Genomic DNA, 230,686 nt, shown 5'->3' with positions numbered 1-230,686 from the left:
TCCACCGTGGGCATCAGCCACTGAAAGCAGCTGTGACACTCGATGGCCATATGCAACCGCCCCTGCTCGGTGCCTGCCAGGCGCGCCAGATCACGCTCCGCCTTGCGTACTTCAGGCAGTATCTGGTCGGCCAGGGCGAGTAGTCGAAGCCCCGCGCGGGTGAACTCCACCGGACGGGTTTTGCGCACAAACAGCGCACTGTCTACTCGGCTCTCAAGATCTTTGAGCTGGTGTGAAAGCGCCGATTGAGTCAAATGCACGCGTTCGGCGGCATCGACCAGGGAGCCGGTTTCGCGCAGCGCCAGTAGGGTGCGGAGGTGTCGTAGCTCAATCATGTCATTGCTCAATAATTATGAATATTTTTCATATTTGGTATTAAAAACTTTAGTTTGATTCATTGGTGCGTGATGCCCAGACTGTGTGGAATTATTCACGTTGTTAGGGTTCATCATGACAGTTTCTCATATTCTAGGCTATCCCCGCATTGGCGCTCAGCGCGAGCTAAAAAAAGCCACTGAAGCGTACTGGAGAGGCGAGTGCACGCGTAGCGAGCTTGAAAGCACCGGCCGCGAGCTGCGTTTACGTCACTGGCAGGCGCAGCAGGACGCGGGGCTGGATTTCGTTAGCGTGGGCGATTTCGCATTTTACGATCAAGTGCTTAACGTTTCAGTGGCACTGGGGGCGGTGCCTTCACGCTTTAACGCGCAAAATGAAATGGTAGGTGGCGACGTGGATCTCGACACCATCTTTCGTATGGCCCGGGGGAGAGCGCCCAGCGGTGAACAAGCCGCGGCCTGTGAAATGACGAAGTATTTCGATACTAACTACCACTACCTGGTGCCCGAACTGCATGATGGGCAAACCTTTACCCTGGCCTCCAACCGCCTGTTTGATGAAGTGGATGAAGCGTTACGTGCGGGGTTTACCCCAAAAGTAACGCTGACGGGGCCGTTGACTTGGCTGTGGCTCGGCAAAACCAAAGGTGGTGCTTTTGACCGCCTGACGCTACTCGATAGCGTGCTCGACGTATATGGCGAAATATTAGCGCGGCTCGCCACTCAAGGTATTGAGTGGGTGCAGCTGGATGAGCCTGCCTTGGTGCAGGACTTGCCGCTGGCGTGGCAGCAGGCCTATGAGCGTGCTTACCACCGCCTTCAGTCTGCCCCGCTAAAGCTATTGCTAGCCACTTACTTCGGCGGCTTGGGCGATAACCTATCGTTAGCGACCCGGCTGCCTGTGGCGGGTTTGCACATTGATGCCGTGCGCGCTCCCCAGCAGGTGGAAAGTGTGATTGATCGCCTTGGCCCCCATCAGGTGTTATCGGTGGGGTTTGTTGATGGCCGCAACATTTGGCGGGCCGATTTGGCTGCCTTGCGTGAACGCCTGCTGCCGTTAAAAGTGCGCCTGGGCCAGCGGCTCTGGTTGGCGCCAAGCTGCTCGCTGCTGCATGTGCCGGTGGACTTGGCGCAGGAAACAGAGCTCGGTGATGAGCTAATCGGTTGGCTGGCCTTCGCACGGCAGAAGCTAGACGAGGTGATGACCCTGGCCCGCTTGATCGATAACCGCGCCACGCCTGTTGATGAGCAGCGCCTGGATCAGGCCACTCGCGCCTTGGATGCTCGGCGTGAGTCAACCCGCATTCACCAAGCGGTGGTCAGTGAGCGTTTGGCGGCGCTTCGCCCCGCCGATAGCCAGCGTCAGGCACCTTACCCCGTTCGCGCTGAAGCTCAGCGGCGGGCGCTTAAGCTGCCGCTATTTCCCTCCACGACGATTGGCTCTTTCCCGCAAACCGACGAGATTCGGGCCGCCCGGCGCGCCTTTAAAGCCGGTGAGCTGGCACCAGCCGACTACGAAGCCCGCATGCAGGCCGAGATTGCCTACGCCGTTGAGCGCCAGCAAGCCTTGGATATCGACGTGCCGGTGCACGGTGAAGCCGAACGTAACGACATGGTGGAGTACTTTGGCGAGCAGCTCGAAGGGTTTGCCTTTACCCGCTTTGGCTGGGTGCAGAGCTACGGTTCTCGCTGCGTGAAGCCGCCGGTGATTTTTGGTGATGTTTCCCGCCCGGCACCGATGACGGTGCGCTGGAGCGAGTACGCCCAAACCCTGACCGACAAACCCATGAAGGGCATGCTGACCGGGCCGGTGACGATTCTACAGTGGTCGTTTGTGCGTGATGACCAGCCACGGGAAACCACCTGCCGCCAGATTGCCCTGGCACTGCGCGATGAGGTGCTGGATCTGGAAAAAGCCGGGATCAAGATTATTCAAATCGACGAACCTGCGCTGCGTGAAGGACTGCCGCTTCGCCAGCATGAGTGGCAGGCATACCTTGAGTGGGCAGTGGAGAGCTTCCAGCTAAGCGCCGCAGGGGTGGCCAACGCCACCCAGATTCATACCCATATGTGTTACTCGGAGTTCAACGATATCATGGGCGCGATTGCCGCACTGGATGCCGATGTGATCACCATCGAAACGTCGCGTTCTGATATGCACCTGCTGGATGCTTTTCAGGACTTCGCTTATCCCAACGAAATTGGCCCAGGGGTTTACGATATCCACACCCCGAATATTCCCGAGGTGAGCTGGATGGTCGATTTGATGGAGAAAGCGCTGGAGAAGATCCCCGCCGAACGGCTATGGATCAACCCGGACTGCGGTCTAAAAACGCGCAACTGGGCGGAAGTAGAGCCCGCGCTGGCCAATATGGTGGAAGCCGCCAAGGCACTCCGCCAGCGCTATGCATAACGGTTAGAGGTGCAGTTCAAAGCGCGGGGTTTTTTATGTTTAGGTGTATGTTCGATGCCTAGCTTTTAGACGCATAGGCGTAGAGCAGGGTTTCCTGGGCACTGATCGCGTCAGCATCACCTGGGTCTTGTAGTTGATAGCTGCCGTCGGTCTGGAGTAGCCAGCTTTGGCAGTTATCCACCAGGTACGTCTCCAGGTCTTTACGCACCCGGGTAGCGAGCTTCTTATCCAGCAGCGGAAAGCAGGTCTCCACACGGTGGAACATATTGCGCGACATAAAGTCCGCGCTAGAGCACCAGGTCTCTGACTTGCCGTCATTGTGGAAGTGGAACACCCGGGTATGCTCCAGCAGGCGGCCAATAATCGAGCGTACGCGAATATTGTCGGACACCCCCGGTACGCCTGGCTTCAAACAGCACATGCCGCGAATAATCAAGTCGCACTCGACTCCCGCCTGGGAGGCCCGGTAGAGCGCTTTGATTAGCTTGGGTTCGGTTAATGAGTTGCACTTAATGATGATATGCCCACGCTTACCCTTGCGCGCTATCTGCGCTTCCCGGTCGATCATTTCCACCAGTCGCTCATGTAGCGTGAAGGGGGCGTGCAACAGCGTGTCGATTTTGCGTGCCCGGCCCATCCCCGAAAGCTGCTGAAAGACTTTATGCACATCCGCACATAGCGCTTTGTTGGCAGTCAGCAGGCTGTAATCGGTATATAGCTTGGCTGTCTTGGCGTGGTAGTTGCCGGTGCCCAGGTGAGCGTAGTAGCACAGTTCGCCCTTTTCTCGGCGCACAATGTGGAGCATTTTGGCGTGGGTTTTGTAGGCCATAATGCCGTAAACAACGATGGCGCCCGCTTCCTGCAGGCGTGAAGCGAGCTGTAGATTGTCGGCCTCATCGAAGCGCGCACGCAGCTCAATGACCACCGTGACTTCTTTTCCCTGACTGGCTGCTTCTACCAGAGCATTCACAATGGCCGAGTCTGAGCCGGTGCGGTAAAGGGTCTGTTTTACTGCCAGTACATGGGGGTCGCGGGCGGCTTCGCGCAGCAAGTCTTCGATTGGCGTAAACGACTGGAAGGGGTGATGGAGCAGAATGTCGTTCTTGGCGATAGCGTCAAACAGGCTACCCGCTTTGAGCGCTTTGGGAATGCTGGGGGTAAACGGCCGATAGAGCAGCTCGGGGCGATCCACGTCGCCCAGCACCGACATCATGCGCGTCAGGTTGACCGGCCCTTTGACGCGATACAGGTCGTCGCTCTCGAGCTCAAACTGGCGTAGCAGGAAGTTGGTTAAGTCATCCGGGCAACTGTCGGCGACCTCCAGGCGTACACCGCTGCCGTAGCGGCGTGCCAGCAGTTCACCGCGCAGCGCTGAGGCAAGATCCGAGACCTCCTCCGGGTCAACGCTCATATCCGCGTTGCGGGTCAGTCGGAACTGGTAGCAGCCGCGTACGCTCATGCCGGGGAATAGCTCCTCGGCATGGGCATGAATCATTGATGACAGAAAAACATACTCGGAAAAAACCTCTTCGCAAATCTCTTTGGGCAGCGCCATCAGACGCGGCAGTGAACGCGGTGCGGGTAGAATCGCCATTCCGCCGGCGCGGCCAAAGGCATCCTTGCCTTCCAGCTCAACGATAAAGTTGAGGCTTTTATTCACTAAGCGAGGGAAGGGGTGCGAGGGATCGAGCCCAATTGGGCTGATGACGGGCATAATTTCGTTATCGAAGAACTCCTTGACCCAGGCTTTCTGCGCATCAGTCCACTGATCGCGGCGCCGAAAACGCAGCCCGTGGGTTTCCAGCGCGGGTAACAAGGTGTCGTTGAGTATCTGATACTGGCGATCAATTTGGGCATGGGCCAGTTGCGAGATCTCGGCCAGCACCGCTTTGGGCAGGCGGCCATCGGCGGCGGTGGTGTCGTCGCCCAGGGCAATTTGGTGCTTCAAGCCGGCCACACGGATTTCGAAAAACTCATCCATGTTGGAAGAGAAAATCAGCAGGAACATTAACCGGTTGAGCAGCGGGTGGGCGTCGTCTAACGCCTGTTCCAACACGCGGATATTGAACTGTAGGTGCGACAGCTCGCGATTAAAGTAGAGCTGGGTATCGTCAAGATCCGTTTCAGGCAGCACTTCACGCGCTTGAACTCCGGTCGGGGTTCGATTGATCCGTAGTGGCATATCGCCGTCGCTGCTGGTGTGATCAGTAGACGATAGTGGTAGTGAATCTGATGCTTGCTCGTCCATGGTGGATCTCCCCGCGTTGATAGCTCGAAGGTATCATAGCCTGATACTGGTATATCAGTGCAGTATGCGGGGAGAAGATGACAAATAGGTGTCACCTGGTTGTCATCTTAGCGTTGCTGAAGTAAACGCGCGGCGTCGAGGGCAAAGTAAGTCAGAATGCCATCCGCGCCTGCCCGCTTGAAACACATCAACGACTCCAGGATAACCGGTGCCGCTTCCAACCAGCCGTTGTCAAAGGCAGCGCGGTGCATGGCGTACTCGCCGCTGACTTGATAAGCGAAGGTGGGTACCTGTAACTCACTTTTCACCCGGCGAACGATATCCAAGTAGGGCATGCCGGGCTTGACCATCACCATGTCAGCGCCCTCGGAAATATCCATGGCCACTTCGTGCAGCGCTTCATCGCTATTAGCGGGATCCATTTGATAGGTGCGCTTGTCCGCTTTGCCCAAGTTAGCCGCAGAACCGACCGCATCGCGGAAAGGGCCATAATAGTGCGAGGCGTATTTGGCGCTGTAGGCCATAATACGCACGTTATGCAGGTGTTCTTGCTCCAACACCCGACGAATAGCGCCAATTCGCCCATCCATCATGTCGGAAGGGGCGACCACGTCGGCACCGGCTTCTGCATGGGAGAGGGCCTGCTTGAGCAGCGTATCCACGGTGCGGTCATTCTGCACGTAGCCGTGCTCGTCAAGAATGCCGTCCTGGCCGTGGCTGGTATAAGGATCCAGCGCCACGTCGGTGATAATGCCTAGTTCGGGCAGCGCTTCCTTGAGGGCGCGCACACTGCGCTGAACCAGACCGCTGGCGCTATAAGCCTCTTCGGCAAGTTCACTCTTGTGCTCGGGGCCAACCACTGGAAACAGGGCCAGCGCTGGGATGCCCAGCGAATATGCCTCGCGAGCTTGCTCGATCAACAGGTCGATAGAGAGCCGCTCGACGCCGGGCATGGAGGCGACGGCTTCACGTTGATTGTCGCCTTCCAGTACGAACACCGGCAGGATGAGGTCTGACGGCGTCAGGCTGTTCTCCTGCATCAACCGGCGTGAGAAATCATCGCGTCGCATGCGGCGCATGCGGGTGGCGGGAAAATGACGGGCAGTGGGTGTACTCAAGGAGGCTCTCCATTAGACGTCGTAAAAATCAGGTAACGTGAACATTAAGGATAGTAAATAAATATGCCCGAAGGCTTGGAGGGAGTATATCAGCCATGCCTTGCGGCGAAAGCCGCCTTGTGACAATACGACAGACTGACTAAAGTGAGCGATTGCTTTGCTGTATTGCGTTCGGCAGACCCTGGGATAAGGAGATAAGAATGACCAAACAGGTGGCAGTGATTTTAGCCGGCTGCGGCGTTTACGATGGTTCGGAAATATATGAGACCACGCTTACGCTGCTGCGCTTGGATCAGTTGGGGATCGGTTACCGCTGTTTTGCCCCCGATATAGAGCAGCACCATGTGGTTAATCACCTCACTCAAGAGGTGGTAGAGGGTGAACAGCGTAACGTGCTGCTGGAGTCTGCCCGACTGGCGCGGGGAGAGATCAGCCCGCTGGAGGAGTTAGATGCCGACAAGTTTGACGCCGTGATTGTGCCCGGCGGTTTTGGCGTCGCCAAGAACCTGTCGGACTTCGCCAGTGCCGGTGACAGTATGCAGGTGCTGGATGCATTGAAAGCCGCCTTGGTAGGGTTTCGCGAGGAGGCCAAACCGATTGGTTTGATGTGTATTTCCCCCGTCCTGGTGCCCCGCCTATTGGATGAGGGCATTGCGGTGACGGTGGGCAATGACCCGGCGGTTTCCGGGGCTATTAGTGCCATGGGCGGCCTTCACCGTAGCTGCGGCGTAGAAGATATCGTGGTGGATCTTGAGCACCGCGTGGTCACCACACCCGCGTATATGCTGGCAACGCGTATCAGCGAAGCCGCGACCGGTATTTTCAAACTGGTAGACCGCGTTGCAGAAATGATGGATTAAGCTCGCTGCGGTGCTGCAGTGAAAAAGCCGTCGTCATTGTGAATGACGGCGGCTTTAAAGTATCGACGTGGCGAGTTCTGGGTTTAGAGGTCTGCCTCCTGCTCTTCAGCCGCCTCCTTCTCCTCTTTACGCTTGCGCACCAAGCGGCCAAACAGCAGCCCGACTTCGTAAAGCAGGTACATCGGAATCGCCAGCAGGCTCTGAGAAATCACATCCGGAGGCGTTAGCAGCATACCGACCACGAAGCAGCCCAAGATAATGTAGGGACGCTTTTTAGACAGGCTTTCCACCGTGGTGGCGCCCGACTGTATTAATAAAAAAGTCGCAATAGGGATTTCGAACGCTACGCCAAAGGCAAAAAACAGTTTAAGAACGAAGTTCAAATACTGGTTTATGTCGGTCATGACAGCGACGTTCTCCGGCCCGGTTTGGGTGAAGAACTCAAATAGCAGCGGGAAAACCACGTAGTAGGCAAACGCCGCGCCGCCGTAGAACAGCGCAATGCTCGACACCAGGATCGGTATCGCCAGTGCTTTTTCATTGTCGTAAAGCCCAGGCGCGATAAACGCCCAGGCCTGATGCAGCACGAAGGGGATAGCGATAAATACCGCCACCACCAGGGTGAGCTTAAACGGCGCTAAGAAGGGCGAAGCGACCTCAGTGGCGATCATTTGCGAGCCTTCGGGCAGCAGCGCCATTAAGGGCTCGGCAACAAATGTATAGATATCATTGGCAAAGGCGTAGAGGCCCAAAAAGACCACCAAAATCACGATCACGGCGCGCATTAGCCGTGAGCGTAGCTCTATCAGGTGCTCAATAAGGGGGGCTTGGCTCTGTTCTTCCCGCGGCTCCTTTGAATCGCCAGACATACTCATTGGTGATTACGATCCTTTTCAGATTCAGCCTTATTAAGTGCCGTCGACTCTGGGGCATCCGCTTCCGGTTCGGCCTGGCGGGAGGACGCTGCTGATGCGGCGGGCGCGGAAGATGACGGAGGCGTTTCTTCACGCACCGTTTGCAGGGCATCATCCAATCGGGTGCTGGCCTTGGCAACGCGCTGCTCCGTGTCGCTTTGTGCCGCCTCGGTGGGCGGCGTATTGGGCGGCACCGCATCAGAGCGGGCAGGGGTATCGGCAATGCTCTCTACGTCCAGCTTGGCTTTCTTTAAACTGTCATCGAGCTTCTTCTGCTGTTCATTGAGCTTTTGGCGCAGCTCTTCTGCTTCCAGCTGGGCGCTGATTTCACGCTGCATACCGGATACCGTGCGCTTAATTTTGCCAATCCACATGCCTGTCGTACGGGCGGCGCGGGGCAGCCGTTCCGGGCCAAGCACCAGCAGCCCGACGATGCCAATCAGCATCAGTTCAAGAAAGCCGATATCCAGCATGGTTTATTTGCGCTCTTCGTTGCGGTCGCTCGCGGCCTGTTTCTCTTCGGCTTGAACGTCATAAGTGTTGCCAGGCTCTTCATGGCTCACTTTGGCATGGGGTTGGTCGGCGTCTTCTTTATCAGCCTCTTTGCTTTTCTCTTCGTCGTGCATGGCTTTCTTGAAGCCCTTAACCGCCCCACCCAGGTCGGTACCCACGTTACGCAGTTTTTTTGTGCCGAAAACCAGAATGATGATGCCCAGTACAATCAGCAACTGCCAAATACTAATGCCACCTAACATATGCGTTTCCTCATGGGAGCAGATTAACTATCTATTGAGTGCTATCTATTTCAGCGTTATCTCTTTAACCACTGACCCGGTAAATACCAGCTCAATGGCTAGGAGCAGGCTACAGCACATGCGTTACCACTATGCGATAGCCCTATTTAGCCACTATGGCTGGCGGGCGGCTTTTTCCTCGTGTCCGGAAATACCGAAGCGCCGTGCCAGTTCGTCTAAAACGGCCTGATGATCCATTCCCAGGTGTGAGAGCATCACCAGACTATGAAACCACAGGTCGGCGGTTTCAGAAATCAACGCTTGTCGTTCGGCCTCGCTTCCATGCTCGGCATCTTTTGCCGCAAGCACTGTTTCTGTTGCTTCCTCGCCCACCTTTTCGAGTATCTTGTTCAAACCCTTATGATGCAAGGAGGCAACATAAGATTCTTCTGCCGCTGCATGGCGCCGCTGCTTTAACACCTCATTGAGCGTATCCAGCACATTGGTATGGCTAGTCGAATTGTTAGCCGAGAATGCGTTGCTGTCCATGGGAATCCTTGTAAACGTTTAGTGCGTCGCTTTATTGCCATACCAGCAGCAGTAGGCCAATGGCAGCAGCCACTAGTATCGGCCACTCCTGGAGCGCAATCCAGCCGCTTAATGGCTGCCACGCCAATGCCAGCGCTAATAGGATCAAGCCAAGCCGGAGGCGGTAGAGTCGCTTACCCTGGCGGGCCATCTGCACACGCATGGCGCTGATGGCGTCTACCTGCTGATGACGCTGGCGATGCTCATGCTCCATACGGCTTAGCGCCTGGTGAGCCAGTACGGGCAGTTCGGGCAACTGGCGTGAAAGCTCTGGCGCCTGGCGCTTTAGCGACTCCCATAACCCGCTGACCCCGGCACGCTCTTTCATCCACTGCTCTAAGTAGGGCTTGGCGGTGCTCCAGAGATCCAGATCGGGATAGAGCTGGCGCCCTAATCCTTCGATATTGAGCAGCGTTTTCTGCAACAGTACCAGCTGCGGCTGCACTTCCATATTAAAGCGTCGTGCGGTTTGGAATAGCCCTAATAGCACCTGCCCAAAGGAGATATCTTTCAACGGTTTCTCTAAAATGGGCTCGCAGACGGTGCGAATCGCCGCCGCAAACTCATTGGCGCGGGTGTTTTCACCCACCCAGCCGGACTCAATGTGCAGCGCAGCGACTTCATAATAGTCCTGGTGGAAAAACGCCAGTAGGTTGCGCGCCAGGTAGTCCTGGTCTTCCCGGGTCAGGCTGCCGACAATGCCGCAGTCGATGGCAATGTACTGGGGGTCTTCGGGGTTGTCACAGTTGACGAAGATATTGCCTGGGTGCATATCCGCGTGAAAGAAGTTGTCGCGGAAAACCTGGGTGAAAAATAGCTCAACGCCCCGTTCGGCGAGCTTTTTCAGGTTGGTGCCCCGGGCAATCAGGGTATCTAAGTCGGCGACCGGAATACCGCGAATGCGCTCTTGCACCATCACGTGGCGGCGGGTGAAGGGCCAGTAGATGGTGGGTACAAACAGCAGTGGTGAGTCTTTGAAGTTGCGCTTGAGCTGGGAGGTGTTGGCGGCCTCTTTGTAGAGATCCAGCTCGTCAAACAGCGTGGCTTCGTAGTCGCGAATCACTTCTACCGGGCGCAAGCGACGCGCCTCGGGGATTTTGGAAAATAGCTTGGCGACCTGGTACATCAGCGCCATATCCTGACGCATGACACGGTCAATGCCGGGGCGAATGATTTTCACCACCACGTCTTCACCGCCGTGCAGCCGGGCTGCGTGCACCTGGGCAATTGATGCCGAGGCCAGTGGCACCCGGTCAAACTCAGCGAAAGCCTCTTCCAGCGACATCTCCAGCGCTTTCTCGACCCGTGCGGCGGCTTGCTCGCCAGGAAAGGGCGGCACCTGATCCTGTAGGCGTTTCAGCTCATCGGCGATATCTGCTGGTAGCAGATCGCGGCGGGTGGAGAGCATTTGGCCGAATTTAATAAAAATCGGCCCCAGCGCTTCCAGCGACAGGCGCAGACGTTCGCCCCGTGAGCGTTTGCCAACGGGTACCAAGCGGAGCGGAGAGAACCATAGCAGCGCCCTTAGCCACCAGGGCAGTCGCTCTAAGGGTAGCAGCGTGTCCAGTCGGTGGCGGCTGATCACCCAGCTTATCCGCAGCAGGCGCAGGCTCATGGACGCGTCTCCTGTGGCGTGAGCTGGCGCTGTTCCAGGCGCCGCTGTAAGCGGTTTAGGCGTGCTTCCAGACGATCGGTTGCCACCTCTAATTCGGTCAGATGCTCGCGGAGCAGGCTACGCTGCTGCCGGCCTGGCAGCAGGCGGGCCTCTTCAAAGACATATTCAGACACATCCTGCATCAGCTCGTCTTTGGCGCGTAGCCCCCAGCGGGCAGCACGACGCAGCCCTTCGGCCAGCGAGTGGGCGGGCATATCGCCCAGCCAGCGAGCCAGCTCGCTTTCCCAGTCGATATCCAGGTCGAAGAGCAGATCGCGAGTGGCTTCAAGCAGATGGATACGGCCACGCACAGCGAGCTTGCCGTCAAACATAAGGCGCTCAATCGAAGCGCCGCTGATCCACTCGGAAAAGGTTTCCGGAGTGAGTTCCACGACTGCGTCGACGTCGGTTTCATCAACGTCATCACCACGCATCAGGTCGAGCCCGGCGTGATGGTAGTGAATGACCAACGCTAAGTGAGGCTGCTCAAGGCGCACCAGTAGGCGGCTCCCCGCCAGTGCCGCTAGCCGTGCAGGAGCCGCAGGGTCACGGGCGAGTAGAGCGTTAAGCGTGCGTTCACAACCGGCCAGCAGCAGGGTTGGAGTTACCAGCATGCTGACCTCTTGGCTGGCAACGTCAGGGCACAAAACGTCATAGCTTAATGCCGCGGTGCAGGGCCACGATACCACCGGTCAGGTTGGTGTACTCGACCCGCTCAAGCCCGGCCTCTTCCATCATGGCTTTGAGCGTTTCCTGATCCGGGTGCATGCGAATCGACTCCGCCAGGTAGCGGTAGCTGTCGCCGTCGCCCGCCACTAGCTCGCCCATCTTGGGCAGCAGGCGGAAAGAGTACTCATCGTAGGCCTTGGAGAGCAGCGGGTTGTTGGGCTTGGAGAACTCCAGCACCAGCAGGCGCCCACCGGGCTTGAGCACCCGGGCCATGGAGCGCAGCGCGGCGTCCTTGTCGGTGACGTTACGCAGGCCAAAGGCGATGGTAATGCAGTCGAAGCTATTATCGGGAAACGGCAGGCTTTCGGCGTTGGCTTGCACATACTCGACGTTGCCGCCGACACCGTTATCCATCAGTTTGTCGCGGCCCACTTTGAGCATTGAGGCATTGATATCGGCGAGTACCACTTTGCCCCGGGGGCCAACCATGCGGGAAAACTTGAGGGTTAAATCTCCGGTGCCGCCAGCGATATCCAGCACGTGGTGGCCGGGGCGCACGCCTGCGCGCTCGATGGTCATGCGTTTCCATATCCGGTGGATGCCCATGGACATCAGGTCGTTCATCACATCGTAGCGGGCCGCCACAGAGTGGAAAACATCGGCCACGCGGGAGGCTTTTTCTTCAACAGGGACTTCCTGAAAACCAAAGTCAGTGGTGCGTTTTTCTGTGGGGCTCATTGGGCAAGTAGCTCCCGAATTCGAGGCGGAGGCAAATCGACCCTACGTTTTTTGACCTAGGAGCGACGCGATTAAAAGTTAACCCCATTGTAGCCTTCTCCACCCAGGCTTGTCTGCCTGGCTTCTTGTAAGTGGCCTGAGTCAGGTAGTCACAGTTGCTTGAATTGAATGCTGGCGGGTTCCCTTGAGGCTCCGACCTCTTTTAAGCGCTGTAAGTAGTTGTTCCAGTAAGCCTCTTGATGGGTAGCGAGGTCATAGAGGTAGTTCCAGCTAAACAGGCCGCTGTCGTGACCATCATCGAAGTGCAGCTTCAGTGCATAGTTACCCGCCTGGGTAATATTCTGCAGGCCGACATCTTTTTTGCCCACTTGCAGTACCGCGGAGTCACCGCCGTGGCCACGCACTTCGGCAGAAGGTGAGTAGACGCGTAACAACTCCACCGGGAGGCGAAAACTCTCCCCATTAGCGTAGCCAAGCTCCAGCTCGCGGGCCTGTTTATGGTAGTGAACCCGGTTGGGGGTAGGGGCGTTCATGATGAGACCTCATGGCTAAATATCATGACAGCAAGCCCGCAAAGAGCGGGCTTGCTGCTACTGACTATACCAATGCTGATAATAACAGCCGACGCAGCTTACAAAATATACCGCGACAGATCTTCGTCGACGGCCAATTCGCCAAGCTGCGCATTGACGTAGTCGCCGTCAATCACCAGCGGGCTGTCCATATCGCCGCCCCTGAAAGAGGCCTCCTCTAATAGCCGCTCCATCACCGTGTGGAGGCGGCGGGCGCCAATATTCTCGGTGCCTTCGTTGACCTGCCAGGAGATCTGAGCGATACGCTCAATGCCATCAGCAGTAAACTCAACGTCCAGCCCTTCGGTGGCCAGCAGCGCTTGGTACTGCTTGGTCAGCGAAGCAGAGGGCTCGGTGAGAATACGCTTGAAGTCGTTGGGCGTTAGCGCGTCAAGCTCAACGCGGATCGGCAGACGGCCCTGCAGCTCTGGAATAAGATCCGATGGGCGCGACAGATGGAAGGCACCGGAGGCGATAAACAGGATGTGATCGGTCTTTACCATGCCGTACTTGGTCGAGACGGTAGAACCTTCAATCAGTGGCAGCAGATCACGCTGGACGCCCTCGCGGGAAACTTCGCCGCCACTGGACTGACCGCTGCCCTTGGCGACTTTATCGATTTCGTCCAGGAATACGATGCCGTGTTGCTCCACCGAGTAGACCGCACGGGATTTGATTTCCTCTTCGTTAACCAGTTTGCCCGCTTCTTCATCGCGTAGCAGTACCAGCGCCTCTTTCACCGTGACGCGGCGGTGTTCACGCTTCTGCTGGCCCATGTTGGAGAACATACTCTGCAGCTGGCTGGTCATCTCTTCCATGCCCGGTGGGGTCATAATGTCGATGCCTGGGCCCTGGGAGGCGATTTCGATATCGATTTCTTTATCGTCCAGCTGCCCTTCGCGAAGCTTCTTGCGGAAGGTTTGGCGGGTGCCGCTGTCTTCGCGGGGCTTATCTTCCTGACCCCGCGGCGGTGGTAGAAGGGCGTCCAGCACGCGATCTTCGGCAGCATCTTCGGCGCGGTGGCTAACCTCTTCCTTGGCCTGCTCGCGCACCATCTTGATCGCCGCTTCCATGAGATCGCGAATAATCGACTCGACATCACGGCCCACATAGCCGACTTCGGTAAATTTGGTGGCTTCGACTTTAATAAACGGCGCTTTAGCCAGCTTGGCCAAACGGCGAGCAATCTCGGTTTTACCCACCCCCGTGGGGCCAATCATCAAAATATTTTTAGGGGTGACTTCCGGGCGCAGGTCATCATCGAGCTGCATACGGCGCCAGCGGTTACGCAGGGCGATAGCGACGGCGCGCTTGGCATCCTGCTGGCCAATAATGTACTGGTCTAGAGCGTGAACAATTTCGCGGGGTGTCATCTGAGTCATATAAGTAACCTTTGTGGGCAGTGAGCGGCGTTTGGGGATCGCGGGGATAGATCAGCGATCATCAATCGACAGCTCTTCGAGGGTCACGTGGTGGTTGGTGAATACACAGATATCACCAGCGATCGAAAGCGACTTCTCGGTAATTTCACGCGCCGACAGCTCGGTGTTCTCCAGTAGCGCTCTGGCGCTAGCCTGGGCGAAGTTGCCGCCTGAACCAATGGCAATAATGCCGCGCTCGGGTTCGACCACATCGCCGTTACCGGTAATAATCAGCGAGGCGCTGTGATCCGCGACGGCAAGCAGCGCTTCCAGGCGGCGCAGCGCCCGATCGGTGCGCCAATCTTTGGCAAGCTCAACCGCTGCCTTGGTCAAATGGCCCTGGTACTTTTCCAACTGCGCTTCAAAGCGTTCAAACAGTGTAAAGGCGTCCGCGGTACCACCCGCAAATCCGGCCAGTACCTTGCCGCGGTAGAGGCGGCGAACTTTGCTGGCGTTACCCTTCATTACGGTATTGCCCAGCGATACTTGGCCGTCGCCAGCGAGGGCGACCTGATTTCCACGGCGAACGGAGACAATAGTGGTCATGGAGATAACTCCTTGGGGGGAGACGCGCTCCCGATGACTGGCTGATCACTTACTGTTTAGCAAACTGTTCCTGAAAGCGACCGTTGTGTAAGCATTCACAACAAAATGCGGGCGGCTGATAAAAAATCAACCGCCCGCCTTAGATCCAGAGGGAATTCTCAGTTTTGCAGTTGGATAAGCAGTGGCTCGATACCTTGGGTATTCATTAAATCCTGAGCCCGGTTCAGTTCGCGGGTGTCCTCGTAAGGCCCTACTTGTACCCGGTGCCAGGTATTGCCATCCGCCTTTACTTCGCTGATTTCCGCCAGCAGGCTCAAATTACGCAGTCGGCCGCGCAGCTGTTCGGCGTCGCTTGCCTCACGAAATGAGGCCGCCTGAAGCATATAACGCCCTGGGGTATTGGTGGCCGCTTCATTCTGCTGGGCTGCCGAGACCTGATCTTCAGGCCGGGTATTGGCGGCGATGACCTGAGCGATAGGGTCGTCACCTGCGGCACCCAAGGCTGCACTGGTATCGACTGCTTGTTCGGGAGCCTCAGGGCGCACCACGCTTGAGGGCAGCGACACACCCGGGGCAATGACCTCGGTTTCCGGCAGTAGGGTATAAAACTCAAACGTTGGCATGGACGGCTCGGCGGCCTCCTCGGTTTCCCGAGCGGCAGCGCGCTCTTCGCTGCCAGAGGGCTTGGGCATCACCGTGGCCTGGGGAGTGTCGCTCGGCTGCTCTTGCCAGGGAGCCGTACCGTGTTGGTGCTGCGCCAAGAAGAAACCTGCCGCCATACCGGCAAGGCCCCACAGCCAGCCGGGCAAGCGAAAGCCCCCGCCTGAGCTGCGCTTGGGCTTGCGTTGGGAGGTGGCGCCGCGGCGGGGGGCGGCCTTTTTGCGCGGGCTAGCCATTGCTCACATCTCCTCTGGGGCGCTAACCCCCATTAAATCAAGCCCGTTGCGCAGCACTTGACGGGTGGCGAGGCCCAACGCCAGGCGCGTGTTGCGCAGGGTGTCGTCCTCAACCATGACTTTGACGGCGTTGTAGCAGGTGTGGAAATCGCCGGCAAGATCGAGCAGATACTGAGCAACCTGCTGGGGTTCGCGGTTTCTGGCAGCGGTTTCCACGACTTCAGGGAAGCGCGCTAGCCGGTTAAGTACCGCTTTCTCCTGGTCGCTGTCCAGCAGCGCCAGGTTGGCAAGTGCCAGGGCGTGATCAAAGGGCTGGCCGGCATCCTGGGCTTTGCGCAGCATGCTGCAGACCCGGGCGTGGGCGTACTGGATGTAGTAGACCGGATTGTCGTTGGACTGCGAGCGGGCCAGATCAATATCAAAGGTGAGCTGTGAGTCTGCGCGGCGGGCGGCGAGGAAGAAGCGCGTGGCATCGCGGCCGACTTCGTCGATCAAGTCGCGGACGGTGACATAGCTACCGGCACGCTTGGAGAGTTTTACCTCAACGCCAGAGCGAGTGACCATGACCATCTGATGGAGCACATAGTCGGGCCAGCCTTTGGGGATGCCCACCTCCAGTGCCTGTAAACCGGCGCGTACGCGGGTGACGGTGGAGTGGTGGTCGGCGCCCTGTTCATTGATCACGGTTTTGAAGCCGCGCTGCCATTTGTCCAGATGGTACGCCACATCGGGCAGGAAGTAGGTGTAGCCGCCGTCGCGTTTGCGCATCACGCGGTCTTTGTCATCGCCGAAGTCGGTGGTGCGTAGCCACATGGCGCCGTCATCTTCATAGGTATGGCCCGCGTTCACCAGTTTCTCAACGGTCGCCTCTACCTTACCATCCTCATAGAGGGATGATTCCAGAAAATAGACGTCAAACTCGACGCCAAAGGCTTTAAGATCCAGATCCTGTTCGCGACGCAGCCACGCCACGGCGAACGCTTGAATGGCGTCCAGATCGTCAGGGTCGGCTTTGGCGGTGACTTCGCGGTCATCGGCACTGACTGTTTTGCCGGCCAGGTAGTCGTTGGCCACATCGACGATATATTCACCGCGATAGCCATCTTCAGGCCAGCTCTCATCGTCAGGGCCCAAGCCTTTGACCCGCGCTTGTACCGAACGAGCCAGGTTGGTGATCTGGGCGCCTGCATCGTTGTAGTAGAACTCGCGGGTGACATCAAAGCCGGTGGCTTCGAGCAGGCGACAGAGGCAGTCGCCAATCGCTGCGCCGCGGCCATGACCTACGTGGAGCGGGCCGGTGGGGTTGGCGGAAACGAACTCGACCTGCACCTTCTCACCTTTGCCCACCATGCTGCGGCCAAAGGTATCGCCACAGTCGAGTACCTGGGCAACGATTTGCGCCGCGGCATCAGCGGCGGCAAAAAAGTTGATAAAGCCGGGGCCCGCAATCTCGGTTTTTTGGATGGCGTCGCTTTCTGGTAGCGCTTCCACCAGTGCGTTGGCTAGTTCACGCGGATTTTTGCCTGCCGGTTTGGCCAGCATCAGCGCCAAGTTGGTGGCGTAATCGCCGTGGGCCTTGTCTTTGGTTGGATCCACTTTGATGGTGGGCTGAAGGTCGTTGGGCAGCACGCCTTGGTGCTTGAGCGCGGTGAGTGCGCCTTCGAGCAGTGAAACTATCGTCTCTTTCATGTAGGTATCCGGTTACGTCTATGGCGGCGTGTGCTAACGCGCAGCAGTAAAGGTGCGTCGGCAAAGCGGCTATTATCGGCAATTGAGCCGCAGTTTCAAAGCCATGTTGCTAAACAAGTGCTAAGCAAGGGTTTGTGGGTCGATATCAATCGACCAGCGTACCTTGCGTGCCTCGCGGTTGGCTTCAAGCCACTGCACCAGCCAGCTAACGGCAGGGTGTAGTTGGCTGCGTTTATGGGCTGTCAGCATAACGTGTAAATGGTAGCGGTTTTGGCGTCTTTCCATTGGGGCGGGCACCGGCCCCAGGCAACGGGTGGCGACACCGCTCTCTTTTAACCACTGGCGCAGGGCCTGGGCGGCCTGCTGCGCCATAGCCAAAGCGGCCTCCTCTTTGGGGCTTTCGATGCGTAGCAGCGCCATAAAACAGAACGGGGGCAGTTGGGAAATGCGCCTCTCTTCCAGCATATTGCGCGCCAGCGCCCCGTAGCCATGCTCAGCCAGTTGGCCCAAATGAGGGTCGTCGGGGTGTAGCGTTTGCACCAGCACGCGGCCTGGGTGGGCGGCGCGACCAGCTCGGCCCGCTACCTGTTCGAGCAGTTGGGCGCTGTGTTCCAGGGCGCGAAAATCAGCGGCGTAGAGGCCACCGTCGGCATTGACCACCACCACCAGCGTAACATGGGGTAGATGGTGGCCCTTGGCGAGCATTTGGGTGCCAACCAATACGCAGGGTTCACTCCGGTGTATCTCTTTTAGCACTTGTTCAAAGCTATCTTTCCGCCGCGTGCTGTCGCGGTCGATGCGGTAAATGGTGGTTTTGGGGAACAGCGTCTGCAGTGTCTCTTCGGTACGTTCTGTACCGCTACCCAGGGCGCGCAGGTCGCCGCTGCCGCACTCGGGGCAGGCATCCGGCAGGGCGCGGCGGCTATCGCAGTGGTGGCAAGCCAGTAAGGGAGGTTGGCGGTGTAGCGTCATGCGTGCGTCGCACTGATTGCAATCGGCGATCCAACCGCAGGCGTGGCAGGCAAGGGTTGGGGCAAAACCGCGCCGGTTGATAAAAATCAGTACCTGTTTACCAGCGCTCAAGGTGCTTTTAATAGCCTTGATGGCGCCAGGAAGCAGCCCCCCCTGGCGGCGCTGGTGGCGTAGGTCGATCAACTCCAGCTTGGCCGGTGGGTGCTGGCTGGGGCGTTGGGTTAAACGAAGATGGCGATAGGCGCCGCTAAGCGCCTGATGCAGGCTCTCCAGCGAAGGCGTGGCGCTGCCCATCAGCAGTGGGATTTTATGGTAGTGAGCTCTGGCCACCGCTAAATCCCGGGCGTGGTAGCGCAAGCCGTCGTGCTGTTTGTAGGAGCCGTCGTGCTCCTCATCGACAATAATCGCCCCGGGGTTGGCCAGCGGGGTGAAAATTGCCGAGCGGGTGCCAATAATAATCAGCGCCCGACCGCTGGCGGCGGCCTCCCACACGTCTAGCCGCTCTGGGTCGGTGAGGCCTGAATGCAGTGCCACCACGGGCACCCGAAAACGGTTTCTAAAGCGGGCGAGCGTCTGGGGGGTTAAGCCAATTTCCGGCACCAATACCAGCGACTGTTTGCCTTTGGCGGCAATAGCTTCAATTAGTTGAAGATAGACTTCGGTTTTACCGCTACCAGTGACGCCTTCGAGCAAGCAGGGGTGATAGCTATCGAGCTTTTCGTGCAGTGCTGCCAGCGCCGTGGCCTGTTCGCGATTAAGGGGGAGTGCCGGTGTTGCCAACAAGTTGCCGCTGGGGGGCGCTGGAGCAGTGAGAATGTGCTCCTGACTCGTGGCCAGGCCTTTTTTCTCCAGCGCCAGTAGCTGATCGCGGGCAAAACCGTGGGCGCTAACCGCACGGCTGGGTAGGCCGTGCGGGTGTTGGCGCAGCAGCGAATATAGCTCGGCTTGTTTGGGGGCTCGGCTGAGTATCTCTTCTGCGCCTTCGCCCTGGGCGAGCCATAGGGTTTGGGTGCGCCCCGCCATGGGATGTCCCTGGCGTAGCCGTGCTGGCATGGCGTGGTGCAGGGTGTCGCCCAGGCTGTGCTGGTAGTAACGGGCGGCAAAGCGGCATAGCCATAGCCAATCTTCCGGCAGAGGGGCATCATCAAGCGTTTCACTAATCGCCCGGAGTTGGCTGCGCGGCAGGTCGCTGCTGTCAGCCAGTTCGACCACCACGCCAACCACTTCGCGCCGTCCAAACGGCACCCGCACGCGCAGGCCCGGCTGCCAGCCGCAGGAGGGTACTTTCCTGGATGGCAGGTAGTCGAACAGGCGGCGCAGCGGCGAGGGTAGGGCTACTTTAAGCACCTGGCCGGGTGCTTGAGCAGATCCTTGAAAAGATGCCTGTGAAGAAAAGGAGTCAGCCAATTGGCCTCCGGCGTTAGTTTTGCTAGAATATGCGACCGCTCTGAATCTTAACGATCTTTATCGATCTATTGTAAAGGTCTATTGCTAAGATCTGTTGCAAAGAACCATCGTAACGACAGAGCGGCTAACCGGTTAGTCGTTTTTTCCAAACCCGTATGCGGTACTTGGCAAGAGATCAGGTGGCGGCATACAGCTTAGTGAGGCTCGAAATGAGACAAGGTATTCACCCGAATTACAACACGGTCACCGCCAACTGTTCTTGCGGCGCTACTTTCCAGGTAGGTACGACCTCTGGTCAGGACTTCTCTTTGGATGTGTGCTCCAACTGCCACCCGTTCTACACAGGTAAGCAGAAGCAAGCGACCACTGGTGGCCGCGTAGAGCGCTTCAACAAGCGTTTCGGCGCTGCTGTTAAGCGCGGCTAATCCCAGCCGGATAGCCATATCGCCAGCCTGCCTGTGCATTTCAGGCTAGGTTCGCGCAAAACCCACGCCTAGGCGTGGGTTTTTGTGCGCTGGATATATACTTGCTGCATGGGCTTTATGTGGAAAAAATTTCCATAAATGCTGCCATGCAGCAATAAGTAAAGCGTTATGAATAAAGCCGGTTTGCATAAGTTTCTGCAAATAGTGGCTAAAAGTGACGAATATGAAGGTAAAATTCAGTTAAACGAGCGTTTTGTTGTAAGTTGACGGCGCGCTTGAGGCGCTATGGTTTTTTCTATATTCTGAAACGACTTATCTACTTTATGTTAACTGGACTCTGACCATGACGGATGCAAATAAGCAGGCTGCTTTGGATTATCACGCGAAACCGATTCCCGGTAAGCTTTCGGTGGAGTTGACCAAACCCACCGCGACGGCGAGGGATTTGGCACTGGCGTATAGTCCGGGCGTGGCTGAGCCAGTGATTGAAATCGCCCGGGATGCGGAAAATGCCTACCGCTATACCGGCAAGGGCAATCTGGTCGCCGTGATTACCGATGGCAGCGCTATTCTGGGGTTGGGTAATCTGGGCCCGTTGGCGAGCAAGCCGGTGATGGAAGGCAAAGGCGTGCTATTCAAGTGCTTTGCTGGCATCAACTCAGTGGATATCGAAGTGGATGCGGAGAGCCCCCAGGCGTTTATCGATACCGTGGCGCGGATTGCCGATACCTGGGGCGGCATCAATCTTGAAGATATCAAGGCGCCGGAGTGTTTTGAAATCGAGAAAGCGCTGATCGAGCGCTGCAGTATCCCGGTATTTCACGATGATCAGCACGGCACCGCGATTGTCACGGCGGCTGGGATGCTGAACGCGTTGGATATTGCTGGCAAAAAAATCGAAGACGTTAAGATTGTTTGCATGGGCGCTGGTGCGGCGGCGATTGCCTGTATGCGCCTGCTGGTCTCCTGTGGTGCAAGTAAAGAAAACCTTGTAATGCTGGATCGGCGTGGCGTTATTCATACTGATCGCGAAGGTATCAATGAGTATAAAGCTGAATTCGCCCGCGATACCGAGATGCGTACCTTAGATGATGCTATCGATAACGCTGACGTCTTTATCGGCCTGTCAGGTCCGGGGCTGCTCTCTGCTGAGCAGGTTAAGAAAATGGCGCCAGATCCGGTGATTTTTGCCTGCACTAACCCAGATCCGGAAATTCACCCTGACGTGGCCCGCGAAGCGCGCCCTGATGTCATTATGGCGACCGGCCGTTCGGACTTCCCGAACCAGGTCAACAACGTGCTGGGTTTCCCGTTTATCTTCCGCGGCGCTTTGGATGTTCGAGCCACGCGCATTAACGAAGAGATGAAGCTGGCAGCAGTACATGCCCTGAAAGATCTGGCCCGTGAGCCGGTACCCCAGGAAGTGTTGGACGCCTACGAGCGCACCGAGATGAGCTTTGGTCGCGAGTACATCATCCCCACGCCTGTCGATATTCGCCTGCTGGCGCGGGTTACCTCGGCGGTTGCCCAAGCCGCGGTTGATTCTGGCGTAGCGCGTAAGCCATTTCCAGCGCACTACCCGCTGCAGTCAATTAATGACGTTTACGGCGGCTGAATCGCTGCGCCCAGGCTTATCCTTACGCGCTTCTTAGCGGGCGTAAGTGTTTTGAGGAGGTATGTCCGTTAGTCTTTTGCATAGCGCGTTAGTCCCTCCTGAGCGGTAGAGGCCACTAGGCGGCCGTCGCGGCTGTAAATATGCCCCCGTGCCAACCCTCGGGCTCCGCCTGCCCAGGGTGAGTCGATAACGTATAGCAGCCAGTCGTCCAAACGGGTGTCCTGGTGGAGCCACAGGGCATGGTCAAGGCTGGCGATGCGTAGCTTGGGGTCGCGGTACTCAATGCCATGGGGAAGCAGGCTGGTGGTTAGCAGATTGAAGTCTGAGGCGTAAGAGAGCAGGTGGCGGTGCAGCGCCGGGTCGTCCGGCAGCGTGCCGGAAAGACGAAACCATAGGCATTGGCCTGCTGGCGTGCCGCTGTCGGGGTTGCCAGGGAGATGCACAAACTCAATTGGGTGGCCTGGGAAGCGCTCGTGCTTGGCCTCGCCGTTTTTAATTAGCGCTTCGGGTGCTGGCACATTGGGCATGGCGCGCTGATGGCTAAAGCTCGCCTCTTCGCTTTGAAAGGAGGCGCTGCAGAAGAAAATGGGTCGGCCTTTTTGAATGGCAGTGACGCGGCGGGTGGTGAAGCTGCCACCATCGCGAATAGTATCCACTTGATAGACAACGGGACGGTGGGGATCGCCGGGACGCAGAAAATAGCCGTGTTGAGAGTGGGGGCGGCGCTCATTGGGCACGGTGCGTGCGGCGGCTGCCAGCGCCTGACCGAGCACCTGACCACCATAGAGTTGAGGAAAGCCTAGATCCTGACTCTGGCCACGATATAGCGTCTCTTCCAGTGTCTCTAGCTCTAGTAACGCTACCAGTTTATTCAGCGCGTCTGTCATTCTCGGTATCCTTGCGGCTGTCTCTATAAGAGGCTGTCGGTGGAAGTGAGTTGCCACGTCAAGGGCAGCCCTTTCATACGATCGTTTAGCTACCTTAGCGGAGTTTACGTTTATGCGCAGCGATGAATTTTACATGCACCGGGCGCTTGACCAAGCCCATCTGGCTGCTGCGGCGGGCGAGGTGCCCGTGGGGGCGGTGGTCGTCGATGCGCAGGGGGAGATCATTGGCGTCGGCTGCAATGCGCCGGTGGCCAGCTGCGACCCTAGCGGTCACGCGGAAGTTCGTGCCCTGCGCGCAGCGGGCCAGCACCAGGGTAATTATCGCCTTGAAGGGTGCACCCTGTTTGTCACCTTAGAGCCGTGCATGATGTGCGCAGGGGCGATGATCCATGCACGCCTGGCGCGGCTGGTGTATGGCGCCGCCGAACCCCGAACTGGCATGGTCGAATCCAAAGCTAACCTGTTGGCGCAGCCGTGGTTCAATCATCAGGTAGCGGTGACGGGCGGTGTATTAGCGGCACCCTCGCAAAAATTGCTGAAGCGTTTTTTCACCGCGCGACGTGATCAACTGAACCAGAAATAATTAATTAAGCGGCGGCACAAGCTCGAACAATAGCAGTGGATCATCGTTGACAGGTGTTTGTTCTAATTGGAAAAACTGCTGACGGCTACGCTCAACATACTCAATCATTTCGTAGTAGCGCCGGATGTTGCGTACGTATATTACCGGCTCCCCGCCCCGGGCGTAGCCGTGACGCGTTTGGCTATGCCATGCACGCTGTTGCAAGAGCGGGAGCGCGGCGCGTACATCCACCCAACTGTCGGGGTTGCCAGCGCGCATTTCGGCGATCTTGCGAGCGTCGTATAAATGCCCCAGGCCTACATTGTAAGCAGCCATGGCCATAAACAGCCGGTCATCGCCGGTGATGCTTTCCGGTAAGCGATCCTTGATGCTGCGTAAATAGCGGGCACCGCCATCAATGCTCTGGGCCGGATCGGTACGGTCGCTGATGCCCATTTCACCGGCAGTGTCATTGGTCAGCATCATTAAACCGCGTACACCGGTCGGCGAGACGGCGTCAGGATCCCAGTGAGACTCCTGGTAGCCCACGGCCGCGAGTAACTTCCAATCAAACCCCGTTTCCCGAGCAGACTGCTGAAAGAGGTCTCTGTAACGGGGCAAGCGCGCGTCCAGGTGATCAAGAAAGGTGCGGGTGCCGACATACTCTAAGTAGTCGTCATGGCCAAAATAGCGACTTACCAGCCGATCCAGCGTGCCGCTCTCCTGCAGGTCTTGGAGGAAGCGATTAGCGGCCTCAAGTAACCCTAAGCCGCGACCACTGGGCACCGCCCACGCCATGGAGAGCGGGTCGCCGAGGATAAAGCCGCGTTCAACGTTAGGAAAAAACAGCCGGTTTAAACGGAATTGATGCTCAAAAATAACCGCTGCGTCCAAGGTGCCATTCTCAACCCGGGCCAGTAGTTCGGCGACTTCCAGTTCGTGAGACTCTTTCCAGCTCAGGGTGGGGTAGCGGTTCTGGAGGTCGCGCAGCGCTTCGCTGGTACCCGCTTCGCTAAGCGTACCAAGCTCCAGGCCGACCAGGTCGCCCGGCTCACTGATGCCATTAAGGCCGCGCCGGTAGACGACCAGTGGCTGCATTTGAATAATCGGTCGGGTGTAGTAAATGCCGGAAGGGTTAGGTAGCAGCGGTAGTGCTGCCGCGCCCAGGTCGCCGCTCTCACGTACCGCCGGCAGCACACTTTCAGGGTGGTGGCGGGCGTTAAGGTTAAGACTCACCCCAAGGTAATCGGCAAAACGGTGCATCAGCTCATACTCAAAGCCGGTAGGGCCTTGGCGACCCTCGTAATAAGTAGTGGGTGTGTTACGGGTGTGGACGGTAATAAAATCTTTTGCAGTGATCTGCGTCAGGTGCTCGCCGGGAGGAATCAGGGAGAGCGTCGGCACCAGCGTCAAAAGCGTAATAGCTATCAGCGCATAATAAGCGCTGGCTCGGGCTACAAAGTGTCGGCAAATCAACGTCAGCATGGCGTCTTGTCGGCATGAAACAAGCTGCCACGATACCCAGCCAGGGGCAGGCTGTCACCTTGTTGATTTCGTGTGGCGGGTGGTTTCCAGTATCATAGGCAATTTTCGGCACCATAAAAGCATGGCCGCATAGCGGCCCGGTGATTTCCCTGCTCGAATTTCCCTGCTCTAGAGGCTTCAGGATATGCTCGAACTGCGAGGCGCGCCCGCCCTTTCTGCCTTCCGTCATGCTCGGCTGTTAACGGTGCTGCGTGAACGTGTTCCCGAGGTGGAGGCGCTGTCTGCCCACTATGTTCATTTTATTGATGTTCACGCCCATGACCACCGCGAGGAGCTGGATGACGCTGCCCGCGAACGTTTGGCGCAACTATTGGACTACGTGCCGAGCCATAGCTCCCAATCGAACGACGAGGTTCCTGCGCGTGCCCAGCGTTTTTTGGTGGTGCCGCGCCTAGGCACCCAATCGCCCTGGTCGTCAAAAGCCACTGATATTGCCCACAACTGTGGCTTGCGCCAAGTTAGCCGCATTGAGCGCGGCATCGATTATCGGGTCGGCTTTACCACCATGCCGAATGAAGAGGGGTTGAACGCGCTGGCGGCTCTGCTGCACGACCGTATGACCGAAACTGTGCTGGCCGATGCTTCGGACGCCGCCAAGCTGTTTGCCCAACACGACCCGGCGCCACTGGGCAGTGTGGATATTCTTGAGGGTGGCCGGGATGCGCTGGCAGCCGCCAATCAGGCGCTGGGGTTGGCGCTGGCCGAAGATGAAATCGACTACCTTGTCGATGCTTTCAATGAGCTGGGGCGTAACCCCAGCGACGTTGAGCTGATGATGTTTGCCCAGGCCAACTCTGAGCACTGCCGTCACAAAATCTTCAACGCCGATTGGGTGATCGATGGCGAGCCGCAGAGCCACTCGCTGTTTAAGATGATCAAAAACACCTTTGCATCCTCGCCTGACAATGTCCTCTCGGCTTACAGCGACAATGCCGCCGTGATCAAGGGCAGTCAGGCCGGGCGTTTCTTTGCTACGCCGCTGACGGGCGCTGACAACGAGCGCGCGCTCTACGCCGCTCATCAGGAGCCCATCCATATCCTGATGAAGGTAGAGACTCATAACCACCCCACCGCGATCGCCCCTTTTCCAGGTGCGGCGACCGGCTCCGGTGGTGAAATCCGTGACGAAGGTGCCACCGGCATTGGCGGCAAGCCTAAAGCGGGCCTTTCAGGCTATACCGTTTCCAATCTACGAATCCCTGAATTCGTGCAGCCCTGGGAGGCGTTTGATTACGGCAAGCCCGAGCGCATGCAGTCGGCACTCAATATTATGCTCGATGGCCCCATCGGTGGCGCTGCGTTCAATAATGAGTTTGGTCGCCCCAATTTAACCGGCTACTTCCGCACCTACGAGCAGGAGTCGCTTAACGAGGGCGGCATTGAGCGTCGCGGCTTCCATAAGCCGATTATGCTTGCCGGCGGTTACGGCAATATTCGCGCCCACCATGTTCAGAAGGGCGATATCCCTGTCGGCGGCAAGCTGATTGTGATGGGCGGCCCGGCGATGTTGATTGGCCTGGGCGGCGGGGCAGCCTCCAGCATGTCATCCGGCACCTCCAGCGCCGATTTGGATTTTGCCTCGGTACAGCGTGAGAACCCGGAAATTGAGCGCCGTGCTCAAGAGGTGATCGACCGCTGCTGGGCGCTGGGCGACCACAACCCGATCCGCTTTATCCACGATGTGGGCGCCGGTGGGCTCTCCAACGCGCTGCCGGAGCTGGTTAAAGATGGCAACCGCGGCGGCCTATTTGATCTGCGCGCGGTGCCGAATGCCGAGCCGGGCATGAGCCCACTGGAAATCTGGTGTAACGAGGCGCAAGAGCGCTACGTGCTCGCTGTTGCGCCTGAAGATTTAGACACCTTTGATGCCCTCTGCAAGCGCGAGCGTTGCCCCTATGCGGTGGTCGGTGAAGCGCTGGAAGCACACCACCTTGAAGTACGCGACGGCCACTTTGATAGTAAGCCGGTTGACCTACCGATGAGTGTGCTGTTTGGCAAAGCGCCCAAAATGCAGCGCGAATTCGAGCGTCACGACCCGGAGCTTTCCGGGGTAATGCTCGATAACCTCGACTTGCGCGAAGCGCTGGATCGGGTGCTGCGCTTGCCGACCGTGGCCTCAAAAAGTTTCCTCATCACCATTGGTGACCGCTCGATTACCGGCCAGGTGGCTCGCGATCAAATGGTGGGCCCCTGGCAGGTGCCGGTGGCCGATGTGGCGGTGACCACGGCCAGCTTTGATACCCACACGGGTGAAGCCATGGCCATGGGGGAGCGCCCCCCGGTGGCGCTAATCAATCCTGCTGCCAGCGCCCGCTTGGCGGTTGCCGAAGCGATTACCAATCTAGCGGCAGCGCCGATTGCCAAGCTTAGCGATATCAAGCTCTCTGCTAACTGGATGAGCGCGGCTGACCACCCTGGGGAAAACCAGGCGTTGTATGACGCTGTGTATGCGGTGGGTATGGAGATGTGCCCGGCGCTAGGCATTGCCATCCCAGTGGGCAAAGACTCCATGTCGATGCGCACCTCCTGGGTCGATGAGAAAGAGGAGGGCGAACATGAAGACAAAAGCGTCACCTCACCGCTCTCGCTGGTAGTCACCGGCTTTGCCCCGGTGACGGATGCATTGGCGACGCTAACGCCACAGATCAATCTGGATCAGGATGAGTCGGATCTGATTTTGATCGACCTGGGCAATGGTCAGAATCGCTTGGGCGGCTCCGCCTTGGCACAGGTGTACGGTCAAGTGGGCAACGACTGCCCCGATGTGGATGACCCGGAAGATATCAAAGCGTTCTTCGAAGTCATTCAGGGTCTGAACCGTGACGGCAAGCTGCTGGCCTATCACGATCGTAGCGATGGCGGCCTGCTGGTCACGCTGCTGGAAATGGCCTTTGCCGCCCACGCCGGGCTTGAGATCAAGCTCGACTGGATGATCGACGAGCCAGTGGAGGCGTTGAACGCGCTATTCTCTGAAGAGCTGGGTGCGGTGATTCAGGTCAATCGGGAACACACTGAAGAAGTGTTGGCGCAGTTTGCCGTGGCGGGTATCGAAACCTGCGGCGTTATCGCTCGCCCGCGTTACGATGACCAGGTGCGCGTTACACTGTTTGAAGAGCCTTTGTTGGAAACCACTCGCCAGCTTACCCAGCGTACCTGGACAGAAACCAGTTACCGGATGCAGGCGCTGCGCGACAACCCCGAATGCGCCAAGAACGAATACGACAATCTGCTCGATAGCCGCGACCCAGGGCTCTCCGCAACGCCCACCTTTGATATTAATGACGATATCAGTGCGCCGTTTATTAATACCACCAGGCCCGCCATGGCCGTGCTTCGTGAGCAGGGCGTCAATGGCCAGGTGGAAATGGCCTGGGCCTTTGATAAAGCTGGGTTTGACGCCGTGGATGTGCATATGAGCGACATCCTGGAGGGGCGCGTTTCGCTGGAAGCGTTTAAAGGCCTGGTGGCCTGTGGCGGCTTCTCCTATGGCGACGTGCTGGGTGCTGGCGGTGGCTGGGCCAAGTCGGTGCTGTTTAACGAGCGTGCACGGGCGCAATTTGCGGCCTTCTTCGCCCGTGAGGACAGCTTCTCGCTGGGAGTATGTAACGGCTGCCAGATGCTGTCGCAGTTGAAATCGCTGATTCCCGGCGCTGAAAACTGGCCGACCTTTGTGCGCAATGAATCCGAGCAGTTTGAGGCGCGGGTTTCGATGGTGCGGGTTGAAAAGAGTCCCTCGATTCTGCTCGCCGGTATGGAAGGCTCTCAGTTGCCCATCGCCGTGGCTCATGGCGAAGGGCAGGCGGCGTTCCGCGATAGCGCTCATCTGCGCAGCATGCAGTCGAGCAACCAAATTGCTCTGCGCTATATCGATAACTACGGCCAGGCGACCACGCGCTACCCGGCAAACCCGAACGGCTCACCGGCAGGCATAACCGGTCTGACCACGCCGGATGGCCGGGTGACCATTATGATGCCCCACCCCGAGCGCGTTGCTCGGGCGGTCACCAATTCCTGGCGCCCGGCAGAGTGGACTGAAGATGGCGCCTGGCTGCGGCTATTCCGCAACGCTCGGGTTTGGCTCAGCTAACTCCAGCCATGCTCCAAAGAATGCGCTAGGCATCGCGTCCATGTTAACGGCGGATTTTTTCCGCCGTTAACAGTTACGCGATTCGTGACAACCGTTATTAAGAGTGCCGCTGGGGAGCGCTAGCCGGTATTTTATCAGCTCCTTCGGGCGGCAATCCTAGTTTGGCCTCCAGCGTTTCAAGTTCTAACCGGTAGCGCTCGACGAGGTATTCGAAGCGCCCAAAATCATGCCCGCAATCCATGCAGAACACATGGGCTTTACCACGCCGCGTGGCGGGCAAGCGTTTTAAGCGGCTACCGCACTCTGGGCATTCAGGGCTGAAATGGTTGGTTGTCATGGCTCACCTCACTAGTATCTTCTCGCTGATAGACTGTGCGAGTTCAGGGATTATTTAACCATCACTACTACGACGCGACGAAAGTCGTAATGGTTCAATAGCGTGCTATTTAATTTGTCGACACCTAGCTCCTCACTAGTCACCTTACCAACGCCCCAGCTTCGCCCTTATCAGCAGGAAGCGGTCAAGCGTGTGGTGGTGCACTTCCGTGCCTCCAGCGATCCTGCTTTGGTAGTGCTGCCTACCGGTAGCGGGAAATCGCTGGTCATTGCTGAGCTAGCGCGTTTGGCGAGGGGGCGGGTACTGGTGCTGGCTCATGTGCGCGAGCTTGTGGAGCAGAACCACGCCAAATACCAAGCCTATGGGCTTGAAGCGGATATTTTTAGCGCCGGTTTAAAGCGTAAGGAGGCCAGTCGCCAAGTAGTGTTTGGCTCGGTGCAGTCGGTGGTGCGTAACCTGGCGAGTTTTAATGATGCCAATTTTACCCTACTGGTGATCGACGAAAGCCATCGCATATCGCTTAATGAAGACGCCAGCTACCGCCAAGTGATCGAGCATTTGCGACAGCACAATCCGCAATTGAAGATACTTGGCTTAACCGCGACCCCTTATCGCTTGGGGCAAGGGTTTATCTACTATCGCCACCATCACGGCATGGTGCGAGGCAGTGAAGAGAGCTTTTTCCGCGACTGTGTGTTTGAACAGCCACTCCGCCTGATGGTTAAGCAGGGCTATCTCGCTGAACCCAAGCGTTTGGATATGGCCATTGAAGGCTACGATTTCTCTGCACTGAGACCATCATCCAGCGGTCTGTTTCAGGAGCAGGAGCTGAATCGCGTGGTGGCGGGCAGCCGGGCGACGCCGGGGATTATCGGGCAAATCGTCGAGCGTGCGCTTGAGCGCCAGGGCGTGATGATTTTTGCCGCTACTGTGGCCCACGCCGAGGAGATCATGGCTTATCTACCAAGGGAAGAGGCGGCGTTAATTACCGGGGCAACGCCTTCCCAGGAGCGTACTGCGCTGATCGATGCCTTTAAGGCGCGGCAACTGAAATATCTGGTCAACGTGGCGGTGCTGACCACCGGTTTCGATGCGCCCCACGTGGATTTGATCGCTATTTTGAGGCCCACCGAATCGGTGAGCCTCTATCAACAGATGGTGGGCAGAGGGCTGCGCCTATCACCGGGGAAAAGCGACTGTCTGATTCTGGACTATGCCGGTAACCCTTGGGATATTTTTGCCCCAGAAGTTGGCGAGCCCAAGCCGGATAGCGACAGCGAACCGGTTCAGGTAGAGTGTCCGGCTTGCGGTCATGCCAATCTTTACTGGGGTAAGCGCGACGGTGATTTAGTGATTGAGCACTTTGGCCGTCGCTGCCAGGGGCTAATTGAAGATGATGAAGGAAAGCGGCGCCAATGCGACTTCAGGTTCCGTTTCAAAGTCTGCGATGAGTGCGGTGCCGAGAATGATATTGCTGCCCGCCGCTGCCACGGTTGTGAAAAACTACTGGTGGACGCGGATGATAAGCTCAAGGACGCCTTAAAGCTGAAAGACGCCAAGGTACTGCGGGTCAGCGGTATGCAGTTGGAAGCAACGACTAATGGTCGCGGCCTGCCGCGCTTGAAAGTCACCTACTACGACGAAGACGGCACTCACCTGGCCGAGTGGTTTGCGCTGGAAACTCCCGCTCAGCGGCGCGCCTTCTATGCCGCCTTTCTGCGCTACCATCTGCGCGCACCGGGAGGTAAATGGCAGCCGCTAAGCGCCGAGGAGGTCGTCGCCGAACAGCGCCGCCTACGCCACCCGGATTTTGTCGTGGGTCGCAAAGTAGGGCGCCATTTCCAAATCCGTGACAAGCTGTTTGACTATGCAGGCCGCTACCGCAAAGCTGTGGAGGCGGGGTAGCATGTGCCTTGTGGCGATAAGTCATCTATTATTCAACATCGCAACACATTAGAAGGTGCCTGGCATGACTACTTCTCCTAAGCGAGTTACGTTTGATGAGGATAATTTCTGGGTTGAGTTAAGCGATGGTCGCACGGTAGGCGTACCGCTAGCTTGGTACCCGCGTCTTCTTAAAGCGTCACCCCAACAATTGGCGTGCTATGAATTGAGTGCCCGTGGAATTCATTGGGATGCATTGGATGAAGATGTGTCTATTGATGGGTTTCTGGCCGGGCAGGGCGATTTGACACGGCATCGTCAGGCTGTCGCCTGATCACAAACACCTCAAGAGAGCCGACCCGCGTGAGCGAGACGCCAAGCGATACTGTCGATTTAGAAACCCCGGATTCTGCAACCACTGAGCCAGTGGCGGCTTCGTTTGGGCGTCTGTTTAATGAGCCGATTACGCAAATGCCGGAGGATCTGTATATTCCTCCGGAAGCGCTGCGGGTCTTCCTGGAAACCTTTGAAGGGCCGCTGGATCTGCTGCTCTATCTGATTCGCCGCCAGAATCTGGACATTCTGACCATTAACGTGGCCACCATCACCCACCAGTACATCGAGTATGTGGAGCTGATGAAAGCCATGGAGATCGAACTGGCAGGGGAGTACCTGCTAATGGCCGCCATGCTGGCGGAAATCAAGTCGCGCACACTGCTGCCTCGCCCGCCTAAAGCAGAGGGCGAGGAGGAAGAGGATCCCCGCGCCGAGCTTATCCGTCGCCTTCAAGAGTATGAGCGCCTCAAAGAAGCGGCAGAAACGCTGGATACACTGCCGCGTATGGGGCGCGACTGGTTCAGTGTGCAGGCGGGTTTGCCACCATTGGAATCCCGGGTGATTCACCCTGAGGTGGCGTTGGATGAGCTGCTCAGCGCGCTCTCTGATGTGCTCAGGCGCGCCGAACTGGTGCAGGCTCACCAGATCAGTCGAGAGGTGCTCTCTACCCGCGAGCGCATGCTCAAAATTATGGAGCAGCTAAGTCTCGACGACGCCCAGCAGCGCTATACCCCCTTTGAGGCGCTGTTTACGCTGGAAGAGGGGCGTGCAGGCGTGGTGGTTACCTTTATGGCCATTTTAGAGCTAGCTAAAGAGTCCATGATTGAAATTGTCCAAAATGCCCCGCTGTCACCGATTCACGTGCGCGCAGGCGTGCTGCCCTGACAGATGGTGAGGAGAGTGCTTTTGAAGAGGGCGAAATAGAGGGTGATGCCTATGGTGAGTCCGCTTTTGAACCTGACGGGGAGACGTCATGAGTGAGGCCGTCACCGCAGTAGACGACATTATTGAGGCGGCCCTGCTGGCCGCTGGCGAACCACTGCCCCTTGAGCGTCTGGAAACGCTTTTTCTGGAGGACGAATGCCCTACACGCAAGGAGTTTCGTGACATCCTTGAGCGCTTGCAGCAACGCCATTCGGGGGGCGCGCTTGAGCTGTTAGAGACCGTTTCGGGCTATCAGCTGCGTATTCGCCCGCGGCTTTCCCAGTGGGTGTCTCGGCTATGGGACGAGCGCCCTCAGCGCTACTCCCGGGCGCTGCTGGAAACGCTGGCGTTAATCGCCTACCGGCAGCCGGTGACGCGGGGTGATATCGAAGAGGTGCGTGGGGTCAGCGTGAGTAGCTCGATCATGCGCACCCTTGCAGAGCGTGGCTGGATTCGTGTGGTTGGTCACCGTGATGTGCCCGGTCGGCCGGCGGTCTATGCCACCACGCGCAGCTTTTTGGATGATTTTGGCTTAAAGACCCTCGATGCGCTGCCGCCCATGCACACGCTGGCGAGCTGGGACGAGAACGAACTACCTGAAGAGCCGGGAATGACGCAGCATACGGATATTCAGGAACAAAATGACCCCGGTTTAGAGCATGAAGCACTGGACGAAACGAACGAAACCGTGCAGGATGCGCCTCCCCAGAATGATGAGTTAAGCTCGGCTGAACTCGCCGAGACCCACGCCGAGACGGCGTTAACCCAGCCGTTGAGTTTTGCCGACCTACAGGCACGGCTCGCGGCACGTGCCAAGCGCCAACAAGATGAGCGCGAAAGCACGCAGACTACCGATGTGAGGTCAGACGACCATGAGTCAGAGTAATAACACCACCCCCCCCCCAGCGAAAAGCTGCAAAAAGTTTTGGCCCGTGCAGGCCTTGGCTCGCGGCGTGAGATGGAAACGGCGATTTCCGCCGGCCGGGTTAAAGTGAATAGCCAGGTGGCCAAGCTGGGCGACCGCGTGGAAGCGCGGGACAAAGTCAGTTTTGATGACCGTCCGGTGGCACTGCGCCCGGAAGAAGAAGTGCCTCGCCGGGTGATTATGTACAACAAACCGGAAGGCGAGTTGTGCACCCGTAAGGATCCAGAAGGTCGCCGCACGGTATTTGACCGCTTGCCGCGCCTGAAAGGCGAGCGCTGGATTGCCATTGGCCGTTTGGATATCAACACCAGCGGTTTGCTGCTGTTACTACCGATGGTGAGCTGGCCAACCGTTTGATGCATCCCTCTACCCAGGTGGAGCGGGAGTACGCGGTGCGCGTGATGGGGGAAGTGAAGCGCGAGCATATCCTGGCGATGGTCGATGGCGTGATGCTGGAAGATGGCCCGGCGCGCTTTACCGATGTGCAGGAGTTTGGTGGCGAGGGTATCAACACCTGGTTCCACGTGGTGATTCTGGAAGGGCGTAATCGTGAAGTGCGGCGTCTTTGGGAGTCCCAGGCGCTGACGGTGAGTCGTCTGAAGCGCGTACGCTACGGCAATATCTTCCTTGATAAGCGGGCAAAAGCCGGCGAATGGGTCGAGCTTACCCAGGATGAGGTGGATGACTTGGCCACGCTGGCTAACTTGGAAACCCGTAAAGTGCCCGCGCTGACGCCGGATGAGAAGAATCGTTGGAATCGCGATAAGCACAAACGCAAGCCGGTACAGGCGCTGCGCAAACCGAAAAGCAAGGCGCGCTAAACGCCTCTTGCTGAGCCCGTTGAAGTTCTTGGCGGTCAGTCGTTAGCGGTTAGGTGGATAAGCGTGCCTGTCAGCATTGAGTGACGCTAGCAGGTACGCAAATGGTTCATTATTGTAGAATGAAAGCGAAAAAACGCTTGCTATCAATAAGGTGTAAGCGTAGGATATGCATCCGTTCAGGCGGGTCGTTAGCTCAGTTGGTAGAGCAGTTGACTTTTAATCAATTGGTCGCAGGTTCGAATCCTGCACGACCCACCATTCAAACGACTGATCAGTTTAGATAAAGTCAGTTTGAACTCGGTGGTGAACGTTTAAAGTATATGTAGCAACAGCATGTGTAGCAACGCTGGTACGTGAACAGCGCAGCAAGTTTGGGTCGTTAGCTCAGTTGGTAGAGCAGTTGACTTTTAATCAATTGGTCGCAGGTTCGAATCCTGCACGACCCACCAAATTCAACGCCCCTGGCAGTTTAGCTGCCAGGGGCGTTTTGCTGTGTGCGACATTCTGTTTGCAGTCAAACGCTATTCCCCGCCAAAATGGTTTAAAATAAATCTGTTCCGAATGGATTTTAAGCGATGGCCATCGCGAGAGACGCAGCGGCCCATCGCTCCTACGAGCGGCGCATGTGCAAGACGTACTGCGCCGTAGCCCAGTGTTTAACAGGGGGATTCCCTGTTCGTCACAGTGGTAGACACAATGACTATTATGACTACTCAAGCGAAGCTTGATGCCCCGCTACCCACGGCCTACTGCCCGACCCGCATTCCCGCGGAAGATCAGGCCCGGGTTGAAGAGATCAAGCGGCTTTTGAAAGCCCATAACGCCGTTTTGGTTGCCCACTACTACACCGATGATGCTATTCAACAATTGGCTGAAGAGACCGGCGGCTGTGTCGCTGACTCGCTGGAGATGGCGCGCTTTGGTGCTCGCCACGACGCCACCACGCTGGTCGTCGCCGGGGTTCGCTTCATGGGTGAAACCGCCAAGATCCTTTCGCCTGAAAAGCGCATACTGATGCCCACTCTGGAAGCCACCTGTTCGCTGGATATTGGCTGTCCTGCCGATGAGTTCAGTGCTTTCTGTGATGCCCACCCTGAGCGCACCGTGGTGGTGTATGCCAACACCTCCGCTGCAGTTAAAGCACGGGCGGATTGGGTCGTCACCTCGTCGATTGCGGTAGAGGTGATTGAGCACCTGCAAGCTAAAGGCGAGAAAATTCTCTGGGCACCCGATAAGCATTTGGGCGGCTATATCCAGAATAAAACCGGCGCCGATATGCTGATGTGGGATGGCGCCTGTATCGTCCATGAGGAGTTCAAGGCCAAGGGCGTTGAAGACCTCAAACGCATCTATCCGGATGCCGCGGTGTTGGTGCATCCAGAGTCGCCGGAGCCAGTGGTTAAACTGGCCGATGTGGCAGGTTCCACCTCGCAACTGATCAAAGCCGCTAAAGAGCTACCCAACGATAAGCTGATTGTGGCGACGGATCGGGGTATCTTTTTCAAGATGCAGCAGGCGGTACCCGACAAAACCCTGTTTGAAGCGCCTACGGCAGGCAATGGTGCCACCTGCCGCAGTTGCGCCCACTGCCCCTGGATGGCCATGAACGCGCTGGATAATCTGGCAAGTGCATTGCGCGAGGGAAGCGGTGAAATTGAGGTGGATGAAGCGCTGCGCCTGCAGGCTTTAAAGCCCCTTGAGCGGATGCTTAATTTCAACGCTTAGCGAAAAAAGATTAACCGAATGTCATTGCTGTGTCGCTACGCTCCTTGCAATGACATAGGTTTAGTTAAAATCTTCCAGGGTTTCGCGATACTCAATGAAATCCTCGCGGCGCTGCTCGATTCTCGCCAGTGCCTGCTGGTCGTTCTCACGCTCGGCGGCATCCCGGGCGATGGAGAGCTGGCGAATGCCGCGGTCAACGCGACCGGTTAGCTGGAGGTGTTCGGCTCGGGCCAAATGTCCCCAGCTATCATGCCCACTGCGTCCGGCGGCTTCAGCCAGTAGATTAAAACCCTGCGGGTTTTCCGGGTGCTGTGCGGTGATATCGTTTAGTAACTGGTAAGCCGCCTGTGGGTCGCGCTGGAGCTGTGCTTCGGCCAATATCAGTTGGGCGGGCAGGTAGTCCGGCGTAAAGCGCAGCAATCGCTGACTGCGCTGAATGGCCTGCTCGTAGCGCCCCGCTTCCAGCGCCACGCTGGCGGCAGAGGCGGGCAGCATGGCGTAGTCAGGATGCTGGTTGGCAAGCCTGTCCAATTGCTCCAGGGCGCTGTCGGTTTGGCTGTTGCGCGCATCGATCAGTGCTGCCAGGTAATCCTGGGCGGCTTGGTCGGCACCCTCCCGAGAAAGGCGAGACGCGGCTTGCTGGGGAGTGTTGCCGTAAATGCTCAGTAGCGCACGGGCGCGCATCATGTCGTAGAGGGTATCGCTGGTGTACGCATCGGCGATATTGAGTTGGGCGGCGCGGGCTTGGGCGGCGCTAAGGCGACTGTCGGTAACCGGGTGGGTGAGCAGGAATTCCGGCGGTGTATCGCCCTGAAGGCGGGCCATACGCTGCATGGCTGAGAACATGCGTACCATTGCCTCGGGGTCATAGCCCGCATCTGCCATGGCCTGCAGCCCTATGTTATCGGCTTCCTGTTCGAACAGCCGCGAGTAGCTGAGTTGATCCTGGATCAGTGCCGCCTGAGACCCCATGGCGGTCGCCATGCCAACGTCGCCCCCACCACTGGCGGCAATCAGCATGCCTGCCAGCATGGCCGCCATAGCGGGCAGTTGGGTCTGAGCTGCGCGGGCACTGCCCCGGGCATAGTGGCGTTGAGAGAGGTGGCCCAGTTCGTGAGCTAGCACCGAGACAAAGGCGCCTTCATCTTCGGCAAACGCAAATAGTCCTGAATTGATCCCTACTACGCCGCCAGGGACGGCAAAGGCGTTCAGGGAGCCGTTATCGACCATAACGGTGATGGTACGCAGGCCGTTAATATCACTATGCGGGGCCAGCCGGGCAATAAGACTTTGCAAATAATCATTGGTAATGGGGTCTTGCCACTGTGGGGCCTGAGCACGAAACTGACGCAACCAGGCGCGGCCCAAACGATACTCTTCATTGCTGACAGAGGTAGATGCCGCCCCTAGACTGGGTAAGCCGTAGTCGTTAGTAGCAGCACTTGGTGGACTAAATAGTAAGCTGCCGCAGGCACAAGCGAACGCACATATCCAGCCTGGGTAAGCGGTACGATGGGTCGGCATGGCATCCTCTTAAGTGATGGTTAAGCTCGTCAGTCACAGTGTGACATTGATAAAGGCGGGGAAGTGCCGTTAAATCGACTGCTTAGTGAAATCAATCGCTAAAAGACAGTGTATGCCGCAGCGTTTATTAAACAATGTTTATGCAACAGCATTGATCAATCTACGCCGTCAATAGGCAGGTTATTTTGAGGGAGAGTGTATGTCTGAGCAAACCGGGGGCTTTCAACCCGATACGGTGCTTGACGCTTGTGGGCTGCATTGCCCATTGCCATTGCTAAAAGCCAAACAGGCGCTGTCGGGCCTGGCGGCAGGCCAGTTGCTGGAAGTGCGTTCGACAGATGCGGGGTCGTGGCGGGATATGGCATCGTTTACCGATCAGAGTGCGCATACGTTAGAGGGTCGGGAGCAGCGCGACGACGTTTATGTGTATTGGATTAGAAAAGCTGGGGATGCGCACTTATGACCCTGCGCACGATTCTGAAAAGCTGGGTAGAGCGTTACTTCTCGGATGAGGAGGCGCTCATTCTGTTGGTGGTGCTGGTAGCGGGCTTTGCGGCGATTATCTGGTTCGGACGAATGCTGGCGCCCTTTTTTACCGCACTGGTGATCGCGTTTCTTTTGCAGGGCGTAGTCAGTGCGTTTACCCGACGAGGTGTACCTCATCTGCTGGCGGTTATCCTGGTCTTTCTGGCTTTTATCAGTGTGCTGCTTACCCTGGCGTTTATTTTGATGCCGTTGATCTGGAATCAGCTCGTGGGGTTGGTTCAAGAGACACCGCGAATGTTTGCCAGTGGTCAGGGGTGGTTGGATGAGTTGCAGGCGCGCTATCCAAACATTATTACGCCGGATCAGATGCAGAGCTGGATAGGTGTCGCAAGCCGTGAAATCAGCCAGCTAGGCCAGCGCGCTTTAACGCTCTCGTTAGCCTCGCTAGGCAACATCATGGCGCTGATCATCTACCTGGTGCTGGTGCCGATTCTGGTCTTCTTTATGCTCAAGGATCGTGACGTGTTGGTCGGTTTTATACTCTCACTGCTGCCCCAAAAGCGTACGCTGCTATCGCGTATTTGGCGTGAGATGGACGATCAAATTGCCAACTATATTCGTGGTAAATTTATTGAAATCATTATCGTGGGGACGGTGGCGTTCTTTACCTTTGCGTTCTTTGGGTTGCCGTATACCGCCTTGCTGGCGGTATTGGTAGGGCTTTCGGTACTAGTGCCTTATATCGGTGCTGCGGTGGCCACGCTGCCGGTCGCTGCTGTGGCCGGTTTCTATTTTGGTCTTAGCGAAGACTTGGTCTATGTACTTGTGGCTTATGGCGTAATTCAGGCGTTGGATGGCAACGTATTAGCACCGGTGCTGTTCTCTGAGACCAATAATATTCACCCGGTCTCCATCATAGTGGCGGTGCTGTTTTTCGGCGGAATTTGGGGCTTCTGGGGCATTTTCTTTGCCATTCCCTTGGCAACACTGCTGAAAGCGCTGATTTACGCCTGGCCGCGCAGCATGCAAGGGCGTGATGAGCAGCGGGGGGTGGAAGCCCAGGCGTCGGTAAAAGAGTACGAGTAGCGCCCAAGCACTGCCCGCGCTGGTCGCGGGCACGGTGGATTAGCTAGCCGCGTTCAGTTTTTCAGCCGCTGCAAGCACTTCGTCGGCGTGGCCAGGCACTTTAACACCACGCCACTCTTGGGCTAGCTTGCCCTCCTTATCGATCAGGAAGGTACTGCGCTCAATCCCCAGGTGCTCTTTGCCGTACATCTTCTTGAGCTTGATAACGTCAAACAGCGTGCAAACATTTTCATCCTTGTCGGAAATAAGGTCGAAATTGAAATCCTGCTTGGCCTTGAAGTTCTCCTGGGCGCGTAGACCGTCACGAGAGACACCTAGAATCAACGTGTTGGCGGCGTCGAAGGCGGGCTTGCGGTCACGAAAGTCGCCCCCCTCGGTGGTGCAGCCGGGCGTGCTGGCTTTGGGGTAGAAATAAATAACCACTTGTTTGCCGCGTAGTTCCGACAGTGTCACGCTGGTATTACCAGTGGCAGTGGCGGAAAAATCTGCGACCGGCTGACCGATTTCAACAGTCATGATGAGATCCTTATTAACGGTGGATGTTAAGAGTGATTACACGCAAGCCAGAGGGCATTGTCAAAGCGCAAAACAGCGTGACGACAAACTCTCATCGCTTTACGCTGTACAGGCTCGAATCGCCTGAGTACCATTTGGCCTCTGTGCGGGTGGTCGAGTGAGACGAAATAGCGTGATCGCGCTCGGTTTCGACAAGTCTCTAAAGCAGTTGGCAGTTAAAAACCTAGCACTTAAAAACTAGATAGTTGATATCACAATTTGGCTGGTGAGGAATAAACGGATGATCACAGGCAGCATTGTCGCCCTGGCGACGCCTATGAAGGTCAATGGCGACATCGACTGGGAGGCGCTCCGTCGCCTGGTGAACTTCCATCTCGAAAATGGCACCGATGCCATTGTGGCGGCGGGTACCACGGGCGAACCGACGACCATGTCCTTCGCGGAGCACTTTGACGTCATTCGCAGCGTGGTAGAAGAGGTCAATGGCCGTATCCCCGTCATTGCCGGTACCGGTTCGAACAACACCACTGAAGCAGTGGAATTGACCCGCTACGCTAAAGAGGTGGGTGCAGACTACTGTCTGACGGTGGCTCCCTACTATAACAAACCCACTCAGGAAGGCCTGTTTCAGCACTTTAAAGCCACCGCCGAGGCCAGCGACCTGCCGGTCATTCTTTATAATGTGCCTGGCCGCACCTGCTCGGATATCTACAACGAGACTGTGCTGCGTCTGGCCGAAGTCGATAATATTATCGGTTTAAAAGACGCTACGGGGAACCTGGAGCGTGCGGAAGATCTAATCACTCGCCTAAAGGGCAGTGGCTTTATGCTCTACTCTGGTGACGATGCCACCGCCTGCGACTTTATGTTGATGGGTGGCCATGGCGATATCTCCGTTACCGCCAATGTTGCCCCCAGAGCGATGCATGAGCTTTGCGCGGCAGCTGTCGCCGGTGATGCCGATAAGGCGCATCAGATTAATACGCGTTTGATGCCGCTACACACCAATCTGGGTATAGAGTCGAATCCTATTCCTGTGAAGTGGGCGCTGAATCGTATGGGGTATGCGGACGCGGGGATTCGCTTACCGCTAACCTGGCTGTCGGAAAAGTACCACGCCACAGTGAGCGAAGCGCTACAACTGGCGGGCGTCGTAGAGGAGTAACCCGACACAATACCCTTTGCTACCCAGCTCACCTTCCGCTGAGCTGGGTACCTGATTTGTTGACATAAGGTGGCTTGATGAGCTCTGTGCTTGAAATACGTGCGCTTAAATGGGTTCCGCTGGCACTTGCAGCGGCTGTCGCGCTCTCTGGTTGTGCGCGAGATGGTTTTTACCACGACCGTAACCTGGACTACACCGAGGCTGCTCCGGCGCCGCCCTTGGTGCTACCAGAGACCCGCAATACCCAACGCTACCGCGATGCGCTGCCGGTTCCTCAAGCCGCCACCCAGGGGGCACGGCTTGACGAAGCGGCAGAAATCCGCCCTCCGCAGTCACTGGCAATCGGTAGTGGTTTGGAGCCTGAGTACGTCGAGCGTCGCGAAGTGGGCGATCAAACCTGGCTAGTGGTGGCCGCCGATACCGGTACGGTTTGGCCGCAGTTGGAAGAGTTTGTACGCACCCGTCAGTTGGAAGTACAACAGAGCAGCGCTTCCCAGGGGGTTATTGTTACGTCCCAGGCAGAAATACGCCTCCAAAGCGCGCTGCGCGCTGGGAGTAGCGAGGTTCGCTGTGAACGCGGCGGCCAGACCATGGCTAGCTGTCTGGATGCATTAGAGAGCCATCTCAGTGCACGCAGTGCATCTGCCAGTGTCTCCTCTTCCTGGACGGCTCAGCGCCTTACCGATGAGCAGACATTGCAAATCCGTCAGCAGGACGACGAGTGGGAAGTGGTGATTCCGCAGCCGATTGATCGGGTATGGGCCGAGTTGAATCACTATCTTGAACTGGATTTTGCTCAGGAAGGTCAGCGTGATTTACTAGCCGCCGACCCCGCCAGTCATGAGTTCATGGTTGAATATATGACTGAAACCGAGCGCAACCGTAACCCGCTGCAAATCGTCTTCAGCCCGGATGTGCGCAAAATGTCACAGCAAATTCGTCTTGCTCTGCAGCCTAATGGCGACCAAACGATTCTGCGTGCCATTAATGCCAGCGAACGGGCATTTAGCGCCGATGATCAGCGCGAGCTGCTTGAGCGTGTCTCCGGCTATTTACGTTAATTTGTTGATCCCTCAATCCCTTACGGAGCCCCCATGGAAAAGCGCCAAGAACTCTACGCCGGTAAGGCGAAATCTGTGTATACCACCGACGATCCGGATTTGTTGGTGCTGAATTTTCGTGATGACACCAGCGCCTTCGACGGTAAAAAAGTGGAGTCGCTGGCCCGCAAGGGAATGGTCAATAACATCTTTAACGCCTTCATTATGGAGCGGTTGCAGGAAGCGGGTATTCCTACCCACTTTGTAAAGCAGCTCTCCAATACGGAGAGTCTGGTCAAAAAGATGCAGATGATTCCGGTGGAGTGCGTAGTCCGCAATATCGCCGCGGGTGGCTTGGTGAAGCGGCTGGGGGTCGAAGAGGGCATCGCCCTGACGCCACCGACCTTTGAACTGTTCTTAAAGAACGATGAGAAGGGCGACCCGATGATCAATGAGTCGCTGGCGGAAACCTTCGGCTGGGCCACGCCTGAGCAGTTAGCCAAAATGAAGGTGCTCACCTTCAAGGTTAACCATATCCTCAAAGCGCTGTTTGCTGAAGGCGATATGCTGCTGGTGGATTACAAGCTGGAGTTTGGTGTATTCAAAGGCGAGGTGGTGCTGGGGGATGAGTTCTCTCCGGATGGTTGCCGCCTCTGGGATGCCAACACCCGTGAGAAGCTGGATAAAGACCGCTTCCGACAGGGGTTGGGTGGTGTGATTGAAGCGTATGAGGAAGTTGGCCGCCGTTTGGGCATTACCTTCCCTGCGTAAATCGTCGCGCTTGAATTAGGACGTGGCGTAAGGTTCGATAGCCATCACCTCTAAGGTGGTGGCTTCGCCGTTTTGGCGGGGGCAAAACTTAACGTCCACATCGCGCAGTCGCACACCGTAAAGCCGCTCAGACCCCTGATCTTTTTGCTTATAGGCGGGCCTAGGGTCTTGGCTTAGCACCTGTTCAATTAATGCCCGCAGTGTGGCACTGTCCTGGCGCTGAGCGAGCATGTCCAGCGCTGCGGGATGAAAGGTGACATCCATGAGCGATGGCGCAGCAGGGGCAAAACCGGCCTGTGCGTTGGGGCGAGATTCGGCCCAAGGCAGATAAGGCTTGATATCGACCACCGGGGTGCCACTGACTAAATCGCAGCCCTGGAGAAGCAGAGCCACGCCATGCTGAGTGTCGATAGCGATTAATCTCACCAGCGAGAGCCCCAAGCGGTTGGGGCGGTGGGTGCTGCGGCTGGCAAAAACCCCCACCTTTTTATTGCCCCCCAGGCGCGGTGGCCTTACCAGCGGCGACCAGCGCTCGGGGCTTTGATGAAAAATAAAGCTCAGCCATAGGTGGCTGAAGTCTTCCAAACCGCGCACGGCGAGAGGGTCGTTGTAAGGCGCTGTGAGTACCAGCTGGGCATTGGCCGCCGGAGCGAGCCCCGGTTGGCGCGGGATGCCGAATTTATCGGGGTAGTCGCTAACCACATGACCAATGGGCGTCAGCGTAAAGTGCTCGCTGTTAGGGGCGTCGTCCATCACACTGCCTTTTGCTAGGGTTGATTCGCGTATAATTGATCCAAGTAGTATAAAGCAGGCCAATGCCTTAAGCGTGACCAAATGGGGAATGACCCAGTGGGCATGATCAAAGGAGTCTTGATTGAATGTTAGCTGAACAGCTCAGAGGTGACGCATGACCAATACCGAGGAGCCGCAAGCGCCAACCGGTACGCGGATAATGTATCGTGCGGCGCTGGCCCGGGATGCTGCTGACCAGGCGGAAGTGTTTTACCATGCTGTGATGCAAGGTGCGGCCACACATTATACGCTCTCGGAGCGCAAGGCCTGGGCACAGGCACTGCCCCGAGAGGGCAGCGCGTGGGGAGTTAGGCAGGCGCTCTACACCACCTTGGTAGCAACCTGTGATGGTCGCTGCGTGGGGTTTCTTGAGCTGGATTTAGTCGCCGGGCGGGTTGAAACCCTCTACGTATGGCCCTCATTGGCTGGCCGCGGTATCGGCACCACGCTATTGGTACATGCCGAGCGAATGCTCATTGAAGAGGGCAAGGGGCAAATTGAGATAGAGGCTAGCTCAGTGCTTCATGAGCGCTTACTGCGCCGTGGCTGGGAGAACCACGGCGAGCAGTGGGTCGAGCGAAGCGGGGAACGGCTGTTGCGTTATAAGCTCACCAAGCGGCTTAACGCCGTCGAGACGTAAGCAGAGTTACACGCTATAGCTGCGGGTAATCCGCATGGAAAGATCGATTGAGGCGATGTCCTTGGTCAAAGCGCCGCTGGAAATACAATCAACGCCGGTATCGGCGATTGCCCGCAGGGTGGTGGCGTCCACATTGCCTGAAGCTTCCAGGGTGGCGCGGCCACCGTTAATTTCAACGGCTACGTGGAGGTCTTCAATGGCAAAGTTGTCGAGCATGACAATATCAGCCCCCGCTGCCAGCGCCTGATCCAGCTCTTCAAAGGTTTCTACCTCGACTTCTACAGGCAAGTCGCTGGCTAGCTTGCGTGCCTGGGCCACCGCCGCTTGAATGCCCCCACAGGCAGCAATGTGGTTCTCTTTGATCAAAAACGCGTCCCACAGGCCAATGCGGTGGTTGTGACCGCCTCCACAGGTGACCGCATACTTTTGCGCCAAGCGCATACCGGGTAACGTTTTGCGGGTATCCAGCAGGCGGACGCCGGTGCCTTCGATCAGGTCGACATAAGTGCGGGTGGCCGTGGCAGTGGCCGACAGCGTTTGCAACACGTTAAGTGCCGCCCGCTCGCCGGTCAGCAGGACGCGGGCAGGGCCTTCCAGGGTTAAGAAACACTGACCCGCTTCAAGTTTATCGCCGTCGGCGGCGTGCCAGGTCAGGCTTACCCGACTATCCAGGCGGCGAAACAGCTCATCCACCCAAGGGGCTCCGCACAGTATGGCGGCATCGCGGCTAATCACGTCGGCGCTGGCCCACTGGTGTTCAGGGATCAATTGCGCGGTAATATCACCCGGGCCAACGTCCTCAGCCAACAGGCGAGCGGCGCTGGCGCGGATTTCTTCAGCAAGAGCGGATTGATAATGCATGGCAGTGATTCTCTGAACGTCATCGATTGTGGGCGGCCATTATAATGAAAGAGAGCCGTGGAAGAACGCGTTACCGTAGAGGAGACCATGCGTATGGAAGACAAACAACCCCTTAGCGGTTGGTGGAGTAGCGCCCGGCAAGTCGTTTCACCCAACTGCGACGCCCGGCTCGGTAAGGAGGTCTCGCTACTACTCATTCACGCTATCAGTCTGCCTCCCGGTCAGTTTAGCGGCGACGCTATTGAGGCGCTATTTACCAATCAGCTACCGGTTGATGAGCACCCCTTTTTTACGGAAATAGCGCACTTAAGAGTCTCTGCTCATCTGCTCATTCGTCGTGATGGCGAATGTGTGCAGTTTGTTGATACAGATCATCGTGCGTGGCATGCCGGTCGCTCATGCTGGTGGGACGCTCATCAAGCAGGGTGGCGAACAGCGCTCAACGATTTCTCGGTGGGTATTGAGCTCGAGGGAGATGACGTTACCCCTTACCGTAAAGCTCAGTATAGCGCGCTGGTAGAGGTGACAGTGTGGTTAATGGCGCGCTACCCCGAGATCAATAGCGAGCGTATCACCAGTCATGCCCGTGTGGCGCCGCTGCGCAAAACAGACCCTGGCCCGGCATTTGATTGGGCGTATTTTCATCAGCAGTTGAGTCGCGCATTGCACGCAAGGAGGACGAGTGAGCATTTCACTAGTTAAGTGTTTCACTTCCAACATAATAAAACGGTAGTTTAATTACATTTGGCGACCTGCAGATAGCCGCTTGGAATGCTCTATACATCGCTTATGTTGCACTGCAATAGTTTGTTTTCGATAGGCTTTTCCACCGCGACGGAATTGGCAGCGTGGCGACTTTGAGGTATCTTCACCTATACAAAAGGCTAACGCTTAACAGCATCATGTAGCTTTACTACATCAATAAGTACCCAAATAAGTACGTAGCTTGTTGAATGTAGAGCTAAAACCCCTATCCGGTGTTTGATCACCGGCTGAATATTGGCGCGTGGTGAATTTTCACACCGCCACCCCAGGCCCTTCAGGGTAGCGGGGATTTTTGTCATTTATCGTCATTCGGAGAGACCTCTATGAGTCTGGAGACAAGAGAAGATCTCGATCCGATCGAAACCACGGAATGGATTGATTCCCTGGAATCGGTATTGGATCGTGAGGGCGAAGATCGTGCCCGCTACCTGATGACCCGCCTGGCGGATCGCCTGCGCCGGGACGGCATGAAGGTGCCCTTCTCGGTGACAACCCCGCACCGCAATACGATCCCGGTTCACCGCGAAGCCCCGATGCCTGGCGACCTGTTCATGGAGCGTCGTATTCGTTCCCTGATCCGTTACAACGCCATTGCCCAGGTCATTCGTAATAACCGCGCCAAGCCCGGCCTGGGTGGCCACATTGCCAGCTTTATGTCCTCGGCAACGCTGTATGACGTGGGCTTTAACCACTTCTTCCGCGCTCCCCAGGGCGACTTTGCCGGTGACCTGATTTATATCCAGGGCCACGTAGCACCGGGTATTTATGCCCGTTCGTATCTGGAAGGGCGTCTATCGGAAGAGCAGATGGACAAGTTCCGCCAGGAAGTCGATGGCGATGGTCTCTCTTCCTACCCGCACCCGTGGCTGATGCCGGACTACTGGCAGTTCCCCACGGTCTCCATGGGTCTTGGGCCGATTCAAGCAATTTACCAAGCGCACGTGATGAAGTACCTGCATCACCGTGAGCTGAAGGATATGTACGACCGCAAGATCTGGTGCTTCATGGGCGACGGTGAGTGTGACGAGCCGGAATCCCTGGGCGCTATTTCACTGGCCGGTCGTGAAAATCTCGACAACCTGATCTTCGTTATCAACTGTAACCTGCAGCGCCTGGACGGCCCGGTACGCGGCAACTCCCGCGTCATGGACGAGTTCGAAGGCGTCTTCCGCGGGGCTGGCTGGAACGTGATCAAGGTCGTTTGGGGCCGTCACTGGGATCCGCTGTTCGAGAAGGATAAGAAAGGCATCCTTCAAAAGCGCATGGACGAAGCGGTCGACGGCGAGTACCAGAACTACAAGGCCAACGGTGGCGCGTATACCCGCGAGCACTTCTTTGGTAAGTACCCAGAAACCGAGGCGATGGTCAAAGACCTCTCTGACGAAGATATCTGGAAACTCAACCGCGGTGGCCACGACCCGTTCAAGGTGTATGCGGCCTATCACGAGGCGGTGAATACCTCTAACGGCAAGCCCACGGTCATCCTGGCGCACACCGTTAAAGGTTACGGTATGGGCAGCGGCGATGGCGAAGCGGCCAACGAAGCGCACCAGGTCAAGAGCATGGAGTACGAAGCGCTCAAGACCTTCCGTGATCGTTTCGGTATTCCGATTACCGATGAACAGCTCAAAGACGTGCCCTACTACAAGCCGGAAGAGGACTCTCCCGAGCTCAAGTACATGCACCTGCAGCGTGAGCGCCTGGGTGGCTATCTGCCCAGCCGCCAGAGCGACTTCGAAGCCCTGGAGATTCCCAGCCTCGAAGATAAAACCTTTGCCTCGCAAATGGGGGGCTCGAAAGGCCGTGAAGTCTCCACCACCATGGCGTTTGTACGCGTACTCAATGGCCTGGTGAAAGATAAGACGCTGGGCAAGAAGGTGGTGCCGATTATCCCCGACGAGGCGCGTACCTTCGGTATGGAAGGCATGTTCCGCCAGCTGGGTATCTACACCTCGGAAGGTCAGAAGTACGAGCCGGTGGATAAAGGCCAGATCATGTTCTACCGCGAGGATCAGAAAGGTCAGATCCTCGAAGAGGGCATTACCGAAGCGGGCGCCATGTCGGCCTGGATCGCCGCGGCGACCTCCTACAGCAACAACAACGTCACGCTGCTGCCGTTCTACATCTACTACTCGATGTTTGGCTTCCAGCGCATTGGCGATCTGGCCTGGGCGGCGGGTGACCTGCAAGCCCGTGGCTTTATGGTCGGCGGCACCGCAGGGCGCACCACGCTTAACGGCGAAGGTCTGCAGCACCAGGATGGCCACAGCCTGATTCAGGCCTCCACCATCCCCAACTGCCGCAGCTACGACCCGACCTATGCCCATGAAGTCGCCGTGATTCTGCAGGATGGCCTGAAGCGCATGTTCACCGACAAGGAGAACTGCTTCTACTACCTGACGGTGATGAACGAGAACTACGAGCACCCGGCGCTGGAAAGCGTGCCCGCCGACGATATCGTCAAAGGCATGTACCTGCTGCGCGAAACCAAAGGTGACAAGGGCCGCGTTCAACTGCTCGGTTCCGGCACTATTCTGCGCGAAGTGGAAGCGGCTGCTGAGTTGCTCGAGAACGATTGGGGCATCGGCGCCGATATCTGGAGCGTGACCAGCTTTAACGAGCTGCGTCGTGAAGCGCTGCTGCTGGATCGTGAAGCCTTCCTGAACCCGGACGCTGAGGCCACCAAGCCTCACGTCACTAAGTGCCTGGAAGGGCGCGATGGCCCGGTGATCGCCTCGACCGACTACATGAAGCTATACGCCGATCAAGTGCGCGCCTGGGTGCCGGGTGACTACACTGTACTGGGGACCGATGGCTTTGGCCGTTCAGACACCCGCGAGAAGCTGCGCTACTTCTTCGAAGTAGACCGCTACTTCGTGACCGTGGCGGCGCTACGTGCGCTGGCTGAACGTGGCGAGATTGATCGCAAGCAGGTTGGTGAAGCGCTTAAGAAGTACGGCATTGATGCCAATAAGCCTAACCCGCTGACTAGCTAACCCGCTGACCGGTGGGCGCTTGCCCACCGGCTCGATCCGATTTGGAAGGAGCGCGACCTTGAGTAGCGAAATCATCAAAGTTCCCGATATCGGCGGCGATACCGATGTCGAAATCATCGAGATTGCGGTGTCAGAAGGCGACGTCATTGAAGCGGAAGACACCCTAATCACGCTGGAATCCGATAAAGCCAGCATGGACGTACCGGCCCCGAAAGGCGGCAAGGTACTCAAAGTGCTGGTCAAAGAAGGCGATAGCGTCTCTGAAGGGGACGATATCGTAGAGCTGGAAGTCGAGGGTGGCGGCGACGAGAAGCAAGAGAGCTCGTCGGACAGCCAGGCTGAAGAGGCCCCAGCGAAACAGGATAAGCCGAAAGAGCCGTCTCAAGAGCAGAAGCCTGCGGCTAAAAAGGCCGCCGGTGGTAAGCAGACGGTGGATATCACAGTGCCCGATCTCGGCGGCTCGGACAGCGTCGAAATTATCGAAGTCGCGGTAAGTGAAGGCGATGAGGTCGAAGCTGAAGACACCCTGATCACCCTGGAGTCTGACAAAGCCTCCATGGACGTGCCCAGCCCTCATAGCGGCAAGATCGTCAGTTTTACCGTGAAAGAGGGCGACACCGTCTCGGAAGGCGATGTGATCGGTAAGATGGAGATCGTCGGCGAAGGCGGCGACGACAGTGAAGATGCACCGCAAGAGAGCGCATCTTCTGAGCAGTCGTCTAGCCAAGCCAGCAGCGAGCCCGAAGAATCGGTAGGCGAAGACGATCAGGAAGAGGCCGCCAGCGGTGAACCGGAGCGCAAAGAGATTCGTGTGCCGGATCTTTCGGGTGCCTCTGATGTGCCGATTATCGAGATCGGAGTAGCCGCGGGTGACGAGGTCAACGAAGAAGATCCTCTGATTACCCTGGAGTCCGACAAGGCCTCTATGGACGTGCCTAGCCCCTATAAAGGTAAGCTCCTTGAGCTAACCGTTAAAGAGGGCGACACCGTCTCCGAAGGCGATGTAATTGGCTATATGGAAGTCGCTGGCGCTAAAAAAGCGGCACCGAAAAAGGCGGCGCCCGAAAAATCTGAGCCTAAAAAAGAGACCAAGGCCAGTGAGTCTCCGGCGGGTACGCCCAGTCCGGAAGCACAGATGGCGGCCCATAAGCCTCGGGATGGCAAGCTGGTTCACGCCGGTCCCGCGGTGCGCATGCTGGCCCGTGAGCTGGGTGTCGACTTGGGACTCGTTAAGCCCAGCGGCCCGAAAGATCGCGTGCTCAAAGAGGACGTACAGACCTATGTGAAGCAGGCGATTGCCAATCAGGGTAAAGCTCAGCCCGGCGCGGCAGCCGCGGCTACCGGCGGTGCGGGTATTCCGCCCATTCCGGAAGTCGACTTCAGCCAGTTTGGTGAAGTGGAAGAGAAGCCCATGGGGCGCCTGCTCAAGATGGGCGCGACCAACCTGCACCGCAGCTGGCTCAATGTACCCCACGTCACGCAGTTCGACGAAGCGGACATCACCGAGCTGGAAGCTTTCCGCAAGGCGATGAAGGCCGAAGCGGAAGCCCAGGGGGCCAAGCTGACGCCGCTGCCGTTTATGGTTAAGGCCTGTGCCTTTGCGCTGCGTAAATTCCCGCAGTTCAACGTCAGCCTTAAGGGTGACGGTGAAACCCTGGTATGGAAGAACTACGTCCATATCGGTATTGCCGTGGATACGCCTGACGGTCTGATGGTGCCGGTAGTACGCAACGCCGACAAGAAATCCTTGATCGAGATCGCCAAGGAGATGGCGGAGCTAGGCAAGAAAGCTCAGACCAAAAAGCTCAAGCGCGACGAGATGACCGGTGGCTGCTTCACCATTTCTAGCCTCGGTTCGATTGGTGGCACGGCGTTTACCCCGATCGTCAACGCGCCGGAAGTGGCCATTCTGGGCGTGTCCAAAGCTCAGATGAAGCCGGTTTGGGATGGCAGTGCATTCCAGCCGCGACTGATGCTGCCGCTGTCGCTCTCCTACGATCACCGTGCGATCAACGGCGCCGATGCGGCACGCTTTACCGCTTTCCTGGCAGATGTACTGACCGATATTCGTCGCTTACTGCTGTAATTGGTAGCGATGTGCTTATACAAGCGGCGCCCCTCGGGGCGCCGCTTGTGTTTACTCAACGTAAAGGCTTGCTAAATCTCTCGCTGGGCGACCAAAGTGGTAGATTTAGGGCATTTGGCTGTTTTAATTTAAAAAAATTGAAATAAAAGCGGGTCTCTCAGGCTTTTGGGGAGTTGTGTCGCTTGAGAGGCGCGGTTATTGTCAGTTAACAGAATTTACATACCCATTTTTCATACGCTTTTTTCATACCAAGAACTTCAAGGAGCAGTGCCATGCGTTTAATCCTGTTGGGTGCCCCCGGCGCGGGGAAGGGGACTCAAGCTCAGTTTATTTGCGAGCGCTTTAAGATTCCTCAGATTTCCACCGGGGATATGCTGCGCACGGCCATTAAAGATGGCACTGAGCTGGGCCTGAAAGTAAAAGAGATCATGAACAGCGGTGGCTTGGTCTCTGACGAAATCATCATTGACTTGGTCAAAGAGCGCATCAGTCAGCCCGACTGCGAAAACGGCTTCCTGTTCGATGGTTTTCCACGCACGATTCCCCAGGCTGACGCCATGAAAGAGGGTGGCGTTAAGCTGGATCACGTGGTGGAAATTGCCGTGCCCGATGAAGAGATTGTCAGCCGCTTGGCGGGGCGTCGTGTACACCAGGCTTCGGGCCGGGTTTATCACGTTGAGCACAACCCGCCCAAAGAGCCGGGCAAAGATGATGTGACTGGTGAAACGCTGATACAGCGTGAAGATGATCAAGAAGCCACGGTGCGTAATCGCCTGTCGGTTTATCACGATCAAACGGCACCACTGGTCGATTACTACCAGCAGTGGGCCAAGCAGGATCCCCAGAATGCGCCTCAGTATCACCGCATTGAAGGAGTGGGCAGCGTGACGGATATTACCCGCCAGGTAAAAGAAGCCCTGAGCTGATAAGCGCCTTTAGCTGCACTAGCGTTTTACCTGTTTCGATGGCCCGCTTAATGCGGGCCATCGTCGTATTAGCGTTGCGAAGGTATAATGCTGCAACTTTTCTTTCGAGTGGCCATTTGTTATGCCGTTACATCTGCTTGCCCTTGACGCCTCTTCCAGCGCCTGCTCTGCAGCGCTACTGCGCCAAGGCGACTCGGGCACTGAGTGTCTGGCGCGCTTTGAGATGACGCCCCGTGCCCATACCCGTCGGCTGCTGCCGATGGTGGATGAAGTACTTGCCGACGCACAGGTAACGCCTTCCCAGCTTGATGCCGTGGCTTTTGGCCGCGGGCCGGGTTCGTTTACCGGGCTGCGAATAGCCGCGGGGGCAGCCCAAGGTCTGGCGTTTGGCCTGGACTGCCCGCTACTGGGGGTGTCTACCCTGGAGGCGCTGGCCCTTCAGGCCCATCGACGCTACCACCTACGCCATGTGGTGACCGCTCTGGATGCCCGCATGGGCGAGGTGTATGCCGCCACCTGGCACTGTCTTAACGATACCATCACACCGATGAGTGCCGAGGCGGTACTAGCCCGCAGAGGCTGAGGCTGCCGGGCGACGAAACCGACTGGGTTGGCGTGGGTAGCGGCTTTTCGTTGTGGGAGCAGTTTACTGTCGATGTGCAGCTCAGCATGCCCCAGCATTTGGATGATTTAGAGCCCCGCGCCGAAGAGATGGCGTGGCTGGCGGCGCGTGATTTTGCCACTGGCTTGGGGCAGGCCGCCCACTTGGTTCAGCCGGTTTATCTGCGCAACGACGTGGCCTGGAAAAAGCCTGCATGAGCTTTGTAGAGAGCGACATAAAGGGAATTGTTCTACCTGACGGCTTGCTTTTAGAGCAGCACGGTGACGCGGTAGTGCTGATCGGTGATGAGAAGCGCTACGGCAAGCCACTTAGCATTGACTTTGCGGCGGGCAAAGCGGCTCATCGGCGCCGCTTCGGCGGTGGCCGTGGCCAGTTGGTTGCCAAGGCCTGTGGGCTTGCCAAGGGCGTGACGCCCAGTATCGTTGATGCAACGGCAGGGCTGGGGCGTGATGCCTTTGTATTGGCCAGCCTGGGTGCCCAGGTGTTGTTAATTGAGCGAGTCGCGGCGATTGCGGCGCTATTGGAGGATGGCCTGAAGCGCGCTGCGAGACATAGTGATACGGCGGAAATTGTTGCCCGGATGACGCTGCGTCACGGCGATGCCGCTCAAGCTCTGGCGGATCTTGTCGCCAGTGCGGATTTTATGCCCCAGGTGATACACCTGGATCCGATGTTTCCCCATCGTGAGAAATCGGCGCTGGTAAAAAAAGAGATGCGCTTGTTTCGGGAGTTGGCTGGTGACGATGACGATGCCCCACGGTTACTTGAAGCGGCACTGGATGTGGCTACTCACCGGGTAGTAGTTAAACGTCCTCGTCAGGCGCCGCCGATTGCGGGCCCCGCGCCACAGCACACCCTCGAGGGTAAAACCAGCCGCTACGATTTGTATGTGCATCGCTCATTAGCACGCTAGCGTACTGGCACCCATCAACCCAGGAGCACCTATGCGGCACGAGTGGCGAGAAGGTAATCAATTTACGCTGCTGCCAGAGGCTGCGCGCTTTCTGCCAGCCATGTTTGAGGCAGTCAGGGCCGCGCGCCACTATGTGCTGGTAGAACTCTACCTGATGGAGTCAGGGGAGTTGGCGGATCAAGTCAGCGATGTGCTGATGGAGGCTGCCCAGCGAGGGATACACGTCTGCTTGCTGCTGGACGGCTATGGCGCGATGGGACTCTCCAGCGCTGATCGTCTAAAGCTGCTGCACGGTGGCGTGCGATTGCGCTTTTTTAATCCCATTGGCTTTCACTCTTTGGCGCGTAACTTAAGCCGTGATCACCGCAAAATAGTGGTTATCGATGGTGAGCTTGCCTTTACCGGCGGCTTTGGCGCGGTGGATGAGTTTCTCAACGCTTGGTACGAAATTGCCCTGCGTATTGAAGGGCCGGTGGTGGCCGATTGGGAACTGCTGTTTCGGCGCCTGTGGCATTCGCGCCTGACCCGGGCGGAGAAGGGCGATAGACGCCCGGCGACTCTCCCCCAGCCCCGTAAGCCACGGGCGCTGCCCAATGGCGTGCCTGGGCGGGCAATGTCAGCACGGGGCTACCGCTATCAAGCCATTCGCCACTCACTGCATCATCGTGTCAGCCAGGTAAATGAACGGCTCTGGCTGTGCACGCCCTATTTTGTACCCACTTTTGCGCTGCGACGACGCTTGGTTCGGGCGGCTCGCCGCGGGATTGACGTGCGTTTACTGCTACCGGGAGCAAAGCATGATCATCCCAGCGTACGCTTTGCCGGTCAGCGCTTTTATCACACTATGCTCAAGGCTGGAGTGCGTATTTTTGAGTTTCAGCCGACCTTTATCCATGCCAAATTTGTGCTCGCCGATGAGTGGGTGAGCATTGGTTCGTGTAACTTTGATCACTGGAATTTGCACTGGAACTTAGAGGCTAACCAAGAGGTGAAGGATCCGAAGCTCGCGGCCGATGTACGCGAACTGTTTGAGCGTAACTTTGCCGCCAGCCAGGAGGTTGATGCCGAGGCATGGGCGGCCCGGCCTTGGGGGCAGCGCGTCCGGGAGTGGCTCTATGGTGTGCTTGACGCGCTGATAATGCGGCTTAAATAGCGTCGTATGCCTACGTGCTTACCTACGTCTCTATCGAAGCACCTAGCGCTTTTTGCCTTTTGCAGGCGTTTTTTTGCGCGGTTTGGGTTTGGGCGTTTCCTGGGGCACGCGGTAGTGCAGGTAAAGATCCAACACCAGTTCCGGCAACTGTACCACCAGTGACTCCTGGCGCGCTTGATCCTTGGCCAGCTCGGCCATGTCCGGCTCATCGTCGAACAGTCCGGAGAGCAGCATAAACGGCAGCAGTAGAGTGGCGGCGGCCTCTTCATCGTCCTGGAACCAGGCGCTCTCGTCGCTGAAGACGCCCTCCATAAAGCCCGCACACCAATCGCCAATCGGCGTCTCTTCGGCAGGTTCACCGCCCAGAGTGAGTTCAAAGGGGAGTTCCGGTAAGCCGCCTTGCTCGAGTACCGCCACCGCATTGTCGCGCAGTAGCGTGAGCAGGGTGGTAATCTCATCGCGCTCGGCATCGTCGGCGTAGCGCGGCTCACCCTGGAATAGCTCCGCCAGCCACTGGGTCGTGGGCACTTCGCTGGGGGCTACCGCAAGGGCCACTAAAAACCATGGGCAGAGATCAGATCCAGGGCGTCTTCATCCACTTGATCGGAATCGAGGAAGTCGTCCAATCTATCCAACTGCTCATCCTCGAGCAGTGGTTGCGGGGGCGTGTTCGTTTCAGGCGTATCGCTGCGCTCTGCCATGAGTAAAGCCTCGTTAATACAAACATTCATCAATGGTTATCTTTAACGGCTAGTTTATCACTAATGAAGACATTACCACTGCCCCCCTGGCCCGCCGCTGAATTGGCAGCCATGTCGGAAACGGCGCTGCACCAGGCCGCGCGGGTTCGCGTTGAGCAGGCGTGGCAGCGCTGCTGTGAAGTGTGTCCTGCGCTGCCAGCTCCCAACGTGTGGTTTAACCTGCGCGGCGCCTCTGCCGGGCAAGCGCACCTTGGTCACGGCGGTTTACGTTTTAATCCGGTACTACTGAATGAAAACCGCACGGCTTTTTTTGATGAGGTGATTCCCCATGAAATGGCTCACTGGCTGGTGTTCCATTTGGATAATGGCCCGCGTCTGAAACCCCACGGGCACGAGTGGAAAACGGTAATGCGTGATCTTTTTGGTTTAGTGCCCAGCGTGACCCATCGGTTTGACATTAAGCAGGCGCAGTCCGCACCTTATCGTTACCAGTGCGATTGCCGCTTTCATCAATTTACCCCGAGGCGTCATGCTTTAGTGGTAAATGGGCGCCGCTACCGCTGTCGAAACTGCGCTAAGACCTTGGTCTACAGGCCTGAAGTTGTCTCGTGATTTGTTTATAAATCTTTGTTTTTTAAATAAAAAACGATAATACCAATGTCTAAAGGGAAGCCTGCGCGAGGAGGTTTATGCTAGGGGAACATTAATGGCAGTCGATACTTACGATAATGGCCAATCAGGCCCCATAAATAGTCGTATCGACTACAGTTTCTTAGAGAGTGCATTTTCACGGACAGAGGCAATTTTATGAGCGATCAACAGAACGTCTATCCGGTGCGCGACGATTTCGCCGCCAATGCCTGGGCCGATAAAGCCAAATATGAGGCCATGTATCAGCAGTCGATGGACGACCCGGAAGGCTTCTGGGCCGAGCAGGCCAAGCGTCTGGACTGGATTAAAGCGCCCACTAAAATCAAAAATACCTCCTTTGCGCGTGACAATGTCGATATTCGTTGGTTTGAAGATGGCCTGCTGAATGTCAGTGCCAATTGCCTTGATCGCCATCTTGAGAAGCGTGGTGATCAGACGGCGATCATTTGGGAAGGCGACAATCCCGACGACTCCAAACATATTACCTATCGTGAACTCTATGCACGCACGAATCAGCTGGCCAATGCGCTGAAAGAGCTGGGTATCGGTAAAGGCGATACCGTCACGCTGTATATGCCAATGATTCCCGAAGCCGCCATGGCGATGCTGGCCTGCTCGCGTATCGGGGCCGTTCACTCGGTTGTTTTTGGTGGCTTCTCGCCGGACGCCGTTGCCCAGCGTGTTATCGGCGCCGACTCCAAACTGGTGATTACCGCCGATGAGTCGGTACGCGGTGGCAAGCACGTGCCGCTGAAGGAGAACGTGGATGCCGCCCTGACCCGTGACGGCACTGATGTGTGCAAAAACGTCTTGGTGGTGAAGCGCACCGGCGGTGAGATCGACTGGAAAGAGGGCCGCGATGTCTGGTTTGATGAGCTGGTCGACAAGCAGTCCAGCGAGTGTGAACCGGAAGCCATGGGCGCCGAAGACCCGCTGTTTATTCTCTACACCTCCGGTTCTACCGGTGCGCCTAAAGGCCTGAAGCACACCACCGGTGGCTACCTGACCTATGCTGCCATGACCCACCAGTACGTGTTTGACTATCAAGAGGGTGAAATTTACTGGTGCACCGCGGATGTTGGCTGGGTCACCGGGCACAGCTATATCATCTATGGCCCCTTGGCCAATGGTGCGACCACACTAATGTTTGAGGGCGTGCCCAGCTATCCTACCCATGGCCGGATGGGGGATATCGTTGATAAGCACAACGTTAATATTCTTTACACTGCGCCCACTGCGGTGCGTGCCCTAATGGCTCATGGCGAAAACGTCATGGACTCCAGCAAGCGCGATAGCCTGCGCTTGCTTGGCTCAGTGGGCGAACCTATTAACCCGGAAGCCTGGGAGTGGTTCTACCGCGTTATCGGCAACGAGAAATGCCCGATTGTGGATACCTGGTGGCAAACCGAAACCGGTGGCATCATGATTGCCCCTTTGCCGGGCGCCACGCCGCTTAAGCCTGGCTCTGCGACGGTGCCGTTCTTCGGTGTGAAGCCCGCACTGGTCGATAATGAAGGCAATCAGCTGGAAGGCGCCACTGAAGGTAATCTGGTGATTCTCGACGCCTGGCCGGGCCAGGCGCGCTCTATTTGGGGTGACCACGAGCGTTTTGTCCAGACCTACTTCTCGACCTACGATGGCATGTACTTCACCGGTGACGGCTGTCGCCGTGATGAGGATGGCTACTACTGGATCACAGGCCGTGTGGATGACGTTCTGAACGTCTCCGGTCACCGCATGGGCACCGCCGAGATTGAATCGTCGCTGGTTGCCCACAGTGCCGTTGCAGAAGCAGCCGTTGTTGGCTTCCCACACGATATTAAGGGACAAGGCATCTATATTTATGTCACCCTGAATGACGGTATCGACCCGACAGATGAGCTCAAAAAAGAGCTGACCCAGTGGGTGCGCAAGGATATTGGCCCGATTGCGTCGCCGGATGTCATTCAGTGGGCGCCAGGCTTGCCGAAAACCCGCTCGGGTAAAATCATGCGCCGTATTCTGCGCAAGATTGCTGCCAACGAGTGTGATGGCTTGGGTGACACCAGTACTCTGGCGGATCCCTCGGTGGTCGATGAGCTGATTGAGCACCGCGCCAATCAGTAAGGGCGCACTACTATAGGCTGTTTAGCCTAATCAGGCCTGTTTATCTCGTAAAACCGTGCCGACCTGAGTAGGTCGGCACGATTGTGTTTGTAGATATGGATTTATAGATACGCGTTTATAGATACGTGTTTCACTCGGATGAACGATCTATTATAAATTGTGCATGTGATGCTTGGGCATGATGAAGCCCATGGGGTACCATGCTTCACAACCGTAAGAGCCTAGCGTCGCGGCGGCAGACAACCCCGCTGCTCGAGGAACCGGAGGAATATCCATGGCAGTAGCTCATAAGTTTATCGTCGCTGACGATCACCCGCTGTTTCGTGCAGCGCTGACCCAAGCGTTACGCCAGTTGGCCCCCCAGGCGGAAATTGTCGAAGCGGATACCATGGAAGCCACCACTGACGTGGTGAATCGCCATCCTGATGCCGACTTGATTCTGCTCGATCTGCATATGCCGGGAGCCCACGGCTTCTCCGGTTTGATCCAACTGCGTGGTCAAATGCCCGATATTCCCGTGGCGGTAGTATCAGGCAGCGATGAGCCCTACGTGGTGCGTCGTGCTATTGACTACGGCGCGTCGGGTTTTATCCCTAAATCATCGTCGCTACAACTAATTGCTGAGGCCGTAGGGGAGATCCTGGAGGGCGAAGTGTGGTTGCCAGAGGCGTTGGCCAACGTGCTGGAAGAGACCAGCGAAGAGGAGTCGCGCTTCGCTGAGGCGATTGCCTCGCTGACCCCCCAGCAATTCCGCGTCTTGAATATGCTCACCGAAGGCCTGCTGAATAAACAGATCGCTTACGAACTGAGTGTCTCTGAAGCCACGATCAAAGCCCACGTAACAGCGATTCTACGTAAGCTTGGCGTGCACTCGCGTACTCAAGCGGTGATCGCGGCTCAAAAACTTGAAGTAGAGCCACCGAAAGTCGTTTCCTAAGCCAGTACCAACGGCTATACAACCGCGGCGCTTAACGCGCCGCGCGATTGGCCTGCAGGGTGCGCGTCAGTAACGCCCTCAACGCCGCGGGTTTAACCGGCTTCAGCAGTAGTTGATAGCCCGCCCGTTTGATCTCTTCGGCCACTGCCTCGGTTCGGTCAGCGGTAATCACGATCCCTGGCACCGCCCCTTCAAAACGCTCGCTGAGCGCTTCCAGCGCCATTAACCCGGTGACTTCGTTATCCAGATGGTAGTCGGCCAGAATCGCGTCCGGGTCGCCATCCATATTGCGCAGGATCGATTTGGCTCCGCCGATACTGGTGGCGGTAAATACCTCGCAGCCCCAGCCGCTCAGCATGGCGGTCATACCTTCCAGAATCAGTGTCTCATTGTCGATACACACAATCCGTGTGCCACTCAGCTTATGGCTGCCGCGCCTCGTCTGCGGCTCGAGTTCGCCACTGCTTGCCTCGCTGGCTGCCACAATCGGCACGCTAACTGAGAAAACCGCGCCTTTGCCTACCGTCGAGCGTACTTTAATGGGGTGATCCAGCACCCGGCTCATACGGTCAGCAATCGAGAGCCCCAGGCCCAGCCCTTTCTCACTCTCTTTATGGCGTGAAACCTGATCCAAGCGTCGGAACTCCTGGAAAATCTCCGTCAGCTTGGACTCAGGAATGCCGGGGCCGCTGTCCCATACTTCAATGGAGAGCCAGCCTTTTTGGCGGCGACAGCCCAGCAGTACGCGCCCCTCTTGGGTATAGCGAATGGCGTTGGAGAGGAAGTTCTGCACAATGCGGCGAAGCATTTGCGGATCTGAGTCGACCCAGAGCTGGGTAGGCACGACCTCTAAATCCAGACCGCGCTCGTCCGCCATCACTTCAAACTCGGCGCGTAGCGGGCGGAAAATATCGGCCAGGGCGAAGTGACTGCGCCGCGGCGTTAAAGCGCCTGCGTCCAGCTTGGAGATATCCAGCAGGGTGCTTAGCAGCTCTTCGGCGGCCTGCAGCGAGTTGTCGATATGGCCAACGATGCGCTGAGTATCGGTAGTAGTCACGTTCTGCATCAGTGCAGAGGTAAATAGCCGCGCCGCGTTCAGCGGTTGCAGCAAGTCGTGGCTGGCCGCGGCCAAAAAGCGCGTCTTCGAGGCATTGGCATCTTCCGCCAACTGCTTGGCCTGGCGCAGCGCAAGCTCCGCCTCGGCACGTACCCGGTTCTCCTGGCGCAGCGCCGCGTTGGCTTCGGAGAGTGCCTGGGTGCGTTCGCGTACACGCTCCTCAAGGGTTTCGTTGGTCTCTTTAAGGGCAATCTCTGCCTGGCGGCGCTCGGTAATATCCTGATAGAGCGCAAAGAAGCCTAGAATCGCCTGGCTGTCACCAAAGTGCGGCGTGTAAGTGACCAGCATATAGCGCATCGCCTCGTTGACTCGCAGCGAGACTTCAAAGCTGACTCGCTCACCGTTAAGCGCGCGGTTCACCCAGGGGGCACGCTCCTCTGCCTGTTTTATCGGCAGCACGTCCTCAAAGCGGCGACCAATCACCGCGTTGCGGTCAATATTGAACGCCTGCTCGTAGGCGCGGTTGGTAAATAGGTAACGGCACTCTTTATCGAAGTAAGCAATCAGCGCGGGCACGTTGTCGGTGTAGATACGGATATTGTTTTCCGAGCGGATCAGCGCCTCTTCGATGCGCTTCTGCTGGGTAATATCCTGATAGGTATACACAAAACCGCCGCCGGGCATGGGATTGCCCTGCACCTCCAGCACGCTGCCATCCTGGCGGTAGCGCACGTAGCGGTGGGGTTGGCCTTCGCGGATATTGTCGAGCAGTAGCTGCACGTGCTCTTCCGGGTCACCGGGGCCATACTCGCCGTTGTGGGCGTTGTAGCGGAAAATGCGATCAATGGGCGCACCCACGCGAATCAAATGGTCAGGGAAGCGGAAGAGTTCCAGATAGCGCTGGTTCCAGACCACCAGGCGCAGGTTCTGATCGACCACGCTGATACCCTGATTAATATTTTCGATGGTGGCCTGGAGCAGCGCCCGGTTGAACTCCAGCACCTGTGAGGCCTCATCGACAATCGAAATGACATCCGAGATGCCAATGCCGCGCCCTTGAAGCGCCGAGTTAACCACGATACGTGCCGATGAAGCGCCCAGCACTGAGGCCAGAAAGCGCTCGGTGAACTGGATGATATCGATTGAGGCACGGGTGCCGTCATCCAGCGGTTTACCTACCCGACGGGCATAGTCATCGAAGGCACGGTCTACCTGACCAGCCCCTAGAAAACGTTCACACAGGACTTTTAAATCGCCAACGGTGGTCGCCCCGGTCCAGGGGCGGTTAACCGAGGTTTGACGTGTCTCCACGCTATCGACAAACAGCGAGGCCTGAATGCGCTCCACCACCCGCTGCGAGGTGACCTGGGAAACGAAAATGTAGCAGAAGAGGTTAACCCCGAGGGAGAGCATTACGCCGTGAGTAAAGCTGTCGCCCAGGTTGAGACCGAACAGCGTCGTGGGTGATAGCCAGTTAAGCCCCAGCGGGCCACCGTCAAGCCAAACGGAGGGCAGTACGCCCGCGTTGATCATCGCCGGCATCAGCAGGCTATAGGCCCAAATGGCGAAGCCCGCATTCATACCGACAATCACCCCAAGCCGGTTGCCGCGCTTCCAGTAGAGCCCGCCAATCAGCGCCGGAGCAAACTGGGCGGCGGCGGCGAACGAGAGCATGCCAATCGAGGCCAGCGAGGTGAATTCGGCAATCAACTGATAGAAGCCGTAGGCCATGGCCAGGACGGCAACGATGGTTAAGCGCCGTGCGCGTAGCACCAAACGGCCATAATCCCGCGCTTTGGTATCAAACCAGCGCAGACGGAATAGCGCCGGGATCACAATTTCATTGGAGATCATGATCGACACCGCTACGGCGGCAACAATCACCATGCCCGTTGCCGCCGAGAAGCCACCGATAAAGGTAAGCAGGGTTAACCACTGGTGGCCTGAGGCCATGGATAGTGCCAGCACATAGGTGTCGGGCTCTACGCCGCTTTCGGAAAACAGCAGGAGACCAGCGGCGGCAAGCGGCACCACAAAAAAGGCAATGGCCAGCAGGTAGAGGGGGAACAGCCAGCGGGCTTTCGTGGCGTCGTCAGGGTGAATATTCTCCACTACCGCCACATGGAACTGACGGGGCAGGCACAGAATCGCTAGCATCGCCAGCAGTGTTTGTGCCCAGAAACTCTGGCCAAAATCCTGGTTGGCCAACTGGCGCTGGAGTTCGAGCTGGCTTTCGGCATGCCCCATCAGCTCACCCAGGCCATCAAACATGCCCCAGGTGACAAAGGCGCCGAGTATTACGAAGGCCAGCAGCTTGACCAGCGATTCAAATGCGACGGCGTGGATTAAGCCTTCATGGTGTTCGGTGGCATCGGTGTGGCGGGTACCAAAGAGAATCGCGAAAATCGCCATCACAATGGCCACATAGAAGGCCGTATCGCCAAACAGCGGCGTATGGGTCACATCGGTGGCATCGGTAAGAACGCTAAAAGTAGTGGATACCGCTTTTAGCTGTAGCGCAATGTAGGGCAGGGTGCCGACAAGTGCGACCAGGCTGGCAAAGGCGGCCAGCGACTGGGTCTTGCCGTAACGGGAGGCAATAAAGTCGGCAATGGAGGTAACGTTTTGATGCTTGGCGACGCGAATCATTTTGGCCAGCACCGGCCAGAAGAGCAGAAACGTCAAAATCGGCCCGACGAAGATGCTCGCAAATGACCAGCCCGCGGTGGCGGCTTGGCCAACTGCGCCGTAAAACGTCCACGAGGTACAGTAAATAGCCAGCGCCAGGCTATAGATGATCGGACGCCGACGGGTGGCGCCATGGGTACGCGCGCGGCGATCTCCGTACCAAGCGATGCCGAATAGAACGGCAATGTAGAGTAACGAAACCGCTACCAGTAGCCCGCCGTGAAACATGCCTTTCTCCCCGCCAGAGTGTGCGACCCACTAAACGTTCGCTAATAAAAAGGCTTTATTCTAGGCGAAGTGGAGGGGTCTATACGACCATTCCCTCGGCTTGTTTATATCACTGGCTTTTTTTATCTATTGATTAGGCTATGCGCAAACGTTGTTGAGTAGCGGTGACGTTTCACGCAGGGTGCGAATCTCTTCCAGAATGGGTTCACGGGTGTCGTCATCCAGCGGTACCAACTCGCGGTTATCACAATTGAGTAAGTAGGGCTGGGTGATCAAAATATCGGTGTGGTGGCGTTCAAACTGATAAAGGATAAATTCTGCCAGGCGGGCGCCATCCTGCTCACTCATGCGAATGCTGTCACTATCGATCATGCTGAACTTGGTGGTCATGGGAATGAAAAAGGTCCATGGACGCCATATCGCCGTGCTACGTTCGGTGGAAATGACCGTAGCGGTCTCAGGAAGCTGCGCCTGCTTATGCTCAAACCAGCTGTACTCGACCTGGATTTGATAACCCAGCATGCCCAGTCCACCACACACCGGTACGATCCACTTGGGGAGCCGCTTACCGCTCAGTGACCGAAGTATTAAGCCAATCCCTGCCGCCGCAAGACCGGCAAAAACCGCGGCGATCAAATGCCATATCATAAAATATCCTTTTAAAAAGCCGTTTATAAAAGCTATCTATAAAAGCCATCGGGCCTCCCTAAGGAAGCCCGATGGTTAGGTCACTCCTAAGCGACATCACAACAGTGCGATAAGCCGCCCGGATGGATTATGACTTAATGGTCGATCGCCATACCAGCACCTTTCGGATAGCGAACGCTCTCCACCAGATCCTGAATTTCCTGCGGCGGTGCAGCGGTCACTCGGGATACCGCAAAGGCAACGGCGAAGTTGATCATCGCGCCTACGGCACCGAAGGAGAGCGGCGAAATACCGAAGATCCAGTTATCCGGCGTGTTGGCCAGCATGTTAGTGCCTGGTACGAAGAACCAACCCAGGTAGGTGAAGATGTACAGCAGCGTGCAAATCAAGCCCGCCAGCATACCGGCAATTGCACCTGAGTTGTTCATTCGCTTGGAGAAGATACCCATCATGAGCGCTGGGAAGAGCGAGGCGCCAGCGATACCAAAGGCCAACGCCACCGTTTGTGCCGCAAACCCAGGCGGATTAAGCCCCAGGTAGGTGGCCAGTAGTATCGCGCCACCCATGGAGATTCGTGCTGCCAGCATCTCGCCTTTTTCGGTGATCTTGGGGTTGATCATGGTTTTGATCAAATCGTGACTGACCGCGGAAGAAATTGCCAACAGCAAGCCTGCTGCGGTAGAGAGTGCCGCCGCAATACCACCGGCTGCGATCAAACCAATAACCCAGCCGGGAAGATTGGCAATCTCCGGGTTGGCGAGTACCAGGATATCGTTATTAACGGTCAGTTCGTTGCCTTCCCAGCCACGATCAGAGTAGTCGGCAGCATCATTATACATCTGAATACGGCCGTCATTGTTGAGATCATTGAAGCTGATCAGGCCCGTTTCTTCCCATGTACGCACCCAGTCTGGGCGCTCTTCGTAGAGAATCGGGTTTCGCGCAGCCTCTTCGTAGTTCTCAACCTGCCCCGCCATTTCGGGGTAGACGGTGGTTGCCAGGTTTAAGCGAGCCATCGAACCAACGGCTGGCGCGGTCAGGTAAAGCAGGGCGATGAACACCAGCGCCCAACCGGCAGACCAACGCGCATCAGCGACTTTCGGTACCGTGAAGAAGCGGATGATAACGTGGGGTAGACCGGCAGTACCGACCATCAGCGACAGGGTGAACAGCACCATGTTGAGCTTGTTGTCCACATCGGCGGTGTAATCCTGGAAGCCAAGAGCGGTCACCACGTCATCCAATTTAGCCAGCAGCGGAACGCCGGATTCAGTATGTGTGCTGAACATACCGAACATCGGGATCGGGTTGCCGGTTAATTGGAAGGCAATAAACACCGCAGGAATGGTGTAAGCGATGATTAGAACGATGTACTGAGCTACCTGTGTGTAGGTAATGCCTTTCATACCACCAAATACGGCGTAGAGGAAAACGATCAGCGCGGCTAACCAGATACCCCAGGTGTTGCTGACTTCAAGGAAGCGTGAGAACGCCACGCCCGCACCGGTCATTTGACCGATAACGTAGGTAACCGACGCTACAATCAAGCACACGATCGCAACCAGGCGAGCGGTGTTGCTGTAGAAGCGGTCACCGATGAAGTCAGGCACGGTGAACTTACCAAACTTACGCAGGTAAGGGGCTAACAGCATCGCCAGGATAACGTAGCCACCGGTCCAACCCATCAGGAAGGTGGAGTTGGCGTAGCCACCAGAGGCCAGCAAACCCGCCATGGAAATAAACGACGCCGCTGACATCCAGTCCGCCGCGGTAGCCATACCGTTGGTGATAGGGTGTACCCCACCCCCCGCGACATAGAAGTCTTTCGTTGAGCCGGCGCGCGCCCAGATCGCAATGCCTATATATAAGGCAAAGGAGGCGCCGACGAACAGTAAGTTAATTGCAAACTGGCTCATACCGGCTTACTCCCCAAGGCCAAATTTTTGATCGAGCTTATTCATCTTCCAGGCGTAGAAGAAGATCAGCACGATAAACGTTAGGATTGAGCCCTGTTGTGCAAACCAGAAGCCAAGGTCAGTGCCGCCAACCGGGATACCAGCGAGCAGCGGGCGAAAGAGGATAGCGCATCCGTAAGAAACAAATGCCCAAACGGCCAGGCATCCGAAAATTAAGCGGACGTTTGCTTTCCAGTATTCAGCAGCATTGGTTTTGTCGTCTGCCATTGTGTTGCTCTCCACTTGTGATTTTTAAGGTTGGGAAAGTTCACGAGGAATAGCGTGTGACCCATCAGGGCAATCGCACGTCTAAAGCCACTCAATCGTTAGGAGTGGTGAGTCAGTTCCTGTTGGCACGTCACCTTATTATTCGATATGAAATGTCGAGTTAGTTAGTGACGTGCGATTACCCTGCATGACTCATTGTTAATACTGGGCAATAAACGTCAAAAAATAAATCCCAGACTTTGGTATCAATAAACATCGAAATGGTTGTTAATGCACTGCATGCTGTTGAAAATATGGCTTTTTAAGCACTTTTTAAGCGAAATTCGAAGGCGTTTTCAGAGCTATGGGACGATAGTCTAGTAAGCAAATTAAAGCCGTTATTGGCTACTTTAAATAGATGTATTGAGTTTCGCGTGAAGCATGGTTAGCAAAAGCCGATACTTTGGTCGTGTATCAAAAGTCGCTTCGACTTTAGCGTGATAGCTAAAGGTATAACAACGTTCTACTTGCTACTTTGGAAGTGAATCCTTTATACCCGTACAGCCACCTTCATATAATAACCGATAAGCTATTTGGAAGCGCTGGAGTGACGCCTTCGTTATGAATCAGTATCAAGCAGAGCCATTTTTAATACGACTTACATACTCTTTAGTTCGCCTTTAGTTGAACGAGGTTAAACCCCATGGTCGATGTGGATCTATCCCAGCTGCCGTTTACGCTTCTTGACGATGAGGGGCGTGATCACATTCGCCGTGGCATTGACCTTGCCTATTTTGATCGTGACGAAATCATTCTAGAGACTGGCCAAGCGGGGGAGTTTGTCTTTCTGATTCATAAAGGCGAAGTGGCTGAAATCGACCCTACGCTACCCTCATCCACCTCACGTATTGGCCACTATACGGCGGGGGATCTCTTCGGCGCGATCAGTATTCTCAATGGAAAAAGCCGTTATCGGTTTAAGGCTGAGCAGGAGTGCCTCTGTTATCTACTGCCCAAGGCTCTTTTTCAGCAGCTGTGCCGCCACTACCCCGATTTCAGTAACTTCTTTCGCCAGTCGCTGACCCATAAGGCTCGCCTGCTGACCGAAAAGCGCGCCGAGGGGGGCGTCACCATGGCGGGCTTTATGCTGGCCAAGGTGAGTGAGTGTATGCGCGAGCCGCTGCTGATGGCGGCAGCAACCGATATTGCCAGCGCGGTAAAACAGCTCAATGAGAGCCACGCCGACAGCCTGCTGGTAGAGACCCAGGATAGGCTGGGTATGGTAACCAAAACCGATCTGCTCAACGCAGTAGTGTTGAAAGGCAGCGCAGTAACGTCAGCAGTGGATGAAGTCGCCCACTTTAACTTGGTGACCGCCACGCCGGATCAGTACTTATTTGAAGTCTTGGTACTGATGACCCGCCATAAAGTGGCGCGGGTGGTCGTGATGGAGCAGAACGCCTTGAAGGGCGTGGTCGAGCTCACCGATGTGCTTAGCTTCTTCTCAAGTCGCAGCTACGTGGTGAGCCTGCAGGTAGAGCAAGCAAGCAGTTTAGAGGCGCTTTCGGCAGCCAGTCAGCGTACGCCGGAGCTGGTCAAAGCGCTGATGGCCCAGGGCGTTAAGCTGCGCTTTGCGATGGATCTGCTAGCGGCACTAAACGGCCGGATTATTAGCAAAGCCTGGGAGTTCACTATCGATAAGCGCTATCACGAGCAGAGCTGCATGATGGTGATGGGCAGCGAAGGGCGTGGTGAGCAGATTCTAAAAACGGATCAGGATAACGGCTTGATCCTGGCCGATGAAGCCCAGTGGCCCGATCTGGCAAGCCATATGCAGACGCTCACGGATACGCTGATTCAGCTGGGCTATCCGCCGTGCCCGGGCAATATTATGGTATCGAATCCTGTGTGGGTGGCGACGGTATCGCAGTGGAAGGGCAATATTGCCAAGTGGGCCAGGGAGCGCGATGGCGACAGCCTGATGAAGCTGGCGATTATGCTCGATGCCCACGCAGTGGCGGGTAACCCAAGCCTGCTTGAAAGTGTTCGTGATGAGCTGTTTGAACGCTGTTCGAGCGATGAGCTGCTGCTCTCCTATTTCGCCCGCACGGCGCTGCGTTTCTCGACCCCGCTGACGCTGTTTGGCTCGCTGAAAAAGCCTCAGCACGGTATCGATATTAAGAAAGGTGGCATCTTTCCGATTGTTCACGGTGTGCGCACCATGGCGCTTGAACGGCGGATTAAAGCTACCTCAACCTTTGACCGCCTGGATGCGCTAGCGGCGGATGGTCGCCTGGATCGTCGTTTTGCAGAGGATCTGGGGGAGGCCCTGGCGCTGTTTTCTGAGCTGCGTCTTAAACAACAGCTTAACGCGTTGGAAACGTCTTCGGACACAAAAGAAGCTAACTCCCAAAACGGCAGTCGCGCTAATCGCGTTGTCGTGCAAAACCTCTCTTCCCTGGAGCGCGACCTTCTGCGCGAAGCGATGCATATTGTCAAAGACTTTAAGCAGCGGCTTTCCCATCGTTATCATTTGGAGTATTCGTGAGCGGAATGCGGCTGTTAGATCGACACGTAGCGCTATTTAGCGGTTCATTGCGCACCTTGTTGCGCCGCGAAAGTGATCGTCGGCGTTGTGCAGACTCTCCCTATGCCTGGCTGTTTCAACCTTATATGGGCGAGGAGCTGGTAGCACTCGCCTGTACGACAGCGCCCACGTCGTCATCGCCGGTGATCAGCTTGGCTGCGGTGGCGCTAAGCCAGCAGCAGGTACGAACCAGCCGCGCTTTTGTGATGACGCTAGGCAATACGAAACAGCCCGAGAGCGCGACGCTGCGCCGTCATCATTTGCTGTGCGAGGCCGGGGAGGTGCAGCCGCCAAGCAGCGCTAACTTGAGCGCGTTAGTGGAATTTATCGGCAATCGACCCATAGTGGGCTGGCAGTTGGAGCAGCGTATTGGGGCGTTGAATACACTGCTTACCAAGCGGCTAAATTTTGCTCTGCCCAATGCCCAAGTCGATGTGGCGAGACTGCATCAGCGCCAACTGCGGCGACTGCATCCCCAGGTAGAAGCGCCCAGCAGCTTCACCCAGGCGTTGGCATGCTGGCAGGTGCCCGCCATGGGCGTGCAGAGCGTACTGGGCGAGGCCACCGCCAGCGCACTGCTGTATATGCGCCTGCAGCGTGTTATGGCACAGGCTGCTTAGGGAGGAGCCACGAGTAGTTGGGTCAAGGCGAAGAGTGTTGTTAGAATAGCCCCCAATTATTTCTGTGTAGCACCTCTTCTCTTCACCATACCCTCGGCAGTGCCTATACCATGCAATCTCTTGATCACTTTGATCCTGCTCACCTTGATACAGTTGTAGCCACCCCAGCTAACGCTGAGCAAAACCAGCCAGAGCTGGCTGATGCCAAGCAGAAGCGTGAATTTAACAAGCTGCAAAAGCGTCTGCGCCGGGAAGTGGGCAATGCGATTATTGATTACCAAATGATCAATGAAGGCGACCGCGTGATGGTGTGCCTATCCGGCGGCAAGGACAGCTACACCATGCTGGAGATTCTGCGCAACTTGCAGCGCAATGCGCCGGTTAATTTTTCACTGGTGGCGGTCAATCTGGATCAGAAGCAGCCGGGTTTTCCCGAACACGTGCTGCCTGCCTATCTGGATAAGCTGGGCGTGGAGTACCATATTGTCGAGCGCGATACCTATTCGGTGGTGAAGGAGAAGACCCCAGAAGGCAAAACCACCTGCGCGCTCTGTTCACGGCTGCGGCGTGGCTCGCTGTATGGGTTTGCCGAAGAGATTGGCGCCAATAAGATTGCTCTTGGCCATCATCGGGAAGATATCCTCGAAACCCTGTTTCTGAATATGTTCTTCGGCGGCAACCTGAAAGCGATGCCGCCCAAGCTGTTATCCGATGATGGAAAAAATATCGTTATTCGCCCATTGGCTTACTGCAAAGAGGCTGATATTGCTGAATTTTCGCGGTTGATGGAATTCCCGATCATCCCCTGCAACCTCTGCGGCTCACAGCCCAATATGCAGCGTCAGGTGGTCAAAGAGATGCTCGCCGAGTGGGACAAAAAGTTTCCGGGCCGCCTGGAAAGCATGTTTAAAGCGGTGACCAATATTGCGCCCTCCCAGTTGGCAGACCGCAGCCTGTTTGATTTTGAAGGCTTAGAGGCCAAACAGGCGGAACTGCTGGCAGGGCGCATCCAGGCCTTTAACGTCAGCTAACCGTTTGCTCTTCCTCTTCAGCGAGGGTAATCAAGCGCGGCATGTCGAGAATATTGACCTCTCGCCCGGAAACCGCTACCACGTTCTGCTGCTGAAAGCGGCTTAAAATGCGGCTGACGGTTTCCACTGCTAAGCCCAGGTAGTTGCCAATATCGGCTCTGGGCATTGAGAGGCGAAAACTATAGGGTGAGTAGCCCCGGCGACGAAAACGATCCGAGAGCGTAATCAGGAAGCTCGCCAGCCGCTGATCCGCGGTTTTACGCGACAGCAGACGCATCATACGACGATCATCACGTAACTCTTTGCTCATGCTGCGATACAGCTGGCCACGTAGCTCAGGGATCTCTTCCGAGAGTAGATCCAGACGGTCAAAAGGGATCTCGCAGACGGTGGTGGTTTCCAGTGCAATAACGCTACCGGGGTAGTGCTCTTCGTCAATGCCATCCAGTCCCACCAGTTCACTGGGCAGGTAGAAGTTTGTCAACTGTTCGCTGCCGTTACCTTCAGCGGTGATCTGTTTCAAACTCCCTGAACGCACCGCGTAAACGCTGGTGAAAGTGTCACCTTGGCGAAACAGAGGCTCGCCTTTTTTCAGCGGCGCACGGCGGCGAATAATCGCATCGAACTGCCCCATATCGTCCAACTCAAGGGCAAGCGGCAGGCACAGCGAGCTAAGGCTGCAGGTTTGGCAGCGCGCTTCGTGGAGTAGCGAGCGCCGGCTGCTCATGGGTTCCAACATACGATGCTCCTTGAGTGGGTCAGGGTAAAATTAGTAAATTCTTACTTATTGTAGTGGCGTTAGCATGCCTGCAATAAGATGATTAGACAATCTTAGAGTAGCGCTGTCCCGTTTGCCCAGAAAGATGGGCATCGAACGCCATGGCTAAATGGCGAATAAGCAGCCGCCCCATGGGCGTGGCAATAAGTTGATCACCTCTACGGATGATTAGGCCATCTTGCTCGGCGCCCTGTAAACGTTCCAGCGCGGGTGCAAAATAGCGGGGGGCATCAATGTTCCAGCGCTGGCTGACCGCCGCCAGATCAATGCCCATATCGCACATCAGCCGCTCAATCACATCCCGGCGGATTAGGTCGTCGTCACTCAGCCGCACGCCGCGTACGGTGGCAAGCTTGCCTTGATCCAACGCCGCTTCATAGCGCGCCAGGTCGCTAGGGTTCTGCGCATAGACGTCATCGATGCGCGAAATTGCCGAAACGCCAAGCCCGATTAAATCGCACTGGGCGTGGCTGGAGTAGCCTTGGAAGTTGCGCTGTAGCGAACCGTCGCGCTGGGCAATGGCCAGGCTATCGTCAGGGCGGGCAAAGTGATCCATGCCGATATGCACGTAGCCTGCCGCGGTAAGCATCTCGATGGTGGCGCGCAGAATTGCCAATTTCTCTTCGCCACCCGGCAAGTCGTCGACGTTAATACGCCGCTGGGGGGCAAATCGCTCCGGCATGTGCGCGTAATTAAACACGGAAAGACGCGCGGGGTTGAGGTCAATTACCTGGCGAAGCGTATTCGCAAAGCTCTTTTCTGTCTGAAACGGTAACCCGTAAATAAGATCAATATTGAGCGAGCGAAAGCCCAGGCGGTGCGCCTCCTCCATCAGCGTTTCGGTAAGTACCCGAGGCTGAATGCGGTTAATCGCTTTCTGCACCAGCGGGCTTAAATCCTGCACGCCCAGACTAATACGGTTAAAGCCTAACGACTGTAGGTGACGCAGGGTAAACACATCCGCTTCGCGAGGGTCTATCTCAATGGCGTAATCGCGATCAGCAGACGATGAAAGGCCAAAACGGGCGTCCAGGCGATCAATCAGGTCACCCATCTGATTCAAGCTGAGAAAGGTCGGCGTACCGCCACCCCAGTGCAATTGCTCCACTGGTCGTGAGGTATTCAAGTGGCGGGCAGTCAGCACCATCTCGCGGTCTAGCCGGGCTATATAAGGCTCGGCCAGAGCGGTGTTCTTGGTGGCGATTTTGTTACACGCGCAGTAGAAGCAGATCTTGCGGCAGAAGGGTACGTGAACATACAGTGAGAGTGAACGCTTACTGGCATTGCTACGCTCCAGCGCCTGGGTCAGGTCGTCAGGCGTAAACTGGTCGTGAAACGACAGAGCCGTAGGGTAGGAAGTATAGCGCGGGCCGCTAGTGTCGTAGCGGCGCAGCAAGGCTTCATCCCATACCGGCTGCATAGGAGTGGCGGCTGCCGCAGATGCAATGGGCAAGGCAGCGGGGGCATGAACGGGCATGAAGGGGCACTCCGACGTTAGGAAATGCCGCTAGACTAACCCCCAGAGTGGGGGGAAACGTTGAGCCACGTCATACTAATGGAGGTTGTGTGCCGAAAGCGTCCACAGCTGCCACAGGGCAAAAGCGATAATCGTCAGTGCCGCCACGCTGCGCGTTGCCGGGTGGCGAATCAAATGGCTGAGCTGGCGCGCGGCCAGGCCCGTGGCCAGCAGCGCCGGCAGTGTGCCAAGCCCAAAGGCGCCCATCAGCAGGGCACCCTGGAGCGGGTCGGCAATCGCCAAGCTCCAGGCCAACATGGAGTAGACCAGCCCACAGGGTAGCCAGCCCCAAATGGCCCCCAGGGCAAAGGCTTGGGGAAGATGCACCACAGGCATCAAGCGCCGTCCCACAGGTTCGATAAAACGCCAGAGGCGGCGGCCAACGGCTTCGACCTTGAGCAGCCCCTTCCACCAGTTAGCGATATAGAGTGCCATCAGGATCAGCATCAGCGCGGCAAACACCTGAAGTAGCAGTCGCGCCGTAGCGGACAGCGAAAACAGCGTGCCTAGCATGGCAACCAGTGCGCCTGCGCTCATATAGCTAATAATACGGCCTGCATTGTAGCTGAGCAGCAGGCCACCCATGCGCGCTGGATGGCGCATGCTGGGGGGCACGGCAAAGGTGAGCGCGCTCATGATACCGCCGCACATGCCGATGCAGTGGGCGCCGCCCATCAAGCCAAACACAAATGCCGCCATGAGCGGCGGCAGATCGAGCCCCGTCGGATTCATGGCCGTGGCTCTTGGTCGTCGGGTGTCTCTCTCGCTGCTGTTTCAGAGCGCTTCGCCTGCTGACGCTGGCGGCGCTGCTCAGGGCTGAGGTCGTTCTCATCTTCATCAAACAGAATACGGTGCGCCGGCCCTTCCAGGTCGTCGAACTGATCATTCTTCACCGCCCAGAAAAACGCCCAGACGGCGAGGCCGAGTAGGATTAGCGAAAGCGGAATAAGCAGATACAGAATCGTCATGCGATTACCGGTGTTGAAGTGCCAGACGATAGTACAGGCTGGGGGCGCCAGCGTGACAGTCGTAGGGCGTTACCGACCACTACCAGCGAGCTAAGCGACATTCCAATCGCGGCTAGCCAGGGCGGTACCAGCCCCATCGCCGCCAGCGGCAGCGCCGAAAAGTTGTAGCACACTGACCAAATCATGTTCTGGCGCATGATACGCCTCGTCGCCCGGGAAATCTCGATGGCCTCAAAAACCCGCATAAGACGGGGGCTGAGTAGCACCGCATCGGCGCGGGTGCGGGCTAAATCCGTCGCCCCATTCATTGCAATCGCCACATCGGCACCCGCTAACACCGGTACGTCGTTAATGCCATCGCCTATCATCACCACGGTTTCGCCTTCGGCTTGAAGCGCTTTCATCCTGGCCAGCTTGCCCTCTGGACTGACGCCTGCATGCCAGGTGGTGAGATTGAGCTGGTCTGCCAGGCTTTCCACTGCATCCTGGGTATCGCCGGAGAGTAGCTCCACGCTTAAGCCCTGGGCCTGGAGGGCGTAGATGGTATCGGCAGCGTCGTCGCGAATGCCGTCATGCAGGCCAAACCAGGCACGGGGTTCGCCGTTTTCGCTAAGCAGCAGCCACTGGCCCTTGGCGGGTGCCGCTATAACGCTATCCACGGCGTCATCCACAGTCCTGTCCACGGCAAATTCGGGCTTTCCCAACCGCCAACGGGCGCCGTTTAGTCTCCCTTCAAGTCCTTGCCCTGTGTGGCTGTGAATATTTTTGGCTTGCAGGGTCGCATCCCGGAAGGGCCGAAAGGCGCGGGCGATGGGGTGTTCCGAGTGGGCCTCAAGGGCGGCGGCAACGGCCCGTGCGCGCTCAGCGGTGAGATCGCCAAGAGGCTGTGTTTGGGTCAGCTGCATCTCGCCGCGGGTGAGGGTGCCGGTTTTATCGAAAATCACCCGGGTAACGTTCGAGAGTGTCTCCATGGCATCGGCGCGGGTGATCAAAACGCCGCGCTTACGCAGTTGTCCATGGCCTGCGGTGAGGGCCGCGGGGGTGGCTAGAGCCAGCGCGCAAGGGCAGGTTACCACCAGCACCGAGAGCAGAACCCAGAGCATCCGCGAGGGGTTGATAAACCACCAGGCAATTGTCACGCAAGCCGTTACTATTAGCAGACGCAGCACAAACAGGTGTGCCATGCGGGCAGCCATCTGGGCAAGCCTAGGGCGGCTAGCGAAGGCACGGTCGGTAAGGTCGACGATGCCCGCTACCCTAGCATCGCGCCCGGCGTGAGTTACCCTGATCACCAGCGGGTTTTCCATGTTTTGGCTCCCGCCGGTAATGGGGTCGCCCACGCGGCGGGTGATTGGCAAGTATTCGCCGGTCAGCATCGATTCATCCAGACTCGATTCACCCTCCTCAATGATGCCATCAGCAGGCACGCCATGGCCGGGCTTGATCAATACGCGATCACCGGGAGCGAGTTCGCTGGCGGGCAGAATGCGCTCGCTGCCATCGCTTTCGAGGCGCGTGGCCGAAATCGGCAGCACTCCGCTGAGTGCGTTGCCGCTATGACCACTGCGGCGTCTGGCGCGGCCCTCGACGTAGCGGCCAAACAGCAAAAAGAAGGTGAACATGGCCACCGAGTCAAAATAGACCTCGCCGACGTTGAATAGCACGGCATAGCTGCTGGCAAGATAAGCGCCGCCAATCGCCAGCGACACCGGCACATCCATGCCCAGTACGCCGGTTCGCAGATCGCGCAGGGCGTTGCGGAAAAACGGCTGGGCGGAGAAAAACACCACTGGCGTGGCCAGCGCAAAGGAGAGCCAGTGAAACAGCGCGTAGAAGTCGTCGCTGATTTCACCGGGGCCGGAGACATAGATCGGGATCGAGAACATCATCACCTGCATCATGCCCACAGCGGCGATAATCAGCCGTCGCACATTCATACGCTCTTCGTGCTGCAGGCGTGCTTGGGCTTGATCGGGCTCGTAGGGCTGGGCGTCGTAGCCAATGGCAGCCAATTCAGCCAGCAGTTGCGAGAGCTTCAACTGCTGGGGATCCCAGCTCACCCGCAGGCGGTGGTGGGTCAAGTTTACCGCGCTGGAGGCAATGCCTGTTAAGGCGTTCAAGCGGTGCTCAATCAACCAGGCGCAGGCTGCGCAGGTGATGCCTTCAATGGCGAGGGTGGCTTTTACATTGCCCTCATCGCCATCGGGGTGGACAAACTGCGCCTGCAGGCCGGGATCGTCAAACACCGACCAGGTGTCGGCCTTGGCTTCCTGACGCTCATCCGGACGTTCGGGTAGCTCGGTACGGTAGCGGTAGTAGCTCTCCAGGCCACCATCGACAATGGCATGAGCCACCGCTTCGCAGCCGGGGCAGCAAAGCGGCTTGGGGGTGTCATCCAGGGTAATCGTCCAAGGCGCTCCCGCGGGTACCGGGTTACCGCAGTGATAGCAGGACGCGGCAGTCGTTACGTCGCTCATTCGCTCGCTTCGCGTCCTCCCGGTAGTAGCGTGACGCTATGTTCATTGGGGAACGTGGCTTCGCCGGTAAGGCGCCAATCGGCGCCTTCCTGCTCAGGCTGAATCTGCAGATACCAGCGGTAGCGCAGATTGTCGGGGCCTTGGGTGATATAGCGGCCATCGCGGACATGCTCGAGCACAAACGACTGGTCGCGGTCGTTCTCAGTAGGGAAGATGAGATCAAGGTAGAGTTCGTCCGGGCGCGCGTCGCCACGTAAATCAACCACGATATCGCTGGTAAGGGGATCAAGGCGTAGCTCGGCGCTTAGGTTGAGTGCCCGTGCCTGCTCCTGCTTGGCCAGTACCATGTTAATGGCTTTGCCGTGCTCGTAATAATCTTCCTGAACGACCATGCCGTCGAAGCTCTTGATCGACATAACCGCAAAGCCGGTACTGACGATAATCGATGAAAACAGTATGCCGAGCAAAAACCACGGCCAGAACTGCTTGTACCAAGGCGTCACCTTATCTCCAGAGGGCAGGGATGACATAATTTTTTATCTCCTAATATCGCCCAGGAAGCTGGTCTCGCGCTCAAGGCGAATATCCGCATCCTGCTGAGCCTGCAGCGTGAATACAATGGGGTGGCTGGGTTGCTGTAAATCGTCGGGGCTGGCGGTCACTGTGACCACTTTCAAGCGCGACTCCCCCGCGGGTACGCTAATCGTACTGCTATCCAGGGTTAAATTGGGCAGTCCGGTAACGCTGAGCTGATAGACGTGGTCTTGATCATCCAGGTTGCGGATAGTCAGGCTAAACACATTGCTAATTTGACCGTCGCGAGTCACTTGGTAGAGCTGGGTGCGCTCGCGCTCAGCGTCAAAATTGAGCGGCATGCGATCGTTGATAGCCCAGGTGAAGGTGCCCACCATCAGCACCAGTGCAGTGAAGTAGCCTATCAGGCGTGGACGCATAATATGGCTCTTTTTACCCTCTAGAGCGTTTTCGTTAGTGTAGCGCACCAACCCCCGCGGATAGCCCATTTTGTCCATTACGCTGTCGCAGGCATCGATACAGGCGGCGCAGGTAATACACTCATACTGCAGCCCATCGCGAATATCGATGCCGGTAGGGCAGACCTGTACACAAAGCTCGCAGTCGATACAGTCACCATAGCCAGCCTCGCGGGCTTCAAGATGGCTCAGGCTTTTCTTACGGTGCCCACGGGGTTCGCCGCGTGACTCATCGTAGGAGACAATCAATGTGTCGCGGTCAAACATGACTGATTGGAAACGCGCGTAGGGGCACATATAGATGCACACTTGTTCGCGCAGCCAGCCGGCATTGAGGTAAGTGAAAACCAGAAAAAAACCGACCCAGAAGTAAGACCAACCGTGGGCTTCAAAGGTGGGGAGCTCTGTCACCAAATCGCGAATTGGCGTGAAGTAACCCACAAAGGTGACGCCGGTGGCGAGGGCAATGAGCAGCCAGGCGGCGTGCTTACCCCCTTTGCGCCAAGCTTTCTCGGCGTTCATTGGCTGGCTGTCGAGTTTAATGCGCCGGTTGCGCGAACCCTCAATACGGTGTTCAAGCCAAATGAATAGAAACGTCCAAACGCTTTGCGGGCAGGTATAGCCACACCATACGCGGCCAGCAAACACGGTAATAAAAAACAGCCCAAAGGCACAGATAATCAGCAGCCACGACAGCAGGATGAACTCCTGAGGATAAAAGGTGGCGCTAAAAATATGGAATTCACGGTTAGGCAGGTCAAATAGAATTAACGGCCGATCACCGATGTTAATCCACGGTAAGAGAAAAAATACCAGCATTAACGCCCAGTTGGCACTGCGCCGTAGCTTCTGGAAGACACCCTTAATTTCGCGCACGTAAATGTGGCGACGCTTGGCGTACATTTCCTGGGTAACCGTTTCAGAGGGGGTATGATGCCCCACCGGGTTCGGTGTGACGTCTTGGCTTGGTATCTTTTCCATGGCGATATTTCCCGGCTCAGAAGGCAGGAGAGATGGCACCCTTCCATTAAATGAATTGCTCAGTGAAACGAGGTGCTTGGTAAAATTTTAGTGCTTAGTTAATTTTGATGCTTAGTCGGTCTTTGGTGCTTCGCTAATATTGTATCGGGTTGGGTATAAAGAAAGGGTGCGGTTTGGGGCCGCACCCTTGCTTGGTTAGCGTTACTGACGGTTGCCGCTATCAGCGATCCATCAGTCCGCCAGGCGCAGGCTATACACGTAGGCCGCAACCAGGTGAACACGCTCTTCACCGATATATGCCGCTTGCGCAGGCATATGGCCGTTGCGGCCATTGCGCAGCGTTTGACGGATAGAGTCACCCACTTCTTGGCCCGGTGCCAGGTAAAGCCAGATGTCATCGGTCAAGTTAGGCGCACCAAGAGCCGTGTTGCCCGTTCCGCTTGGGCCGTGGCAGGCAGCACACACCGCCATAAAGGTGCTTTCGCCCTGTTCGGCCCGCTCTTCGTCATGCTCTTCATTAGAAAGCGATAGAACGTACTGGGTTAGATTTTCGATATTGTTCTGCCCCAACTGCTGCCAGGCGGGCATAAGGCCATTACGGCCGTTGTTAAGTGTGGTCAGAATATTTTCTGGTTCACCACCGTATAGCCAGTCGTCATCGGTCAGGTTGGGAAAGCCGTAACCACCCTGAGCGTTGGAGCCGTGGCATACCGCGCAGTTGTTTTGGTAGATGCGCTCAGCCACCTGCATCGCTTCGGGGTCTTCGGCAAGCTCCGGAATGGGGACTTCCTGGTACTGGGAAAAAATCGGCGTGAAGCGCTCTTCGGCCTGAGCAACTTCCTCTTCCCATTGACCCTCCTGAGACCAGCCTAACAGCCCTGCGTAGTTGCCCAGGCCGGGGTAAAACACCAGATAGCCCAGTGCAAAGACCACCGTTAAAACGAATAGCTGGAACCACCACTTTGGCAGTGGGTTGTCGTACTCTTCGATACCATCGGCGGCGTGGCCGGTGGTTTCTACATTGCCGTCTGCATCAGGCGTTTTATCGGTGCGGCGGTTGGCCAGCAGTATCCATACGCTCAGCGCAATCGTGCCCAGCGTAATGATAATGATCCAGGCGCTCCAAAAGCCGGATAGGGAGTCACCCCATAGATTATTCATATATTCTTATCTCCCCTGTCGTCGCGGGAATGCGCTTCGCTGTCGCGTTCACGCGAAGCGTGCTTGTCACTGGTCGGTAGCTCATCGTCGTCGGCAAAGGGCAAATTAGCCGCTTCGTCGAAATCTGGCTTGCGTCGCTTGGAGTACGCCCAGAGGGCAATACCGATAAACGCGAAAATCAAGATCAGCGTGATGAGACCGCGAAAAGTTCCCGTATCCATAACTTAGCGAGTGCCCTCGAGCACGGTTCCGAGCTGCTGTAGATAGGCGACCAGGGCGGTAATTTCCTGGGTGCCGCGAACCTCTGCAGTCGCGTTGGCAATATCTTCGTCGGTGTACGGCACGCCTAGCTGGCGCAGTGTGCGCATTTTAGCCGGAGTAGCCTCACCATCGAGGGTGTTTTCAAACAGCCAGGGGTAAGCCGGCATGATGGATTCGGGCACTACGTCGCGGGGGTTGTAGAGGTGGGCGCGGTGCCAGTCATCGCTATAGCGGCCACCGACGCGCGCCAGGTCTGGCCCGGTGCGCTTGGAGCCCCACAGGAAGTTATGCTCGTAGACCTGCTCGCCCGCCACATTGTAGTGGCCGTAGCGTTCGGTTTCGGCGCGGAATGGGCGCACCATTTGCGAGTGACAGCCCACGCAACCTTCGCGGCGATAGATGTCTCGGCCTTCGAGTTCCAGTGCCGACAGCGGCTCCAGACCTTCGACCGGCTCGGTTGTCTGCTTCTGGAAAAACAGTGGGACGACCTCCGCCAAGCCGCCGAAACTGATCACGACAAGGATCAACACGGCAAGCAGGCCAACGTTCTTTTCGACAATCTCGTGTTTCATTGGTCTCAACTTCCCCGGTTTAGGCAGCTTGTGGCGCTGAATGGCTGATGGCCTCACGACGCTTAACGGTCATGTACACATTGAACGCCATAATCAGCATGCCGGTGACCCAGAAGAGGCCGCCGATTAAGCGAACAAAGTAGCCTGGTGCGCTGGCTTCAACGGCTTCAACGAAGGTGTACATCAAGGTGCCATCAGGGTTGATCGCACGCCACATGAGGCCTTGCAGAATGCCGTTAACCCACATGGAGGCGATATAGAGCACGGTGCCAATAGTGGCCAGCCAGAAGTGCACGGCAATCAGGTTGATCGAGTACATTTCAGTGCGACCAAAGACGCGCGGAATCAGGTGATACATTGAGCCGATGGTAATCATCGCTACCCAGCCAAGCGCGCCGGAGTGAACGTGACCAATGGTCCAGTCAGTGTAGTGCGACAGCGCGTTGACGGTCTTAATCGCCATCATCGGGCCTTCAAAGGTGGACATGCCGTAGAACGATAGTGCCACCACCAGGAAGCGTAGTGTCGGATCCGTGCGCAGCTTATGCCAAGCCCCTGACAGAGTCATCATGCCGTTGATCATGCCACCCCAGGAGGGTGCCAGCAGAATAATCGACATAATCATACCCAGCGACTGTGCCCAGTTAGGTAGTGCTGTGTAGTGCAGATGGTGAGGACCTGCCCACATGTAGATCATGATCAATGCCCAGAAGTGGACGATTGACAGGCGGTAGGAGTAGATTGGGCGTTCAGCCTGCTTCGGCACGAAGTAGTACATCATGCCCAGAAAACCTGCAGTCAGGAAGAAGCCAACCGCGTTGTGTCCGTACCACCACTGCACCATGGCATCTACCGCGCCGGCGTAGATCGAGGTGGAGTACATCGGGGTTACAGGGATGGCCGCATTGTTGACGATATGCAGCACCGCAACGGTCAGAATAAACGCCGCAAAGAACCAGTTCGCCACATAAATATGCGACGTGGTGCGTTTTTTGATCGTCATTAGGAACACGATGGCATAGCTGATCCAGACGACCGCGATCAAAATGTTGATCGGCCACTCCAGTTCAGCGTACTCCTTGGTGGTGGTATGCCCAAGCGGCAGTGACACCACGGCGGAGAGGATAACCGCTTGCCAGCCCCAGAACGTAAAGGCCGCTAACTTGTCAGAGAAGAGCCGTGTCTGACAGGTACGCTGGACAACGTAGTACGACGTGGCAAAGAGCGCCGAGCCGCCAAAGGCGAAAATGACGGCGTTAGTGTGTAACGGACGCAGGCGCCCAAAGCTAGTCCAAGGTATGCCGAGGTTCAGTTGCGGCCAAACCAGTTGCGAGGCGAGAATGACACCCACTGTCATTCCCACAATGCCCCACACAACGGTCATAATCGCGAACTGCCGAACTACCTTGTAGTTGTAGGTCGGGTGTTCAAATGCTGTGCTCATGTCATGTTCCCATCGAACGCGGTTAGGGGGTAACCCGTGGCATTTTGCACGGGTGCGGCCACCCGCTTGATGATGCAGGTCAAGATCCGACCAAGATTCTAGCGCAGCAGAGGCTTAACCTGAACACACCAATTGGTTAAAGACTGAATTATCAGGAGCGCTGGGTGTCATATTACGCTTTGTCTGGTTATATCGAGGTACTACCTCAGGCTTTAAAAGAGGCGCTTAAGCGCCAGCCAAATGGCGCTTTTCTGGTGCAGGGCATGGGGCCGTTGGCTGTCCATGGTCAAGCCAAGATAGGTCGCTTGCTGTTTGCCCATGGCGCAGGGGCAGGGCAGCAGTCACCTTTCATGCGTCAATTTGTCACCTCGTTGGCGGATCGAGGGGTACAGGTGTTATGTATCGATTTCCCTTATATGCAAAAGATGCAGGAAACCGGCAAGCGCCGGCCGCCCCCGCCTATCGCCAAGTCCCTGGAGCAGTTTGCCCAGTGGTATGTGCTACTCGATTCCTTGTTTGACGAACCGCTATGGATTGGTGGCAAATCGATGGGCGGCCGCGTAGCGACCCTATTTGCCAGTAAACAGCTTGCTAATCAACACTCATTCAGTGAGCAACCATGCAGTAAGCCGGTGCCGGGCGTGGTGGTAGCAGGCTATCCATTTCATCCGGTTAAAGCGCCTGACAAGCTACGCCTGGATCACTGGCCTGCGATTGACTGCCCCATGCTGGTTTTACAAGGCGAACGTGATCCCTTTGGCACCCGGGAAGAGGTGGCTTGCTATCGATTGCCGCAAAACGCGCAGCTCGCTTGGCTAAGAGATGGCGATCACGACTTTAAACCGAGGCGCCTTTCTGGCCTGACCCAAACGGTTTTGATTGACGAGGCTACCCAAGTTGCGGCATCCTTCGTCCGCGCTCATCGCTCTGGCCTTGCGGAAGTGGGCAGCGTGTTAGTTTAGAAAGCGGTTTTAAATCAGTTTTTAAACACAGCATGTTGACATTGAGCAAGCCTTCTGTAGAATGCAGCGCCACGTGACCAGCGGGTGGTTAGCTCAGTTGGGAGAGCACCAGCCTTACAAGCTGGGGGTCACTGGTTCGAACCCAGTACCACCCACCATGTTTAGTAGTAACTAAAATGGGTTGGAAGCGTGTAGTAAAAAGTATGATTAAGCTTTGATGCGCATAACGGACCGGTAGTTCAGTCGGTTAGAATGCCGGCCTGTCACGCCGGAGGTCGCGAGTTCGAGTCTCGTCCGGTCCGCCAGCATCAACTACATATCTGCTTAAGCTAATTGTTTGAAATAGTTGTTATCGATTCGGACCGGTAGTTCAGTCGGTTAGAATGCCGGCCTGTCACGCCGGAGGTCGCGAGTTCGAGTCTCGTCCGGTCCGCCATGATAACTGCTAAGCTGGATTAGCAAGTGCCCCAAGGCGTTTGTTAATAGACGGGTGGTTAGCTCAGTTGGGAGAGCACCAGCCTTACAAGCTGGGGGTCACTGGTTCGAACCCAGTACCACCCACCATCAACTACCCTTTAGAAGCGCCTCTGAACCGCTTATAAACGTTAGTCTGATGGTCGTTACAGAAATGCTTTTACGTGGACCGGTAGTTCAGTCGGTTAGAATGCCGGCCTGTCACGCCGGAGGTCGCGAGTTCGAGTCTCGTCCGGTCCGCCATTAAGCATTTAGATCGGCACTTGCCGAACGAATTCCAAAAAAGCCCGGATCATCGATCCGGGCTTTTCGTATGTCTGTGCTTTGATTTGCCGCTTTTAGCCGGTAATCGCGGCAACTCCTGCTTTGGCCACCTGCACATCCTGATCGGGTTTTACGCCGGAAATGCCCACAGCGCCCACCACATGGCCGTCAACCGTAATCGGCACGCCGCCTGAAAGCAGGCCTTGCAGCGGTGCGGTGACAAACGCCGTGCGCCCACCATTAATCATCTCTTCAAATACCTGGGTCTCTTTACGACCTAGCGCTGCACTACGCGCTTTTTGCGTAGCCACTTCGGCGCTGAAAGGGGCGGCGCCATCCAAGCGACGCAGCGCCAAAAGATGGCCGCCGTCGTCGGTCACCGCGATGGTTACCGGCCAGCTATTGCTGTCAGCCTCTTTCTGCGCGGCATCCAGAACATTCGTTACATCGGCTTGGGCGAGAATAGCTTTTGTTTGCATGTTTTAATCCTTGTTAAGGGGGGGAGTGAAGTGGCCGCGCGGTTAAAGTCTGCGCGGCCTGGGGTAAAAGTTATTGGTGAAACGCTAGCTGAGCGCTGCATCGACGATCTCTACCCAGTGACGCACCGGCGTGCGATTGGCGCCTGCCAAGTGGGTCTGGCAGCCGATATTCGCCGTTACGATCACCTCGGGATCTCCAGCTTCCAGTGCATTGAGCTTATTGTCACGCAGTTGAGTGGCCAGTTCAGGCTGGGTGATCGAATAGGTGCCCGCTGAGCCACAACAGAGATGCGCATCCTGTACCGGGGTTAACGCAAAACCCAGCTTGCTCAGTACGCCTTCGACAGCACCGTTAAGCTTTTGGGCGTGTTGTAGTGTGCAGGGGCAGTGGAACGCCAGTCGTTGTGACGCGTTAACGCTCAATTCGTCCAGCGGCTCATCGCGCAGGATTTCGACAATATCTTTGGCCAGAGTGCTCACCTTTTGCGCTTTAACAGCGTAGTCAGGGTCATCCTTGAGCATGTAGCCATACTCTTTGACGAAAGCGCCGCAGCCGCTGGCGGTTTGCACAATGGCTTCGGTGCCTTGCTCAATGTACGGCCACCAGGCATCAATATTGGCGCGCATGCGGGCTCGTCCATCGTCCTGGGCATTGAGGTGAAAATCAACGGCGCCACAGCAGCCTGCTTCAGCCACTGGCGTGACGCTGATGCCGAGGCGATCCAAAATCCGTGCAGTGGCCGCATTGGTGTTGGGTGACAGCCCCGGCTGAACGCAGCCTTCCAGTATCAATACCCGCCGGGTATGGCGGTTGGTATCCGGGCGTACGCCTGCATCTATCGGCGCTGCGGGCATTTTATTGCGCAACTTGCCAGGCACCAGTGGCTTAAAGGTTTGCCCCAGCTTTAGCAGCGCTTGGAAACGTTTGGGCTCGACCATCATTTTTCGCAGCGCATAGCGCTGGGCCCGCTCACCTGCCGGGCGAGGAACGCGCCGCTCAATTTCGGCACGACCTATATTCAGCAGTTTGTGGTACTCCACGCCGGAAGGGCAGGTGGTTTCGCAGTTAAGGCAGGTCAGGCAGCGATCAAGATGCAGACGCGTCTCGTCGGTGACCTGGTCGTCATCGTCTTGGCTCTCCAGCAGTTCCTTCATGAGATAGATACGCCCCCGAGGGCCATCGCGCTCATCGCCTAACAACTGGTAAGTGGGGCAGGTGGCGTTACAAAAACCGCAGTGAACGCAGGTGCGCAGAATACGCTCCGCTTCTTGAATATGCGGTTTCTGAAGGTCGGCATCGGTAAATTGCGTCTGCATGTCAGCTCTCCTTAAAACGCCGCATAAAGGCGACCGGGATTAAAAATGCCATGGGCATCCAGCTCCGCCTTTAAGTTACGGTGATATTTTTCCACTACAGTATTAAGCGGTGTAAACGGCTCAGCGGCGCCTCCTTGGGTGTGGGGGGTATAGCAGGTGGCATGCCCCCCCACCGCAGCACAGGCGGCGCGGAGAGTGTCTGCATCCAGAGTGGTTTTCACCCAGCGCTGACTGCCCGCCCAGTCGTAAAAGATATCGCTTTCGGGAATATCCAGCGCTAGCGGTGCGCTGTTGGGGGGGAGTGACAGTCGCCACAGGGCTTGGCCATCGCCGTAGGCAAAGAAAGCGTGGGTATGGTCACGCAACTGGTGCCAGAAGCTGGCATCAAGTGGCTCGCCGCCCAGGCTTGCCTGGGTCGCGCTAACAGAGCTTTTGCCACCTTCCAGGCGCAAAAACAGCTCGCCGTGATGCCAGGCAGCGGCGCTAATCGGTAGCGGCTTGCGACCCAGCTCGGCGAGTTTTTTGAGCGCCTCATCCAGCCCCAGGGTTAAGCGTAGGCTGTGTGTTGCAGTGGGAATGGGCAGCACTTTAAAGGAGATATCCGTGAGTACGCCAAGGGTGCCCTGGGCGCCTGCCATCAGGCGCGATAAGTCGTAACCGGCAACATTTTTCATCACTTCGCCACCAAAGCGAAGCAGCTTGCCCTGTTGGGTGATAATACGCGTACCCAGCACAAAGTCACGGGCTGCGCCTGCCCAGGGACGGCGTGGGCCGGAGAGGCCGGTGGCCACGGCGCCACCAATGGTCGACGCTTCACCAAACATGGGCGGCTCAAAGCCCAGCATTTGGTGCTTCTCTGCCAGTACTTCCTGCAGGTCGCTAAGCCGAGTGCCAGCGCGCACAGTCACTACCAGTTCCACCGGGTCGTAGCTCACAATGCCGCTGTGTTCAGCCATTTGTAGCGCCTGGCCCTCCACCGGTCGGCCATAAAAGGCGCGTGTATCTCCGCCTACAATGCGTAGCGGCGTGCGCGCTTCATAGGCACTGCGTACCTGCTCGCACAGGGTCTCGGCGATATCGCGGTCGGCAATCGCTAGTTCGGTCATGGTCTTTCCCACTATTGGTCTTTTCCATTATTCGTTTGGGCTAATTATTGTCTTAGCTTCGGCTTGGCTCGCTGCTAAAAGCGCGGCAGCTCCGGGTGCGGTAACTCGTTGTTATGCACATGCATTGCGCCAAACTCGGCGCAGCGCGCCAGCGTTGGGATATTCTTGCCAGGATTGAGCAGCCGTTGTGGATCAAAAGCGGCTTTCAAAGCGTGAAAAACGCTGATTTCATCCGCCTGAAACTGGCTACACATCTGGTTGATCTTTTCGCGCCCAACGCCGTGTTCGCCGGTGATTGAGCCGCCCGCAGCCACGCAGAGCTCCAGAATCTTGCCGCCCACCTCTTCGGCAAGCGCCAGTTGGCCCTCTTTGTTGGCATCAAACAGGATTAGAGGATGCATATTGCCATCGCCGGCGTGAAAGACGTTGGCCACCGCCAATCCGCTCTCTTTGGAAAGCGCGGCAATGCCTTTCAGCACGCGAGGAAGCTCGCGGCGGGGGATAGTGCCATCCATGCAGTAGTAGTCCGGTGACATTCGGCCCACCGCTGGGAAGGCGTTCTTTCGCCCAGCCCAGAACTTGGCGCGCTCGGCCTCATCTCGGGCCTGCTGAATATCGGTGGCGCCCGCGGCTTCGAGTACCTGGCGCACGGTGTCGCAGTCGTCGGCTACATCGGCTTCGACGCCATCCAGCTCGCACAACAGAATCGCTTCTGCTTCCACTGGGTAGCCTGCTTTGATGAAATCTTCGGCGGCTTTGATGGCGAGTTTATCCATCATTTCCAGACCGCCGGGAATAATGCCTGCGGCGATGATATCGCCGACGGCGCGACCGGCTTTCTCAACATCATCGAAGCTCGCCATCAGCACTTTGGCAGTCTCCGGCTTGGGCAGCAGCTTGACGGTGATCTCTGTGACCACGCCGAGCATGCCCTCCGAGCCGTTTATCAATGCCAGCAGGTCAATGCCTGGGGCATCAAAAGACTCAGCGCCCAGCGTCATATGCTCGCCCTCAATGGTGAGCACATCGACACGCATCACGTTATGCACCGTTAGGCCATATTTTAAGCAGTGCACGCCGCCAGCATTTTCCGCCACGTTACCGCCGATGGAGCAGGCAATTTGCGAGGAGGGATCCGGCGCGTAGTAGAGGCCATAGGGCGCCGCGGCTTCGGAAATGGCCAGATTGCGAACGCCGGGCTGCACCCGTGCCAAGCGGGCATCAGGGTCGACGTTGAGAATTTTATTAAAGCGCGACATCACTAATAGCACGCCCTGTTCCAGCGGCAACGCACCGCCTGAAAGCCCGGTGCCCGCACCGCGAGTGACCACGGGTACGCTTAGCGCATGGCAGCGCTTGAGCAGTGCTTGCACTTGCTCAAGGGTTTCAGGCAGCGCCACCAGCATCGGCAGCACGCGGTAGGCCGCCAGCCCATCGCACTCAAAGGGGCGCAGGTCTTCTTCGCGATGCAGCAGCGTCATTTCGGGAACGGCTTGCTGCAGGTCGGTTAAAACCTCGCTTTTATCGCGCTGAACCAGTTTGCCGTCCAGGCGCTCATCAAAGAGGATATTCATTACGACATCCCATGCTTATTATCATTAAAGGTAAATGCTGAAACGGTCTATGGGCCTATTCTGCACGCAACATACTTCATAGAGCGTTCGTTAAAGGCATGGCCCAATTTGGGCCTTTTTTATCCGTCTGTCCAGATCGTGGTGCATTGGTCAGACCAGTAATTAGTCGATCCTGCTATATAGAAGCGAAACAGAGATGTCTTCTATGGCGAGTAGTGGCAAGCTGGCAAAACAGTTTAGCGAGAGTGACCGTCATGCCTGCGGAGAATCAAGCGTTGACACCCGGACAGAGAATGCCTGAACACGTGGCCACCCGGCTGGAGCGGCTGATTCTTGATGGTGTTTTTCGCCCCGGCCAGCTACTTCCTTCTGAGCGGCGGCTATGCGATCGGCTGGGCGTCTCCCGCGCCTCGCTGCGTGAGGGTTTGAGGATTCTGCGCAGCAAGGGAATTATCAATACTCGCCAGGGCCACGGCTCAACGGTCGCCACACTTTTGCCGGTGGGCAACCAGAGCCCGTTGATGCACCTGTTTAAAGACCACCCGCGTACGCTGTTTGATCTGTTAGAGGTACGCGCGCTGCTGGAAGGGGAGTCGGCGCGGTTAGCCGCGAGTCGCGGCACCTCCGCTGACCGGGTGCTGATCACCCGGCGCTATCGTGAAATGGCTGACTACGCGGAAAGCGCAGAGACCATTGATGTCGAGCGATTGGCGAGACTGGATCACGCCTTTCATCTGGCGGTTTCCCAGGCATCCCACAATCCGGTGTTGGTGCATACGCTGCAGAGCCTGACCGATTTGCTGCTTAGTTCGGTATTTGCCTCGGTCAAACATCTTTATCACTTGCCAGCGCCCAGAGCGATGATCAATCAGCAGCATGCGAAGTTGCATGAGGCTGTCGTCAACGGCGAGCCGGAGCAGGCCGAGCAGGTGGCGCTGGAGCACCTCACCAGCATTACCCAGCTACTGCGGGATTTAGAGGAGGAGCACGAACGGCTAGAGCGCTCCTCCATGCGTCTTGAAGAGTGGCAGTAGCTGATTAGCTATTGGCCACACTCTTATCGTCTTCCGTGTCGATCACGCCCGCCAAGGTGGCCGCTTCAATCTTGTTGCATAGATGGTCACGGAGAATTTGGCCCAGCAATTGGCTATCGCGTTTCTCAAGTGCCGCCATCATATTTTCGTGGTCTTTTACCGCTTGGCTCCAGTAGCGTTCGGTCATCTGTTTGGAGTAACGAACGCGTTTAACGCGCTGACTTAAATTACTATACATTTCTTGCAGTACATCGTTATTAGACGCGGCCAAGATGCTTTCGTGAATTTGTCTATTAACCTGGAAATAAGGTATCAAATCGCGGTTGCGATAGTGTACTAGCATCGTATTGTGCAGTTGCCGAATGGCAGCAATTTCAGCGTCGCTAATATGCTGACAGGCAAGTTCACCCGACAGGCCTTCCAGCGCGGCCATCAGGTCATAAGTGTCTTTAACGTTCTTGAGCGTCAGCCGCACCACCCGTGCACCTCGATTGGGAAGCAGCTCGATTAGCCCTTCGGTGGCAAGCACTTTTAGTGCTTCGCGTAGTGGGGTGCGCGATACGCCAAAGCGGTCACACAGCTGCTTTTCAGAGATGCGCTCACCGGGGGCAAGCTCGCCGTGCTCAATCAGGTCGCCAATTCTATCGGCCACTTCACGATATAAATTACGTTGCAGTATTTTTGTCATGAGTCAGTTCCTTGTCAGTGGTGCGCTCGGTTTACTGCCAAGCTAACCAGACCACCTGGATCGATTTGAGCACGATGCCATATTCGTATAGTGGCTATTGTTTATATGATCTGCAAAAGTAATTATGAATTCAATATTCCTTTGGTGGCATCTTGCCAACCACTGCCTACGACAATAACAAAGGAAAAACCGATGGCCGGACAAGTATTTCATTGCAGCGTGCAGCTCGCCAGAGAGCAGAGTAGGAAGATAGTCGATGGCGCCATGCAACAAGCACGCGATTTGGGGTTGCCGCCGCTGACGATCGTCGTGCTGGACGGCGGCGGGAACTTGGTGGCCGCTGAGCGCGAAGATGGTTGTGCTCCGTTGCGTTTCCCCGTTGCCCAGGGTAAAGCCTACGCCGCACTGGGCATAGGGATTGCCAGTGGGGTGATTGGCGCACGTAACGCTGAGCGCACAGCGTTTGTTGCCAGTGTTGCAGCAGCCTCCCAAGGACATTTTGTGGCAGTGGCCGGCGGGGTGCCCATTCTTAATGAACAAAACTGTTTGATTGGTGCAGTGGGGGTTAGTGGTGCTTCGTCAGAGGAGGATCAGCAGGCAGCCATCGCGGGTATTGAGTTGGCCGGTTTGCACTGGGGGCTTGAACCGAACTAGGAAATGAGCGGGAAGTGCCGATGAAAAGCGGGCAGATGGCTTATTCAGCCACTGCCCGTTTTTTATTTACCGCAACGTTTTAATAACTTCTTTAAGAATCAGCTGCTTGAAAAGCAATTTGTGCGACGAGACGAAAGTTTAATACCTAATTTTGAATTTTGAATTCAAATTGAAGTGGAAGAGGATCCCTGGAGTAAGTGCCCATCAATAATAAGTAGGCCTGCTCAGGCGTCTCCTTTTGCAGGTGCCATCGAGTGGCAAAGCCACGGTGGCGACATTGCTAACAACAACAAATGCGTTACCTGGAGTTCACTATGAAATTGCTCAAAACAGCACTCGCAACGGTCGTTGTGACCTTTGGTTTGCAGGCCGCTGCGGCCAACGCAAACACTGAAATTCGACTTGGCCATGTGGGCGGCCCTGGCTCACTATTTGAAATTAGTGCAAACCGCTTTGCCGAACTCGCCAACGAACGTCTTGAAGGCGTTGCCGAAGTGAACGTCTATGGCAACAGCCAGCTGGGTGGCGACGAGTCGATGATGCGTCGCCTACGTTTAGGCTCTTTGGATCTCTCGCTGCCTTCGACGGTGATGAGCTCGGAATCCGCTCAGTTTGCGCTGTTCGAAATGCCCTACTTGATCGAAGACCGCGAGCATATGAAGCGCGTGCGTGAAGAGATCGTTCGTGGCCCACTTTATGACGCTGCTGAAGCGCGCGGATTTAAAATTATTGGTGTGTGGGAAAACGGCTTTCGCCAGATTACTAACAACAAGCGGCCGATCGTTAGCCCAGAGGATCTCGAAGGTATAAAGCTGCGGGTTCCAGGCGGCACATGGCGTATCGATATGTTCCGTAGCTACGGCGCGGCACCCTCGCCAATGTCGCTGTCGGAAGTGTTTGTTGCCCTGCAGACAGGCGCCATGGACGGCCAGGAAAACCCCTTCATCCAAACCTACTCATCACGCTTCCACGAAGTTCAAGACTACCTCTCTATCTCTAACCACGTATATACACCTGCCTATCTGACCGCTGGGGCTAGCTGGAATCGTTTACCGGAAGAAGTGCGGACAGTACTCGAAGAAGTGGCCGTTGAGATGGAGGACTTCGTACTCGAAGAGGGCCAACGCCTGGATGATGAAACCCTCATTAAAATGCGCGATGAAGGCATGGAAGTGAATGAAGTCGACTTCGAAGCTTTTGTTGAGGCCTCTGAAACCATCTACAGCAAGTTCGCTGACGAAGTGGATGGTGGCCAGGAAATGATTGACGCCGTGGCTGCTCTTCGCGAGTAAGCAAGCGCCACTCTATTAGGGGTGCGTCGCAGCTTGGCGAGGCACCTCGCCTTTCGGAGGTCTCAATGAGTACTTTTACAAAGTTCAAGAACGCCTATTTTGCGTTTCTTGAAGCCATCGTGGTCTTTCTGGTCATTGCGCTTGCCATCGTCGTGACACTTGGTTTTGTGACCCGCTATCTGGGCTCGCCGCTCAGTTGGTACGACGAGCTAGCTGCCGCGTTGCTGGCCTGGGTGACCTACTACGGTACCGCATTAGCAGCCGCAAAAGGTGCACATATAACCTGCCCCAGCGTGTTGAACATGTGTCCGCCCGCTATTCGGGTGCCTATCGCCCTGTTAGCTGAAGCCATTACGATCGGGTTCTTTGTTTTCCTGGGCCTCGCCAGCTACCAAGTCATGCTGATTCTCGAAGGCGTGGGCATGGTCAGCCTACCAGGGGTCTCTATGCAGCTGGTTCACTCAGCGATTCCCGTCGCTGCTGTGCTGTTCATCATTGCCGAGCTGCTGCGGCTGCCTGACGTGATTAAAAGCGCTCGAGGCAGAGGCTTTATTGATCATGAGCTTGAAGAAGCCGGTATCGACGCGGAAGAAGTCGCCTCCGTCAGCACACATCAACGAGGGTAAGTAGCTACCATGGTGATACTGTACATATTTATAGCGCTGATACTGCTTATTCTGATTAACGTGCCGGTCGCCGTTGCCTTGGCACTGGTCGGCACCATTGCCACCTTTATGACATACGGCAACATGGCGATGCCCACCGTTGGCATGACCATGTTTGAGGGGGCGACCAACTTTCCGCTTATCGCAATACCGCTGTTTATTTTAGCCGGTGCCATTATGAACGCCTCGAGTATTTCGCGGCGCCTGATCGACCTGGCCATGGCAATGGTGGGGTTCATCAAGGGTGGCTTGGCGATGGTGACCATTGGTGCTTCGGTTTTCTTCGCCGAAATCTCCGGGTCGGCAGTGGCGGGTGTATCGGCGATCGGCAGTATTCTGATTCCTGCAATGCGCAAGAAAGGCTACTCAAAAGAGTTTGCTGCTTCTATATCTTCATCCGCTGCAAGTCTGGCGATTATCCTGCCGCCCTCTATCCCGATGATTCTTTACGCGGTGATGTCGGGTGAGTCAGTGGTGCAGATGTTTGTGGCCGGTATATTGCCAGGCTTGCTGGGGGCGATGGGGTTAGCCGCAATGTGCTACTACCTGGCACGCAAGAACAACTTCCCTTCTGAGGGGCGTTTCCGGGTTTCGCAACTTTGGATTGCCTTCAAAGATGCAATCTGGGCGCTGCTGATCCCCGTTATCATCCTGGGCGGTATCTTTGGCGGCTTCGTTACCGCGACCGAAGGTGCGGCGCTGGCAGTGTGTGTGGCTATCTTTATCAGTGCAGTGGTTTATCGGGAATTCACCATCAGGAATTTTATTGATTCTTGTAAAAGTGCTGGTGTGCAAACAGCCGTGGTTATGCTGTTGGTGGCTGCATCCGCAGTGGTAGGTGGCTACCTTACCGAAACCCGAGTACCTCAAGAAATCGCCATGCAGATCAGCGAGCTAACCAATAATAAATATCTTATTTTGGCGCTGCTCAATGTCATCTTCCTGATTTTGGGTATTTTTCTGCATTCAGCAGCGGCGATTATCTTGGTCGTGCCCATTGTATTGCCGCTGGTTATAGAGGTCGGTATCGACCCTCTCCATTTTGGTTTGATCGTGACCCTGAACCTGGCCATCGGCCAGCAAACGCCACCGGTGGCCAGCGTACTCATTGCGTCTTGCTCAATCGCCAAGTCAGATGTATGGGCTACGTCTAAAACCAACCTGTGGTTTATCGCCGTCCTGTTCGCCGTGTTAATGATCAACACCTATATCCCCGCGTTTGCGCTGGCATTAGTGAATTTTGTTTATGGCTAAGCAGGCGACATGTGGGCGTGCTAAGTCGGGTTCTAACGCCCGGCAGCGCGCGGCAGAAAGGAGAAACTGATGAACAGCACAAACGAACGACAACTCGTCGACAGCGTTACATTCGCCGTTCGCAATGGCGTGGCCTGGGTAGGCTTCAATCGTCCCCAGAGCCGCAATGCCATGACCTGGGAGATGTACGACGCCCTGGAGAAGCACTGCGACCAGTTGGCCGAGGATGACACTGTGTATGCCGTGGTGCTTCACGGTGTGGGTGGTGAAGCCTTTGTGGCCGGTACCGAGATTAGCCAGTTTTCCGGCTTTTCGACGCCTGAAGACGCGATTGGCTATGAGCGGCGCATTGACCGTGTGGTGGGCAAACTCGAAACCTTTCCCAAGCCAACCCTGGCGCTGATTGAAGGCGCCTGTGTCGGTGGCGGTGCGGCGATTGCGCTGGTGTGTGACTTTCGCTACGCCACACCAGCGCTGAAATTTGGCGTGCCGATTGCCAAAACACTGGGCAATACGCTCTCGATTAACAATGTTACTCGCATGATCGACATGCTTGGCGTTGCACGCACTAAAGAAGCGCTGATGATGGCGAGGTTGTTTGGTGCTGACGAAGCCCATGCGGCGGGCCTGATAAATCAGCTGTTTGACGCTGATGCGATTTACGCCGAAGTGGCTGCGCTGGCGGAAGCCTTTGCCAAGCGCGCGCCATTGACGCTGCAGGCCAGTAAGGCACTGATTGGCCGGGCGATAGAGCAGCGAAGACTCCCAGCAGAGGCTAGCGACGACTGGGTAACCACCTGCTACATGAGCCGGGATTTCGCCGCGGCGGTGGATAAGTTTGTCAATAAAACGCCCTTTGAGTGGTCTGGCCACTAGCGTTAGCGTTTAAAACTTCACATTAGGAGGAGAGCGTATGCTTCCCCTACAAGATATAAAAGTGCTCGATGTATCACAGATTATGGCAGGCCCCTACTGCACCATGGTGCTGGCCGATATGGGCGCCGAAGTCATCAAAGTCGAGAAGCTCAACGGCGGGGACGATAGCCGCCAAATGGGCCCTTACGTCAACGGCGAGTCGACCTGTTTTTCGCAGATTAACCGCAACAAAAAGAGCATATCGCTCAATCTTAAAGACGAGCGGGCGCGGCAAATCTTCTACCGCTTGGCCGCTGATGCCGATGTCATTGTCGAGAACTACCGGCCTGGGGTGACCAAGTCGCTTGAGATCGACTACGACACGATCAAAGCCATCAACCCTGGCATCGTCTACTGCTCCATTTCAGGCTATGGCCAAACCGGGCCTTATAGCCACAAAGGGGGCTTTGATCTGGTCGCGCAGGGCATGACAGGTTTGATGTCGATGACCGGGGAGGAGGGCAAGCGCCCACTGAAAACCGGTATCGCGGTTTACGATATTGGCGGTGGCTTAACCGCGGTGTATTCGATTCTTGCCGCCTGTATCCACAAGATGAAAACCGGCGCCGGGCAGCATATCGATATCGCCATCACCGAGTGTGGTTTGCCCTGGTTTACCTGGGAAACGGCGGCTTACTTCTCGGAAGGCACCGTGCCAGGGCCAACGGGCTGGCGCCACCGCGTCTCCGCCCCTTATCAAGCAGTCAAAGCAAGCGATGGCTTTTTGATGCTCGGCTGCGCCAACCAGCGCACTTGGGAGCGCTTCTGTCAGGATGTCTTAAAGCGCGAAGAGCTCATGCAAGACCCACGCTTTATTACCAATCAGGATCGAGGTCAACACGTTGAAGCGCTGGAAGCGCTGCTGGAAGAGCTGATGGCGGATAAAAGCGTCGATGAGTGGTTAGCACTGTGTGACCGCGCGGGAGTGCCCGCCGGGCCAATCAATGACTTCGCCCAAGCGATGCAGGATGAACACTACTTAGCACGGGGCATGGTGCAGGAGATGGAGCATCCGGTCATCGGAAAAATGAAAACCATCGGATTTCCCAGCAAATTCTCAGCGACACCGTCGCAAATTCGCAGCCCTGCGCCGCTTTTTGCCCAGCACACCGATGAAGTACTCGAAAGCTTAGGGTTCTCTGGCGCTGAGCTTGATGCGTTACGTGCTGAGGGATGCATCAAATAGTGCTTTTTTTGATGTGAGAAATTGCATTCATTATCCATTTTGAATAACGCTAATCGACAGAGCCAGCGCTTAGCCTGACAACAACAAACAGGAACCTCATCATGTTAAAGCTTAATTTTCACCCATCCGGCCGTCACTTTTTGCAGATTCCTGGCCCTTCGCCGGTGCCAGACCGTATTTTGCGGGCGATGAGCCTACCCACCATCGACCATCGCGGGCCTGAGTTTGGTGCGTTAGGGCTTGAGCTACTGAGCAAAATTCAAAAAATCTTCAAAACCGAGAACCCGGTAATTATCTACCCGGCGTCCGGTACCGGTGCCTGGGAAGCTGCCTTGGCCAATACCATGTCACCGGGCGATAAGGTACTGATGTTTGAGACCGGCCACTTCGCCACGCTGTGGCACAAAATGGCCCTACGGTTGGATATTCAGCCTGAGTTTCTGGGCTTGCCGGGCTACGAAGGCTGGCGCCAAGGTGTTCAGGCGGACATGATCGAAGCACGCCTGAAAGAGGATACCAACCACGCGCTTAAAGCGGTTTGTGTGGTGCATAACGAGACTTCGACCGGCGTGACCAGCGACATTGCCGCCGTGCGTAAAGCCATTGATGCCGCGGGCCACCCCGCGCTGTTGATTGTCGATACCATTTCCGGGTTGGCCAGCGCCGACTACCGCCATGATGAGTGGGGCGTTGATGTCACCGTCTCCGGCTCCCAAAAGGGCCTGATGCTGCCACCGGGCATTAGCTTTAACGCGCTCTCGCCAAAAGCGATTGAAGCCAGCCAGCAGGCAAAACTACCTAAAAGCTTCTGGGCTTGGGATGAAATTCTCGAAGCCAACAAGAATGGCTACTGGCCCTACACACCCAGCACCAACCTGTTGTACGGCCTGAATGAAGCGCTGGATATGCTGCTGGATGAAGGCATGGACAACGTGCTGGCCCGCCACCAGCGCTGGGCCGCTGGGGTTCGCGCGGCGGTAGAGGCGTGGGGGCTTGAGATTCAGTGCTTGGATCCGGCCGTTTATTCGCCGGTGCTGACCGGCGTAGTAATGCCTGAAGGTGTCGATGCAGATGCGGTGCGCAAGATTATCCATGAGCGCTTTGACCTCTCATTAGGCATGGGGCTGGGCAAGGCCAAAGGAAAAATGTTCCGTATTGGCCACTTGGGCGATTGCAACGACCTTACGCTGATTGCCACCCTGGGGGGGTGTGAAGCGGGCATGAAGCTGTCCGGCGTTAATCTCAAAGGCAGCGGCGTGACGGCAGCGCTGGACTACTTTGCGGCTAACCCGCTAAACGCAGGCAAGCGCTAAACGACGGGGGAGAGCCATATGACGTCTCTGACGAACCAACACCCGTCCCGTGATGCCAAGATTAAACCGCTCGGCGAATTCGCCGAGCGATTATCCCGAGAAATGGCGGGAGAGGTGCTGTTTGATCGGGCAACCCGTGGGCGCTACGCAACCGACGCCTCCATTTATCAGGTGACCCCGGTGGGCGTGGTGATTCCACGCCATCAGCAAGACCTGAAAATAGCGTTGGATATTGCTCGTGATGCCAAGGTGCCCATCTTGGCCCGGGGTGCGGGTACCAGCCAGTGTGGCCAAACCGTCGGCGAAGCGCTGGTGATCGACACCACCCGCTGGCTTAATCAAGTGGTTGCGTTCGATGTCGAGGCGCGCACCGTGGTGGTCGAGCCCGGCATGGTGCTGGATCATCTCAACGCTTGGCTCAAACCCCATGGGCTCTGGTATCCAGTCGACGTTTCCACCAGCGCCCAGTGCACCATCGGCGGTATGGCGGGCAATAACTCCTGTGGCTCGCGTTCGATCTTCTACGGCAATATGGTGCACAACGTGCTGGGTGTGGACGCACTATTGGCTGACGGCAGCGCGGCGAGTTTTGGTTTCGTTGACAACTTCGCACAAGGCTCGCGGGAGCAGCACCTCGCCCAACAAGTGAGGGCGATTGCCGAGCGCGTAGGTCCGGAAATTCGCGATCACTTTCCCAAAGTGTTGCGTCGTGTGGGTGGCTACAACCTTGATCTGTTCGATTGCCAGAACCCGATGCCCTACGACCCAGACCACCACGCCAACCTGGCCCACTTGCTGGTGGGGTCGGAAGGTACGCTAGGGGTAAGCCAACGCATCAAACTCAGACTGTCACCACTGCCCGAGCAGAAAGTGTTGGGGGTGGTGAACTTCCCGACCTTCTATCAGGCGATGGATTTTACCCAGCATATCGTCAAACTTGGCCCCACGGCGGTGGAGCTGGTTGACCGCACCATGATCGAACTGTCGCTGGAGAACCCCGCGTTTCGCCCGGTCATTGAAAAAGCGCTAATCGGCAAGCCGGAAGCGATTCTGTTGGTGGAGTTTGCCGGTCACGACCACGCAGCGCAGCTTGAGGCACTGCGCGGGCTTAATGAGCTAATGGGCGATTTAGGCCTGCCGGGCAGCGTGGTGGATATGCCCGAAGCCGCCGAGCAGAAAGCGCTATGGAACGTGCGTAAGGCCGGACTCAATATCATGATGAGCATGAAGGGCGACGGTAAGCCGGTCTCCTTTATCGAAGACTGCGCAGTGCCGCTTGAACACCTAGCCGAGTACACCGATAAGCTCACAGAGGTATTTAACCGTTACGGCACGGAGGGTACCTGGTACGCCCACGCAGGCGTCGGCACGCTACACGTGCGGCCAATTCTCGATATGCGCCGGGATGGCGCGGAGAAAATGCGTGAAATCGCCGAGCTGGCCTCTGCGTTAGTGCGTGAATACAAAGGCGCCTACTCCGGCGAACATGGCGATGGCCTCTGCCGTGGCGAGTGGGTAGCATGGCAGTTTGGCGAAACGGTCAACAATGCCTTCCGCGAAATAAAGCAGCTATTTGACCCTGAGAACCTGTTTAACCCGGGCAAAATCGTCGATACGCCCAAAATGGACGACCAGCGCTATTTTCGTTTTCCGAAGAGTTACACCACCATTCCGCTTACCCCGGTGTTTGACTGGTCCGCCTGGAACGTTAAGCGCGACCCGTTAACGGGCGAGCAAACCGCGCCAGGTTCCGGCGGCGATGCCACCCATGGTTTGGCCATGGCGGTGGAGATGTGCAACAACAACGGCCACTGCCGCAAGTTTGACGCGGGCACCATGTGCCCCAGCTTCCGTGTAACGAAAGATGAGCAGCACCTGACTCGCGGCCGAGCCAATACGCTGCGCTTGGTGCTCTCGGGGCAGCTAGGTGATGAAGGTTTGGCCAGCGACGATGTGAAAGAGGCGCTGGATCTCTGCGTGTCGTGCAAGGGCTGCAAGCGTGACTGCCCCACGGGCGTGGATATGGCCAAGTTTAAGATAGAGGCGCGCACCGCCCGTGCCCGTGTTAAAGGCTTATCGCTGCGTGATCGGATGGTCGGTGAAATGCCGCGTTACGCGCCCTGGGCAAGCAAGTTTTCAGCACTGGTCAACGGCGTTGAGCGCCTGCCGTTTCTGGCTAAGCAGATCAAGCAGGCGTTAAAGCTGGCGCCCCAGCGCTCGCTGCCGGTATTTAACGGTAATTTCCTCGCCAGTGCCGAAGCATCTCGGCAGCCAGTCACCTCTGAGCGGGAAGTGCTGCTGTTTGTGGATACCTTCAATAACTATATGGAAGGCGATAACGCCAAAGCGGCCAAGCGGGTGCTGGAAGCGGCGGGCTACCGCGTACATCTCAATGTGACCAAGGGACAGCGGCCACTCTGCTGTGGGCGTACCTACCTCTCTTCCGGGCAGTTTGATAAAGCCAAAGCGGAGGCCAAGCGTACCCTTGAGTACCTGATGCCGTTTGTAGAGCGCGGTGTGGCGATAGTAGGCCTGGAGCCCTCTTGTTTGCTCAGCATGCGTGATGAGTTTCTGCAGTACGGCTTTGGCGAAGAAGCGGAAGCGCTGTCGGAATCCGCCTATCTGTTTGAAGAGTTTTTGGTCAAAGCGCGTGCGGCGGATCAGCTTCCCCTTGAACTTAAGCCGCTAAACTACGAACGGGCTATGCTACACGGCCACTGCCATCAAAAGGCGTTTGATGCGCTGCGTCCCGTCGAGCAGGTGCTGGGCTGGATACCGGAACTAATGGTCGAAACCATTGAGTCATCCTGCTGTGGAATGGCGGGCAGCTTCGGCTATGAAGCAGAGCACTACGATGCCTCTATAAAAATGGCAGAGCTGTCGCTACTGCCTGCTATTCGCAAAGCAGACAGCGATGCGGTGCTGATTGCCGATGGCACCAGCTGTCGCCATCAGATTCACGATGGAAGTGGCCGCGAGGCGATTCACGTTGCTCGATTGCTGGAACAAGCGCTAGCCTGAACGCGGCACACCAATAATAACCCAGGAGGTCTACGTGGCCATTTACCAATACGGCGAGCATCAGCCCAACATCCATGACGATGTCTATATTGCCGAAACCGCGGATGTTATCGGCCAGGTAACGTTAAAATCCCGCGCTAGCGTCTGGTATCAGGCCGTGCTGCGTGGTGATAGTGATCACCTTGAAGTGGGCGAAGAGAGCAACATTCAGGATGGCGCCGTGCTTCACGCTGACCCCGGTTTTCCGCTCAAAGTTGGCAAAGGCGTGACGGTTGGGCACCAAGCCATGCTTCACGGCTGCACTGTGGGCGATGGCTGCTTAATCGGTATCCAGGCCGTCGTGCTCAATGGCGCGGTGATTGGGGAGAATAGCCTGGTCGGTGCTGGTGCTTTTATTAAAGAGGGCGCGGTGTTTCCGCCCAACTCATTAATTGTAGGTTCACCTGCCAGGGTCGTTAGAGAGCTTTCAGAGGAAGCGGTGGCGGGTATGAAGAAGAATGCCCAGGGCTATGTCGAGCGGGGTAAGCGCCATAGCCAAGAGCTAAAACGGATCGGTTAGGGGCGTTAAACAGCAAACCCCCAGGTCTTGGCCTGGGGGTTTGTGCTTCTAACGTAGCGCTAACGACTGCATCTTCATATCACATCAATGGATCCGTAACGCCAATGACGTAGAACGCAACCAGCGCGATGATACCGGTAAAGATGAGGTAGTAGAGGGTGGGCAGAATCGTCTTACGGATCGTTGCACCCTCGCGGCCCAGCAACCCGACCGTGGCGGATGCGGCGACCACGTTATGGATAGCGATCATGTTACCCGCCGCCGCACCGACTGCCTGTAGCGCCACCATCATGGCCGTGGAAAGCCCCAGCGTTTCAGCAACGCTGAACTGGAATTCCGCCAGCATTAGGTTGGATACCGTGTTGGAGCCTGCAATGAAGGCGCCCATCGCGCCGACTGCTGGGGCAAAGAAGGGATATATGCCGCCCACGCTATCGGCCACTGCCTGGGCCATCATCACCGGCATCGAGACAAGATCCGCACCGTTGACACCGGAGTTGATCAAAATACGCACCATCGGCACGGTAAAGATCAATACGAAGCCGGCACCAAAAATCGTTTTGGTCGATTCAGACACCGCGGCGCTGATTTTTTGCGGGTTCATACGGTGCAGGAAGTAGGTGACGATGACCACGGCAATAATAATACCGCCCGGCAGATAGAGCGGCTGAACGCCACCGCTTACGCCCGCTTCGCCAAGGATATTATTCCAACTGAGGTTGATCGAGGTCAGCGCGTTACGCAACGGCTCGATGGTGCGTGAGGCCACCAAGAAGAGTGCCAGCAGTACGTAGGGTACCCAGCCTTTGAAAGTAGACATAGGCGCTCTACCAACAACGTCTTCAAGCTTGATCTGCAGGTTACCGATCCACTCGTCTGGCCAAGAGGAGGACTCGGGGAAATCCCAAGTGTCTTTTGGCATCAAAAAGCCGCGTTTGGCAGCGGGAACCACAATGGCCAGGCCCACCATAGCGCCGATCATTGAAGGGAATTCAGGGCCCAATAGCACGCCTACCAGCATGTAAGGCACTACGAAGCAAATACCGGTAAAGATGGCGAAAGGGGTAATCGACAATCCCTCTTTCCACGATTTGTTAGCACCAAAGAAGCGCACCATCACGGTGACCAAAATCAGCGGCATTAAAATACCCACGATACCGTGCGTAATCGCCACTTCGCTGGTCACAAGCTGGAAGAAGACATCCCAGCTAGAGCCTACCGAGTCGAGTTCGGCGCTAATACCAGCACGATCCAGGCCGCTACCTACACCGACCACAATAGGCGTGCCTACTGCACCGAAGGAAACCGGCGTTGATTGAATCATCATACCCACGACCACCGCTGCCAGCGCTGGGAAGCCAAGAGCGACCATCAGCGGTGCGGCAACGGCGGCTGGCGTACCGAAGCCTGAAGCGCCTTCGATAAAGCAGCCAAAGAGCCAGGCAACAATCAACGCCTGAACGCGACGGTCAGGGCTAATGCCTGAAAAGCCGTTGCGAATAGCGGTAATACCGCCGGAGTGCTTTAGGGTGTTAAGCAGCAGGATGGCGCCAAAGATGATCCACAAAAGACCAGCGGTCTGAATCAAACCTTGAATGGTTGATGCCGCCACGCGGCTAAACGACATATCCCAAGCGGTTAAGCCAATAATGGCGGCGGCCAGGAAAACAATTGGCATCGCTATCTTGGCAGGTATTTTAAACCCGATGAGCAAAATACCGGCCAGCAGCAGCGGCAGGAAGGCCAGAAGTGCAAGTATCGTCTCGTTCATGGAAGGAACTGCCCCTTGTTATTGATTTGGTATGCTCCGCAATAACCGTCTGGCGGTTGTGTCGCCAGTCGGATGTAGGTGAAAGATACGTTTCGGCTAACCATATGACTACATTGGAAAATTGGTCTTACCACTTGCGAGGCCTTTTTGGTGGCTGATTTGGCAAGGCTATAATTGTTTATGTATATGTTTTTAAATTATTTTTTTGATCGAGAAAGAGAGACTAAAGGCGCTGAGTCATTAGACTAATAGACAGTACAGTTGTCAGCAAAAGTATAAGTACAGGGCTCGCTAGTTGCGTCATAGCAGGCTTAAGCTCATTGTTACCAACTGACGTGCTTTTACACCTTATGATCAACCACAAGGAGGTTATGGCAGTGACAATGACTCTTTATGATCTTTGCGGCCGGGACGAAAGGCTACGTTTTTCACCTTACTGCTGGCGCGTACGCATGGCGCTTGCCCATAAAGGGCTGAAATACACTACCGTGGCGTGGCGCTTTCTGGATAAACAAGCGCTGGCATTCGCCGACTACGACAAAGTGCCGGTACTTTGCGACGGCGATCGGGTGGTGACCGACAGTTTTGAGATCATGCGCTACCTGGATAAGGCGTATCCCGAGGCGCCCGTGCTGGGGGAGGGCGTCAGCTATCAGCGGGTATTGCTGTTCAAATACTTTGTAGAGCGCAGCGTCAATCCTGCGCTCTTTCGCACGATTGCCATGGACTTATTCGCCGCCGTTCATCCAGATGACCGTGCCTATTTCCGTGAAACCCGCGAGGCGCGGTTTGGCTGCACGCTGGAAGAGTTCCATCAGCCCGAGCAAGGGAAGCAGCAGCTGAAGCAGGTGCTGGCACCGGTGCGTGACATGCTGCGGGAGAGCGCATTTTTAGACGGTAATTCTCCCAGTGGTTCAGATTACCTGCTGTTTGGCAGCATGATGTGGGCGTGTGTCGTGTCGACACAGCAACTTATCGAACCTGGCGACCCAGTGGATGAGTGGTTTAAGCGCATGCTCAGCGTTCATGACGGCGCTGCCGCGAGTGCCCTAACCGTACGCGATATATAAGTGTCAACGAAGTGATATAGCTACACCGCGGCGGTACGCTATCGTATCGCCTGATAAATTTGAAAGCGTGATACTCTCATCGTGAGAGTATCAACGCTTTCGTCAAGGAGATGGCAATGATTGACCTGTATTACTGGACAACACCTAATGGCCATAAAATCTCCATTATGCTCGAAGAAGCCAAGCTGGCGTACCGAGTAAAGCCGATTAACATTGGCCGAGGCGAGCAGTTCGATCCTGAGTTTCTCACTATCGCCCCCAATAACCGCATTCCAGCTATTGTCGATCACGCCCCGCAGGATGGCGGCCAGCCGCTGTCGATGTTTGAGTCGGGCGCAATCCTTGAGTATTTGGCCGACAAGAGCGGCCTTTTCTTACCCGCTGCAGGCCGCGAACGCTATATCGTATTGCAGTGGCTGCATTGGCAAATGGGCGGCTTAGGGCCGATGGCAGGCCAAAACCACCATTTTTGCCACTATGCACCGCAAAAGATCGAGTACGCCATTGAGCGCTACGTGCGTGAAACCAACCGGCTTTACAGCGTGTTAGACCAACGACTGGCGCACCACACCTATGTGGGAGGCGACGACTACTCAATTGCCGATATGGCGATCTACCCCTGGATTGTGCCTTGGGAAAAGCAGCGTCAAACCATAGAGGAATTCCCCGACCTAGAGCGCTGGTTTGAGATGATCAAAGCACGCCCAGCGGTGCGCCGGGCTTACGCATTGGTCGAAGACGTTAACCCCCAGGCAGGGGTGGAAATGGACGAGCAGGCGCGTAAGCACTTGTTCGGTAACCGCTAGTAGCCGGCTACCGTCAGCCTTATTCTTGATCTGCGAGTGAGCATGCGCAGCATGAGGAAAAATCATGTTGCGCTGCACAAAAAGCACTGCTAGCTTTAAAGACAGCAAAGGCAAAACCCTGAGTAAGACCCGTCTAATCAGGCGCGTTTATGTGCTAGCTCACTCTTGGAGGTATTATGATGAATAAAGCAACTGATAAAACCAAGCAGCAGTTCGAGTCCGTTTTTGTTTCACCGATGCGCTCTTATACACTGACCGCGCTAGATTATTATGACCAGTTGTTCAGTGCCCAGATGGATGCCGCCCGTGCCTACTCGGATATGGCGATTGCGCAAGCGCGCACCTGGCTTGACGTCAAAGACCCCGACAGCTTCAAAAAAGCGCTGGAAAGCCAGCAGAAAACGGCGAGCGATTTCATGGAGCGAGTAAAAGGCGACACGGAAAAAGTCACTTCTATTAGCAAAAGTTTTGCTGAAGAGAGCCAGAAGCAAGCAGAAGAAACCACTAAGAAAGCGGTAGAGACGGCCAAGCAGTAATTGAATAGGCAGTCATCGAAAACTAATATCGCTGAATCGCGCCGCGCCCCAAGGGACGCGGCGCTTTTGTATACAAAGATGAGTGTTTATCCCTTGTTGTTTAAAGCGTTTTTTAAAAACTAGGATTTTGTCGCCCGATCAATTAAGCGAAAACGTGCAATACGGATGATTTGCTCAATGGCCGTTTGCCGTTCGGTGGCCCCATCGTTGTTCAGGCGCTCCTCGAAAGCCGCTAATATGGCATGCCGATCCAATCCTTTAACGGCAATGACAAAGGGGAAGCCAAATTTTTCCTTATACGCCGTGTTAAGCGCCTCAAAGCGCGCGAACTCCTCGGGGCTGCACTGATCCAGCCCGGCGCCTGCCTGTTCGCTGGTTGAGTCTTGAGTAAGTTCACCCGCCATAGCCGCTTTGCCCGCCAAGTCAGGGTGCGCTTGAATCACTCTGATTTGCTGTTCGCTGCTCGCCTGCTGCAACATAAGCCCCATAAGCTCAGCCAGTGCATCGGGGCTATCGTGAGCCTCAGTGAGACCGTTCTGCCAGGCGGCTTCGGCCACCCAGGGTGAATGCTCAAACACATCCCCATAGTGGTGGGTAAGCATTTCAAGGCTGCACTTACTGGGCGCGGGTGAAAGCAGTAACGGCTGGGATGTTGGCACTGGCACTCTCCAAAGCGGGCAATGTTAAAGCGTCGTTGATTCACAATGTGCGGGGATGGAATTACTGTATACAACAAATAGCATCAAAGGTACTCTTTGACCAATTGGTCAAACAACGCTATCAATAAGGAGTGGCTATGGGACGCTTAACCACCCACGTTCTGGATACCGCCAAAGGTCAGCCAGGCCAGGGGATTACTATCGAAGTATTCCGCCTTACCCGTAATGAGCGCCAACATCTCAGTACCGTAGTCACTAACAGCGACGGCCGCTGCGATGCACCTATTCTAGAGGGCGATGCGCTAACGGTGGGGGAGTATGAGCTGGTGTTCCATGCCGGCGACTACCTGCGTGCCCAAGGTAGTGAGGCTAATGAGCCGCGCTTTTTAGACATTATCCCGCTGCGTTTTGGCGTCGCTGATGCCAGCCAGCACTATCATGTGCCGCTACTCCTCTCGCCCTATGGCTACTCAACTTACCGCGGTAGCTGATAGGGGACTCCCGTTATGCAAGCGTATCTAATCGATTTTGTTAATTTGCTGCTGCGCTGGCTGCATGTCATTGCGGCCATCGCCTGGATCGGCGAGTCGATCTATTTCGTGATGCTGGACAACAGCCTGCGCTCGCCGAAGGCAGCGGAAGACCGCGAAAAGGGCGTGTTTGGAGAAATGTGGTCGGTGCATGGCGGCGGCTTCTACCACAACCAGAAGTACGCCACGGCGCCTGCCAAGCTGCCTAATGATCTGCACTGGTCATTCTGGAAAGCCTACACCACCTGGCTTTCCGGCTTCGCGCTGTTTGTGATTCTCTACATGGTCAATCCGGGCTTCTATTTGGTAAACCCCAATAGCCCCTGGGAGTGGGCCGCTAATCTGACCGGCTGGCAGGCCAACCTGCTGGCGCTGGCATTTTTGCTGGGCGGCTGGGTGGTTTACAACGAGCTGTGCAAGCGCATTAGCCCCAATATGGATCGCGACGGCCTGCTCAGCATCGCAGTTGCTGTCATGATGGTCGTAGTGGCCTACCTAAGCACGCAGATGTTCACCGGGCGCGCCGCCTTTTTGCTCACTGGTGCCGTGATGGCGACGGCGATGTCAGCCAACGTCTTCTTCTGGATCATCCCCGGTCAGCGCCGCATGGTAAAAGCCATGAAAGTAGGCGATGCCCCAAACCCGCTGGATGGCAAGCGCGGCAAGCAGCGCTCGGTGCATAACACCTACTTCACGCTGCCGGTCGTTTTGCTAATGGTGAGTAATCACTACTCGTTTATCTACTCCCACGAGCTTGCCTGGGTGGTGATGGTGCTGTTTATCTTTGCCGGTGCCTTGATACGGCAATTCTTTGTTTTAATGCACGCAGGCAAAACCCAGCCCGCCTACCCAGCCTTTGGAGTAGGGCTTATTCTGCTAGCGTTTTGGGTGGCTGCACCGAGTGCTTCGTCAACGGGTAGTGATAGCGGCGCCCAAGGGCCCGACCAGGCACAGATCACCGGTTTGATTGAGCAGCACTGCGTGCAGTGCCATGCACGCAACCCGGAACATGCCGGTTTCTCAGCGCCGCCCGCTGGGTTTGCGTTTGAGAATTGGGATGAGATTCTGGGCCATAAAGCACAAATTCAGCAGGTGGTGGCCAGCCGCTATATGCCGTTAGGCAATATGACCAACATGAGCGATGAAGAGCGCGATATCATTGCCGCTTGGGAGGAGTAATCAGAGAGGCTAGCTATGAGTGATGCGCAGGTGCCGGAAAAGCGGCGTGCTCTTGTTAAAGAAGGCAAAGAGAGTAAAAAAGAGAGCAAAGAGGGCGATGAGCGCCACGAGGCAATCTACCGTGCGGTGAGCGATGCGATCGTCGAGCAGCGGCTGAAGCCCGGCGCACGGCTGCGCGAAGATGCGCTGGCGGATGTGTTTGGCATTAGCCGCACCGGTATTCGTAAAATCCTCCAGCGTCTGGCGCTAGAGCAACTCGTTACGCTAACCCCGCGCCGCGGCGCCAGTGTTACCCGTCCCACCGCCGACGAGGCCAAAGACGTATTCGATGCCCGCCAGTTGATCGAGTGCGGGTTAATGCCCGATGTGGCGAGGCGCATGGGTGAAAAAGAGGCGGCAGAACTGCGCGAAATGGCCCGCCAGGAGCGCCAGGCGCTGCGCAGCGGCCAACAGAGCGTGGCCATCCGGCTATCGGCCGATTTTCATGTGCGTTTAGCGCAGTTATCTGGCAATGCCACCCTGGCAGAGTTCGTCGAACGGCTATGCTCCCGCTCTTCGCTGATTCTTGCCGTCTACGGCCACCGCGGTCATCTGGGCTGCGAATCCCACGACCACGACGATCTGATCGGCTACCTCGAGGCAGGCAACGGCGAACGTGCCAAAGCCTTTATGAGTCGCCACCTAAAAGCCATCGAAGCCTCGCTCTCCATGGTCGAAGAGGAGGAGAGCGCACCGGATCTGCAGCAGATATTTGGCGGGTAAGGGTGGTTTCTGATCGCTAAAGCCGCGCTCTTACATCAAGCGCCAAAACGCGTCGACCAACGGGTTTTTTAGGTTTTTCTTTAAGGTAAACAAGCCAATATCGTAGGGCTCCAGCTCCGGCGTCACATCGAGCACACGGATGCGATCTACCAATGGACTGTTGTCGAGGACGATTTTTGGCACCACGCCAATGCCAAAGCCCAAACTCACCATACTCACAATGGCTTCATTACCGGTGACCTGGGCATAAATGCGTGGGGAAACATCCAGCTGGCGAAACCACTCATCCACACGGGCTCTGGAGACACCACTCTCCGATAGAATCATCGGGATGCTCGCCCACTCTGCCGGTGTGGTTGGCGTGCTCGTTGGCACATTAGGTACCTGCTGCTCAAGGGGCGCAATAAACAGCAAAGGCGACGTGGCAATGGATTTAAACGCCAAGCCACGCGGCAAGTTGGCAGGCTGGGCCGCGATGCTAAGATCCTCTTTACCGTCCAGGACATGGGCAATAGCGTGTTCTGGATCCCCTGTGCGCAGCTTGATTTCAATGATCGGGTAGGCAATACGGAAGCGGCGCAGCAGCTCGTGCAAAAAGCTGTAGCTGGCGGTGACGGAGCCATACAGGCTGATTTCACCGCTTAATTGATCAGGATTGTCCGTCAATTCATGACGAATCAAATGCCATTGGCTGCTGGCATCGCGGGCGTACTTGAGAAACTTTTGCCCCTCCTGGGTCAACACCACGGTACGGTTGTCGCGGTTAAACAGCGACACCCCCAGCTCCTCTTCCAAATGCCGGATGTTGCGCGACAGGGCAGAAATGCTGACGTAGCACTCATCGCTGGCGCGACCAAAATGCAGGGTTTCTGCCAAGGCCAGGAACTGTTTTAAGATTTTAAAATTCATGACTGTCATACTAATTGAGTTTTGCAAAAAAGGGACATGCTGTTGCAAATATATCAATTTAAGAAATGGTCGTTTTTGGGTAGATTAACCTTACTCACATAACGCTGGATCTCGCATCTGGCGATTGTGTCACTCTTTTAAGTACCGGTTTTAGCATTGATGTGCCTTACATCGATGTTGTGCTCATAACATATTAGGATGCTAACGATGGCTAACTACTTCAATACGCTGCCGCTCCGCGAGCAACTGGCGCAACTTGCCAAATGCCGTTTCATGTATAGCTCTGAATTTGCCGATGGCGTAGAAGCACTGAAAGGCAAAAAATGGTTGTGATCGGTTGTGGCGCTCAAGGCCTTAACCAGGGCTTGAACTTACGCGACAGCGGCCTGGACGTCTCTTACGCACTGCGCCCTGAAGCCATTGAGCAAAAGCGTCAGTCCTGGAAAAACGCCACCGAAAACGGTTTTACAGTCGGTACCTACGAAGAGTTGATCCCCACGGCCGACGTCGTTTTGAACCTAACGCCTGATAAGCAGCACACTGCTGTTGTGACAGCGGTCATGCCGTTGATGAAAGAGGGCGCCTGCCTCTCTTACTCCCACGGTTTCAACATCGTAGAAGAGGGCATGAAAATCCGTGATGACTTAACCGTCATCATGGTGGCGCCCAAGTGCCCGGGTTCTGAAGTTCGCGCCGAATACGTGCGTGGTTTTGGCGTTCCCACCTTGATCGCTGTTCACGAAGCCAACGATCCTAAAGGCGAAGGTCTTGCCCTGGCAAAAGCCTATGCAGTGGGCACTGGCGGCCACAAAGCTGGCGTGTTGATGTCCTCTTTCATCGCCGAAGTTAAATCCGACCTGATGGGTGAACAGACGATCCTTTGCGGCATGTTGCAAACCGGTTCTCTCCTCTGCTTCGACAAAATGATCGAAGAGGGCATTGAGCCTGGCTACGCCGCTAAGCTGATCCAGTACGGCTGGGAAAACATCACGGAAGCACTGAAATATGGCGGCGTGACCAACATGCTGGATCGTCTTTCTAACCCGGCCAAGATCAAAGCCTTTGATCTTGCTGAAGAGCTAAAAGAGATCATGCGTCCGCTCTACAACAAGCACCAGGACGACATCATGAGCGGCCACTTCTCGCAAACGATGATGGAAGACTGGGCGAACGATGACGCTAACCTGCTAAAATGGCGTGCAGAAACCGCAGAAACCAACTTCGAGAAAACGCCTGCGGGCGACGTAGAAATTACCGAACAGGAGTACTTCGACAACGGCATCTTGATGGTGGCGATGGTTAAAGCGGGCGTTGAGCTGGCTTTCGAAACCATGACGGCGGCGGGCATTATCGCCGAGTCTGCTTACTACGAGTCGCTCCACGAAACGCCGCTGATCGCCAACACCATTGCGCGTAAAAAGTTGTACGAGATGAACGCGACTATCTCTGACACAGCGGAGTACGGTTGCTACCTCTACAACCATGCCTGTGTGCCACTCTTGGCTGACTTTATGAAGGGCATCAAGTCCGACGTTATCGGTAAAGGCCTGGATCTGGACGACAACGGCGTTGATAACGCCCGCTTGATCGAAGTTAATGATGCGCTTCGCGCTCACCCGGTAGAAGCCGTTGGCGCAGTGCTGCGTGGCCATATGGCGGACATGAAGAAGATCGTTTAATCGGCTGATTAAACGGTAGACCGCTAAGTCATCTAAAAGCCGAGATATCGCCACGATATGCTCGGCTTTTTTGTCTCATTGCATGCGAACACTGACCTTTTCCAAACAATAAGGAACACATTGATGGAGCCTTCAAGCCGCTTAGAGCGTATTCAGCTAAACAAAGCGACGATCAGTTTTGATGATCGCTTCACCCTAAGCGAGATTGATTGGATCATCGAACCCCACCAACATTGGGTCATCACGGGCACCAATGGCTCAGGCAAATCGGCTCTCGCGGCGGCGCTGGCGGGCGTGGGTAAGATTGAAACGGGCAGTGTTCAAGGGCTGCCCAAAAACGTTGGGTTGGTCTCTTTCGAAGCGCAGGCCGAGCTTATCGCCAAAGAGCTGAAAAAAGACGACGCCGATATCATGGACGTCATTTCACTCGGCACCCCCGTTAGAGAAATGATTTTCGAGCAGTGCCAAGACCCTGAACTCGCAAGCGAGCTGGTCGAAAAGTTCGGGCTGACCACACTACTCGACCGAGCCTTTCGTAAGCTCTCCACTGGCGAAACCCGCAAGGTCATGCTGATTCGCGCTCTGTCGAGCAAGCCGGATTTGCTGATTTTAGACGAGCCGTTTGATGGCTTGGACGTCGACACCCTCGCTATGCTGCAAGCGCATCTCGCCTCCATCATCGATACCGTTCCCATGGTGATGGTGCTGAATCGCTTTGATGAAATGCCGGACTTCATCACCCATATTGCCTATCTGGATAAAGAGCGCTTGGAGAAAAAGAGAGGGGATAAGAAACGAGGAGATAGTGGACGGTTAGCGTTCACGGTAGACCGTCAGGACGAAGCCGCCTTCAATGAGCTTTACCAATTGCTGCATTTGAAAACCACCGACCTAAGCCTGCCCGAGGCCGACCCAGCGACTAAATTACCCGCTCTCGACCCCAGTCAGCCGTTAGTAAAACTCAAGCAAGCAACGATCCAATACGGCGATACCGTGATTGTCGATAAGCTCGATTGGACGATAGAGCAGGGCCAGCACTGGCAACTAAGCGGCCCCAACGGCAGCGGTAAAACCTGCGTGTTGTCTTTGATCACGGGGGATCATCCCCAGTGTTATACCAATGATATTTTTGTGTTTGGCTTCCAACGCGGTAACGGCGAAAGCATCTGGCAGATCAAGCAGTTTATCGGCTATGTCTCCACTGCCCTGCAGTGGGAGTATCGCGTCAGCACCAGCTGCAAAAACGTGATTATTTCCGGCTTCTACGACAGCATCGGCGTATACACAAAAGCCACCGATCACCAGAAAAAAATCGCCGACCAGTGGCTCGAACTACTCGGCATGCAAGAGCGCGCCGATCAGCCATTTAACAAGCTCTCCTACGGCGACCAACGTCTGCTACTTATCGCCCGTGCCATGGTGAAACACCCGCCGCTGTTGATCCTGGATGAGCCCTGCCTGGGCCTCGACGATATGAACCGCCAACTGGTGCTAGCGCTTATTGAGAAAATTTGTGCAGGGAAAGAGACTACGGTGCTCTACGTCAATCACCACACGGAAGACAAAATAAAAGAAATAGACAATCATTTGGCGCTGGAGAAGAATCACTAGTTGTAACCTCCGCTCGCGTTATGCATCGAAAGGAGAGGCCTGTTTATGACTAGCTAAAAAAGATGCCCCACTACTCTAGAAGCCTTTCCGGTGCATCCATGTCCTGGTGAAGTACACGAACAACGAGCACTTTCGATTCATGCAGTTGATAAAAAACAGCGTGGTGCTCGACCTGTAATCTGCGATACCCAGAAAAAACATGGTCGTAGTTCGCGCCAAGTGATGGATGATCAATCAGCCGTTTCATGCCGGTCTCAAGCCGATTCAGGTAATTATCCGCCTGATCAACGCCCCATTCCTCACAGGTATACACCCAAATTCCGATGAGATCTGATTCCGCCTTTGGCGTGACATTCAATTCAAGCACTAATCAACCGCCTTGATCCGCTTACGGCCAGCCGCCTTAATAGCCGATATATCCAGGGGGGTCGGGTTCCCGCTTGACTCACCCTCAACGAGGGCTTGCCTCAGTATGGCAAGACGTTGTTTGGCCTGCTGATCCCTTCGGATGAGATCGCGGATGTATTCACTATCGTTGCCAAAGTGGCCGCTTTCAATCTGGGCTTTCACCCAGCCATTTTGCTGTTCAGTCAGCGTGATGGTTTTCCGGTGCATGCTCATGGCTGATACTCCTAACATGGGAAAGGTGTGATATTATCATACTCACCCACCTCCTGAATCAATGCTCCTCTTATTGCGGCCAGCACGCGCTACTTTGTAGTGAAGGCGAAGCCGCAACGAACAAGACGTCGCCGTGGCTGGACTTGTAAAATTTTTTATAGCGCCATATGCAACAGTGGATAGGCTTTACCCTGCCCATCGACCGGTGAGCGACCTGTCACTTTAAAGCCAATATACTGGTAAAAACCAAGCGCCTGAACATTCTGTTCATTGACGTCGACCTTTGACGCTCCCTGCTCATCGATAGCATTGGCAGCTAACATGGCACCAACGCCTTTTCCGCGCGCATCTGGTGCAATGAACAACATCTCAATATTACCGTCATGAACGCCGCAGAACCCTTGGATTTCACCATGACCATTTTTAGCGCACCTTAAATCAACGGCGTTAAAATACTGCTCCAAGATTAACGGCTTTAACTCTTGTAAATCTTCTTCAGCTAGAAAATCATGGGTTGCTCTGACCGAGGCTTCCCAGATTTCTAGCAGCTTAAGGTGATCTGCTTTTTCTACGGTCTCAATTTTCATCACTAAAGCTCGATCGAAAATTTAACGCTGCGCACAACGGCGCCCTTGCAATGGAGGCGCAGCCGCCGTTGTGCGCAGCGTTAGCATTTTTATCTCACGCGCTAAGCGCCTTTAATACGGCTTGAGGCTCTTTAGATACGACGTTCAATAGCACTAGGGCGGGGCCGTGAGGCGCTCGGTCACCACGCTCCCAATGTCGCAGCGTACTGACGCTGATTCCAAAGGCTGAGGCAAACTCGTTCTGCGACATACCCAGCTTGGAACGTATCTTCTTGACCTCTACTGGCCCGAACTCATGCACGATCGCTTTTCCCACCTGCCCGTTGGAGTATTCAATGGCCTCATCCAGGCCCTGCTTGATACTTGCAAATGCGCTACTCATATTAATCACCATATCTTTCAAGCAACAGGTTGGTAAGCTTGCTCAGTTCATTACGTTCGGACTTTGAGATATTCGCTTTTTCGCCTTTGCCGAAAACGGTCAAAAGGAACAGCGGTACGCTTCCATTGTGATAGTAGTAGATAACCCTTACCCCACCACTTTTACCCTTACCCTGCGCCGACCAGCGAAGCTTCCTAATACCTCCCGTGCCTTGCACGATGTCCCCAGCTTGAGGATGAAAAGCTAAGTAATTAACAATACTCATCTTTTCCTCAGCCTTGAGAAGGCTTGACGCTCGCTTGATAAATTCAGGAAGTTCGACAATGGTCTGCATAGATTCAAGAGTAATCCATTGGATTATAGCAGTCAAGCAACGATAAGGGTCTGAAAAGAAGCCAGACAACAGTGTATTGTTACAGATGCCTCATTTGTGGCGCCTTGCTACAGCTAATGGGGGTTCTAAGAGGGGCTTGTAAATGGCCACCAACAGCATATGTTTAGACCAGCAGCTAATTGATAAATTAGAGCTTATAGCTAAAGCGCTCGATCGAACGACATCCAAACAAATCGAGCATTGGGAAAAAGTAGGCGAAATGATCGAAGGCAATTCCCCCGCGGTGCTTGGCAGGAGCTAATCTTGGTAGTTGATCACCACCATGGCGTTCTGATCATAGTTATAAGCCTTGAAGCGCGGCATGCTGACCACTCCTCGTCTGTTTTTTCGATCCTACCAAAACCTTAGCCGTCAGTGGGATTTTCTACAGCCTTAACGCAGTGGAAAAATTAGCGGCTGATTATGCATTATTCGTAGTGGCTCCATAGCCTCAAAACTTTCACCACTCGCTCGTCTTCGAGCACTTGGTAAACCAGACGATGTTGAATGTTGATGCGTCGTGAATAGGCTCCCGCAAGATCACCAATGAGCTTCTCAAACGGAGGCGGCTTGCGGTAGGGATCTTCTGCAATAAGTGCCAACAATTCCTGGGCTTTTGGCTTGAGGCCGCTGGAAACAAGTTTCTTTGCGTCTTTCTGAGCTTGCTTGGTGTAAGCCAACTTCCATGTCACCAGTCCAGCTCCTCATCGCATTCAGCTACAGGGGTATTCATCCCTTCACTAATCGATTCCCGCATGCCGGGTACAGAAAGCAGGTAAAGCGTTTCCTGAATGGCCGACCAATCTTCTTCGGATACCAAGACGGCACTGTTACGCTTCCCCATGATGACGATGGGTTGGTGAGACTCGGCAGTCTCATCAATCAACCGGTAAAGATTGCTGCGCGCCTCAGTGGCTGTAATTCCGGTCATGACGCACCTCTAGCGTGTTCAATTCTTAACCAAGTGTACGTTGCTTCGCACGTACGTCAAGGCGAACGTACGTATAACGCCTGCAGCACGCGCGCCTTTTGAGTGGAGCCGAAGGTGCAGTGAAAAGGGTGTCGCTGTGCCTGCAATTGTTATGTTTTGGCTAGAACACAGCATAAACGTTCATTATCAAGCTTTCTATGTGAGCCGAAACTCTATTTTCGCCAATTTTTAGAGTGTTGGGATGGCCGCAACCGTTCCTGAATGTTAAGCAACCTTCGAGCTCTTGCTTCACGCTTTTCCCGATTATTGATGCCGACTCACATACCACCAAAAAATTAGCTTCTTTCATTCGTGCTAAATAATCCGTGTTTTTAGCGGGCTTCCACTTTGGATCTTTTTTAGACGCCGCACTATTAAAAGCTAATAGGTTGTTCTGAACCACGTGATCATAAAGAACAGCAACTGCTCCCACCCAAGCGAGCACAACAGCCGCTCTATAATGGTGCCCCTCAAAGCATTCAATCGCTTCTTCAACAAAGGCTTTAGTGTTGTCGGTTTGAATATTCGCAAGCAGAGCGCGCAGGCTTGACGACAATTGAATTACCGGGCCACCACCGAGTTGCTTAATGTGGGCTCTACCTGGGTTCGTTAGCTCCCATCCCGAGGGACTCTTCAATGTTTTTCCCGCTTGCCTGGATAGGATAGAAGAAACGTTCAACGTTTTGATTCCCGTAAAACCAGCGTTTACGCCAATCTGCTTGATCTTCTTTACCTGTTTGGCACTCGACACATCAACCGCTAGACAAGCCAGCACTTTGTCTTTCTTGTCAATCTCAGGGTTGGCGATAATCTCTTTAAGGGCTAGCTGGTTCAACAAGGTGAATCTCCAAATCATGCACCACATGAATTCATATATTGACACACATGAGCTCATGTGCAAACTGGAGTCATTAGTTATCAACATTAGCTGAAGAGAGAGCCTCCATGATGGATAAGAGCACAGACCCACTAGCCGAGATAGAAGCAATGAAAGCTGTTGCTGAAGCCCTAACCCCGTTGGACGAAACCTCCTGTGGGCGCGTTCTACGCTGGGCTTCAGACCGATTTGGAGCGGACATCCATATTGTGCAGCAACCCACTGCACCTGTAATGGAAGAAGAGGATCAGCAAGGTGAGGATGATAAAAAACAAGCTAGCGGACAGTCTTATTCAGACATAGCTGATTTGTATACGGCCTCTATACCGGCTAATGATCCCGAAAAAGCACTAATAGTAGGGTACTGGTTCCAAGTAATTGAGGGACAGGCTGATTTCGACTCCCAGAGAATCAACAAGGAGTTAAAACACTTGGGACATGGGGTTACAAACATCACCAGCGCTATGTCGAGCTTAATAGGTAGAAAGCCAGCACTTGTGATGCAAACTAAGAAATCAGGAAACAGCCAGCAAGCACGCAAAAAATACAAATTAACCCATGAAGGCATCAAACGAGTGAAAGAGATGCTTGCTGGAAGCTAAATTCTACGGAGCTCTATTGGCTATCAAAGCAGCGTAAAGGAAACATAACAACTTATTCATACGCATGCGCGTTTTCCTGGAAACCCAAAATGCACCATTAATTCTCAAGTGATTGATATAAAATGAAAATGCTCACTTTGTCCTGATAAAGGCTGCCAGAAAAATACGCACGCGCATAAACATTCCAGTTCACTTTTTAACTTGCGCATAAACACATATAACATGTTATTTTTGAATGTTTTAATCAAATGCTTTTCAGAAAAATAAGCACATGATCCCTTGAGCCTACCAGAAAAACGCGCACTACAAATCGAAAATATCTCATTCCGCTGAGTTTTGATACCGCACAATACGCTGCTTGGTAGAGCTGTGAGAGGATGCAGGCAGGTTCTCAATTGGCCACGTCAGCCCGCGACCAAAAAAAGCGCCATCGGCAAAACCGATGGCGCTGGTATGTGCTTCTAATCAGCTAGTTGCGACCTGCTTGTCTACTGCTCAGCCAGCACAGGCGCAGCCTTAAACTGCCGCATCAATCCGTAGTAGAACAACCCGCCCAGCGCTGCACCAATCATCCAGCCAAAGCCTCCAAGGGCCGAAAGCGCGGGTACTAAAACGGTAGAGAGTGAGAACAGTGCTGCCACGCCAAAGGCGATAAGGGCGCGGGTGTTCCAGCCGTTTACGTAGTAGTAGGCGCTGCCCGGTGCTGATGAGAATAGCTCCTGCATGTTTAAGTGCTGGCGCTTAATCAGGTAGTAGTCGACTACGATAATGCCGTAGAAGGGCGCGACGACGGCACCTAACGCATTTACAAAGCCGGGAACGCCAATCTGGCTGATGACGGAAAGCCATAGCGCGCCGACGAAGAACGCGATTACCGCGGTAATCAGGCCGCCCATCTTGAAGCTGATTTTACTGGGGAACAGGTTGGCCAGATCGTAGGCCGGGGGAATAAAGTTGGCCACCAGGTTGATGCCCACCGTGGCGGCAAAGAAGGTGAGGGCGGCGACAATCGTCAGCGGTAATGAATCCACTCGCTCCACGATATCGGTGGGGTTGGTCAGCGCTTCGCCAAACAGCACCAGGGTGCCCGCAGTAATAATCAGCGCGATAAATGAGAAGAATGCCACGTTAAGCGGCAAGCCCAGCAGGTTACCCAGCTTCATCTGGCGTTCGGTTTTTACAAAGCGGGTGAAGTCGCCGAAGTTAATCACCACCGCCGCGAAATACGCCACCATGGTGCCGACAATCGCCATAAAGGCGGCGATTGAGCTGCCGCTGGCTTCACTGTCGCCGCTAAAAATAGTGCCAATGGCGGGTATCAGCTCGCTGCCTGCCTGGAACCAGACAATGACCATCAGCACCAGCATCACCACGTAGACCAGCGGGCCTGCCCAGTTGAGAAAGTGCTTAATGCGCTCGATGCCCTGCCAGAAAATCGCGATTTGAAACAGCCACACAATCACAAACGACACCCAGGCTACGCCGGAAAGCCCCAGGAAGGTGCTGCCATTGCCTGCGCCAAAAAATGCCGTAATCAGCAGGGTGACGGCGGTGGAGGCGAAGTAGGTCTGCACGCCGTACCAGAAGATTCCCACGATGGCGCGCAGCATTGCGGGTAGGTTAGCGCCGCGTATCCCCATGCTGGCACGCACCATGACCGGGAAGGGGATGCCGTATTTAACGCTGGGCTTACCGGTGAGGTTGACCAGAAACATCACGATAACGCCCGCCAGAATAATCGCCGCCATGACCGCCCAGCCGTTCAGGCCGTAGGTTAAAAACAGCGAGGCCGCCAGGGTGTAACCAAACAGGCTCTGGATATCATTAGACCAGACGTTAAATATCTCAAACGCGCCCCAGTTACGATCCTGGGGTTTAAGCGGGGCAAGGTCTTGGTTATAGAGCGTTGGATCAATGTGCTTAATGTCCAGATCGCTAACGTCGTTGCTCTCTTTCATTGTATTGGCTCGCAGTTGGCAAAGGGGTTACTGACTAAAGCGCTGGCAGGGTGCCCAGTACTTCATTAGCAGGTAGTAGCTGACGCCTGCGGGTATCAGGCTGGCGTACCACGAGATCGCCGAGAAAGAGAGCGCGGCCACAATACCGATAGCGGTGGCGATAAACGCCGCTAGGTTAACGCCTTGGTAAGGGCCGTTGACGTCATACAGTTTGTCGATATCCAGCGTGCGGCGGCGAATCACATAATAATCGACCACCAGAATGGCGAAGATAGGGCCTAAAAAGGCGGAGTAGGTCTGCACAAACAGCTGCAGGCCGGCCGCGGAACCCGGCTGCACCAGTTTCCAGGGGAAGGTGGCGAAGGCCAGCAAGCCAACGATGACGGTGGCGATCGAGAACTTGATCTTAAAGATGTCCATCAGCACATAGGTCGGTGGCACTACGTTGTTGAGCACGTTGGTGGTCACCTGAGCGAAGGCGATGAACAGCAGGGTGGTCATTAACAGTGGGGTGTTGTCCACGGCGTTGGCGAACACCTGGATAGGGTCAGCGGTGCCAGTGGCTTGCGAAACCATATAGCCGATCAAGCCCATAAACAGCGTGCAGGGCAGAATCGACATGGCGTAGATGGTGGTCAGCAGGCTCTGCGCCGTGCCCTTTTTATGCTCGCGGGAGTAGTCACTCACGTTGAGCATCATGGTGCTATAGATGCCCAGAAACAGCATGGTTGCGCCCCAGAAGGGCATGCCCCAGGAGCCCTCCATGGTCAGCAGGCTGGCGGAAAGTTCATCGCCGTAGCGCTGCACCGTAGCGTAGAACATATACATCAGTGAGGCGAGAATAAAGGCGCTGCCGATATTCTCTAACCACTTGATGCCCTGAAAGCCCATCACCGACAGGCCAATTTGCAGAAACTGGAAGGTAATAAAGTAGAAGATAAGGTTGTCGAAGCCGAACAGGGTGGCCGACACCATATTGAGTGCCCCTGCGCCAATCCAGCTTTGAAAGCCGTACCACACTACTGCAGGCACCGCGCGCACTAGCCCCGGCAAGCGGGTGCCGGTAAAGCCGAAGGCACTGCGCGCCTGCACCATAAACGGAATGCCGTACTTGTAGCCTGCGGCCCCGTTAATGGCCAGGGCTATCCCGATCACAAAGCAGCCGATGGCAATGGCCAATGTGGCTTGTAACAGGTTCAGGGTGCCGACCACGCTTGAGCCCATGGCAAAGGTGCCGATGGAAACGCAGCCGCCGAACCAGGCCAGAAAATAGGAGCCTCGCCCCATAATCCGGGTGTGTTGCGGGGCCAGGCTTTCTGCCCCTAGTGCTTTTGATCCAGCACCGTATCGTTCTTCTGACGCAAGAGCCGAGGGTGAAGCGCTCATGATGTCGTCCTCGCAAGATTATCGGTTTTATTGGCAGCTTGGGTATTTGGAATCCCCAGGCAACGCTTGCGGCGTGGCGTGCTATTGGACGTTCGTGTTGCTATTCGTTTGTTATTAAATGTTTGAAGTCATGACTGTTTTTCTATAGCGGTTATGACTTAAGCGGTAGTGCCAGCTCAGAAAGCTCGGAAAACTTACCCGTGAAGGTCTTTGGCCGTGGGTAGGCAAGGTCTCCATGCTTACTGGTATGTAGACCCAAACGGACCAGCGACTCTGCCAGTTTCAGCGCCGCGGTGACCCCTTCCACTACCGGCAGGCCCACTTCGCGGCTGATCTCCTGAGTCAAATTCGCCATACCGCCGCAGCCTAAAACGATGGCGCCAATGCCGTCTTCATCCCTTGCGCGGCAGCACTCTTCAACAATGCGGGTAAACGCCGCGTCAGGGTGATGCTCAAGATCCAGCACTGGGATTTCAGCGGCACGTATACGACGGCAGTGGTGGCTAAAGCCGTACTGTTGCAGCAGGTGCTCGGCGATAATGCCGGTACGGCCCAAGGTGGTCACAATAGAAAAACGGGTGCTCACCAGGGTGGCAAGATGAAACGCCGCTTCGGCAATGCCAATCACCGGTGCGCGGGTGAGTTCGCGGGCAGCGAGCAAGCCCGGGTCGCCGAAACAGGCCACCACGTAGGCATCAATGCCGCCTTCGCGTTCGCCTTTAAGCACCTCTTCGGCAACCCCTACCGCGCTGATCGCTTCGTCAAAATGGCTTTCTATCGAAACCGGGCCCGCGTCAGGCTGCGAAGCGCTAACCGTGGTGCCAGGCCCCGCCTGCTGCTGTGCTGCCTGACCCATAGCCGCGGTCATGGAGGCCGTGGTGTTGGGGTTAATAATGCGTATATGCACGATAGGTATTCCGTGTGTAAACAATATGGCATTTCTTGTATACAAAAATAGGGCGGTTTTTTTCGTGACGCAAGGGGCTAACCAGCAATCGGCAATAAAAAAGCGGCTGAGAAAACTTGACCATTTGTTCAGGATTCAATGGCTTAACGCCTTTTAAACTGAGAAACGCTATTAGGGTCAGGGGATTAGCGGTCGACCGCGTTGCGGTAGGCTATGAATGTCGCTATTTTGTATACAAATTATTTTGTGTATTACTGGGCGGCTATTTGCCAGTGATCTGCCCAGGTTTTTATGAATGGTTTTGTATGAATGGTTTGTATGAATCAAGGAGCTCGCTATGTCGTCATCACCTAAGGGTCACTATCCCCGCGATTTAATCGGTTATGGACGCAACCCGCCCTATGCCAACTGGCCCAACAAAGCCAAAATTGCCGTTCAGTTTGTGCTCAACTACGAGGAGGGCGGCGAAAACTGCGTGTTGCATGGTGACTCAGGATCAGAGCAGTTCCTATCGGAAATTATCGGCGCACCGGCTTATCCGGATCGCCACTTGAGCATGGAGTCGATCTACGAGTACGGCTCCCGCGCTGGGGTTTGGCGCATCCTGCGCGAGTTTGAAAAACGTGATTTGCCGCTTACGGTGTTTGGCGTTGCCATGGCGCTGGAGCGCAACCCGGATGTCGCCATGGCGTTTAAAGAGCTAGGCCATGAGATTGCCTGCCACGGCTACCGCTGGATTCACTATCAGGAAGTGCCCGAGCACGTCGAGCGCGAGCATCTTCAGCAGGCCATGGAGATTTTTCAGCGCCTCTACGGCGAAAAACCTCAGGGTTGGTATACCGGCCGTGATAGCCCCAATACCCGGCGTTTAGTGCTGGATGAGGGTGGTTTCCTTTACGATAGCGACTACTACGGCGACGATTTACCGTTCTGGACGCAGGTAACCGACAGTCAGGGCAGTGACCATAATCACCTTATCGTCCCCTACACCCTGGACAGCAACGATATGCGCTTTGCCGCACCACAGGGCTTTAACACCGCGGATCACTTCTTTACCTACCTGCGCGATGCCTTTGATGTCCTTTACGCAGAGGGGGAGGAGGCGCCCAAAATGCTTTCGGTGGGTATGCACTGCCGCTTGTTGGGCCGCCCCGGTCGTTTTCGCGCCCTACAGCGCTTCTTGGATTACATCGAAACTCATGACCGCGTTTGGGTGGCTCGGCGGGTTGATATCGCCCATCATTGGGCGGAACATCACCCTGTAACTCGTTAATTAAGCGCTTAATAGGATGCTATGACGCCGCATATCGGACAGCGGATTACCGCTCAGTTTGACGCGCTAACTGCCCAGGAGCAGCGGGTGGCGAGCTTTATCCTCGATCACTTTGATGATCTGGCGGTATACAGCGCCGCTGATTTGGCGCGTTTGACCGGAGTCTCCAAATCGACCGTCAGCCGCCTGTTCAAGCGGTTGGGATTTGAGAGCTACCGCACCGTTAAAGACCATGCCCGCCAGTTGCGCAATCTGGGCGTGCCGCTAGTGATCGACGCCAACGCTATGCAAGAGGAGGCAGGCGCGCCGTTCCAGCGCCATTTGCAGCGGGAGCAGGATAATTTGCAGCGCTGTTTAAATGGCATTGCTCATCAGGATTTTTCAGCCTTGGTGGAAAGCCTGGATAAGGCGCGCCATGTGGTCGTTATCGGTTTTCGTAACAGCTACCCACTAGCCCTACATTTTCGCCAGCAGTTGATTCAGGCGCGCACCCAGGTGCGGGTAGTGCCTCACCCTAACCAGTCGTTAGCGGAAGAGATCGTCGATCTCACCGAGCAGGACGTGGTGGTACTGTTTGGTTTTCGCCGCCGCCCAGCGGCCTTTGCTTCGCTCATTGATGCACTTGAGCGCTCACCTGCCAAGGTAGTCTTACTGGCTGACCCTACTGCGGTCAATTTCGCCTCTCAGGTAACGTGGTTTTTTGAAACGCCACTGGAAAGCCTCTCGGCGTTTGATAGCTACGCCGCTGCCAATAGCCTGATCTGCCTGATTGCCAACGGCGTACTGCACCGTCGCCTTGCACAAGGTCGAGAGCGCATCAGCGCGATTAGCGATGTGTACGCTGAGCTGGGTGAGCTGGAAGCGCCAACTATGAGCGTGGATTGGAGCGCCCAATAGGCTGGGTCTCCTTTCATGGTGCATCTTGCCCTATTGATGGGTGAAAACTGCACCAGAACGTTGCACTTCTCTCCTTTTATACCTTCCTCTTAATGCGGAAAACGCTGCGTTGTGGCTCCGCGTGTCCGCTAAGCTGCTGTTATAAAAAATCTTAGCCGCTTCTGGTATCGCGATTGCTATTCAGTGATCAAGTGAAACGAAAGTTTCTTTGTTAGATTTTATGCAACAAAGCTTTCATTCACTTAGCTTCCATTGCCAAGACCACCACTGCTAATTAGCCAGCCAATTGTTTCTAGCAAAACCGAGATTTTGCAGAACATGCGCCTGCCAGGAGAGCTTTATGCAATCGTTATCGCACCGCTTCAATAACTCCTTTACCCGCCGCTTCAAGTCTCTTCAGTCCAGCGTTTTAGCCACCAGCCTGAGTGCCGCAGTCGCCCTGGGGGCTTTTTCGACTAGCCCTAGCGTTCAGGCGGATGCCCTAGAGGATATCGAGTCCCGGGGCACTATTCGGGTGGCTGTCCCGCAAGATTTTCCGCCCTTTGGCTCGGTAGGTACCGACCTGCAGCCCCGTGGCTACGATATCGATATGGCCCAATACCTCGCTGATGAGATGGGGGTTGAGCTTGAGCTGATCCCGGTCACCAGTGCCAACCGTATTCCCTACTTGCAGACGGGGCAGGCGGATTTAGTTATCTCCAGCCTGGGTAAAAATCCAGAACGTGAAGCGGCAATCGACTTCTCCGACGCTTACGCGCCGTTCTTTCTGGGCGTATTCAGCGCCGATCAAGATGAAAGCGTGGATGGCCCGGAAGGCTTGGCCGACAAAACCATCGGTGTGACCCGCGGTGCCGTGGAGGATATGGAGCTTTCTGAGATTGCCCCGGACTCCACCACGGTGCAGCGCTTTGAAGACAACGCCACGACCATTTCTGCGTTTCTATCCGGTCAGGTCGATTACGTGGCCACCGGTAACGTGGTCGCCGCAGAAATTGCCGAGCGAAACAGCGATCGCGCGCCTTCACTGATTTACCAGCTCAAAGACTCCCCCTGCTACGTGGGCATGAATAAAAACGAGCCAGGGCTAATGGAAGAGGTGAATCGCCTGATTGCCCAGGGGTTAGAAGATGGCACCTTGAATGAGATGTCCCAGCGCTGGTTCAGCGCCGACTTGCCTGAAAACTTTGGTAGCTGAGGCTTAGCATGGGGCCAACACTCGACTTCCTTACCCTGTTGCCCTACGTCAGTCAGCTTCTCAAAGGTCTTACCACCACGGTCATTTTGACCGTGGTGACCACCTTAACGGGATTAGCGCTGGCAGTGGCGGTGGCGTATTTACGTGTGCACGCGCAGCCATGGGTGCGTTGGGGGCTGGGCGGTTACGTTGAAGTCATCCGCAACACCCCTTTTATTGTGCAACTGTTCTTTATCTTCTTTGGCCTGCCGGGGCTAGGTATCAAAATTGATGCTATTACCGCGGCGTTTATTGCCATGACCCTTAATCTGGCCGCCTACAGTGCCGAGATTCTACGCGCCGGTATTAGCGCCACTGCCAAAGGGCAGCTTGAGGCTGGCCGAGCGCTAGGCATGACTACCTTGCAAAGCTATCGCCATGTCGTGCTGATACCTGCTTTTGCGCGGGTTTACCCGGCACTGATCAGTCAGTCGATTATCGTCATGCTCGGTTCGGCGGTGGTGTCACAGATATCAGTATTCGATCTGACCTATGCCGCGAACTTTATCCAGTCGCGTAACTTTCGCAGCTTTGAAGTCTACCTGCTGATCACGCTGGTCTATCTGCTTCTCGCCTTCGGCATGAGGCGCAGCTTTATGCTGGTGGGCAAGCGCGTATTCGCCTATCAGCAAGGAGAACAACGATGATTGAGTTCACCTTCTGGGACATTCTGCGCAACCTGCTATTGGCAACCCGCTGGACTATTGTGCTGTCACTAATTGCCTTTGTGGGTGGTGCGACAGTGGGTCTGCTGTTGACCTTTATGCGCCTCTCAAGCTCCCGCTGGCTGCAGCGCTTAACGTCACTCTATGTGGATCTTTTTCAAGGTACGCCGCTGCTGATGCAACTGTTCTTGATCTTCTTTGGCGCTGCCGCCATGGGGCATCCGATCTCTGCCTGGCTGGCGGCTTCTATTGCGTTGACGCTGTTTACCAGTGCCTTCCTATGTGACATCTGGCGCGGCTGTTTAGAGGCGGTTGCCAAAGGGCAGTGGCACGCGGCGCGGGTGCTGGGGATGAACTACTTCCAGACCATGCGCCATGTGATTCTGCCCCAGGCGCTGCGGCTCTCGATTCCGCCCACGGTGGGTTTCTCGGTACAGGTCATCAAAGGCACGGCGCTGGCCTCCATCATTGGCTTTGTCGAGTTGACCAAGGCGGGCACCATGCTCAATAACGCCACCTTCGAACCCTTCACCATCTTTGCCCTTGTGGCTCTGCTTTACTTCGCGCTGTGCTACCCCCTTTCCTGCTACGCGCGCTATCTGGAGAAAAAGCTCTATGACGCTGGTTTACGTTGATAACGTGCATAAGGCCTTTGGCGATCTGGAAGTACTTAAAGGTATTAATCTGTCGGTCGCGCAGGGCGAAGTAGTGGCGATTATTGGCCGCAGCGGCTCGGGTAAAAGTACCCTGCTGCGCTGCCTGAACCAGCTGGAGAAGCACGACAGCGGCGAGATCACCATCGCCGATAAGCAGCTCGATGCGGCGTCCATGTCGCCCAAGGAGCTAAGCGAAAACGTGGGCATGGTGTTTCAAAGCTTTAACCTGTTTCCCCATAAAACCGTGGGGGAAAATGTCTGTCTGGCGCCAATCGTCGTGCGTGGTGAAGGCAAGGCAGAGGTGGAGGAAATCGCTAGGGCAGTGCTTGAGAAAGTCGGCCTCTCGGATAAGTATGACGCCTATCCGGCCCAGCTCTCCGGTGGTCAGCAGCAGCGGGTGGCGATCGCCAGGGCACTGGCCATGCGCCCCAAGGTAATGCTCTGCGATGAGGTGACGTCGGCACTTGATCCCGAGTTGGTCGGGGAAGTGCTGCGGGTGTTGGAGGCGTTAGCAAAAGAGGGTATGACGCTGATTCTGGTCACCCACGAGATGAGTTTCGCCCGCGACGTGGCCGATCGGGTGGTGTTTATGCACCAGGGGCGCATCCATGAAGAGGGCGCCCCCAGCGAGCTGTTCAGCAATCCACAAACGCCGGAGCTAAAGCAGTTTATCTCTGCCGTGCTCTAGTCGATACAGTTCTAGCCGGTCCACTGGGTGGCTTGGGCAAAGATAAGAAAGCCCAGGGCAATCACGACCCATACGCAAAAAAGTGGGAAGAAGAATTTGACCCACTTTTGCCATGGCACGCCCGCCAGCGCCAGCGTTGCCATAAAGTAGCCTGAGGTCGGGTAGAGAATATTGCCGATGCCATCGCCAAGCTGGTATGCCAACACGGCCGTTTGGCGAGTCACGCCAATAATGTCGGACAGCGGTGCCATTAGCGGCATGGTGACCAGGGCCTGGCCGCTACCGGAAGGCACAATAAAATTGAAGCCTAGCTGGGCGAAGAACATGCCAATCGCCGAGAGCAGGGTGGGCAGGCCTCCGACAAGGTTGCCAAGTCCAAACACCAGCGTGTCCATGATCTGGCCATCTTCCAGCATCACGGCCACGCCCCGGGCGACACCTGCGATCATGGCCCCGACCAATACATCGCGGAAGCCCTGGTTGAAGCCTGAGCATATTTCGTCGGTATCGAGGCCTGCGATTAAGCCTACTACAATGCCCATGATGATAAACAGGCCTGCCATTTCCATCATGAACCAGCCTTGCTGCAGTACGCCATAGACGAGTACCGCGAAGAAGGCGAACGTCGCGATGGCTGCGAGTTTCTGGCGGGCGGTGGCGATTAAGGCAGGACTATTGTCAGCATGCTGATAAAGCGAGCGTTTTTCGGATTCACTAGCGTCACTGCTGAGAAGGCTAAGTGAAGGTGTCTGGCGTACGCTGCGGGCGTAACGCATAACGAAGAAAATGGCCGCGGCTAACATCACTACAAACGCTATGACGCGCAGGCCATAACCGGAGTAGAGAGGAAGATCTGAGAGTTGCTGACCAAGGCCGGTATTGATCGGGTTGAGCACACCCGTGGTGAAACCGACCGTGGTAGCACAAAGCGCCACTGCTGCCGCTGTGACTGAATCAAAGCGCAAGGCAACCATCAACGGAAGAATGACCGGTACGTAGACCAGCGCCAATTCCTGGGTACCGATTACCGTGGCGATTAGGGCAAACACCGTCATCAACACCGGGATGGTGAGCAGGCTCTGTCGCGCAAAGCGGCGCGTTAGCTTGTCCACCCCTATTTCAATGATGCCGGTGCGCCTTAGCACCATAAACATACCGCCAATCATAAAGGTGAAAAAGACAACTTCACCGGCACTCATTAAGCCATTTGGAATCGCCAGCATAAAGTCGACGATACCAATCGGTGAGGAGGCGATCTGTTCATAAGAAGTCGGGTCAATAGTGATACGGCCATTTGGGCCAGGAACACGCTCGAACTGCCCGGCTGGCACAAAATGCGTTGCTACCGCGGCCAAAGCGATAAAAACAAACAGAACTGCGTAGATATCAGGAATCCGACACCAGCTTTTCTTGGGCGCTGGGCTATCTGGGGAAGAAGGGGTGTGTTGGGACATGCTATGCCTCGTGTTTGTTATCAGTCACTGACCTGAGCCGCGGTTAGCGGGCGTCACACGGCGCCGAGGTTGCTGTTTTGGGGTATGCTCGTATGATTTTAAAATTATGAAACGAAAGTTTCTGAAGACGTTACTATTGGGAGGAGTGTTTCACAAGCGTTTTGCTAAAGAGCTTCGCCAAAGATCGCTTTAATATGGTTCGCTAATATTGTATACAAGATGTATGTCTCTTGTTTTTATTAAGCAATATAGGTTTAAAAATGCCAGCTACTTATTACGCCCCCACCGGCGGGCACCCGCCACAAACGCAAATTACCGCTGACCGTGCGGTATTTACCGAAGCCTATGCGCTGATCCCCAAAGGCGTGATGCGCGATATCGTCACCAGCAATCTTCCCTTTTGGGAAGGCACCCGGCTATGGGTGCTGGCGCGACCGCTGTCGGGATTCGCCGAGACGTTCTCCCAGTACATTATGGAAGTCCAGCCCCAGGGCGGCAGCGATAAGCCCGAGCCTGATCCTCAGGCGGAAGGCGTGTTGTTTATTGTGGAAGGTGAATTAACGCTTACTTTGTCAGGCGAGCGCCACACCCTGCAGCCCGGCGGCTATGCGTTTATTCCTCCCGGCAGTTCGTGGCAGGTGCGCAATGAATCTAACGCGCCGGTACGTTTCCACTGGGTACGCAAGGCGTATGAGTTTGTGGAAGGGCTTGAAGTACCCCAAGCGTTCGTCACCAACGAGCAGGACATTGCGCCCATCGAAATGCCGGGTACCGAAGGGCGCTGGGCCACCACGCGCTTTGTCGACCCTGCGGACGTTCGCCACGATATGCACGTCAATATCGTTACCTTCCAGCCCGGCGGCGTGATTCCGTTTGATGAAACCCATGTCATGGAGCATGGCCTTTACGTGCTTGAGGGCAAAGCGGTTTACCACCTGAATCAAAATTGGGTAGAAGTAGAAGCTGGGGATTTTATGTGGCTACGCGCTTTCTGTCCCCAGGCCTGCTACGCCGCTGGCCCCGGGCCGTTCCGGTATTTGCTGTACAAAGATGTTAATCGTCATCCTGCTCTTCGCCTGGGTGCTCGTTAAAACTGGCTGCGCCAGCTTTGCAAGCAGGCAGCTTAAACGGGTCGCGAGCTAAAGCTGTCTCCCACTAGTGCATTTATCAGGCTGGCAGTGGCCATGCCACGCTGAGTAACAAAGAATTTTAGAAGGATACAACAATGCTAGAGCTAAAAGCCGAGCCGTTAACCGCAGAGGCCTTCGCCCCTTTTGGCGATGTGATTGATGCACGCACCTCAGCGTCGTTTCCCATCAATGCCGGGCGCACTCAGCGCCACCACGATCTTGCCAAGGTGGAAACCCTGGGTGAAAACGCTCACACGCTGATTAATATCTTCGTGAGCCAGCCGATTACACTGCCGTTGGAGCTAACGTTTTTAGAGCGCCACCCCCAGGGCAGTCAGGCGTTTATGCCGCTGCATCAGGAGCGCTTTATTGTGGTGGTAGCCCCGCCAGGGGAGCATATTAACCCTTCAGACGTGCGGGCTTTTGTCACCGATGGCCGCCAAGGGGTGAACTACCGCGCAGGCACTTGGCACGCCATTCAATCGGTGCTGGAGCGCGAAGGCGAGTTTTTGGTAGTGGATCGGGGCGGTGATGGCAATAATTGCGATGAGTTTCCTCTCGCGATCACCGTGACGTTGACTTAACCCCACCCCCTGCGTTGCACTGCTGTCATATAGAGCGCGTTAAACTGGTAAGCTAGGGTTACTAATAGAGTTACTTAATAAAAGTCACTACACGCTAAATTGCATGGTTGGAACATTATGAACGCACTGCACTTCTCCACGATCCGTCGTACCAAAATTGTCGCCACCCTTGGGCCTGCCAGCGACCGGGAAGGCGTATTGGAAGCCATGCTCAAGGCGGGGGTCGATGTGGTGCGTCTTAACTTCTCCCATGGCACAGCGGATGATCACCGCCGTCGGCTAACCGAGGTGCGTGAAATTGCCGCCCAGCTAGGCCGCAGCGTTGCGGTGTTGGGGGATCTGCAGGGGCCCAAAATTCGTATTGCACGGTTTAGAGATGGGGCTGTGGTGCTCAAAGAGGGCCAGCCGTTTATTCTTGATATGGCGCTGGATGGCGATGCAGGGGATAGCCATCAGGTGGGCTGCGACTATAAAACCTTGTCGAAAGACGTTACTGCGGGGGATCGCCTGCTGTTAGACGATGGGCGCCTGGTGCTGGACGTGGCCCGTGTTGACGGCCAACAGGTGCATACCACCGTGGTCGTGGGTGGCAAACTCTCTAACCATAAAGGCATCAACAAGCAGGGCGGCGGGCTGTCCGCTCCGGCATTGACCGAAAAAGATAAAGAGGACCTTAAGACCGCTGTTGAAATCGGCGTCGACTACTTAGCCATTTCTTTCCCCCGCCATGCTGAAGATATGCTCGAAGCACGCCGCTTATTGGGCGAGGAAGGAAAAGAGATTGGCCTGGTGGCCAAAGTCGAACGTGCCGAAGCCGTCGCGGATGACGCCACCCTGGATGGCATTATCGAAGCCTCTGAAGCGGTCATGGTAGCGCGGGGCGATCTTGGCGTTGAAATTGGCGATGCCAAACTGGTCGGCGTGCAAAAGCGCATGATTAAGCGAGCGCGTTCGCTGAACCGTGCGGTGATTACCGCCACGCAAATGATGGAAAGCATGATTTCAGCGCCACTCCCCACCCGCGCTGAGGTGTTTGACGTGGCCAACGCGGTGCTGGATGGCAGCGATGCGGTGATGCTCTCGGCGGAAACCGCGGCGGGCGACTACCCGCTGGAAACCGTAGAAGCCATGTCACGTGTTTGCCTGGGAGCTGAGCGGGAAAAAACCGCCCAGGAGTCCGGTCACCGTATTCATGAAGGCTTTTCCCGCCCTGATGAGACCATTGCGCTCTCCGCCATGTACGCGGCCAACCATATGACCGGCATTACCGCGATTGCCTGTATGACCTCTTCGGGCTATACACCGCTGATCGCTTCGCGCATTCGTTCGGGCCTGCCGATTGTCGGCTTGGCGCATAATCCCATTGCCCAACGCCGCATGGCGCTCTACCGCGGCGTCGTTTCGCTGCCGTTTGATACCTCCGAAATGAGTGCCACCGAGCTAAACGACCGGGCCCTCGAGATGCTTGTCAAGACCGGTATCTCCAAGCCAGGCGACCATGTGATCCTGACTCGTGGCGACCATATGAATGCCCATGGCGGCACCAATACCATGAAGGTCATGGAGATTACTGACGAGCATGCGAAAAGCTAAAGTAAGCTATGGGGCGCTGCTAGCCTGCTTGCTGCTGATTGGCTCCCCTGCAAAGGCAGAAGCGCCTATCGTGGCGGCGGCTGCAGATCTGCAGTTTGCGCTGACCGAAGCCGCCGAGCAGTTTCAGCAGCAAACCGGCCACGCTCTACGGCTAAACTTTGGCTCGTCGGGCAACTTTCGTCACCAAATCGCCCAGGGTGCGCCCTTTGAACTTTATCTCTCTGCCGACGAGCGCTACGTTCAAGCGCTCTATGAAGAGGGCTACACACAAGATGAGGGCGTGATTTACGCCATTGGCCGGTTAGCGTGGCTGCAGCGCGCAGGGCGTGGTGATTTACCTAACGAGGAGACGCCGCTTGAAGCGGTTAAAACCGCATTAGAGGCGGGTACTACTGAACGCATCGCCCTGGCCAACCCCGAGCATGCCCCCTATGGCGTGGCGGCGCAGCAGGCGCTTGAGCATGTCGGGCTTTGGGAGCAAACAGAGCCGCTGCGGATACTGGGCGAAAATGTTTCCCAGGCGGCACAGTTTGCGCTTTCCGATGATGCGCGGGGTGGTCTGGTGGCTTACTCTTTGGCCTTGGCTCCCTCGCTAGGTGAGCGAAGTGAGTACGTACTCATCCCCGAGGATTGGCATAGCCCGCTACGCCAGCGCATGGTGCTGACCCATCAAGCGGGAGATATTGCCACAGCCTTCTATGAGTGGCTGCAAGAGGACGAGGCACAATCCATTTTGCGGATCTACGGGTTTAGCGTCGAATAATGGAAGGGGCATAATGGATTGGTCGGCGCTTTCGGTCTCGTTACGCCTAGCGGCGTTCACCTCTCTCATTTTACTGCCCGTCGCCATTTGGCTAGGTCGCTCTCTGGCCTATGCGCGTTTCCGCGGCAAAGGGCTATGTGAAGCGCTGATCGCGCTACCGCTGGTATTGCCGCCTACCGTACTGGGCTTTTATCTGCTGTTGAGCTTTGGCCGCGACGCGCCAGTAGGCTCGTTTTGGGCTGCAATGACCGGTAGCGGGCTGAATTTCACTTTCACTGGCATACTATTGGCCTCCCTGATCGCCAATTTGCCGTTTGCCGTGCAGCCTATTCAGCGCGCCTTTGAACATGTGCCCCACAACCTGCGTGAAGCAGCCTGGTGCAGTGGGTTGAGCCCCTGGCAGACGCTGCTGCGCATTGAGCTGCCGCTGGTATGGCCCGGCATTATGTCAGCCGCAGCGCTCACCTTTGCCCATACGCTGGGCGAATTTGGCGTCATTTTGATGGTGGGCGGCGCCATTGATGGCGAAACCCGCACTCTCGCCATTGCCATCTATGATCGCGTCCAGGCCTTCGATGAGCAGGGCGCTGCACAGATGTCGGCGCTGTTGCTGTTGGTATCGTTTATTACCTTGGGGCTCGTCTATGGGCTGGCCGGGCGCAGGCGGTGGATCCGTGGCTGATTCGCGCATCACAGAGCCGGTCTTTGGGCCGATTGCAGGATTGAGCGTGGCGGTCAATCAAACGGGACCGATTCCACTGGCTGCCGAGTTCGTTTGCCAACCCGGCGAATTGCTGGCGCTGGTAGGGCCATCGGGCAGCGGAAAAACCACGCTGCTGCGCACCATTGCCGGGCTTTATCGTCCCCAGGGCGGGCGGGTGGAGTGCGCAGGAGAGGTTTGGTTTGACGCTGAACGTAAGCATTCACTCTCGCCCCAGCGTAGACAGGTCGGCATAGTGTTTCAGGACTATGCGCTGTTTCCGCACCTAACCGCCTCGCAAAATATTCAACTCCCTCTGCGCCACTTGCCCCAACCGCAACGCCGTGAGCAGGCCGAGCAGTGGCTAGCCAAAGTGCGCTTGGATGGGTTGGGCAAACGCTATCCTAACGCGCTTTCCGGAGGCCAGCGCCAGCGGGTGGCACTAGCCCGTGCCTTGGCCCGCGACCCTAAAGTGCTGTTACTCGACGAGCCGTTTTCGGCTGTTGATCAAGTCACCCGGCGGCGGCTACAGCGCGAGTTAGCGCTGCTACGCCAGCAGATCGAGATCCCCATTGTACTGGTAACCCATGATCTGGAAGAGGCCGCCGCGTTGGCCGACCAAATCTGCGTGCTACATAACGGTGCAAGCCTTCAGCAGGCCGCTCCTGAAGCGCTGTTTAGACGCCCCGCCTCGCCGTTGATAGCTCGCTTGTTAGACAGGCATAATCTATTTGAAGGCGTCGTTGTTGACGTAGCGGGACAGCGGCGGCTGAAGTGGGGGGACACTTACTTAGAAGTGGCCGAGCGGCTTGCTCACCTGTCACCGGGTGAAACGGTGGCCTGGTATTTGCCCCCGTCAGATATTGTGCTTCACCGCCGTGACCGTCCTTCCCAGGGCGAACGGGAAAATCCGATCACGGCCGCGGTCAGTGAGTTGGTGGTATTGGGTGGCATTACGTCAGTTTCACTGCGCGTCCATCATGGCGATATGTTACGTTTCGATATTGCCACCCATGCCGCACGGCGTAACCAGTTAACCCGCGGTGCAGTGGTGAGTGTTTCACTATTGGCCGAAGGCATTCACCTTTTGCCAGGCCACCGAGTTCGCGCAGATGCGCATGACAAAAGGAAGTAAGCATGGATCCCACGCGTCGCACGCTGCTAAAGGCGTCTTTACTGTTACCACTGACGGCGCTATTGCCGATGTCGCTACTTAGCTCATTTGCCTGGGGGCAGACGTCGGCGAAAGCGATGCAGACGCTTTCGCTGGCTATTCACAGCGAGAGCGGCCCACATCGTTTAGAGGTTGAAGTGGCGGAAACGGTCTCCCAGCGTCAACGCGGCTTAATGGGGCGCGAGAGCTTGCCAGAAGCAAGTGGCATGCTATTTCGTTTTGAGAGCGAGCAGTCCGCTAACAACGCCTTTTGGATGTATCGCACGCTAATCCCTCTGGATATTGCTTTTATCGATAGCGATGGGCGGATCGTGGCGATTAATACCATGCAGCCTTGCGAATCCTCGTCGCCGAGCGACTGCCCCTCTTATCCTGCGGGTGCGGCTTATCATTCAGCGCTAGAGGTAAATGGCGGCTACTTTGCCGAGCGCGGTATCAGCGTAGGGGACTGTGTTTCTATTCCTGACGAAGCCGGTTTCTGCCAACCCGCAGACTAAACTGGGCGACGGCGAAATCGGATCACAATCAAGGCGATACCTGCGACCACTAAGCCGCCCCCTGCTAGCTTATGCACGCCTAGGCTGTCGCCCATTAACAGTGCGCCTAGGCCCACCGCCAACACCGGAACCAGTAGTGTCATGGGTACCACGCGATTAACCGGGTGGCGGCGCAACAGCGCGTACCAAATCCCGTAAGCGACAATCGACGACATCACGGCGGTGTAAATCATCGCCCCCCAGCCCAACCAAGTGGCTTGCTGTATCGCCTGCCATTGACCGCTCTCAAATAGCCATGACCCCAACCCTACCTGAGGCACCGCGAACAGCGCCACCCAGCCTGCCAACGCCATTGGCGCAATGGGTGGGCCACGCTTGATCAACAGCTGCGACACCGCCCAGCCCATGGCACTGCACAACAGAATCGCCAGTGGTAAAGGAGAGGGCAGCGTTGGCCCACCGGCCAGTACGACTACCCCAGCAAAAGAGAGTAGCAACCCGACAACCCGTTTGGGGCCTAGCTTCTCTTTTAGAAAGATGACCGCTAACAATGTGGCAAAGGGCGTGCCCATCTGTACTAAAAGCGCGCCGGTACCTGCTTCTGCATGCTCCAAACCAATAAACAGAAGAGCGAAGTGGAGGCTGCCGAAGGTGATGGATAACAGTAGCAAAAACGGCAATTGCACTCGCGCCACCGGGTAGAAGGGCACCAGCAGCACTGCGACCAGCGTAAAGCGTAGGGTAGTCATCAATAGTGGCGGAAGCTCCGCCACACCGACCTTGATAACAATGATATTCAGCGCCCAAATGGCGATCACAAACAGGCCGAGTAGCAAATCGCGTAGGGGCACGTTGATGTCCGTTGGTAGAGGAAAAATGATGGCTATTGTATCAGCTTGGGAGACGGCAGAAATAATAGTGCTATGAGTAGCTGATAAGCATTGCAGCTGCTTGATACCAAAGTATTAGGCTTTTCTTTAATAGTCTATATGTCGTTTATAACCAATTGGTTGTGAATAGATTTCTCGGAGTATTAAGCCCTTTTTGGCATCTTTAACGTGGTAAAAAAGAGTACTGACTTGCACATTTTACCGAGATGTTCTAAAAAAATGTAACCGATTACATTTCCGCATCGGCGCTTTCACAACCTATAACAATCCAACAACAACGAGGTGGATATGGATACCCCGCGAGGCTTAAAACGCATGAGTTCACAGGCTCTATTGGCTGCCAGTGCCGTGACGCTGTCAGCGCTGAGTGTGCCTGGCTTTGCCCAAGCTCAAGACCATTCAGCAGAACTGCCCATCGCCGTGCAAATGTACACACTGCGGGATTTTGGCAGCTTGGAAGAACAGCTAGCCGCTGTAAACAGGGCTGGTATTTCGGCGATTGAAACGGTGGGCACCCAGGAAGTGACTGCCGAAGAACTCAATGCACTATTAGAAGAGCATGCGCTTGAGGTGATCTCAAGCCATGTGCAATTGGACGACCTGCGCAATCGCTTAGACGAAACGGTGGCGTTTAATCAGGCGGTAGGTAACGACACTTTAACGGTGCCTTATTTAGCCGAGGACGCCCGCCCTAGTGATGCCGAAGGGTGGCAGGCGCTGGGTGAAGAGCTTGGTGATATTGCCGCTGAGCTAGATGCCGAAGGGTTGCGCTTGGCGTATCACAACCACGATTTTGAAATGGAAGTGTACGACGATAAAACCGCCCTAGAGCATCTTTTTGATGCAGCCGGATCTGACCTGTTGGCAGAACTGGATCTCGCCTGGATCGCGCGGGGTGGGTTTGACCCGGCAGAGTACGTAACGCGTTTTGATGGGCGCCTGTTTGCAGTACACGCCAAAGATAACGCGCCAGAAGGCACCGCTGAAGAGGAGGGTGGGTTCGCAACACTCGGCACCGGTGTACTGGATTGGGATGCGATATTGCCCGCCATCGAGGCCGCTGATGTTGAGTGGTACATCATCGAACACGATATGCCGCTAGACGCTGAAGCGGTGATTACCGAGGGAAATAGTTTCCTAGAGGAAAAACTGACAGCGCTTCGTGAAGAGTAATGCACGCCTAGGCCATCTCATTTAGATGACAAACGCGAGGATGCTTTATGAAGCGCTACCTTATTGATCGGCGTAGCTTGCTGCGCCACAGCGTGACTGGCGCTATCGGCCTGGCTGCACTACCGCACCTTGGGGTTAAAGCCCTGGCTGATGACTCGTCTGCTCAGCGGGTTTTAAAAGGCAATATCCAGCATTCGGTTGCTCGCTGGACATTCGATTTTCTGACTTTGGAAGAGCTTTGCCAGCTTGCAACCGAGTTGGGTATTACGGCGATTGATCTGGTGGGCCCTGAAGAGTGGCCAGTGCTTCAGCGCTACGGGCTAGACTCTTCCATGTGTAATGGCGCAGAGCTGAGTCTTGAGGATGGCTGGGGCGATGCCCGTTTTCATGCCGAGCTGGTTGAGCGATACCTCAACCATATCGATTGGGTAAGCCAAGCGGGTTACACCAATTTAATCTGCTTTAGCGGCAATGCTCGCGGCATGAGCCCTGAGCAGGGTTTGCAAAATGCCGAAATGGGACTGAAGCAGATTCTTGCCGAAGCAGAGGCAAAAGGCGTGGTGCTACAGATGGAGCTGTTTAACAGCAAAATCGACCACCCCGACTACCTTTGCGATAACTCTGTCTGGGGAATTGAGCTTTGCCGTCGTCTTGATTCACCCAACTTTAAGCTGCTCTACGACATCTATCACATGCAGATTAGTGAAGGCGATGTCATTCGCACCATCCGTGAAAACCACCCGTTTTTCGGCCATTACCATACGGCTGGTGTGCCGGGGCGGCATGAAATAGATGACACCCAAGAGCTCAACTACCCCGCGATCTGTCGCGCTATTCGAGATACCGGCTTTAAGGGCTATATCGCCCAAGAATTTATCCCTGACCGGACTAGCCAACAGGCAAAAATAGAATCACTGCAGGCGGCTATTCAGCTCTGCGACGTGTGATTCGACTCTAAAAACAACACAGTAAGGAAGATGACCATGCCAGATAATCACTACGATGCCATCGTGGTTGGCTCAGGCATTAGCGGCGGTTGGGCTGCTAAAGAGCTAACCGAGAAGGGGCTAAAGGTTTTACTGCTCGAGCGTGGGCGCAATATTGAGCACGTAAAGGATTACCACAACGCCGACAAAGAGGCGTGGGATTATCCCCACCGCAATGAGCCGACCCAGGAAATGATTGCTAAGTATCCGGTGCTCAAGCGCGACTACCCCCTTAACGAAGCCACCCTGGGCATGTGGGCGGATGAACAGGCCAATCCCTACGTGGAAGAGAAACGCTTTGACTGGTTTCGCGGCTACCACGTAGGCGGGCGCTCTCTGCTTTGGGGGCGGCAAAGCTACCGGCTTAGCCCGATGGATTTTGAGGCCAATCAGCGGGAAGGTATCGCCATTGACTGGCCGATCCGCTATGAAGATATCGCTCCGTGGTATGACTATGTGGAGCGCTTTGCCGGTATCGCAGGCACCCAGGAGGGATTGGATATCCTTCCCGATGGCGAGTTTCTGCCGCCAATACCGCTTAACTGCGTGGAAGAAGATGCCGCCAAGCGCATTAAAGAGGCGTTTGGTGGCCAGCGTCATCTTATCCACAGCCGGGTGGCCAATATTACCCAGCCAAAGCCAGAGCAAAATCGCGTCAACTGCCAATACCGCAATAAGTGCTGGCTGGGTTGCCCCTATGGCGCCTATTTCAGCACCCAGTCCGCTACGCTTCCCGCGGCGGTGGCCACCGGCAATTTAACCTTGCGACCCTTCTCGATTGTCAGTCAGGTGCTATATGACAAGGATCGCCAGCGAGCGCGGGGCGTTGAGGTGATTGATGCCGAAACCCATGAAACCCACGAGTACACTGCCGATGTGGTTTTCCTCAATGCCTCGACCTTCAATACCACCTGGATTTTGATGAACTCTGCCACCGATGTCTGGGAAGGTGGTCTGGGTAGCAGCAGCGGAGAACTGGGCCACAACGTGATGGATCACCACTTCCGCTGCGGTGCCAGTGGCGACGTGGAGGGCTATCTCGACAAATACTACTTCGGACGTCGTCCTGCGGGCTTTTATATTCCACGCTTTCGCAACGTAGGCGATGAGCAGCGAAGCTATGTGCGCGGGTTTGGTTATCAAGGCGCGGCGAGCCGCCAGGGCTGGGATCGCGAAATTGCTGAGCTCAATATCGGCGCTGATTTAAAGCAAGCACTCACCCAGCCAGGTGGTTGGACGATCGGCATGACTGGCTTCGGCGAAATGCTTCCCGACCACGATAACTGCATCTCCCTTGACCACAGCGTTCGCGATAAATGGGGGCTGCCGGTGCTGTCGATCGACGTTGAGCTCAAGCAAAACGAGCGCGATATGCGTCGGGACATGGTTCAAGATGCGGTCGACTTACTTGAGGCCGCGGGCGTGAAGAACGTCAAAGGCGACGTAGGCGATTACGCGCCAGGCATGGGGATCCATGAGATGGGCACCGCGCGTATGGGCCGTGACCCAAAAACCTCAGTGCTCAATAGCCACAACCAGGTGTGGGATGCACCCAATGTGTTTGTTACGGATGGCGCCTGCATGACGTCATCCTCTTGCGTGAATCCATCTTTAACCTACATGGCACTTACCGCGCGGGCGGTGGACTATGCCGTGAAAGAGCTTAAGCGGGGTAACCTGTCATGAACCGTCGCGAGCTACTAAAAATGATCGCGCTGACGACCGGTACAGCGATGATTGGAGGAAAATCCCTATTTGCCTTTAGCGATGCTGGCCAGTCGGATCACCCCTTTAGCAGCCAGGATGTAGAGCGACTGGACGAGCTTGCCGAAACCATTCTGCCTAGAACCGATACCCCAGGTGCTAAAGACGCGGGCGTCGGGGAGTTTATGGCCGTGTTCGTTAGCGACTGCTACACGCCCTCAGAGAGAGAGGTGTTCTATTTTGGTTTAGCGCAGCTTGAGGCGCGCAGCCGGGCGGCTTACCAACGTGATTTTATGGCGTTAAGTGGCGAACAGCGATTAGAGCTCATTACCGAGTTGGACCGCGAAGCGATGGTGCACGCCCAGCAGCAGGCCCTCAAACAGCCAACCCCCGCTGAAGCATTGACGATAGAAACCCAGACCGCTCAAAACCAAACGGCAGAGGCCCAAGCATCCCAGGAGCAAGCGGATCGCGAGGAAGCGCTGCCACACTACTTCACCATGATGAAGCAGCTAACGCTGTTTGGCTTCTTCACCTCAGAAGTCGGCGCGACGGAAGTCCTACGCTACGAAGCGGTGCCAGGCCGCTATGACGGCTGCGCGCCTTATAACGGCGAGCCTGCCTGGGCAACCTAACGGAGCTGAGAGCATGATCAAAAATCAACGTACGCACAAACTTAAGCCTTCCTTCTATGCTCAGACGCTTTGCCTATTGGCCTGCGGCAGTTTGTTGGCATTCGATAGCGCAGCTCAGGAGGGCGCATCGAATGAGACACTGACACCCGAGGAGCAATCCGCCAAAACCGAAGTATGGGAGCCAGTGCCCGCAAGCGTTGCAGTGCCTGACGATGGTGTTCCCTCCGATGCCATCGTGCTATTCGATGGCACCGACTTAGACGCCTGGGAGGGCGAAGAGGGTGGGCCAGCCGAGTGGCACGTGGATGACGGCGCCATGACGGTAAATCGCGGTGCGGGAGGCATTCGCACAAGCCAGGATTTCTGCGATGTGCAGCTCTACCTGGAGTGGCGCTCCCCTGAGGATATTGAAGGTATGGAGGGCCAAGATCGGGGCAATAGCGGCGTCTTTCTGCAGGAACGCTATGAAGTCCAAGTGCTGGACTCCTACGACAACCCGACCTATCCCAACGGCCAGGCGGCATCCATCTATAAACAGCATATTCCACTCGTCAACGCATCGCGCCCGCCGGGGGAGTGGCAGAGTTACAACATCCTCTACACCGCGCCGCGTTTTGATGATGGAGGCGCCCTTGAATCGCCTGCCTATATCACCGTTCTGCATAACGGTGTCGTGGTTCAGCACCATGCTGAAGTGCAAGGCACCACCGAATGGATTGGAGAACCCAACTACGACGAAGCCCACGGCTGCGCACCCATTTACCTGCAAGATCACGATGCGGACGTTAGCTTTCGCAATATATGGGTAAGAGAGCTATAGCCGCCCGTTTATAGGCACCCTAAGCGAGTTAGTCCAGTCCTCTGACGCTAGATAGTGTCAGGGGCTGGGCTTTTTTGTACCGCTTTCATTGACTATGCTGTAATACATTGTAGTCGTCAGGAGTGAGGGTATAGATATGGGTGTCACTACAGTTCGTCTTCAGGCGGATGTTGAACAGCACCTGGAAGCTATCGCGAGCAGGCTCCACCGGAGCAAAGGCTGGGTAATCAACCAGGCATTATCGGAATACATCGAGAAGCAACAGCTTGAGCAAGAGCGCTGGAGACAAACGCTGGAGGCAATGGAGTCTGCCGCACAGGGGAAGGTGGTTGATAGCAGCGAGGTTCATCGTTGGCTCAATAGCTGGGGAACCGAAAATGAGCAGGATGCGCCGAGGTCGGATAGGTGAAACTGGTTTACACGAATGAAGCCATTGAAGATTTGCAGCGCCTTAGAGAGTTCATCGCCATCCATAATCCCTCTGCAGCCGGCATGATAGCGTCAGAGCTGGTCGGTAAAATCGACTTACTGCCAGACTTCCCCAACATTGGAACGCCGGTTGAAATGGCACCGGATTCGGTTCGTGACATGGTCTTTGGTAAATACGTTATTCGCTATTCAGTGCATACGAGCGTCATCATTATTCTGCGTGTATGGCATGAACTGGAAGGTGAGCGTTAGCCATTAAGCCAACTGCGATCCACGGCTATGGCAAAATAGAAGTAAAAGAAAGTGGATTTGGTTATGTATTTATTTGTTACTTTTTACCGAAAAGGAGTTTTATGGACGGCTTTTTTGAAGAGATAGGCAGGGGGTTTTTTAGGGGGATAGGTTACATACTGGCAGAGATATTCTTCAGAACCATTTGTTACTGGGTTGGCTGGCCAATCTGCAAACTGGTTACTTTGGGAAAATACCCTTCGGCTTCTAAAATGATATATCTCGATGAGCATAGGAGTCGAACCGACGGCGCTTTGTGTGCAGTAGTGGGTTTGCTTGCGTTGATTGTGTTGGCGCTGTATTTATTAGGGCAGTTTTCGTACAAAGCTTAGTAAGCCGGGTGCCGCCAACGTCCCCGGCTTTTTTATGCTCTATATCCTTACACGTTAGGCTTCGCCGCTACACTTTTATCGTCTTTAAAAGTGAGGAAGAACAGCGCCAGTACCGCGATAGCAAACACCGCTGGGAACATCCAGATGCCCTGCCAGTCGTGGGCGCCGTTAGCGGAGAAGTGGTCGGTAATTTGACCTGCGACCCAGAAGCCTATCAGCATGCCTACCCCGTAAGTGGCCAGCGTGATCATGCCCTGGGCGGAGCTTTTGAATTTCTCCCCCGCACGGGCATCGGTGTAGATTTGGCCTGTCACGAAGAAGAAGTCGTAGCACACCCCATGCAGGGCAATACCGATCAGGAGCATAAACACCATCTCATCGGCGTTACCGAACGCAAACAGCGCGTAGCGTAGCGCCCAGGCCAGCATGCCGATCAATAAGGTCTTTTTGATTCCAAAGCGGTGAATAAACACCGGCAGCAGTAGCATAAACAGCACTTCTGATACCTGGCCCAGGGTCATTTTACCGGTTGGATTGGTCACGCCGATCTCGGCGAGAAAGGGGTTGGCGTTTTGATAATAAAACGCTAACGGAATACAAATCAGAATAGAGGCGATAAAGAAGATGGCGTAGTTGCGGTCTTTTAGCAGAGCCAACGCATCCAGCCCTAGCACTTCTTTTAAGCCCACCGGGCCGTCTGCTTTAGGCGGCGTCGCGGGAAGGCTAAAGCTATATAGGCCAAGGGCTAATGACGCGATGGCGCACATCAAGAAGGTGTTACGCAGCATGCCGTCGGCGATGCCTTGGGATGAGTCCCAGGCGAATAAGTAGCTGATCCCCAGACCCGCGATAATCCAGCCAATGGTTCCCCATACGCGGATTTTGGCAAACTCCTGGCCTGGGTCGCTCATTTGGCGGAAGGAGACCGAGTTGACCAGCGCCAGTGTCGGCATGTAGATAATCATGTACACCAGTACCAGCGGGTAAAACGTGCTGAAATCGTTGGCCATATAGAGGCCGTACATCAGCGCTGCACCTGCTAAATGCAGCACCGCGAGAATGCGTTCAGCATTAAGATAACGGTCAGCGATCAAGCCAATAATGAAAGGGGCAATAATGGCACCCCAGGATTGGGTAGAGAACGCCATGCCAATCTGGCCACCGCTGGCGTTGAGGTTGTTGGCCAGGAAGGTGCCCAGGGTGACAAACCAGCCGCCCCAGATAAAGAACTGCAAAAACATCATGATGCTGAGTCGTGTGCGTATCATAGCCATGACGTGATCCTATTTTGTGGTTGTGATTGTGGTCTTGGTTTAAAAGCGTCGATTAGCGGTGTGGCGGAAGGCCAAGAATTCGGCGGTTGCGTGAAGGGTTGGCGGTGACACCGGCGAAATCGTCAAAGGCGCGACCTGCGGGTTGAATCAAATGGGCCTCGATAAAAGGCGCACCCTCTGCAGCACCCTGGGCGGCGTCTTTAATGCAGCACTCCCACTCAAGCACCGCCCAGCCATCAAATCCGTACTGCGTCAGGCGACTAAAAATCCCGCTGAAATCGATCTGCCCATCGCCTAATGAACGGAAACGGCCGGGGCGCTCTACCCAGCCCTGGTAACCGCCATAAACGCCGCTGCGGCCATTGGGGTTAAATTCAGCGTCTTTAACGTGGAACATGCCGATACGCTCGTGGTAGCGGTCGATAAATTCCAGATAATCCAACTGCTGCAGCAGTAAGTGGCTGGGGTCATAAAGAATTTTCGCCCGCGGATGGTTGTCCACCGCCGCCAGGAACCGCTCGAAGGACGCACCGTCGTGAAGATCCTCGCCAGGGTGAATTTCAAAGCACAGGTCAACGCCAGCTTCGTCAAAGGCCTCCAGGATCGGCCGCCACCGGCGGGCCAGCTCATTAAAACCTTCTTCGACTAGCCCCTCGGGACGCTGGGGCCAGGGGTAAACAAAGGGCCAAAGCAGCGCGCCGGAAAACGTAGCATGGGCGGTTAACCCCAGCCGTTGGCTTGCTTTGGCAGCCAGTTTTAGCTGCTCAATGGCCCATTCGGTACGCTCCTGAGGCTTGCCGTGTAACTCTGCAGGCGCGAAATCATCGAATAAGTCGTCGCAAGCGGGATGCACGGCGACCAGTTGGCCCTGTAAGTGGGTAGAGAGTTCGCTGATCACAACGCCGGCTTTTTCGCAGCGGGCGTTGAGCTCATCGCAGTACGTTTGGCTTTCAGCGGCCTTGCGCAGGTCGATAAAACGGCTATCAACAGTGGGTAGCTGAATAGCCTGATAGCTCTGTTCGGCCGCCCAGCGAGCGATACCGTCGAGGCTGTCAAAAGGCGCTTCATCGCCGATAAATTGGGCCAGAAAAATGGCGGGCCCGCGGATGCTTGGGGGGGTGTTGGGCATGATTAGGCTCCTGGTAGCTGAGTAGCGGGCAGCGGCGTCCATTTCTGTTCGCTTTTGGCGCTGGTGGTGACGGCCTCAATAAACGCCATGCCACGAAGCCCGGAGGCCATGCCGGGAACACCCTCAACATCGCCTTGCTTGCCTTGATGAATCGCCTGGGCGAAGTCGCGGTAAAGGTTGCCGAGTGCTTCCAGATACCCCTCGGGGTGGCCGCCGGGTAGGCGCAAGCGCTGCATTGCGCTGGGGAAAAGGTCGGGTTGGTCGATGCCAGCACGGAGGGTGCGCATCGGTGCTTGAAGCGGACGGTAGAGCAGGCTGTTGGGCTCCATTTGGTGCCACTCCAGCGCCCCTTGATCACCGTAAATGCGAATTTTGAGTGCGTTTTCTTCCCCGCTGCAGACCTGGCTGGCAATGAGGGTTCCGCTGGCGCCTTGGTCGGTGCGCAGCAGTACATCGCCATCATCGTCCAGTTGGCGACCGTCGGCGTGGCTGGAAAGCGAGGCGCATAGTTCGCTAACACGATGCCCGGAGATAAACTCAGCGAGGCCAAACGCGTGGGTGCCAATGTCGGCCATGCAGCCGCTGATACCTGCGAGCGAAGGGTCGGTGCGCCACGCGGCCTGCTTATTACCCTGCTGTTCTAGACGCTCGCCTAGCCAGCCCTGGGGATACTCCACATGAATTTTGCGAATGCTACCTATTTGGCCCTCGCTGACCATTTCCCGGGCTTGCCATACCATGGGGTAGCCTAAGTAGGTATGCGCCAAGCCATACAGGCAGCCGCTGGTATGCCACCTTTCTGCTAAGCGCTGCGCTTCTTGGAGCGATACTGCCGCCGGCTTTTCGCAGAACACATGAAAGCCTGCCTGCATGGCCGCTTCCGCGATTGGCACGTGAAGATGATTAGGCGTGGCGATCACCAATAACTGCATGCGTTGTTCGGCGGGAAGTTGCTGCTCGCCTTCGAGTAACTGCTGCCAGTCGGCGTACACACGCTCTTCGGCTAGGTGGCACGCTTCGCCGGTCAACTGGTTATTATCCGCCGAGCGGCTAAAGGCACCACATACTAGCTCGCAAGTATCATCGAGGCGGGCGGCTAAGCGGTGAACCTGGCCGATAAACGCCCCTTGGCCGCCGCCGATCATGCCTAAGCGGATACGGGGTGGAGTGGGTCGCGGCATAGAGAGGCTCCTGTTCTAATAAACTGAGTTTGTTTATATTCGCGGTGATTGTACTTTTGATAGAATGTAACCGGTTACATTTGTTTTGAAATTAAGTCTTGATGCTGCGAGCGTCAATGAGACAAAGGTATACGGTGTTGAAAACGTGCCGGAAAATAGCGCGCTGAGTTTAACGTTGGGATACGTTAAGCTGAGATGAATAGCGCCGCACAACCATCTGCTTGGCTGGTAATAAAAGTCGGCGATCACAGAGCGATAAGGGAGGCCATGACCAATATACGTAAGGTCGCCGAATTGGCGGGCGTGTCGGTGGCGACAGTATCACGGACGTTAAAGTCGCCGGATATCGTCTCGCCCACCACCCGGGAAAAAGTGCTGAGGGCCGTTGATCAAGCGGGCTACAAACCGAATTTGATGGCCGTGCAGTTTCGCTCCCAGCGCACTTATAATCTGGTGGTTTTAGTACCCACTATCGCAAATACCTTCTTTGCGCGGGTAATCAGCGGTATTCAGGAAGCGGCCCAGGAGCGCGGCTACGGCGTTCTGCTGTGTAATACGCTGGGTAATGAAGCGATGGAAACCCAATACGCCAGCTTAGTCAGTACGCGCCAGGCGGATGGCGTGATCCAACTGCGTGCTTTCAATCCTTTTTCTGAAAATGCCTTTCCCGCTGGGTCTCCATTGCCAATGATCAATGCCTGCGAAGTGCTGGATGATGCGCCGTGTCCCACCGTTAAACTGGATAACCGCTCGGCGGCACGTGAGGTCACTGAGCACTTGATCGCCCTGGGGCATCGGCGAATAGGCATGATAAAGGGCCCTCGGCGCAGCCCCTTGACCCGTGACCGCCAACAAGGCTACCAGGATGCATTGAGCGCGGCGGGCATTCCGTTAGATGAGAGACTGCTTTGTCCTGGCGATTTCACGCCACTTTCTGGCTATCAGGCGGCTGAAACGCTTATCGCTTTAGCGGAGCGCCCCTCCGCGATCTTTTGTGAAAGCGATGAAATGGCAATAGGTGCCATGAGCCGTATCAAGGAAGCGGGACTACGCGTTCCGGAGGACATTTCGGTGGCGGGTTTCGACGATATCGCGTTTGCTTCCTATAGCGACCCGCCGCTAACCACGATTGCTCAACCGGCGGAAACCTTCGGGCGCGAAGCCGTTGCGATGTTGATCGAGGTGCTGGAAGGGCGGCAGGTTAATAATCTGATGTTGCCTTACTCTCTGGTATCCAGAAAAAGCACAGCGGCATGCCGACCTTAGGCGTCTTTCTTTCACGCGCTAAGTGCATACAATAAGTGGGGCTTTATCCAAAAGCCTCACAGCTGCTATCCACGCACACTACCCAACACACCCCATAAAAATAGCTAAAAAAGGATCTACCATGACGCTGACACGCTCAATAGCTCACTTCACCGCTGGCTTGGCCGGTGCGGCACTGCTTTCCGCCTCCCTTTCTGCCCAGGCACGCGAACTTTCGGTTTCCACCGTTCTGTCTGACGCTTTCCCCTGGGGGCAGGCGGCGGAGAAGTGGGCAGAACTGGTGGAAGAACGCAGTGGCGGTGAATTAACGCTGCGGGTGTATCCAAATTCACAACTGGTTTCCGGCGATCAAACCCGTGAATTCTCTGCCATGCGTTCTGGGTTAATCGACGCGGCGGTGGGCTCGACCATTAACTGGTCGCCTCAGGTGCCGGAACTTAACTTGTTCTCTTTACCCTTCTTCATTCCCGATGAAGCCGCCGTCGATGCGGTTACCGGTGGTGAAGCAGGGGAGTTGGTGTTTGAGGCAATCGAGTCCCGTGGCGTTATTCCGTTAGCTTGGGGGGAAAACGGTTTCCGCCAGGTTTCCAATTCTCGCGGGCCGATTAGCCAGCCAGACGACTTGGACGGCCTGAAAATCCGCGTTGTTGGCTCGCCACTTTTCCAGGATACCTTCTCGGCATTGGGCGCCGACCCCACCCAAATGAGCTGGACGGATGCTCAGCCCGCGCTGACCACCGGCGCAGTAGATGGCCAGGAAAATCCGCTTTCGGTATTTGACGTCGCGCGCATTGATCAGGTCGGTCAGGAGCATTTGACGCTGTGGAACTACATGAATGACCCGCTGATTTTTGCGGTCAATCAGCAGGTCTGGCAAACGTTGAGCGAAGAGCAGCAAACTCTGCTGCGTGAAACCGCGGTAGAAGCGGGTGAGTGGGAAATCGCCATGACCCGCGAAGAAGAGGGCGAGCGTCTTGCGGCAATTCAAGAGCGCGGTGTCACAGTGACCGAGCTTTCCGATGAGCAGTACCAGGCGTTTGTCGATGCCACTCAGTCTGTTTACGAAAAATGGGCGCCGCGGATTGGCGAAGAAGTGGTAGAGGCTGCACAAGCCGCTATCGACGCGCGCTAATTACCTTTGATGTTCAAACTCCCGGTCTTTAAGGCTGGGAGTTTTTTTGCTGTGAGGCTGCCATGAAAGGCTTTCCTGATGCGCGCCCTGAGCGCTGGCTGGGTGCGCTGGCATTAATCATTATCTCTTTGATTAGTCTTGGTAATGTGATTACGCGTTACCTAACCGGCGGCTCTTTTTCATTTACCGAAGAGTTTTCTGTATTTTTGCTGGTCGTGCTGACCTTTGCCGGTGCCTCGGTGGCGCTGAGGCGTAACCGCCATATTCGCATTGGCTTTCTGGAACGGGCGCTGCCCCCCAAATACCGTTCCGCATTGATCCTTTTTCAAGCGCTTTGCGGTCTCACTGTGCTGGGCTTGATTACCTGGTATGGCGGCAAGCTGGCGTGGCAAGAGTATCAGTGGGCGTCGCTGTCACCAGGGCTTGGCTTGCCTCAGTGGTGGTATCTAGTCTGGCTGCCTGTGCTTTCTGTGGCCATGGTGTGGCGCTTGGTTCAGCAAACCGGTGACCGTTTGTCGGGGAGGCTCACCGATGAGTCCTGATGTGTGGATGATTCTGGCCTTTGCAGGTTTGCTGATAGCGGGGGTGCCGGTGGCGTTTTCGCTGGCGCTCTCCGGGGCCGTTGGCATTGTGCTGGGGTTGTCGCCGGATATGCTCGCGACGATGGGCACCAATACCTATAACAGTATTGCCAAGTACCCGCTTATTGCGATTCCTCTGTTTATCTTAACGGGGCTTATTTTTGAACGCTCCGGTGTGGCGCTGCGCTTGGTGCGCTTTGCCCAGGCGTTGATTGGCCCACGCCATGGTGGTTTGGCGCTGGTCGCAGTGCTGGTATGCATGATTATGGGCGGCATGAGCGGCTCAGGCCCTGCCGATGCGGCAGCGGTGGCGATGGTGATGCTGCCGAGTATGACCAAAGCGGGCTACCCCAAGCCGTTTTCCGCCACGCTGATTGCCGCCTCTGCCTCGACGGCGATTCTTATCCCGCCTTCAGTAGCGCTTATTCTCTACTCAATCGTGGTGCCGGGCGTCGATTTGCGCGCACTGTTCGCGGCAGGGTTATTTCCCGGCATTCTGGCCGGGCTGGCGCTGCTGGTGCCCGCTATGCTCGTTTCCAAACGCTACGGTTGGGAGGGCGGCACACCGGTAGAGGGCGCCGAACGGCTCAGCATACGCACTACGTTTAAGCAGGCGATACCGGCGCTGTTTGCCCCGGTGTTGATTTTGGGTGGTTTGCGTTCGGGCCTGTTTACCCCTACCGAAGCAGCGGTGGTAGCCGTTGCCTATGGCGCGATTGTCGGACTGTTTTTGACCCGCGAGCTGTCGCTGCGTGATTTATGGGAACTGTTGGGTGAGGCAGCGATTATCTCCGGCGTAGTGATGCTGATTATCGCCCTGGCCGGTATCTTTGCCTGGGCGGGCACCATGCTAGGTACGTTCCGCCATTTGGCGGAGTGGATTATTAGTCTGACCGATAACGGCGTTTTGCTGCTAGTCCTGGTAATGCTCGCGGTGCTGGTGGCTGGGATGCTGCTGGATGCGATCTCGATCTATCTGATCATGATGCCAATTTTGATCCCCGTCATGCAGCACTTTGAGTGGAACCCGGTGTGGTTTGGCATTCTATTGGCAATGAATATCGCCATTGGTCAGTTTACCCCGCCGGTGGCGGTGAATTTGATGGTGACCACCGAAGTGGCCAAAATTCGCTTGGAGCAAACTCTCGGCTGGGCGCTGCTGTTTGTGGTCGCGATGGGGTGCGCTCTGGCACTGGTGGCGCTTTTTCCTGCTATTGCGCTGTGGCTACCCAGCGTGTTGGGCTACAACGTTTGAGGGGGGAACGATGTCTGTTGGCATGCAAAAGAGGTCGTCCGAGTCCAGTAAACAACGAAAATGCTTATTCCCTATGTCAAAATGGTATAGGAGTTAACGCTTACTAAACGTTCGCTAGCGCTAAACTCATTGGCATGAAAGGCATGTCCGTGAGGCGAGGGCGGGCGTGCAGCAGAGACGGCGACTACTTCACTGATTCAGACAGCTGTTTTTCCGCTGAGCGTTTTAATTTTCGCTAAAGGCTTAGTTTTTCGCTAAAGTAGTATTAGCAGGCAACCAACCAACGGTACGCCTGTAACAGTTTGTCTTAAAAACAGAATGTTTGAAAAACGTTTTGGAACAAGGCCGCCTGAGGGAACGGTTCATCAGGTGAAACCAAAACGCACGATGTTTGTAACATCAAATACGCTCATAACATCAATACAAAGAGGTGTGTTCATGAAACGCCATGTATTTTCCACTGCCGCCTTCTCTGGCGCGCTGATTGCTGCCGCCACGTTCGCGTCGCCTGCGGTTGCGCAGGAACGCTACATTACTATCGGTACCGGTGGCCAAACCGGCGTTTACTACGTCGTAGGCCAGTCGGTTTGCCGTATGGTTAACCGTGGCAGCGATGACCACAACATCCGTTGTAACGCTCCTTCTACTGGTGGCTCGGTCGCTAACGTTAACGGCATGAAAAGCGGCGAGCTGGACATGGGCGTTGTTCAGTCTGATGTTCAATACCGTGCTTACAACGGCGAAGCAAACTTCGAAGAAGAGGGCCCTTGGGAAGATATGCGCTCCGTATTCACCATGCATGGTGAGCCGCTAACGGTTGTAGCGCGTGCCGATTCCGGCATCGAAACCATCAGTGATTTCCCTGGCAAGCGTGTCAATATCGGTAACCCAGGGTCTGGCCAGCGTAATACCATGGATGTCGTCATGGACGCGTTCGGCTGGGACGAAGATACCTTCGCTCTTGCTTCTCAGTTGGATGCCGCCGAGCAGTCTGCGGCCCTGTCCGATAACAACATAGATGCCATGGTGTATGTTGTGGGCCACCCGAACGGTTCTATTCAGGAAGCGACCACCACCATCGATGCTCGCTTAGTCCCGGTGACGGGTGAAGAGATCGACGCGCTGGTTGAAGAGTATCCGTACTACACCCGCTCCGTGATCCCGGGTGGCCTGTACCGTGGTAACGACGAAGACGTCGAAACCTTCGGTGTTGCGGCAACTTTCGTTTCTTCTGCTGATGTTGACGAAGAAATCGTTTATGAAACCGTCAAAGCCGTCTTTGAAAACTTTGATCGTTTCAAACGTCTCCACCCAGCGTTTGAAAATCTTAACGAAGAAGAGATGATCTCTGACGGTCTAACCGCTCCGCTGCACGATGGTGCAGCGCGTTATTACCGTGAGCGTGGCTGGATCGAGTAAGTTCGAAGCGACGTAAAAATCGGCAGGTGAGCAGCGTTCACCGCCTGTAGTAAAGCGCGGGCGCCTGGTAATTGTTAACCCAGGTGTCCGCGCTTCTTGTTGAAAGCGCTGATTGTCAGCGCTGACCATTAGGCAGGGCAAGCGTATGCGTGATGACAAACAACCTTCGGCGGCCGCTGAACAAGACCTAGAGGATATGGTCGCTGCTAGTGATTCAGGGGCAAGGAAACCGGTAGGGGTGCCGGGTAAACTGCTGGTGGGCATTGCAGCGATCTGGTCGCTGTTTCAGCTCTGGATAGCCTCACCTCTTCCGTATTTATTTCGTTTTGGCGTGTTTAGTGCGACCGAAGCGCGCTCCATCCATTTAGCGTTTGCGCTATTCCTTGCCTTCATGGCCTACCCTGCGCTTAAACGTTCTCCTAGAGACCGCATTCCGGTGCAGGACTGGGCGTTCGCTGCTGTGGCTACTTTTTGCGGTGCTTATCTATTTTTATTTTACTCAGATTTAGCACAGCGCCCGGGGCGGCCAATCACCCAAGACATCGTGGTTGGCGTGATTGGCATTATTATGTTGTTGGAAGCCACACGACGTGCACTTGGGCCGCCGCTGATGGTTGTGGCCGGTCTGTTTATTGTTTACTCGCTGTTTGGTCCCTATATGCCCGGTATTTTGGCCCACCGGGGCGTGAGCCTGGGCGGTTTGATTAATCACCAGTGGCTGGGTACCCAAGGGGTGTTTGGCATTGCACTGGGGGTTTCTACCAGTTTTGTTTTCCTATTTGTTCTGTTTGGTGCCCTGTTGGACAAAGCAGGGGCGGGTAACTATTTCATCAAAGTTGCCTTCTCGATGCTGGGCCACTTTAAAGGTGGCCCAGCTAAAGCGGCTGTAGTGGCTTCGGGTATGACGGGTTTGATCTCGGGGTCGTCGATTGCCAATACGGTAACGACTGGAACCTTTACGATTCCGATGATGAAGCGCGTGGGCTTTAGTGCTGAAAAAGCGGGCGCCGTTGAAGTGGCATCTTCAGTAAATGGCCAGATAATGCCGCCAGTCATGGGGGCGGCTGCCTTTCTGATGGTGGAGTATGTTGGCATATCTTACGTAGAAGTTATCAAACATGCCTTTCTGCCAGCGATCATTTCCTATATCGCGCTGATTTATATTGTTCACCTGGAAGCTTTGAAGGCCAATATGAAAGGGCTGCCTTCAAGTAACCCAGCGCGCCCTCTACTCAACAAAATCCTGGGCTTTATGACCGGGCTGATATTGTTGATGGCGCTATCCTTCGGGGTTTATTACGGACTTGGCTGGCTTAAACCTGTGCTCGGTGAGGCCACTCCCTGGGTTATTTCGTTGGGCTTGGCCGTGGTGTACATCGGCTTGTTGAAGATAAGTTCGAACTATCCTGAACTGGAGTTGGATGACCCCAATTCAGCCGTGGTAACGCTGCCGCAAACACGGCCAACGGTAATGGTGGGCTTGCACTACATCCTGCCGGTCATTGTGCTGGTGTGGTGTTTGATGGTGGAGCGCATGTCGCCAGGGCTTTCGGCGTTTTGGGCGACCATGTTCATGATCTTTATCATGGTCACCCAGCGCCCGGTGATTGCTTTCTTCCGTGGCCACAGCCAGTTCTCTGCTGATGTTAAAGAGGGGTTTAAAGACCTATGGGACGGCCTTGTCGCCGGCGCCCGTAATATGATCGGGATTGGTATTGCCACCGCAACCGCCGGTATCGTGGTGGGTGCCGTTTCGCAAACCGGTGTAGGCCTGGTGTTGGCGGATGTAGTGGAGATTCTGTCCGGCGGCAACCTGATGATGATTCTGTTGCTTACCGCGCTGCTTAGCTTGATTTTGGGCATGGGTCTACCAACCACGGCTAACTACATTGTGGTCTCTGCGCTAATGGCGCCGGTCATTGTGCTCCTGGGGCAGCAGAACGGGCTTATTGTACCGCTGATTGCCGTTCACCTATTCGTGTTCTATTTCGGCATTATGGCGGATGTCACGCCACCCGTGGGGCTTGCTTCGTTTGCGGCGGCGGCGGTGTCCGGCGGTGATCCATTACGTACTGGCTTCCAGGCTTTTTACTACAGCCTGCGAACCGCGGCACTACCGTTCCTATTCATCTTCAATACTGACCTGCTGTTGATCGATGTCACCTTTATGCAAGGTATTGTCGTGTTTATCGTCGCGACCACCGCTATGCTGATATTTGCAGCGGGTACACAGGGCTACATGATTGCCCGCAACCGCTGGTATGAGTCACTACTCTTGCTGCTAGTGGCCTTTACGCTGTTCCGCCCTGGTTTTTGGATGGATCGAATCCACGATCCCTATGAGTCGATTCCGCCTACGCAGTTTGCAGAAGCACTCGGAAGTGTCGATGACGGTAGTAACCTGCGGGTGCAAATTGCGGGTGTTGATGATTTCGGCGATCCAATGACCACCTATATTCTCGTTCCTGTCCCCAGTGGAGATAACAGCGAGGAGCGTATGGAAGCGCTGGGAATGGAGCTGCTGGCAGATGGTGATCAGGCTGTGGTCGACTTTGTCGAGTTTGGCAGCCAGGCCGCCGAGCTAGGGTTTGACTTCGATCAAGAAATCATTGAAGTGCTGGCTCCCGTGGATCGCTGGACGAAAGAGTGGATGTGGATACCGGCGCTGGTCATCTTTGGCCTAGTGGTACTAATGCAGCGCCGTCGGCGAGAAAAACAGTCTGCCGATGAATCAGCAGCAACCACTTAAGGAGGCCATCATGTATCAAAAAATCTTACTGCCCGTGGATCTTAATGAAGAGGGGTCGTGGAAGAAGGCGCTGCCTACGGCGGTTACGCTTTGTAAGACCTTTGGGGCATCGTTGCATGTGGTCACGGTGTTGCCGGAGTTTAAGATGCCCATGGTCGGGGCCTATTTTCCCAAGGATTTTTCTAAGAAAGCGCATGAAGCCGTCAAAGAAGCTCAGCATGCGTTCATTCAAAAGAATGTGCCGGAGGAGATTCAAACGCAAAGCGTGATTGTCGATGGCTCGCCCTGGGAAGCCATTATTAAGGCGGGCAAAAAATTGGATGTCGACCTGATCGTTATGGCTTCCCATACCAAACGTAAGTTTGTTGATTACGTGTTGGGCCCCAATGCTGAGCACGTAGTGCATCATGCCAAGGTATCGGTAATGATTGTGCGCTAGGTACGACATCAGAATAGTAAGACGTCAGCATTAGACGGCCATGTAGGCAAAACCAAAACTCCGGGCAGCTAGCTCGGAGTTTTTTTATTGTCGGCATTATCAGCCCATTACATTTGCTTTTGCTAACGCAGCAATTTAATTGGCGCTTTATAGCTATTTCGTGGATTTTTTGTACGCGTGTCTCAAAGTGGCATCCTTCAAGAGCGTTGGTCAGCTACATTAAGAGAGCATTAATGCAGAACGTTAAGCCATTAATTTGGCATTAATACCATCGACGAGGATCGAGCGTTGATGCGATAGAGGTAAATCCTGAAATCAGGATCTATATCAGGAACAACAGGAGTGATGCCATGAATGCGGCTACAACAAAAACAAACCACCATTCGAACCACCCTAGTGTGAAAATCAGTATTAATAAAGTCGGTTTGGATCGACCCAGGGCGTGGTTGGCTGCAGGCGTTGAGGATTTTCGCCGTGCGACGGTAGTGAGCCTTTCTTATGGCATGTTTTGGGTGGGGTTGAGTATTGCTATTACCCTAGGTGCTTTCACTATGGGTTACTGGTACTGGCTACTGCCGATGATTGCAGGGTTTATGTTTATTGGCCCGTTGGTGGCGGTGGGGTCTTATGGCATTAGCCGGGCGTTGGAGCGTGGACAAGTGCCTAACCTGGGTGATGCGTTCGGCAGTTGGAAACCCCATGCAGGCCAGTTGGCGATGATGGGGGTCATGATGATGATCTTCTTCCTCGCTTGGATTCGTTTGGCCACGCTTCTGTTTGCGCTGTTTTTTGGTTTTGAAGTGCCCAGCCCCGCTTCGCTCTATACCGCATTGCTGACTACCTCAGAAGGTTTGGGGATGCTGGCAGTCGGTACGGTAGCGGGCGGCATTCTTGCCTTTGGCGCCTTTGCTATTAGCGTTGTAGCGATTCCTACGCTGATGGATCAAGACTTAACCTTCATGGAAGGCATCGAAGCGAGCGTACGTTGCGTTGCACGTAACTTTCGCGTGATGCTGCTATGGGCGGTGATTCTTACCCTGTGTGTTCTGGTTGGCGTCATGACATTTTATATTGGCTTGGCGCTCATCCTGCCGGTGTTGGGCCACGCCAGTTGGCATGCCTACGAAGAGTTAGTGCGCTTTGAACCCTTCGAGGAAATCAAATCGTAACTCAATTGTGAGCACCCAGTAACACTTCAGTGACTAAAAAAATAGTATTTGCCCTGACCTGATCAAGGAGATGGCGTAATCTTTACGCTATCTTCTTCTGCTGCTCCTGGGTATGTAACCTGAGCGTGATCTTGTGCGAGGTGTTTACTGTGAAAGCGTTGTTATTGGGGTGGGTCGTACTGATGTTCAGTACTCCCCTAGCGGGGCTTGCTCAATCAGCTGATGGGTTAGAGGTGCCTAACGGGCCCGTTATCTTGACTATCAGCGGTAAGATCGATCATACCAATGAAGGAAGGGAGGCGCAGTTTGACCGTGCCATGTTGACGGCTTTACCACAGCACGAGTTTGAGACAAGTACACCTTGGACAGAAGGCATTAGCCACTATAGTGGTCCTTTAATGCGTGACCTACTGGCAATGGTAAGCTCCGACGTTGATGCCGTTCATGTCTCCGCGCTGAACGGCTACGAAGCCGAAATACCGGTAAGTGATTTTAATGAATACGATGTCATCTTAGCCATGAAAAAAGACGGCGAGGCGATTCCGGTTCGGGAATATGGCCCTTTGTGGGTGCTATACCCTTTTGATCAAGATGAAGCGCTGTTAAGCGAAAAGATTCGCTTTAGAGCGGTATGGCAGGTTATGCATATTAATGTTCACTAGCGCTTCTAATGCGCGGGCCTCAAGCCTACTGCGTTATCCTCGTCGTTTTAAGCTCGTTGCCATTGTGGCGGTATTACTATTTGCTGCAGCATTGGTCGTCGCCACTCTGGCCGCCTGGCGGCAGGAAAATCTCACTCAAAGCTTGCGGGAAGACACCGCTTGGGTTGTTTATAAGTTGGATCGCGATGCGGTACAGCTGCTCAACCATTTATTGGCAGTGACCCGGGAGCCCCTCTCGGCTAAGGCAAGCGAGGAGTTAAATCTTCGCTTTGAGTTGCTCTATAGTCGCATGACGCTGCTAAACGACGGTGAAGTTCGCAACCTCATGCAGCAAATTGATACCGCCCGTGAGCTGTTAGGCCAAATCCAGCAGCAGCTTGATTTGCTGGATAGTATGTTTACCCCCCGTACTGAAGGCGGGTCTGATGAGGAACTTGATCGACTGCCGGTAGCATCGCTGGAAGAAGAACTGCAGGCGTTAACGCGGCTCACTGAAAGACTGGTTATTGCTATTAACGGCTACTTAGCTGAATCGGCAACGGAAGAGCGCGCCCAGCTCAGCCTGCTTTACAAGCTTCTCATGAGCCTGATTATTGGTATGAGCTTAGCGGCCTTCCTGGTGATTGCCTTTTTAGTTCGTGAAATGCGTGAGAGTGCGGCGATAAGGCGGATTCAGGAGCAGCTTGGCCGTCAACTCGAAGTCACCGCCAAACAGGCTCAAGCAGCGAACCAAGCCAAATCAGACTTTTTGGCAATGGTCAGCCATGAAATTCGCACACCGCTGAACGGCGTTATTGGTATGAGTGAGCTGTTACGCGAATCAGCAAGCCCTGCTCAGGTTGAGGATTACGCCCATACAATCCACGACAGCGCCAATCAATTGCTGGCAATGATCAATGAAATCCTCGATTTCTCAAAAATCGAAGCAGGGCACCTAACCCTCGAAACATCGCCCACGGAGCTAAAACCGCTGATTGATAGCGTGGTGGTGCTGTTTGCCCCTCGAGCCAAAATGAAAGGGTTAGCGCTTAAGGTTAATGTTGATTCGCTGGTGCCAGCATGGGTGCAGGTCGATGCGGGTCGATTACGGCAAATTCTGCTTAACCTTATCGCTAATGCCATCAAATTTACCGACCACGGTGAAGTCAGCGTACGCGTCTCTTCAACGGTGGAGCAATTACTGTTTGAGGTCAGTGATACGGGCTGTGGTCTAAGTGAACAGCAACAGCAGCGTCTCTTTGAGCCTTTCCAGCAGGCGGATGAGTCAGTGGCACGTCGGTTTGGTGGTACCGGGCTAGGGCTGGCAATTTGCAAGCGGCTAAGCGAAGCCATGCAAGGTCGACTAGGGGTAAAAAGCCAGTTAGGCCAGGGGAGTACCTTCTGGTGCGAGCTACCCTTAATCGCCGCTGACCCCATAACAACATCGCTGCCCCCAGCGCCCAAGCGTGACTTTACCGGCACAAAACTGCTTCTGGTAGAGGATAACGCCGTTAACCGCAAAGTCGCGATGGGCTTATTGTCGCGCTTGGGCTGCGATATAGTTTGGGCCGAGAGTGGTCATGATGCTTTGGCCATGGCTCAGTCGCAGCAGGTGCATCTGATCTTTATGGATATTCAGTTGCCTGATATGGATGGCTTAAGGGTCACGCAACGGCTGCGTGAACAGGGCGGGTGGTTAGCCAGTGTGCCGATCGTCGCCATGACCGCTGGAGGCGCTGAAGATGATCGACAACGCTGCCTGGCAGCGGGTATGAATGATTACATCACCAAGCCTCTATCGCTCTCTGCACTAAGCAACGTGTTGGCGTTGCAGCTTTTTGCGACTCCGGACGCACCTTTAAGGACGCTAGCGGCGTCTCCGACGCTAGCCGGAGAGCCATCACTGCTTAATAGCGACACCCTGAGCATGTTGAAAATGACGCTAGGTGAAGCGAGCATGATTCAGCTAATCATGCTTTACCACCAGCAAGTAAGCGATTACTCCGCACAATTGGCTTCTTGTTTGGCTGCAACGCCTTTGACGTCAGAACAGGGGCAGCAGATCGTACGGCTTGCACACCAGCTGCGCGGCGAGTCGCTGAGTATGGGGGCCGACCAGCTTGCCGAGCAGGCAAAGCAGCTTGAGCTACTAGCCAAAACGCAATGCACCACATCCAAGCAGCTTGATGAGGCACTCAGCGCGTTAAGGCTTGCAGCAGCGCATACGCATTCCGCATTGGAGAGGTGGTGCCGTGATCACTTATCCAGTTGAACAGGGCATTAGCACAGCCGCCAGCCAGCAGACAGATGCAAGTCGGGCAGCGGCGGAGCTCGCTGACGCATTACAGCACGAACACCTGGGGTTCGTACTGTTCTTCTGCAGTGCGGAGTATGATTTAGCGGCACTAGCCGGTGCGCTGGAAAGTCGCTTCCCCGCTACGCCGCTAAGTGGCTGTACCACCGCTGGGGAAATAACGCCCGCAGGCTATGACCGCGGCTCTATCGTGGCTATCGGGTTCGATCGTCGCCTGTTTGCCATTGAAACGGCGCTGATTGACGACCTCGAACACTTTGAGTTGGCCGATGCTCAGCCGTTGGTCGACACGCTATTGGAACGTTGTCGCCAACAAGCCATCGCGCCGATCAATGAGCATAGTTTTGCGCTAACGTTATTGGATGGTTTGTCCAGTCGTGAAGAGCAAGTGCTCGCCACCCTGGATGCCGCGCTAGGGCGCATTCCTAGTTTTGGCGGCTCGGCGGGTGACGACAACCACCTTAGCCATACCCATGTATATACCGCTGGATGCTTTTATACACGGGCGGCGGTGGTCGTCATGATCAATACCCGGTTGCCCTTTGAAGTATTCTCAACCCATCACTTGATCCCATTGGCACACAAGCTCGTGGTGACCGAGGCCGACCGTGAGCAGCGGCGGGTGGTAGAGCTCAATGGTCTGCCCGCCGCCCAGGTTTACGCAGCGTTGGTAGGTGTTGCCCCAGAGCAGCTCAGTGCCGCAGTGTTTGCCCGCCACCCATTAGCCGTCCGCATTGGCGGACAGCACTATGTACGCTCTATTCAGGGTGTTAATAGCGACAGTAGTTTGAGTTTTTACTGTGCAGTGGAAAACGGCATTGTACTGACTGCCATGCAGCCAACACCGCTCCTTGATGACCTCAAGGTGATGCTGAATGGAGTGAGCGCCAGGTTGGGGGCGCCGAGCATGATTATTGGCTGCGACTGCTTTCTACGTCGCATGGAGCTAGAGGCATTGGGGCATGTGGATCAGGCGTCGCAGCTGCTGCGCCAGGCAGGCGTAGTGGGATTTAATACCTACGGTGAACAGCATCATGGTATGCATGTGAATCAAACATTTACGGGGGTGGCGTTTGGATCTCTTCCAGCTAACGACCACGCCTGAAGCAACCAATAGGGATGCTGCAACTGATGTCGCGGCGCTGCGGGAAGAGAACCGCCGCCTGCGTAAAGTGTGCCAAGCACTGATGGAGCGGGTGGAAACCGGAGGCGATGTTGATCCCGCGCCCTATGCCGCCTTTGAACGTTCGGTATTACTTGCCGAGCAGGTACGTGAGCGCACCGATGCGTTGCACCGCACCTTAGATGAGTTAAGCCAGGTCAATACGCGCCTACTGGCCGCAAAAGCCGAAGCCGAAGCCGCCAACCTATCCAAAACGAAATTCCTGGCGGCAGTTAGCCACGACCTGCTGCAGCCGCTCAACGCCGCTCGTCTGTTTGCCAGCGCGTTAGAAACGCACTCACTGCCTGAAACCTCGCAAATGCTCGTTAGCCATATTGGCCGCTCGCTAAAGGATGTCGAGGGGCTGATAGGCACGCTGGTGGATATTTCACGCCTGGATGCGGGGGTGCTCCATGCCGATAAAGCCCCCTTCGCGGTGAGCACGCTATTAGATGCGTTGGCGGAGGAGTATCGCCAAATAGCCGGGGTGAGAGGGCTGGCCCTGCACTACGTGCCCTCCAGCGCGGTGGTCGAATCCGATTTGGCGCTGCTGGCGCGAGTGATCCGCAACTTCTTAAGCAATGCGGTGCGTTATACCGAGCAGGGCCGAGTGTTGCTGGGCTGTCGGCGGCGCAAAGAAGGGTTGGAAATTACCGTGGGCGACACCGGCCCTGGGATCCCTGAGCAGCAGCGGGAGGCGATTTTTCTGGAGTTTCGTCGCGCTAACCAGCCTAACGGCGCACACAGCCGTGGCTTGGGGTTGGGGCTCGCCATTGTTGACCGTATCAGTGCCATGCTGGGACAGCCGATTTCGCTCGCCTCGCGTCCCGGCGTGGGGGCGCTATTTTCGATCACCGTGCCCTATGCCGCAGCAACGCTTCCCGCCGTGGATAACACTCATAACACGGTGCTGCCTAACGGTGCTGAGGATCCATTGAGTGGCCGTGTTATCTGGGTAATTGATGATGATTTGGCCATTATAGATGGCATGCAGGCGCTGCTGGGTAGCTGGGGGTGCCGAGTGAGAGCCGCTGCAACGGTGAGTGCGCTGGAGGCTGCCAGCGACGGAGAGCAGCCGGCGGTACTGCTGGTGGATTACCATTTGGGGGATCATCGGGAAACAGGGATTGAATTGGCCGCGCGACTACAGCGGCGCTATCCCGGCCTGGCAGCGGTGGTGATTACGGCCAATCACGAGGCGGAGATTAAGCGTGCCACCCGGGAAGCTGGCATGCACTGCTTACTCAAACCGTTAAAGCCCCTGCGGCTACGTATGCTGCTCGGGAATCTGCTTAGTAAAGCCTAACTTGAGCACTCTAACGGGCGCGATTGGCCCGGTAAAAACTGAGATCCTCCTCCCCAGCGATAACGATCGCATGAACCCGGCTGGTGGCATTCAATTTACGTAGAATCGCCGAGACATGGGTCTTCACGGTGGTTTCGGCAATCAATAGCTCTCGGGCAATATGCTTGTTCGACATGCCTGTCGTCATGCACGCCAATACCTCTAACTGCTTGTCGGTTAAGCGCGCCAAGCGTTCGCTGGTTGATGAAATGCTGTTGGTGGGTTGAGGAGCAACCGTGCGCGGTGCTGGGCGACGCATAACATCGGGCGGCAGGTAGAGCTGGCCTTCAAGAATCTGCGTTAACGCAGCCAGCAGCGCTTCCCGGGGGGTGGACTTGGGGATATAGCCCACCGCCCCCAAGGTAATGGCATCGAGTACCAACTGACGCTCCTGATGGGCAGAGACAATCGCCACCGGCAGTGAGGGGAACTCTTCTCGCAGCCGTATTAAACCTTCTAGCCCTTCTGCATCAGGCAGGCTTAAATCCAGCAGCAGTAGATCTAACTCGGTGTTCGCTTCAATCAGCGCTATCGCAGCAGCGAGGCTTTCTGCCTCCAATAGCTGGCTACCTGCCAAGCCCCCGCTAATCACGGTCTGTAGCGCATCGCGGAACAGCGGATGGTCATCCGCCACCAACAGGGAATACATGGCGTCTCCTACCAAGGGATGAGGGCTAATCCTGCCATCGGGCTATATCGCCATTTGCTTTAGTGAACAACACTGTCAAAGCAGCTTAAAAAAGCACCTTAAATAATCATAATACTCAGGAGCTACACAATGATCTACGCCAACCCTGGTGATACCGGTTCTGTGGTGTCATTCGAAAAACGTTACGGTAACTATATCGGCGGCGAATTTGTCGCTCCGGTGAAAGGCCAGTATTTCGACAATATTAGTCCCGTCAACGGTCACGTTTTCTGCGAAATTCCCCGCTCAACGGCAGAAGATATCGATAAGGCACTGGATGCGGCCCATAAGGCGGCGCCTGCCTGGGGCAAAACGTCAGCGCAAGAGCGCAGCAATATTCTGCTGAAAATCGCCGACCGCATTGAACAGAACCTGGAAATGCTTGCCGTTGCCGAAACCTGGGACAACGGCAAAGCCGTGCGTGAAACGCTGAACGCCGATCTGCCGCTGGCGGTTGACCACTTCCGCTACTTTGCCGGCTGCATACGCTCACAGGAAGGCACGGCGGCGGATATCGATGCCAACACGGTTTCTTATCACTTCCACGAGCCGCTGGGCGTAGTGGGCCAGATTATCCCCTGGAACTTCCCGATTCTAATGGCGGTTTGGAAGCTGGCGCCTGCACTGGCGGCGGGTAACTGCGTGGTACTCAAGCCTGCGGAGCAAACCCCAGCATCGATATTAAAAGTCGTCGAATTGATTGGCGATCTGCTACCTCCGGGTGTCCTTAATATCGTCAATGGCTTTGGCGCTGAAGCAGGCCAGGCGCTGGCCAGCAGCAAACGCATCGCCAAAATCGCCTTTACCGGTTCTACCCCCGTTGGCTCGCATATTCTTAAATGCGCGGCGGAAAATATTATCCCCTCCACCGTAGAGCTAGGGGGTAAATCCCCCAATATCTACTTCGCCGATATCATGAACGCTGAGCCGACCTTTATCGATAAGCGGTTGAAGGCCTTGTGCTGGCGTTCTTTAACCAGGGCGAAGTGTGTACCTGCCCGTCACGTGCGCTGATCCAAGAAAGCATGTACGAGGAGTTCATGGCCAAGGTCATCGAGCGCACCAAAACCATCAAACGCGGCAATCCACTCGATACCGACGTGCAGGTGGGGGCCCAGGCTTCTCAAGAGCAGTTCGACAAGATCATGTCGTACATGGATATCGCCCGGGACGAGGGCGCCGAGTTCCTCACTGGCGGTAACAAAGAGACCCTGGACGACAGCATCAACAGCGGTTACTACATTCAGCCTACGCTGCTGAAGGGTAACAACCAGATGCGCGTATTCCAGGAAGAGATCTTTGGCCCGGTGGTGGCGGTAACCACTTTCAAAGATGAAGAGGAAGCGCTGGCGATTGCAAACGACACCGAGTTTGGTTTGGGCGCAGGCGTGTGGAGCCGTGATATCAACGTCGCTTTCCGCATGGGGCGTGGCATTCAAGCCGGTCGTGTGTGGACTAACTGCTACCATCAGTACCCCGCCCACGCGGCCTTCGGTGGTTACAAAAAATCCGGCGTTGGCCGCGAAACACACAAGGTCGCCCTTGAGCACTATCAACAAACCAAAAACCTGCTGGTCAGCTACGATATCAACCCACTGGGTTTCTTCTAACCAGCCATGTTTGTCTATGTATAGCTAGCCACACCGCCCGGCATCCGTCGGGCGGTATTGTCAGTCCCCCTGACGCTGACTCTACCGATAAGAGCCATTCTTAAATGGTCGTATCGACAATTATGAGGAGTTGCATCATGGATAGCACAATGCGCGCGGCGGTCGTTCGTGAGTTTGGCCAGCCGCTGGCCATAGAAGAAGTCGATGTACCTCGCCCTAAGCAGGGCGAAGTGTTGATGAAAGTGGCAGCCTCTGGGGTTTGCCATACCGATTTACACGCTGCTCACGGCGACTGGCCGGTAAAGCCCTCGCCACCGTTTATTCCAGGGCATGAAGGCGTTGGGCATATCGTGGCGGTGGGCGAAGGTGTCTCCCACGTCAAAGAGGGCGATCGTATCGGTGTGCCCTGGCTCTACTCAGCCTGCGGCTACTGTGAACACTGCTTGGGTGGCTGGGAAACCCTGTGCGAGTCTCAGCAGAATACCGGCTACAGCGTTAACGGTGGGTTTGCCGACTACACCTTAGCAGATGCGGGCTATGTAGGGCGGCTACCGGATGCCGTTGATTTCGTCGAATCGCCCCCGTGTTGTGTGCAGGGGTAACGGTTTATAAAGGCTTGAAAATGACCGATACCCGCCCCGGCCAGTGGGTGGTGATTTCGGGCATTGGTGGCTTAGGCCATATGGCAGTGCAGTACGCCAAAGCGATGGGGCTGAATGTCGCGGCGGTGGATATCGATGATGGCAAGCTAGCTTTGGCGGAGCGCTTAGGCGCCACGGTAACCGTTAACGCTATGCAAACCGACCCAGCGGCCTATCTGAAGAAAACCATTGGCGGTGCTCACGGCGCACTGGTCACCGCAGTATCACCGAAAGCCTTTGATCAAGCGCAGAATATGTTACGCCGCGGTGGCACGTTGGTACTTAATGGCCTGCCACCCGGTGATTTCCCGCTGCCGATTTTCAGTACGGTGCTCAACGGAATTACCATTCGCGGCTCCATCGTCGGCACGCGCAGCGACCTGCAGGAAGCGCTGGACTTCGCCGCCGAAGGCAAGGTGAAGGCCACGGTAGCGACCGATACGCTGGATAATATCAACGATGTCTTCCAGCGCATGATCGACGGCAAGATCGAAGGTCGCATCGTGTTGGATATGGCTAGCTAACGCCAGCCAATGAGAAACCTCCAGGGGGAGAAGACTCCCCCTTTTATTTCTTACCTGCTAGTTTATTTTCGACGTGCTGGCGTGCGAGTGAAGGCCATTTGAGGTTCAGATGCGCCGCTACGCAGCCTTGGCACCAGCGAGGGCTTTTTCTAGGCCCGGCCAAGTCGCCGTCCCGTTATGACCGGACGGTGGTCTGTAGGTATTAAGCCGCGCTACCGATAAAATATGCCGAAGTCGCCTGCCATCTCGGCCAGCTTGTTGTGCAAGGCGATCAGCAGTTCTGATTTTGGCGAGCCAGCCCGCTGAATAGTGCCGATTTGCCGAAAGACTTGAGGCTCTCCGAACGACTGGATCAGCATTCCACGATTGTTGCCACGCACGGCGATGTCGGGAACGATGCTGACCCCAAGCCCCTCCGCCACACACTCGACGATCGCGGGAATGGTATCGATCTCCGCGATGTCGTGCACGTTGGCTCCCAGACGGGTCAGTTCGTTGTTGATCAAAGCGGCAAGGGGAACGTCGCTGCTGAATCGAATAAAAGGAAGGCTTTCGAGTAGTTCCCGCGGGCTTGTTGAGGGCGTCCCAGGAGGTGAAATCACGACCAGCGGCTCGCGAATGAACGGTGACCAGAGCATGTTGCGCGATACGCTGACGTTTTCCGCCACCACTGCCATGTCGAGCCGTTCGGCGTTCACGTCGCTGATCAAGGAGGACGAGAGCCCGACGCGCAGGTTGATGGTGAGCTCCGGATACTCCTGGCGCATCGCAACGATCGCCCGAGGCAGCAGCCCGATCGAGCTAGTACGCACAGAGCCGATGTTGAGCGTACTGGCGGTGCGCCCTCCAGAGAAGACTCCCTTCGTCTCGTCCACCAGGCTCAATACCTGCCGGGCCGTTTCCAGCATCTTCAGGCCTTGGAGGTTCAAGCTGGGAGGCCGGGACTCACGGTTGAACAAGGCTGTATTGAGTTCCTGCTCCAGCGCGTGGATCTGCTGACTGACGGCGGAAGGCGTCAAGCTGACTACTGAGGCGGCGCGCGCGAAAGTGCCATGCTCTGCAATGGCCACCAGCGTTCGAAGCTGACGAGTATCCATTTAGTCCCCTTTTGTGAAGTTTTTCTTAATTTGATAGGAAATTTTATTCGCTTTTATAAAAAATGTCTTCCTGTAATGTGGGGTGACTAATGCGAACGCCCACCTGAAGAAGCGGCGTCGCTCACCACTTCCAATAATAAGGAGACGCTCGCCTTGTCATCACAGCCTGTCATTCTGGTTACCGGCCCCTATCTTGCCACCCAGGCGCGAGAGCTTGCCGAAGCCTCAGGTTACACCATCGTCCATACGCCGCCTTACCCTTGCGAGGACGTGCTCAAAGAGTATATCGATCGTCACGATCCCGTGGGTGTCGTCTCCCGTATGGGGAGATTCACCGCCAACGCTATGGCGGCTGGCAAATCTCTCAAGGTTATCTCAAAGCACGGTGCTGGCGTCGACAACATCGATGTCGAGGCGGCCACTGCCCATAACATTCAGGTGATTCGAGCATCAGGGGCCAACGCCGTTTCTGTGGCCGAGCAGGCCATCGCGCTGATCTTCGCAACCGTGAAGCAGGTGGTTCCCTTGGATCAGAGTATGCGGGAAGGGCGTTGGGAAAAAGCCAATTTCGAAGGGCGTGAACTGGCCGGTATGCGCCTCGGGCTGATCGGCGCGGGCGCCATCGCTTGTGCCACAGGCAGGCTCGCCCGGGGCATCGGTCTCGAGCTGAGCGTGTACGACCCCTACGCCAGCGACGAACAAGTCGAGGCCCTCGGAGCCAAGCGTGCCCGCCAGGTGGAAGAGCTCCTGCAGCAGTCCGACATCGTCAGTCTTCACTGCCCATTGACCCAACAGACCCACCACCTGCTCGACGCGGCGCGGCTGAGCCTCATGCCCAAGGGCAGCTTTGTGATCAACACCGCCCGGGGAGGGCTGATCGACGAGCAGGCGCTGCTGACGGCGCTGGAGAGTGGGCAGATTGCCGGTGCCGGGCTCGATACCTTCGAGGAGGAGCCGCCTACCAGTGTTACGCCGCTGATGCGCTCAAGCCGGGTCGTGCTGAGCCCTCACATCGGTGGCGCCACCGCCGAGGCGGGGGCACGTGTAGGGACGCTGGCGGTGGCGGGCATCGTGGATATGTTGGCCCGGCGTACGCTGCCCCCCGGTCGCTTGGTCAACGATATCGTCGCCCAGAGCGCCGCCACCACACCCCTGCAATGAAGCCACTTGCAGGCTAATAAGCCATGCCTGCCGGGGGGGGGGCGTCACTCCCTGGCATTAACAACAAAGAGGATGGATCGATGAGCGTTGGAAATAGAATCGTCAAACGTCAGCGGTGCGTGGACAAGGAGACCGTCGCCGCTTTTGCCAAGCTTCCGGTGGCCAACGTAAGCGATGCGATGGCCCGGGTGTTCGCTGGAGGCCCGAACCTTCGTCCCATGCATCGTGACGGTGTGCTGGCTGGCCCGGCACTAACAGTGCGCAGTCGCCCCGGCGATAACCTGATGTTGCACAAGGCGATCGATATGGCCGTGCCCGGTGATGTCATCGTCTGTGACGCCGGAGGCGACCTGACCAACGCGCTCATGGGGGAGCTCATGCTCGCCCACGCGATCAAGCGCGGCGTGGCGGGGTTCGTGCTCTACGGCGCCATTCGCGATGTCGATGCCTTTCGTGAAACGAACCTGCCTACTTATGCCGCTGGCATCACCCACCGGGGGCCTTACAAGAACGGCCCCGGGGAGATCAATACCCCCATCAGCCTGAACGGCATGGTAATCGAACCCGGCGACCTGGTGCTCGGGGACAGTGACGGAGTGCTATCCGTGCCCTACGCAATGCTCGCCGAGATACTGGCGGCGACCCAGGCTAAACAGAGCGCCGAAGACCAGCAGATGGCGGCGATTCATGCAGGCACCACGGATCGCTCCTGGGTCGACCGAGCCCTCGAAGCCGCGGGATGCCAGATGCAGAAGTGACCGGCGAGGTGCTGCCCCCTCCCTCTCAGACGGCGGGCGGTGCCTTCGTCACAATAACAACACCGTTTGACAACACTGTTTAACTACAAGAGAGCAATAATAAAATGAAACTGACTATCGCCAGCTTGACCACCCTTGCCGTCGTCGGTATTAGCGCGACTCAGGCCCACGCCGACAACTGGACCGCCTATACCTACTCCTCTGTATCCACCACGGCGGCGGTACAGGGCATGAACCGCATTGCCGAGCGAACCCAGGAAGAGACCGATGGCGATCTTTCTATGCGTCTGCATTTGGGCAAAACCCTGCACATCGCGTCAAGCGATATCACTCAGGCCGTCGGTGACGGCATCGTTGATTTCGCCGCGGATCTGTTCTTCGCCGGTAACGTCCCCATTGGGCGAATCCTCAGCCTACCCATGCTGATCGAGAACGACGACGACTGGAACGCCGCCTACGCCGTGGTGCAGCCCTACCTCGAAGAGGGCTTCGCTGAGCAGGACGTCCAGTATCTGGGCAGCTACCGCTATCCTCAGCAGGTCATCTTCACCAGCTTCGAGATCGACTCCCTGGATGACCTGGCCAACCATCGCATACGTGTGACCTCGCCGGAGCAGGGCGCTTTCGTCGAAGCCTTTGGCGGCTCACCCATCACTTTGTCAGGCACCGAAGTGCCCACCGCCCTTGAGCGGGGCGTCATAGATGGCGTGCTGACCGCCAGCGCCGGCGGTGCCAAGAACTGGCACGAATTTCTGCCCTACAACTACCGTCTTCCGGTCAACTACGGCTACAGCGCCATCATCGCAAATCAGGCCTCCTTCGATGCGCAAGATCCGCAGACCCAGGCGCTGTTGAGCCGCATCGTCGAAGAAGAGGGGGCTAACATCAGCGAAGCCTTCGTCATCGATGAACAGGCCCAGAAAGCCTCCCAGATCGAGGCCGGCATGACGGTGGTGGACGCCGCGCCGGAAGAGATAGCTCTGGCACGCGAGACGCTGGCACCTTTCTGGGCCCAATGGGCCGAGGAGCAGGGGCCCGAGTATCAGCGGGTGCTCGAAGACGTTCTGGCGGCGATGGGCCGCTGAGCACCGGTTTCGAGAGGTACTAACATGCATCACTTCGACAACGGGCTCGAGAAAGAGCCCGCACCGACCCTGTTCGACGTCATCGCCAAGGTCATTCGCATCGTCGCCGGCACCATCCTCGTCTTCCTGACACTGCTCGTCACCCTGGAAGTCGTCTCCCGCGCCGTGTTCAACGTTTCCTTTCACATGGTGGAGGAGGTAACCGGCTACTTGGTCGTTGCCCTAACGCTACTGGGCGCGGGGCTATCGCTTCGGGATGGCACCCTGTTTCGGGTAGCGTTTTTGTTCGACAAGTTGCCTCACCCAGCGAGGGCTAGCCTGATGGCTCTCTTCTCGCTCTTGGGAGTGGGCGTGTGCGGTGTGTTGATCTGGCAGACCTGTCGTCTGGTCGCAAGCTCCTACACGCGGGGCAACGTCGCCCCGACAGTATTGATGACGCCGCTGTGGATACCCCAGATGCTGCTGCCTTTCGGATTGGCGGTCATCGCGGTATTTCTAATCGAGCAGCTCTGGCGTCAACGTCGTTCCTGCGGGAGAGGCTGATATGGAATCAATCATTGCTTTCAGCGTACTGGTCGTGCTGATTATGAGCGGCCTCTGGATCCAGGTGGCGGTCGGCTTGTCGGCGCTACTCTACCTTTTCCTGATGAGTGGGATGGCGGGATGGAACGCCCTGGGGCTGGTGAGCTGGGGCTCTGCTAACAGCTTCACCCTGGCGGCGATCCCGCTTTTCATCTTCATGGCCGAGATCCTGCTGGGCTCGGGGCTGAGCGATCGTCTCTATAAAGGCCTGGCGCCGTTCACCCGCCGCCTGCCCGGCGGTCTCCTGCACACCAACATCGTCGGCAGCGGTATCTTCGCCGCGGTCTCCGGCGGCAGCGCCCCGACGGCGGCGGCCATGTCCACGGTGGCGATACCGGCGCTCAGCCAGCGCGGCTACCAAAAGCGCATCATTGCGGGGTCGCTGGCGGCCGGTGGAACGCTGGGCATTCTTATTCCGCCCTCGATCACGATGATCATCTACGCCACCTTCACCGAGACCTCGATCGCCAAGCTCTTCGCCGCAGGCCTGTTTCCCGGCATCCTGCTGGCCGCCTGCTACAGCCTGTTCATCATCGCCCGGACGCTGAAAAATCCGGCGCTGGCGCCGCGGGACACCACTCGTTATTCCGCCAATGACTATGCTCGATCTTTGCTCGATATCCTGCCGTTTCTAATCCTGATCGTCTGCGTACTGGGCAGCATCTATGGCGGCATCGCCACCCCCACCGAGGCGGGGGCGGTTGGCGTGGTGGGAGCAGCCGTGATCGCGGCGATCTATCGGCGCCTGTCTATCGCCATGTTGAGAAGCGCGGTGGCGCGTACACTCAAGATGAGCGGTAACGTGCTGTTTATCGTCTTCATCTCCATGCTGTTTGCCTATGCCACTACGCTCTCTGGCATCGGCGACCAGTTGGTGGAGTGGGTATCCCAGGCGGGGATTTCTCAGTTCCAGCTATTACTGCTGCTAATGCTGGCCTTCGCCATTCTCGGCTGCTTCATGGAAGGGCTGGGCATGATCGCCATCATCGTTCCGATCATCTTTCCGGTGCTGATGGCGATGGGGGTCGACCCCATCTGGTTCGGGGTATTCGTCGTGGTATTGATCGAACTCGGCCAGCTCACGCCGCCGTTGGGCGTCATTCTATTCGTCGTTTCGGGTTCCAGCCCCGACCTGAAGGTCGAGGATGTCGTGATGGGGACGCTGCCGTTTTTCCTCATCATTCTGGCGTTTCTGCTGATGTTGATCCTGTTTCCCGATATCGTCTTATGGTTTCCCTCGCTAATTCAGTGATCGATGGAGTCGTTCAATGGCATTTCCACATCCAGACCCCGTCTTGATAGAGGCGGAGGTATTCACCGAGCTTCCGCCACACCTGCGCAAGCAGAACCAGCCCTCGTACTGGGCGGACAGGAATCGTCGTGGGGCGGCGGTGGATAGTTTCATCGAAGGGCCCTCCTTCGATCGACAGGGCAACCTGTGGTTCGTCGATATTCCCTTCGGGCGCATCTTTCGTGCGAATCCGCAAGGCTGTGTCGAACAGATGGCGGAGTACGACGGCCAGCCCAACGGGCTCAAGATCGACGCCGATGGGCGCATTTTCATCGCCGACTTCAAAAACGGCATTCTGCGCCTGGATCCGGACTCCGCTCAGGTCACCACGGTGCTGGGCGATGCGGATACCGAAGGCTTCAAGGGGTGTAACGATCTGTTCTTCGGCCCCGATGGCACACTGTACTTTACCGACCAAGGCCAGACTGGGCTTCAAGACCCTTCCGGACGAGTCTATCGCTGGCACCCCGAGACTCAGCGGCTCGACTGCCTGATCGACAAGGTGCCGAGTCCGAATGGCCTGGTGCTAGACAAGGAGGGACGCGCGCTCTTGGTCGCCGTGACTCGGGCCAATGCGGTCTGGCGCCTACCCCTCACCGATAGCGGTCGCGTCATCAAGGCCGGATTGTTCTTGCAGTTTTCCGGCGGTCGGGCGGGGCCGGACGGGCTGGCATTGACCCAGGACGGAGGCGTGGTCGTGTGTCAGACCGGCATGGGGCTGGTGTGGGTGCACGATGCCCTCGGTATTCCTATCGCGGTGGTCAAGTCACCCCGGGGGCTCGGCACCACGAACTGCGCTTTTGGTGGCCCCGAGGGGCGCACCCTGTTCATCACCGAATCCGACAGCGGCTCGATTCTGTGTGCCGAGCTGCCCGTGGCCGGTCATGCCATGGCGTCAGGCTGGGGAGCGTGACTCGCTGTGTTCGTTGACTGACAAGAGACGCAAGCATGGATCACGAGACAGACCGGCCTTGGCGCCGGCGCCCGAGCGTCGCCACCCCAAACCCTCACCCTCGGGCGGAATGGCTCGCCTGCTCCAAAGAAGCGCCGCTGCTGCCAGAGCTCGAGATCGTCGATGCCCACCACCATCTGTGGGACCGCCAGGGGTTTCGTTACCTGCTAGAGGAGTTCGCAGAGGATATCGGCGAGAGTGGCCATAACGTCGTGTCCTCGGTGTTCGTGCAGTGTCGCACCATGTACCGCGCGGACGGGCCGGCCCTCTATCAACCCCTTGGCGAAGTCGAGTTCATTCGTGGCGTGGCCGCCCAGGCCCGTAGCGGATTCTACGGCAAGACTCGGGTCGCCCAAGCCATCGTCGGCTGCGCGGATCTTTTACAGGGGGCGGCCATCGCGCCGGTGCTGGAGGCGATGGCCGCCGCTGGAGGCGGCGCATTCAAGGGTGTGCGCCTGCCCGTTGCTGCCCACCCGGATCCAGCGGTGCGTTCCAACCCGGTACCTGCCCCTGCGGGGCTCTTGCAGGATGAGCGCTTCGTTAGCGGGGCTCGGGAGCTCGCTCGGCGTGAGCTCTCTTTGGATCTGTGGGTTTACCAGACCCAGCTCGACGAGGTGGCAACGCTGGCCCGGCAACTGCCGGAGCTTCAGATCGTGCTCAACCACGCCGGCGGTCCTTTGGGCGTGGGACCCTTTGCGGGGCGTCCATCACAGGGGCGCCGAGCCTGGGAGGTCGGACTGCAGCGCCTCGCCGAGCGGCCCAACGTTGCGGTCAAGCTTGGCGGTTTCGGCATGCCGATCATGGGCTTCGGCTTCGAGCAGGATGAGCGCGCACCGAGCTCGAACCGCATCGCCGAGGTCATCGCTCCTTATGTGCAGCACTGCGTGGCGCAGTTCGGCGCGAGTCGCTGCATGTTCGAAAGCAATTTTCCGGTCGACAAGGGAGGCGTCGGCTACGACACGCTATGGAATGCCTATAAACGTATCGCCGGGTCTTGGAGCGAGGCGCAGCGCGCCGAGCTTTTCAGCAATACCGCCCGCAGGATTTACCGGATACCCCGGTAGGTAACGATAAAAAAAACGAGGTAATCTCATGAACACGCTTCTTCGCTCTTTTACATGCTCCGTCATTCTGGCATCTGGCGCGCTGTCGGCCTCCCAGACCCTGGCCGCCGACTACCCGAGCAAGCCCGTCAATGTCGTCGTCGGCTACGCCGCCGGGGGCGGCACCGACGTCATGGCCCGCACCATTGCCTCTTACTTGGAGCAGTCCCTCGACGGCAATGCGTCCGTTGTGATCCGTAACCGGCCCGGCGCCGGCGGACAGATCGGCTTCAGCGAAGTTGCCGCGGCCCGGGCGGACGGCTATACCCTGGGTACCATGAACCTGCCCGCGGCCCTGGCGGTCACCTATGACCGCAACGCGGATTACAATGCGGACAGCTTCACTTGGCTTGCCAACTTCGTGTCGGATCCCAACACCCTGGTAGTGCCCGCCGACTCGGACTTCCAGTCCTTGCAGGACGTGATCAATGCCGCCCATGAGCAAAGCGGGCGCTTGGCTGTGGGCCTCGCGGCGCTGGGAGGCAACGATCACTTCGCGGCGATCATGTTCGCGAATGCCAGCGGTATCGAGCTCAACGAAGTGCCGTTCAACGGTGCGTCGCTGGCGCGCAGTGCGATCATGGGTGGGCATGTGGACATGGGTACCATGGCCTTTAGCCAGACCGTCGGCTTCGAGGACGAGCTTCGCGTGTTGGCGGTGTTCGCCGACGAGCGACTGGCGCAGGCCCCGGACGTGCCCACGGCAAAAGAGCTGGGCTTCGACATCGAGATGGGTTCCTTTCGCGGCCTCGTGGCGCCGGCGGGGCTACCCGACGACGTGCGCGATGCCCTCGTGACGGCGCTGGCAGAGGTGGCCCAGAACCCAGCGTTCATGGCCGCGATGGAGCGCCAAGGCAGCCCGGTTCAGTTCTCCGAGGGCGAGGCCTACCAGGCGCTGGCCGAGAGCCAGAACCAAGTGGCTCGGCACATCTGGGAAACCACCCCCTGGAAGTAATGCTTGCCGGACAGTTCCGGCAGGTTTCTGATCGCTCTAAGGTGGCTAGACCATGCTCTTGACCCTGAACGACTATGGCCTGGCTGCCAAAAAACGCCTGCCTCGGCCTCTTTACGGCTACGTGGCCGGGGCATCGGAAACCGGTGCCGCCGAAGAGGATAATGAAGCGGTGTTCCGGGAAATCCGTCTGGTGCCCAGAGTGCTGCACGGTGTGGAAGGGCGAACCAGTCGACAAACACTACTGGGTAACACGTGGTCGGCCCCGTTCGGAATTGCGCCGATGGGGATCGCAGCCCTTATGGCGCTGGACGGTGATCGTGAGATGGCCCGGGCAAGCGCCGAGGCGGCCGTCCCCTACGTGCTGAGCGGCTCATCCCTGACCCCTATGGAGCGGGTGATCGAGGCCAATCCCGAGGCTTGGTTCCAGGCCTACCTGCCCGGTGAGGAGGCACGCATCGATGCATTGATCGCTCGTGTCCGGCGAGCGGGCTTCAAGACCCTGGTGCTGACGGCGGATACAGCGGTATTGGCCAATCGAGAGAACAATGTGCGCGCAGGCTTTTCCACGCCGTTGAGAATGACGCCTCGCATGCTGCTGGATTTCGGTCGTCGCCCGCGCTGGGTGTTCGGCTGTTTCGCCCGCACGCTGTTGCGCTCCGGTGTGCCTCATTTCGAGAATTCCTATGCCGAGCGCGGTGCGCCGATCGTCTCTCAAGAGGCCGTACGGGATTTTGGTCGAAAGGATCATCTCAACTGGGAGCACGTTGACCTGATCCGGCGTATTTGGCCGGGCAAACTTGTCTTGAAGGGGCTGCTGGCGGCGCAGGACGTTGCTCGGGCGCGGGAGCGCGGTTGCGATGGCGTCATTCTATCCAACCATGGCGGGCGCCAGCTCGATTACGCCATTGCCGGGATCCGGGCCTTGGCCGACGCACGTAAGGTCGCTGGGGACATGGCCCTGATGGTGGATGGCGGCATCCGGCGCGGCACAGATGTCATCAAGGCGCTGGCCCTGGGAGCAGACTTCGTGTTCGTGGGCCGGCCCTTTCTTTTCGCGGCGAGTATCGGAGGCCGCCAAGGCGTGACTGAAGCGATCGAGATCCTGCGCCTGGAAGTTCACCGCGACCTGGGGCTGCTAGGTTTGAACAGTCTCGACGAAGTGGATGAGAGCATTCTGCAGACCACCTTACTTCATCGCTGACTCAATGTTTTCTTCGCTAGCGCTCGGCTCTCATTAACGTAAAAGTGAGCTTCGTTGAGCGCTTCAACTGACCGCAAGCCTATATACCTTAGTCTCAACGCTAATTTAGATGAGTGTTTCTGTCGCCGCTCGTTCGTTTTCGCGGCCACCCGCAAAGGCCGCAGTGGCGGGGCTTTTCACGAGGCGGGGATAGTTCCGGTTATTGGTTAAGATAGTCTAATGATAAAATTGAAAATATTTATCTTTAATTCAGTTTTTCTATAGAATTTACTAGCCATCACGTCAGCAGACAGTTTCCCTAAGACAATTAAAAAGAGGATAACCAACGTGCAATCGAAAACGACTTACAAAATAGCTGCTCTCCTGCTTTTGCTTTCCGGTCTGGTGGCGAGCCAGGCGGTGGCGGATTATCCTGAAAAACGCATCGAAGTGGTGGTGGGGTACGCCGCTGGCGGCGGTACGGACGTGATGGCGCGCACGGTCGCTCCCTATCTCGAAGAGTACTTGGGTAACAACGTGTCGGTGGTGATCAAGAACATGCCGGGTGCCAGCGGACAGATCGGCGTGACCGAGGTGGCCCAGGCCACGCCGGATGGCTACACGATAGGTACCTACAACCTGCCCGGTATGATGGCTCGTACCCTTGATCGTGAGGCGGCCTACGATGCGGATAGCTTTACCTACCTCGCCAATGTCGTCGATGACCCCAACGTGATCGTGACGCCCAAGAGTAGCGACATCGACACCATGGACAAGCTGGTGGCGGCGGCCCAGGAAGGCACCGTGACCGTGAGCATGTCGAGCCTGGGCGGGGACGACCATTTCTTTTTGATGAACGTCATCGAGCAAACGGGCGGCGAGTTTACGCCCGTACCCTTCTCCGGTTCGGCACCAGCGCGCAGCGCCCTCATGGGTGGCCACGTGACCATGGGTATTGTCAATATCTCTGAGGTGATCAACTTTCGTGACGAGCTGAACGTGCTCGGTATCGCCACCCATGAGCGCTCGCCTCTGGCGGATGACGTGCCCACCTTCGCTGAGCAGGGCTATGAGCTTTACAACAGTGCGCTGCGTGGCTTCGTCGCGCCAGCAGGCCTGCCCGAAGAGGTCGAGACGGCGCTGATGGCCGCTTTCCAACAGACCTACGACGATCCTGCGTTCCAGGACGTCATGCTCCGTGCGGGCAACCCCATCTCGCTTGCGCTGGGCGACGACTTCCGCACGCTCAACGACGAGCAGCTGTCGCTGGCAGAGCGCGTTTGGGAAATCTCCCCCTGGAAATGATCGATCCCTACCCCTGGAGCCGCTATGACCGACATCGATAATCAAGTCAATGAACGTGATCCGAGCGCCCAAGTGGCGAGCGAGCCGCCTGCCGGATCGCCCCGTTCGGTATGGACACACCCCGACCTTATAGCGGGCATCGTCATCATTGTGGCCGCGGGGGCGCTCTTGACTCGCACCACGGCGATGCCCGTCATGACCTCGCTGCTGCCCGTGGCCATGCTAGGTGCCCTGGTCGTATTGGCGGCGCTGATGATCGGGCGAGCGCTGTTGGGAGGGCGGAGCGGGCGAAAACTCGCGCCGCGCTACCCCGTGTTTGCCAACGCAGGCGCTTTCGCGGGCATCGTGCTTGCCATTGCCCTCTACATAGCGGGCGTGGTGGCGCTCGGGTTCTACACCTCGACGGCCATCATGCTTCCCGTGGTGGCCTGGTGTTTCGGTTATCGCGATATCAAGCGCTTGTTGCTGGCGGATGTGATCTTCACCGGCGGCTTGGCGCTGATCTTCGTCGTATTGATGGGCCAGGAACTGCCCGCGGAATTCTTCACCCGTTAAAGGGAGTAGCGTTATGTATGGAAGTTTAGTCGATGCACTCCCCGGGGTGCTGTCGTGGATGAACCTGGCCGCCGTCGTGATCGGTGTGATTGCCGGGATCTGCGTGGGCGCCCTTCCAGGGCTGAGCGCAACCATGGCCATTTCAGTGCTCATTCCCTTTACCTTCGGCATGGATCCCCTGGTGGCGCTGGGCATGATGGCGGGTATCTATAATGGCGCTATGTACGGGGGCTCGATTCCCGCCATCTTGCTGCGCATTCCCGGCACCCCCGCGGCGGTGGCCACCAGTTTCGATGGCTACCCCATGGCTCAGCAGGGCAAGGGCGGCTACGCCCTTCAGGTGGCCGTAGTCTCCTCAGCGATCGGAGGTGTGGCTTCGGCGCTGGTGTTGATGCTGCTGGCGCCTCCCCTGGCGCGTGTCACGCTGCTGTTCGGCCCCGCCGAGATATTCTGGGTCGCCGTCTTCGGCATGTCCGCCATCGTCTTCCTGCTCGGCGGTGACATCCTCAAGGGGCTCATCAGCGCGTGTTTCGGCGTGTTCGTCTCCTTGGTGGGAGCTGACACGATCACCGGTTATGACCGTTATACCTTCGGCCATCTGGAGCTGCTCGACGGTATCAACATCGTCGTGCTGCTGGTCGGCCTTTACGCGCTGCCGCCTGCCATCGCGCTGCTTGAGGAGGAGCGCGAACTCGATACCCGAAATGCGGGGCGGCTCAATACCGTCAGCATCTGGAAGGCGATTCCGAGCATGCTGAAGTACTGGAAGACCTGGCTGCGCTCCTCGGTGATCGGCGTGTTCATCGGTATTTTGCCCGGCGCCGGCGGCTCCATGGCGGCTTTTTTGAGCTACAACGAAGCCAAGCGGCACTCACGCCACCCCGAGCGCTGGGGGCAAGGCGAGCCCGAGGGGGTGGCGGCGGCGGAAACCTCCAATAACGCTGATACCGCATCGGCATTGATTCCCGCATTGACCCTGGGTATCCCGGGCACTGCCGTCGCTGCGGTTATGCTGGGGGGGCTGCTCATTCACGGCCTGCAGCCGGGACCGATGCTGTTTCGCGACAATCCGGACATCGTATTCGGCTTTATGTGGCAGTTCCTGTTCGCCGCCGTACTGCTGGTGGCGCTGGGCGGATCCCTGGCGACCAATAGTTTCGCCCAGGTGCTGAAGCTTCCTCGACCCTTGCTGGGTGCCATCATCATCGCCTTGGTGTTCGTAGGCGTCTACTCGATCAACGGCCGCATGTTCGACGTATACCTGATGCTGGGATTTGGCATGATCGGCTACTTTATGGATAAGCTGAAATTCCCGCTACCGCCAGTGGTGTTGGGGCTAATCTTGGGAGGGTTTGCGGAACAAAACCTACGCTTAGCGCTGCGCATTGGTGGAGGCGACGCCATGGCTCTCGCTGCGAGCAATACCTCTAAGATTATTATCTTGCTGACGCTAGGCGTGATTCTAATGCCGGTCATTTCGCGTTTATTGCAGCGTCGTAAAGGCCGCTGAGCAAACTACCGCGTCAATTCAGCCGCATTTTCTAACGCTTAATAACGACGAACAAACATTCTGGTTACATTCATATGCAGCCAGGATGTTTTTTTACTGCCGACAGCTGTTATTGGGCATTGTTACTCAGCCAACGGCGAGACATACGCTCGGCGTGGGCTAGGTTACTGACGACCCCTAATGTACCTACTTCGCGTTTAATGCCGGCACGCTTTATTTTCAGCGCCATGCGTGGCGGCAGCCCAACAAATATAACGCCAACGCCTTGCTCGCCCAGCTCTCGGCGCAGTGTATCCAGCGCCACCATGGCGGTGGTGTCCAGGCTGGGCACATCACGCATATCCAGAACGACCACCTGAACACCGTGATCTATCACCCGCAGCGTGGCAATGGCCTTTTCTGCCGCACCGAAAAACAGCGGGCCGGTGATTTTATAAAGTGTTACTTCTGGCGGGAAGTGTTCGCCGGTGTCGGGTGCAGCCAAGCGCCGGGTATGAGTGAGCTGTGCCATACGACGGATAAACAGTGCGGCAGCCAGGCCAATACCCACGGCCACGGCAATCACCATGTCGAAAATCACCGTTAGGGCAAAGCAGATCACCAGCACTGAGACATCGCTGGCGGGAGCGCTTTTTAGCGTATGCACAAAGTGACGCGCCTCGCTCATGTTCCAGGCGATGATAAACAGCAGGGCGGCGAGTGCCGCCATGGGGACAAACCCCAGCACCCCCGCCAGGGCCACCACGGCAAGTAACACCACGATAGAGTGCACCACTGCAGCGACAGGTGAAAAGGCACCGCTTTTGATATTGGTCGCGGTGCGGGCCAAGGCTGCTGTTGCGGTAATGCCGCCAAAGAAAGGCACCACCAGATTGCCCAGCCCCTGGCCAATTAGCTCGGCGTTAGGATCATGGCGAGTGCGGGTTAAACCATCTGCCACTACGGCGCATAGCAGCGACTCAATGGCCGCCAGCAGGGCAATGGCCAGCGCCGGGCCAAGCAGCGCTTGTATCAGCGCAAAGTTGATCTCAAGCGGGTTTCCATCCGCGCCTGGAAAATGCCAAGGGGCGGTAAAGCCAGGCGCGAAAGGGGGAATGCCGCTGCCGCTGGCACCCTCAAACTCCCAGCTAAAGCGTGAGGCGATGGTATCGACTTTAACGCCACTCATCAGCAGTAGTGCTGCAGCCAGTGTGCCCACCGCCAAACCCACCAGCGGGGCAGGAATTGGCGTATTCAAGCGGGGCCAGATTAGCAGCGCGGCCAAGGTCACAATCCCCACGCTGATCTCCGCCGGTGAAATGCTGGGCAGTGCTCGGCCAATCAGCATTAGGTTATTCAGGGTGCTATCACCTAGCTCCACGCCAGCTAGGCCCAGAAAGTCAGGTAACTGCAGCAGTGCAATGACAACTCCGATACCTGCGGTAAAGCCAAGTATCACCGGGTAGGGGATGTACTGAATCAGGCTGCCCAACCGCGAAAGCCCCAGCGCCACCAAAATAGTGCCAGCCATCAGTGTGGCAATCAGCAGCCCACCCAGACCGTGGTTGGCCACAATGGGAAACAGAATGACCACAAAGGCGGCGGTGGGGCCGGAGATGTTAAACCGTGAACCGCCGGTTAAGGCGATCACCGCGCCCGCCACGATAGCAGTGTAGAGCCCGTGCTGGGGCGGAACGCCAGTGGCGATTGCCAGCGCCATGGAAAGCGGTACCGCCACCACGCCAATCGTCAGCCCCGCCATCACATCGCGCTTTAATCTGGCCAGCGTATACCCTTCACGCCAAGCGCTGACCAGCGCGCTGCCAGGCAGCGGGAAAACGTAACCCGAAGTTCGATGGGCGCGGGACATGAGACCAGTCTCCTAAAAACAGGGAAAACAAGCCATTACGCTACGCCTGCGGTGAAATTTGCACAACAAGGCGTTAGTCGTGGAGTCGTTCGCGCACAAAAATCCCGGCACTCAGGCCGGGATTGATCTGTGGGACTAAACGCTCGCGCCGTTATATCTGCGAATCTTCCGGTGGCTCTCCGATGGTGCCGGGCATTGCCTGCACGTGGCCCATCTGCTCGCCGGCCAGGGTGAGGAAGTGAAGGTGGCGTTCATACTCGGCCACCAAATCACCAATTACCTGACCACGGGTGTAGCCGTTAAGGTCTTTATCCTGACCACCTTCGGCTAAGTACACATCCAGACGCACATAAAAATCATCATCCGCTGGGATAAAGCTCGGTGTGCGCATGCGGTGCGGGCAGACTTGATAGACAAAACTGGTCGCTTCGCCGAAATCGACCTGGAGCATCAGGTTCGGTAGCGATTCACCCTCAACGTGCTCTTCGGTCACATTGGTGGTTTGACCTCGGCTTTCGAGCTCCTGAGCAAACTGCGTCATCGCTGGGCGAATGGAGTGCTCAATCGTCGCAGCGGCACCTGCACGATTAGAGGTGTCCAGGGCGCGATCCAGGCGCTCTCGCCAGTCGCCACCGGGGGCGCACCGGCTATCATGCGGCGGGCATCGGCTTTTTTGCCTTCCAGTTTCAGCGCTTTATACATACCCACCATCACGGCGAAAATAACTAATGAGAAGGGCAGGGCGGTGATGACGACGGCACTCTGAAGCGCGTTCAAGCCACCGGCCATGAGTAGCGCTATGGTGATCAAACCGATGACTGCCGACCAGAAAATACGCAGTTTTACCGGCGCATCATGGTTCACGTCGCTCAAAATAGAGGTGAAGTTGGCCAGAACCAGCGCGCCTGAGTCCGCTGAGGTAATAAAGAACACGATGCCTAGCACGGTGACCACTGCTGCGGTTAGGCCAACGTAAGGGTAGTACTCAAGCAGCGTGTAGAGTGTGGTTTGCGGGGTGTTAAGGGCCTGCTCACCCAGCTCGGCCACGCCTTGGTTGGCGACCAGCTCAATGCCGCTATTACCAAATACCGACATCCACACCATCATAAAGGCCAGCGGAATAAACAAGGCACCAGCGACAAACTCACGAATGGTACGGCCACGAGAGATGCGGGCCAGGAACAGACCCACAAACGGTGTCCAGGCAATCCACCAGCCCCAAAAGAAGATCGTCCACCACATCTTCCACTCTTGAGCGCCTTCATCGGCAAACGCGTAGGTGTCAAAGCTGGCACCGACAAAGCCGGAGAGATAATCACCGGCGTTATTGACCACTTTGTCCAGCAATATCAGGGTGTCACCGGAGAAGAGCACAAACAGCATCAGCGCCAATGCCAGCAGCATGTTGAACTCAGAGAGGCGGCGAATACCTTTCTCAACGCCGGTCACTACAGAAATCGTCGCTAATACCACCACCAGGACAATCAAAATCACCTGTACGGTGAGCGTTTCCGGCACGCCGAACATATAGGTGAGGCCGTAGTTGAGCTGCATCACCCCAATACCCAGGCTGGTAGCAATGCCGAACACGGTAGAAACGACCGCGGTAATATCCACCGCGTTGCCAATGGGCCCATGGATGCGCTTGCCCAGGATCGGGTAGAGCGCGCTGCGGATTGCCAGCGGCAGGCGGTGGCGGTAGCTAAAGTAGGCCAACGCCATACCCATCAACACGTACAGCCCCCAACCAGAGAGCCCCCAGTGCAGATAGGTTTGAACGACGGCATTCCGCATCGCTTCCTGGCTTTCCGGGGTTAAATCCGGCGGTGCCAAATAGTGGGCAACCGGCTCGGCAACGCTGAAAAACAGCAGGTCGATACCGATGCCTGCGGCAAACAGCATGGCCGACCAGGAGAGTAGCGAAAACTCGGGTCGTGAGTGATCCGGGCCTAAGCGAATACTGCCAAAGCGGGACATACCAATCGCGACCACAAAAACCAGGTAGGCCACAATAGCGAGCATGTAGTACCAGCCAAAGGTTTTACTTACCCAGGCAAGGCCTGCATCAAAAAAAGCGCCAGCTTGCTCAGTAAACAGCATGGTGAGCACTAAAAAGATAAGAATACCGGCCACACTGCCGTGGAAAACCACGGGATTGAGGCGGTCGCGGGAGGGGAGGATGGGGTTGTCTTTCGCCATGCAGGCGGACTCCTGTTGTTGAAAGATGATTTTATTTTGAATGAACGTTCAAATAAAATACGCGATTAAGTGTCCTCCTTCAAGTTAACCTCCCCTATATGAGTTGAGTTAGCAGACTGATGATCAAAGCGCAGACACAAAAACGCCCGGAAAAACCGGGCGTTGGATCAACGTTTGAAGCTTGGCCTGCGCTTATTCGCTGTCGGCGTTCTCGTCACTATTACCATCGTGATGACCACGTTTACCGTGCTTGCCACGGTACTCTTCATGGGCTTCTTGCATGGCGTTGCGCAGTGCTTGTTGCTCTTCTTCTGTAAGAATCTCAGCTACCCGCTCGTGATGCTCTTCACGCAGGGCCTGCATGGCTTCGCGATGTTCAGCGTGTGCTTCGTTAAGCTCAGCCTGTTTCTCTGCTGAGATATCAGCGCGCTCGTACACCTCTTGGCGACGCTCCTCCATGCGCTCTTCCATACGCTCGCGATCAGGGCCTTGGCCTTCATGGTCACCGTGGCTATGCGCTTGAGCGGCAAACGCTAATGGCATAATGGCGATAGCCAGCAGGGCAGGGGCAAACAGTTGGCGAATTGACATTTTCTTAGCACTTGAAACGTTCATAGTTCTCTCCTGGTGAGTTGACGATGACAGTATCGCTAGGCGGGGTGCAAACCGTTTGCAGATAGTGTGCAACAATCATGATCTTATTGGCTTGTTGCAGGTCGTAGTCGGTAGGTGAGGGGTCACCTATTTATCCAGGAGAAGCATAATGTCGCGTACCAAGCTAATTCGCGAGTGGCAACAGCATGGAGCACTTACCACCCTACGCCGTGTTACCGGCCTGGGGGCAATTGCCTTATTGCTGAGTGGCTGTAGCGCTGCTCAACACGTTAGCCAAGGGGAGCCCGCTATTGAACGTAGTGGGCTGCGTGAACCCCTGCCCTTCACCCGGTTGACCCCAAGAACCTATACCCCCGACGAGTGGCCCCAGGCGCTAACAGCTGATGTTTACCTGCCCAATGAGCCCGGCGACGCATTGCGTCCTGCTGCCCTGGTGGTTCATGGCGGCGGCTGGCGCAACCGCACACCGGAAGATATGCAGGGCATCGCTGAACAGCTAGCGGGTCAGGGCTACGTAGCAGTGAATATTGAATATCGTTTTGCGCCTGAATATCGCTTCCCTAGCCAGTTACATGACTTGCAGCAGGCGATGGCCTGGATTCACGCCAATGCGGACGAGTGGCAAGTGGATACACACCGCATTGTCGGTGTGGGGTTTTCTTCTGGGGCGCATTTGGTGAGCTTGCTGGCGGTGGCGGGAGTAGAAGGGCCGCTGGCCGAACCCTACGGCGGCGAGCAGAGCCGTTTAGCCGCTGTTTTAGCGGGAGGGCTCCCCAGTGATTTGTTGAAGTTTGATGACGGCCCTTTAGTCGTCAATTTTATTGGCGGCACCCGTGCCGAAGAGAACGAAGCGTATCGCCTAGCCTCTCCCGTACGGCAACTTACACCTGACTCACCGCCGTTCTTCCTGTTCCACGGTAAGTGGGATCAACTGGTACCGGTGGATCACGCCGCGGACTTCTATCAAGCTCTGAAGGAGAACAACATCGAGAGCGAGCTTTACCTGCAGCGCTGGCGTGGCCACATAACTAGTTTCCTGCTGCGTGGCGGCGCCATAGATGCGGGCATCGCGTTTCTTAATCGGCAGGTCAATCCTTAACGCCTACACGTCATCAAGACATGGCCAATGACATCATTCCGACAACAGCGTCGTCATCAACATCCATCTGAGTGACGAGTTTGCTTAGTTGGCTCATAGCCTCTTGAAGCGAATTATTGAGGCTACTGATTTCCTGTTGCAGGGCGTCGAGTTTTGCTTGGCGTTGTTCATCGTTTAGGGATTGGTCGCGCATGACACCTTCCAATTCCTGCTGTTTCTCCCTTAATTTTTCTCTATATTCAACAACTCGCTTTAGTAACTCTTTGATCTCCTGTGGGAGATCGCTTTCATCGATTTTGGTGTTCTTCGTTTCCTGTGTGTTACCAGCCTTTTCTGAAGCTGAGGCGATGCCTCTAGCCACGGGGGAAAGATCCAAATGAATGCTGGTGTTGGAATCCTTCGTTGCGGCGTTAGAAGTGACCGGTGTAGCTGTTACCTTCTCGACATTTGACGGCTCACTACGTAAAGGATGTGCGTCTAAAGGGGCACTCCCGGTAGATAAAGAGAGGGTCATGGCAATCTCTCGTTAGAGTTAAGGGCTATTTTAAGCAGGCGCGACAGCGGCTACGCAGGCCTGCGTAAATAAACAGGTTCTAAGCAGGCTAATAGAGTTATCGACAGTCTGAGACAATACTTTAGCATACGCTAAGAAACACTCTGGTGACCTGGAAGTCAGTGAAATAGGGGCAGCCATCATTGCTGCATGACCATTGATGCAGGCATAGCGTTTCTTAATCGGCAGGTGATTAGTGAGGTTTAGACTTTAGTTGCGTTCTTGCTTTATGCAAGGTTGGTGACAGTTTCGGGGAGTAGCGTTCTAGGCTCACAGCGAGATACCTGTGCGAAAATCAAACAAACCTATAAAAAGAGAGCCACGCTATGTTTAACACTTCCAGTGCGTCCTTATCGCTTAATATCAAATCGATATTGGTAGGGGCAACAGCCACCATTGCCTCTCTATCAATGGCGCTTCCTGCGGTCGCTGACGACTTTCCCTCTCGACCGCTCAATATGGTGGTAGGTTTTGGCACCGGCGGTAGCGCAGATCGTATGACCCGCATGATGTCTGGCCCTATTTCCGAAGAGCTGGGTGTACCGGTACAAGTAACTAATCGTCCTGGTGCGGGCACTCAGGTTGCTTCTAATTACGTTCTTAACGTGCCTGACGATGGTTATACCGTCTATGCCTCGACGTTTGCTCCTTACTTAACCAACTCGATCCTGACGGGCGATGCAGAGTTTAGTGTCGACGACTTTTCTTATATCAACTTCCAGTGGTTTGATTTGGATCTAATCGCTGCAAATAAAGACAGCGGTTATGAAGACCTGCCAAGCCTGCTTGAAGCGATCCGCGAAGAAGAGGGTCAAGTACGCGGTGCGGTGGTTCAAGGTTCTGCTGGTCACTTAATGGTGCGCTTGCTACTTGATGAGGCAGGTATTCCCCAGGATAACCTCAACTTGGTGACCTATAATAGCGGCGGTGAAGCCCGTTCAGCGGTAGCGGGTGGGCAGGTGGATTTCGTCTCTATTAGTGCCCAGGGCAGTGAGGGGATTCGTGAGTTTTTAACCCCGTTGGCGATCGTCAATGACGAGCGCATTGAGCAGTGGGATGCACTTCCGATCAATGAAGCGCTGGCGCCAATGAATCTTGAGGTGCCGGTTCTTCAGGGCTCAATGCGCGGCTTTGCAGTGACCAGTGAAATGGAGCGCCAGCATCCTGAGCGTTTTGAGAAGCTCTCCTCTGCTATTCAAAGTGCGCTGGCTCGCAAAGATGTTCAAGAGCAGCTTGAACGCAACGAAATGGGCGGCGTTTGGGTCGGCCCAGAGCGCTCTAACGAGCTGATGCGTGAAAATTATCAGGTGTTTGAGAAGTACGCTCACCTGTTGAACTAGTCTCCCTGGACTGTTTTACCGGATCTTTTCCCGAGTTAATCCTTCCATAATCGCTGGTCCTTCACATTAATGAGGGGCCAGTATGGGGTTTTACCATGTCTGAATGTAAACGTGACTATGGGGACTTTATCGTTCTCATGGGGCTGGCTGGCTTTACACTATGGTACTTATTAGACGCCATTAGCGTATCCGCCACACCGCAAAACCTGCTGCTTATATTGCCACTTGCCGTGATCGTGTTAGCGATTATTGTACTTGAACTAATCCTGCGTATTAAACACGGCTCTCTGTTTCGCTCCTCTGAAGAAGAACCGCTGCATAAAACATTACCAGTTGTGGGCCTATTCGCCGCCTATGTGCTGTCGCTTGAAGCGATAGGCTTTGATATTGCCACTGTAGTGTTTCTGGCACTTTTCCTGATCCTCAAGGGTGAGCGAAATTGGCTGTTGGTAGGTGGCTATAGCATCGCTTTTGGGCTGAGTGTTGCGTTCTTTTTCTCGCAGATGCTGCCGTACCCGATGACACTGCTACTGCTTCCAAGCTGAGGAGATACCATGATTGATTTTGGCGCAGTAGGGCAGAGTTTTGATCTGCTTTTTTCCAGCTTTGGCCCCTGGCTAGTAGTCGTGCCGGGTATCGTACTGGGGCTTATTTTTGGCGCAACGCCAGGCCTGCAAATCTCAATGGCGATGGCCATTTTCCTGCCGATGACCATGTACATGGACTTTATTCAAGCCATGTTGTTTCTCACCGCAATTTTTACGGGTGGCTCATTTGGCGCTGGTATACCGGCCATTCTGATGAATATACCGGGCACCTCTTCGGCCATCGCAACCGCCTTTGATGGTTATCCCATGGCGCGGAAGGGGCAGCATAACCAGGCGTTAGGTGTCGCGTTAGCCTCCTCGGTGATTGGCGCACTGATGGGCTACGTGGTGCTGTTCTTTATGATACAGCCGCTTTCCTACATGGTGCTGAGATTGGGGCCAGCAGAGATGTTTGTAGTGATTCTCTGGGGGATGACGCTGATTGCGAGCTTAAAGGGCGAACAGGTGCTTAAAGGCTTGATGGCAGGGTTTGTTGGCCTGTTAGTCGGGACGATTGGGTTTAGCGAAATCGGCTTGGCACGCGGCACCATGGGCCAAACTTACCTGTTGGACGGCGTGCCTGTCATTCCTGCCATGATGGGTATGTTTGCCGCCTCTGAGCTATTTAAGCTAGCCAACAAAGGCTTCATCGTTGAGTCTGCCGATGCCCGCAAGGTAAAGGTGGGTGAGATCTTTGAAGGGTGCAGAATGGCGATGCGCTACCCTGTTGTGATGATTCGGGGTGGTTTGATCGGGGTGTTGGTAGGAGCGGTTCCTGGAGTGGGCTCCTCCGTGTCTAACCTGCTCTCTTATATAGAAACCAAGCGCCGTGACCGGGATCCTGATTCATTTGGGAAGGGCAATCCTAAAGGCGTAGTGGCGTCTGAGGCGGCTAACAGCAGCTCCGAAGGGGGCTCGATGGCAACACTGCTCGCACTAGGGATCCCCGGCGGTGGTGCGACAGCGGTGATGTTAGCGGCGTTTGCTATGCATAATATCACTGGCGGCCCGCAGTTTATTCGCCAACAAACCGATGTGGTTTACGCGATTATCTTCGCTAACTTTGCCCAGGTGTTTCTACTGGTGATCATCGGTTTACTGTTTATTCCTCTCTTGGCCAATATCGTCAAAGTGCCCATGCGCTACTTGATTCCTTCTGTACTGGTGCTTGCAGTAATGGGCTCCTTCGGGCTAACCGGCAATATGACGGGGCCGGCTACGGTGCTGGTGTTTGCGGTGATCGGTTGGATATTTCGTCACTACGGCTACTCCGTACCCGCCGCCGTGATTGGCATGCTATTAGGATCGTTGGCTGAAAAATCGCTACTTCACTCCTACCAAATCAGTGGTGGCGACATCACGTACGTTTTTGAGCGCCCAGTAACGCTGGCGATTTTTGCCTTACTGCTTATCTCGCTATTTAGCCAGCCACTCATGAAGCGCCTTAAAGCGCGCCAAGAGGCTGCTCAACTATGATTCCTCAATTCAGAAGTTGAAATGTTGAAAAGAACTGTCATCACCGTTGGTTTGGGTTTTGTGGGTGGCTGCTTGGCCACCCTTTTTTCATTGCCCTTGGCTTGGATGCTTGGGTCTCTGTTTATGGTGATGGGCTTATCACTGATGGGAGTAAAAACAGGTGTCGATAAGCGCCTGCATCGCACCGCCATCGCACTGCTAGGGCTATTTATCGGGAGTCGAATCCAAGCAGATGAACTCGTAGGATTAGTGTTGTGGTACCCCAGTGTGCTGGCAATGCTGGTTTATATGGGACTAATGCTGATCGGCGGATTCTGGATTTTTAACCGAGCAAGTGTAGGGCGGATGAACGCTATTTTTTGCTCGTATCCCGGGAGTATGAACTCAGCGCTGGTGCTGGCTGAACGTGCTAACGGGGATTTACGCTGGATCGCTATCTCTCACTCACTACGCTTAGTCACCGTCGTTTCTGGTGCGGCTTTTGTGGCGAGTTTTTTTGTTGAGGATGTGACTCTCAACAGTTCTCCATCAGCACTGGCCTGGGTCGATATTTTGCCTCTGTTGTTGGCACCACTGTGTTGGTGGTTAGCGCGCTTGTTAAGAATTCCCCTGCCTGAGTTTTTAGGGCCCATGGCCGCAGGGGCCATTATTGCTAACCTTGGCTTTGACTACTCCCTGCCAACAGGGATAGTGCTTGCAGCCTTTCTGGTGTTGGGGGCTTCGGTAGGCTCGCGTTTTTCAGGAACACAGTGGTCGCAGGTGGTCAGCATGGGGCGCTATGGGATTACTTTTGCTCTATTTGCGTTGGTGGTCGCGGCGCTAATGGCGTGGTTGGTTTCAAGTTTTACCCCTCTCGCCTTCGTTGCCGTCCTGCTGGCGTTAATTCCTGGTGGGGTAGGGGAAATGGCGGTGATCGCCATGGTGATGGGTATCGACCCGGTTTATGTGGTCTCCCATCACATACTGCGCCTACTATTACTGATCTTTATGACCCCGCTAATGTTGCGAATGGTCAATCAGCCGCTTAAATAGCGGGGAACGTCACCGTGACTTCAAAGCCGCCCTGGGGGCGATTTGCTAACGCTAAGCGGGCAGAGTGCGTCGTTGCAATTTGTTCCACAATGGCCAGACCTAATCCGCTTCCAGGCGTATTTTTGTTGTGGCGGAAAAAACGTTCCGTCAATTTGCAAAGCTGCGCTTCCTCCACGCCGGTACCCTCATCGCTAACCGTTAATGTTACCTGGCGCGCGTCAGCCGTTAGTGCAACGGTTATAACGCCTCTATAGGCCATGGGGCCACCCGCATGCACGCTGGCATTTTCGATGAGGTTGGTCACCAACCAGCGCAGCATAATGGGGTCGCCCAAAATGTTGGGTATTGCTTTCTGTTGATCAAAGGCGAGTTCTTGGCCTCGTTTATAAATAGTAGGGGCAGTCTGAGCACAGGCATCATGGCAAATGGCGATTAAGTCGACATTTTCGAGGTGAGACGTATCGACTAATTCGCTGCGTGTTTTGGCATATTTAAGCAGCTGCTTAACGGTATGGCTGGCATGCTCAGCGATGCGCTGAATCTCTCGCAGGCTAGTATGAGCGGGTGATTGGGATGCGTCTTTAAGCGACATTTCGGTTAACGCGCGGATCTCTGAGACAGGTGTTCTAAGTTGATGCGAGACATCGGCATTGAGCTGCTGAGTGCTTTCAATACTACGCCGCATACGCTGCATTAAATGATTAATACTCTGGATTAGCGGCAGGATCTCTTTTGGAGCTGCATCATCCAATGCATGCAAGTCATTCGGTGAACGTTGTCGCAAGGCTTGGCTAACCGCGTTAAGAGGTGCTAACCCAAGGTGAATGGCTAAAAGTGCAATTGAAATGGCTAGTAATCCTGTAACGACCATTAACCCTGTGAGCGTTATCATAAAGTCGTTGGTAAGGGTATGCCGCGCCTCCTTTGATTCGGCGACGACGACTTCAATGTCTACCGGTTCGCCTCCTCGCCGAAACGGAAGGGTAAGCGCAACGGCTCTTAACGCATTGCCCGCATAATCGACATCATAAAAAGTGGGGTCATGGGACGTTTGGGGTGGGTCTGTCAAACCACTAAAGCCTGCGATTATGTCGCCGTCACTCTCTCTGATGCGATAGAAAATTTTTCCTTCGCCCCTGCTGCCAAGCGTACTGATGCTGAAATAGTGCATATTGATGCGCAGTTCACCATCCGCTGTGTAAATTCGACGCTCCAGCCGTTGAGCGGCATTAAGTAGCAGGTCATCAAAGGTGGCATTAATTTGCCGAGATAACAGCAGATGACTAGAGATCAATGCCAAGATCGCGAGGGCGGTGAAAGGCAGCCCAATCCATAACAGCAGCCGACTGCGGATCGATTGGCGTTTATTCATTGTCAGGGGCTTTCACGTCTTTAGGTTCGCAGTCTTTAGCTTCCAGGTAATAGCCCAGGCCGCGTACCGTTTTTAAGCCGAAATCGTAGCCGATTTTTTTACGAATCCGGGAGATGTAAGTTTCCACTGCGGCGTAGCTGACCGACTCATCTGAGGTAGATAGTCGGTCGATAATTTGATCCTTATTAACGAGGCGATTTTGGTTAATCAGCAGGTACTCCATGACTTCTAACTCGCGGCGATGCAACAGCACGGGTTTGCCATCAAGCCGCAGCTCCATGGCATCGGGTAAAAACTCTAAGCGCCCACACTGCAGCGTTTCTCCGCCAAAGTGCTTGGCACGCCGCACTAACGCTCGGGCACGTGCAGTCACTTCTTCCAGCGAAAAAGGCTTGCATAGATAGTCGTCTGCGCCCACTTCAAGACCATGTATGCGCTGATCCAGGCTGTCGCGTGCCGAAATAATCAAGACAGGGATCGTATTCTGCTGGTGGCGTAAGGTGCGTAGTAGGGAGATGCCATCCAGTTCAGGCAGGCCAAGATCCAACACCAACAGGTCGTATCCGCCCTGTTCGAGCATATGAAGTGCTTTTCTTCCATCGTCGGCGACATCAATGCTAAAGGCAGCCTCGCTAAGTGTGGCTGCAATAGAGTTGGCTAAATTAACGTTGTCTTCTACTACGAGCGCCTTCATACGTCGTCCTATTATTACCCCTCCGGCTGATACTTATAGCCGACGCCATACACCGAACGGATAATTTCCAGTTCAGGCAGCGCTTCGTGGATCTTCTTGCGCAGCTTTTTGATGTGGCTGTCTACGGTGCGCTCCGAGACGATGCGGTTGTCGCGGTACATGTGATCCATTAGCTGCTCGCGGCTGAAGATACGCCCCGGCGCCTGCATCATTACTCGCAATAGCTGGAACTCCACCGCCGTTAGGCCTAAATCCTGCCCGTGGGCGAGCGCCTGCCAGCCATCTTCGTTTAATACCACCGGTGCGTTTTGCACCTCGGCTGGGGCATCGGCCGCCGCTTGGCTACGGCGTAGTACCGCTTTCACCCGGGCGACGACTTCCCGGGGACTGAACGGCTTGCAGATATAATCATCGGCGCCCAGTTCCAACCCCAGCAATCGATCCACCTCTTCTACCTTGGCGGTGACCATAATGATCGCAATGGTAGGCCACTTTTGACGTATTTCCCGGCTGAGGGTGAGGCCATCTTTACCAGGTAGCATGATATCGAGTAGCACTAACGCAGGGGAGTGCTGCGCCAGCCACGGCATCACCTCATCGCCGTGACCCAGGGTCGTCACCTCAAAACCGTGGGTGGTTAAGTAGTCTGCCATTAGGCGGGCAATCTTCGGTTCATCCTCAACAATCAGTAAAGAGGCAGCATCAGACATAGCGGTAGACTCGCTTAACAGTGAACGTAAAAGCAGGGCTTAACGGTTCGTGTAATATCAGTTTTGGTGGTACTAATCCCGAAAATATTAATCAGCAGCCAACAGCGGAAAACGTAGCGTCCAGCGTAGCCCACCCAGCGTGGAGCTAGAGGGGGTTAGCGTTGCGCCGTGGGCATTAACCAGGGCGCTGGCAATCGAAAGTCCTAAACCGCTGCCGCCGCTGGCACGGCTGCGCGAGCCTTCCACACGATAGAGCCGCTCGGTCAGGCGAGCTAATTCACCTTCCGGTACGCCCGGCGTAGTGTCTTCCCAGATGACCACTGCCACTCCCTGCTGCGCGGTAAGCGTGACCCGTAGCTCTCCCGGCGGCTGGGTGTAGGCGCAGCTGTTGTCCAACAGGTTGTTCCAGAGTTGGCGCAGGCGCTGGGCATCGCCACGAATCATAATGCCAGGTTCGATCTGTTCGGTCAGCGTTAAACCGCTTTCGACTAGCCAGCGGTCGGCGTCGGCCAGGCGGCTGGCGAGGCAGTCGCTAAGATCCATCGGCGCCAGTTGAATATCCAGCGCGCCCGCGTCGCTCTGCGACAGCAGGCGCAAATCCGCGACTAAGCGCTCTAGCTGCCCCACCTCTTGGGCGAGGGAGCTAAGGTTCTCCTGGTTCAGCGGGCGAATGCCATCCTGCATGGCTTCGATCTCGCCGCGCAGCACCGCCAGCGGCGTGCGCAGCTCGTGAGCGGTGTCGGATACCCAGCGGGCGCGGGCATCGCGGCTGGCTTCCAGGGTGGCTGCCAAGACGTTGAAGTCGCGCGCCAAGCGCGACAGCTCATCGCGGCCACGCTCGGGCAGTCGTGTGCGGTAGTCGCCCTCGGTAAGCCGCAAGGTGGCGCCCGCCAGTGCCCGGGTGCGCCGTCCCAGCCACCAGGAGAGCCCACCCGCTAACAGCAGCGAGGCAACGCAGAGTGATACTACAATAAGCACGAGATTGCGCTGTTGGCGCTCCAGGAAGCGGCTCTCCATGCGCTCCATCATCTCTCGCGGAGGGCGAAAACCCAACGAGCCGATATGAGTGTCACCACTACGCAGCGTCAGCCAATGCCAGCTGCCTGAGCCTTCCCGCCCGCTCCTGGGGGGTACCACAAAGCGGCCATCCTCCGCGCGCAGAGTGAAGTCCCGCGCCTCACCAAGTGGCGAAGGGCGATCACTATGCTCCTGACCCAGTTCAAAGCGAACAATAAATGGCCAGCGTTCCGGTGACTGCTCCAGCCACTCCCAGCTCTGCTGGGTTTCCCAGCGCGTGACGAGGCCGTCAGCCAGCAGCGTTGCGCGACGCTCCTGGGCTTGATTGAGGTAGTCGAGAAAGCCGCGATCAATACTGTAAGAGACCGCCAGAAACATGCTGGCTGAAATCGCTACGTTAACGCTGAGGATAATGACGAACAGTTTTAGCCCCAGCCGAGAGGGGCGCCATTGACGTATGGCTGTGAGCAAGGCCATCAGTTGGCTCCCTCTTTTGTATCCAGTACGGGCTGGCGCGGTGAGCTGAGGCGTTCGCGAATATTCTCCATACCCAGATAGAGGCAGGGTACCAGGATCAGCAGTATCACGGTGGCGAAAAGCATACCGAAGCCGAGCGAGATCGCCATGGGGATCATAAAGCGCGCCTGCCGCGAGGTTTCCAAAATCATTGGCGCCAGGCCTAAAAAGGTCGTCAGCGTGGTCATCATTATTGGCCGCAGGCGGCGGGTGGCTGCCGCCACAATGGCTTCCCGGGCGGCCATACCTTCGCGGCGTTTGCGGTTGGCGTAGTCGATCAGCACCAGAGCGTCGTTGATGACCACGCCTGAAAGCGCCAGCATCCCCAGCAGGCTAATGATGGATAGCCCAAAGCCCATGATCATATGCCCAGCGACGGCACCCACAATGCCAAAGGGGATCGCGGCCAACACCAGCAGTGGCTGTAGGTAGCTTCTAAACGGAATAGCCAATAGCGCATAGAGCGCGGCAATCATTAACCACATGGAAGTTTTTAGCGTGGCTAAGTTGTCGGCGGTGTCCTGCTGACGACCACCCATGCTGACTTCAAGCCCCGGCCAGGTCGCTTCCAGACTGGGGAACTCCTCTTCCTGGAGCGTGGCGAGCACTTGGTTGATGGCCATATCGTTTTCGGAATCGGCGGTGACGGTAATAATCCGCCGCCCGTTAATGCGTTCAAGGCTGCTAGAGGCTTGACTGAGGGTAATGTCGGCCACCCGGGACAGCGGCACACTCAGCCCATCAGGGGTGCGCACCGGCATGCGGTAAAGCTCGTTCAGGCTGTCGCGGTTGTCATTGGGCAAACGCACCTCAACGCTGATTTCGCTGCGCCCCACGTACTGCTCAAGCGCGGTGGCTCCCTGGAGGGGGCCACGCAGGGCTTGGGCCAAGTTATTACCCGTGAGTCCCAACGCGCGGCCTTCGGCAGAAAGGCGCATCTCTAGTTGCGGTTTGCCGTCCCCCAGGCCGCTATCGATATCTGTAAGACCATAGCCACCTAGCGTTTCCGCTAGCCGTTCGGCGGCGGCTTCCAGTACCTGAGTATCCGGGTGGGAGAGGCGCAGGCTGAGCGCTGCGCCACTACCTGGGCCGCCGACGTCGGCTTCAAAACGCACTGACTGGGCGCCGAGCAAATCACCGCTAAGCTCGCGCCACTCTCGTGCGATGCGTGAGGGTGGCCAAGCTTCCAGACTTTCACTGGCAATATCTAACCGCACTTCCAGGCTTTCGCCGTCCAGGCGGCTGCGTGAACTGCTAAAACTAAGGGTCTCTTCGCGCTCGCTAAGGGCATCGGCGGCGTCGAGCAGCTGTTGGCTTAGCTCGCGGCTAATGCTGATATTGCTGCCAATGGGTAGGGTGACCGTGGCCTGCACCTGATCCGATTCGACCCGTGGCATTAGCGAGAAACCCAACCGTCCGCTCATCGCCCAGGAGAGCGCGATCAACAGAATGGCGATGCCCAGCGAAATACTCAGCAGGCGTTGGTTCAGGGCGCGCTGCAGAAACGGCTCGAACTGTTGATAAGTAAAGTGTTGTAGGCCGCCCTGAAGGCGTTGGCGCAATGCTTCAAGGGGGCGCTGCCACGCCGGGGTTTGACGGGGCTTGCGGCTATGCGCCAGGTGGGCAGGCAGAATCACTAGGGCTTCCAGCCAGGAGATCAAGAATACCGTCACCACCACGACCGGCACGGTGGCAAAAATCAGCCCCAAAAAGCCGGGTAAAAACAGCAGCGGCAGGAAGGCGACGATATTGGAGAGAATCGCAAAGGTTAGTGGGGTAGCAATTTCGCTGGCGCCTTTGACTGCGGCATCGCGCAGCGAATAGCCCTCTTCCCGGTAGCTGTAGATATTCTCGCCGACGATAATGGCGTCATCGACGACGATCCCCAGAGCGATAATAAAGGCGAACATCGACATCATATTGAGCGAGACGCCGATCCAGGGCAGAAACAGCATGGCGCCGAGAAACGCCGTGGGGATCCCCAGAGTGACCCAGAACGCCAACCGCGCTTCCAAAAACAGCGCCATGAGTACCAATACCAGTGCTAGCCCCATCCAGGCGTTTTTTAACAGTAGGCTAAGACGGTCTTCGTAAACTTCTGAGCTGTCGCGGGAAATATCCAGACTAACGCCTTCCGGCATGCCTGCGCGCAGGCGCTCAAGCTCACCGTTGACCGCTTGTGAAATACTGGTCGGGGTTTGATCACCAATCTGGTAAACATCCACGGAGAGACCGGGCTGGCCGTTATAAAACTCTTCACGGTCGGTTTCGGCAAAGCCATCGCTGACCCTGGCGATCTCACCCAGGGTAATCGGCGCCCCCTGAGTGCTGGTCAGAATCGGCAGCTCGGCAAAGGCTTCGGCGCTGTTACGTCGTCCCTGATAGCGGATCAGCCACTCGCCTTCTGCCGTTGTGAGCTGGCCACTAGCGAGATCAAGGGCTTCTTCGGCAATGCGGCTGGCCAGTTCCTGGTGATCGAGGCCATAGCGCTCGATGGCTTCTTCGTCCAGGTGAACTTGAATCTCCCTCTCGCGGTTGCCGGATAGCTCCGCACGGGAGATGCCGGAAGTGGCTTGCAGCTCACCGCGTACATCTTCGGCCGCGTTGTGCAGTGCCTCCAGTCCGACTTGGCCATATACCTGCAGGCTCAACACGCTGCGGGAGCGCCCCGCCAGGGTAAAACGGGGTGGGTCGGCAGCGCTGGGCAGGGTAGTGATGGCGTTCACTGCCTGCTGAATATCCTGATAGGCGCGCATCACATCCACACCATCAATCAGCGTGGCGTTGACGCTGGCGCTGCCTTCACTGGCCGTGGCGGTCAGCTCGTCGATGCCTTCTACATCAGCAATCGCGGCTTCCACCGGTAGCAGCAGGCTCTGTTCCACATCCTCCGGCGTGGCACCAGGATAGCTGATAGAGACTTGCACGACTTCAATATCGAATTCGGGGAAGACCTCTTTTTTAATCGCCAGCGACGCCATTAGGCCGCCGACGATAAACAGCACCATCAGTAAATTAGGCGCTACCCCGTGATCCACCATCCAAGCTAATGGGCCGCGTGGCACCTTCATGATTCGTCTCCCGGTTCATTGCCTGCTTGAGCCGGGGTATCGCTGGGGCGGCGGATACGTACTAATTGGCCCTCTCTTGGCTGGGCCAAGCCGGCAGTAACAACCTGCTGGCCAGTTTCCAAGCCGTCACGGATTAAAGCATCATCTTCGCCGCGGTAAGCCAGGGTGACCGGTGTTCGACGCAGGCGATTCTCTTCATCTACCCGCCACGTTACGTCACCTGGGCGCAGAGCCGCAGACGGCAAAGAAATAAGCTGCTCCTGGACAGCCGGTTGAAAAGAGGCGCGTAGGACATCGCCCAGGCGCAGGGCAGGGCCGTCGGTCTCTAGGGCGAGCGGGTCGTTAACGGTGATCAACAGTTGAGCCTGCAGGCCATTCTCTTCAAGGCTAGGGAGCATTGAGACCAGGGTTCCTTCGCGTGTTGCGCCCTCAGGCCAGCCACGGCTGGTTAAGGTAACGTTGGTACCTGCTTCCAACCACTCTGTCCACTCTCCGGGGAGCGAGGCGCGCACCCAAAATTGCTCAACGCCAACCAAGTGCAGCACCTCGGTACCTTGGCTGAGTAAACTGCCGGCACCGACCAAGCGTTCTTGCACCATGGCCCGCCAGGGAGCGGTGAGGGTAGCGCGCTCAACATTCAGCGCCGCTTGGTCGCGGGCCACGCGTGCTTGGGTGACCTGAGACTGGGCTTGACGCAGTTGGGGCTCTCTCAACACTAGCGCCCGTCGCTCTGCTGAGAGCTGGCGGCCAAAGGATTCGTACTCGCTGCGCGCCCGCTGCTGCTCTGCCTGCTCTAACGCTAATTGGGCCTGGGCGTTGGCGAGCTGCGCCTCGGCATCTTCAAGGGCTAGCTGTAAGTCAGCTTGGTCAATATAGGCAACCGGCGCTTGCTGCTCGACTACCTGACCGGGGACAACACCCTCGGCAAAACGCTCCAACTGGCCCGCCACACGGCTGGCCAGCATTGTTTCCTGCTCTGCTTCAACGCGCCCAAAGGCGTACAGACTCGGTGCCTGTGAACTCGCTTTCACCGTGACGATGTCTACCATACTAGGCAAAGGCGCTGGCGGTGGGGTACGCTCTATACGCGGCGGTTGGGTAATAATCCACCAAGCAAGGGTCAAAGTGGCAATAAGAACCAATAAAGCAACTACGGCACCCAAGCGAATGCGGCCATGTTGATTCGTAGCGTAATAGCGAGAAAGAGTCATTACCGCGCGTCATCCATTAGGGGCGAAAATTCCAGAAAAATAAGCGTATGATGCTAGCATCGCGCACTGTTAAGCAGCCATTAGTCAAACAATGTGTAAATAACGTGCAACTGCCACTCACCGAGCTTTATTACCGCTTGGTTTTCTTACAAATTGGTTTTCACTCACTTGGCTTTCTCTCACTTGAAAGCAATAGACTGACTGGTCTACTTTAAGAATATGAAAAATACCGCAACCCGTGACAAATTAATCGACAGCGGCGCTCAGCTGATTAGTCAGCAAGGCTACAACGCGACGGGCATTAATGCCGTGTTAAAAACCTGCGGTGTGCCTAAAGGCTCTTTCTATCACTACTTCTCCAGCAAAGAAGATTTCGGGCTGGCGGTGATCGAGCGTTTTGCCGCCAACTATGATGAAACGCTGGTGGCGTTGCTGGAAGATAGTGACACGCCGCCGCTCGAACGTCTAAGGCGTTACTTTGCGGCTGGCCGTGAGCATATGCATGAGTGCAACCATGCGACTGGTTGTTTGATCGGCAACCTTGGCCAAGAACTTTCGGGTCAGAGTGATACCTTCCGTGATGCGCTAAATCTAGTATTTCAGCGCTGGGAGCAGCGTTTCGTGCGCTGCCTGCAAGATGCCCAGGCGCGGGGAGATATTGCCCCCCATACAGCGCCAGAAGCGCTCGCCAGCTTTATTCTTACCGGCTGGGAAGGCGCCATTCTGCGCGCCAAGACGTTGAAATCCGTTGAGCCCATGGAGCAGTTTGAAAAAATTCTGTTCCAGCAGGTGTTGGTGCCTTCCTCTTAGCGCTAGTCCGCTAATCACCAATGACCTAGTGGCGAGCGCGAAAGTGATGCTCTCCATCGGCCACGTCGTTACGGGTGGCGGCCATCAGAGTTTCGTCGAGTGAAGGATCATCCAGGGCGATTAATCCGCACTGTGCCAGCGCTTCACGCAGGCTGATCTGTTCATCCAGGCGTTGATACACCACCCGTACACAGCAGGGCATACGCTCGCTGTTATCTGCCACGCCCATTTTTAAGCCGGTCAATTGCGTCACTTGGCTTTGAAAGCTCGGAAACAGAATCGTCTGGGTGATTTCGTGGCCGTTAAGGGTTTCGTGGTCGACCAAAAACAGCCGATCAGCAAGCTTCACCGCGGTGCCCACATAGCGATTGTGACACGGGCGGGCGCCGGGGGCGGTCTGCATCCGCTCGGTGCGCTGATAAACGATGCCACCCTCTCGCTCTTCCAGGCAAACCAAGGTACGCATTAACTGCCCTGGTCGCGACATCGAGTGATAAAGCTCAAAGTAACGGCCAATGTAGCGCTCCATGCCTTCGCTGCCGCGCTGAACCAGTGCGTTCGGCCACGGCAATGCTGCTGGGGTTGCTTCTGACTTCAGTTGGCCGGTTTGCACCAGGGCACGGAAATCGTGGTGGGGAAGCGCGATATCCTCAGTGGTGACACCAAAAAAGTGGCAAATGCGCTGAAGGGCAGCGTGGCTGGGGCGGTAGCGGCCACTCAGATAACGGTTAAACTGAGCACGGTTGATCGTTAAACGCCGACAAACCTCAGCAATAGACGGGTAGTAGCTGCAGAGCAGGCGCAGGTTGGCCACAAAATCGTCATGCATTGGGTGACTCGATTCTCTAAGTGTCGTGGCTGCCTAATGTGATGGTTCACGCCTCAGAGTGCAACGGCCTTGTGCCAGGGCCGTCGCGCCCATTAAGCAATCTTTTGTTTAAAAACCTTCCAAGACCAGTTTGCCAATTGTACTGTTGCTCTCAATAAGCGCGTGCGCGCGTTTTAGGTTCTCAGCGTTAATAGGGCCTAACACCTCGCCTAAGGTGGTTGTTAGCCTTCCATCATCGACCATGGCCGCCACTTCTGCGAGCAGATCGTGCTGCTTGGCAAGATCTTCGGTGGTGAATAACGGGCGGGTAAACATCAGCTCCCAATGCAGCGAAAGGCTTTTCACTTTGAGCTTCCGTACATCGATCAGTTCCGGGTCATCAATAAGAGCCAGTTTCCCCTGAGGCTTAAGGGCTTCAACAATGGCCTCAAAGTGGTGATCGGTTTGGTTAAGGCTAATCACCATATCCACCCCGTCAAAGCCTGCCACTTTAAGCGCCTGATCAAGTGGTTGGTGGTGGTCAATCACTGCGTCCGCGCCTAGCGACTTCACCCAGGATTGGCTTTCGGGCCGAGACGCCGTACCAATAACGGTAATATCGGTGAGCTGTTTGGCAAGTTGCACGAGGATTGAGCCCACGCCCCCCGCTGCGCCAATCACCAACAGGCTTTTGCCTTGGGTATCGCGCATGCCCAGCTCTAGCCGGTCAAACAGCAGTTCCCAAGCGGTAATGGCGGTTAATGGAAGCGCAGCGGCTTCAGTGTCAGAAAGGCTTTTTGGCGCTAGGCTGGCGATGCGCTCATCGACCAGTTGAAACTCGGCGTTAGAGCCTTGGCGAGCAACGTTACCCGCATACCACACCCGGTCACCTGGCTGAAAACGCGTAACGGCGCTGCCAACGGCATCCACAATGCCCACAGCATCGTACCCCAGCACTCGCGGCTCGCCGGTTTTCGGCAAGGCGCTGTTGCGCACTTTGGCATCAACGGGGTTTACGGAAATGGCGCTAACCGCAACACGAATATCGTGGGCTTCTGGTGCTGGGATCGGTAACTCAATCTCTTGAAGTGCATCAGGATGATCAATAGGCAGACTTTGGGTAAAGGCAATCGCTTTCATAATGGGGAGTCTCGTGAGTTGTCGTTGCGCCATCATGCCTGGATGTTGTTTTGCTAAAAAGAGGGGTAATCTCGCTAACAGTTTCTAATAAATTTTGAAGATGGCAGGCGCCAGGGGATTTAATGCGTGTCGATGATCTAAAAGTGCTGACCTATGCCGCCGAGCACGGCAGCCTTTCTGCCGCTGCGCGGGAGTTAGCGATTACGCCAGCGGTGGCCAGTGTGGCCATCAAACGTTTGGAAGACGCGCTAGGCACACGGCTATTGGTGCGCTCTACCCGCAGCTTGCGGCTAACCACCGCGGGCGCACACTACCTTGTGCACGCTAAAGCGGCGCTTAATGCTCTTAACCAAGGCGAGAAAGAACTTCACCGCGAGCGCCAAGAGATTGCTGGAGAGCTCAGCCTTGCCATGCCTTCCGACCTGGGTCGTAATGTGCTGCTGGGCTGGTTGGACACCTTTATGGCCCAGCACCCTCAGTTGCATTTACGCCTGCGAGTAAGTGACCGCGTGAGTGACCTGTTCCGCCAACCCGTAGAAATCGCCCTGCGATACGGCGTTCCGGAAGACTCCAGCCTCGTCGCATTGCCGCTTAAAAGCGATAACTATCGCGTGGTATGTGCCTCTCCAGACTATATTACGCGTCATGGCAGTCCTGCTTACCCCGACGATTTACACCAGCACAACTGTCTGTGTTTCGTGCTTGGCGAACGTGTTCATAACCAGTGGAAGTTCGGTAGTGACAACATCAACGTAAAAGGCAATCGGGTGAGCGACGATGCCGATTGTGTGCGGCGCTGGGCATTGGCTGGCGAGGGCATTGCTTACAAGTCACGGCTAGACGTTGAAGAAGATCTTCGCAATGGTCGCCTAGTGGCAATGCTGGAGGAGTTTCCCTGCGAGCCAACGCCGCTTTACCTGGTGTGCCCTCATCGCCTTTCATTGACGCCTGCCGTGATAGCGTTAAAAGACTTTCTTATTCAGCAGTTAAAAGGTTACAGCCGCTAGCGACTGAGGTCAGGGTTTAACATCAACTTGTATTGCGAATCACTGATATAGGCGTTTATAAAAGGGTTACGCGATTACGTTGTGTTAGTGACATTGCCAGCAGACCAGGAGAACACCATGTTTCATGGGTTTGAAAAACAAATGCGCCACGTTAATGGCGTCGAGATCGCTTTTCGAATGGGTGGTAGAGGCCCGGCACTGCTACTGCTTCATGGCCACCCTCAGACCCACGTGATTTGGCACAAAGTGGCAGATGAACTTACCCAACATTTCACCGTTATCGCCGCGGATCTGCGCGGATACGGTGACAGCAGTAAACCTGACGACGACCCCGAGCATCTTAATTACTCCAAGCGCGCCATGGCTGCCGATATGGCAGGGCTTATGAGTGCGCTCGGTTTTGAGCATTTTAAAGTGCTGGCCCATGACCGAGGCGCGCGGGTCGCCCACCGTTTAGGGGTTGACCACGCTGAGCGAGTAGAGCGTATGGTGCTGTTGGATATCGCTCCGACGCTGGCAATGTATCGCGGTACCACCGAGGCTTTTGCACGCAGCTATTGGCACTGGTTCTTCTTGATTCGTCCCCAGCCGCTGCCGGAAATGCTGATCCAGAGCGATCCCGCCCAGTATCTGAAAAGCGTAATGGGTGCCCGTAGTGCCGGTATGGCGCCTTTCTCCCCGGAAGTGCTGGCGGAGTACGAGCGTTGCCTCGCGCTACCCGGTACGGCTACCGGCATTTGCGGCGACTACCGCGCCAGCGCCACGATTGATTTAGCGCACGATCAGGCAGATATCGACGCGGGTGTAAAACTCACCTGCCCGATAAAAGTGATGTGGGGCGCTGAAGGCGCTATTGAAGCCTGCTTCGATGCTTTAAGCGAGTGGCAAAAAGTCGCCACCGATGTAGACGGCAAAGCGCTGCCTTGCGGCCACTACATCGCTGAGGAAGTTCCCGAAATGCTGCTTGAGGAAGCACTGTCGTTTCTATGCAAGAAAGGATGACAATAGTGTTTAAATGAACCGATCATAGCCTGGCGGCAGATCGGTTTATTTATTTCCGTCTTTAACGCTCGATACTGCTAACAATAAGTGCCGCATTGACGCCACCAAAACCGAATCCGTTGCACAATACATGCTTAGTGACGTGCTTCTGATGAGTCGCTGTGACGAAGGTTAAATCCTGCATATCATCATCGCAGTGCTCAAGATTGATGGTGGGCGGAAGTTGCTGCGTATTGGCTGCCAGTACAGAAAAAATACTCTCTATGCCTCCCGCTGCGCCTAGCAGATGGCCTGTGGCGGCTTTCGTTGCCGAAATAGGAATGGCAGGCAAGCGCTCACCGAATACATTACGCAGCGAGGCAATTTCAGCCCGGTCGCCAACGGGAGTAGAGGTGGCGTGGGCATTGATATGATCAATAGCATCAGTGGTAAGGTTCGCCATGCCTAGCGCCGCTTGAATCGCTGCCGCTGCGCCGGCCCCATCTTTTGGGCCTGCCGTTAGATGATAGGCATCTGCGCTGGTGCCGTAGCCGCTAATCACCGCTAACGGCGTTGCCCCCCGCGCGACCGCATGTTCAAGCGTTTCGATCACCATAACGCCAGCGCCTTCTCCCATCACAAAACCGTTACGGGCTTTATCAAAGGGTCTGGACGCGCGTTCCGGGGCGTCTGATTCTGTGGAAACGGCCTTCAAGGCGTTAAAGCTGGCGAGTGAAAGTGGATCAATACACGCTTCGGCGCCGCCGACGAGGGCAATATCGGCTTCTCCGTTACGTATGATGCGCATACCGTCGCCAATCGCCTGTAGACCTGCCGCGCAAGCCGTCACCGGGCACCCCAGTGGGCCTTGAAAGCCATAGCGAATGGACAGGTTGCCCGCAGCCAAATTGGCCAGAAAGGCGGGCACCGTGAAGGGGGAGAGCTTGCGATAGCCGCGCTCAGCAAGGGTTTTTTGAGCCTGCGTAATGGTAGGGAAGCCGCCAATGCCAGAACCAATAATGGTGGCCGTTCGGCGTTTTTGAACCTGCTCAACAGGGAACCAGTCGGCCTGTGACAGCGCCTCTTGGGCTGCCGCCAACGCGTAGAGGCTGAACAAGTCCATTTTGCGCTGCTCTTTGGGGTCGGCTATCTCATCCAGGTCAATACCACCGGTGGGGTCGTGGTGAATGCTCGGCACCACCCCGGCAATTTTGATCGGGATACTGCTTGTATCGAAGCGGTCAATGGTGCTGATGCCAGACTGGCCGTTAACCAGTCGCTGCCAACTTGTATTGACGCTGTTTCCTAGCGGGCTGACCATACCCATGCCGGTAATCACGATAGGCGATTGCATAGTGACTCCTGAGTTTTTGATATGGTCACCCTAGCAATGGGCAGTATATGATCAAGATAATATTTAGCTGCCGTATGACGAGGTGAATATGCCTTACCCCAAGAGCCATAAATCGAAAACCAAAGAGCGCATTTTGGCTTCGGCAACGGAGCTATTCAGCCGTAATGGGTTTCAAAAGGTATCGATTGACCAGATCATGAAGCTAGCCAAGATGACGCATGGCGCTTTTTATGCACATTTCGCTTCAAAAGAAGCCCTTTACAATGAGTCTGTTCGCCTAACCATTGATAACAGCCGGGCGGCCAGACTGGTAAAAGGCCCACTTTCGTTACAACACCTAACCGAGCTAGTCGCTAACTACTGCAATCTCCAAGAGCTGGAAACTAAGCATAGGCCGGGGCCTGAAGCGGTACTATTCAATGAAATTGGCAGTGAAAAAGCAGAAATCCGTACCCTGTTTGAAGCGTCATACATGAGCATGAAAAAAATGCTTGAAACGCGGTTGATCGCGCTGAGTAAGTTGAAACAACTCCCCTTTGCCAATGACCGCAAGGCGATTTCGGATAAATCCCGGGTCATATTGGCCTCCCTGGTAGGAGCCGTCGCCATTGCCAAAAGCCTGCCGGGAGAGGCGGAGCGCAAGCAGGTATTGATAGCCACACAACGCCAGATTTTACTCATGCTCGGGGTCAGCGAAGCTGAGGCAGAGCGTATGATGCAAGCACAATAATTCGGCTAGCTCAGGAAAAGTCCTCCGAGATGCTGCTTGTAGTAAGCACAACCATTTTTGCACGACGTGTGGTAGATGATTTGGGCGACTGCCCAAGACGAAGCGAGTAAAAAACTGGATAATGGGCCCCAATTCGCCTGGCGCGCTATGTGTTTAATAGCCTCGGCACACTCATTACTCTGGACGCCCGCTCATGGAAATCAAAGTTAACTATCTCGACAACCTCCGCCTGGAGGCCAAGTTCGATGATTTTACGGTCATCTCCGACCAGCCGATTCGCTATAAGGGCGACGGCTCGGCACCGGGGCCGTTCGACTACTTCCTGGCGTCTTCTGCCATGTGCGCGGCCTACTTCGTGAAGGTGTATTGCAACGCCCGGGATATTCCTACCGAGAATATTCGTCTTTCCCAGAACAATATTGTCGACCCAGAAGATCGCTATAAGCAGATTTTCAAAATCCAGGTCGAGCTGCCTGAAGATATTTCTGAAAAAGATCGCCAGGGCATTCTGCGCTCCATCGACCGCTGCACGGTCAAGAAAGTGGTGCAAACTGGCCCTGATTTCCAAATCGAGACGGTAGAGAACATCGACGAGGACGCCCAGGCATTGTTGATGGGCGCGCCGGAAGGCGGCAGTACCTATATAGAAGGTAAAGACCTGCCGCTGGAGCAGACCATCGCCAATATGAGCACGATCCTTGCAGACCTCGGCATGAAGATCGAAATTGCTTCCTGGCGCAATATCGTGCCTCATGTCTGGTCGCTGCATATTCGCGATGCGGCTTCACCGATGTGCTTTACCAACGGCAAAGGCGCCACCAAAGAGAGCGCGCTCTGTTCGGCATTGGGCGAATTTATCGAGCGCTTGAGCTGTAACTTCTTCTATAACGACCAGTTCCTTGGTGAGGAAATCGCGAACAGCGACTTTGTTCACTACCCCAATGAGAAGTGGTTCCAGCCGGGCCCGAATGACGAACTGCCTGCGGAGATTCTCGACGAGCACTGTCTGGCGATCTACAACCCGGAAGGCGAACTGTGCGGCTCCAACCTAATCGATACCAATTCGGGCCGTGAAGATCGGGGTATTGTTTCGCTGCCCTTTGTGCGCCAATCCGATGGCGAAACGATCTACTTCCCCTCCAACCTGATCGAAAACCTGTTCCTGAGTAACGGCATGAGCGCGGGCAATACCCTAGTAGAAGCTCAGGTACAGTGCCTCTCGGAAATTTTCGAGCGGGCGGTAAAACGGGAAATCCTCGAGCAGGAGTTGGCTCTGCCGGATGTGCCGCAGGAGGTGCTGGCGAAATACCCCAGCATTGTCGAAGGTATTAACGCTTTGGAAGCTCAAGGCTTTCCGGTGTTGGTGAAAGATGCCTCCATGGGCGGGCAGTTCCCGGTCATGTGCGTGACCTTGATGAACCCGCGCACCGGCGGCGTGTTTGCTTCCTTTGGCGCCCACCCAAGCTTTGAAGTAGCGCTGGAGCGCAGCTTGACCGAGCTGCTCCAAGGCCGCAGCTTCGAGGGCTTGAATGATCTGCCGCTGCCCACCTTTAATTCGCAAACGGTTGCCGAGCCGAACAACTTCGTTGAGCACTTTATCGACTCGGTGGGCGTGGTCTCATGGCGCTTCTTTAGCGCCAAGTCTGATTTTGAGTTCAGCGAGTGGGACTTCTCCGGCAGCAACGAGGAAGAAGCCGAGACGCTGTTCGGTATCTTTGAAGAGCTGGGTGCCGAAGTGTATATGGCGGTACACGAAGACCTGGGCGCACCGGTGTGCCGTATCCTTGTGCCGGGCTACTCCGAAGTTTACCCCATCGAAGATCTGATCTGGGATAACACCAATAAGGCGCTGGATTACCGCGAAGATATTCTCAACCTGCACCGCCTCGACGACGATCAGCTCACCGACCTTGTCGAGCGTCTGGAAGAGAGCCAGATGGATGATCATGCCGATATCATCACCCTGATTGGTATCGAGTTCGATGAGAACACCGAGTGGGGCCAACTGACCATTCTAGAACTGAAATTGCTGGTCTACCTGGCGCTACAGCGCCATGAAGAGGCGCTGGACTGCGTGCAGATGTTCCTGCAGTACAACGACAACACCGTCGAGCGCGGCTTGTTTTACCAGGCAGTGAACGCGGTGCTGGAAATAGTGCTGGATGATGAGCTGGCGCTCGAAGACTATCTGCACAACTTCCAGCGCATGTTCGGTGTAGACACCATGGCGGCTGTTGTTGGCTCGGTGAGTGGAGAAGTGCGCTTCCACGGCCTAACGCCCACTAACATGCAACTGGAAGGCCTGGAGCGCCACCAGCGCTTGATTGAAAGCTATAAGAAGCTTCATGCGGCTCGGGCGGCTAAAGCGGGTATTTAAACGTTTATTGATTCTCACCAATGCAACGGTGCGCAGCTTTAAAAAGTACGCACCGTTTATTCGATGCTCATCGCTGATGCAGAGAGGGTAACAACTGCACACTGATTAGCCCTCAATGCACAGCCACATGGTAGGCCGCAGCGAATTTTCCCGCCATATCCGCAAGGCGTCTATCCAGTGTCCATAGCTGCGTATCGGGCGTGATGAGTGTAGAGGCAAGCAAGCACATATCGACTAAACCGCATCCCAGGCCATAGAGCTTTTCGCGTTCGATGAAATCCATCACTTCCGACAAGCTAGCTTGCTGACATGACCGCAAGAGGGCAACACTTTCTAACGTTTGGATGCGTGGGGAAGGGGGTGTGCCGCAGGCTAGTTCAACCAAAACCATTGGGTGGTTGAGTACAAGATCCTTTTCGATCAATTCGACCAGGGCATCGTTTCGTTTTCTGAAATGATCCACCCAGACCGATGTGTCGACTAGCACGCTCATTGCGTTGAAGGCTCCTCGCGTCGGCGGGGTATGTCGGGCATCTCTGGCGCAGTCCCGCCTAAGGCTGCAAGGCGCCGACCGGCTTGTATGCGGACATAGGTCTTCATGGCCTCGCGAAAGAGGTCTGATGGTTTATCCATTCCGGGCTCGGCAAACGCCAATGCTTGCTCGTACAACTCATCGTCAATGGTAACAGTGGTTCGCATCGTTCATTCCTGTCTAGCCGTTCACTAGCTTGCATCAATATTGATGTTATTTAACATCAATATGTGCATCTCCTCAAGCGGGCATAGCAATAACACCAGCAGATGACTGCTCGGTGCATCTCACTAGCGCTCATCATCTCGCGGGGCTGCATACGCCTGATGCACTCTGATGCACCCGCTGATGCAGTGAGTGCATACAACTGCAACGCTGCGCCAAATTTAATCCTGCCCCACGCTTGGTAAAACATTCTCCGCGGCGCGAATTCCAAAAGCGCGATAGCAACGACGCGAATTCCAACATAACGCTAATATAAAAACGCGGAGAGAATCACATGCTCGATATGCTCAATGACCTCCTGTGGGGAAAGGTTCTGCTAGTGCTGCTGGTGGGGGTTGGCATCGGTTTTACCGTTGCGTCCCGCTTTGTGCAGTTTCGCTATTTTGGTGAGATGTTTCGTATCCTCGGTTCCGGACAAGCCTTTAAGCGTAATAAACACGGCCATTTAAGCTCGTTCCAGGCGCTGGTGCTTTCGGTTGCCGGGCGTGTCGGTGGCGGCAACATCGCCGGTGTAGCGGTGGCGATTACGCTGGGTGGCCCAGGGGCGATTTTCTGGATGTGGCTGGTGGGTTTAATGGGTATGGCTACCAGCTTTTTGGAGTGCACCCTGGCGCAGACCTATAAAGAGGCCGAAGGCGACGGTACTTACCGCGGCGGCCCGGCGTACTACATTGTTAAAGGACTGGGAAAACAGTGGCGCTGGCTAGCGGCTTTTTATTCGGTACTATTACTGTTGACCTTCGGTTTTGCCTTTACCGCGCTGCAATCCTATGCGGTGGCAACCTCTTTCGGCGATGCTTTCGGCGTGCCGGTGCTGTATAGCGGTATTGCTCTGGCGATGCTGGTAGGGCTGATTATCTTCGGCGGTATCAAGCGTATTGCGCGTATATCTGAGTTTCTCGTACCCTTTATGGCGGTGAGCTATATCGCCATTGCGCTGCTGGTTATCGCCATGAATATTAGCGAAATCCCTGGTGTGATTACGTTGATTGTGAAGAGTGCCTTCGGCCTTGAGCCGTTGATTGGTGGCGGTATCGGCGCGGCGATTATGATGGGCTTAAAACGGGGTTTGTTCTCTAACGAAGCGGGCCTGGGCAGTGCGCCCAACGTTGCCGCTGTTGCCTACGTGCCACACCCGGCCAACCAAGGCATCGTACAGGCATTCTCAGTCTTTATCGATACGGTGATTATCTGTTCGGCCACGGCGTTTTTGATTCTGCTTAGCGGCGCTTATGATCCCTCAGCGGGCGCTGGCGTTGAGGGCATCGCTCTGACACAGGCTGCACTGGCCGACCATGTGGGGGAGTGGGGGCGTACTTTTGTCAGCTTGGCACTGCTGCTATTTGCTTTCAGTACCATTCTCTACAACTACTACCTTGGCGAGAACAGCCTTAACTTCTTCAGCCGCGACAACCAGAACCTCTTTAACGCTTTCCGTGTGGCTATCGTGCTGCTGGTTTGTTGGGGGGCGACGACCGATTTGGGCACCGTGTTTGGTTTTGCTGATGTCACCATGGGTCTGCTGGCGGTGGTCAACCTGATCGCGTTGATCATGCTGTTCAAGTGTGGTCTGCGCATTTTGAAAGACTTCGATGTGCAGCGTCGGCAGGGCATCAAACAGCCGATTTTTGATGCCAACCAGCATCCCGATCTCGACCTGGATCCGAAAGCCTGGGAGCTAGAGCCCAAAGAGGCTGAAGCGTTAAAACAGCGCCTTGAAGGCGCGCCTGCGAAGTAAGCAGTTACCTAGACTGCACCGATAAGGAGGAGCGCCCATGCCCCGCGTACTGATGCTCTATACCGGTGGGACGATTGGTATGCAGCCATCGCCACAAGGTTATATACCTTGCGCGGGGCTGGCCGAACGCCTGGCGGCGCACCTAGCGCTGGGAGACCCTTACCGGCTGCCAGCGTTTGATGTGATTGAGATGCAGCCGCTGATTGATAGCTCCGAGTTAATGCCCGAGGCGTGGAATCGTTTGGTGGCAGCATTGGAAACGCACTGGCAGGCTTATGATGCCTTTGTCGTGCTTCATGGCACCGATACTATGGCTTACAGCGCCGCGGCGCTTTCGTTTATGCTCGGTACGTTGAACAAGCCGGTGATCTTTACCGGCTCCCAAATTCCATTGTGTGAGCCAAGAAGCGATGCGCTGAACAATGTGGTCAGCGCTCTGCAGCTTGCAGCTCACCCCGCGACACCTTGCGAAGTCACCCTGGCGTTTCACGATCGACTGTTGCGCGGTAACCGAGCCCGCAAGGTGCGCACTCAAGGCTTAGATGCCTTCGATTCACCCAACTTCCCTTGGCTTGCCGAGCTTGGCATTGGCATTAGTTTTCCCCAACCTTCGGCGCTGCTTAGCGGTAAACCGAATTTTGTACCTATTGAGGTGGACGATGAGGCTGTGGCGGTACTGCCTCTGCATCCAGGGATGTCACTGCGCCGTGCCAAGGCGCTGCTGGAGGATAAAATGCTAAAAGGGCTGGTGCTGTATAGCTACGGGGTTGGCAACCCGCTTAGCTTTGAAGGCGAACTGCTTAATGCCTTGAAGACGGCTAACGAGCGAGGCGTCGCGCTGCTTAACGTCACCCAGTGTGGCCAAGGCGAGGTAGTGCAAGGCGCCTACGCCAGCGGTGCAGCACTTAATCAAGCGGGTGTGATTGCCAGCAGCGATATTATTCTGGAAGCCGCCATCACGAAGCTCACGGTGTTAATTGGGCAAGGATTGGTGGGGCCAGCGCTGCGCAAGGCATTGAGCGCGCCCATGCGCGGTGAGTGTAGCCGTTAAGCTTATCAGCGGGACGAAACGCTCAGCGCGGTGACGGTTAACAAGATGATCCCCATACCGACCATTTGTATAACGCTTAGGCTTTCGTTTAACACCGCTACCCCAAACAGGGTAGCGGTGACCGGCTCCACCATGGCCACCATGGAGGCTAACGCTGGCGCCGCATGTTTAATGCCGACCACATAAAGCAGGAATGAGAGGCCCGCGCCCAGAATACCCAGCGCTACAAACAGCGGCAGCGCCGGGGCGTTAATAACGCGGATCACCTGGGGAATATCCGCTGGTAGCAGCAGCGTTATTGCTAATACGGTGAAGGCAATCATGAGAATAGCGGATGGACTGCCATGGGGGGCAGCATACTTAAAGCCAAAAATGAACAACGCATAAGAGAGCCCGGCAAGCAGACCCGCACCTACACCAATGAGCGATAGCCCGCTGGCGCCAATGGCATAGAGCTTGGTTAACAGTACCACCCCCACCATTACCATCGCGATGGCCAGCCACTTGGCAGCGGTAGGGCGCTCAAGCTTAAGGGCAAATGAAACGAGATAGACAAACACCGGAGCGCAGTACATCAAGGTGGCCGCGACCGCCACATTGCCATACTCAATACTAAGAAAATAGAACGTGAAGTTACCTGCCACGCCAAGGCCAGCCACCACCGACCAGAACCAAAGCTGCCTGCTGTTCAGCCCGCTATGCCGACGCTGAAACAGTAGCCAAACAAGCGCGAAGAAAAGTCCTACAAATCCTCGATAAAATGACACGACAGCCGGATCCCAACCGCTGTCTAACAGAATGCCCGCGATTCCTCCGGAAATTCCCCAGAAAAAAGCGGCGAGCGCAATCAACATTGTGCTGGCGCCTGCCATATTTCACCTTTCATCCTTGGGCGGTTAACACCTGGGAGCAACGGCTGCTTAAATACACACCCTTGCTTAATAGGCTACTGGTCTGCTGCCTGCAAACCTTTAGACACCTAAAAAGTAGACGCTGTGCGCCATGAACGAAAGCTACTGACCCACGGTTCACCCAAAGAACCAGTAGCACACTAAAATGGCCGTGATGATGCCCGCAGCGTCTGCTATTAAGGCGCAGCCTAAACCGTGACGAATACGGGTAATGCCCACGGCGCCGAAGTAAACCGCCAGCACATAAAAGGTGGTTTCGGTACTGCCTTGCATGGTGGCCGCGAGCAGGCCTGGGAAGCTATCGACACCGAAGGTGTTCATGGTTTCAATCATCATGGCGCGGGCGCCGCTGCCGGAAAGTGGTTTCACAAAAGCGGTGGGCAGGGCGTCCACAAAGCGGGTGTCCCAGCCAAAGCTTTCTATTATCCAGCGAATACCGCCTAAGCCAGCGTCTAACACGCCGCTGGCGCGCAGTACGCCGACCGCCACCAGCATAGCGATCAAATAAGGCAGCAACGTGATGGTAAAACTCAGCCCCTCTTTGGCGCCTTCAATAAAGGCGTCATATACCCTTACACCCCGTAACGCCCCGACCACTAAAAACATCATCACGATGCTAAATAGCGTCAGGTTACCAACTAGCGTAGAGGCCGCTGCAAGCGCCTGAGCGGACATGCCGGCCAGCGTGGTGATCAGTAGCCCCATCGCAAGTGCCGCAATCGCTAAATAGGCTAGCACCACGGGCTGCCAGAGTTTTAAGCGTTGCATCACCGCCACCGCCAAAAGCCCCGCCAGGCTGGAGGCGGTTGTCGCCAGCAGAATAGGTAAGAAGACCAGCGTGGGATCAGCGGCGCCTTGCTGGGCGCGGTACATAAAAATCGTTACCGGCAGTAGCGTGAGCGACGAGGTATTAAGCACCAAAAACAGAATTTGCGCGTTGCTGGCGGTCTCACCGCTGGGGTTAAGGCTTTGCAGCGAGTGCATCGCCTTGATGCCAATCGGCGTGGCGGCGTTATCCAGGCCCAGGATATTCGCCGCGAAGTTCATACTGATTAGCCCCATAGCGGGGTGGCCGCGGGGAACCTCTGGCATCAAGCGACAGAACAGCGGGTCGAGCACCCGCCCTAGCAAACGAATCAAGCCCGCCTTTTCGGCAATCGAAAGAAACCCCAGCCATAGCGTCATGGTGCCCAGCAGCACCAGAATGATATCGACGCTTACCTTCGCCATATCGAACAGTGACTGCACCAGACGGGCAAAGACCTCGCTATCGCCACCTACCAACCACTGCCAGAGCGATGCCGCAAACGCAGCGATAAAGAAGCTTAACCAGATTCCGTTGAGCATGGGGAGTGGGCATCCTGGGGGGGGGTAAAAGTTTTTATATCTCCAGCAATGCCGTTTATCCTAACCAATGAACGCCCGTTACCGCTAACCCGACAGCGAAAGAAAAAACAGAATCAGCGGCGGGGAAAGCAGTGAAAGGATAAACCCGCTGACCACGGCAATGGGCACGCAGGCCACGCCGCCGTGCTGCTGAATAACGGGCAGAGTGAAATCCATGGAGGTGGCGCCGCCGTAGCCAATCGCCAGGGCGGTATGGCGATGAATTACCAGCGGAATCAGGATAAACGCCAACAGCTCCCGAGTCAGGTCGTTGAAGAACGCCACGCCGCCCATCAACGGGCCAAGCTGGTCGCCAATCAAGATAGCCGAGAGTGAGTACCAACCAAAGCCTGATGCCATTGCCAGGCCTTCGTTCCAGCTTAATGAGAGCAGTGGGGCGGCAGCCAAGCCTGCTAGCAGCGAACTTATTGCCAGCGTTACTGCAATCGACAGGCCCATGCGGTTGAGTAAGATCTGCCTGAGTGGCATACCGGAGTTGCGTAACTGGCAGCCGATCAGGGCTAGCAGCAGGTAGAGCACCCATTCGGCCAGTAAATCTGCGCTGTTGAAAAGCCTTTCACCCAGGTGTGGCCCAAGCAGCAGGCCAGTGATCACACCCCCAGCCACCACGGCGACCAACAGCAGCGACCCCTGCATGGCCGCCAGCTTGCTGGTGGGGGCGTCTTTGACCACCGGCGAGTTGCCTGCCTTAAGCGTTAAACGGCGCGATAGCCACCATAGCGCTGCTAAATTAAACAGCGTGGTAATGCTAAACAGCAGCAAGGCGTTGCCGCCCAAGCGTGAAAGCTGACTAGACAGATTCTCCAGGCCGGCAAGGCTTATGCCCATGAACAGTAGAATAAGATAGACCGAGCTATTAACCGCTCGATTGATCAAGTTTTGTAACTGTACGGAACGGACGCGAACTAGGTAGCCCAATAAAAGCGGTAATAGAACGATCAATAAACCTGAAAACATTTAGGGCGTCGCGCCCCCGTTTGGGCTGAAGTTAGTCAGTGTTAGCTGTGTTTCCCGGCTGCCCTCTTTTTGGTACACCACCGAGAGAATCAGGCCGGGCCAGTCAGGATGAAAACGAATCTGTAGCAGGCGGTCAGGCTTTTCCACATCGATGAGCGATACGTTGAGTGCTTCGAACTCGTCGCCCGGCATCCCCATACTACCGGGGTCAGCTACCCGCTGTTTTTCAACATAGTATTGGAAATGCTCATCACGCCCTTTGTGATCGACAAACTGAATATCGCACGGGGCGCTCTCTGTGCACTCTTCGTGATCTGCTCGGCGCGATAGGTCAAAGAGCGCCGTCTGACGATCTAAGGTGGGAATATCACGTTCGCTCAGTTGGTAACTGTCCCCCACGCCCAGCAACGAATAGCTACTGCTATAGAGCAACGCGTGGGTATTATTATCGTTCAGCGAAAAACGGCTGAACTCCTGGCCGCGTGCCACGGTGACTGAAAAGCGCATATCGCTTAACCAGTGATTTCCTTCGTTAGAGAGGCGATGGGTAATAGTGGCCCCAGGCCAACCGCGAACCTCTAGCCGGTACTGTGCTTCAAAGGGACGAGGGTCTTTGAGTGTGTCTGCTGCTAACGCCATATCGCTGGAACACAAGACAGCAAAACTCAGCCCCATCCCTGCTAGCAAGCGGCCAGGCAGTCGTGCGAGAACATTGACCAAGAGCCTTCCTCCATAAAAACGTATCTTCCTAAGAGCCTTTTAGACTGCACTTGGTTCCCAGCGTGCCAGTATAGCCGCTGGGGGCCTCGTCAGTAACCTGCCTCGGGGTTGATCGTGGAGAGTTTTTCGCCCGATTCAAAGGCATGCACGTAAGAGATCACTTGGTCGATGGCATCGTTAAGCGGGGTAGGCGCCGCCATATGGGGAGTGACGATTACCCTGGGATGCTGCCATAACGGATGGTCAGACGGCAGCGGCTCTTCATGGAATACATCCAGCAACGCACCCCGCAGGTGGCCCTGCTGGTTACTGCTACCCAGTGCTTCTAATAGCGCCTGTTCATCAATCAAACTACCCCGACCAGGGTTAATCACACTAGCGCCTTGGGGCAATTGGGCCAGCCGCTCGGCGTTGAGAATATGTTGAGTGGCGGCCGTATCGGGCAAAATGGTGATCAGGCTCTGCACTTGGCCGAGCAGTTCGCTTAATCCATCATCGCCATGAAAGCAGTGCACGCCGCTGATCTGCTTGGGGGAGCGGCTCCAGCCCAGCACCGGGAAGCCCGCTTGCTGCAAGGCACTGGCCACGAAGCTGCCAATAGCGCCCAGGCCTAACACACCCACCGGCCACTGAGCTTTTTCCACCACCTCTTGCGGTTGCCAAGTGGCACTATGTTGCTGGGTGGCATAACGATCCATACTGCGGTAAAAGTGCAGCACGCCATATAGAGCGTAATCGGCCATCAGTTCGCCCATACCCGCATCGCGTAATTTTACGATGGGTACGTCTTTAGGCAGGCCAGGGGTTTTCAGCAGATAATCCACCCCTGCGCCTAAATTAATGATGCCTTTGAGCTGGGTCTGCTCTTGCAGTATGTGTGCTGGAGCCTTCCAGATGGCGAGATAGTCAGCCTCTTTACGTTCATCTACCGGCGCTTCGCTGGTGAGTACGGTGGCTTGGGGCAAGGCTTCCGCAAGTGCGGCTTGCCACTGATCAGCCTCATCAATATGCACAACAATTTTCATCGCCATCCCCTGTTGATAAAAGTGTCATTACTGCAAGCTATCATGGTGAGCCCCAAAGCTCGTTGCAAGCTCGCTTAGTACAAATAACGATGCCGTATGCGCTTTTTGTCATAAAGCCTTTGACCCCCAACCAATGGTCGGTGCTAGTATCGGGTTAAGACGACATTGGCGGGCCTGCTGCAAGCGCGGCAGATGCAACCCCGACGCCTGATCGGTGGTGGCCAGGTCGATCCTGTGGCCCAGCGTTGCGTGCCTATGGTAGGCAGTACGTTGGTTCTTGGTGATCTTTAATGGCGAGTTGCCCGATGACTCAGGTTTCCCTGCCTTTCACGCGCGAAGAGTACGCTACCCGCCTGTGGAAAGTGCGTGCTGAAATGGCCAGTCGAGGCATTGACGTATTGATCGTCAGTGACCCTTCCAATATGGCTTGGCTAACCGGCTACGACGGTTGGTCGTTTTATGTGCATCAGTGTGTGCTGGTGGGCCTTGAAGGCGAGCCGGTATGGTTCGGGCGGCGCATGGACGCGAATGGTGCGCTACGTACCTGCTGGATCGACCCTGACAATATTACCTACTACCCGGATTACTACGTACAGAATCCGGACATGCATCCCATGGAGTATCTGGCTCAGTCGATCATGCCTGATCGCGGCTGGCACTTGGGTGTGGTGGGTATGGAGATGGATAACTACTACTTCTCCGCCAAAGCCTATCTAAGCCTGCTGAAAGAGCTGCCCCATGCGCGCTTTATGGATGCCAATTCGCTGGTGAACTGGTGTCGGGCGATCAAGTCGCCCCAAGAAGTTGAGTACATGCGTATTGCCGCCAAAATTGTCGAAGGCATGCATACGCGTATCCTGGAGGTGATTGAGCCAGGCTTGCCCAAGAGTAAGCTGGTGTCAGAGATTTACCGCGTTGGCATCGAAGGTTTTGTGGACGAAAACGGCAAAGTGTTTGGTGGCGACTATCCTGCCATAGTACCCATGCTGCCCACTGGTAAGGACGCCGCTGCGCCGCACCTGACCTGGGACGACACGCCGTTTCGCAAAGGGGAAGGCACCTTCTTTGAGATTGCCGGGGTGTTTAAGCGCTACCACGCACCAATGTCGCGTACGGTATTTCTGGGTACGCCGCCGACGGATTTTATTCGCGCGGAATCCGCCCTTCTGGAAGGTATCGAAAACGGCTTGGCAGTCGCCAAACCCGGTAACCGCACGGCGGATATTGCCATGGCGCTGGGGGCGGCGATGGATAAATACGGTTTTGACCGCGGCGGTGCCCGTTGTGGTTACCCCATCGGTATTTCCTACCCGCCTGACTGGGGTGAGCGCACCATGAGCCTACGTCCCTCCGATGAGACTATTCTGGAACCGGGCATGACGTTCCACTTTATGCCAGGGCTCTGGGAAGAGAACTGGGGCTTGGAAATTACCGAGAGTATTTTAATTACCGAAGATGGCTGCGAAACCCTGGCCAATTTCCCGCGCCAGCTGTTTGTAAAGTAGCGGATTGTAAAAAGGAACCTCCAATGACCGATCAACCGAGCCAACTGCGGCCGAGCCCTATTTCTGCCACCGTTGATTTTGATGCCGATGGCGTACAGCACGGCTTTTTAAAACTACCGATTTCTACCGATGAGTCTGCCTGGGGCGCGGTGATGATCCCCGTGACCGTGATTAAGAACGGCGACGGCCCCACGGCGCTGTTGACCGGCGGCAATCACGGCGATGAATATGAAGGCATCACCTCGCTGTTGAAGCTCTCTTCAACGCTGAAGGCAGAAAATGTGACCGGGCGAGTGATTATCGTACCGTGCATGAACACTCCAGCGGTGATGGCGGGCAAGCGTACCTCGCCGATGGACAAGGGCAACCTCAACCGCAGCTTTCCCGGCGACCCCAACGGCAGTGTCACGCCGCAAATTGCCGACTACTTTACCCGCGTGTTGGTGCCCATGGCGGACGTTGTCCTCGACCTGCACTCCGGTGGTCGGACGCTGGATATCCTGCCGTTTGGCGCCTCCCATGTGCTTGACGACAAAGCACAGCAGCAGGCTGCTCTGGAAGGTGCCAAAGCGTTCGGTGCCCCCTATGCCATGGTGATGTTTGAGCTGGATGCAGAAAAACTCTTCGATACCGCCTGCGAGCGCCAGGGCAAAGTATTCGTCGCCACTGAGCTGGGTGGGGGCGGCACTTCGACACCTCAGAGCATAGCCATTGCCGAGCGCGGCGTGCGCAATTTCCTGATTCACTACGGCCTGGTAGAAGGTGAAGTGGAGATGCCAGCAGGCGGGCAGATATACCTCGATATGCCCGATGCCAGCTGCTACGTGCAGAGCCAGCACTCTGGCGTGCTAGAGCTGTTGGTCGCGCTGGGGGACGAAGTGAAAAAAGGCCAAACCATCGCCTACGTGTACGACATGACCCGCAGCGGCACCGAGCCGGTGGCCTATAAAGCAGAGCGCGACGGCATTTTAATGGCTCGCCGTGCGCCCTCACTGATCAATATGGGGGATACCCTGGCGGTGATTGCCGATGTTGTTGAACGCCTGGAGGCGTAATCTTCGGCATGATGAAACTTGACCGATATGATCTGAAAATTCTCGACATCCTCTCCCGCGATGGGCGAATCACCAAGTCGAAGCTGGCCGAGGCGATCAACCTTTCGGTCAGCCCCTGCTGGGAGCGGGTAAAAAGGCTGGAAAAAGCCGGGGTGATTGAAGGGTATACTGCGCGCATCAACGCGGATGTGTTGGTGCCGCGCAATCCTGTATGGGTGCAGATTGAACTCAAACAGCACAACGCCGACAGTTTTGCGCGCTTTGAAGCGCTGGTGATGCAAACCCCGGAGGTGACTGAGTGTGTGGCGGTGGGGGGCGGTGTGGATTACCTGGTGAAGTTTGAAGCCCGCACCATCGACAGCTATCAGCGCCTGATGGATAAGTGGCTGGTATCTGACGCGGGGATTGAGCGTTACTTCACTTATATTGTGACTAAAACGGTGAAGAAGGAGCCGTTGGGAATTGACACTGACGGCTCCATGTAGGGTTCACCAATCTTTAACTTTAAGTGTCTATTTCTTGGTTTTCCAGGTATCCAGCCATGCTTGGAAACGGTTACGTTTTCTGGAAATGGCGTCGCCCGCAGCGCTAAAATTATCGCTGACCTCATCAAACGCGGGAGATAAACGGTCACGGCGGAAGCGCCGCCAGCGATAATAGCCGTATCCGAATAGACCGCCAAAGGTGATCAGAAAGAGCGTCGTGAACCAGTTAAAGGGCTTATCTTCGGGGCCATCAACAGGCGTAATTGAAATGGCATTGGGGAAAATAGAAAAGAAGATGCTTCTCCAGCCAAAGTATCTAACAGCGACCCACTGGGGATCTGTTTTGGTGGAGACCAGGTCGTTGGCTTCGGTGTAAAGGTTCGCCGTATCGAATTTGAAATAGGGCGGCCACCCCCAACCAGTATCCTCATTGCGATAGACAATGGTTCGACCATTACTCCGTACACCTTGGATAAATTGCACGTCACGGTTCATCAGCCGCTTCGACTGGGCGGTTGGGTCAGACCAAAAAATGCGTGTCCAATCATCCAGGTCGATACGCTCTTCGTGGGTGTTGACGATACGCACCACGTCGTACTTGGGTAGACTGTAGTGTAAAAAAGCAGCGAAAAGCGTCCAGAAGAGAAGCAAAACAAACCATTTAACATAGACCATCGGGTCGCCTCACATATAGTTAGTAACGTAGAGGGTAAGCAGGATGGCACTTGGCGGCATAACGTAGACCAAGTGAATCAGCTTGCGTCGAAAAGAGCGGTCGTACTGCTGCATGCCTTGACGTATAAAAGTGGCACGACATTTATTTGAAGCTTGCCGTTCCCAGCGCTTGCGTAGCGCTAATCGATGCCTGAAGCGCCTATAGGCGGCGAGAGCGTTATACAGAATCGCCAGGGTTAAAATGAACGTCAGAACAAGTCGCATAAAGGGAAACATCGCGTGTTCCTCCACAGAGCTTGTAAACGGCAACACAACATCACTCTTCTGCACCGAAAAGATAGGCACGTGCGCTGGCTTTATCAGGTGCATACTCCCGTGAGAGAAAGTCGCAGCAGTAGGCTTGTTTCGCCTCAGGCCAAGTGCGGTATTGGCGGTAAAATTCGTTTTTATGGCAGATGAACAGCTGGCGGGTATCAAGCGGCGATAGCTCGGCTAGCAGCATATTGACGAGGTCTTTGTTCGCCGTGTTCGTAGCACGCAGCAGGTAGAAATAGCTGGGGTGCTCCATCTCGATTCTGGGTTTGGCGCCGCGGGTTTCGGCCCACCGCATCATGGCTGCCAAGCCATCGTACTCATGGGGTAACTCGCTTGCATAACGTGAGGCGCGGCGCCGCATATCCGTATACGAAAGGCCTGTGACGTCCATTCCCTTTTGCGTCAGGATTTCCGCCAGTATAAAAGTGACTTTTTGGCGCAGGATATCGACTTCCTGGGTATCTCGCCCTTTGATAACGGGCTCGGCAAGCCGATTGTGTTGTAAAAACTCCCCTATTTTCTTGCGATCATCCAGGCTAAGTATTTGCTTAACTGGGAATTTTCCTAACGGTTTTTCGGTGCTGGCGATTAAAGCTGAGCTATCGACATCTTGAAAGAGATACAGGCCGCCAAAGTGCGCCGTCCAGAAGTTTTTTTGCTCAAATGCCGCATGCTCGAGTCGCACTGGATTGCGTGAAATGTTACCCGTGCGTTTGACGGTATCGACCATATCGTCAATCAGGTGATTATCAAACCAGCTGTCCTCTTCCTCCATAAAGCGATCGATCAGGGACTCTAAGCGCTCAGCTTCTGCGATAGTACCCGTGGTCGTGTCGGCCTCAATGACGATGCGTCGGATATCAAACAGCCGTTCTGGCCTATCAACATCCAGCACAGAGTTTTCAAGCTCCCCAGCCACTGCGTCGGTTGCTGTTAGGGCAAAAAGCTGCTGCTCGTTAGCATCGATAAAACGGCGAAGTATGTCCCGATTGGTAGAGAACTTGGCGTTGAGTAGTGGGCAGTACTTCTGCTCGGTTGAGAGCAGGATAAACTGCCGATTGACGCCGCCGTGATTCAAGTAGTAGTGATCTTCAAGCTCATCACCGATCTCCGGCGAGTAGCCGGAGATGTCGATATGAAACTCTGTCAGCGCAGTGGTTCTCCCCGTGAGGTGTTGTAACGCACGGCCATAACGCTCGACCAGCGCTTGCGAACTGACATGAAAGAGGTTACCAAACATCAGTCCCTTTTCGATCAAGCGTTTCATGTTTTCTGCTCCTCCAGGTAGCGCCGACGCGCAGCTTCCTGAAGTCCTAGGTCGCGAACCATGGTGTCAATGGCGGCAGCATCGGATTTGCCTGCATAGCGGAACTCGCTGTCGGCGTAACGGTTAATCTCCTGTAGCACCATATCTGTGGTAATAGGGACTCTCAGCTCGGCAATCATATTGGATTTCGTATCGTAATCCTTAAACAGGAAAAGCTCCGGATTCTCCATCCACTCATCCGGGAGCTCGAAATCCATTGAGCGCACTTTGACGGCATCGGTGATGTTCTTGATCGCGCGGCCGGTGAATCGCTCGTCGGCCTCTTGAATGGCTTTCAGATAAGTGCCGAGCTTGGCGATGGTATCCAGCTCGCCTACTTGTGTGTGCACGCGATCAAATACCGCCAACAGTGTCTCTTCCTGGGGGCGGTTATGAGCTTGAAAAGAGTTAGCCACTGCCTTCTGGATTTCCTGGGCAGCGTAAAGCGCGTGCTCGCCCAGCGGGATCTGGTGATCCTTACCGAGTAGAAGGTGAAGAACGTCGATGTAATCTTCGCGGGTTTGCGGGCCATCGACCAAAAAGCGCGCACCTGAACGTTGGCGCAAGGCGTCATCGACGTTTTCGGGATAGTTAGAAAACATGCCAAAGGTACAATTGCCGCGCACGACCGTGTTAGCACCTGCAAAGGCATCCATCAACACCGCAGTCACTTCCTGCTGGCCCGCTGAGGATTGGCGGTCTCCACGTTTCCCGGCGATCTGGTCGATATCATCAACGGTACCGAAACCAATAACGCCTGGATCCATCAGATTGCTAATGAATGACTTGGCGTTCTGGCCGGATTTCCCTTGGTAGCTATCAATGTTGTCGATACCGAAGTTCTGGTAACGAAATGGATACCCGGCCGCCTGGCAGTAGTCGTTGAGTAGCCCCGCCATCATTTGAATCAAGGTGGTTTTACCCGTCCCTGGTTTACCGTCGCCCATGAACGTGAAGATAAAACCACCCATCTCGGCGAAGGGGTTTAAGCGTCGCTCAAAATCGTAAGCCATTAGCATTTTGGCGAGTCGCAGCGACTGGTATTTAGCGATATGGTTGCCCACCACCTCATGAGGCTTTTTGAAGCTCATGGTAAGCGTGGTGGATTTTGCTTTGGTGGCAGGCTCAAATCCGCGCAGCGTCAGGTCGTCGGCTTCTATACGCCAGACTGCGTCGCTAAACGGGGCGAGTCGCGGTGCGTTTTGTGCGCGCAACGCGACTTTTTCCATGCACTGCTCAGCAAAGGCGCTGAGCGTTGCTGGCAATTGGCTCTCGTCGGTGGCATGAAGCGTGAGCTTTTGGTCGAGTTCCCAGAGCGTTCCATTCAGTGCTAGGGGCGCATTGTCCGTCAGTAGCTCCGCGACCTCCCCAACTTCGACGCTGTTCTCGTTAGCATGAGGGGCTATCAGGAAGGCAGTGGCATTGGCAAAGACATGCACAACAGCGAGGGCTTCGCCTGCCAGTAGCTGGGTGAATTCAGCTTTACGTGCGGTGTCCAGAGTGCCTGCCAAATTAGCCCGCTTAAGTTCAGTAAGCCCCGATGAATCAGCGTAAGCTTCACCCACTGCCAATGCGATAGCCAGCGCCCGCCGCAACTGATGAAGCGCCGTGGCTTGGAGCGGCGAGACAAAAGGATCGTCTGTTTCGAGCCCCTCGATGCGTGCGCGCACATGTACGCCATCGGGACGGGCGGTGGAGCGGGTTACTAAGCCTGGCGTGGTGGTTCGCAGACGGCGAGTCTGGCCGATGCCGGGGGAGCGCTCTTGTACTGCTGTTTGTTCCGAGGCCTGGGGTTTGGCCAAGCGCGGCGTATGGTCTATTCCTTCTAGCATCGTGGTGGCAGTGCCGTAATGCTTGCGAATATCCTCTTCTCGAAGTTCCATCTGGTCGCTGGTAAAACTCATGACATCCTCGGTTATAGGGCTATCCTGCCCTAATGACATTGCTCCAATACCGTTAGCGCGCAACAATGCTGCTATAAGTGAGCGCCTGGGTCGGTAATTTTGATTTGCAGCTGTTTAGTAACTCAACACTTGCCCCTTGGGGCTAACCACGAACTTGCGCACATCAAGAAAGCCTGGGGGATCCAACTCAGCAAGCACTTGAAAAGGGTGTTGTGGCAGTATGATGGCGCGCTCTGTGCGCGTGGCGCCGGTATCAACCCCTCGGCTACCGAAGGGATCAAGGGCAAACACTTCACGCTCTACTTTGCTAAACCATCCAGCGCGTTCCTCGCGTACCTGCTCGCTATTTAATTCTTCAAGCGTCCAGGCAAGGGCCCAGTCCTGGCCCTCCTGGGTGGCTGCCTGCTCAAGCACTTGATGCAGGGGCCCCGACTGCTCGGTATAAGCCGATGAGTACATCGGGCCTAGGTGGTAACGACTCAACTGTTTGGGGTGAAGGTCACTGAAATCCTTATCGAAGCCCTGGGCAATGGTCAGTAGCTTCAAGCCCACTAAAGATTGCGACATAAGATGTGACTGCACCTGAGGCCAACGGCTTTGATCCTGGGGCAGGGGTGTCTTGCCGCTATCTTCCAGCTCTGCCAGATAGATGACGGGTAAGTTGACTTGACTGTCGTACACCGCCCAATGAATCAGAAATTGGCGGCGACCATTATCACTGGTGCCCAGCGAGATAAGAGTTGGGTCATTACGTGCCCAAAACAGGCCACCTTTCGTCAGCATTTGGTAATAAAGGCGTTGTGACAGGGCAAACTGCAGCTTGGTAGGCGTTTGTCGTTCAGTAAGAATAGTGTGAAGCATCTGCTTCTTCAGAGACTTCTCCGAAGGCAGGTTGGCAAGATGAAGGGGCGCTTGCTGAACGTCATTGCCCATGGTCAAAAGCTCGGATGCCACTGGAAAGCCGCTGTCCCGTTTATCCATCGTCAGGCTGTCCATCTGAGGGCCTAGCTCATTGCCGACGAGTAGATACTTCATGCTTAATGCCTTGAAAGTACGGTTCAGTCTAATCAAATAGTCCGTTAATACCTTGGCATTGGTTTTGGTAAGCTTTCCTTCTGCCTGCAGTGTCACCGCAGTTCTAGCGAGGTAATGGATAATATGCTCGAACTTGCGAAAATAACGACGCGAGGCAAACGGGTCTGCCAAGTCAGTATGATCGCGGCTTAGCTCAGTCATTGGTTTCCCCAGCGAGAACAGGCTTGTTCTCGATCATCCTTTCGTTGGCTACGAGCAACCATCGACACATTGGGCGAGCGGTGCTCACCCAATGCTGATTGATCACTATCTTAAAAAACTTCGTGGGGCGAAAATCAGCCCCCGTACAGGTTCTTATCGTGCTTCTCAACGATGGCGGAGAACCGACGGGCAAAACGATCATCGGCTTTGGCTTTTTTCTCAATAATATCGCGGGCAAACACCATGCTGTCTTCGTGCGCTTCCATCATGTCGGCCATGCGCTGATTGGTAGCCGAACCAATGCCAGCCATGGCTGTTTGCGCTTCCTTATCGGTTTCAACGCCGATTTCGTTGATGCGGTGAGCGACTTCCTGTTGCTGAGCCGTTTTGAGCGATTTTGTCAGGGCGTCGTAAAGCACAACGCGTTGCTGAGTATCTGTCTGCAGCTTGTTGATCAGCACCATTTGGGTAGCCGCTTGGTTCTGCAAACTATCAACCCAGGTTTTACCCTTTTCGACATAGCGTTCTAGCGTCTGAGATTTGGCAATTTTGACCTGCTCTTGCTGTACCAGGGCATTATATTTTTCGTTCAGGTTGGCCAATTCAGTTTCAAGCTGGGTTCGAGACGTCGCGTCCTGCTCTACAGAGATTTTATTTTCCAGCTCAACGATTACTGGATCAATTTCAAGTAATTCAGCGCGAACGGCTTCAAGTTCCTGTACCGTCGCCTCCCGGTCATCAAGGGTGGAAGTGAGGTTTTGTTGAACTTTTTCTTGCTGCTCTTGTAATGTTTCTAGCTGGTCTTTTAATAGACTGACAATAATGTCTGATTTTGAAATCAGGTCTTGCAGCTTATCGTCGATATTCGCCCCGCGAATTCGCTCTTGCCGCATTGATTCAGACTTCCCCTTACTGAAAAAACCGACAAAGTTCTCCCAGCTCGACTTTGAACGCATGCCGTCAAAATCTTTCGAAAATGCCGCTGTGGTATCATCCAAGCCCATGATAAGTTCGGCAATGTTGGCGTTCATCAGGTCTGAGTGAGCTTGCACATCATCAAGCGTGGCATTCTCAATATCAAAACCAATATCTTCACCTGCCTCAATTTTTTCTCGTGCGGTGTCCAATTGCGATGTCACTGAAGATATCTTGGCTTTAGAAGCCTTAACAGTATCTTGCGAGTCCTGGATCATTTTGTCGAATTGAGATGCACTCATGATTTTATCCTTAATGAAGTATGGTGAAGATCCTTATAAAAAGGGCTTTATAGGTGATTTTAGTTTCACATGTCAATGTTATACGCCTTAAAGGGGCGATGAAATCCGGGCAATTAGTTGCCCAGCAATAAAGCAGTAAGCCATATCCATAATAATAAGGGCGGAAAGTAACGGCAGAAAAAAAGGCTGTTTATACTGCGTTTACAAAAAAAAATGCAATTTTACCCAATCTTTTCAAAAACACTTCGTGGCTCCTCTCCGTTAACCTGGGGGCATTCGACGGCAAGGCTAATAAGTGCTTGCTGACAATGCCACACAGTGATTGCAGTGCTCAGTTAGCCAGCCTGCATTTGAGGAGAGGTTCCCATGACCACACTATCGACCACGCTCGCCAAGCGCCTGGAAGATCCGCGTCTGTTCCGGCAGTACGCCTACGTGAACGGCAAGTGGACCCACGGGGAGGGCGGTCGCGAAGAAGCGGTTTATGACCCTGCCACCAATGAAGCCATTGGCCATATCCCGCTGCTGGAAGCCGAGCAGATCACCGCCGCTGTAGATGCCGCTGAAGCTGCTTTTGTACACTGGCGGGCGCTGCGTGCCGACGAGCGCTGTGAGCGTTTGCTGGCTTGGTATGACCTGATTCAAGCCAACCGCGAAGACCTTGCCACTATCATGACCTTGGAGCAGGGCAAGCCGCTGCCCGATGCCCGTGGCGAGGTAGAATACGGTGCCAGCTTCGTGCGCTGGTTTGCCGAAGAGGGCAAACGCACCTATGGCGAAACCATCCCCAGCCATATTCCGAATGCTTCTCTGGGCACGATTAAAGAGCCGGTGGGTATCGCGGCGATGATTACGCCCTGGAACTTCCCGCTGGCGATGATTACCCGCAAAGCCGCCGCCGCGCTGGCAGCGGGCTGCCCGGTGATCGTCAAACCCGCCAATGAAACGCCTTACTCTGCGTTGGCGCTGGCGGAGCTGGCTGAGCGGGCGGGTATTCCGGCGGGGATTTTCAACGTGGTGTTGGGTGATCCCGCGGAAGTCTCTAAGATTCTCTGCGCAGAGTCGCGTATTCGCGCATTGTCGTTTACTGGCTCCACTCGGGTTGGTCGCCTGCTCATCGAGCAGAGCGCCAACACCGTCAAGCGTCTCTCCCTGGAATTAGGGGGCAATGCGCCGTTTATCGTTGGGCCCGATATGGATCCCAAAGAGGCGGCCTTTGCGGCAATAGATGCCAAGTTCCAAACCGCGGGGCAGGACTGCTTGGCCGCCAACCGTATTCTGGTGCACGAATCCATCCACGATGAGTTCGTTGAACACTTTAGCGAGCGTATGTTGGCGCTAACCCTGGGTAATGGTTTGCAGAGTGAGATTGACCTTGGCCCGCTGATTCACCGCCAGGCGGTAGAGAAAGCGGCCGCGATTGTCGATGACGCCATTTCCAAAGGCGCCACTATGATCGGCGGTGATCAAAGCCAGGCACCCGGCGAAAACTTCTTTATGCCAGCAATGCTGACTGGTGTGACGCCGCAGATGAAAGTGTGGCGGGAAGAGAACTTCGCGCCTGTGGCCGGTATCACTGCTTACAGTACCGACGACGAAGTCATCGAAATGGCCAATGACACCGAGTACGGCTTGGCTGCCTATATCTACACCCACGATATTCGCCGTATCTGGAAGCTAATGCGCGCACTGGAGTACGGCATGGTCAGCGTCAACTCGGTTAAGATGACCGGCCCGCCGGTTCCCTTTGGTGGCGTTAAGCAGTCTGGCCTTGGCCGTGAGGGCGGCGCCACGGGTATCGATGAGTATCTGGAAACGAAGTATTACTGCCTGGGTGCGCTAGGTTCGGTGTCTGGAAGCTAGCGCGGATAGTGTCGCAGTCGAGGCTGGTTAGGCACTAAGCGAACCGTCTTTTTCAGGGCCGGAAAGAGCTCCATGCAATTCCGGCATTTCCGCCATCCTTGGCGGTCAGATGAAAAAGCCGAGCGCCCAGGGACGGGGTTACAGCGTGTTCGCGTGTGCCTAACCAGCCGTGCAGCCCGCAATATTTTAAATGCCGCCCCGCTGATCGGGGAGGTTTACTGTATAGAGAGAACGCTATGAGCTTGCATCAGGATTTGATTGAACGCGACCGTAAAGTCACTTTCCACGCCTCTACCCACCTGCGCGACTTCGCCCACGGCGATTCGCCGGGCCGGGTGATTACCGGCGGCAAAGGCATCAATATCGTGGATAAAGACGGCCGTGAATTTATCGACGGCTTTGCCGGGCTTTACTGCGTTAACATCGGCTACGGTCGCACCGAAGTCGCCGAAGCGATCTATAAGCAAGCGTTAGAGCTCTCTTACTATCATACCTATGTGGGCCACTCCAACGAGCCGCAGATCGAGCTTTCCGAGCGCATTCTGAAAATCGCCGGGATGAACATGTCCAAGGTGTACTACGGCATGTCCGGGTCGGATGCCAACGAAACTCAGCTCAAGATTGTTCGCTACTACAACAACGTGCTGGGCCGCCCGCAGAAGAAAAAGGTTATCTCACGCATGCGCGGCTACCACGGCTCCGGCATTGCCTCGGGCTCGTTAACCGGCTTGAAAGCGTTCCACGACCATTTTGATCTGCCGATTGACACCATTCGCCATACCGAAGCGCCGCACTACTACCTGCGCGCTGCCGAACAGCACGGTATGACAGAGCTTGAGTTCTCTGCGTTTTGTGCCGACAAGCTGGAAGCGATGATTCTGGAAGAGGGCCCTGACACCGTGGCCGCGTTTATTGGCGAGCCGGTACTGGGTACAGGCGGTATCGTACCGCCGCCGGAAGGTTATTGGGATGCCATACAAGCCGTGCTGGCGAAGTACGACGTACTGCTGATCGCCGATGAAGTGGTGTGTGGCTTTGGCCGTACCGGCTCCGATTTCGGCAGCCATCACTACAACATGAAGCCTGATCTGGTCACCATCGCCAAGGGCTTAACTAGCGCCTACCAGCCGCTTTCCGGCGTGATTGTGGGCGAGAAGGTGTGGCAGGTGCTGGAGCAGGGCACCGGTGAGTACGGGCCCATCGGCCACGGCTGGACCTACTCTGGCCACGCACTGGGCTGCGCGGCTGGCCTGGCCAACCTGGATATTATCGAGCGTGAAAACCTGGTGGGTAATGCCGCTGAAACCGGCGGTTACTTCCAGCAGCAGCTAAAGGCTAACTTTGAAGGCCACCCGCTGCTGGGTGACGTGCGCGGTGTTGGCCTGATGGCGGCGCTTGAGTTTTCGCCGGATGCCAAACAGCGCTTGCACTTCGACCCAGCACTTAAAGTCGGCCCCCGTGTAGCCGCTGCTGCCATGGAAGAGAACCTGATTGCCCGCGCCATGCCCCAAGGAGACATTCTCGGCTTTGCGCCGCCGCTGACCATTAATCGTGGTGAAGTGGACGAGATGATTGGCCGTGCCAAGCGCGCCATTGACCGGGTGACCGATGAGCTAGTGCGCTCTGGCGACCTGAAAAGTGGCGAAAAAGAGGCCGCGTTTACGGTTTGATGACCTGATTTAGCTTTTTAAGCGCCGCTGCCTGTGCAGCGGCGCTTTTGTTATTGAAGGGGTCTACTATGCTAAAGATATAAGCTGAACTCAGGCCACAATTAATTGAAAGTTAAGGAGTAGCTAACGATGCAACCGGTCTTAGCCTTCGATGTGTACGGTACTTTGATCGATACCCAAGGGGTTACCGTTGAGCTTGAGCGCCGCCTAGCGGATGACTCTAAAGCGGGTGAGTTTGCCCGCCGCTGGCGCGATAAGCAGCTAGAGTACAGCTTTCGCCACGGCCTGATGGGGGCTTATGTACCGTTTTCGGAGTGCACCCGCGAAGCGCTGGTGTTTGTTGACCGCGCACTGCAAACCGGGCTTTCGGATAACGACCAAGACCATCTAATGGCGGTGTACGGTGAGCTGCCCGCGTTTGACGATGTAGTGCCTGCGCTAGATCAGCTTCGCGATGCGGGCATACGTTGCGTGGCATTTTCGAACGGCACCGCTGATGCCGTGTCCAAGCTGCTCACCCGCGCAGGCGTTGAGAGCCATATGGACGACGTGGTCAGCGCCGATGAGGTAAAACGCTTTAAGCCAGACCCGGCGGTGTACGCTCATCTGCGTAGCCGCTTGGAAACTCGCCCCGAACACACCTGGTTGGTGTCCAGTAATCCCTTTGATGTGATTGGCGCCACCCATGCAGGCCTACGCAGTGCCTGGGTACGGCGCAGTCCTGATGCGCCTTTTGACCCCTGGGGTATCGAGCCAGATATGACGGTGACCGATCTGGAAGCATTGGCTGAGCGCATCATCCGTTAGGTTGTTAACCTATGTCGACAAGCCGCATAATGACGCACGCTTAACGACTTAGGAGTTAACCATGTCAGAAAAAATCTACTGTATTGCTGGTTTTAAACCCAAACCGGGCAAGGAAGAAGCGGTATTCAAAGCGCTTCAGTCGTTAGAGCCGAATACTCACCGGGAAGATGCCTGTATTCACTACACCGTGACCCGGCAGATCGAGAATCCTTTCGCGCAGGGCACCAGCTACCCGATTGTGTTTCATGAAATCTGGGCCAGTCGCGAGGAGTTTGAAGCACACTGCCAGCGCCAAGAGATCCAAGACTTCTTTGCCAAGCACGTTGAAGCGCCGGATGGCGATATCGAAGATGCCAACGTGTGTGTTTACACCGATGAGCCCTGGAATTTTGACGCGCCCCAAGTTTAAACGAATCGAGCTTTAAGCGAATCAAGCTTTAAGCGATAAAGGAGCCAACATGACCGATAAAAAGATGAACGTCGAGAGCTTTAACCTGGATCACACCAAGGTCAAAGCCCCGTACGTGCGCTTGGCCGATATTAAAGAAGGCCAGAACGGCGACCGTATCCACAAGTACGACCTGCGTATCTGCCAGCCCAATAAAGAGCATATGGAGATGCCCGCGCTGCACTCCCTCGAGCACTTGATGGCTGAGCTGTCGCGCAATCACACCGATAAAGTGGTCGATATCAGCCCCATGGGCTGCCAAACCGGCTTCTACATCGCGATGATTAACCACGACGACTATGACGGCGTGATCACCATCATCGAACAAACCCTAAACGACGTGCTAGAAGCCACTGAAGTGCCTGCCTGCAATGAGATGCAGTGTGGCTGGGCTGCCAGCCACAGTTTGGAAGGCGCCCAGGAACTGGCTCGCAACCTGTTGGCCAAGCGCAGCGAGTGGACGGAAGTGTTCGCTTAAGCGTAATGTAACCGTCAATGGGTCGTTAGCCGACGCCTCCTCGTGCTGTATCAAGCAAGGGGAGGCGTTTTTATTGAGAGTGTTTTAACAATGGAAAACGTCAACCAACAGTGACATGCTGGCGTAACGTAAATATCTTCCAAGGGGTAGGCATTACTATGCTGTTGGACACTTGGCTTTTATACCTAATCGCCTGCCTTGGTCTGTCGCTTTCGCCTGGGCCAAACGGCCTGCTGGCGCTGACTCATGGCGCACTACATGGCAGCCGTAGAACCCTGTTTACTATTATCGGCGGCGCGACAGGCTTTATGCTGATTATTGCCCTGTGCATGTTTGGGATTGGGGCGCTGCTCAAATCGTCCGTGGTATGGCTAACAGTGCTGAAATGGGTTGGTGGGGGATATCTTATTTGGTTGGGTATCCAGGTATGGCGCTCGCCACCGATTACGGGCGAGGTGGGTGTGAGCACAAGCCAAGCCAGCGGGTGGCACCTGTACCGCCAAGGGGTACTGGCATCGATTACCAATCCCAAGGTGCTGCTGTTTTTCAGCGCTTTTCTGCCTCAATTTATCGACCCACAGCGAAGCTTGATGCTGCAATATTTCGTGCTGGCAGGCACCTTTGTGGCTATCGAATGTGTGGTGGAAGGCCTGCTTGCCAATATGGCTAACCGCATTCGCCACTGGCTGAAGCGCGTTGGCCGCGTGTTCAACCGCACTTGCGGCGGCATCTTCGTTGCCATCGGCGCCGCGCTGCCGTTGCGCCCATGAATTTAGCTCTGCATGGTTGATGAATGCAATGAATGCATGATTGAGAAGTATTGACTTCCGCCTATGCTGCCCCTATAAACCCGGTACAACCCACCACTCTAGGCCCTCATGTTCCTCCTAATCACGATTGCGACCCTTTCAATCGCGTTCTCGTTTTTATGTTCCATCCTTGAAGCGGCGCTTCTTTCAATTACGCCCAGCTACATTGCTAAGCAGAAAGAAGATAACCCCAAGCTGCACGCCTCGCTTACGCGTCTGAAGGCGAATATCGATCGGCCCCTAGCCGCTATTTTGACCCTCAATACGATTGCCCATACCGTGGGGGCAACTGCAGTAGGTGCTCAGGCCGCGGTCGTGTTTGGCGAAGCCTCTATCGCCATTGTTTCGGCGGTAATGACCATGGCGATTTTAATACTGTCGGAAATTATTCCGAAGACCATTGGCGCGACTTACTGGCGTGGTTTATCGCCGTTTTTACCGCGCTTTTTAAATCCGATGATTATAGGCCTGCTGCCTTTTATCTGGATGTCGGAGCAGATCACCCGCCGACTCGGTAAGTCGGAGCACGATGTCGACCTGCGCGATGAAATTAAAGTACTGGCACGCGTCGGTCTGGAAGAGAAGGTGCTGGATGCAGACGAGTCGCGCACCATTATCAATATGCTCAACTTGCACGATATCGTCGTCAGTAAAGCGATGACCCCGCGCACGGTGTGTGAAACCGTTTTGCCTGACATGACCGTGAAAACCTTCGATGAACAGTATGGCAAAGCGCCGTTTACACGCTTCCCAGTGATGGACAACGGTGAGCAGGCCTTTGGTTATGTGCATAAAGCCGATATGTACCACGCCGACGATGCCAAAACGATGCGCGAGCTAATGCATCCGATAGGCAGCGTGGACGTCTCACACAACATTGAGCAGGTGTTTACCTCCATGCTGAAAGACCACCTGCATATGCGGGTGGTCTACGATGAGCACGGTACCTTTGTAGGTTTAATCACCTTAGAAGACATTATCGAAACCATTCTTGGGCAGGATATTGTCGATGAAACCGACAATGTGGCCAATCTACGCCACTATGCAAAACAGCAGTGGATCAAGCGGGTTAAGCGGGAAGATAAAGACGCCAAAGCAGAAGAGTAATTTCTAGAAAGGGATGCTCTGTTTGTAGAGCTAAAACGGCGCCTTCGGGCGCCGTTCTGCTTTTACAGGCATTTATATTCAGGCTTTTACGCCGTTAGACTACGCTTGGCAGAGCGAGTGAACGTTGTGCTACGACTCGCTGTCTTAGCGCAAAATGATCTATAGTGAAGGTGTTGAAAGTCAAATAAGCTATTAGGGCGTCTAACGCCCATTAAGGAGGAGAGCATGTCATTACGTATTAATGCCGTCGTACCTGATTTCGAAGCGGAGACTAGCCAAGGGCCGATTCGTTTTCATGACTGGATTGGCGACAGCTGGGCGATCCTGTTTTCGCACCCAAAAGACTTTACCCCGGTTTGCACAACGGAATTCGGTGCCGTTGCG

Annotated in this window: 203 protein-coding genes, 7 tRNA genes and 9 pseudogenes (2 of these 219 running past the window's edge); 128 read left to right on the top strand and 91 right to left on the bottom strand. The window is 55.7% G+C overall.

Going from position 1 to position 230,686, the window contains the following annotated elements; genetic code table 11:
• Positions 1–335 carry the 5' end (the start) of a LysR family transcriptional regulator gene (locus tag OM794_RS17460; RefSeq protein ID WP_226250676.1) on the bottom strand. 604 nt of this gene lie to the left of the window's left edge, so 335 of the gene's 939 nt are visible here — the first part of the coding sequence; its start codon is at positions 333–335; its stop codon lies off the left edge, out of view.
• A 115-nt stretch (positions 336–450) separates the two neighbouring features.
• Between OM794_RS17460 and metE the strand changes: the two genes are divergently transcribed.
• On the top strand, positions 451–2,748 hold the full coding sequence (metE, locus tag OM794_RS17455) for a 5-methyltetrahydropteroyltriglutamate--homocysteine S-methyltransferase (protein WP_226250675.1): 2,298 nt from the start codon (positions 451–453) through the stop codon (positions 2,746–2,748).
• A 58-nt stretch (positions 2,749–2,806) separates the two neighbouring features.
• Here metE and ppk1 read toward each other — a convergent pair whose 3' ends face one another.
• Together ppk1 and hemB are read right to left on the bottom strand one after the other, a co-directional pair.
• Positions 2,807–4,996, bottom strand: coding sequence for a polyphosphate kinase 1 (gene ppk1 / locus OM794_RS17450; RefSeq protein ID WP_226250674.1), 2,190 nt, complete (start codon positions 4,994–4,996; stop codon positions 2,807–2,809).
• Between the two features lie 107 nt (positions 4,997–5,103).
• Positions 5,104–6,114: a porphobilinogen synthase gene (hemB, locus tag OM794_RS17445; protein WP_226250673.1), complete on the bottom strand. Its 1,011-nt coding sequence runs from the start codon at positions 6,112–6,114 to the stop codon at positions 5,104–5,106.
• Positions 6,115–6,314: 200 nt separating this feature from the next.
• On the opposite strand from hemB, the gene elbB reads away from it, so the two are divergent.
• Complete coding sequence (gene elbB / locus OM794_RS17440; RefSeq protein WP_226250672.1) at positions 6,315–6,974, top strand: isoprenoid biosynthesis glyoxalase ElbB; 660 nt, start codon at positions 6,315–6,317, stop codon at positions 6,972–6,974.
• Positions 6,975–7,057: 83 nt separating this feature from the next.
• On the opposite strand, the gene tatC is transcribed toward elbB, so the two are convergent.
• The 13 genes from tatC to OM794_RS17375 form a co-directional block, all read right to left on the bottom strand.
• Positions 7,058–7,849: a twin-arginine translocase subunit TatC gene (tatC, locus tag OM794_RS17435; RefSeq protein WP_226250671.1), complete on the bottom strand. Its 792-nt coding sequence runs from the start codon at positions 7,847–7,849 to the stop codon at positions 7,058–7,060.
• Positions 7,846–8,361, bottom strand: coding sequence for a Sec-independent protein translocase protein TatB (gene tatB, locus OM794_RS17430; RefSeq protein ID WP_226250670.1), 516 nt, complete (start codon positions 8,359–8,361; stop codon positions 7,846–7,848). The genes tatC and tatB overlap by 4 nt, the downstream gene beginning before the upstream one ends.
• Before the next feature lie 3 nt (positions 8,362–8,364).
• A complete protein-coding gene (gene tatA / locus OM794_RS17425; RefSeq protein WP_226250669.1) occupies positions 8,365–8,643 on the bottom strand; it encodes a Sec-independent protein translocase subunit TatA in 279 nt (92 codons plus the stop codon).
• Between the two features lie 153 nt (positions 8,644–8,796).
• A complete protein-coding gene (locus tag OM794_RS17420; protein ID WP_211594671.1) occupies positions 8,797–9,171 on the bottom strand; it encodes a phosphoribosyl-ATP diphosphatase in 375 nt (124 codons plus the stop codon).
• A 31-nt stretch (positions 9,172–9,202) separates the two neighbouring features.
• Positions 9,203–10,825 carry a ubiquinone biosynthesis regulatory protein kinase UbiB gene (ubiB, locus tag OM794_RS17415; protein WP_226250668.1) on the bottom strand — a complete coding sequence of 541 codons (1,623 nt, stop codon included), beginning with the start codon at positions 10,823–10,825 and terminating at the stop codon, positions 9,203–9,205.
• On the bottom strand, positions 10,822–11,478 hold the full coding sequence (locus OM794_RS17410) for an SCP2 domain-containing protein (protein ID WP_226250667.1): 657 nt from the start codon (positions 11,476–11,478) through the stop codon (positions 10,822–10,824). Before OM794_RS17410 ends, ubiB begins: the two co-directional genes overlap by 4 nt.
• Before the next feature lie 37 nt (positions 11,479–11,515).
• Positions 11,516–12,271: a bifunctional demethylmenaquinone methyltransferase/2-methoxy-6-polyprenyl-1,4-benzoquinol methylase UbiE gene (ubiE, locus tag OM794_RS17405; protein WP_088699364.1), complete on the bottom strand. Its 756-nt coding sequence runs from the start codon at positions 12,269–12,271 to the stop codon at positions 11,516–11,518.
• A gap of 149 nt (positions 12,272–12,420) precedes the next feature.
• Positions 12,421–12,804 carry a gamma-butyrobetaine hydroxylase-like domain-containing protein gene (locus OM794_RS17400; protein ID WP_226250666.1) on the bottom strand — a complete coding sequence of 128 codons (384 nt, stop codon included), beginning with the start codon at positions 12,802–12,804 and terminating at the stop codon, positions 12,421–12,423.
• A gap of 98 nt (positions 12,805–12,902) precedes the next feature.
• On the bottom strand, positions 12,903–14,225 hold the full coding sequence (gene hslU / locus OM794_RS17395; protein WP_226250665.1) for an ATP-dependent protease ATPase subunit HslU: 1,323 nt from the start codon (positions 14,223–14,225) through the stop codon (positions 12,903–12,905).
• A 51-nt stretch (positions 14,226–14,276) separates the two neighbouring features.
• On the bottom strand, positions 14,277–14,810 hold the full coding sequence (gene hslV, locus OM794_RS17390) for an ATP-dependent protease subunit HslV (RefSeq protein ID WP_007113850.1): 534 nt from the start codon (positions 14,808–14,810) through the stop codon (positions 14,277–14,279).
• Between the two features lie 158 nt (positions 14,811–14,968).
• Complete coding sequence (locus OM794_RS17385) at positions 14,969–15,706, bottom strand: SPOR domain-containing protein (protein WP_226250664.1); 738 nt, start codon at positions 15,704–15,706, stop codon at positions 14,969–14,971.
• A 3-nt stretch (positions 15,707–15,709) separates the two neighbouring features.
• Positions 15,710–17,395 carry an arginine--tRNA ligase gene (gene argS, locus OM794_RS17380; RefSeq protein ID WP_226250663.1) on the bottom strand — a complete coding sequence of 562 codons (1,686 nt, stop codon included), beginning with the start codon at positions 17,393–17,395 and terminating at the stop codon, positions 15,710–15,712.
• Positions 17,396–17,515: 120 nt separating this feature from the next.
• Positions 17,516–19,774, bottom strand: coding sequence for a primosomal protein N' (locus tag OM794_RS17375; protein WP_226250662.1), 2,259 nt, complete (start codon positions 19,772–19,774; stop codon positions 17,516–17,518).
• Between the two features lie 209 nt (positions 19,775–19,983).
• Between OM794_RS17375 and rpmE the strand changes: the two genes are divergently transcribed.
• Both rpmE and OM794_RS17365 read left to right on the top strand, forming a co-directional pair.
• Complete coding sequence (rpmE, locus tag OM794_RS17370; RefSeq protein WP_064234439.1) at positions 19,984–20,199, top strand: 50S ribosomal protein L31; 216 nt, start codon at positions 19,984–19,986, stop codon at positions 20,197–20,199.
• 343 nt (positions 20,200–20,542) lie between these two features.
• The gene (locus tag OM794_RS17365; protein ID WP_211594675.1) at positions 20,543–21,814 is read left to right on the top strand and encodes a malic enzyme-like NAD(P)-binding protein; all 1,272 of its coding nucleotides are present in this window, start codon (positions 20,543–20,545) and stop codon (positions 21,812–21,814) included.
• Between the two features lie 68 nt (positions 21,815–21,882).
• On the opposite strand, the gene OM794_RS17360 is transcribed toward OM794_RS17365, so the two are convergent.
• The gene (locus OM794_RS17360; RefSeq protein ID WP_226250661.1) at positions 21,883–22,701 is read right to left on the bottom strand and encodes an acyl-CoA thioesterase; all 819 of its coding nucleotides are present in this window, start codon (positions 22,699–22,701) and stop codon (positions 21,883–21,885) included.
• 112 nt (positions 22,702–22,813) lie between these two features.
• On the opposite strand from OM794_RS17360, the gene tadA reads away from it, so the two are divergent.
• On the top strand, positions 22,814–23,284 hold the full coding sequence (tadA, locus tag OM794_RS17355) for a tRNA adenosine(34) deaminase TadA (protein WP_226250660.1): 471 nt from the start codon (positions 22,814–22,816) through the stop codon (positions 23,282–23,284).
• Here the strand turns inward: tadA and mltF are convergent, their stop codons facing one another.
• Positions 23,285–24,748: a membrane-bound lytic murein transglycosylase MltF gene (gene mltF, locus OM794_RS17350; protein WP_226250659.1), complete on the bottom strand. Its 1,464-nt coding sequence runs from the start codon at positions 24,746–24,748 to the stop codon at positions 23,285–23,287.
• Between the two features lie 184 nt (positions 24,749–24,932).
• Here mltF and purL point away from each other — a divergent pair, with 184 nt between their 5' ends.
• A complete protein-coding gene (gene purL, locus OM794_RS17345; protein WP_226250658.1) occupies positions 24,933–28,895 on the top strand; it encodes a phosphoribosylformylglycinamidine synthase in 3,963 nt (1,320 codons plus the stop codon).
• Positions 28,896–28,992: 97 nt separating this feature from the next.
• On the opposite strand, the gene OM794_RS17340 is transcribed toward purL, so the two are convergent.
• Entirely contained in the window at positions 28,993–29,232 is a 240-nt protein-coding gene (locus tag OM794_RS17340; protein ID WP_226250657.1) for a transposase, read from the bottom strand.
• A 102-nt stretch (positions 29,233–29,334) separates the two neighbouring features.
• Here OM794_RS17340 and OM794_RS17335 point away from each other — a divergent pair, with 102 nt between their 5' ends.
• The 8 genes and pseudogenes from OM794_RS17335 to nadA all read left to right on the top strand — a co-directional run bounded on the left by OM794_RS17335 (position 29,335) and on the right by nadA (position 35,847).
• Complete coding sequence (locus tag OM794_RS17335) at positions 29,335–31,137, top strand: DEAD/DEAH box helicase (RefSeq protein ID WP_226250656.1); 1,803 nt, start codon at positions 29,335–29,337, stop codon at positions 31,135–31,137.
• 64 nt (positions 31,138–31,201) lie between these two features.
• Positions 31,202–31,450 (top strand): DUF2442 domain-containing protein, encoded by a 249-nt coding sequence (locus OM794_RS17330; protein WP_226250655.1) that lies wholly within the window; start codon positions 31,202–31,204, stop codon positions 31,448–31,450.
• A gap of 29 nt (positions 31,451–31,479) precedes the next feature.
• Positions 31,480–32,429, top strand: a pseudogene (locus OM794_RS17325) (segregation and condensation protein A).
• Positions 32,426–33,262, top strand: a complete 837-nt coding sequence (scpB, locus tag OM794_RS17320) for an SMC-Scp complex subunit ScpB (RefSeq protein WP_226250653.1) — start codon at positions 32,426–32,428, stop codon at positions 33,260–33,262. Before OM794_RS17325 ends, scpB begins: the two are co-directional and overlap by 4 nt.
• Positions 33,249–34,122 (top strand): annotated as a pseudogene (rluB, locus tag OM794_RS17315) (23S rRNA pseudouridine(2605) synthase RluB). The gene scpB and the pseudogene rluB overlap by 14 nt, the downstream one beginning before the upstream one ends.
• Before the next feature lie 182 nt (positions 34,123–34,304).
• Positions 34,305–34,380: transfer RNA gene (locus OM794_RS17310), tRNA-Lys, on the top strand.
• A gap of 115 nt (positions 34,381–34,495) precedes the next feature.
• Positions 34,496–34,571, top strand: a tRNA-Lys gene (locus tag OM794_RS17305).
• Between the two features lie 247 nt (positions 34,572–34,818).
• Positions 34,819–35,847: a quinolinate synthase NadA gene (nadA, locus tag OM794_RS17300; protein ID WP_226250651.1), complete on the top strand. Its 1,029-nt coding sequence runs from the start codon at positions 34,819–34,821 to the stop codon at positions 35,845–35,847.
• Between the two features lie 60 nt (positions 35,848–35,907).
• On the opposite strand, the gene OM794_RS17295 is transcribed toward nadA, so the two are convergent.
• Positions 35,908–37,371, bottom strand: coding sequence for a M48 family metalloprotease (locus tag OM794_RS17295; RefSeq protein ID WP_226250650.1), 1,464 nt, complete (start codon positions 37,369–37,371; stop codon positions 35,908–35,910).
• A 199-nt stretch (positions 37,372–37,570) separates the two neighbouring features.
• Between OM794_RS17295 and OM794_RS17290 the strand changes: the two genes are divergently transcribed.
• Positions 37,571–37,834 (top strand): sulfurtransferase TusA family protein, encoded by a 264-nt coding sequence (locus OM794_RS17290; protein ID WP_088699385.1) that lies wholly within the window; start codon positions 37,571–37,573, stop codon positions 37,832–37,834.
• On the top strand, positions 37,831–38,943 hold the full coding sequence (locus OM794_RS17285) for an AI-2E family transporter (protein WP_226250649.1): 1,113 nt from the start codon (positions 37,831–37,833) through the stop codon (positions 38,941–38,943). The genes OM794_RS17290 and OM794_RS17285 overlap by 4 nt, the downstream gene beginning before the upstream one ends.
• Positions 38,944–38,982: 39 nt before the next feature.
• On the opposite strand, the gene OM794_RS17280 is transcribed toward OM794_RS17285, so the two are convergent.
• Positions 38,983–39,459: a peroxiredoxin gene (locus OM794_RS17280; RefSeq protein ID WP_226250648.1), complete on the bottom strand. Its 477-nt coding sequence runs from the start codon at positions 39,457–39,459 to the stop codon at positions 38,983–38,985.
• 280 nt (positions 39,460–39,739) lie between these two features.
• On the opposite strand from OM794_RS17280, the gene dapA reads away from it, so the two are divergent.
• The 3 genes from dapA to purC all read left to right on the top strand — a co-directional run bounded on the left by dapA (position 39,740) and on the right by purC (position 42,435).
• Positions 39,740–40,624, top strand: a complete 885-nt coding sequence (gene dapA / locus OM794_RS17275; RefSeq protein WP_088699388.1) for a 4-hydroxy-tetrahydrodipicolinate synthase — start codon at positions 39,740–39,742, stop codon at positions 40,622–40,624.
• Between the two features lie 77 nt (positions 40,625–40,701).
• Complete coding sequence (gene bamC, locus OM794_RS17270) at positions 40,702–41,685, top strand: outer membrane protein assembly factor BamC (protein WP_088699389.1); 984 nt, start codon at positions 40,702–40,704, stop codon at positions 41,683–41,685.
• 33 nt (positions 41,686–41,718) lie between these two features.
• Positions 41,719–42,435, top strand: a complete 717-nt coding sequence (gene purC, locus OM794_RS17265; protein ID WP_088699390.1) for a phosphoribosylaminoimidazolesuccinocarboxamide synthase — start codon at positions 41,719–41,721, stop codon at positions 42,433–42,435.
• 15 nt (positions 42,436–42,450) lie between these two features.
• On the opposite strand, the gene tsaA is transcribed toward purC, so the two are convergent.
• Complete coding sequence (tsaA, locus tag OM794_RS17260; RefSeq protein WP_226250647.1) at positions 42,451–43,188, bottom strand: tRNA (N6-threonylcarbamoyladenosine(37)-N6)-methyltransferase TrmO; 738 nt, start codon at positions 43,186–43,188, stop codon at positions 42,451–42,453.
• Between the two features lie 154 nt (positions 43,189–43,342).
• On the opposite strand from tsaA, the gene OM794_RS17255 reads away from it, so the two are divergent.
• On the top strand, positions 43,343–43,867 hold the full coding sequence (locus tag OM794_RS17255) for a GNAT family N-acetyltransferase (protein ID WP_226250646.1): 525 nt from the start codon (positions 43,343–43,345) through the stop codon (positions 43,865–43,867).
• Positions 43,868–43,873: 6 nt separating this feature from the next.
• On the opposite strand, the gene nadC is transcribed toward OM794_RS17255, so the two are convergent.
• Positions 43,874–44,728 carry a carboxylating nicotinate-nucleotide diphosphorylase gene (nadC, locus tag OM794_RS17250; protein ID WP_226250645.1) on the bottom strand — a complete coding sequence of 285 codons (855 nt, stop codon included), beginning with the start codon at positions 44,726–44,728 and terminating at the stop codon, positions 43,874–43,876.
• A 93-nt stretch (positions 44,729–44,821) separates the two neighbouring features.
• On the opposite strand from nadC, the gene ampD reads away from it, so the two are divergent.
• From ampD to OM794_RS17215, 7 genes and pseudogenes are all read left to right on the top strand, one after another.
• Positions 44,822–45,430, top strand: coding sequence for a 1,6-anhydro-N-acetylmuramyl-L-alanine amidase AmpD (gene ampD / locus OM794_RS17245; RefSeq protein ID WP_226250644.1), 609 nt, complete (start codon positions 44,822–44,824; stop codon positions 45,428–45,430).
• 386 nt (positions 45,431–45,816) lie between these two features.
• A complete protein-coding gene (gene aceE / locus OM794_RS17240) occupies positions 45,817–48,489 on the top strand; it encodes a pyruvate dehydrogenase (acetyl-transferring), homodimeric type (RefSeq protein ID WP_226250643.1) in 2,673 nt (890 codons plus the stop codon).
• Positions 48,490–48,547: 58 nt separating this feature from the next.
• Complete coding sequence (aceF, locus tag OM794_RS17235; RefSeq protein ID WP_226250642.1) at positions 48,548–50,575, top strand: pyruvate dehydrogenase complex dihydrolipoyllysine-residue acetyltransferase; 2,028 nt, start codon at positions 48,548–48,550, stop codon at positions 50,573–50,575.
• Positions 50,576–50,847: 272 nt separating this feature from the next.
• Positions 50,848–51,501 (top strand): adenylate kinase, encoded by a 654-nt coding sequence (gene adk, locus OM794_RS17230; RefSeq protein ID WP_226250641.1) that lies wholly within the window; start codon positions 50,848–50,850, stop codon positions 51,499–51,501.
• 121 nt (positions 51,502–51,622) lie between these two features.
• A pseudogene (gene tsaB, locus OM794_RS17225) lies at positions 51,623–52,320 on the top strand (tRNA (adenosine(37)-N6)-threonylcarbamoyltransferase complex dimerization subunit type 1 TsaB).
• Positions 52,317–53,036: a class I SAM-dependent methyltransferase gene (locus OM794_RS17220; RefSeq protein ID WP_226250639.1), complete on the top strand. Its 720-nt coding sequence runs from the start codon at positions 52,317–52,319 to the stop codon at positions 53,034–53,036. Before tsaB ends, OM794_RS17220 begins: the two are co-directional and overlap by 4 nt.
• Before the next feature lie 31 nt (positions 53,037–53,067).
• Positions 53,068–54,189 carry a phospholipase D-like domain-containing protein gene (locus OM794_RS17215; protein WP_226250638.1) on the top strand — a complete coding sequence of 374 codons (1,122 nt, stop codon included), beginning with the start codon at positions 53,068–53,070 and terminating at the stop codon, positions 54,187–54,189.
• A gap of 42 nt (positions 54,190–54,231) precedes the next feature.
• Here OM794_RS17215 and OM794_RS17210 read toward each other — a convergent pair.
• Positions 54,232–54,890, bottom strand: a pseudogene (locus OM794_RS17210) (YecA family protein).
• A 63-nt stretch (positions 54,891–54,953) separates the two neighbouring features.
• Here OM794_RS17210 and OM794_RS17205 point away from each other — a divergent pair.
• The 3 genes from OM794_RS17205 (at position 54,954) to OM794_RS17195 (ending at position 58,584) form a co-directional block, all read left to right on the top strand.
• Positions 54,954–55,502, top strand: coding sequence for a SprT-like domain-containing protein (locus tag OM794_RS17205; protein ID WP_226250637.1), 549 nt, complete (start codon positions 54,954–54,956; stop codon positions 55,500–55,502).
• Positions 55,503–55,697: 195 nt separating this feature from the next.
• A complete protein-coding gene (gene acs / locus OM794_RS17200; RefSeq protein WP_226250636.1) occupies positions 55,698–57,647 on the top strand; it encodes an acetate--CoA ligase in 1,950 nt (649 codons plus the stop codon).
• A 274-nt stretch (positions 57,648–57,921) separates the two neighbouring features.
• Complete coding sequence (locus tag OM794_RS17195) at positions 57,922–58,584, top strand: response regulator (RefSeq protein ID WP_088699402.1); 663 nt, start codon at positions 57,922–57,924, stop codon at positions 58,582–58,584.
• Positions 58,585–58,615: 31 nt separating this feature from the next.
• Here OM794_RS17195 and OM794_RS17190 read toward each other — a convergent pair whose 3' ends face one another.
• From OM794_RS17190 to OM794_RS17175, 4 genes are all read right to left on the bottom strand, one after another.
• Positions 58,616–62,557: a NahK/ErcS family hybrid sensor histidine kinase/response regulator gene (locus OM794_RS17190; RefSeq protein WP_226250635.1), complete on the bottom strand. Its 3,942-nt coding sequence runs from the start codon at positions 62,555–62,557 to the stop codon at positions 58,616–58,618.
• A 138-nt stretch (positions 62,558–62,695) separates the two neighbouring features.
• Positions 62,696–63,205 carry a hypothetical protein gene (locus tag OM794_RS17185; protein WP_226250634.1) on the bottom strand — a complete coding sequence of 170 codons (510 nt, stop codon included), beginning with the start codon at positions 63,203–63,205 and terminating at the stop codon, positions 62,696–62,698.
• A 134-nt stretch (positions 63,206–63,339) separates the two neighbouring features.
• Complete coding sequence (locus OM794_RS17180) at positions 63,340–65,121, bottom strand: sodium:solute symporter family protein (RefSeq protein WP_226250633.1); 1,782 nt, start codon at positions 65,119–65,121, stop codon at positions 63,340–63,342.
• Positions 65,122–65,127: 6 nt separating this feature from the next.
• Positions 65,128–65,388, bottom strand: coding sequence for a DUF4212 domain-containing protein (locus OM794_RS17175; protein WP_007113808.1), 261 nt, complete (start codon positions 65,386–65,388; stop codon positions 65,128–65,130).
• A 682-nt stretch (positions 65,389–66,070) separates the two neighbouring features.
• Here OM794_RS17175 and OM794_RS17170 point away from each other — a divergent pair.
• From OM794_RS17170 to ttcA, 3 genes are all read left to right on the top strand, one after another.
• Positions 66,071–67,915 (top strand): DUF294 nucleotidyltransferase-like domain-containing protein, encoded by a 1,845-nt coding sequence (locus OM794_RS17170; RefSeq protein WP_226250632.1) that lies wholly within the window; start codon positions 66,071–66,073, stop codon positions 67,913–67,915.
• 5 nt (positions 67,916–67,920) lie between these two features.
• Complete coding sequence (locus OM794_RS17165; protein WP_226250730.1) at positions 67,921–68,574, top strand: DNA polymerase III subunit epsilon; 654 nt, start codon at positions 67,921–67,923, stop codon at positions 68,572–68,574.
• A gap of 110 nt (positions 68,575–68,684) precedes the next feature.
• Positions 68,685–69,605, top strand: coding sequence for a tRNA 2-thiocytidine(32) synthetase TtcA (gene ttcA, locus OM794_RS17160; RefSeq protein WP_226250631.1), 921 nt, complete (start codon positions 68,685–68,687; stop codon positions 69,603–69,605).
• Here ttcA and fnr read toward each other — a convergent pair.
• The 11 genes from fnr to ccoN all read right to left on the bottom strand — a co-directional run bounded on the left by fnr (position 69,598) and on the right by ccoN (position 80,755).
• A complete protein-coding gene (gene fnr, locus OM794_RS17155; RefSeq protein WP_226250630.1) occupies positions 69,598–70,344 on the bottom strand; it encodes a fumarate/nitrate reduction transcriptional regulator Fnr in 747 nt (248 codons plus the stop codon). The genes ttcA and fnr overlap by 8 nt on opposite strands.
• Positions 70,345–70,426: 82 nt before the next feature.
• Positions 70,427–71,860 (bottom strand): oxygen-independent coproporphyrinogen III oxidase, encoded by a 1,434-nt coding sequence (gene hemN / locus OM794_RS17150; protein WP_226250629.1) that lies wholly within the window; start codon positions 71,858–71,860, stop codon positions 70,427–70,429.
• Positions 71,861–71,935: 75 nt separating this feature from the next.
• Entirely contained in the window at positions 71,936–72,631 is a 696-nt protein-coding gene (locus OM794_RS17145) for a sulfite exporter TauE/SafE family protein (RefSeq protein WP_226250628.1), read from the bottom strand.
• Complete coding sequence (gene ccoS, locus OM794_RS17140; RefSeq protein ID WP_088699411.1) at positions 72,628–72,867, bottom strand: cbb3-type cytochrome oxidase assembly protein CcoS; 240 nt, start codon at positions 72,865–72,867, stop codon at positions 72,628–72,630. Before ccoS ends, OM794_RS17145 begins: the two co-directional genes overlap by 4 nt.
• The gene (locus tag OM794_RS17135) at positions 72,864–75,344 is read right to left on the bottom strand and encodes a heavy metal translocating P-type ATPase (RefSeq protein ID WP_226250627.1); all 2,481 of its coding nucleotides are present in this window, start codon (positions 75,342–75,344) and stop codon (positions 72,864–72,866) included. Before OM794_RS17135 ends, ccoS begins: the two co-directional genes overlap by 4 nt.
• Positions 75,341–75,874 carry a FixH family protein gene (locus OM794_RS17130; RefSeq protein ID WP_211594691.1) on the bottom strand — a complete coding sequence of 178 codons (534 nt, stop codon included), beginning with the start codon at positions 75,872–75,874 and terminating at the stop codon, positions 75,341–75,343. Before OM794_RS17130 ends, OM794_RS17135 begins: the two co-directional genes overlap by 4 nt.
• A 6-nt stretch (positions 75,875–75,880) precedes the next feature.
• Entirely contained in the window at positions 75,881–77,317 is a 1,437-nt protein-coding gene (gene ccoG, locus OM794_RS17125; RefSeq protein WP_226250626.1) for a cytochrome c oxidase accessory protein CcoG, read from the bottom strand.
• Positions 77,318–77,548: 231 nt separating this feature from the next.
• The gene (gene ccoP, locus OM794_RS17120) at positions 77,549–78,478 is read right to left on the bottom strand and encodes a cytochrome-c oxidase, cbb3-type subunit III (protein ID WP_226250625.1); all 930 of its coding nucleotides are present in this window, start codon (positions 78,476–78,478) and stop codon (positions 77,549–77,551) included.
• The gene (locus tag OM794_RS17115; protein WP_088699416.1) at positions 78,475–78,699 is read right to left on the bottom strand and encodes a cbb3-type cytochrome oxidase subunit 3; all 225 of its coding nucleotides are present in this window, start codon (positions 78,697–78,699) and stop codon (positions 78,475–78,477) included. The genes ccoP and OM794_RS17115 overlap by 4 nt, the downstream gene beginning before the upstream one ends.
• Positions 78,700–78,702: 3 nt before the next feature.
• Positions 78,703–79,311: a cytochrome-c oxidase, cbb3-type subunit II gene (gene ccoO / locus OM794_RS17110; RefSeq protein ID WP_226250624.1), complete on the bottom strand. Its 609-nt coding sequence runs from the start codon at positions 79,309–79,311 to the stop codon at positions 78,703–78,705.
• Between the two features lie 19 nt (positions 79,312–79,330).
• A complete protein-coding gene (gene ccoN, locus OM794_RS17105; RefSeq protein WP_226250623.1) occupies positions 79,331–80,755 on the bottom strand; it encodes a cytochrome-c oxidase, cbb3-type subunit I in 1,425 nt (474 codons plus the stop codon).
• Between the two features lie 164 nt (positions 80,756–80,919).
• Here ccoN and OM794_RS17100 point away from each other — a divergent pair, with 164 nt between their 5' ends.
• The 6 genes from OM794_RS17100 to OM794_RS17075 all read left to right on the top strand — a co-directional run bounded on the left by OM794_RS17100 (position 80,920) and on the right by OM794_RS17075 (position 82,434).
• Complete coding sequence (locus OM794_RS17100) at positions 80,920–81,717, top strand: alpha/beta fold hydrolase (RefSeq protein ID WP_226250622.1); 798 nt, start codon at positions 80,920–80,922, stop codon at positions 81,715–81,717.
• An 82-nt stretch (positions 81,718–81,799) separates the two neighbouring features.
• Positions 81,800–81,875, top strand: a tRNA-Val gene (locus tag OM794_RS17095).
• A gap of 70 nt (positions 81,876–81,945) precedes the next feature.
• Positions 81,946–82,022 (top strand) — tRNA-Asp (locus tag OM794_RS17090).
• A gap of 54 nt (positions 82,023–82,076) precedes the next feature.
• Positions 82,077–82,153 (top strand) — tRNA-Asp (locus tag OM794_RS17085).
• 52 nt (positions 82,154–82,205) lie between these two features.
• Positions 82,206–82,281 (top strand) — tRNA-Val (locus OM794_RS17080).
• A gap of 76 nt (positions 82,282–82,357) precedes the next feature.
• A tRNA-Asp gene (locus tag OM794_RS17075) sits at positions 82,358–82,434 on the top strand.
• 95 nt (positions 82,435–82,529) lie between these two features.
• On the opposite strand, the gene OM794_RS17070 is transcribed toward OM794_RS17075, so the two are convergent.
• From OM794_RS17070 to glcD, 4 genes are all read right to left on the bottom strand, one after another.
• Complete coding sequence (locus OM794_RS17070) at positions 82,530–82,934, bottom strand: heme-binding protein (RefSeq protein ID WP_226247889.1); 405 nt, start codon at positions 82,932–82,934, stop codon at positions 82,530–82,532.
• Positions 82,935–83,018: 84 nt separating this feature from the next.
• Positions 83,019–84,251, bottom strand: a complete 1,233-nt coding sequence (glcF, locus tag OM794_RS17065) for a glycolate oxidase subunit GlcF (RefSeq protein ID WP_226247887.1) — start codon at positions 84,249–84,251, stop codon at positions 83,019–83,021.
• An 11-nt stretch (positions 84,252–84,262) separates the two neighbouring features.
• Entirely contained in the window at positions 84,263–85,357 is a 1,095-nt protein-coding gene (gene glcE, locus OM794_RS17060) for a glycolate oxidase subunit GlcE (RefSeq protein ID WP_226247884.1), read from the bottom strand.
• 74 nt (positions 85,358–85,431) lie between these two features.
• Positions 85,432–86,931: a glycolate oxidase subunit GlcD gene (gene glcD, locus OM794_RS17055; RefSeq protein ID WP_226247882.1), complete on the bottom strand. Its 1,500-nt coding sequence runs from the start codon at positions 86,929–86,931 to the stop codon at positions 85,432–85,434.
• A gap of 254 nt (positions 86,932–87,185) precedes the next feature.
• Here glcD and glcC point away from each other — a divergent pair, with 254 nt between their 5' ends.
• A complete protein-coding gene (glcC, locus tag OM794_RS17050) occupies positions 87,186–87,965 on the top strand; it encodes a transcriptional regulator GlcC (RefSeq protein WP_226247881.1) in 780 nt (259 codons plus the stop codon).
• 4 nt (positions 87,966–87,969) lie between these two features.
• Here the strand turns inward: glcC and OM794_RS17045 are convergent, their stop codons facing one another.
• Entirely contained in the window at positions 87,970–88,653 is a 684-nt protein-coding gene (locus OM794_RS17045) for a GntR family transcriptional regulator (RefSeq protein ID WP_226247879.1), read from the bottom strand.
• A gap of 192 nt (positions 88,654–88,845) precedes the next feature.
• Here OM794_RS17045 and OM794_RS17040 point away from each other — a divergent pair, with 192 nt between their 5' ends.
• From OM794_RS17040 to OM794_RS17000, 9 genes are all read left to right on the top strand, one after another.
• Positions 88,846–89,307: a GlcG/HbpS family heme-binding protein gene (locus OM794_RS17040; protein ID WP_226247877.1), complete on the top strand. Its 462-nt coding sequence runs from the start codon at positions 88,846–88,848 to the stop codon at positions 89,305–89,307.
• Between the two features lie 314 nt (positions 89,308–89,621).
• The gene (locus OM794_RS17035; protein WP_226247876.1) at positions 89,622–90,599 is read left to right on the top strand and encodes a TRAP transporter substrate-binding protein; all 978 of its coding nucleotides are present in this window, start codon (positions 89,622–89,624) and stop codon (positions 90,597–90,599) included.
• 65 nt (positions 90,600–90,664) lie between these two features.
• The gene (locus OM794_RS17030; RefSeq protein WP_088701977.1) at positions 90,665–91,225 is read left to right on the top strand and encodes a TRAP transporter small permease; all 561 of its coding nucleotides are present in this window, start codon (positions 90,665–90,667) and stop codon (positions 91,223–91,225) included.
• A gap of 9 nt (positions 91,226–91,234) precedes the next feature.
• On the top strand, positions 91,235–92,518 hold the full coding sequence (locus tag OM794_RS17025; RefSeq protein WP_170938610.1) for a TRAP transporter large permease: 1,284 nt from the start codon (positions 91,235–91,237) through the stop codon (positions 92,516–92,518).
• Positions 92,519–92,587: 69 nt separating this feature from the next.
• Positions 92,588–93,394: an enoyl-CoA hydratase/isomerase family protein gene (locus tag OM794_RS17020; RefSeq protein ID WP_226247874.1), complete on the top strand. Its 807-nt coding sequence runs from the start codon at positions 92,588–92,590 to the stop codon at positions 93,392–93,394.
• Positions 93,395–93,431: 37 nt separating this feature from the next.
• Positions 93,432–94,619 (top strand): CaiB/BaiF CoA transferase family protein, encoded by a 1,188-nt coding sequence (locus OM794_RS17015; RefSeq protein ID WP_226247872.1) that lies wholly within the window; start codon positions 93,432–93,434, stop codon positions 94,617–94,619.
• Positions 94,620–94,720: 101 nt separating this feature from the next.
• Complete coding sequence (locus OM794_RS17010) at positions 94,721–95,932, top strand: pyridoxal-phosphate-dependent aminotransferase family protein (protein ID WP_226247869.1); 1,212 nt, start codon at positions 94,721–94,723, stop codon at positions 95,930–95,932.
• 18 nt (positions 95,933–95,950) lie between these two features.
• Positions 95,951–98,953, top strand: a complete 3,003-nt coding sequence (locus OM794_RS17005; RefSeq protein ID WP_226247867.1) for an FAD-binding and (Fe-S)-binding domain-containing protein — start codon at positions 95,951–95,953, stop codon at positions 98,951–98,953.
• A 34-nt stretch (positions 98,954–98,987) separates the two neighbouring features.
• Positions 98,988–99,512, top strand: a complete 525-nt coding sequence (locus OM794_RS17000; RefSeq protein ID WP_226247866.1) for a gamma carbonic anhydrase family protein — start codon at positions 98,988–98,990, stop codon at positions 99,510–99,512.
• A 79-nt stretch (positions 99,513–99,591) separates the two neighbouring features.
• Here the strand turns inward: OM794_RS17000 and OM794_RS16995 are convergent, their stop codons facing one another.
• Positions 99,592–101,283 carry an L-lactate permease gene (locus OM794_RS16995; protein WP_088701983.1) on the bottom strand — a complete coding sequence of 564 codons (1,692 nt, stop codon included), beginning with the start codon at positions 101,281–101,283 and terminating at the stop codon, positions 99,592–99,594.
• 377 nt (positions 101,284–101,660) lie between these two features.
• Here OM794_RS16995 and OM794_RS16990 point away from each other — a divergent pair, with 377 nt between their 5' ends.
• From OM794_RS16990 to OM794_RS16980, 3 genes are all read left to right on the top strand, one after another.
• Positions 101,661–102,353 carry a glutathione S-transferase family protein gene (locus OM794_RS16990; protein ID WP_226247865.1) on the top strand — a complete coding sequence of 231 codons (693 nt, stop codon included), beginning with the start codon at positions 101,661–101,663 and terminating at the stop codon, positions 102,351–102,353.
• A gap of 116 nt (positions 102,354–102,469) precedes the next feature.
• The gene (locus OM794_RS16985) at positions 102,470–103,159 is read left to right on the top strand and encodes a glutathione binding-like protein (protein WP_088701984.1); all 690 of its coding nucleotides are present in this window, start codon (positions 102,470–102,472) and stop codon (positions 103,157–103,159) included.
• 179 nt (positions 103,160–103,338) lie between these two features.
• Positions 103,339–103,695 (top strand): phasin family protein, encoded by a 357-nt coding sequence (locus tag OM794_RS16980; RefSeq protein WP_226247864.1) that lies wholly within the window; start codon positions 103,339–103,341, stop codon positions 103,693–103,695.
• Between the two features lie 119 nt (positions 103,696–103,814).
• Here OM794_RS16980 and uraD read toward each other — a convergent pair whose 3' ends face one another.
• The gene (gene uraD / locus OM794_RS16975; RefSeq protein ID WP_226247862.1) at positions 103,815–104,354 is read right to left on the bottom strand and encodes a 2-oxo-4-hydroxy-4-carboxy-5-ureidoimidazoline decarboxylase; all 540 of its coding nucleotides are present in this window, start codon (positions 104,352–104,354) and stop codon (positions 103,815–103,817) included.
• Positions 104,355–104,491: 137 nt separating this feature from the next.
• On the opposite strand from uraD, the gene uraH reads away from it, so the two are divergent.
• Genes uraH through OM794_RS16960 form a run of 3 tightly spaced genes read left to right on the top strand, consistent with a single transcriptional unit; the run spans position 104,492 to position 106,825 of the window.
• Positions 104,492–104,845: a hydroxyisourate hydrolase gene (gene uraH, locus OM794_RS16970; RefSeq protein ID WP_226247860.1), complete on the top strand. Its 354-nt coding sequence runs from the start codon at positions 104,492–104,494 to the stop codon at positions 104,843–104,845.
• A gap of 15 nt (positions 104,846–104,860) precedes the next feature.
• Complete coding sequence (locus OM794_RS16965; RefSeq protein ID WP_226247858.1) at positions 104,861–106,063, top strand: urate hydroxylase PuuD; 1,203 nt, start codon at positions 104,861–104,863, stop codon at positions 106,061–106,063.
• A 15-nt stretch (positions 106,064–106,078) separates the two neighbouring features.
• Positions 106,079–106,825 carry a GntR family transcriptional regulator gene (locus OM794_RS16960; protein WP_226247856.1) on the top strand — a complete coding sequence of 249 codons (747 nt, stop codon included), beginning with the start codon at positions 106,079–106,081 and terminating at the stop codon, positions 106,823–106,825.
• Positions 106,826–106,855: 30 nt separating this feature from the next.
• On the opposite strand, the gene ilvY is transcribed toward OM794_RS16960, so the two are convergent.
• Positions 106,856–107,734 (bottom strand): HTH-type transcriptional activator IlvY, encoded by an 879-nt coding sequence (gene ilvY / locus OM794_RS16955; RefSeq protein ID WP_226247854.1) that lies wholly within the window; start codon positions 107,732–107,734, stop codon positions 106,856–106,858.
• A 207-nt stretch (positions 107,735–107,941) separates the two neighbouring features.
• Between ilvY and ilvC the strand changes: the two are divergent.
• A pseudogene (ilvC, locus tag OM794_RS16950) lies at positions 107,942–109,413 on the top strand (ketol-acid reductoisomerase).
• 123 nt (positions 109,414–109,536) lie between these two features.
• The gene (modF, locus tag OM794_RS16945; RefSeq protein ID WP_226247851.1) at positions 109,537–111,024 is read left to right on the top strand and encodes a molybdate ABC transporter ATP-binding protein ModF; all 1,488 of its coding nucleotides are present in this window, start codon (positions 109,537–109,539) and stop codon (positions 111,022–111,024) included.
• A 70-nt stretch (positions 111,025–111,094) separates the two neighbouring features.
• Here modF and OM794_RS16940 read toward each other — a convergent pair whose 3' ends face one another.
• The 5 genes from OM794_RS16940 to OM794_RS16920 all read right to left on the bottom strand — a co-directional run bounded on the left by OM794_RS16940 (position 111,095) and on the right by OM794_RS16920 (position 112,948).
• Positions 111,095–111,391 carry a type II toxin-antitoxin system RelE/ParE family toxin gene (locus tag OM794_RS16940; protein ID WP_226247849.1) on the bottom strand — a complete coding sequence of 99 codons (297 nt, stop codon included), beginning with the start codon at positions 111,389–111,391 and terminating at the stop codon, positions 111,095–111,097.
• The gene (locus OM794_RS16935; protein WP_226247847.1) at positions 111,391–111,645 is read right to left on the bottom strand and encodes a type II toxin-antitoxin system ParD family antitoxin; all 255 of its coding nucleotides are present in this window, start codon (positions 111,643–111,645) and stop codon (positions 111,391–111,393) included. The genes OM794_RS16940 and OM794_RS16935 overlap by 1 nt, the downstream gene beginning before the upstream one ends.
• A 155-nt stretch (positions 111,646–111,800) precedes the next feature.
• Positions 111,801–112,232, bottom strand: coding sequence for an acetyltransferase (locus OM794_RS16930; protein WP_226247845.1), 432 nt, complete (start codon positions 112,230–112,232; stop codon positions 111,801–111,803).
• A 94-nt stretch (positions 112,233–112,326) separates the two neighbouring features.
• Positions 112,327–112,614: a NadS family protein gene (gene nadS, locus OM794_RS16925; RefSeq protein WP_053856996.1), complete on the bottom strand. Its 288-nt coding sequence runs from the start codon at positions 112,612–112,614 to the stop codon at positions 112,327–112,329.
• A gap of 1 nt (position 112,615) precedes the next feature.
• The gene (locus tag OM794_RS16920; RefSeq protein ID WP_226247843.1) at positions 112,616–112,948 is read right to left on the bottom strand and encodes a type II toxin-antitoxin system RelE/ParE family toxin; all 333 of its coding nucleotides are present in this window, start codon (positions 112,946–112,948) and stop codon (positions 112,616–112,618) included.
• A 142-nt stretch (positions 112,949–113,090) separates the two neighbouring features.
• Here OM794_RS16920 and OM794_RS16915 point away from each other — a divergent pair.
• A pseudogene (locus OM794_RS16915) lies at positions 113,091–113,222 on the top strand (TA system antitoxin ParD family protein); the annotation flags it as partial.
• Positions 113,223–113,415: 193 nt separating this feature from the next.
• Here OM794_RS16915 and OM794_RS16910 read toward each other — a convergent pair.
• The 3 genes from OM794_RS16910 to OM794_RS16900 form a co-directional block, all read right to left on the bottom strand.
• Positions 113,416–113,679 (bottom strand): Txe/YoeB family addiction module toxin, encoded by a 264-nt coding sequence (locus OM794_RS16910; protein ID WP_226247839.1) that lies wholly within the window; start codon positions 113,677–113,679, stop codon positions 113,416–113,418.
• On the bottom strand, positions 113,676–113,918 hold the full coding sequence (locus tag OM794_RS16905) for a type II toxin-antitoxin system Phd/YefM family antitoxin (protein ID WP_226247837.1): 243 nt from the start codon (positions 113,916–113,918) through the stop codon (positions 113,676–113,678). The genes OM794_RS16910 and OM794_RS16905 overlap by 4 nt, the downstream gene beginning before the upstream one ends.
• Before the next feature lie 160 nt (positions 113,919–114,078).
• The gene (locus tag OM794_RS16900; RefSeq protein WP_226247835.1) at positions 114,079–114,795 is read right to left on the bottom strand and encodes a hypothetical protein; all 717 of its coding nucleotides are present in this window, start codon (positions 114,793–114,795) and stop codon (positions 114,079–114,081) included.
• Between the two features lie 107 nt (positions 114,796–114,902).
• On the opposite strand from OM794_RS16900, the gene OM794_RS16895 reads away from it, so the two are divergent.
• The gene (locus tag OM794_RS16895; protein ID WP_226247833.1) at positions 114,903–115,436 is read left to right on the top strand and encodes a hypothetical protein; all 534 of its coding nucleotides are present in this window, start codon (positions 114,903–114,905) and stop codon (positions 115,434–115,436) included.
• A 488-nt stretch (positions 115,437–115,924) separates the two neighbouring features.
• On the opposite strand, the gene OM794_RS16890 is transcribed toward OM794_RS16895, so the two are convergent.
• The 3 genes from OM794_RS16890 to OM794_RS16880 form a co-directional block, all read right to left on the bottom strand.
• Complete coding sequence (locus OM794_RS16890; protein WP_226247831.1) at positions 115,925–117,394, bottom strand: NCS1 family nucleobase:cation symporter-1; 1,470 nt, start codon at positions 117,392–117,394, stop codon at positions 115,925–115,927.
• Positions 117,395–117,421: 27 nt separating this feature from the next.
• Entirely contained in the window at positions 117,422–118,780 is a 1,359-nt protein-coding gene (locus OM794_RS16885) for an NCS1 family transporter (RefSeq protein WP_226247829.1), read from the bottom strand.
• A gap of 151 nt (positions 118,781–118,931) precedes the next feature.
• A complete protein-coding gene (locus OM794_RS16880; RefSeq protein ID WP_319001056.1) occupies positions 118,932–119,687 on the bottom strand; it encodes an aspartate/glutamate racemase family protein in 756 nt (251 codons plus the stop codon).
• Positions 119,688–120,024: 337 nt separating this feature from the next.
• On the opposite strand from OM794_RS16880, the gene puuE reads away from it, so the two are divergent.
• The 6 genes from puuE to OM794_RS16850 all read left to right on the top strand — a co-directional run bounded on the left by puuE (position 120,025) and on the right by OM794_RS16850 (position 125,100).
• Complete coding sequence (puuE, locus tag OM794_RS16875; RefSeq protein ID WP_226247827.1) at positions 120,025–120,960, top strand: allantoinase PuuE; 936 nt, start codon at positions 120,025–120,027, stop codon at positions 120,958–120,960.
• Between the two features lie 21 nt (positions 120,961–120,981).
• Positions 120,982–121,857 carry a MurR/RpiR family transcriptional regulator gene (locus tag OM794_RS16870; protein ID WP_226247824.1) on the top strand — a complete coding sequence of 292 codons (876 nt, stop codon included), beginning with the start codon at positions 120,982–120,984 and terminating at the stop codon, positions 121,855–121,857.
• A 340-nt stretch (positions 121,858–122,197) separates the two neighbouring features.
• Complete coding sequence (locus tag OM794_RS16865) at positions 122,198–123,052, top strand: transporter substrate-binding domain-containing protein (RefSeq protein WP_226247822.1); 855 nt, start codon at positions 122,198–122,200, stop codon at positions 123,050–123,052.
• Positions 123,053–123,060: 8 nt separating this feature from the next.
• Positions 123,061–123,738 (top strand): amino acid ABC transporter permease, encoded by a 678-nt coding sequence (locus OM794_RS16860; RefSeq protein ID WP_226247820.1) that lies wholly within the window; start codon positions 123,061–123,063, stop codon positions 123,736–123,738.
• Positions 123,735–124,391 (top strand): amino acid ABC transporter permease, encoded by a 657-nt coding sequence (locus tag OM794_RS16855; RefSeq protein WP_226247817.1) that lies wholly within the window; start codon positions 123,735–123,737, stop codon positions 124,389–124,391. The genes OM794_RS16860 and OM794_RS16855 overlap by 4 nt, the downstream gene beginning before the upstream one ends.
• Positions 124,372–125,100 (top strand): amino acid ABC transporter ATP-binding protein, encoded by a 729-nt coding sequence (locus tag OM794_RS16850; RefSeq protein WP_226247814.1) that lies wholly within the window; start codon positions 124,372–124,374, stop codon positions 125,098–125,100. The genes OM794_RS16855 and OM794_RS16850 overlap by 20 nt, the downstream gene beginning before the upstream one ends.
• Positions 125,101–125,111: 11 nt before the next feature.
• On the opposite strand, the gene OM794_RS16845 is transcribed toward OM794_RS16850, so the two are convergent.
• Complete coding sequence (locus tag OM794_RS16845; protein ID WP_226247812.1) at positions 125,112–126,554, bottom strand: YfcC family protein; 1,443 nt, start codon at positions 126,552–126,554, stop codon at positions 125,112–125,114.
• A 260-nt stretch (positions 126,555–126,814) separates the two neighbouring features.
• On the opposite strand from OM794_RS16845, the gene OM794_RS16840 reads away from it, so the two are divergent.
• The 7 genes from OM794_RS16840 to OM794_RS16810 all read left to right on the top strand — a co-directional run bounded on the left by OM794_RS16840 (position 126,815) and on the right by OM794_RS16810 (position 132,995).
• Positions 126,815–127,645 carry a bifunctional allantoicase/(S)-ureidoglycine aminohydrolase gene (locus OM794_RS16840; RefSeq protein WP_133729785.1) on the top strand — a complete coding sequence of 277 codons (831 nt, stop codon included), beginning with the start codon at positions 126,815–126,817 and terminating at the stop codon, positions 127,643–127,645.
• Between the two features lie 134 nt (positions 127,646–127,779).
• Positions 127,780–128,268 (top strand): ureidoglycolate lyase, encoded by a 489-nt coding sequence (locus OM794_RS16835; protein WP_226247810.1) that lies wholly within the window; start codon positions 127,780–127,782, stop codon positions 128,266–128,268.
• 117 nt (positions 128,269–128,385) lie between these two features.
• Positions 128,386–129,861, top strand: coding sequence for a pyruvate kinase (gene pyk, locus OM794_RS16830; protein WP_226247808.1), 1,476 nt, complete (start codon positions 128,386–128,388; stop codon positions 129,859–129,861).
• Positions 129,848–130,624 (top strand): molybdate ABC transporter substrate-binding protein, encoded by a 777-nt coding sequence (gene modA, locus OM794_RS16825; RefSeq protein ID WP_226247806.1) that lies wholly within the window; start codon positions 129,848–129,850, stop codon positions 130,622–130,624. The genes pyk and modA overlap by 14 nt, the downstream gene beginning before the upstream one ends.
• A gap of 13 nt (positions 130,625–130,637) precedes the next feature.
• Positions 130,638–131,306 (top strand): molybdate ABC transporter permease subunit, encoded by a 669-nt coding sequence (gene modB / locus OM794_RS16820; protein ID WP_226247804.1) that lies wholly within the window; start codon positions 130,638–130,640, stop codon positions 131,304–131,306.
• Entirely contained in the window at positions 131,299–132,459 is a 1,161-nt protein-coding gene (locus tag OM794_RS16815; RefSeq protein ID WP_226247802.1) for an ABC transporter ATP-binding protein, read from the top strand. Before modB ends, OM794_RS16815 begins: the two co-directional genes overlap by 8 nt.
• A gap of 2 nt (positions 132,460–132,461) precedes the next feature.
• On the top strand, positions 132,462–132,995 hold the full coding sequence (locus OM794_RS16810; protein WP_226247799.1) for a DUF192 domain-containing protein: 534 nt from the start codon (positions 132,462–132,464) through the stop codon (positions 132,993–132,995).
• Here OM794_RS16810 and OM794_RS16805 read toward each other — a convergent pair.
• Positions 132,992–133,846, bottom strand: a complete 855-nt coding sequence (locus tag OM794_RS16805; protein ID WP_226247796.1) for a DMT family transporter — start codon at positions 133,844–133,846, stop codon at positions 132,992–132,994. The two genes, OM794_RS16810 and OM794_RS16805, sit on opposite strands and share 4 nt — an antisense overlap.
• Before the next feature lie 327 nt (positions 133,847–134,173).
• Here OM794_RS16805 and OM794_RS16800 point away from each other — a divergent pair, with 327 nt between their 5' ends.
• From OM794_RS16800 to OM794_RS16770, 7 genes are all read left to right on the top strand, one after another.
• A complete protein-coding gene (locus OM794_RS16800) occupies positions 134,174–135,058 on the top strand; it encodes a sugar phosphate isomerase/epimerase family protein (protein ID WP_226247795.1) in 885 nt (294 codons plus the stop codon).
• Between the two features lie 47 nt (positions 135,059–135,105).
• Positions 135,106–136,005, top strand: coding sequence for a hydroxypyruvate isomerase family protein (locus OM794_RS16795; protein WP_226247793.1), 900 nt, complete (start codon positions 135,106–135,108; stop codon positions 136,003–136,005).
• Positions 136,006–136,041: 36 nt separating this feature from the next.
• Positions 136,042–137,730 carry a GMC oxidoreductase gene (locus tag OM794_RS16790; protein ID WP_226247791.1) on the top strand — a complete coding sequence of 563 codons (1,689 nt, stop codon included), beginning with the start codon at positions 136,042–136,044 and terminating at the stop codon, positions 137,728–137,730.
• Positions 137,727–138,383: a gluconate 2-dehydrogenase subunit 3 family protein gene (locus tag OM794_RS16785; RefSeq protein ID WP_226247789.1), complete on the top strand. Its 657-nt coding sequence runs from the start codon at positions 137,727–137,729 to the stop codon at positions 138,381–138,383. The genes OM794_RS16790 and OM794_RS16785 overlap by 4 nt, the downstream gene beginning before the upstream one ends.
• Before the next feature lie 13 nt (positions 138,384–138,396).
• Entirely contained in the window at positions 138,397–139,203 is an 807-nt protein-coding gene (locus OM794_RS16780) for a DUF1080 domain-containing protein (protein WP_226247788.1), read from the top strand.
• Between the two features lie 136 nt (positions 139,204–139,339).
• Complete coding sequence (locus OM794_RS16775) at positions 139,340–139,612, top strand: CopG family ribbon-helix-helix protein (RefSeq protein WP_041158862.1); 273 nt, start codon at positions 139,340–139,342, stop codon at positions 139,610–139,612.
• Entirely contained in the window at positions 139,609–139,884 is a 276-nt protein-coding gene (locus OM794_RS16770) for a type II toxin-antitoxin system RelE/ParE family toxin (protein ID WP_226247786.1), read from the top strand. Before OM794_RS16775 ends, OM794_RS16770 begins: the two co-directional genes overlap by 4 nt.
• A gap of 418 nt (positions 139,885–140,302) precedes the next feature.
• Here the strand turns inward: OM794_RS16770 and OM794_RS16765 are convergent, their stop codons facing one another.
• Genes OM794_RS16765 through OM794_RS16755 form a run of 3 tightly spaced genes read right to left on the bottom strand, consistent with a single transcriptional unit; the run spans position 140,303 to position 143,839 of the window.
• Positions 140,303–141,529: a nucleoside permease gene (locus OM794_RS16765; protein ID WP_226247784.1), complete on the bottom strand. Its 1,227-nt coding sequence runs from the start codon at positions 141,527–141,529 to the stop codon at positions 140,303–140,305.
• 52 nt (positions 141,530–141,581) lie between these two features.
• Entirely contained in the window at positions 141,582–142,658 is a 1,077-nt protein-coding gene (locus OM794_RS16760) for a sugar phosphate isomerase/epimerase family protein (RefSeq protein WP_226247782.1), read from the bottom strand.
• Between the two features lie 2 nt (positions 142,659–142,660).
• Positions 142,661–143,839, bottom strand: coding sequence for a Gfo/Idh/MocA family protein (locus OM794_RS16755; RefSeq protein WP_226247781.1), 1,179 nt, complete (start codon positions 143,837–143,839; stop codon positions 142,661–142,663).
• 267 nt (positions 143,840–144,106) lie between these two features.
• Here OM794_RS16755 and OM794_RS16750 point away from each other — a divergent pair, with 267 nt between their 5' ends.
• The 12 genes from OM794_RS16750 to OM794_RS16695 all read left to right on the top strand — a co-directional run bounded on the left by OM794_RS16750 (position 144,107) and on the right by OM794_RS16695 (position 159,272).
• On the top strand, positions 144,107–145,105 hold the full coding sequence (locus OM794_RS16750; protein ID WP_226247778.1) for a LacI family DNA-binding transcriptional regulator: 999 nt from the start codon (positions 144,107–144,109) through the stop codon (positions 145,103–145,105).
• 121 nt (positions 145,106–145,226) lie between these two features.
• Positions 145,227–146,237, top strand: coding sequence for a DctP family TRAP transporter solute-binding subunit (locus OM794_RS16745; protein WP_088698953.1), 1,011 nt, complete (start codon positions 145,227–145,229; stop codon positions 146,235–146,237).
• A 62-nt stretch (positions 146,238–146,299) separates the two neighbouring features.
• Positions 146,300–146,779, top strand: coding sequence for a TRAP transporter small permease (locus tag OM794_RS16740; RefSeq protein ID WP_226247776.1), 480 nt, complete (start codon positions 146,300–146,302; stop codon positions 146,777–146,779).
• Complete coding sequence (locus OM794_RS16735) at positions 146,769–148,073, top strand: TRAP transporter large permease (protein ID WP_226247774.1); 1,305 nt, start codon at positions 146,769–146,771, stop codon at positions 148,071–148,073. Before OM794_RS16740 ends, OM794_RS16735 begins: the two co-directional genes overlap by 11 nt.
• Before the next feature lie 438 nt (positions 148,074–148,511).
• Positions 148,512–149,492 (top strand): TAXI family TRAP transporter solute-binding subunit, encoded by a 981-nt coding sequence (locus OM794_RS16730; protein WP_226247772.1) that lies wholly within the window; start codon positions 148,512–148,514, stop codon positions 149,490–149,492.
• Positions 149,493–149,637: 145 nt separating this feature from the next.
• Positions 149,638–152,241, top strand: coding sequence for a TRAP transporter permease (locus OM794_RS16725; protein ID WP_226247769.1), 2,604 nt, complete (start codon positions 149,638–149,640; stop codon positions 152,239–152,241).
• A gap of 10 nt (positions 152,242–152,251) precedes the next feature.
• Positions 152,252–152,680 (top strand): universal stress protein, encoded by a 429-nt coding sequence (locus OM794_RS16720; protein ID WP_226247767.1) that lies wholly within the window; start codon positions 152,252–152,254, stop codon positions 152,678–152,680.
• Positions 152,681–153,030: 350 nt separating this feature from the next.
• Positions 153,031–153,849, top strand: a complete 819-nt coding sequence (locus OM794_RS16715; RefSeq protein WP_226247764.1) for a DUF2189 domain-containing protein — start codon at positions 153,031–153,033, stop codon at positions 153,847–153,849.
• 182 nt (positions 153,850–154,031) lie between these two features.
• Entirely contained in the window at positions 154,032–154,511 is a 480-nt protein-coding gene (locus tag OM794_RS16710) for a molybdopterin-dependent oxidoreductase (protein ID WP_226247918.1), read from the top strand.
• A complete protein-coding gene (locus OM794_RS16705) occupies positions 154,501–156,762 on the top strand; it encodes an ATP-binding protein (protein ID WP_226247762.1) in 2,262 nt (753 codons plus the stop codon). Before OM794_RS16710 ends, OM794_RS16705 begins: the two co-directional genes overlap by 11 nt.
• The gene (gene nosP, locus OM794_RS16700; protein WP_226247760.1) at positions 156,743–157,909 is read left to right on the top strand and encodes a nitric oxide-sensing protein NosP; all 1,167 of its coding nucleotides are present in this window, start codon (positions 156,743–156,745) and stop codon (positions 157,907–157,909) included. The genes OM794_RS16705 and nosP overlap by 20 nt, the downstream gene beginning before the upstream one ends.
• Positions 157,878–159,272: a hybrid sensor histidine kinase/response regulator gene (locus tag OM794_RS16695; RefSeq protein WP_226247757.1), complete on the top strand. Its 1,395-nt coding sequence runs from the start codon at positions 157,878–157,880 to the stop codon at positions 159,270–159,272. Before nosP ends, OM794_RS16695 begins: the two co-directional genes overlap by 32 nt.
• Before the next feature lie 10 nt (positions 159,273–159,282).
• Here OM794_RS16695 and OM794_RS16690 read toward each other — a convergent pair whose 3' ends face one another.
• Positions 159,283–159,960: a response regulator gene (locus tag OM794_RS16690; protein WP_226247754.1), complete on the bottom strand. Its 678-nt coding sequence runs from the start codon at positions 159,958–159,960 to the stop codon at positions 159,283–159,285.
• A 129-nt stretch (positions 159,961–160,089) separates the two neighbouring features.
• Between OM794_RS16690 and OM794_RS16685 the strand changes: the two are divergent.
• A pseudogene (locus OM794_RS16685) lies at positions 160,090–161,609 on the top strand (aldehyde dehydrogenase family protein).
• Positions 161,610–161,746: 137 nt separating this feature from the next.
• Positions 161,747–162,774: pseudogene (adhP, locus tag OM794_RS16680) on the top strand (alcohol dehydrogenase AdhP).
• Positions 162,775–162,986: 212 nt separating this feature from the next.
• On the opposite strand, the gene OM794_RS16675 reads toward adhP, so the two are convergent.
• The gene (locus tag OM794_RS16675; RefSeq protein WP_226247746.1) at positions 162,987–163,871 is read right to left on the bottom strand and encodes a LysR substrate-binding domain-containing protein; all 885 of its coding nucleotides are present in this window, start codon (positions 163,869–163,871) and stop codon (positions 162,987–162,989) included.
• A 153-nt stretch (positions 163,872–164,024) separates the two neighbouring features.
• Here OM794_RS16675 and OM794_RS16670 point away from each other — a divergent pair, with 153 nt between their 5' ends.
• From OM794_RS16670 to OM794_RS16615, 12 genes are all read left to right on the top strand, one after another.
• Positions 164,025–165,032 carry a hydroxyacid dehydrogenase gene (locus OM794_RS16670; RefSeq protein WP_226247743.1) on the top strand — a complete coding sequence of 336 codons (1,008 nt, stop codon included), beginning with the start codon at positions 164,025–164,027 and terminating at the stop codon, positions 165,030–165,032.
• 23 nt (positions 165,033–165,055) lie between these two features.
• The gene (locus tag OM794_RS16665; RefSeq protein ID WP_265153923.1) at positions 165,056–165,790 is read left to right on the top strand and encodes an RraA family protein; all 735 of its coding nucleotides are present in this window, start codon (positions 165,056–165,058) and stop codon (positions 165,788–165,790) included.
• A gap of 104 nt (positions 165,791–165,894) precedes the next feature.
• A complete protein-coding gene (dctP, locus tag OM794_RS16660) occupies positions 165,895–166,875 on the top strand; it encodes a TRAP transporter substrate-binding protein DctP (RefSeq protein WP_226247739.1) in 981 nt (326 codons plus the stop codon).
• Between the two features lie 24 nt (positions 166,876–166,899).
• Positions 166,900–167,418 carry a TRAP transporter small permease gene (locus tag OM794_RS16655; protein ID WP_226247736.1) on the top strand — a complete coding sequence of 173 codons (519 nt, stop codon included), beginning with the start codon at positions 166,900–166,902 and terminating at the stop codon, positions 167,416–167,418.
• 1 nt (position 167,419) lies between these two features.
• On the top strand, positions 167,420–168,709 hold the full coding sequence (locus OM794_RS16650; RefSeq protein ID WP_226247733.1) for a TRAP transporter large permease: 1,290 nt from the start codon (positions 167,420–167,422) through the stop codon (positions 168,707–168,709).
• Between the two features lie 16 nt (positions 168,710–168,725).
• Entirely contained in the window at positions 168,726–169,661 is a 936-nt protein-coding gene (locus OM794_RS16645) for an SMP-30/gluconolactonase/LRE family protein (RefSeq protein WP_226247731.1), read from the top strand.
• A gap of 35 nt (positions 169,662–169,696) precedes the next feature.
• The gene (locus OM794_RS16640) at positions 169,697–170,764 is read left to right on the top strand and encodes an amidohydrolase family protein (RefSeq protein WP_226247729.1); all 1,068 of its coding nucleotides are present in this window, start codon (positions 169,697–169,699) and stop codon (positions 170,762–170,764) included.
• A gap of 28 nt (positions 170,765–170,792) precedes the next feature.
• Positions 170,793–171,758, top strand: a complete 966-nt coding sequence (locus tag OM794_RS16635; protein WP_226247727.1) for a Bug family tripartite tricarboxylate transporter substrate binding protein — start codon at positions 170,793–170,795, stop codon at positions 171,756–171,758.
• Between the two features lie 52 nt (positions 171,759–171,810).
• Complete coding sequence (locus OM794_RS16630; protein ID WP_226247724.1) at positions 171,811–172,959, top strand: alpha-hydroxy acid oxidase; 1,149 nt, start codon at positions 171,811–171,813, stop codon at positions 172,957–172,959.
• Positions 172,960–173,286: 327 nt separating this feature from the next.
• Positions 173,287–174,243 carry a tripartite tricarboxylate transporter substrate binding protein gene (locus tag OM794_RS16625; protein WP_226247722.1) on the top strand — a complete coding sequence of 319 codons (957 nt, stop codon included), beginning with the start codon at positions 173,287–173,289 and terminating at the stop codon, positions 174,241–174,243.
• A gap of 24 nt (positions 174,244–174,267) precedes the next feature.
• Positions 174,268–174,798 carry a tripartite tricarboxylate transporter TctB family protein gene (locus OM794_RS16620; protein ID WP_226247719.1) on the top strand — a complete coding sequence of 177 codons (531 nt, stop codon included), beginning with the start codon at positions 174,268–174,270 and terminating at the stop codon, positions 174,796–174,798.
• A 13-nt stretch (positions 174,799–174,811) separates the two neighbouring features.
• On the top strand, positions 174,812–176,308 hold the full coding sequence (locus OM794_RS16615; RefSeq protein ID WP_265153921.1) for a tripartite tricarboxylate transporter permease: 1,497 nt from the start codon (positions 174,812–174,814) through the stop codon (positions 176,306–176,308).
• A 109-nt stretch (positions 176,309–176,417) separates the two neighbouring features.
• Here the strand turns inward: OM794_RS16615 and dauA are convergent, their stop codons facing one another.
• The 3 genes and pseudogenes from dauA to OM794_RS16600 all read right to left on the bottom strand — a co-directional run bounded on the left by dauA (position 176,418) and on the right by OM794_RS16600 (position 180,971).
• Positions 176,418–178,157: a C4-dicarboxylic acid transporter DauA gene (dauA, locus tag OM794_RS16610; protein ID WP_226247716.1), complete on the bottom strand. Its 1,740-nt coding sequence runs from the start codon at positions 178,155–178,157 to the stop codon at positions 176,418–176,420.
• A 151-nt stretch (positions 178,158–178,308) separates the two neighbouring features.
• Positions 178,309–180,356 (bottom strand): annotated as a pseudogene (gene betT, locus OM794_RS16605) (choline BCCT transporter BetT).
• Positions 180,357–180,548: 192 nt separating this feature from the next.
• Positions 180,549–180,971: a hypothetical protein gene (locus OM794_RS16600; protein WP_226247711.1), complete on the bottom strand. Its 423-nt coding sequence runs from the start codon at positions 180,969–180,971 to the stop codon at positions 180,549–180,551.
• A gap of 148 nt (positions 180,972–181,119) precedes the next feature.
• Between OM794_RS16600 and OM794_RS16595 the strand changes: the two genes are divergently transcribed.
• Positions 181,120–182,070, top strand: a complete 951-nt coding sequence (locus tag OM794_RS16595) for an alpha/beta hydrolase (protein ID WP_226247708.1) — start codon at positions 181,120–181,122, stop codon at positions 182,068–182,070.
• A 13-nt stretch (positions 182,071–182,083) separates the two neighbouring features.
• On the opposite strand, the gene OM794_RS16590 is transcribed toward OM794_RS16595, so the two are convergent.
• Complete coding sequence (locus tag OM794_RS16590) at positions 182,084–182,584, bottom strand: hypothetical protein (protein WP_226247706.1); 501 nt, start codon at positions 182,582–182,584, stop codon at positions 182,084–182,086.
• A gap of 365 nt (positions 182,585–182,949) precedes the next feature.
• On the opposite strand from OM794_RS16590, the gene OM794_RS16585 reads away from it, so the two are divergent.
• From OM794_RS16585 to OM794_RS16570, 4 genes are all read left to right on the top strand, one after another.
• Positions 182,950–183,963 (top strand): Bug family tripartite tricarboxylate transporter substrate binding protein, encoded by a 1,014-nt coding sequence (locus OM794_RS16585; RefSeq protein WP_226247704.1) that lies wholly within the window; start codon positions 182,950–182,952, stop codon positions 183,961–183,963.
• A gap of 95 nt (positions 183,964–184,058) precedes the next feature.
• Entirely contained in the window at positions 184,059–184,508 is a 450-nt protein-coding gene (locus tag OM794_RS16580) for a tripartite tricarboxylate transporter TctB family protein (RefSeq protein WP_226247702.1), read from the top strand.
• A 9-nt stretch (positions 184,509–184,517) separates the two neighbouring features.
• Positions 184,518–186,026, top strand: a complete 1,509-nt coding sequence (locus OM794_RS16575; protein ID WP_226247700.1) for a tripartite tricarboxylate transporter permease — start codon at positions 184,518–184,520, stop codon at positions 186,024–186,026.
• 21 nt (positions 186,027–186,047) lie between these two features.
• Positions 186,048–187,058, top strand: coding sequence for an AbrB family transcriptional regulator (locus OM794_RS16570; RefSeq protein ID WP_226247699.1), 1,011 nt, complete (start codon positions 186,048–186,050; stop codon positions 187,056–187,058).
• On the opposite strand, the gene OM794_RS16565 is transcribed toward OM794_RS16570, so the two are convergent.
• The 6 genes from OM794_RS16565 to OM794_RS16540 form a co-directional block, all read right to left on the bottom strand.
• A complete protein-coding gene (locus OM794_RS16565; RefSeq protein WP_226247698.1) occupies positions 187,051–188,430 on the bottom strand; it encodes a sensor histidine kinase in 1,380 nt (459 codons plus the stop codon). The genes OM794_RS16570 and OM794_RS16565 overlap by 8 nt on opposite strands.
• Entirely contained in the window at positions 188,423–189,124 is a 702-nt protein-coding gene (locus tag OM794_RS16560) for a response regulator transcription factor (protein ID WP_226247697.1), read from the bottom strand. Before OM794_RS16560 ends, OM794_RS16565 begins: the two co-directional genes overlap by 8 nt.
• Before the next feature lie 14 nt (positions 189,125–189,138).
• A complete protein-coding gene (locus OM794_RS16555; protein WP_138799885.1) occupies positions 189,139–189,834 on the bottom strand; it encodes a response regulator in 696 nt (231 codons plus the stop codon).
• Between the two features lie 87 nt (positions 189,835–189,921).
• Positions 189,922–191,328 (bottom strand): ATP-binding protein, encoded by a 1,407-nt coding sequence (locus OM794_RS16550; protein WP_226247696.1) that lies wholly within the window; start codon positions 191,326–191,328, stop codon positions 189,922–189,924.
• Complete coding sequence (locus OM794_RS16545) at positions 191,328–194,438, bottom strand: efflux RND transporter permease subunit (RefSeq protein WP_226247693.1); 3,111 nt, start codon at positions 194,436–194,438, stop codon at positions 191,328–191,330. The genes OM794_RS16550 and OM794_RS16545 overlap by 1 nt, the downstream gene beginning before the upstream one ends.
• Complete coding sequence (locus OM794_RS16540) at positions 194,435–195,649, bottom strand: efflux RND transporter periplasmic adaptor subunit (RefSeq protein WP_265153919.1); 1,215 nt, start codon at positions 195,647–195,649, stop codon at positions 194,435–194,437. Before OM794_RS16540 ends, OM794_RS16545 begins: the two co-directional genes overlap by 4 nt.
• Before the next feature lie 219 nt (positions 195,650–195,868).
• Here OM794_RS16540 and OM794_RS16535 point away from each other — a divergent pair, with 219 nt between their 5' ends.
• A complete protein-coding gene (locus OM794_RS16535; RefSeq protein ID WP_226247689.1) occupies positions 195,869–196,459 on the top strand; it encodes a TetR/AcrR family transcriptional regulator in 591 nt (196 codons plus the stop codon).
• A gap of 25 nt (positions 196,460–196,484) precedes the next feature.
• On the opposite strand, the gene OM794_RS16530 is transcribed toward OM794_RS16535, so the two are convergent.
• Together OM794_RS16530 and OM794_RS16525 are read right to left on the bottom strand one after the other, a co-directional pair.
• Positions 196,485–197,288: a helix-turn-helix domain-containing protein gene (locus OM794_RS16530; RefSeq protein WP_226247687.1), complete on the bottom strand. Its 804-nt coding sequence runs from the start codon at positions 197,286–197,288 to the stop codon at positions 196,485–196,487.
• Positions 197,289–197,396: 108 nt separating this feature from the next.
• Complete coding sequence (locus OM794_RS16525) at positions 197,397–198,407, bottom strand: zinc-binding alcohol dehydrogenase family protein (protein WP_226247685.1); 1,011 nt, start codon at positions 198,405–198,407, stop codon at positions 197,397–197,399.
• Between the two features lie 122 nt (positions 198,408–198,529).
• On the opposite strand from OM794_RS16525, the gene OM794_RS16520 reads away from it, so the two are divergent.
• Positions 198,530–199,414: a LysR family transcriptional regulator gene (locus tag OM794_RS16520; RefSeq protein ID WP_190374732.1), complete on the top strand. Its 885-nt coding sequence runs from the start codon at positions 198,530–198,532 to the stop codon at positions 199,412–199,414.
• 117 nt (positions 199,415–199,531) lie between these two features.
• The gene (locus OM794_RS16515) at positions 199,532–200,416 is read left to right on the top strand and encodes an alpha/beta fold hydrolase (protein WP_226247682.1); all 885 of its coding nucleotides are present in this window, start codon (positions 199,532–199,534) and stop codon (positions 200,414–200,416) included.
• Between the two features lie 61 nt (positions 200,417–200,477).
• On the opposite strand, the gene fabF is transcribed toward OM794_RS16515, so the two are convergent.
• The gene (gene fabF / locus OM794_RS16510; protein ID WP_226247680.1) at positions 200,478–201,749 is read right to left on the bottom strand and encodes a beta-ketoacyl-ACP synthase II; all 1,272 of its coding nucleotides are present in this window, start codon (positions 201,747–201,749) and stop codon (positions 200,478–200,480) included.
• Positions 201,750–201,837: 88 nt separating this feature from the next.
• Here fabF and OM794_RS16505 point away from each other — a divergent pair, with 88 nt between their 5' ends.
• Together OM794_RS16505 and OM794_RS16500 are read left to right on the top strand one after the other, a co-directional pair.
• Positions 201,838–202,479, top strand: coding sequence for a TetR/AcrR family transcriptional regulator (locus OM794_RS16505; protein WP_226247677.1), 642 nt, complete (start codon positions 201,838–201,840; stop codon positions 202,477–202,479).
• 193 nt (positions 202,480–202,672) lie between these two features.
• Positions 202,673–204,856 carry an OsmC domain/YcaO domain-containing protein gene (locus OM794_RS16500; RefSeq protein WP_226247676.1) on the top strand — a complete coding sequence of 728 codons (2,184 nt, stop codon included), beginning with the start codon at positions 202,673–202,675 and terminating at the stop codon, positions 204,854–204,856.
• A gap of 112 nt (positions 204,857–204,968) precedes the next feature.
• Here OM794_RS16500 and OM794_RS16495 read toward each other — a convergent pair whose 3' ends face one another.
• Together OM794_RS16495 and OM794_RS16490 are read right to left on the bottom strand one after the other, a co-directional pair.
• Positions 204,969–205,349 carry a type II toxin-antitoxin system VapC family toxin gene (locus tag OM794_RS16495; RefSeq protein WP_226247673.1) on the bottom strand — a complete coding sequence of 127 codons (381 nt, stop codon included), beginning with the start codon at positions 205,347–205,349 and terminating at the stop codon, positions 204,969–204,971.
• Positions 205,346–205,555 (bottom strand): type II toxin-antitoxin system VapB family antitoxin, encoded by a 210-nt coding sequence (locus tag OM794_RS16490; protein ID WP_226247671.1) that lies wholly within the window; start codon positions 205,553–205,555, stop codon positions 205,346–205,348. Before OM794_RS16490 ends, OM794_RS16495 begins: the two co-directional genes overlap by 4 nt.
• A 332-nt stretch (positions 205,556–205,887) precedes the next feature.
• On the opposite strand from OM794_RS16490, the gene OM794_RS16485 reads away from it, so the two are divergent.
• On the top strand, positions 205,888–207,351 hold the full coding sequence (locus tag OM794_RS16485) for an alanine/glycine:cation symporter family protein (protein WP_226247669.1): 1,464 nt from the start codon (positions 205,888–205,890) through the stop codon (positions 207,349–207,351).
• 37 nt (positions 207,352–207,388) lie between these two features.
• On the top strand, positions 207,389–208,402 hold the full coding sequence (locus OM794_RS16480) for an asparaginase (protein WP_226247667.1): 1,014 nt from the start codon (positions 207,389–207,391) through the stop codon (positions 208,400–208,402).
• A gap of 5 nt (positions 208,403–208,407) precedes the next feature.
• Here the strand turns inward: OM794_RS16480 and OM794_RS16475 are convergent, their stop codons facing one another.
• The 5 genes from OM794_RS16475 to OM794_RS16455 all read right to left on the bottom strand — a co-directional run bounded on the left by OM794_RS16475 (position 208,408) and on the right by OM794_RS16455 (position 213,422).
• A complete protein-coding gene (locus OM794_RS16475) occupies positions 208,408–209,274 on the bottom strand; it encodes a DMT family transporter (protein ID WP_226247665.1) in 867 nt (288 codons plus the stop codon).
• Between the two features lie 156 nt (positions 209,275–209,430).
• Complete coding sequence (locus OM794_RS16470; RefSeq protein ID WP_226247663.1) at positions 209,431–210,660, bottom strand: nucleoside recognition domain-containing protein; 1,230 nt, start codon at positions 210,658–210,660, stop codon at positions 209,431–209,433.
• 84 nt (positions 210,661–210,744) lie between these two features.
• On the bottom strand, positions 210,745–211,677 hold the full coding sequence (locus OM794_RS16465; RefSeq protein ID WP_226247660.1) for a lysine exporter LysO family protein: 933 nt from the start codon (positions 211,675–211,677) through the stop codon (positions 210,745–210,747).
• On the bottom strand, positions 211,678–212,397 hold the full coding sequence (locus tag OM794_RS16460) for a hypothetical protein (RefSeq protein ID WP_226247658.1): 720 nt from the start codon (positions 212,395–212,397) through the stop codon (positions 211,678–211,680). It abuts the gene before it with no gap.
• An 89-nt stretch (positions 212,398–212,486) separates the two neighbouring features.
• On the bottom strand, positions 212,487–213,422 hold the full coding sequence (locus tag OM794_RS16455; protein ID WP_226247655.1) for a 2-hydroxyacid dehydrogenase: 936 nt from the start codon (positions 213,420–213,422) through the stop codon (positions 212,487–212,489).
• A gap of 305 nt (positions 213,423–213,727) precedes the next feature.
• Between OM794_RS16455 and doeA the strand changes: the two genes are divergently transcribed.
• Genes doeA through OM794_RS16440 form a run of 3 tightly spaced genes read left to right on the top strand, consistent with a single transcriptional unit; the run spans position 213,728 to position 216,467 of the window.
• Positions 213,728–214,927 carry an ectoine hydrolase DoeA gene (gene doeA, locus OM794_RS16450; protein WP_226247653.1) on the top strand — a complete coding sequence of 400 codons (1,200 nt, stop codon included), beginning with the start codon at positions 213,728–213,730 and terminating at the stop codon, positions 214,925–214,927.
• A gap of 23 nt (positions 214,928–214,950) precedes the next feature.
• Positions 214,951–215,982: a N(2)-acetyl-L-2,4-diaminobutanoate deacetylase DoeB gene (gene doeB, locus OM794_RS16445; RefSeq protein ID WP_226247651.1), complete on the top strand. Its 1,032-nt coding sequence runs from the start codon at positions 214,951–214,953 to the stop codon at positions 215,980–215,982.
• Between the two features lie 8 nt (positions 215,983–215,990).
• Entirely contained in the window at positions 215,991–216,467 is a 477-nt protein-coding gene (locus tag OM794_RS16440) for an Lrp/AsnC family transcriptional regulator (RefSeq protein ID WP_226247649.1), read from the top strand.
• Positions 216,468–216,494: 27 nt separating this feature from the next.
• Here the strand turns inward: OM794_RS16440 and OM794_RS16435 are convergent, their stop codons facing one another.
• From OM794_RS16435 to OM794_RS16410, 6 genes are all read right to left on the bottom strand, one after another.
• Positions 216,495–217,142: a DUF1523 family protein gene (locus tag OM794_RS16435; RefSeq protein WP_226247647.1), complete on the bottom strand. Its 648-nt coding sequence runs from the start codon at positions 217,140–217,142 to the stop codon at positions 216,495–216,497.
• 9 nt (positions 217,143–217,151) lie between these two features.
• Positions 217,152–217,418, bottom strand: a complete 267-nt coding sequence (locus tag OM794_RS16430) for a hypothetical protein (protein ID WP_226247644.1) — start codon at positions 217,416–217,418, stop codon at positions 217,152–217,154.
• 40 nt (positions 217,419–217,458) lie between these two features.
• Positions 217,459–218,724 (bottom strand): DUF6638 family protein, encoded by a 1,266-nt coding sequence (locus OM794_RS16425; protein ID WP_226247642.1) that lies wholly within the window; start codon positions 218,722–218,724, stop codon positions 217,459–217,461.
• Positions 218,721–220,667 (bottom strand): AAA family ATPase, encoded by a 1,947-nt coding sequence (locus OM794_RS16420; RefSeq protein WP_226247639.1) that lies wholly within the window; start codon positions 220,665–220,667, stop codon positions 218,721–218,723. Before OM794_RS16420 ends, OM794_RS16425 begins: the two co-directional genes overlap by 4 nt.
• Positions 220,668–220,781: 114 nt before the next feature.
• Positions 220,782–221,903, bottom strand: a complete 1,122-nt coding sequence (locus tag OM794_RS16415; protein WP_226247636.1) for a hypothetical protein — start codon at positions 221,901–221,903, stop codon at positions 220,782–220,784.
• Between the two features lie 134 nt (positions 221,904–222,037).
• Positions 222,038–223,120 carry a hypothetical protein gene (locus OM794_RS16410; protein WP_226247634.1) on the bottom strand — a complete coding sequence of 361 codons (1,083 nt, stop codon included), beginning with the start codon at positions 223,118–223,120 and terminating at the stop codon, positions 222,038–222,040.
• A 366-nt stretch (positions 223,121–223,486) separates the two neighbouring features.
• On the opposite strand from OM794_RS16410, the gene OM794_RS16405 reads away from it, so the two are divergent.
• The 8 genes from OM794_RS16405 to OM794_RS16370 all read left to right on the top strand — a co-directional run.
• Complete coding sequence (locus tag OM794_RS16405; RefSeq protein ID WP_226247633.1) at positions 223,487–224,983, top strand: NAD-dependent succinate-semialdehyde dehydrogenase; 1,497 nt, start codon at positions 223,487–223,489, stop codon at positions 224,981–224,983.
• 236 nt (positions 224,984–225,219) lie between these two features.
• On the top strand, positions 225,220–226,653 hold the full coding sequence (locus tag OM794_RS16400) for an aspartate aminotransferase family protein (RefSeq protein ID WP_226247632.1): 1,434 nt from the start codon (positions 225,220–225,222) through the stop codon (positions 226,651–226,653).
• Positions 226,654–226,782: 129 nt separating this feature from the next.
• Entirely contained in the window at positions 226,783–227,460 is a 678-nt protein-coding gene (locus OM794_RS16395) for a haloacid dehalogenase type II (protein WP_226247631.1), read from the top strand.
• A 61-nt stretch (positions 227,461–227,521) separates the two neighbouring features.
• A complete protein-coding gene (locus OM794_RS16390; protein ID WP_226247628.1) occupies positions 227,522–227,869 on the top strand; it encodes a putative quinol monooxygenase in 348 nt (115 codons plus the stop codon).
• Positions 227,870–227,918: 49 nt separating this feature from the next.
• Positions 227,919–228,386, top strand: a complete 468-nt coding sequence (locus OM794_RS16385) for an S-ribosylhomocysteine lyase (RefSeq protein ID WP_226247626.1) — start codon at positions 227,919–227,921, stop codon at positions 228,384–228,386.
• Between the two features lie 158 nt (positions 228,387–228,544).
• Positions 228,545–229,156 carry a LysE family translocator gene (locus OM794_RS16380; RefSeq protein ID WP_226247624.1) on the top strand — a complete coding sequence of 204 codons (612 nt, stop codon included), beginning with the start codon at positions 228,545–228,547 and terminating at the stop codon, positions 229,154–229,156.
• A gap of 108 nt (positions 229,157–229,264) precedes the next feature.
• Positions 229,265–230,302: a CNNM domain-containing protein gene (locus OM794_RS16375; protein ID WP_226247622.1), complete on the top strand. Its 1,038-nt coding sequence runs from the start codon at positions 229,265–229,267 to the stop codon at positions 230,300–230,302.
• Positions 230,303–230,527: 225 nt separating this feature from the next.
• Positions 230,528–230,686, top strand: the 5' portion of a protein-coding gene (locus OM794_RS16370) for a peroxiredoxin (RefSeq protein WP_022522333.1). The gene runs 492 nt beyond the window's last position; 159 of the gene's 651 nt are visible here — the first part of the coding sequence; its start codon is at positions 230,528–230,530; the stop codon falls past the right edge of the window.

The sequence above is a fragment of the Halomonas sp. BDJS001 genome (genome assembly GCF_026104355.1).
Taxonomy (GTDB): domain Bacteria; phylum Pseudomonadota; class Gammaproteobacteria; order Pseudomonadales; family Halomonadaceae; genus Vreelandella.
Note: the sequence above shows the minus strand (reverse complement) of the source record. Positions and strands in the feature narration are given on the sequence as shown.

Excerpts from the sequence above, each read along its gene's own strand:
- metE (WP_226250675.1), top strand. The coding sequence starts at position 451 with ATGACAGTTTCTCATATTCTAGGCTATCCCCGCATTGGCGCTCAGCGC.
- ppk1 (WP_226250674.1), bottom strand. The coding sequence starts at position 4,996 with ATGGACGAGCAAGCATCAGATTCACTACCACTATCGTCTACTGATCAC.
- elbB (WP_226250672.1), top strand. The coding sequence starts at position 6,315 with ATGACCAAACAGGTGGCAGTGATTTTAGCCGGCTGCGGCGTTTACGAT.
- tatC (WP_226250671.1), bottom strand. The coding sequence starts at position 7,849 with ATGAGTATGTCTGGCGATTCAAAGGAGCCGCGGGAAGAACAGAGCCAA.
- tatB (WP_226250670.1), bottom strand. The coding sequence starts at position 8,361 with ATGCTGGATATCGGCTTTCTTGAACTGATGCTGATTGGCATCGTCGGG.
- tatA (WP_226250669.1), bottom strand. The coding sequence starts at position 8,643 with ATGTTAGGTGGCATTAGTATTTGGCAGTTGCTGATTGTACTGGGCATC.
- OM794_RS17420 (WP_211594671.1), bottom strand. The coding sequence starts at position 9,171 with ATGGACAGCAACGCATTCTCGGCTAACAATTCGACTAGCCATACCAAT.
- ubiB (WP_226250668.1), bottom strand. The coding sequence starts at position 10,825 with ATGAGCCTGCGCCTGCTGCGGATAAGCTGGGTGATCAGCCGCCACCGA.
- OM794_RS17410 (WP_226250667.1), bottom strand. The coding sequence starts at position 11,478 with ATGCTGGTAACTCCAACCCTGCTGCTGGCCGGTTGTGAACGCACGCTT.
- ubiE (WP_088699364.1), bottom strand. The coding sequence starts at position 12,271 with ATGAGCCCCACAGAAAAACGCACCACTGACTTTGGTTTTCAGGAAGTC.
- OM794_RS17400 (WP_226250666.1), bottom strand. The coding sequence starts at position 12,804 with ATGAACGCCCCTACCCCCAACCGGGTTCACTACCATAAACAGGCCCGC.
- hslU (WP_226250665.1), bottom strand. The coding sequence starts at position 14,225 with ATGACTCAGATGACACCCCGCGAAATTGTTCACGCTCTAGACCAGTAC.
- hslV (WP_007113850.1), bottom strand. The coding sequence starts at position 14,810 with ATGACCACTATTGTCTCCGTTCGCCGTGGAAATCAGGTCGCCCTCGCT.
- OM794_RS17385 (WP_226250664.1), bottom strand. The coding sequence starts at position 15,706 with ATGGCTAGCCCGCGCAAAAAGGCCGCCCCCCGCCGCGGCGCCACCTCC.
- argS (WP_226250663.1), bottom strand. The coding sequence starts at position 17,395 with ATGAAAGAGACGATAGTTTCACTGCTCGAAGGCGCACTCACCGCGCTC.
- rpmE (WP_064234439.1), top strand. The coding sequence starts at position 19,984 with ATGAGACAAGGTATTCACCCGAATTACAACACGGTCACCGCCAACTGT.
- OM794_RS17365 (WP_211594675.1), top strand. The coding sequence starts at position 20,543 with ATGACGGATGCAAATAAGCAGGCTGCTTTGGATTATCACGCGAAACCG.
- OM794_RS17360 (WP_226250661.1), bottom strand. The coding sequence starts at position 22,701 with ATGACAGACGCGCTGAATAAACTGGTAGCGTTACTAGAGCTAGAGACA.
- tadA (WP_226250660.1), top strand. The coding sequence starts at position 22,814 with ATGCGCAGCGATGAATTTTACATGCACCGGGCGCTTGACCAAGCCCAT.
- mltF (WP_226250659.1), bottom strand. The coding sequence starts at position 24,748 with ATGCTGACGTTGATTTGCCGACACTTTGTAGCCCGAGCCAGCGCTTAT.
- purL (WP_226250658.1), top strand. The coding sequence starts at position 24,933 with ATGCTCGAACTGCGAGGCGCGCCCGCCCTTTCTGCCTTCCGTCATGCT.
- OM794_RS17340 (WP_226250657.1), bottom strand. The coding sequence starts at position 29,232 with ATGACAACCAACCATTTCAGCCCTGAATGCCCAGAGTGCGGTAGCCGC.
- OM794_RS17330 (WP_226250655.1), top strand. The coding sequence starts at position 31,202 with ATGACTACTTCTCCTAAGCGAGTTACGTTTGATGAGGATAATTTCTGG.
- scpB (WP_226250653.1), top strand. The coding sequence starts at position 32,426 with ATGAGTGAGGCCGTCACCGCAGTAGACGACATTATTGAGGCGGCCCTG.
- nadA (WP_226250651.1), top strand. The coding sequence starts at position 34,819 with ATGACTATTATGACTACTCAAGCGAAGCTTGATGCCCCGCTACCCACG.
- OM794_RS17295 (WP_226250650.1), bottom strand. The coding sequence starts at position 37,371 with ATGCCGACCCATCGTACCGCTTACCCAGGCTGGATATGTGCGTTCGCT.
- OM794_RS17290 (WP_088699385.1), top strand. The coding sequence starts at position 37,571 with ATGTCTGAGCAAACCGGGGGCTTTCAACCCGATACGGTGCTTGACGCT.
- OM794_RS17285 (WP_226250649.1), top strand. The coding sequence starts at position 37,831 with ATGACCCTGCGCACGATTCTGAAAAGCTGGGTAGAGCGTTACTTCTCG.
- OM794_RS17280 (WP_226250648.1), bottom strand. The coding sequence starts at position 39,459 with ATGACTGTTGAAATCGGTCAGCCGGTCGCAGATTTTTCCGCCACTGCC.
- dapA (WP_088699388.1), top strand. The coding sequence starts at position 39,740 with ATGATCACAGGCAGCATTGTCGCCCTGGCGACGCCTATGAAGGTCAAT.
- bamC (WP_088699389.1), top strand. The coding sequence starts at position 40,702 with ATGAGCTCTGTGCTTGAAATACGTGCGCTTAAATGGGTTCCGCTGGCA.
- purC (WP_088699390.1), top strand. The coding sequence starts at position 41,719 with ATGGAAAAGCGCCAAGAACTCTACGCCGGTAAGGCGAAATCTGTGTAT.
- tsaA (WP_226250647.1), bottom strand. The coding sequence starts at position 43,188 with ATGGACGACGCCCCTAACAGCGAGCACTTTACGCTGACGCCCATTGGT.
- OM794_RS17255 (WP_226250646.1), top strand. The coding sequence starts at position 43,343 with ATGACCAATACCGAGGAGCCGCAAGCGCCAACCGGTACGCGGATAATG.
- nadC (WP_226250645.1), bottom strand. The coding sequence starts at position 44,728 with ATGCATTATCAATCCGCTCTTGCTGAAGAAATCCGCGCCAGCGCCGCT.
- ampD (WP_226250644.1), top strand. The coding sequence starts at position 44,822 with ATGGAAGACAAACAACCCCTTAGCGGTTGGTGGAGTAGCGCCCGGCAA.
- aceE (WP_226250643.1), top strand. The coding sequence starts at position 45,817 with ATGAGTCTGGAGACAAGAGAAGATCTCGATCCGATCGAAACCACGGAA.
- adk (WP_226250641.1), top strand. The coding sequence starts at position 50,848 with ATGCGTTTAATCCTGTTGGGTGCCCCCGGCGCGGGGAAGGGGACTCAA.
- OM794_RS17220 (WP_226250639.1), top strand. The coding sequence starts at position 52,317 with ATGAGCTTTGTAGAGAGCGACATAAAGGGAATTGTTCTACCTGACGGC.
- OM794_RS17215 (WP_226250638.1), top strand. The coding sequence starts at position 53,068 with ATGCGGCACGAGTGGCGAGAAGGTAATCAATTTACGCTGCTGCCAGAG.
- OM794_RS17205 (WP_226250637.1), top strand. The coding sequence starts at position 54,954 with ATGAAGACATTACCACTGCCCCCCTGGCCCGCCGCTGAATTGGCAGCC.
- acs (WP_226250636.1), top strand. The coding sequence starts at position 55,698 with ATGAGCGATCAACAGAACGTCTATCCGGTGCGCGACGATTTCGCCGCC.
- OM794_RS17195 (WP_088699402.1), top strand. The coding sequence starts at position 57,922 with ATGGCAGTAGCTCATAAGTTTATCGTCGCTGACGATCACCCGCTGTTT.
- OM794_RS17190 (WP_226250635.1), bottom strand. The coding sequence starts at position 62,557 with ATGTTTCACGGCGGGCTACTGGTAGCGGTTTCGTTACTCTACATTGCC.
- OM794_RS17185 (WP_226250634.1), bottom strand. The coding sequence starts at position 63,205 with ATGATATGGCATTTGATCGCCGCGGTTTTTGCCGGTCTTGCGGCGGCA.
- OM794_RS17180 (WP_226250633.1), bottom strand. The coding sequence starts at position 65,121 with ATGAGCCAGTTTGCAATTAACTTACTGTTCGTCGGCGCCTCCTTTGCC.
- OM794_RS17175 (WP_007113808.1), bottom strand. The coding sequence starts at position 65,388 with ATGGCAGACGACAAAACCAATGCTGCTGAATACTGGAAAGCAAACGTC.
- OM794_RS17170 (WP_226250632.1), top strand. The coding sequence starts at position 66,071 with ATGGTCGATGTGGATCTATCCCAGCTGCCGTTTACGCTTCTTGACGAT.
- OM794_RS17165 (WP_226250730.1), top strand. The coding sequence starts at position 67,921 with ATGCGGCTGTTAGATCGACACGTAGCGCTATTTAGCGGTTCATTGCGC.
- ttcA (WP_226250631.1), top strand. The coding sequence starts at position 68,685 with ATGCAATCTCTTGATCACTTTGATCCTGCTCACCTTGATACAGTTGTA.
- fnr (WP_226250630.1), bottom strand. The coding sequence starts at position 70,344 with ATGTTGGAACCCATGAGCAGCCGGCGCTCGCTACTCCACGAAGCGCGC.
- hemN (WP_226250629.1), bottom strand. The coding sequence starts at position 71,860 with ATGCCCGTTCATGCCCCCGCTGCCTTGCCCATTGCATCTGCGGCAGCC.
- OM794_RS17145 (WP_226250628.1), bottom strand. The coding sequence starts at position 72,631 with ATGAATCCGACGGGGCTCGATCTGCCGCCGCTCATGGCGGCATTTGTG.
- ccoS (WP_088699411.1), bottom strand. The coding sequence starts at position 72,867 with ATGACGATTCTGTATCTGCTTATTCCGCTTTCGCTAATCCTACTCGGC.
- OM794_RS17135 (WP_226250627.1), bottom strand. The coding sequence starts at position 75,344 with ATGAGCGACGTAACGACTGCCGCGTCCTGCTATCACTGCGGTAACCCG.
- OM794_RS17130 (WP_211594691.1), bottom strand. The coding sequence starts at position 75,874 with ATGTCATCCCTGCCCTCTGGAGATAAGGTGACGCCTTGGTACAAGCAG.
- ccoG (WP_226250626.1), bottom strand. The coding sequence starts at position 77,317 with ATGGAAAAGATACCAAGCCAAGACGTCACACCGAACCCGGTGGGGCAT.
- ccoP (WP_226250625.1), bottom strand. The coding sequence starts at position 78,478 with ATGAATAATCTATGGGGTGACTCCCTATCCGGCTTTTGGAGCGCCTGG.
- OM794_RS17115 (WP_088699416.1), bottom strand. The coding sequence starts at position 78,699 with ATGGATACGGGAACTTTTCGCGGTCTCATCACGCTGATCTTGATTTTC.
- ccoO (WP_226250624.1), bottom strand. The coding sequence starts at position 79,311 with ATGAAACACGAGATTGTCGAAAAGAACGTTGGCCTGCTTGCCGTGTTG.
- ccoN (WP_226250623.1), bottom strand. The coding sequence starts at position 80,755 with ATGAGCACAGCATTTGAACACCCGACCTACAACTACAAGGTAGTTCGG.
- OM794_RS17070 (WP_226247889.1), bottom strand. The coding sequence starts at position 82,934 with ATGCAAACAAAAGCTATTCTCGCCCAAGCCGATGTAACGAATGTTCTG.
- glcF (WP_226247887.1), bottom strand. The coding sequence starts at position 84,251 with ATGCAGACGCAATTTACCGATGCCGACCTTCAGAAACCGCATATTCAA.
- glcE (WP_226247884.1), bottom strand. The coding sequence starts at position 85,357 with ATGACCGAACTAGCGATTGCCGACCGCGATATCGCCGAGACCCTGTGC.
- glcD (WP_226247882.1), bottom strand. The coding sequence starts at position 86,931 with ATGAATATCCTCTTTGATGAGCGCCTGGACGGCAAACTGGTTCAGCGC.
- glcC (WP_226247881.1), top strand. The coding sequence starts at position 87,186 with ATGCCTGCGGAGAATCAAGCGTTGACACCCGGACAGAGAATGCCTGAA.
- OM794_RS17045 (WP_226247879.1), bottom strand. The coding sequence starts at position 88,653 with ATGACAAAAATACTGCAACGTAATTTATATCGTGAAGTGGCCGATAGA.
- OM794_RS17040 (WP_226247877.1), top strand. The coding sequence starts at position 88,846 with ATGGCCGGACAAGTATTTCATTGCAGCGTGCAGCTCGCCAGAGAGCAG.
- OM794_RS17035 (WP_226247876.1), top strand. The coding sequence starts at position 89,622 with ATGAAATTGCTCAAAACAGCACTCGCAACGGTCGTTGTGACCTTTGGT.
- OM794_RS17030 (WP_088701977.1), top strand. The coding sequence starts at position 90,665 with ATGAGTACTTTTACAAAGTTCAAGAACGCCTATTTTGCGTTTCTTGAA.
- OM794_RS17025 (WP_170938610.1), top strand. The coding sequence starts at position 91,235 with ATGGTGATACTGTACATATTTATAGCGCTGATACTGCTTATTCTGATT.
- OM794_RS17020 (WP_226247874.1), top strand. The coding sequence starts at position 92,588 with ATGAACAGCACAAACGAACGACAACTCGTCGACAGCGTTACATTCGCC.
- OM794_RS17015 (WP_226247872.1), top strand. The coding sequence starts at position 93,432 with ATGCTTCCCCTACAAGATATAAAAGTGCTCGATGTATCACAGATTATG.
- OM794_RS17010 (WP_226247869.1), top strand. The coding sequence starts at position 94,721 with ATGTTAAAGCTTAATTTTCACCCATCCGGCCGTCACTTTTTGCAGATT.
- OM794_RS17005 (WP_226247867.1), top strand. The coding sequence starts at position 95,951 with ATGACGTCTCTGACGAACCAACACCCGTCCCGTGATGCCAAGATTAAA.
- OM794_RS16995 (WP_088701983.1), bottom strand. The coding sequence starts at position 101,283 with ATGAACGAGACGATACTTGCACTTCTGGCCTTCCTGCCGCTGCTGCTG.
- OM794_RS16985 (WP_088701984.1), top strand. The coding sequence starts at position 102,470 with ATGATTGACCTGTATTACTGGACAACACCTAATGGCCATAAAATCTCC.
- OM794_RS16980 (WP_226247864.1), top strand. The coding sequence starts at position 103,339 with ATGAATAAAGCAACTGATAAAACCAAGCAGCAGTTCGAGTCCGTTTTT.
- uraH (WP_226247860.1), top strand. The coding sequence starts at position 104,492 with ATGGGACGCTTAACCACCCACGTTCTGGATACCGCCAAAGGTCAGCCA.
- OM794_RS16965 (WP_226247858.1), top strand. The coding sequence starts at position 104,861 with ATGCAAGCGTATCTAATCGATTTTGTTAATTTGCTGCTGCGCTGGCTG.
- OM794_RS16960 (WP_226247856.1), top strand. The coding sequence starts at position 106,079 with ATGAGTGATGCGCAGGTGCCGGAAAAGCGGCGTGCTCTTGTTAAAGAA.
- ilvY (WP_226247854.1), bottom strand. The coding sequence starts at position 107,734 with ATGAATTTTAAAATCTTAAAACAGTTCCTGGCCTTGGCAGAAACCCTG.
- modF (WP_226247851.1), top strand. The coding sequence starts at position 109,537 with ATGGAGCCTTCAAGCCGCTTAGAGCGTATTCAGCTAAACAAAGCGACG.
- OM794_RS16935 (WP_226247847.1), bottom strand. The coding sequence starts at position 111,645 with ATGAGCATGCACCGGAAAACCATCACGCTGACTGAACAGCAAAATGGC.
- OM794_RS16930 (WP_226247845.1), bottom strand. The coding sequence starts at position 112,232 with ATGAAAATTGAGACCGTAGAAAAAGCAGATCACCTTAAGCTGCTAGAA.
- nadS (WP_053856996.1), bottom strand. The coding sequence starts at position 112,614 with ATGAGTAGCGCATTTGCAAGTATCAAGCAGGGCCTGGATGAGGCCATT.
- OM794_RS16920 (WP_226247843.1), bottom strand. The coding sequence starts at position 112,948 with ATGCAGACCATTGTCGAACTTCCTGAATTTATCAAGCGAGCGTCAAGC.
- OM794_RS16905 (WP_226247837.1), bottom strand. The coding sequence starts at position 113,918 with ATGACCGGAATTACAGCCACTGAGGCGCGCAGCAATCTTTACCGGTTG.
- OM794_RS16895 (WP_226247833.1), top strand. The coding sequence starts at position 114,903 with ATGATGGATAAGAGCACAGACCCACTAGCCGAGATAGAAGCAATGAAA.
- OM794_RS16890 (WP_226247831.1), bottom strand. The coding sequence starts at position 117,394 with ATGAAAGAGAGCAACGACGTTAGCGATCTGGACATTAAGCACATTGAT.
- OM794_RS16885 (WP_226247829.1), bottom strand. The coding sequence starts at position 118,780 with ATGAGCGCTTCACCCTCGGCTCTTGCGTCAGAAGAACGATACGGTGCT.
- puuE (WP_226247827.1), top strand. The coding sequence starts at position 120,025 with ATGTCGTCATCACCTAAGGGTCACTATCCCCGCGATTTAATCGGTTAT.
- OM794_RS16870 (WP_226247824.1), top strand. The coding sequence starts at position 120,982 with ATGACGCCGCATATCGGACAGCGGATTACCGCTCAGTTTGACGCGCTA.
- OM794_RS16865 (WP_226247822.1), top strand. The coding sequence starts at position 122,198 with ATGCAATCGTTATCGCACCGCTTCAATAACTCCTTTACCCGCCGCTTC.
- OM794_RS16860 (WP_226247820.1), top strand. The coding sequence starts at position 123,061 with ATGGGGCCAACACTCGACTTCCTTACCCTGTTGCCCTACGTCAGTCAG.
- OM794_RS16855 (WP_226247817.1), top strand. The coding sequence starts at position 123,735 with ATGATTGAGTTCACCTTCTGGGACATTCTGCGCAACCTGCTATTGGCA.
- OM794_RS16850 (WP_226247814.1), top strand. The coding sequence starts at position 124,372 with ATGACGCTGGTTTACGTTGATAACGTGCATAAGGCCTTTGGCGATCTG.
- OM794_RS16845 (WP_226247812.1), bottom strand. The coding sequence starts at position 126,554 with ATGTCCCAACACACCCCTTCTTCCCCAGATAGCCCAGCGCCCAAGAAA.
- OM794_RS16840 (WP_133729785.1), top strand. The coding sequence starts at position 126,815 with ATGCCAGCTACTTATTACGCCCCCACCGGCGGGCACCCGCCACAAACG.
- OM794_RS16835 (WP_226247810.1), top strand. The coding sequence starts at position 127,780 with ATGCTAGAGCTAAAAGCCGAGCCGTTAACCGCAGAGGCCTTCGCCCCT.
- pyk (WP_226247808.1), top strand. The coding sequence starts at position 128,386 with ATGAACGCACTGCACTTCTCCACGATCCGTCGTACCAAAATTGTCGCC.
- modA (WP_226247806.1), top strand. The coding sequence starts at position 129,848 with ATGCGAAAAGCTAAAGTAAGCTATGGGGCGCTGCTAGCCTGCTTGCTG.
- modB (WP_226247804.1), top strand. The coding sequence starts at position 130,638 with ATGGATTGGTCGGCGCTTTCGGTCTCGTTACGCCTAGCGGCGTTCACC.
- OM794_RS16810 (WP_226247799.1), top strand. The coding sequence starts at position 132,462 with ATGGATCCCACGCGTCGCACGCTGCTAAAGGCGTCTTTACTGTTACCA.
- OM794_RS16800 (WP_226247795.1), top strand. The coding sequence starts at position 134,174 with ATGGATACCCCGCGAGGCTTAAAACGCATGAGTTCACAGGCTCTATTG.
- OM794_RS16795 (WP_226247793.1), top strand. The coding sequence starts at position 135,106 with ATGAAGCGCTACCTTATTGATCGGCGTAGCTTGCTGCGCCACAGCGTG.
- OM794_RS16790 (WP_226247791.1), top strand. The coding sequence starts at position 136,042 with ATGCCAGATAATCACTACGATGCCATCGTGGTTGGCTCAGGCATTAGC.
- OM794_RS16785 (WP_226247789.1), top strand. The coding sequence starts at position 137,727 with ATGAACCGTCGCGAGCTACTAAAAATGATCGCGCTGACGACCGGTACA.
- OM794_RS16780 (WP_226247788.1), top strand. The coding sequence starts at position 138,397 with ATGATCAAAAATCAACGTACGCACAAACTTAAGCCTTCCTTCTATGCT.
- OM794_RS16775 (WP_041158862.1), top strand. The coding sequence starts at position 139,340 with ATGGGTGTCACTACAGTTCGTCTTCAGGCGGATGTTGAACAGCACCTG.
- OM794_RS16765 (WP_226247784.1), bottom strand. The coding sequence starts at position 141,529 with ATGGCTATGATACGCACACGACTCAGCATCATGATGTTTTTGCAGTTC.
- OM794_RS16760 (WP_226247782.1), bottom strand. The coding sequence starts at position 142,658 with ATGCCCAACACCCCCCCAAGCATCCGCGGGCCCGCCATTTTTCTGGCC.
- OM794_RS16755 (WP_226247781.1), bottom strand. The coding sequence starts at position 143,839 with ATGCCGCGACCCACTCCACCCCGTATCCGCTTAGGCATGATCGGCGGC.
- OM794_RS16750 (WP_226247778.1), top strand. The coding sequence starts at position 144,107 with ATGACCAATATACGTAAGGTCGCCGAATTGGCGGGCGTGTCGGTGGCG.
- OM794_RS16745 (WP_088698953.1), top strand. The coding sequence starts at position 145,227 with ATGACGCTGACACGCTCAATAGCTCACTTCACCGCTGGCTTGGCCGGT.
- OM794_RS16740 (WP_226247776.1), top strand. The coding sequence starts at position 146,300 with ATGAAAGGCTTTCCTGATGCGCGCCCTGAGCGCTGGCTGGGTGCGCTG.
- OM794_RS16735 (WP_226247774.1), top strand. The coding sequence starts at position 146,769 with ATGAGTCCTGATGTGTGGATGATTCTGGCCTTTGCAGGTTTGCTGATA.
- OM794_RS16730 (WP_226247772.1), top strand. The coding sequence starts at position 148,512 with ATGAAACGCCATGTATTTTCCACTGCCGCCTTCTCTGGCGCGCTGATT.
- OM794_RS16725 (WP_226247769.1), top strand. The coding sequence starts at position 149,638 with ATGCGTGATGACAAACAACCTTCGGCGGCCGCTGAACAAGACCTAGAG.
- OM794_RS16720 (WP_226247767.1), top strand. The coding sequence starts at position 152,252 with ATGTATCAAAAAATCTTACTGCCCGTGGATCTTAATGAAGAGGGGTCG.
- OM794_RS16715 (WP_226247764.1), top strand. The coding sequence starts at position 153,031 with ATGAATGCGGCTACAACAAAAACAAACCACCATTCGAACCACCCTAGT.
- OM794_RS16710 (WP_226247918.1), top strand. The coding sequence starts at position 154,032 with ATGTTCAGTACTCCCCTAGCGGGGCTTGCTCAATCAGCTGATGGGTTA.
- OM794_RS16705 (WP_226247762.1), top strand. The coding sequence starts at position 154,501 with ATGTTCACTAGCGCTTCTAATGCGCGGGCCTCAAGCCTACTGCGTTAT.
- OM794_RS16690 (WP_226247754.1), bottom strand. The coding sequence starts at position 159,960 with ATGTATTCCCTGTTGGTGGCGGATGACCATCCGCTGTTCCGCGATGCG.
- OM794_RS16675 (WP_226247746.1), bottom strand. The coding sequence starts at position 163,871 with ATGGATACTCGTCAGCTTCGAACGCTGGTGGCCATTGCAGAGCATGGC.
- OM794_RS16665 (WP_265153923.1), top strand. The coding sequence starts at position 165,056 with ATGCCTGCCGGGGGGGGGGCGTCACTCCCTGGCATTAACAACAAAGAG.
- dctP (WP_226247739.1), top strand. The coding sequence starts at position 165,895 with ATGAAACTGACTATCGCCAGCTTGACCACCCTTGCCGTCGTCGGTATT.
- OM794_RS16655 (WP_226247736.1), top strand. The coding sequence starts at position 166,900 with ATGCATCACTTCGACAACGGGCTCGAGAAAGAGCCCGCACCGACCCTG.
- OM794_RS16650 (WP_226247733.1), top strand. The coding sequence starts at position 167,420 with ATGGAATCAATCATTGCTTTCAGCGTACTGGTCGTGCTGATTATGAGC.
- OM794_RS16645 (WP_226247731.1), top strand. The coding sequence starts at position 168,726 with ATGGCATTTCCACATCCAGACCCCGTCTTGATAGAGGCGGAGGTATTC.
- OM794_RS16640 (WP_226247729.1), top strand. The coding sequence starts at position 169,697 with ATGGATCACGAGACAGACCGGCCTTGGCGCCGGCGCCCGAGCGTCGCC.
- OM794_RS16635 (WP_226247727.1), top strand. The coding sequence starts at position 170,793 with ATGAACACGCTTCTTCGCTCTTTTACATGCTCCGTCATTCTGGCATCT.
- OM794_RS16630 (WP_226247724.1), top strand. The coding sequence starts at position 171,811 with ATGCTCTTGACCCTGAACGACTATGGCCTGGCTGCCAAAAAACGCCTG.
- OM794_RS16620 (WP_226247719.1), top strand. The coding sequence starts at position 174,268 with ATGACCGACATCGATAATCAAGTCAATGAACGTGATCCGAGCGCCCAA.
- OM794_RS16615 (WP_265153921.1), top strand. The coding sequence starts at position 174,812 with ATGTATGGAAGTTTAGTCGATGCACTCCCCGGGGTGCTGTCGTGGATG.
- dauA (WP_226247716.1), bottom strand. The coding sequence starts at position 178,157 with ATGTCCCGCGCCCATCGAACTTCGGGTTACGTTTTCCCGCTGCCTGGC.
- OM794_RS16600 (WP_226247711.1), bottom strand. The coding sequence starts at position 180,971 with ATGAACGTTTCAAGTGCTAAGAAAATGTCAATTCGCCAACTGTTTGCC.
- OM794_RS16595 (WP_226247708.1), top strand. The coding sequence starts at position 181,120 with ATGTCGCGTACCAAGCTAATTCGCGAGTGGCAACAGCATGGAGCACTT.
- OM794_RS16590 (WP_226247706.1), bottom strand. The coding sequence starts at position 182,584 with ATGACCCTCTCTTTATCTACCGGGAGTGCCCCTTTAGACGCACATCCT.
- OM794_RS16585 (WP_226247704.1), top strand. The coding sequence starts at position 182,950 with ATGTTTAACACTTCCAGTGCGTCCTTATCGCTTAATATCAAATCGATA.
- OM794_RS16580 (WP_226247702.1), top strand. The coding sequence starts at position 184,059 with ATGTCTGAATGTAAACGTGACTATGGGGACTTTATCGTTCTCATGGGG.
- OM794_RS16575 (WP_226247700.1), top strand. The coding sequence starts at position 184,518 with ATGATTGATTTTGGCGCAGTAGGGCAGAGTTTTGATCTGCTTTTTTCC.
- OM794_RS16570 (WP_226247699.1), top strand. The coding sequence starts at position 186,048 with ATGTTGAAAAGAACTGTCATCACCGTTGGTTTGGGTTTTGTGGGTGGC.
- OM794_RS16565 (WP_226247698.1), bottom strand. The coding sequence starts at position 188,430 with ATGAATAAACGCCAATCGATCCGCAGTCGGCTGCTGTTATGGATTGGG.
- OM794_RS16560 (WP_226247697.1), bottom strand. The coding sequence starts at position 189,124 with ATGAAGGCGCTCGTAGTAGAAGACAACGTTAATTTAGCCAACTCTATT.
- OM794_RS16555 (WP_138799885.1), bottom strand. The coding sequence starts at position 189,834 with ATGTCTGATGCTGCCTCTTTACTGATTGTTGAGGATGAACCGAAGATT.
- OM794_RS16550 (WP_226247696.1), bottom strand. The coding sequence starts at position 191,328 with ATGGCCTTGCTCACAGCCATACGTCAATGGCGCCCCTCTCGGCTGGGG.
- OM794_RS16545 (WP_226247693.1), bottom strand. The coding sequence starts at position 194,438 with ATGAAGGTGCCACGCGGCCCATTAGCTTGGATGGTGGATCACGGGGTA.
- OM794_RS16540 (WP_265153919.1), bottom strand. The coding sequence starts at position 195,649 with ATGACTCTTTCTCGCTATTACGCTACGAATCAACATGGCCGCATTCGC.
- OM794_RS16535 (WP_226247689.1), top strand. The coding sequence starts at position 195,869 with ATGAAAAATACCGCAACCCGTGACAAATTAATCGACAGCGGCGCTCAG.
- OM794_RS16530 (WP_226247687.1), bottom strand. The coding sequence starts at position 197,288 with ATGCATGACGATTTTGTGGCCAACCTGCGCCTGCTCTGCAGCTACTAC.
- OM794_RS16525 (WP_226247685.1), bottom strand. The coding sequence starts at position 198,407 with ATGAAAGCGATTGCCTTTACCCAAAGTCTGCCTATTGATCATCCTGAT.
- OM794_RS16520 (WP_190374732.1), top strand. The coding sequence starts at position 198,530 with ATGCGTGTCGATGATCTAAAAGTGCTGACCTATGCCGCCGAGCACGGC.
- OM794_RS16515 (WP_226247682.1), top strand. The coding sequence starts at position 199,532 with ATGTTTCATGGGTTTGAAAAACAAATGCGCCACGTTAATGGCGTCGAG.
- fabF (WP_226247680.1), bottom strand. The coding sequence starts at position 201,749 with ATGCAATCGCCTATCGTGATTACCGGCATGGGTATGGTCAGCCCGCTA.
- OM794_RS16505 (WP_226247677.1), top strand. The coding sequence starts at position 201,838 with ATGCCTTACCCCAAGAGCCATAAATCGAAAACCAAAGAGCGCATTTTG.
- OM794_RS16500 (WP_226247676.1), top strand. The coding sequence starts at position 202,673 with ATGGAAATCAAAGTTAACTATCTCGACAACCTCCGCCTGGAGGCCAAG.
- OM794_RS16495 (WP_226247673.1), bottom strand. The coding sequence starts at position 205,349 with ATGAGCGTGCTAGTCGACACATCGGTCTGGGTGGATCATTTCAGAAAA.
- OM794_RS16490 (WP_226247671.1), bottom strand. The coding sequence starts at position 205,555 with ATGCGAACCACTGTTACCATTGACGATGAGTTGTACGAGCAAGCATTG.
- OM794_RS16485 (WP_226247669.1), top strand. The coding sequence starts at position 205,888 with ATGCTCGATATGCTCAATGACCTCCTGTGGGGAAAGGTTCTGCTAGTG.
- OM794_RS16480 (WP_226247667.1), top strand. The coding sequence starts at position 207,389 with ATGCCCCGCGTACTGATGCTCTATACCGGTGGGACGATTGGTATGCAG.
- OM794_RS16475 (WP_226247665.1), bottom strand. The coding sequence starts at position 209,274 with ATGGCAGGCGCCAGCACAATGTTGATTGCGCTCGCCGCTTTTTTCTGG.
- OM794_RS16470 (WP_226247663.1), bottom strand. The coding sequence starts at position 210,660 with ATGCTCAACGGAATCTGGTTAAGCTTCTTTATCGCTGCGTTTGCGGCA.
- OM794_RS16465 (WP_226247660.1), bottom strand. The coding sequence starts at position 211,677 with ATGTTTTCAGGTTTATTGATCGTTCTATTACCGCTTTTATTGGGCTAC.
- OM794_RS16455 (WP_226247655.1), bottom strand. The coding sequence starts at position 213,422 with ATGAAAATTGTTGTGCATATTGATGAGGCTGATCAGTGGCAAGCCGCA.
- doeA (WP_226247653.1), top strand. The coding sequence starts at position 213,728 with ATGACTCAGGTTTCCCTGCCTTTCACGCGCGAAGAGTACGCTACCCGC.
- doeB (WP_226247651.1), top strand. The coding sequence starts at position 214,951 with ATGACCGATCAACCGAGCCAACTGCGGCCGAGCCCTATTTCTGCCACC.
- OM794_RS16440 (WP_226247649.1), top strand. The coding sequence starts at position 215,991 with ATGATGAAACTTGACCGATATGATCTGAAAATTCTCGACATCCTCTCC.
- OM794_RS16435 (WP_226247647.1), bottom strand. The coding sequence starts at position 217,142 with ATGGTCTATGTTAAATGGTTTGTTTTGCTTCTCTTCTGGACGCTTTTC.
- OM794_RS16430 (WP_226247644.1), bottom strand. The coding sequence starts at position 217,418 with ATGTTTCCCTTTATGCGACTTGTTCTGACGTTCATTTTAACCCTGGCG.
- OM794_RS16425 (WP_226247642.1), bottom strand. The coding sequence starts at position 218,724 with ATGAAACGCTTGATCGAAAAGGGACTGATGTTTGGTAACCTCTTTCAT.
- OM794_RS16420 (WP_226247639.1), bottom strand. The coding sequence starts at position 220,667 with ATGAGTTTTACCAGCGACCAGATGGAACTTCGAGAAGAGGATATTCGC.
- OM794_RS16415 (WP_226247636.1), bottom strand. The coding sequence starts at position 221,903 with ATGACTGAGCTAAGCCGCGATCATACTGACTTGGCAGACCCGTTTGCC.
- OM794_RS16410 (WP_226247634.1), bottom strand. The coding sequence starts at position 223,120 with ATGAGTGCATCTCAATTCGACAAAATGATCCAGGACTCGCAAGATACT.
- OM794_RS16405 (WP_226247633.1), top strand. The coding sequence starts at position 223,487 with ATGACCACACTATCGACCACGCTCGCCAAGCGCCTGGAAGATCCGCGT.
- OM794_RS16400 (WP_226247632.1), top strand. The coding sequence starts at position 225,220 with ATGAGCTTGCATCAGGATTTGATTGAACGCGACCGTAAAGTCACTTTC.
- OM794_RS16395 (WP_226247631.1), top strand. The coding sequence starts at position 226,783 with ATGCAACCGGTCTTAGCCTTCGATGTGTACGGTACTTTGATCGATACC.
- OM794_RS16390 (WP_226247628.1), top strand. The coding sequence starts at position 227,522 with ATGTCAGAAAAAATCTACTGTATTGCTGGTTTTAAACCCAAACCGGGC.
- OM794_RS16385 (WP_226247626.1), top strand. The coding sequence starts at position 227,919 with ATGACCGATAAAAAGATGAACGTCGAGAGCTTTAACCTGGATCACACC.
- OM794_RS16380 (WP_226247624.1), top strand. The coding sequence starts at position 228,545 with ATGCTGTTGGACACTTGGCTTTTATACCTAATCGCCTGCCTTGGTCTG.
- OM794_RS16375 (WP_226247622.1), top strand. The coding sequence starts at position 229,265 with ATGTTCCTCCTAATCACGATTGCGACCCTTTCAATCGCGTTCTCGTTT.